At 71.3% G+C, this 225,903-nt stretch carries 203 protein-coding genes and 1 tRNA gene (2 of these 204 cut by a window edge); 67 read left to right on the top strand and 137 right to left on the bottom strand.

Features of this window, described 5'->3' with window-relative positions:
- The 5 genes in view from sufC to ACGWYL_RS12755 are tightly spaced (each overlapping or abutting the next) and all read right to left on the bottom strand, a layout consistent with a single transcriptional unit that may run on beyond the window.
- A protein-coding gene (gene sufC, locus ACGWYL_RS12775; RefSeq protein ID WP_179424740.1) for a Fe-S cluster assembly ATPase SufC crosses the window boundary here: on the bottom strand, positions 1-646 show its 5' portion. Its footprint begins 113 nt before the window's first position; only the first 646 of its 759 coding nucleotides appear in the window; it begins with the start codon at positions 644-646; its stop codon lies beyond the left edge, outside the window.
- A complete protein-coding gene (locus ACGWYL_RS12770; protein WP_179424742.1) occupies positions 643-969 on the bottom strand; it encodes a non-heme iron oxygenase ferredoxin subunit in 327 nt (108 codons plus the stop codon). The genes sufC and ACGWYL_RS12770 overlap by 4 nt, the downstream gene beginning before the upstream one ends.
- Positions 966-2,153 carry a Fe-S cluster assembly protein SufD gene (gene sufD, locus ACGWYL_RS12765; protein ID WP_395487359.1) on the bottom strand — a complete coding sequence of 396 codons (1,188 nt, stop codon included), beginning with the start codon at positions 2,151-2,153 and terminating at the stop codon, positions 966-968. The genes ACGWYL_RS12770 and sufD overlap by 4 nt, the downstream gene beginning before the upstream one ends.
- Positions 2,150-3,586, bottom strand: a complete 1,437-nt coding sequence (gene sufB, locus ACGWYL_RS12760) for a Fe-S cluster assembly protein SufB (protein ID WP_179424746.1) — start codon at positions 3,584-3,586, stop codon at positions 2,150-2,152. The genes sufD and sufB overlap by 4 nt, the downstream gene beginning before the upstream one ends.
- A complete protein-coding gene (locus tag ACGWYL_RS12755) occupies positions 3,583-4,287 on the bottom strand; it encodes a helix-turn-helix transcriptional regulator (protein WP_395487358.1) in 705 nt (234 codons plus the stop codon). The genes sufB and ACGWYL_RS12755 overlap by 4 nt, the downstream gene beginning before the upstream one ends.
- A gap of 103 nt (positions 4,288-4,390) precedes the next feature.
- On the opposite strand from ACGWYL_RS12755, the gene ACGWYL_RS12750 reads away from it, so the two are divergent.
- A complete protein-coding gene (locus ACGWYL_RS12750; protein ID WP_269306701.1) occupies positions 4,391-5,446 on the top strand; it encodes a DNA polymerase domain-containing protein in 1,056 nt (351 codons plus the stop codon).
- Positions 5,447-5,500: 54 nt separating this feature from the next.
- Here the strand turns inward: ACGWYL_RS12750 and ACGWYL_RS12745 are convergent, their stop codons facing one another.
- Positions 5,501-8,854, bottom strand: coding sequence for a M14 family zinc carboxypeptidase (locus tag ACGWYL_RS12745; RefSeq protein ID WP_395487357.1), 3,354 nt, complete (start codon positions 8,852-8,854; stop codon positions 5,501-5,503).
- A gap of 268 nt (positions 8,855-9,122) precedes the next feature.
- Here ACGWYL_RS12745 and ACGWYL_RS12740 point away from each other — a divergent pair, with 268 nt between their 5' ends.
- Positions 9,123-9,518 carry a DUF2510 domain-containing protein gene (locus tag ACGWYL_RS12740; protein ID WP_218845777.1) on the top strand — a complete coding sequence of 132 codons (396 nt, stop codon included), beginning with the start codon at positions 9,123-9,125 and terminating at the stop codon, positions 9,516-9,518.
- A 1-nt stretch (position 9,519) separates the two neighbouring features.
- Here the strand turns inward: ACGWYL_RS12740 and ACGWYL_RS12735 are convergent, their stop codons facing one another.
- Positions 9,520-10,608, bottom strand: coding sequence for an ATP-dependent DNA ligase (locus ACGWYL_RS12735; protein ID WP_395487356.1), 1,089 nt, complete (start codon positions 10,606-10,608; stop codon positions 9,520-9,522).
- Positions 10,609-10,639: 31 nt separating this feature from the next.
- Here ACGWYL_RS12735 and ACGWYL_RS12730 point away from each other — a divergent pair, with 31 nt between their 5' ends.
- Genes ACGWYL_RS12730 through ACGWYL_RS12720 form a run of 3 tightly spaced genes read left to right on the top strand, consistent with a single transcriptional unit; the run spans position 10,640 to position 13,214 of the window.
- Positions 10,640-11,584 carry an ABC transporter ATP-binding protein gene (locus ACGWYL_RS12730; protein WP_269306697.1) on the top strand — a complete coding sequence of 315 codons (945 nt, stop codon included), beginning with the start codon at positions 10,640-10,642 and terminating at the stop codon, positions 11,582-11,584.
- Positions 11,581-12,351, top strand: a complete 771-nt coding sequence (locus ACGWYL_RS12725; RefSeq protein ID WP_269306695.1) for an ABC transporter permease — start codon at positions 11,581-11,583, stop codon at positions 12,349-12,351. Before ACGWYL_RS12730 ends, ACGWYL_RS12725 begins: the two co-directional genes overlap by 4 nt.
- The gene (locus ACGWYL_RS12720) at positions 12,342-13,214 is read left to right on the top strand and encodes a heme A synthase (RefSeq protein WP_395487355.1); all 873 of its coding nucleotides are present in this window, start codon (positions 12,342-12,344) and stop codon (positions 13,212-13,214) included. Before ACGWYL_RS12725 ends, ACGWYL_RS12720 begins: the two co-directional genes overlap by 10 nt.
- On the opposite strand, the gene ACGWYL_RS12715 is transcribed toward ACGWYL_RS12720, so the two are convergent.
- From ACGWYL_RS12715 to ACGWYL_RS12705, 3 genes are read right to left on the bottom strand one after another with little or no spacing between them, the layout of a single operon-like run.
- Positions 13,108-13,647 carry a GNAT family N-acetyltransferase gene (locus ACGWYL_RS12715; protein WP_395487354.1) on the bottom strand — a complete coding sequence of 180 codons (540 nt, stop codon included), beginning with the start codon at positions 13,645-13,647 and terminating at the stop codon, positions 13,108-13,110. The genes ACGWYL_RS12720 and ACGWYL_RS12715 overlap by 107 nt on opposite strands.
- Positions 13,644-14,009: a hypothetical protein gene (locus ACGWYL_RS12710; RefSeq protein ID WP_179424762.1), complete on the bottom strand. Its 366-nt coding sequence runs from the start codon at positions 14,007-14,009 to the stop codon at positions 13,644-13,646. Before ACGWYL_RS12710 ends, ACGWYL_RS12715 begins: the two co-directional genes overlap by 4 nt.
- 27 nt (positions 14,010-14,036) lie before the next feature.
- Positions 14,037-14,972 carry a heme o synthase gene (locus tag ACGWYL_RS12705; protein WP_179424764.1) on the bottom strand — a complete coding sequence of 312 codons (936 nt, stop codon included), beginning with the start codon at positions 14,970-14,972 and terminating at the stop codon, positions 14,037-14,039.
- Between the two features lie 82 nt (positions 14,973-15,054).
- Here ACGWYL_RS12705 and tkt point away from each other — a divergent pair, with 82 nt between their 5' ends.
- From tkt to pgl, 6 genes are read left to right on the top strand one after another with little or no spacing between them, the layout of a single operon-like run.
- The gene (tkt, locus tag ACGWYL_RS12700; protein WP_179424766.1) at positions 15,055-17,238 is read left to right on the top strand and encodes a transketolase; all 2,184 of its coding nucleotides are present in this window, start codon (positions 15,055-15,057) and stop codon (positions 17,236-17,238) included.
- Between the two features lie 24 nt (positions 17,239-17,262).
- The gene (gene tal / locus ACGWYL_RS12695; RefSeq protein ID WP_269306692.1) at positions 17,263-18,351 is read left to right on the top strand and encodes a transaldolase; all 1,089 of its coding nucleotides are present in this window, start codon (positions 17,263-17,265) and stop codon (positions 18,349-18,351) included.
- A gap of 2 nt (positions 18,352-18,353) precedes the next feature.
- On the top strand, positions 18,354-19,913 hold the full coding sequence (locus ACGWYL_RS12690; protein ID WP_395487353.1) for a glucose-6-phosphate isomerase: 1,560 nt from the start codon (positions 18,354-18,356) through the stop codon (positions 19,911-19,913).
- Positions 19,910-21,427 (top strand): glucose-6-phosphate dehydrogenase, encoded by a 1,518-nt coding sequence (zwf, locus tag ACGWYL_RS12685; protein WP_179424772.1) that lies wholly within the window; start codon positions 19,910-19,912, stop codon positions 21,425-21,427. The genes ACGWYL_RS12690 and zwf overlap by 4 nt, the downstream gene beginning before the upstream one ends.
- A complete protein-coding gene (locus ACGWYL_RS12680; protein WP_179424774.1) occupies positions 21,427-22,338 on the top strand; it encodes a glucose-6-phosphate dehydrogenase assembly protein OpcA in 912 nt (303 codons plus the stop codon). The genes zwf and ACGWYL_RS12680 overlap by 1 nt, the downstream gene beginning before the upstream one ends.
- 4 nt (positions 22,339-22,342) lie before the next feature.
- The gene (gene pgl / locus ACGWYL_RS12675) at positions 22,343-23,044 is read left to right on the top strand and encodes a 6-phosphogluconolactonase (protein ID WP_395487352.1); all 702 of its coding nucleotides are present in this window, start codon (positions 22,343-22,345) and stop codon (positions 23,042-23,044) included.
- 165 nt (positions 23,045-23,209) lie between these two features.
- Here the strand turns inward: pgl and ACGWYL_RS12670 are convergent, their stop codons facing one another.
- From ACGWYL_RS12670 to uvrA, 10 genes are all read right to left on the bottom strand, one after another.
- On the bottom strand, positions 23,210-23,566 hold the full coding sequence (locus tag ACGWYL_RS12670) for an RNA polymerase-binding protein RbpA (RefSeq protein ID WP_395487673.1): 357 nt from the start codon (positions 23,564-23,566) through the stop codon (positions 23,210-23,212).
- Complete coding sequence (gene secG, locus ACGWYL_RS12665) at positions 23,563-23,799, bottom strand: preprotein translocase subunit SecG (RefSeq protein WP_179424780.1); 237 nt, start codon at positions 23,797-23,799, stop codon at positions 23,563-23,565. The genes ACGWYL_RS12670 and secG overlap by 4 nt, the downstream gene beginning before the upstream one ends.
- A 15-nt stretch (positions 23,800-23,814) precedes the next feature.
- Complete coding sequence (gene tpiA / locus ACGWYL_RS12660) at positions 23,815-24,612, bottom strand: triose-phosphate isomerase (protein WP_179424782.1); 798 nt, start codon at positions 24,610-24,612, stop codon at positions 23,815-23,817.
- A gap of 76 nt (positions 24,613-24,688) precedes the next feature.
- Positions 24,689-25,885, bottom strand: a complete 1,197-nt coding sequence (locus tag ACGWYL_RS12655; protein WP_179424784.1) for a phosphoglycerate kinase — start codon at positions 25,883-25,885, stop codon at positions 24,689-24,691.
- A gap of 8 nt (positions 25,886-25,893) precedes the next feature.
- Positions 25,894-26,892, bottom strand: coding sequence for a type I glyceraldehyde-3-phosphate dehydrogenase (gene gap / locus ACGWYL_RS12650; RefSeq protein ID WP_179424792.1), 999 nt, complete (start codon positions 26,890-26,892; stop codon positions 25,894-25,896).
- Between the two features lie 96 nt (positions 26,893-26,988).
- Complete coding sequence (gene whiA, locus ACGWYL_RS12645) at positions 26,989-27,972, bottom strand: DNA-binding protein WhiA (protein WP_179424794.1); 984 nt, start codon at positions 27,970-27,972, stop codon at positions 26,989-26,991.
- A gap of 51 nt (positions 27,973-28,023) precedes the next feature.
- Positions 28,024-28,989, bottom strand: a complete 966-nt coding sequence (gene yvcK, locus ACGWYL_RS12640; RefSeq protein ID WP_395487351.1) for a uridine diphosphate-N-acetylglucosamine-binding protein YvcK — start codon at positions 28,987-28,989, stop codon at positions 28,024-28,026.
- A complete protein-coding gene (gene rapZ / locus ACGWYL_RS12635) occupies positions 28,986-29,849 on the bottom strand; it encodes an RNase adapter RapZ (protein ID WP_179424798.1) in 864 nt (287 codons plus the stop codon). Before rapZ ends, yvcK begins: the two co-directional genes overlap by 4 nt.
- Positions 29,846-31,804, bottom strand: a complete 1,959-nt coding sequence (gene uvrC / locus ACGWYL_RS12630) for an excinuclease ABC subunit UvrC (RefSeq protein ID WP_179424800.1) — start codon at positions 31,802-31,804, stop codon at positions 29,846-29,848. The genes rapZ and uvrC overlap by 4 nt, the downstream gene beginning before the upstream one ends.
- 21 nt (positions 31,805-31,825) lie before the next feature.
- Positions 31,826-34,684, bottom strand: coding sequence for an excinuclease ABC subunit UvrA (gene uvrA / locus ACGWYL_RS12625; protein ID WP_395487350.1), 2,859 nt, complete (start codon positions 34,682-34,684; stop codon positions 31,826-31,828).
- Between the two features lie 57 nt (positions 34,685-34,741).
- On the opposite strand from uvrA, the gene ACGWYL_RS12620 reads away from it, so the two are divergent.
- Positions 34,742-35,395 carry an MBL fold metallo-hydrolase gene (locus ACGWYL_RS12620; protein ID WP_179424804.1) on the top strand — a complete coding sequence of 218 codons (654 nt, stop codon included), beginning with the start codon at positions 34,742-34,744 and terminating at the stop codon, positions 35,393-35,395.
- A gap of 3 nt (positions 35,396-35,398) precedes the next feature.
- Here the strand turns inward: ACGWYL_RS12620 and ACGWYL_RS12615 are convergent, their stop codons facing one another.
- Complete coding sequence (locus ACGWYL_RS12615; protein ID WP_269306680.1) at positions 35,399-36,679, bottom strand: cytochrome P450; 1,281 nt, start codon at positions 36,677-36,679, stop codon at positions 35,399-35,401.
- Between the two features lie 94 nt (positions 36,680-36,773).
- On the opposite strand from ACGWYL_RS12615, the gene ACGWYL_RS12610 reads away from it, so the two are divergent.
- Positions 36,774-38,183 carry an APC family permease gene (locus ACGWYL_RS12610; RefSeq protein ID WP_395487349.1) on the top strand — a complete coding sequence of 470 codons (1,410 nt, stop codon included), beginning with the start codon at positions 36,774-36,776 and terminating at the stop codon, positions 38,181-38,183.
- Between the two features lie 30 nt (positions 38,184-38,213).
- Here ACGWYL_RS12610 and ACGWYL_RS12605 read toward each other — a convergent pair whose 3' ends face one another.
- The 5 genes from ACGWYL_RS12605 to ACGWYL_RS12585 form a co-directional block, all read right to left on the bottom strand.
- Positions 38,214-39,215, bottom strand: a complete 1,002-nt coding sequence (locus ACGWYL_RS12605; RefSeq protein WP_179424810.1) for a TerC family protein — start codon at positions 39,213-39,215, stop codon at positions 38,214-38,216.
- 182 nt (positions 39,216-39,397) lie between these two features.
- Positions 39,398-41,482 (bottom strand): excinuclease ABC subunit UvrB, encoded by a 2,085-nt coding sequence (uvrB, locus tag ACGWYL_RS12600; protein WP_179424812.1) that lies wholly within the window; start codon positions 41,480-41,482, stop codon positions 39,398-39,400.
- Between the two features lie 55 nt (positions 41,483-41,537).
- Positions 41,538-42,110: a dihydrofolate reductase family protein gene (locus ACGWYL_RS12595; RefSeq protein WP_179424814.1), complete on the bottom strand. Its 573-nt coding sequence runs from the start codon at positions 42,108-42,110 to the stop codon at positions 41,538-41,540.
- Positions 42,111-42,155: 45 nt separating this feature from the next.
- On the bottom strand, positions 42,156-42,695 hold the full coding sequence (locus ACGWYL_RS12590) for a carboxymuconolactone decarboxylase family protein (protein ID WP_395487348.1): 540 nt from the start codon (positions 42,693-42,695) through the stop codon (positions 42,156-42,158).
- Positions 42,692-43,558: an SDR family oxidoreductase gene (locus ACGWYL_RS12585; RefSeq protein WP_395487347.1), complete on the bottom strand. Its 867-nt coding sequence runs from the start codon at positions 43,556-43,558 to the stop codon at positions 42,692-42,694. Before ACGWYL_RS12585 ends, ACGWYL_RS12590 begins: the two co-directional genes overlap by 4 nt.
- A gap of 94 nt (positions 43,559-43,652) precedes the next feature.
- Here ACGWYL_RS12585 and ACGWYL_RS12580 point away from each other — a divergent pair, with 94 nt between their 5' ends.
- Positions 43,653-44,306 carry a TetR/AcrR family transcriptional regulator gene (locus ACGWYL_RS12580; RefSeq protein ID WP_179424820.1) on the top strand — a complete coding sequence of 218 codons (654 nt, stop codon included), beginning with the start codon at positions 43,653-43,655 and terminating at the stop codon, positions 44,304-44,306.
- A gap of 63 nt (positions 44,307-44,369) precedes the next feature.
- On the opposite strand, the gene ACGWYL_RS12575 is transcribed toward ACGWYL_RS12580, so the two are convergent.
- Complete coding sequence (locus ACGWYL_RS12575) at positions 44,370-45,710, bottom strand: acetyl-CoA C-acetyltransferase (RefSeq protein ID WP_395487346.1); 1,341 nt, start codon at positions 45,708-45,710, stop codon at positions 44,370-44,372.
- 129 nt (positions 45,711-45,839) lie between these two features.
- Between ACGWYL_RS12575 and ACGWYL_RS12570 the strand changes: the two genes are divergently transcribed.
- Complete coding sequence (locus ACGWYL_RS12570) at positions 45,840-47,171, top strand: 3-oxoacyl-ACP reductase (RefSeq protein ID WP_179424824.1); 1,332 nt, start codon at positions 45,840-45,842, stop codon at positions 47,169-47,171.
- A gap of 1 nt (position 47,172) precedes the next feature.
- Entirely contained in the window at positions 47,173-48,051 is an 879-nt protein-coding gene (locus ACGWYL_RS12565; protein ID WP_395487345.1) for a MaoC family dehydratase, read from the top strand.
- A gap of 21 nt (positions 48,052-48,072) precedes the next feature.
- Here ACGWYL_RS12565 and ACGWYL_RS12560 read toward each other — a convergent pair whose 3' ends face one another.
- The 10 genes from ACGWYL_RS12560 to ACGWYL_RS12515 all read right to left on the bottom strand — a co-directional run bounded on the left by ACGWYL_RS12560 (position 48,073) and on the right by ACGWYL_RS12515 (position 63,144).
- Complete coding sequence (locus ACGWYL_RS12560; RefSeq protein ID WP_179424828.1) at positions 48,073-48,951, bottom strand: acyl-CoA thioesterase II; 879 nt, start codon at positions 48,949-48,951, stop codon at positions 48,073-48,075.
- A gap of 89 nt (positions 48,952-49,040) precedes the next feature.
- Entirely contained in the window at positions 49,041-49,937 is an 897-nt protein-coding gene (locus ACGWYL_RS12555) for a proteasome assembly chaperone family protein (protein ID WP_179424830.1), read from the bottom strand.
- Complete coding sequence (dxs, locus tag ACGWYL_RS12550) at positions 49,934-51,823, bottom strand: 1-deoxy-D-xylulose-5-phosphate synthase (protein ID WP_179424832.1); 1,890 nt, start codon at positions 51,821-51,823, stop codon at positions 49,934-49,936. The genes ACGWYL_RS12555 and dxs overlap by 4 nt, the downstream gene beginning before the upstream one ends.
- Before the next feature lie 58 nt (positions 51,824-51,881).
- Complete coding sequence (locus tag ACGWYL_RS12545; RefSeq protein WP_395487344.1) at positions 51,882-52,388, bottom strand: flavin reductase; 507 nt, start codon at positions 52,386-52,388, stop codon at positions 51,882-51,884.
- A gap of 75 nt (positions 52,389-52,463) precedes the next feature.
- The gene (acnA, locus tag ACGWYL_RS12540; protein WP_269306663.1) at positions 52,464-55,265 is read right to left on the bottom strand and encodes an aconitate hydratase AcnA; all 2,802 of its coding nucleotides are present in this window, start codon (positions 55,263-55,265) and stop codon (positions 52,464-52,466) included.
- A 140-nt stretch (positions 55,266-55,405) separates the two neighbouring features.
- The gene (locus ACGWYL_RS12535) at positions 55,406-57,898 is read right to left on the bottom strand and encodes an SCO7613 C-terminal domain-containing membrane protein (protein ID WP_395487343.1); all 2,493 of its coding nucleotides are present in this window, start codon (positions 57,896-57,898) and stop codon (positions 55,406-55,408) included.
- A 123-nt stretch (positions 57,899-58,021) separates the two neighbouring features.
- The gene (locus ACGWYL_RS12530) at positions 58,022-59,221 is read right to left on the bottom strand and encodes a PrsW family intramembrane metalloprotease (RefSeq protein WP_395487342.1); all 1,200 of its coding nucleotides are present in this window, start codon (positions 59,219-59,221) and stop codon (positions 58,022-58,024) included.
- Positions 59,221-59,844 carry a hypothetical protein gene (locus ACGWYL_RS12525; protein WP_395487341.1) on the bottom strand — a complete coding sequence of 208 codons (624 nt, stop codon included), beginning with the start codon at positions 59,842-59,844 and terminating at the stop codon, positions 59,221-59,223. Before ACGWYL_RS12525 ends, ACGWYL_RS12530 begins: the two co-directional genes overlap by 1 nt.
- A gap of 70 nt (positions 59,845-59,914) precedes the next feature.
- A complete protein-coding gene (locus ACGWYL_RS12520) occupies positions 59,915-61,135 on the bottom strand; it encodes a class I SAM-dependent RNA methyltransferase (protein ID WP_395487340.1) in 1,221 nt (406 codons plus the stop codon).
- Positions 61,132-63,144 carry an APC family permease gene (locus tag ACGWYL_RS12515; RefSeq protein WP_395487339.1) on the bottom strand — a complete coding sequence of 671 codons (2,013 nt, stop codon included), beginning with the start codon at positions 63,142-63,144 and terminating at the stop codon, positions 61,132-61,134. The genes ACGWYL_RS12520 and ACGWYL_RS12515 overlap by 4 nt, the downstream gene beginning before the upstream one ends.
- Positions 63,145-63,203: 59 nt before the next feature.
- On the opposite strand from ACGWYL_RS12515, the gene ACGWYL_RS12510 reads away from it, so the two are divergent.
- Together ACGWYL_RS12510 and ACGWYL_RS12505 are read left to right on the top strand one after the other, a co-directional pair.
- Positions 63,204-63,854 carry a TrkA family potassium uptake protein gene (locus ACGWYL_RS12510; protein WP_218846626.1) on the top strand — a complete coding sequence of 217 codons (651 nt, stop codon included), beginning with the start codon at positions 63,204-63,206 and terminating at the stop codon, positions 63,852-63,854.
- On the top strand, positions 63,854-64,519 hold the full coding sequence (locus ACGWYL_RS12505; protein WP_179424844.1) for a TrkA family potassium uptake protein: 666 nt from the start codon (positions 63,854-63,856) through the stop codon (positions 64,517-64,519). The genes ACGWYL_RS12510 and ACGWYL_RS12505 overlap by 1 nt, the downstream gene beginning before the upstream one ends.
- A 6-nt stretch (positions 64,520-64,525) precedes the next feature.
- On the opposite strand, the gene ACGWYL_RS12500 is transcribed toward ACGWYL_RS12505, so the two are convergent.
- The 4 genes from ACGWYL_RS12500 to dut are packed head-to-tail and all read right to left on the bottom strand — an operon-like array spanning position 64,526 to position 66,651.
- Entirely contained in the window at positions 64,526-65,191 is a 666-nt protein-coding gene (locus ACGWYL_RS12500) for a DUF3159 domain-containing protein (protein WP_179424846.1), read from the bottom strand.
- Position 65,192: 1 nt separating this feature from the next.
- On the bottom strand, positions 65,193-65,546 hold the full coding sequence (locus ACGWYL_RS12495) for an OB-fold nucleic acid binding domain-containing protein (RefSeq protein ID WP_179424848.1): 354 nt from the start codon (positions 65,544-65,546) through the stop codon (positions 65,193-65,195).
- Between the two features lie 5 nt (positions 65,547-65,551).
- Positions 65,552-66,181: a DUF3710 domain-containing protein gene (locus tag ACGWYL_RS12490; RefSeq protein WP_179424850.1), complete on the bottom strand. Its 630-nt coding sequence runs from the start codon at positions 66,179-66,181 to the stop codon at positions 65,552-65,554.
- Complete coding sequence (gene dut, locus ACGWYL_RS12485; protein WP_395487338.1) at positions 66,181-66,651, bottom strand: dUTP diphosphatase; 471 nt, start codon at positions 66,649-66,651, stop codon at positions 66,181-66,183. Before dut ends, ACGWYL_RS12490 begins: the two co-directional genes overlap by 1 nt.
- Positions 66,652-66,734: 83 nt before the next feature.
- On the opposite strand from dut, the gene ACGWYL_RS12480 reads away from it, so the two are divergent.
- Positions 66,735-67,265, top strand: coding sequence for a DUF3093 domain-containing protein (locus ACGWYL_RS12480; protein ID WP_395487337.1), 531 nt, complete (start codon positions 66,735-66,737; stop codon positions 67,263-67,265).
- A complete protein-coding gene (locus ACGWYL_RS12475) occupies positions 67,231-67,599 on the top strand; it encodes a DUF4235 domain-containing protein (protein ID WP_179424857.1) in 369 nt (122 codons plus the stop codon). The genes ACGWYL_RS12480 and ACGWYL_RS12475 overlap by 35 nt, the downstream gene beginning before the upstream one ends.
- Before the next feature lie 84 nt (positions 67,600-67,683).
- Here ACGWYL_RS12475 and ACGWYL_RS12470 read toward each other — a convergent pair whose 3' ends face one another.
- The 3 genes from ACGWYL_RS12470 to ACGWYL_RS12460 all read right to left on the bottom strand — a co-directional run bounded on the left by ACGWYL_RS12470 (position 67,684) and on the right by ACGWYL_RS12460 (position 69,978).
- Positions 67,684-67,983 (bottom strand): DUF4193 domain-containing protein, encoded by a 300-nt coding sequence (locus tag ACGWYL_RS12470; protein WP_078698323.1) that lies wholly within the window; start codon positions 67,981-67,983, stop codon positions 67,684-67,686.
- 169 nt (positions 67,984-68,152) lie between these two features.
- The gene (locus ACGWYL_RS12465; RefSeq protein ID WP_395487336.1) at positions 68,153-68,941 is read right to left on the bottom strand and encodes an inositol monophosphatase family protein; all 789 of its coding nucleotides are present in this window, start codon (positions 68,939-68,941) and stop codon (positions 68,153-68,155) included.
- Positions 68,938-69,978: a ferrochelatase gene (locus ACGWYL_RS12460; protein WP_179424861.1), complete on the bottom strand. Its 1,041-nt coding sequence runs from the start codon at positions 69,976-69,978 to the stop codon at positions 68,938-68,940. The genes ACGWYL_RS12465 and ACGWYL_RS12460 overlap by 4 nt, the downstream gene beginning before the upstream one ends.
- Before the next feature lie 78 nt (positions 69,979-70,056).
- On the opposite strand from ACGWYL_RS12460, the gene ACGWYL_RS12455 reads away from it, so the two are divergent.
- Positions 70,057-71,256 (top strand): MFS transporter, encoded by a 1,200-nt coding sequence (locus ACGWYL_RS12455; RefSeq protein WP_395487335.1) that lies wholly within the window; start codon positions 70,057-70,059, stop codon positions 71,254-71,256.
- A 109-nt stretch (positions 71,257-71,365) separates the two neighbouring features.
- A complete protein-coding gene (sepH, locus tag ACGWYL_RS12450; RefSeq protein ID WP_179424864.1) occupies positions 71,366-72,244 on the top strand; it encodes a septation protein SepH in 879 nt (292 codons plus the stop codon).
- A 13-nt stretch (positions 72,245-72,257) separates the two neighbouring features.
- Here sepH and ACGWYL_RS12445 read toward each other — a convergent pair whose 3' ends face one another.
- Genes ACGWYL_RS12445 through ACGWYL_RS12430 form a run of 4 tightly spaced genes read right to left on the bottom strand, consistent with a single transcriptional unit; the run spans position 72,258 to position 77,296 of the window.
- Entirely contained in the window at positions 72,258-72,911 is a 654-nt protein-coding gene (locus ACGWYL_RS12445; RefSeq protein WP_179424866.1) for a thymidine kinase, read from the bottom strand.
- Between the two features lie 4 nt (positions 72,912-72,915).
- Complete coding sequence (locus tag ACGWYL_RS12440) at positions 72,916-74,007, bottom strand: alkaline phosphatase family protein (protein ID WP_395487334.1); 1,092 nt, start codon at positions 74,005-74,007, stop codon at positions 72,916-72,918.
- Positions 74,004-74,579, bottom strand: coding sequence for a DUF5998 family protein (locus tag ACGWYL_RS12435; RefSeq protein ID WP_179424870.1), 576 nt, complete (start codon positions 74,577-74,579; stop codon positions 74,004-74,006). The genes ACGWYL_RS12440 and ACGWYL_RS12435 overlap by 4 nt, the downstream gene beginning before the upstream one ends.
- Complete coding sequence (locus ACGWYL_RS12430; RefSeq protein ID WP_269306643.1) at positions 74,576-77,296, bottom strand: bifunctional GNAT family N-acetyltransferase/acetate--CoA ligase family protein; 2,721 nt, start codon at positions 77,294-77,296, stop codon at positions 74,576-74,578. Before ACGWYL_RS12430 ends, ACGWYL_RS12435 begins: the two co-directional genes overlap by 4 nt.
- Positions 77,297-77,367: 71 nt before the next feature.
- On the opposite strand from ACGWYL_RS12430, the gene ACGWYL_RS12425 reads away from it, so the two are divergent.
- Genes ACGWYL_RS12425 through ACGWYL_RS12410 form a run of 4 tightly spaced genes read left to right on the top strand, consistent with a single transcriptional unit; the run spans position 77,368 to position 82,736 of the window.
- Entirely contained in the window at positions 77,368-79,836 is a 2,469-nt protein-coding gene (locus ACGWYL_RS12425; RefSeq protein ID WP_395487333.1) for a DNA topoisomerase (ATP-hydrolyzing) subunit A, read from the top strand.
- Between the two features lie 5 nt (positions 79,837-79,841).
- Entirely contained in the window at positions 79,842-80,528 is a 687-nt protein-coding gene (locus ACGWYL_RS12420) for an LppX_LprAFG lipoprotein (RefSeq protein ID WP_179424883.1), read from the top strand.
- Positions 80,529-80,538: 10 nt separating this feature from the next.
- Positions 80,539-82,245, top strand: coding sequence for an MFS transporter (locus ACGWYL_RS12415; RefSeq protein ID WP_269307048.1), 1,707 nt, complete (start codon positions 80,539-80,541; stop codon positions 82,243-82,245).
- Positions 82,242-82,736 carry a carbonic anhydrase gene (locus ACGWYL_RS12410; RefSeq protein WP_179424885.1) on the top strand — a complete coding sequence of 165 codons (495 nt, stop codon included), beginning with the start codon at positions 82,242-82,244 and terminating at the stop codon, positions 82,734-82,736. Before ACGWYL_RS12415 ends, ACGWYL_RS12410 begins: the two co-directional genes overlap by 4 nt.
- Before the next feature lie 99 nt (positions 82,737-82,835).
- Here ACGWYL_RS12410 and ACGWYL_RS12405 read toward each other — a convergent pair whose 3' ends face one another.
- Positions 82,836-83,843 (bottom strand): nitronate monooxygenase, encoded by a 1,008-nt coding sequence (locus ACGWYL_RS12405; RefSeq protein WP_395487332.1) that lies wholly within the window; start codon positions 83,841-83,843, stop codon positions 82,836-82,838.
- 17 nt (positions 83,844-83,860) lie between these two features.
- On the bottom strand, positions 83,861-85,987 hold the full coding sequence (locus ACGWYL_RS12400) for a type IIA DNA topoisomerase subunit B (protein WP_395487331.1): 2,127 nt from the start codon (positions 85,985-85,987) through the stop codon (positions 83,861-83,863).
- Between the two features lie 54 nt (positions 85,988-86,041).
- On the opposite strand from ACGWYL_RS12400, the gene ACGWYL_RS12395 reads away from it, so the two are divergent.
- Positions 86,042-86,272 (top strand): hypothetical protein, encoded by a 231-nt coding sequence (locus ACGWYL_RS12395; RefSeq protein ID WP_179428152.1) that lies wholly within the window; start codon positions 86,042-86,044, stop codon positions 86,270-86,272.
- A gap of 83 nt (positions 86,273-86,355) precedes the next feature.
- On the opposite strand, the gene ACGWYL_RS12390 is transcribed toward ACGWYL_RS12395, so the two are convergent.
- Complete coding sequence (locus ACGWYL_RS12390; protein WP_179424891.1) at positions 86,356-87,897, bottom strand: phospholipase D-like domain-containing protein; 1,542 nt, start codon at positions 87,895-87,897, stop codon at positions 86,356-86,358.
- A 108-nt stretch (positions 87,898-88,005) separates the two neighbouring features.
- Between ACGWYL_RS12390 and ACGWYL_RS12385 the strand changes: the two genes are divergently transcribed.
- Positions 88,006-89,247 carry a polysaccharide pyruvyl transferase family protein gene (locus ACGWYL_RS12385; RefSeq protein ID WP_395487330.1) on the top strand — a complete coding sequence of 414 codons (1,242 nt, stop codon included), beginning with the start codon at positions 88,006-88,008 and terminating at the stop codon, positions 89,245-89,247.
- Between the two features lie 79 nt (positions 89,248-89,326).
- Here ACGWYL_RS12385 and ACGWYL_RS12380 read toward each other — a convergent pair whose 3' ends face one another.
- From ACGWYL_RS12380 to ACGWYL_RS12350, 7 genes are all read right to left on the bottom strand, one after another.
- Complete coding sequence (locus ACGWYL_RS12380) at positions 89,327-90,655, bottom strand: RNA polymerase sigma factor (protein ID WP_395487329.1); 1,329 nt, start codon at positions 90,653-90,655, stop codon at positions 89,327-89,329.
- Between the two features lie 102 nt (positions 90,656-90,757).
- The gene (locus ACGWYL_RS12375) at positions 90,758-92,233 is read right to left on the bottom strand and encodes a glutamate--cysteine ligase (RefSeq protein WP_179424897.1); all 1,476 of its coding nucleotides are present in this window, start codon (positions 92,231-92,233) and stop codon (positions 90,758-90,760) included.
- 20 nt (positions 92,234-92,253) lie between these two features.
- Positions 92,254-93,222 carry a DUF4192 domain-containing protein gene (locus ACGWYL_RS12370; protein WP_269306626.1) on the bottom strand — a complete coding sequence of 323 codons (969 nt, stop codon included), beginning with the start codon at positions 93,220-93,222 and terminating at the stop codon, positions 92,254-92,256.
- A gap of 95 nt (positions 93,223-93,317) precedes the next feature.
- On the bottom strand, positions 93,318-93,896 hold the full coding sequence (locus ACGWYL_RS12365) for a DUF1775 domain-containing protein (protein ID WP_269306624.1): 579 nt from the start codon (positions 93,894-93,896) through the stop codon (positions 93,318-93,320).
- Positions 93,893-95,542 carry a copper resistance protein CopC gene (locus ACGWYL_RS12360; protein ID WP_395487328.1) on the bottom strand — a complete coding sequence of 550 codons (1,650 nt, stop codon included), beginning with the start codon at positions 95,540-95,542 and terminating at the stop codon, positions 93,893-93,895. The genes ACGWYL_RS12365 and ACGWYL_RS12360 overlap by 4 nt, the downstream gene beginning before the upstream one ends.
- Positions 95,539-96,243, bottom strand: coding sequence for a YcnI family protein (locus ACGWYL_RS12355; protein ID WP_269306620.1), 705 nt, complete (start codon positions 96,241-96,243; stop codon positions 95,539-95,541). Before ACGWYL_RS12355 ends, ACGWYL_RS12360 begins: the two co-directional genes overlap by 4 nt.
- A gap of 47 nt (positions 96,244-96,290) precedes the next feature.
- Positions 96,291-96,833, bottom strand: coding sequence for a hypothetical protein (locus ACGWYL_RS12350; protein ID WP_179424908.1), 543 nt, complete (start codon positions 96,831-96,833; stop codon positions 96,291-96,293).
- A gap of 232 nt (positions 96,834-97,065) precedes the next feature.
- Here ACGWYL_RS12350 and ACGWYL_RS12345 point away from each other — a divergent pair, with 232 nt between their 5' ends.
- From ACGWYL_RS12345 to lepB, 5 genes are all read left to right on the top strand, one after another.
- Complete coding sequence (locus tag ACGWYL_RS12345; RefSeq protein WP_395487327.1) at positions 97,066-98,556, top strand: hypothetical protein; 1,491 nt, start codon at positions 97,066-97,068, stop codon at positions 98,554-98,556.
- Between the two features lie 228 nt (positions 98,557-98,784).
- Entirely contained in the window at positions 98,785-99,447 is a 663-nt protein-coding gene (locus tag ACGWYL_RS12340; RefSeq protein ID WP_395487326.1) for a hypothetical protein, read from the top strand.
- 17 nt (positions 99,448-99,464) lie between these two features.
- Positions 99,465-101,558 (top strand): hypothetical protein, encoded by a 2,094-nt coding sequence (locus tag ACGWYL_RS12335; RefSeq protein ID WP_395487325.1) that lies wholly within the window; start codon positions 99,465-99,467, stop codon positions 101,556-101,558.
- Between the two features lie 84 nt (positions 101,559-101,642).
- Complete coding sequence (locus ACGWYL_RS12330) at positions 101,643-102,338, top strand: DUF305 domain-containing protein (protein WP_395487324.1); 696 nt, start codon at positions 101,643-101,645, stop codon at positions 102,336-102,338.
- Positions 102,323-102,904: a signal peptidase I gene (lepB, locus tag ACGWYL_RS12325; protein WP_269306612.1), complete on the top strand. Its 582-nt coding sequence runs from the start codon at positions 102,323-102,325 to the stop codon at positions 102,902-102,904. Before ACGWYL_RS12330 ends, lepB begins: the two co-directional genes overlap by 16 nt.
- 13 nt (positions 102,905-102,917) lie before the next feature.
- Here lepB and ACGWYL_RS12320 read toward each other — a convergent pair whose 3' ends face one another.
- Positions 102,918-103,220, bottom strand: coding sequence for a helix-turn-helix domain-containing protein (locus ACGWYL_RS12320; RefSeq protein ID WP_179424920.1), 303 nt, complete (start codon positions 103,218-103,220; stop codon positions 102,918-102,920).
- Entirely contained in the window at positions 103,217-104,704 is a 1,488-nt protein-coding gene (locus tag ACGWYL_RS12315) for an APC family permease (protein WP_395487323.1), read from the bottom strand. Before ACGWYL_RS12315 ends, ACGWYL_RS12320 begins: the two co-directional genes overlap by 4 nt.
- A gap of 99 nt (positions 104,705-104,803) precedes the next feature.
- Here ACGWYL_RS12315 and ACGWYL_RS12310 point away from each other — a divergent pair, with 99 nt between their 5' ends.
- From ACGWYL_RS12310 to ACGWYL_RS12300, 3 genes are all read left to right on the top strand, one after another.
- Positions 104,804-106,144 carry a DNA polymerase IV gene (locus ACGWYL_RS12310; protein WP_179424923.1) on the top strand — a complete coding sequence of 447 codons (1,341 nt, stop codon included), beginning with the start codon at positions 104,804-104,806 and terminating at the stop codon, positions 106,142-106,144.
- Positions 106,141-108,273: a S9 family peptidase gene (locus ACGWYL_RS12305; RefSeq protein WP_179424924.1), complete on the top strand. Its 2,133-nt coding sequence runs from the start codon at positions 106,141-106,143 to the stop codon at positions 108,271-108,273. Before ACGWYL_RS12310 ends, ACGWYL_RS12305 begins: the two co-directional genes overlap by 4 nt.
- A gap of 102 nt (positions 108,274-108,375) precedes the next feature.
- Complete coding sequence (locus tag ACGWYL_RS12300) at positions 108,376-109,272, top strand: RNA polymerase sigma factor RpoD/SigA (protein ID WP_395487672.1); 897 nt, start codon at positions 108,376-108,378, stop codon at positions 109,270-109,272.
- Positions 109,273-109,313: 41 nt separating this feature from the next.
- Here ACGWYL_RS12300 and coaE read toward each other — a convergent pair whose 3' ends face one another.
- A complete protein-coding gene (coaE, locus tag ACGWYL_RS12295; protein ID WP_395487322.1) occupies positions 109,314-109,916 on the bottom strand; it encodes a dephospho-CoA kinase in 603 nt (200 codons plus the stop codon).
- Between the two features lie 10 nt (positions 109,917-109,926).
- Positions 109,927-110,820, bottom strand: coding sequence for an SH3 domain-containing protein (locus ACGWYL_RS12290; RefSeq protein ID WP_179424926.1), 894 nt, complete (start codon positions 110,818-110,820; stop codon positions 109,927-109,929).
- A 100-nt stretch (positions 110,821-110,920) separates the two neighbouring features.
- Here ACGWYL_RS12290 and ACGWYL_RS12285 point away from each other — a divergent pair, with 100 nt between their 5' ends.
- Complete coding sequence (locus ACGWYL_RS12285; RefSeq protein WP_395487321.1) at positions 110,921-112,249, top strand: class I adenylate-forming enzyme family protein; 1,329 nt, start codon at positions 110,921-110,923, stop codon at positions 112,247-112,249.
- Positions 112,250-112,255: 6 nt separating this feature from the next.
- On the opposite strand, the gene ACGWYL_RS12280 is transcribed toward ACGWYL_RS12285, so the two are convergent.
- Positions 112,256-113,212, bottom strand: coding sequence for a helix-turn-helix domain-containing protein (locus tag ACGWYL_RS12280; RefSeq protein ID WP_179424930.1), 957 nt, complete (start codon positions 113,210-113,212; stop codon positions 112,256-112,258).
- 102 nt (positions 113,213-113,314) lie between these two features.
- Between ACGWYL_RS12280 and ACGWYL_RS12275 the strand changes: the two genes are divergently transcribed.
- Positions 113,315-113,464, top strand: coding sequence for a hypothetical protein (locus tag ACGWYL_RS12275; protein ID WP_179424932.1), 150 nt, complete (start codon positions 113,315-113,317; stop codon positions 113,462-113,464).
- Positions 113,465-113,536: 72 nt separating this feature from the next.
- Here ACGWYL_RS12275 and rpsA read toward each other — a convergent pair whose 3' ends face one another.
- From rpsA to ACGWYL_RS12245, 6 genes are all read right to left on the bottom strand, one after another.
- Positions 113,537-114,997 (bottom strand): 30S ribosomal protein S1, encoded by a 1,461-nt coding sequence (gene rpsA, locus ACGWYL_RS12270; protein WP_179424933.1) that lies wholly within the window; start codon positions 114,995-114,997, stop codon positions 113,537-113,539.
- Positions 114,998-115,119: 122 nt separating this feature from the next.
- Positions 115,120-117,111 (bottom strand): CotH kinase family protein, encoded by a 1,992-nt coding sequence (locus tag ACGWYL_RS12265; RefSeq protein WP_395487320.1) that lies wholly within the window; start codon positions 117,109-117,111, stop codon positions 115,120-115,122.
- Between the two features lie 48 nt (positions 117,112-117,159).
- Positions 117,160-118,410 carry a M18 family aminopeptidase gene (locus ACGWYL_RS12260; RefSeq protein ID WP_395487319.1) on the bottom strand — a complete coding sequence of 417 codons (1,251 nt, stop codon included), beginning with the start codon at positions 118,408-118,410 and terminating at the stop codon, positions 117,160-117,162.
- 9 nt (positions 118,411-118,419) lie between these two features.
- Positions 118,420-119,352, bottom strand: coding sequence for an NAD-dependent epimerase/dehydratase family protein (locus ACGWYL_RS12255; protein WP_395487318.1), 933 nt, complete (start codon positions 119,350-119,352; stop codon positions 118,420-118,422).
- Positions 119,353-119,407: 55 nt separating this feature from the next.
- Entirely contained in the window at positions 119,408-120,160 is a 753-nt protein-coding gene (locus ACGWYL_RS12250) for a class I SAM-dependent methyltransferase (RefSeq protein WP_395487317.1), read from the bottom strand.
- Entirely contained in the window at positions 120,157-120,978 is an 822-nt protein-coding gene (locus ACGWYL_RS12245; RefSeq protein WP_269306592.1) for a class I SAM-dependent methyltransferase, read from the bottom strand. Before ACGWYL_RS12245 ends, ACGWYL_RS12250 begins: the two co-directional genes overlap by 4 nt.
- A gap of 83 nt (positions 120,979-121,061) precedes the next feature.
- Here ACGWYL_RS12245 and ACGWYL_RS12240 point away from each other — a divergent pair, with 83 nt between their 5' ends.
- Positions 121,062-122,165: a glycosyltransferase family 4 protein gene (locus tag ACGWYL_RS12240; protein WP_179424947.1), complete on the top strand. Its 1,104-nt coding sequence runs from the start codon at positions 121,062-121,064 to the stop codon at positions 122,163-122,165.
- Positions 122,166-122,238: 73 nt separating this feature from the next.
- On the opposite strand, the gene ACGWYL_RS12235 is transcribed toward ACGWYL_RS12240, so the two are convergent.
- The 4 genes from ACGWYL_RS12235 to ACGWYL_RS12220 all read right to left on the bottom strand — a co-directional run bounded on the left by ACGWYL_RS12235 (position 122,239) and on the right by ACGWYL_RS12220 (position 125,590).
- Entirely contained in the window at positions 122,239-123,210 is a 972-nt protein-coding gene (locus ACGWYL_RS12235; RefSeq protein ID WP_395487316.1) for a DUF3068 domain-containing protein, read from the bottom strand.
- Between the two features lie 66 nt (positions 123,211-123,276).
- Positions 123,277-123,876, bottom strand: a complete 600-nt coding sequence (locus ACGWYL_RS12230; protein ID WP_395487315.1) for a D-glycero-alpha-D-manno-heptose-1,7-bisphosphate 7-phosphatase — start codon at positions 123,874-123,876, stop codon at positions 123,277-123,279.
- Between the two features lie 2 nt (positions 123,877-123,878).
- Positions 123,879-124,511, bottom strand: coding sequence for an SIS domain-containing protein (locus ACGWYL_RS12225; protein ID WP_395487314.1), 633 nt, complete (start codon positions 124,509-124,511; stop codon positions 123,879-123,881).
- On the bottom strand, positions 124,508-125,590 hold the full coding sequence (locus ACGWYL_RS12220; RefSeq protein ID WP_269306588.1) for a GHMP kinase: 1,083 nt from the start codon (positions 125,588-125,590) through the stop codon (positions 124,508-124,510). The genes ACGWYL_RS12225 and ACGWYL_RS12220 overlap by 4 nt, the downstream gene beginning before the upstream one ends.
- Before the next feature lie 18 nt (positions 125,591-125,608).
- On the opposite strand from ACGWYL_RS12220, the gene ACGWYL_RS12215 reads away from it, so the two are divergent.
- Entirely contained in the window at positions 125,609-126,862 is a 1,254-nt protein-coding gene (locus ACGWYL_RS12215) for an acyltransferase family protein (RefSeq protein WP_395487313.1), read from the top strand.
- On the opposite strand, the gene ACGWYL_RS12210 is transcribed toward ACGWYL_RS12215, so the two are convergent.
- From ACGWYL_RS12210 to ACGWYL_RS12185, 6 genes are all read right to left on the bottom strand, one after another.
- Positions 126,762-130,559: an alpha-(1->3)-arabinofuranosyltransferase family protein gene (locus ACGWYL_RS12210; RefSeq protein ID WP_395487312.1), complete on the bottom strand. Its 3,798-nt coding sequence runs from the start codon at positions 130,557-130,559 to the stop codon at positions 126,762-126,764. The genes ACGWYL_RS12215 and ACGWYL_RS12210 overlap by 101 nt on opposite strands.
- A gap of 91 nt (positions 130,560-130,650) precedes the next feature.
- Entirely contained in the window at positions 130,651-130,797 is a 147-nt protein-coding gene (locus tag ACGWYL_RS12205) for a hypothetical protein (RefSeq protein ID WP_153302813.1), read from the bottom strand.
- A 96-nt stretch (positions 130,798-130,893) separates the two neighbouring features.
- Entirely contained in the window at positions 130,894-132,618 is a 1,725-nt protein-coding gene (locus ACGWYL_RS12200; RefSeq protein WP_395487311.1) for a hypothetical protein, read from the bottom strand.
- Positions 132,618-133,724, bottom strand: coding sequence for a glycosyltransferase family 4 protein (locus ACGWYL_RS12195; protein ID WP_218845786.1), 1,107 nt, complete (start codon positions 133,722-133,724; stop codon positions 132,618-132,620). The genes ACGWYL_RS12200 and ACGWYL_RS12195 overlap by 1 nt, the downstream gene beginning before the upstream one ends.
- Before the next feature lie 10 nt (positions 133,725-133,734).
- The gene (locus ACGWYL_RS12190) at positions 133,735-134,550 is read right to left on the bottom strand and encodes a glycosyltransferase (RefSeq protein WP_179424963.1); all 816 of its coding nucleotides are present in this window, start codon (positions 134,548-134,550) and stop codon (positions 133,735-133,737) included.
- Entirely contained in the window at positions 134,543-138,631 is a 4,089-nt protein-coding gene (locus ACGWYL_RS12185; protein WP_269306577.1) for an alpha-(1->3)-arabinofuranosyltransferase family protein, read from the bottom strand. The genes ACGWYL_RS12190 and ACGWYL_RS12185 overlap by 8 nt, the downstream gene beginning before the upstream one ends.
- 113 nt (positions 138,632-138,744) lie before the next feature.
- Here ACGWYL_RS12185 and ACGWYL_RS12180 point away from each other — a divergent pair, with 113 nt between their 5' ends.
- Positions 138,745-139,932, top strand: a complete 1,188-nt coding sequence (locus ACGWYL_RS12180; protein ID WP_179424966.1) for a lipopolysaccharide biosynthesis protein — start codon at positions 138,745-138,747, stop codon at positions 139,930-139,932.
- 22 nt (positions 139,933-139,954) lie between these two features.
- Here the strand turns inward: ACGWYL_RS12180 and ACGWYL_RS12175 are convergent, their stop codons facing one another.
- The 4 genes from ACGWYL_RS12175 to ACGWYL_RS12160 form a co-directional block, all read right to left on the bottom strand.
- Entirely contained in the window at positions 139,955-140,788 is an 834-nt protein-coding gene (locus tag ACGWYL_RS12175; RefSeq protein WP_395487310.1) for a class I SAM-dependent methyltransferase, read from the bottom strand.
- A gap of 66 nt (positions 140,789-140,854) precedes the next feature.
- On the bottom strand, positions 140,855-142,840 hold the full coding sequence (locus tag ACGWYL_RS12170) for an acyltransferase family protein (RefSeq protein ID WP_395487309.1): 1,986 nt from the start codon (positions 142,838-142,840) through the stop codon (positions 140,855-140,857).
- The gene (locus ACGWYL_RS12165; RefSeq protein WP_395487308.1) at positions 142,837-144,792 is read right to left on the bottom strand and encodes an acyltransferase family protein; all 1,956 of its coding nucleotides are present in this window, start codon (positions 144,790-144,792) and stop codon (positions 142,837-142,839) included. Before ACGWYL_RS12165 ends, ACGWYL_RS12170 begins: the two co-directional genes overlap by 4 nt.
- Positions 144,783-145,487, bottom strand: coding sequence for an NDP-sugar synthase (locus ACGWYL_RS12160; RefSeq protein WP_395487307.1), 705 nt, complete (start codon positions 145,485-145,487; stop codon positions 144,783-144,785). Before ACGWYL_RS12160 ends, ACGWYL_RS12165 begins: the two co-directional genes overlap by 10 nt.
- A 60-nt stretch (positions 145,488-145,547) precedes the next feature.
- Between ACGWYL_RS12160 and ACGWYL_RS12155 the strand changes: the two genes are divergently transcribed.
- Genes ACGWYL_RS12155 through ACGWYL_RS12145 form a run of 3 tightly spaced genes read left to right on the top strand, consistent with a single transcriptional unit; the run spans position 145,548 to position 149,242 of the window.
- Entirely contained in the window at positions 145,548-146,006 is a 459-nt protein-coding gene (locus tag ACGWYL_RS12155) for a hypothetical protein (RefSeq protein ID WP_395487306.1), read from the top strand.
- Positions 146,007-146,039: 33 nt separating this feature from the next.
- On the top strand, positions 146,040-147,980 hold the full coding sequence (locus ACGWYL_RS12150) for an acyltransferase family protein (RefSeq protein WP_395487305.1): 1,941 nt from the start codon (positions 146,040-146,042) through the stop codon (positions 147,978-147,980).
- Positions 147,977-149,242, top strand: coding sequence for a lipopolysaccharide biosynthesis protein (locus tag ACGWYL_RS12145; RefSeq protein ID WP_395487304.1), 1,266 nt, complete (start codon positions 147,977-147,979; stop codon positions 149,240-149,242). The genes ACGWYL_RS12150 and ACGWYL_RS12145 overlap by 4 nt, the downstream gene beginning before the upstream one ends.
- On the opposite strand, the gene polA is transcribed toward ACGWYL_RS12145, so the two are convergent.
- A complete protein-coding gene (gene polA, locus ACGWYL_RS12140) occupies positions 149,183-151,843 on the bottom strand; it encodes a DNA polymerase I (protein ID WP_395487303.1) in 2,661 nt (886 codons plus the stop codon). The genes ACGWYL_RS12145 and polA overlap by 60 nt on opposite strands.
- A 30-nt stretch (positions 151,844-151,873) precedes the next feature.
- Positions 151,874-152,473, bottom strand: a complete 600-nt coding sequence (locus tag ACGWYL_RS12135; RefSeq protein ID WP_179424984.1) for a GNAT family N-acetyltransferase — start codon at positions 152,471-152,473, stop codon at positions 151,874-151,876.
- Between the two features lie 287 nt (positions 152,474-152,760).
- Here ACGWYL_RS12135 and ACGWYL_RS12130 point away from each other — a divergent pair, with 287 nt between their 5' ends.
- Genes ACGWYL_RS12130 through ACGWYL_RS12115 form a run of 4 tightly spaced genes read left to right on the top strand, consistent with a single transcriptional unit; the run spans position 152,761 to position 156,717 of the window.
- The gene (locus ACGWYL_RS12130) at positions 152,761-154,029 is read left to right on the top strand and encodes a branched-chain amino acid ABC transporter permease (RefSeq protein WP_179424986.1); all 1,269 of its coding nucleotides are present in this window, start codon (positions 152,761-152,763) and stop codon (positions 154,027-154,029) included.
- A gap of 3 nt (positions 154,030-154,032) precedes the next feature.
- A complete protein-coding gene (locus tag ACGWYL_RS12125) occupies positions 154,033-155,028 on the top strand; it encodes a branched-chain amino acid ABC transporter permease (protein ID WP_179424988.1) in 996 nt (331 codons plus the stop codon).
- Positions 155,018-155,926 (top strand): ABC transporter ATP-binding protein, encoded by a 909-nt coding sequence (locus ACGWYL_RS12120; RefSeq protein ID WP_179424990.1) that lies wholly within the window; start codon positions 155,018-155,020, stop codon positions 155,924-155,926. The genes ACGWYL_RS12125 and ACGWYL_RS12120 overlap by 11 nt, the downstream gene beginning before the upstream one ends.
- Positions 155,923-156,717 carry an ABC transporter ATP-binding protein gene (locus tag ACGWYL_RS12115; protein WP_395487302.1) on the top strand — a complete coding sequence of 265 codons (795 nt, stop codon included), beginning with the start codon at positions 155,923-155,925 and terminating at the stop codon, positions 156,715-156,717. The genes ACGWYL_RS12120 and ACGWYL_RS12115 overlap by 4 nt, the downstream gene beginning before the upstream one ends.
- 239 nt (positions 156,718-156,956) lie before the next feature.
- Here ACGWYL_RS12115 and ACGWYL_RS12110 read toward each other — a convergent pair whose 3' ends face one another.
- Both ACGWYL_RS12110 and ACGWYL_RS12105 read right to left on the bottom strand, forming a co-directional pair.
- On the bottom strand, positions 156,957-158,216 hold the full coding sequence (locus ACGWYL_RS12110) for an ABC transporter substrate-binding protein (protein ID WP_179424992.1): 1,260 nt from the start codon (positions 158,214-158,216) through the stop codon (positions 156,957-156,959).
- A 148-nt stretch (positions 158,217-158,364) separates the two neighbouring features.
- A complete protein-coding gene (locus ACGWYL_RS12105; protein ID WP_395487301.1) occupies positions 158,365-158,973 on the bottom strand; it encodes an ANTAR domain-containing response regulator in 609 nt (202 codons plus the stop codon).
- Positions 158,974-159,001: 28 nt separating this feature from the next.
- Here ACGWYL_RS12105 and ACGWYL_RS12100 point away from each other — a divergent pair.
- A tRNA-Leu gene (locus tag ACGWYL_RS12100) sits at positions 159,002-159,084 on the top strand.
- 191 nt (positions 159,085-159,275) lie between these two features.
- Positions 159,276-160,124 carry a DUF559 domain-containing protein gene (locus tag ACGWYL_RS12095; protein ID WP_395487300.1) on the top strand — a complete coding sequence of 283 codons (849 nt, stop codon included), beginning with the start codon at positions 159,276-159,278 and terminating at the stop codon, positions 160,122-160,124.
- A 92-nt stretch (positions 160,125-160,216) separates the two neighbouring features.
- Here the strand turns inward: ACGWYL_RS12095 and pyk are convergent, their stop codons facing one another.
- The 4 genes from pyk to miaB all read right to left on the bottom strand — a co-directional run bounded on the left by pyk (position 160,217) and on the right by miaB (position 169,358).
- The gene (pyk, locus tag ACGWYL_RS12090; RefSeq protein WP_395487299.1) at positions 160,217-161,683 is read right to left on the bottom strand and encodes a pyruvate kinase; all 1,467 of its coding nucleotides are present in this window, start codon (positions 161,681-161,683) and stop codon (positions 160,217-160,219) included.
- A gap of 74 nt (positions 161,684-161,757) precedes the next feature.
- Positions 161,758-163,224, bottom strand: coding sequence for a glutamate synthase subunit beta (locus ACGWYL_RS12085; RefSeq protein WP_179424996.1), 1,467 nt, complete (start codon positions 163,222-163,224; stop codon positions 161,758-161,760).
- Positions 163,217-167,755: a glutamate synthase large subunit gene (gene gltB / locus ACGWYL_RS12080; protein ID WP_395487298.1), complete on the bottom strand. Its 4,539-nt coding sequence runs from the start codon at positions 167,753-167,755 to the stop codon at positions 163,217-163,219. The genes ACGWYL_RS12085 and gltB overlap by 8 nt, the downstream gene beginning before the upstream one ends.
- Positions 167,756-167,873: 118 nt before the next feature.
- A complete protein-coding gene (miaB, locus tag ACGWYL_RS12075) occupies positions 167,874-169,358 on the bottom strand; it encodes a tRNA (N6-isopentenyl adenosine(37)-C2)-methylthiotransferase MiaB (RefSeq protein ID WP_395487297.1) in 1,485 nt (494 codons plus the stop codon).
- Positions 169,359-169,439: 81 nt separating this feature from the next.
- On the opposite strand from miaB, the gene ACGWYL_RS12070 reads away from it, so the two are divergent.
- A complete protein-coding gene (locus ACGWYL_RS12070) occupies positions 169,440-169,862 on the top strand; it encodes a DUF6924 domain-containing protein (RefSeq protein WP_395487296.1) in 423 nt (140 codons plus the stop codon).
- 6 nt (positions 169,863-169,868) lie between these two features.
- On the opposite strand, the gene ACGWYL_RS12065 is transcribed toward ACGWYL_RS12070, so the two are convergent.
- Both ACGWYL_RS12065 and ACGWYL_RS12060 read right to left on the bottom strand, forming a co-directional pair.
- The gene (locus ACGWYL_RS12065; RefSeq protein ID WP_395487295.1) at positions 169,869-170,507 is read right to left on the bottom strand and encodes a DUF305 domain-containing protein; all 639 of its coding nucleotides are present in this window, start codon (positions 170,505-170,507) and stop codon (positions 169,869-169,871) included.
- Entirely contained in the window at positions 170,504-172,921 is a 2,418-nt protein-coding gene (locus ACGWYL_RS12060) for an Ig-like domain repeat protein (protein ID WP_395487294.1), read from the bottom strand. The genes ACGWYL_RS12065 and ACGWYL_RS12060 overlap by 4 nt, the downstream gene beginning before the upstream one ends.
- Positions 172,922-173,190: 269 nt before the next feature.
- On the opposite strand from ACGWYL_RS12060, the gene ACGWYL_RS12055 reads away from it, so the two are divergent.
- Genes ACGWYL_RS12055 through ACGWYL_RS12035 form a run of 5 tightly spaced genes read left to right on the top strand, consistent with a single transcriptional unit; the run spans position 173,191 to position 177,920 of the window.
- Positions 173,191-173,919 carry an amino acid ABC transporter ATP-binding protein gene (locus ACGWYL_RS12055; RefSeq protein ID WP_179428165.1) on the top strand — a complete coding sequence of 243 codons (729 nt, stop codon included), beginning with the start codon at positions 173,191-173,193 and terminating at the stop codon, positions 173,917-173,919.
- A 52-nt stretch (positions 173,920-173,971) separates the two neighbouring features.
- A complete protein-coding gene (locus tag ACGWYL_RS12050) occupies positions 173,972-174,859 on the top strand; it encodes a glutamate ABC transporter substrate-binding protein (protein WP_179425007.1) in 888 nt (295 codons plus the stop codon).
- Between the two features lie 32 nt (positions 174,860-174,891).
- Complete coding sequence (locus tag ACGWYL_RS12045) at positions 174,892-175,548, top strand: amino acid ABC transporter permease (RefSeq protein WP_179425009.1); 657 nt, start codon at positions 174,892-174,894, stop codon at positions 175,546-175,548.
- Positions 175,545-176,381, top strand: a complete 837-nt coding sequence (locus tag ACGWYL_RS12040; RefSeq protein WP_395487293.1) for an amino acid ABC transporter permease — start codon at positions 175,545-175,547, stop codon at positions 176,379-176,381. The genes ACGWYL_RS12045 and ACGWYL_RS12040 overlap by 4 nt, the downstream gene beginning before the upstream one ends.
- A gap of 42 nt (positions 176,382-176,423) precedes the next feature.
- Positions 176,424-177,920, top strand: coding sequence for an amidohydrolase (locus ACGWYL_RS12035; protein WP_395487292.1), 1,497 nt, complete (start codon positions 176,424-176,426; stop codon positions 177,918-177,920).
- Positions 177,921-177,924: 4 nt separating this feature from the next.
- On the opposite strand, the gene ACGWYL_RS12030 is transcribed toward ACGWYL_RS12035, so the two are convergent.
- The 15 genes from ACGWYL_RS12030 to dapA all read right to left on the bottom strand — a co-directional run bounded on the left by ACGWYL_RS12030 (position 177,925) and on the right by dapA (position 189,810).
- Positions 177,925-178,383 (bottom strand): hotdog fold domain-containing protein, encoded by a 459-nt coding sequence (locus ACGWYL_RS12030; protein WP_179425016.1) that lies wholly within the window; start codon positions 178,381-178,383, stop codon positions 177,925-177,927.
- Between the two features lie 10 nt (positions 178,384-178,393).
- Complete coding sequence (locus ACGWYL_RS12025) at positions 178,394-178,927, bottom strand: GNAT family N-acetyltransferase (RefSeq protein ID WP_395487291.1); 534 nt, start codon at positions 178,925-178,927, stop codon at positions 178,394-178,396.
- A gap of 24 nt (positions 178,928-178,951) precedes the next feature.
- Entirely contained in the window at positions 178,952-179,470 is a 519-nt protein-coding gene (locus ACGWYL_RS12020) for a regulatory protein RecX (protein WP_179425020.1), read from the bottom strand.
- The gene (gene recA / locus ACGWYL_RS12015) at positions 179,470-180,543 is read right to left on the bottom strand and encodes a recombinase RecA (RefSeq protein ID WP_317628319.1); all 1,074 of its coding nucleotides are present in this window, start codon (positions 180,541-180,543) and stop codon (positions 179,470-179,472) included. The genes ACGWYL_RS12020 and recA overlap by 1 nt, the downstream gene beginning before the upstream one ends.
- 266 nt (positions 180,544-180,809) lie before the next feature.
- On the bottom strand, positions 180,810-181,358 hold the full coding sequence (locus ACGWYL_RS12010; protein WP_179425024.1) for a type 1 glutamine amidotransferase domain-containing protein: 549 nt from the start codon (positions 181,356-181,358) through the stop codon (positions 180,810-180,812).
- A 14-nt stretch (positions 181,359-181,372) separates the two neighbouring features.
- Complete coding sequence (locus ACGWYL_RS12005; RefSeq protein ID WP_179425025.1) at positions 181,373-181,567, bottom strand: DUF3046 domain-containing protein; 195 nt, start codon at positions 181,565-181,567, stop codon at positions 181,373-181,375.
- Positions 181,564-181,860 (bottom strand): helix-turn-helix domain-containing protein, encoded by a 297-nt coding sequence (locus ACGWYL_RS12000; protein WP_179425027.1) that lies wholly within the window; start codon positions 181,858-181,860, stop codon positions 181,564-181,566. The genes ACGWYL_RS12005 and ACGWYL_RS12000 overlap by 4 nt, the downstream gene beginning before the upstream one ends.
- A 5-nt stretch (positions 181,861-181,865) precedes the next feature.
- Positions 181,866-182,381 carry a CinA family protein gene (locus ACGWYL_RS11995; RefSeq protein WP_179425029.1) on the bottom strand — a complete coding sequence of 172 codons (516 nt, stop codon included), beginning with the start codon at positions 182,379-182,381 and terminating at the stop codon, positions 181,866-181,868.
- Positions 182,378-183,010 (bottom strand): CDP-alcohol phosphatidyltransferase family protein, encoded by a 633-nt coding sequence (locus ACGWYL_RS11990; protein ID WP_179425031.1) that lies wholly within the window; start codon positions 183,008-183,010, stop codon positions 182,378-182,380. Before ACGWYL_RS11990 ends, ACGWYL_RS11995 begins: the two co-directional genes overlap by 4 nt.
- 15 nt (positions 183,011-183,025) lie before the next feature.
- On the bottom strand, positions 183,026-183,364 hold the full coding sequence (locus ACGWYL_RS11985) for a DUF2752 domain-containing protein (protein WP_395487290.1): 339 nt from the start codon (positions 183,362-183,364) through the stop codon (positions 183,026-183,028).
- A 104-nt stretch (positions 183,365-183,468) separates the two neighbouring features.
- Entirely contained in the window at positions 183,469-183,789 is a 321-nt protein-coding gene (locus ACGWYL_RS11980; protein WP_179425035.1) for a CD225/dispanin family protein, read from the bottom strand.
- Between the two features lie 68 nt (positions 183,790-183,857).
- Positions 183,858-186,293 (bottom strand): DNA translocase FtsK, encoded by a 2,436-nt coding sequence (locus ACGWYL_RS11975; RefSeq protein WP_179425043.1) that lies wholly within the window; start codon positions 186,291-186,293, stop codon positions 183,858-183,860.
- Between the two features lie 63 nt (positions 186,294-186,356).
- Positions 186,357-187,064, bottom strand: coding sequence for a sirohydrochlorin chelatase (locus ACGWYL_RS11970; RefSeq protein ID WP_179425044.1), 708 nt, complete (start codon positions 187,062-187,064; stop codon positions 186,357-186,359).
- 78 nt (positions 187,065-187,142) lie between these two features.
- Positions 187,143-188,822: a ribonuclease J gene (locus ACGWYL_RS11965; protein WP_269306515.1), complete on the bottom strand. Its 1,680-nt coding sequence runs from the start codon at positions 188,820-188,822 to the stop codon at positions 187,143-187,145.
- Between the two features lie 76 nt (positions 188,823-188,898).
- Entirely contained in the window at positions 188,899-189,810 is a 912-nt protein-coding gene (dapA, locus tag ACGWYL_RS11960) for a 4-hydroxy-tetrahydrodipicolinate synthase (protein ID WP_395487289.1), read from the bottom strand.
- Positions 189,811-189,859: 49 nt separating this feature from the next.
- Here dapA and ACGWYL_RS11955 point away from each other — a divergent pair, with 49 nt between their 5' ends.
- Positions 189,860-190,645 carry a thioesterase family protein gene (locus ACGWYL_RS11955; RefSeq protein ID WP_395487288.1) on the top strand — a complete coding sequence of 262 codons (786 nt, stop codon included), beginning with the start codon at positions 189,860-189,862 and terminating at the stop codon, positions 190,643-190,645.
- A gap of 4 nt (positions 190,646-190,649) precedes the next feature.
- Here the strand turns inward: ACGWYL_RS11955 and ACGWYL_RS11950 are convergent, their stop codons facing one another.
- Genes ACGWYL_RS11950 through ACGWYL_RS11940 form a run of 3 tightly spaced genes read right to left on the bottom strand, consistent with a single transcriptional unit; the run spans position 190,650 to position 192,364 of the window.
- Positions 190,650-191,021, bottom strand: coding sequence for a VOC family protein (locus tag ACGWYL_RS11950; RefSeq protein WP_269306509.1), 372 nt, complete (start codon positions 191,019-191,021; stop codon positions 190,650-190,652).
- 56 nt (positions 191,022-191,077) lie between these two features.
- Complete coding sequence (locus ACGWYL_RS11945; RefSeq protein WP_395487287.1) at positions 191,078-191,566, bottom strand: dihydrofolate reductase; 489 nt, start codon at positions 191,564-191,566, stop codon at positions 191,078-191,080.
- Between the two features lie 3 nt (positions 191,567-191,569).
- Positions 191,570-192,364: a thymidylate synthase gene (locus ACGWYL_RS11940; protein WP_395487286.1), complete on the bottom strand. Its 795-nt coding sequence runs from the start codon at positions 192,362-192,364 to the stop codon at positions 191,570-191,572.
- 93 nt (positions 192,365-192,457) lie between these two features.
- Between ACGWYL_RS11940 and ACGWYL_RS11935 the strand changes: the two genes are divergently transcribed.
- Genes ACGWYL_RS11935 through ACGWYL_RS11920 form a run of 4 tightly spaced genes read left to right on the top strand, consistent with a single transcriptional unit; the run spans position 192,458 to position 194,433 of the window.
- Positions 192,458-192,913 (top strand): hypothetical protein, encoded by a 456-nt coding sequence (locus ACGWYL_RS11935; RefSeq protein ID WP_395487285.1) that lies wholly within the window; start codon positions 192,458-192,460, stop codon positions 192,911-192,913.
- Positions 192,910-193,440, top strand: a complete 531-nt coding sequence (locus tag ACGWYL_RS11930; RefSeq protein ID WP_179425051.1) for a GNAT family N-acetyltransferase — start codon at positions 192,910-192,912, stop codon at positions 193,438-193,440. The genes ACGWYL_RS11935 and ACGWYL_RS11930 overlap by 4 nt, the downstream gene beginning before the upstream one ends.
- Positions 193,437-194,129, top strand: coding sequence for an AzlC family ABC transporter permease (locus ACGWYL_RS11925; protein ID WP_395487284.1), 693 nt, complete (start codon positions 193,437-193,439; stop codon positions 194,127-194,129). The genes ACGWYL_RS11930 and ACGWYL_RS11925 overlap by 4 nt, the downstream gene beginning before the upstream one ends.
- Entirely contained in the window at positions 194,122-194,433 is a 312-nt protein-coding gene (locus ACGWYL_RS11920; RefSeq protein ID WP_395487283.1) for an AzlD domain-containing protein, read from the top strand. The genes ACGWYL_RS11925 and ACGWYL_RS11920 overlap by 8 nt, the downstream gene beginning before the upstream one ends.
- A 6-nt stretch (positions 194,434-194,439) precedes the next feature.
- Here the strand turns inward: ACGWYL_RS11920 and dapB are convergent, their stop codons facing one another.
- From dapB to hppD, 15 genes are all read right to left on the bottom strand, one after another.
- A complete protein-coding gene (dapB, locus tag ACGWYL_RS11915; RefSeq protein ID WP_179425054.1) occupies positions 194,440-195,186 on the bottom strand; it encodes a 4-hydroxy-tetrahydrodipicolinate reductase in 747 nt (248 codons plus the stop codon).
- A gap of 10 nt (positions 195,187-195,196) precedes the next feature.
- A complete protein-coding gene (locus ACGWYL_RS11910; RefSeq protein WP_395487282.1) occupies positions 195,197-196,270 on the bottom strand; it encodes an ABC transporter ATP-binding protein in 1,074 nt (357 codons plus the stop codon).
- Positions 196,267-197,271: a LacI family DNA-binding transcriptional regulator gene (locus tag ACGWYL_RS11905; protein WP_179425056.1), complete on the bottom strand. Its 1,005-nt coding sequence runs from the start codon at positions 197,269-197,271 to the stop codon at positions 196,267-196,269. Before ACGWYL_RS11905 ends, ACGWYL_RS11910 begins: the two co-directional genes overlap by 4 nt.
- The gene (locus ACGWYL_RS11900; RefSeq protein ID WP_179425058.1) at positions 197,268-198,626 is read right to left on the bottom strand and encodes a GH1 family beta-glucosidase; all 1,359 of its coding nucleotides are present in this window, start codon (positions 198,624-198,626) and stop codon (positions 197,268-197,270) included. Before ACGWYL_RS11900 ends, ACGWYL_RS11905 begins: the two co-directional genes overlap by 4 nt.
- The gene (locus tag ACGWYL_RS11895) at positions 198,623-199,519 is read right to left on the bottom strand and encodes a carbohydrate ABC transporter permease (RefSeq protein ID WP_395487281.1); all 897 of its coding nucleotides are present in this window, start codon (positions 199,517-199,519) and stop codon (positions 198,623-198,625) included. The genes ACGWYL_RS11900 and ACGWYL_RS11895 overlap by 4 nt, the downstream gene beginning before the upstream one ends.
- 1 nt (position 199,520) lies before the next feature.
- On the bottom strand, positions 199,521-200,423 hold the full coding sequence (locus ACGWYL_RS11890) for a carbohydrate ABC transporter permease (protein ID WP_179425062.1): 903 nt from the start codon (positions 200,421-200,423) through the stop codon (positions 199,521-199,523).
- Positions 200,424-200,515: 92 nt separating this feature from the next.
- Entirely contained in the window at positions 200,516-201,802 is a 1,287-nt protein-coding gene (locus tag ACGWYL_RS11885; protein WP_218845803.1) for an ABC transporter substrate-binding protein, read from the bottom strand.
- 202 nt (positions 201,803-202,004) lie between these two features.
- Positions 202,005-204,218: a polyribonucleotide nucleotidyltransferase gene (locus ACGWYL_RS11880; RefSeq protein ID WP_395487280.1), complete on the bottom strand. Its 2,214-nt coding sequence runs from the start codon at positions 204,216-204,218 to the stop codon at positions 202,005-202,007.
- A gap of 235 nt (positions 204,219-204,453) precedes the next feature.
- Positions 204,454-204,708, bottom strand: a complete 255-nt coding sequence (rpsO, locus tag ACGWYL_RS11875; RefSeq protein WP_179425074.1) for a 30S ribosomal protein S15 — start codon at positions 204,706-204,708, stop codon at positions 204,454-204,456.
- A 165-nt stretch (positions 204,709-204,873) separates the two neighbouring features.
- Positions 204,874-205,806, bottom strand: a complete 933-nt coding sequence (locus ACGWYL_RS11870; RefSeq protein WP_317628311.1) for a bifunctional riboflavin kinase/FAD synthetase — start codon at positions 205,804-205,806, stop codon at positions 204,874-204,876.
- 33 nt (positions 205,807-205,839) lie between these two features.
- A complete protein-coding gene (locus ACGWYL_RS11865) occupies positions 205,840-206,724 on the bottom strand; it encodes a phenylalanine 4-monooxygenase (protein ID WP_395487279.1) in 885 nt (294 codons plus the stop codon).
- Between the two features lie 20 nt (positions 206,725-206,744).
- Complete coding sequence (fahA, locus tag ACGWYL_RS11860; protein ID WP_269306492.1) at positions 206,745-207,893, bottom strand: fumarylacetoacetase; 1,149 nt, start codon at positions 207,891-207,893, stop codon at positions 206,745-206,747.
- Positions 207,890-208,603: a hypothetical protein gene (locus ACGWYL_RS11855; RefSeq protein WP_269306490.1), complete on the bottom strand. Its 714-nt coding sequence runs from the start codon at positions 208,601-208,603 to the stop codon at positions 207,890-207,892. Before ACGWYL_RS11855 ends, fahA begins: the two co-directional genes overlap by 4 nt.
- Positions 208,588-209,766 carry a homogentisate 1,2-dioxygenase gene (locus ACGWYL_RS11850; RefSeq protein ID WP_179425084.1) on the bottom strand — a complete coding sequence of 393 codons (1,179 nt, stop codon included), beginning with the start codon at positions 209,764-209,766 and terminating at the stop codon, positions 208,588-208,590. The genes ACGWYL_RS11855 and ACGWYL_RS11850 overlap by 16 nt, the downstream gene beginning before the upstream one ends.
- 11 nt (positions 209,767-209,777) lie before the next feature.
- The gene (gene hppD, locus ACGWYL_RS11845) at positions 209,778-210,977 is read right to left on the bottom strand and encodes a 4-hydroxyphenylpyruvate dioxygenase (RefSeq protein WP_269306488.1); all 1,200 of its coding nucleotides are present in this window, start codon (positions 210,975-210,977) and stop codon (positions 209,778-209,780) included.
- Positions 210,978-211,095: 118 nt separating this feature from the next.
- Between hppD and ACGWYL_RS11840 the strand changes: the two genes are divergently transcribed.
- The 4 genes from ACGWYL_RS11840 to ACGWYL_RS11825 all read left to right on the top strand — a co-directional run bounded on the left by ACGWYL_RS11840 (position 211,096) and on the right by ACGWYL_RS11825 (position 214,035).
- The gene (locus tag ACGWYL_RS11840; protein ID WP_179425088.1) at positions 211,096-211,587 is read left to right on the top strand and encodes an Lrp/AsnC family transcriptional regulator; all 492 of its coding nucleotides are present in this window, start codon (positions 211,096-211,098) and stop codon (positions 211,585-211,587) included.
- 62 nt (positions 211,588-211,649) lie between these two features.
- Positions 211,650-211,970 (top strand): hypothetical protein, encoded by a 321-nt coding sequence (locus tag ACGWYL_RS11835; RefSeq protein WP_269306485.1) that lies wholly within the window; start codon positions 211,650-211,652, stop codon positions 211,968-211,970.
- A 21-nt stretch (positions 211,971-211,991) separates the two neighbouring features.
- A complete protein-coding gene (locus ACGWYL_RS11830; protein ID WP_395487278.1) occupies positions 211,992-213,374 on the top strand; it encodes a sensor histidine kinase in 1,383 nt (460 codons plus the stop codon).
- A gap of 1 nt (position 213,375) precedes the next feature.
- Entirely contained in the window at positions 213,376-214,035 is a 660-nt protein-coding gene (locus ACGWYL_RS11825; RefSeq protein WP_179425094.1) for a response regulator transcription factor, read from the top strand.
- 6 nt (positions 214,036-214,041) lie between these two features.
- Here the strand turns inward: ACGWYL_RS11825 and ACGWYL_RS11820 are convergent, their stop codons facing one another.
- From ACGWYL_RS11820 to rimP, 9 genes are all read right to left on the bottom strand, one after another.
- Positions 214,042-214,902 carry a serine/threonine-protein kinase gene (locus tag ACGWYL_RS11820; protein WP_395487277.1) on the bottom strand — a complete coding sequence of 287 codons (861 nt, stop codon included), beginning with the start codon at positions 214,900-214,902 and terminating at the stop codon, positions 214,042-214,044.
- Positions 214,902-215,345 (bottom strand): hypothetical protein, encoded by a 444-nt coding sequence (locus ACGWYL_RS11815; protein ID WP_395487276.1) that lies wholly within the window; start codon positions 215,343-215,345, stop codon positions 214,902-214,904. Before ACGWYL_RS11815 ends, ACGWYL_RS11820 begins: the two co-directional genes overlap by 1 nt.
- Positions 215,346-215,439: 94 nt before the next feature.
- Complete coding sequence (locus tag ACGWYL_RS11810; RefSeq protein WP_179425100.1) at positions 215,440-216,681, bottom strand: phosphatidylserine/phosphatidylglycerophosphate/cardiolipin synthase family protein; 1,242 nt, start codon at positions 216,679-216,681, stop codon at positions 215,440-215,442.
- A 20-nt stretch (positions 216,682-216,701) separates the two neighbouring features.
- Positions 216,702-217,553: a tRNA pseudouridine(55) synthase TruB gene (truB, locus tag ACGWYL_RS11805; protein ID WP_395487275.1), complete on the bottom strand. Its 852-nt coding sequence runs from the start codon at positions 217,551-217,553 to the stop codon at positions 216,702-216,704.
- Between the two features lie 67 nt (positions 217,554-217,620).
- Complete coding sequence (gene rbfA / locus ACGWYL_RS11800) at positions 217,621-218,061, bottom strand: 30S ribosome-binding factor RbfA (protein ID WP_269306475.1); 441 nt, start codon at positions 218,059-218,061, stop codon at positions 217,621-217,623.
- Positions 218,062-218,063: 2 nt separating this feature from the next.
- Positions 218,064-220,859 (bottom strand): translation initiation factor IF-2, encoded by a 2,796-nt coding sequence (infB, locus tag ACGWYL_RS11795; protein ID WP_179425104.1) that lies wholly within the window; start codon positions 220,857-220,859, stop codon positions 218,064-218,066.
- A gap of 158 nt (positions 220,860-221,017) precedes the next feature.
- Positions 221,018-221,290, bottom strand: a complete 273-nt coding sequence (locus ACGWYL_RS11790) for a YlxR family protein (RefSeq protein ID WP_395487274.1) — start codon at positions 221,288-221,290, stop codon at positions 221,018-221,020.
- A gap of 17 nt (positions 221,291-221,307) precedes the next feature.
- Positions 221,308-222,336 (bottom strand): transcription termination factor NusA, encoded by a 1,029-nt coding sequence (nusA, locus tag ACGWYL_RS11785; RefSeq protein ID WP_179425108.1) that lies wholly within the window; start codon positions 222,334-222,336, stop codon positions 221,308-221,310.
- Entirely contained in the window at positions 222,336-222,800 is a 465-nt protein-coding gene (gene rimP / locus ACGWYL_RS11780; protein WP_395487273.1) for a ribosome maturation factor RimP, read from the bottom strand. Before rimP ends, nusA begins: the two co-directional genes overlap by 1 nt.
- Positions 222,801-222,873: 73 nt before the next feature.
- On the opposite strand from rimP, the gene ACGWYL_RS11775 reads away from it, so the two are divergent.
- The gene (locus ACGWYL_RS11775; RefSeq protein WP_395487272.1) at positions 222,874-223,287 is read left to right on the top strand and encodes a hypothetical protein; all 414 of its coding nucleotides are present in this window, start codon (positions 222,874-222,876) and stop codon (positions 223,285-223,287) included.
- On the top strand, positions 223,284-223,694 hold the full coding sequence (locus tag ACGWYL_RS11770) for a DUF4439 domain-containing protein (RefSeq protein WP_395487271.1): 411 nt from the start codon (positions 223,284-223,286) through the stop codon (positions 223,692-223,694). The genes ACGWYL_RS11775 and ACGWYL_RS11770 overlap by 4 nt, the downstream gene beginning before the upstream one ends.
- A gap of 108 nt (positions 223,695-223,802) precedes the next feature.
- On the opposite strand, the gene ACGWYL_RS11765 is transcribed toward ACGWYL_RS11770, so the two are convergent.
- Complete coding sequence (locus tag ACGWYL_RS11765) at positions 223,803-225,545, bottom strand: proline--tRNA ligase (protein ID WP_395487671.1); 1,743 nt, start codon at positions 225,543-225,545, stop codon at positions 223,803-223,805.
- 56 nt (positions 225,546-225,601) lie between these two features.
- Positions 225,602-225,903, bottom strand: the 3' portion of a protein-coding gene (locus ACGWYL_RS11760; RefSeq protein ID WP_179425118.1) for a hypothetical protein. Its footprint extends 70 nt past the window's final position; only the last 302 of its 372 coding nucleotides appear in the window; the start codon falls outside the window, past its right edge — the gene reads right to left on this strand; its stop codon occupies positions 225,602-225,604.

The following is a 225,903-nucleotide window of genomic DNA, read 5'->3' as shown; positions in this document are numbered from 1 at the left end:
GCTGGATGTAGTTCAGGATGCGCGTGTAGTGCGTGATCAGCAGCACGCCGCGATCGCCCTGGCCCGAGTAGCGGTTGACGCCGTCGGAGACGACGCGCAGGGCGTCGATGTCCAGGCCGGAGTCCGTCTCGTCGAGGACCGCGAACTTCGGGTTGAGCAGCTCGAGCTGGGCGATCTCGTGGCGCTTCTTCTCGCCGCCGGAGAAGCCCTCGTTGACCGAGCGGGAGGCGAACGACGGGTCGAGCGTCATCCGCTCGAGCGCGGCGTTGACGTCCTTGACCCACGTGCGCAGCTTGGGCGCCTCACCGTCGATGGCGGTCTTCGCGGTGCGCAGGAAGTTCGCGACCGAGACGCCGGGGATCTCGACGGGGTACTGCATCGCCAGGAACAGGCCGGCGCGGGCACGCTCGTCGACGCTCAGCTCCAGGATGTTCTCGCCGTCGAGCAGCACCTCACCCTCGGTGACCTGGTACTTGGGGTGGCCGGCGATCGAGTAGGCCAGCGTGGACTTCCCCGAGCCGTTCGGGCCCATGATGGCGTGGACCTCGCCGGAGTTGATGGTCAGGTCGACGCCGCGGAGGATCTCCTTCGCGCCGTCCTCGGTGTCGACGGACACGTGGAGGTTCTTGATCTCCAGAGTGCTCATGCGTTCTCTCCTTGGTTGGGGAGGTCGACCCAGACGGTCTCTCCCTCGATCTTGGTCTGGTAGACGGGGACCGGTTCGGTGGCCGGCAGGCCCAGCGGCTTGCCGGTGCGCAGGTCGAAGCGCGACCCGTGCAGGAAGCACTCGATCTCGCAGCCCTCGACGTCGCCGTCGGACAGCGGGATCTCGGCGTGCGAGCACCAGTCCTGGATGCAGTAGACGGTGTCACCGTCTCGCACCAGGGCCAGGTCGTGGCCCTCGAACTCGATGCCGAGCGCCGCGCCCTCGGGGACGTCGGCGAGCTTCGCGACCTCCTGGAAGGTCATGCCGACACCGCAGACGGGTTGCCGACCACGGCGGCCAGCTCGTCCTCGATGGCGGACATGAGGCGCTCCTGCAGGTCCGCGACACCGATCCGGCGAATGATGTCGTTGAAGAAGCCGTGCACGACGAGGCGCTTGGCCTCGGTGGGGTCGATGCCGCGGCTCTGCAGGTAGAACAGGTGCTCGTCGTCGAATCGACCGGTCGTGGACGCGTGGCCCGCGCCGGCGATGTCGCCGGTCTCGATCTCCAGGTTCGGCACCGAGTCGGCGCGCGCGCCGTCGGTGAGGACGAGGTTGTCGTTCTGCTCGAACGTCTCGATGCCCTCGGCGACCTTGCGGATCAACACGTTGCCGATCCAGACGGTGTGCGCGTCCTGGCCCTGCAGCGCGCCCTTGTACTCGACGTTGCTGCGGGTCTTCGGGGCCGTGTGGTCGACGAACTGGCGGTGCTCGAGGTGCTGGCCCGCGTCGGCGAAGTAGATGCCGAGCAGGTCGACGCTGCCGCCGGGTCCGCGGTAGTCGACGTTGGTCGACGAGCGGACGAGGTCGCCACCGAGCGTGAACTCGAAGAAGCGCACCGTGGCGTCGCGACCGACGCTGATGCCGTTCTGCACGGCGTGGACGGCGTCGTCCTCCCAGTCGGCCAGGTTGACGACGTCGAGCTGAGCACCGTCGCCCACCACGTAGGTGACGTTCGTGGCATAGGTGGCCGAGCCGACGTGGTCGAACGCGATCGTGGCCTTCGAGAACGGCGCGACCTTGACCACGATGTGGCCCCACACGGTCTCCTCGACCGAGGGGCCGGTGAGCCGGATGCGCGCCGGGGCGTCGAGCTCGCCGTCGATCGACAGCAGCGTGGCACCGCCGGCGTTCTCCACTGCCAGCGCGGCGAGGCGGTCGAGCGGCGCGATGCCGCCGAGGGCCTTGGCCTCGTCGGTGGTGATCGTGGAGAGCGAGGCGCCCGCGGGCAGCTCGTCCTTCCACTCCAGGCAGGCGTCGGACGGCGTGCCGTCGAGCAGGCCACGCAGGCGCTTGAGCGGCGTGAAGCGCCAGATCTCCTCCAGGCCCGTGGGCTTGGGGTGGGCCTCGACGTCGTACGACGGCTCGGGGTGCAGGTGGGACTGGACGTGGTCCAGCTCCAGCGCCGCGGCCAGGCCGTTGTCGGTTCCCTCGATGGTTGCGGTCATCCGACAGCACCCTCCATCTGCAGCTCGATGAGTCGGTTCAGTTCCAGCGCGTACTCCATGGGCAGCTCGCGAGCGATGGGCTCGACGAAGCCGCGCACGATCATCGCCATGGCCTCGTCCTCCTCCATGCCGCGCTGCATGAAGTAGAAGAGCTGGTCGTCGCTGACCTTGGAGACGGTGGCCTCGTGGCCGAGGGTCACGTCGTCCTCGCGCACGTCGACGTACGGGTACGTGTCCGAGCGGCTGATCTGGTCGACCAGGAGCGCGTCGCACTTGACCGTGCTGGCCGAGCCATAGGCGCCCTCGTTGACCTGGAGCAGGCCGCGGTAGGACGTGCGGCCGCCGCCTCGGGCGACGGACTTGCTCAGGATCGAGCTGGACGTGTTCGGCGCGACGTGCACCATCTTGGCGCCGGTGTCCTGGTACTGGCCCTCGCCGGCGAACGCGATCGACAGCGTCTCGCCCTTGGCCTGCTCGCCCATGAGGTAGACGGCCGGGTACTTCATCGTGACCTTGGAGCCGATGTTGCCGTCGACCCACTCCATGGTGGCGCCGGCCTCGCACGTGGCGCGCTTGGTCACCAGGTTGTAGACGTTGTTCGACCAGTTCTGGATCGTCGTGTAGCGGACGCGAGCGCCCTTCTTCACGATGATCTCGACGACCGCGGAGTGCAGCGAGTCGGTCTTGTAGATCGGGGCGGTGCAGCCCTCGACGTAGTGGACGTAGGAGTCCTCGTCGGCGATGATCAGCGTCCGCTCGAACTGACCCATGTTCTCGGTGTTGATGCGGAAGTACGCCTGCAGCGGGATGTCCACGTGGACGCCCTTGGGCACGTAGATGAACGAGCCGCCCGACCACACGGCCGTGTTCAGTGCGGCGAACTTGTTGTCGCCGACCGGGATGACCGTGCCGAAGTACTCCTCGAAGATCTCGGGGTGCTCCTTGAGCGCCGTGTCGGTGTCGAGGAAGATGACGCCCTGCTGCTCGAGGTCCTCACGGATCGAGTGGTAGACGACCTCGGACTCGTACTGCGCGGCGACACCGGCGACGAGGCGCTGCTTCTCGGCCTCGGGGATGCCCAGCCGGTCGTACGTGTTCTTGATGTCCTCGGGCAGGTCCTCCCACGACTGGGCCTGCTTCTCCGACGAGCGGACGAAGTACTTGATGTTGTCGAAGTCGATCTCGTCGAGGTCGGCGCCCCACGTCGGCATCGGCTTGCGATCGAAGAGCTTGAGGCCCTTCAGGCGCAGGTCGAGCATCCACTGGGGCTCGCTCTTCTTGCCCGAGATGTCGCGGACGACGGCATCGTTCAGGCCGCGCTGGGCGCTGGCGCCGGCGACGTCGGCGTCGTGCCAGCCGAACTCGTAGTTGCCGACCTCCTTCAGTCCCGGGTTCAGGTCCTCGATCGAGGTCGTGTCGTTCGTGGTCGTCATGACGACTCCCCTTCAGTTGGAGACACAGCGTTGGTGGTGGTCTGGGTGGCGCGGGGCAGGTGAGTGGTGCACACCCCGTCGCCGTGGGCAATGGTGGCGAGACGCTGGACGTGCGATCCCAGCAGCTCGCCGAAGATCTCGGTCTCGGCCTCGCACAGCTGCGGGAACTCCTCGGCGACGTGGGCCACCGGGCAGTGGTGCTGACAGATCTGCTCGCCGAGCGGGGTGGTGCTGGCGGAGGCGGCGAAGCCGTCGTCGGTGAGCGCCCGGGCGAGCACCGCGGCCTGGTCCTCGACCGGGACCCCGTGCAGCAGTCGCTCGTAGCGCTGGCGGAAATCGGCGAGTCGGTGTCGCGCGAACTCCATGACGGCCGTGTCGCCACCCGTGGCGCGCAGGAAGCGCAGCGCCTCGGCGGCCAGGTCGTCGTAGGAGTGGGCGAAGGTGTCGCGACCGGCGGCGGTCAGCGCGAACACGCGGGCCGGACGGCCACGGCGGCGCTGGCCCCGGACCCGCTCCTCGCGCGACTCGACGAGACCCTGCTCGACGAGGTGCTCGAGGTGGCGGCGGACGGCCGCGGGAGTGAGTCCGAGCCGCGTCGCGAGGGTCGTGGCGGTGCTGGGACCGTTCTCCAGGATCCTCTCGGCGACGCGCTCGCGCGTGGAGAGGTCGTCGACGGACGACACCTCATGATTCACGCGCATGCTTTTCACAACACCATTGTGACGTTAATGATTCCCCCCGTTCAACGAAGGCTCGCCTCAGTGAGCCGCGCCTCACCACGCCGTTTGGCCATAAGGTCGGCCCATGGGGGCATCCGCAGCGGAGGTCGAGGCCGGAGGGCGCACCGTGCGCGTCTCCAGTCCCGACCGCGTGATCTTCGAGAAGACCGACCACACGCCGGACATCACGAAGCTCGAGGTGGTCGAGTTCTACGTCGCCGTCGGCGACGGGCTGATGCGCGCGCTGCGCGAGCGGCCGACCACCCTGGAGCGCTGGCCCAAGGGCGTGCGCGAGGACATGGTGATGGCCACGCGCGCCGACGGGCACGGCGACGCGTTCTACCAGAAGCGCGTGCCCAAGGGCGCTCCCCCATACCTGGAGACCGTGCGCATCCACTTCCCCTCGGGGCGTCGCGCCGACGAGATCTGCCCCACCGAGATCGCCGTGCCCGCCTGGGCTGCCCACATGGGGACGATCACGTTCCACCCCTGGCCCGTGCGCCGTGCCGACGTGGACCATCCCGACGAGATCCGCATCGACCTGGACCCGCAGCCCGGCACCGACTTCCACGACGCGCAGCGCGTCGCCCGGGTGGCCAAGGAGCTGCTCGAGGAGATCGGCATCCGCGGCTTCGCCAAGACCAGCGGCAACCGCGGGGTCCACATCTTCGCGCGCATCGAGCCGAAGTGGACGTTCACGGACGTGCGCCATGCCGCGCTGGCGTTCGGACGCGAGCTGGAGCGCCGCGACGACGGCGTCACCACGGCCTGGTGGAAGGAGGAGCGCGGCGAGAAGATCTTCGTCGACTTCAACCAGAACGCCCGCGACCGCACGATCGCCAGCGCGTACAGCCTGCGACCGAAGCCCGGCGCGCCCGTGTCCACTCCCCTGACCTGGGAGGAGCTGTTCGAGGTCGACGACCCGCGCACGCTCAACCTCACGACCGTGCCCGGCCTTCTCGAGCAACGTACGGACCCGTGGAGCGAGATCGACGACGTCCACCACTCCATCCAGACGCTGCTCGACTGGTACGACCGCGACGAGGAGAACGGCCTCGGCGAGATGCCGTACCCCCCGGACTACCCGAAGATGCCCGGCGAGCCCCGCCGCGTGCAGCCGTCGCGCAAGAGGACCGACTGAGCACGCGGAACGGGGGCCGACCGCCGCGCGGCCGACCCCCGTTCCTGCGTCACCTCACCGGCGGACGGTGAGCCTCACCGCCTTCTTCGCGGACTTCACGTGCGCGTTGCCCAGGTAGGACACCGTCACGCGCTTCGTGCCGCTGCTCAGCCGCGGCAGCTTGACCGAGCCGCGGCCCTTCGCGTCGATCGTGACCACGTAGGAGCGCGATCCGACCTTGACGAGCGCCTTGCCGCGGACGTGGGCACCGGGGGCCTTGACCGTGACCGTGACCCGGGCGCGCGTGCCGGTCGTGACCTTGCGCGGCGTGATCTTCACGCCGACCTTCGAGGAGGCCTTCGTGACGCGCAGGACCACGGGGCTCGACGAGCTCGCGCCGACGTCCTGGGTGCCCCGGTAGGTCGCCGTGACGACCCGGGCACCGCTCGTGGCGAACGGGCCGAGAGGCGCCGTGGCGCGGCCGTTGCGGTCGAGCGAGACCGTCCGGTGCCGGACGCCGTCGACGAAGACGTCCACGACGCCCTTGCCGGCCGTCACGTCGCCGTCACGGTCGACCTTCACCGCGATGCTCGCCGTCGCCCGCTTGCCCGCCGTGATGCTCTTCGGCGAGACCGTCAGGGCCACCGCGGCGCTCGGGACACCCGGCGCGGCCACGACCTTGAGCGCGACCGGCAGCGATGTGCTGCCCGCCAGCTCGGCACTGCCGCCGTAGCGCGCGGTCACCAGCTGGCTGCCGACCGCGCTGAGCGCGGGGAGGGCGACCTGCGCCCGCCCGCTGCCGTCGAGCTCGGCCGAGCCGACCGGCTCGTCGCCGACGTAGACCGTGACGACGCCCTCGGGATCCGGCTGGTCGCCGGCGCCCGTGGCCGCCACCTCGATGGCGGCGGTGACGCCGGTCTGGCCGGCGCGGATCTCGTCGCGATCGAGCGTCAGGGTCGTGGAGGACGCCGGGAGCGGCTCCTCGTACCCGACCTCGGCCATCCACGTGCGGTAGTTGCCTTCACGGCCCGGGACGAAGCCCCGCTCCACGTTGCCGCGGGCGTCCACCGTGATCCAGCGGACCTCGGTGCCCTCGGCCACGCGGAGGCGCTCGCCGCCCTCGCGCAGACCCGCTGCGGCGTACATCGTCGACCGCAGGTTCGGGACCGTGCCGTCGGTCGTGTAGAACACGCTCGCCGGCTCGCTCGTGGCGAACTCCACGTTGACCTGGCCCTCGGTCGCGCTGGACGTGACCTTGACCTCGCTGGTGGGCGCGACCGTGTCGGTGTCGTGGTCGCGAGCGATCCGCAGCATCTCGACGAGGCCGTTGGAGAACTCCATCGCCTCCTGGTGGGCGCCGGCGCCCGTGGGCGTCTCGGCCTCGAACGGCGGCTGGAAGGTCGAGCCGACCTCGAAGTCCCAGGCGTAGATGCCGTACTTGTACCAGAGCATGTCGCCGGAGTTGCCGGCCGCCGAGTACAGGGTGTCCACGACGCGACCGGTGCGCGCCGGGGTCACCGACAGGCCGCGGTGCCGCTTGATCGCGGTGAGGATGCGCGACGAGGCGCCCTGGAACAGCGACTCCTCCTCGAGCGTGGGCTCGGGCGCGGTGATGCGTCCGGGCGTCCGGTAGGCGGCGGGCGACCACATGAAGTAGTTGCCCGAGCTGTGCACGTTCATCGACCACTTCATGTTCGGGTGCGCGGCGACCCAGTCGACGTTCTTGGCCTCGGGCTCGCTCAGCTCGGACGGACCCGCGTAGGTGTCGCCGTTGCAGTTGTTGGAGGCGCCCGAGTAGCCGTCGAAGAAGCTGTACTCGTCGTAGTTGCGGTTGACGTCGACGCCCCACTGGTTGCGCGCGTTCGCGTCGGTGTTGCCGCCCGCCGTCGTCCCGCAGTGCATCGTCATGTTCCGGCGCTGCGAGTTGAAGTCGTAGAACGAGTAGTGACCGCCGTCGGGGTTGACCGACGGGAGCACCCAGATCTCCAGGTTGTCGACGAGGTCACGCGTGGCCGCGTGCGAGTCGTAGTTGCGCAGCAGGCGCTCGGCCGTCTCGATCGTGACCAGCGGCGGCACCCACTCACGGGCGTGCTCCTGCGCGTAGAAGAAGACGCCCGGCTTCGACCCGTCGCGGACCTTGCCGATCTTGATCGCGTAGACCGCGTGCGGGTCGCGCGAGACGTTGGCCGGCGCGTTCAGGAAGTCTGAGAGCGCCACGGTCGCCGCGGGGACGACCCCGGCTCCCGCGTTCCCGCGGTAGGTCGCGGCCGACACCAGCGTGCTGGCCTCGGGGTGCGCGTTGATCGCCGCGGCGATCTGGGCCGCCGTGCTGGTGGCCGCACCGGAGCCGTCCGTCGCGGACGTCACCACGACGAGCGAGCCGTCGACCGCGACGGTCAGGGCCTGGTCGGCCGCCGTCGGGTGGTCGACCCGGACCGAGAGGGCGTTGCCGCCGTCCGAGCCGTAGGCCTTCGAGGTGATCGCGAGGCGGCGCGGGTTGTCGGCCGTCGCGGTGCCGGCGGGGATGACGGCCTGCGAGTGACGGCGGTAGCCGTTCGTCTTGTTCGGCAGCTCGACGATCTCGGCGAGGTCCGGGTGGTCGGTCGCCAGCTGGCGGATGCGGTCGTACAGCTGCGTCGGGTCGAGGTAGGACGTGATGAAGTCCTCCTGGTAGCCCGCGCCCTTGAACGGGTCGGCCTCGTCGCCGGTGGGCAGCCAGTCGGTGACCTTCGCGATCGCGACGTCTCCCGTCGGGCTGGTGATCCGGATGCGGTCGGGACGGCTGGTCAGCGCGGCGGCGCCCGTCGTGGGGCTGGCGCCGCGGTGGTAGAGGTAGACGCTCGCGTCGACGAAGCGCGAGATCGTCTGGGTGCCGCCGCTGCCGAACGCGGTGCCGGGACCGCTGTCGCGCTCCACGGTGAGCGTGGTGGTCGCGGTCTGGCCCTCGGCCCACTTGGCCTCCACCGAGAGGACCGGCACGCCGAACGACGTGAAGTACTCGGCGCGGGTGATCTTGACGTCCGACACGTCGGGGTGCGTCGCCTCGTCCGCGAACTCGGCGTTCTCGGCCTTCGCGGCGCGGATCGTCGCGGCGCGCTGCTCGAGCGCGTCCTCGGTGTCCTCGGCCGTGTAGAGGGTCTCGCCCGTCTCGAAGCCGGCCTGGCGCAGGGCCTTGGCCTCCGTGGGCGTGATGATCGCGCGCACCTCGAGGCCGTCGGGCCGCTGCTCCACGCCGTGGTCGAGGTCGACCCCGGTCGCCACGAGACGATCGAGCTCCTTCGTCCCCGGGACGGTGATCTCGACGACGTCGGGGACCTCGTCGGGCAGGCGCTCGAGGACCACGTCGGTGGGCGTCGAGGAGGACGAGGCGAGGGCGCTGGGCACGGCGGACACGGCGAGCAGACCGGGTGCCGCCAACGCGAGCGTCACGACCACCGCCTTCCTCCGCATCGAGAGGGATGAGGGCATGTGGCTTGTTCCTGTTCGTGTAGGACGTGTCAGGCGTCACACTAGGCCCAGCGAACAGCGCTGCACCAGCATCAGTTTTTCTTGCGGCTCCGGGCCGTGTCGCGCTTCGGGGCGGAAAGTGGGACAGAGCAACTGAGGGTTACGTCATGTTTTCCCACGAACCCCGTTCCACTGTCACGGGCCGTCCCGTCGGGCTCCCTCCGGCGGGGCGGTTCGCTACGCTCGGCGCGTGAATCAGCAGCAGCCTCCCGCGGGCTGGTACGACGATCCCGCCGGCAGCGGCGGACGTCGCTACTGGAACGGCTCGGCCTGGACCGAGCAGGTGCAGGGGGTCCCCACGCCCAGCAGCACCGATCGGCGCGAGCGCGTCCCGGAGGGGTGGATGCTGCTCAACGGGCAGCGCGTGCCGCTCGGGCAGACCCAGCCGGTTGCCCAGCGGCGACCCTCCGGCATCGGCGGCAACGCCGTCGCCGCGCTCGTCGTCCTGACCGTCGCCGTGCTCGCGCTCGTCACCGCGGGCCTCCTGGCCTCCGTCGACACCGACCCCACGCCGGTCGAGCAGCCGACCTTCGAGGTCGAGGAGCTCGACGACTACCAGGACTTCGAGGACCTCGAGCCTTGGTGAGTCACCGCAGCACGTCGCCGAGGTCGTAGCGGGCGACCTCCTCGAGCTGGGCGTACGTGCACGACTCGGGCTCGCGGTCCGGGCGCCAGCGCTGGAACCGGCCCATGTGGCGGAACCGGGCCTGGTCGCCCTCGCCCTCCATGTGCTCGTACGCGACCTCGAGCACCCGCTCGGGGCGCAGCGGCACGAACGACAGGTCCTTGGTGCCGGTCCAGCGGCTCTGCCCGCCGGGCAGTCGGCCCGAGGCCTGCGCCGCCTCGTCCTGCCAGCGGTCCCACGGGTGGCTCTCCCCCTCCGCCAGCCGCAGCGGCTCGAGCTCGTCGACGAGCTCGGCCCGACGCGCCTCCGTGAACGACGCCGCCACGCCCACGTGCTGGAGCCGGCCGTCGTCGGCGTAGATCCCGAGCAGCATCGACCCGAGCAGCGGGCGCTCGGCCGTGGAGTTCTTGTGCAGCCGGTAGCCGGCCAGGACGACGTCGGCGGTGCGCGCGTGCTTGATCTTCAGCATCGTGCGGCCGTTCGGCGCATAGGCGCCCTCCAGCCGCTTCGCGATGACCCCGTCGAGCCCCGCGCCCTCGAACGTGGTGAACCAGTGCTCGGCCTCGTCGGGGTCCTCCGTGACCCGCGTGACGTGCACCGGCGGCTGCGCGTGCGCCAGGGCCTCCACGAGCGCCGGCCGACGGACCGAGAGCGGCTCGTCGACGTACGAGCGGTCGCCCAGCGCCAGGAGGTCGAACGCCACGAACGACGCAGGCGTCTCGCGGGCCAGCATCGTCACCCGTGAATCGGCGGGGTGGATGCGGTTCGACAGCAGGTCGAAGCTCAGCCGGCCGTCCTGGGCGATGACGATCTCGCCGTCGAGCACGCACCGGTCGGGCGTGTGCGCGCGGATCGCCTCGACCACGTCGGGGAAGTACCGCGTCAGCGACTTCGTCGACCGGCTGGCGATCTCGACCTCGTCGCCGTCGCGGAACACGATGGCCCGGAACCCGTCCCACTTCGGCTCGTAGAGGTGGCCGTCGTCGTGCGGCACCTTCTTCGCGGACTTGGCGAGCATCGGCGCCAGCGGCGGCATCACGGGCAGGTCCATGGCCTCAACCTGCCACACCTAGAATGTTCTGGTGCCCTCGACGACGATGACTCCCGCCGTGGAGGTTCGCGACCTCGCCATGCGGTACGGGCGCGGCGACGCCGAGGTGCGCGCCGTCGACGGCCTGAGCCTGAGGGTCGAGACGGGCACCGTCACCTCGATCCTGGGACCCAACGGTGCGGGCAAGACCACCACCATCGAGACGTGCGAGGGCTTCCGCCGTCCGCAGTCCGGGCAGGTGCGCGTCCTGGGCCTCGATCCCGTCGCGCAGGCGGCCGAGCTGCGCCCTCGCGTGGGCGTCATGCTGCAGTCCGGCGGGGCCTGGCTGGGCGTCCGAGCCGGCGAGATGCTGCACCACATGGCGTCGCTCTACGCGAACCCGATGCCGGTCGACGCCCTCGTGGAGCGCCTCGGGATGGCGTCGTTCGCCCGCACGTCCTACCGGCGTCTGTCGGGCGGCCAGAAGCAGCGGCTCTCGCTCGCCATGGCGATCGTCGGCCGGCCCGAGCTGGTCTTCCTCGACGAGCCCACCGCCGGTCTCGACCCGCAGTCGCGCCGCGCCACGTGGGACCTCGTCGACGAGCTGCGTCGCCACGGCGTGACCACCGTGCTCACGACGCACTACATGGACGAGGCGCAGGAGCTCTCCGACCACGTCCACATCATCGACGCCGGCCGGGTGATCGCCTCGGGCACGCCCGACGAGCTCGTCGCCGCCGGCGCCCAGAACACGATCCGGCTGCGCACCCGCGCGGGCCTCGACACCGACTCGCTCGTCAAGGAGCTGCCCGAGGGCGCCGTCGTCGTCGAGACCGAGCCCGGCCAGTACGTCCTCTCGACCGAGGTCGACCCGGGCGTCCTGCACCGCATCACCGGGTGGTGCGCGGCGCACGACGTGCTGGTCGAGTCCGTCCTCGTCGAGCACCAGACCCTCGAGGACCGGTTCCTCGAGCTGACCGGCCGGGAGCTGCGATGACCGCCCTCGACCTCTCCCCCGCGCCCGGCGCCGCGTCGCGCCTCCGCCGCGTGTGGGCCCAGACCGCGATGGAGTTCCGGCTGACGGTGCGCAACGGCGAGCAGATGGTGGTCACGTTCGTGATCCCGGTCCTGCTGCTCGTGGTGGGCTCGCGCTCCGACCGCTTCTTCGACGGCGACGATCCGCTCGACGTGCTCGCCCCGGGCGTGCTTGCTCTGGCGATCGTCTCGACCTCGTTCACGTCCCTGGCGATCGCGACGGCGTTCGAGCGCCGCTACGGCGTGCTCAAGCGCCTCGGCGCCACTCCCCTGTCGCGCGGCGGACTGCTCGCGGGCAAGGTCGGCGCCGTGGCGATCCTGCAGGTCGCCCAGTTCGCCGTGCTCGGCGGCCTCGCGGTCGCGCTCGGCTGGCGGCCCGAGGCACCCGTCGCGGGCACGCTGTGGCTGCTCGTGCTGGGTCTGCTCGGCACGATCGCGTTCGGCGGGCTGGGTCTGCTGCTGGCCGGCACGCTACGGGCAGAGGCCACGCTCGCGCTGGCCAACCTCGTCTACGTCCTGCTGCTCGTCGGCGGCGGCCTCCTGCTGCCGCTGGCCCAGTACCCCGAGGCCGTCCGCGACCTCCTCTCCGTGCTGCCCTCGGCGGCGCTCGGCGAGGGTCTGCGGGAGGCCTTCATGACCGGATCGCCCGGTACGTTCGCTGTGGTGGTGCTCGCCGTGTGGTCCGTCGTGGCCGCGGCCGCCGCCGGAAGGTGGTTCCGATGGGAGTGAGCGCTGTCTCGCGGCGCACCGTGTCGCGCGCGACGGTCGAGAAGTGGGCCTGGGCCAACCTCGTCGCCAACACGCTGATCATCCTCACGGGCGGTGCCGTCCGCCTCACCGGCTCCGGCCTGGGCTGCCCCACGTGGCCGCGGTGCACCGACGAGTCCTTCGTCCCGCACGGCGCGCTCGGCTGGCACGGCGTCATCGAGTTCGGCAACCGCACGCTGACCTACGTGCTGATCGTCATCGCGATCGGCACCGTGATCGCCACGTGGCGCTGGGCCGACGCGACGCGGACGCAGCTGCGCCTCGTGCTCGGCATCGCCCTCGGCATCCCGTTCCAGGGCGTCATCGGTGGCATCACCGTGCTCACCGACCTCAACCCGTGGGTCGTCTCGCTGCACCTGATCCTGTCCATGGCGCTGGTCGTGGCGGCCACGGTCTTCCTGGTGAGCCTGCGTCCCGACGAGGGCACCGCCTCGCCGCGTGCCGCCTGGGTCGTGCGGATCGCCTACGGGGTGCTGCTCGTGGCGATCTACCTCGGCACGATCGTCACGGGAAGCGGCCCGCACGCCGGCGACGCCGATGCGCCGCGCAACGACCTCGACCCCGTGTGGTGGAGCCGCGTGCACGCGCTGAGCGTGTGGACGTTCATCATCCTCACGGTCGTCGCGATCGTGCTGCTGCGTGGGCAGGCGCGCAAGGTCGGCCTGCTCGTGCTCGGGGCCGGACTCGCGCAGGGCCTGATCGGCTACGTGCAGTACTTCACTGATCTGCCGATCCTGCTGGTGGCGGCCCACCTCCTGGGTGCGGCCGTGCTGCTGGCGCTGGCCACGCGCTGGTGGATCGTGGCACGTCCCGTCGCATCGTGAGGGTGCCCTCGGCGTCCGGCGGAGCACCCGTCAGCGCGAACCCGCAGCCCTCGTAGAACGCGATCGCGGCGGCGTTGTCCGCCATGACCCGCAGCCGCAGTGGCCGTCCTCCGGCCTCGGCGACGACCGTCTCGACGAGCGCTCGCCCGACCCCGCCGCGGCGCGCCTCGGGCGCCACCCACATCGAGATCAGCTCGGGCTCGTCGCCGGGCGCCAGCCCGATCATGGCGACGTCGTGGTCCTTCTCGGCGGCCAGGTAGAGGCGGCCCGGCGCGGCGATCCGCTCACGCCACCGCTGCTCGGTGTCGCCGCCCTCGAGCCAGGCGTGGGCGCTGCAGGCGAAGGCCGCAGCGTCCTCGGTGAGGGCACGCAGGCGAACGGCACGCCACCGCTCCCAGTCGTCGGGCTCGACGACCTCGATCCGGGCGCTCACGGCGCGGGGCGACGGCCCTCACGCCGCTGGCGAGCGGCGGCCGTGACCGTGACGACGACGACCGCGCCCACGATCGTCCCGAAGACCACCATGATCCAGCCGACGGCGAACATGCCGCTGTCGTCGTCGGACCAGCTGGTCCAGCACGCGGCGGCCACACCGACGACCGCGGAGACGATCACGCCCAGCAGCTCGGTGCGACGGGCCAGCCAGCCGCAGGCGACGCCGATGGCGACCAGGACGACGACGAGACCCGCGACCTGCAGCACCGTGTACTGGTCGTCCTCGTCCGTCCCGAGGAAGACCCACCACGCGGCGAACGTGGCGGCGGCGGGAAGGATCCAGGCGAGGAAGGCGCGCATGTGCCGAGCCTACGGCGCGTGGGTCGCTCAGCCGATGAACGGATCGATCGCGGCGGCGACGAACAGCAGCGCCAGGTACGCGTTCGAGAAGTGGAACAGCCGCATCGGCTTGATGACCGAGAGCTCCTCGGTCTCGCGGGCACGGGAGCGCAGGTCGTACGCCTCCAGCAGGAAGACGATGCCCAGCAGGATCGCGATCGACGGGTAGAACCAGCCCGTGTCGGCGACCGGCCACACGAGCACCGAGGTCAGCACGGTGGCCCACGTGTAGCGGACGATCTGGCGACCGACCTCGGCCGAGGTGGTCACCGACGGCAGCATCGGGACCTCGGCGGCGGCGTAGTCCTCGCGGTAGCGCATGGCGAGCGCCCAGAAGTGCGGCGGCGTCCAGAAGAAGACGACGAGGAACAGCAGGACCGGGGTCCACGCCAGCTCGTTGGTGACCGCGGTCCAGCCGATGAGCGGCGGGAAGCAGCCGGCGGCGCCGCCCCACACGATGTTCTGCGTGGTGCGTCGCTTGAGGATCATCGTGTAGCCCACGACGTAGAAGACGTTGGCGGCCAGCGCGAGCGCCGACGACAGCCAGTTGACCGTGAGACCGAGCCAGAGCGTCGACAGCACGCCCAGGACGAGGCCGAATCGCAGCGCGTCCTGGGTGCCGACCTGGTGGCGCGGCAGCGGCCGGCGCGACGTGCGGCGCATCTTCTGGTCGATGTCGGCGTCGACCACGCAGTTCAGCGCGTTGGCCGATCCGGCCGACAAGGAGCCGCCGATCAGGGTGGCCACGACGAGCCACAGGTCGGGGACGCCCTTCTGCGCCAGGAACATCACCGGAACCGTCGTCAGCAGGAGCAGTTCGATGATGCGAGGCTTGGTGAGAGCCACGTAGGCGAGCACCACATCACGGCGGCTGGGCCGATCGATACGGGTGTGCTCGTCGGAGGCATGCGGAAGGACGGTCACGTGGCACAGTCTAATGCCCGACGGATAGGCTCGAGACGCAGACCTCGCTCGACCAACCTCGTGACGACCCAGGAGTGCCGCGGTGACCCACACCCCCCATGCCACTGAACCGACGATCGACTGGTCGGACGTGGACGACCGCGCCGTGAACACGGCGCGACTGCTGGCGGCGGACGCCGTCCAGAAGGCCGGTCACGGCCACCCCGGCACCGCGATGAGCCTGGCTCCCGCGGCCTACCTGATCTACCAGAAGCTGATGCGGCACGACCCCGCAGATCCGCAGTGGATCGGCCGCGACCGGTTCGTGCTCTCGTGCGGCCACTCGAGCCTCACCCAGTACATCCAGCTCTACCTCGCCGGCTACCCGATGTCGCTCGACGACCTGAAGGCGCTGCGCACGTGGGGCAGCCAGACCCCGGGTCACCCCGAGTACGGCCACACGCCGGGCGTCGAGGTCACCACCGGCCCCCTCGGCCAGGGCGTCGCCAACGCCGTCGGCATGGCCATGGCGGCCCGCCGCGAGCGCGGCCTCCTCGACCCGTTCGCGGGCCAGGGCGAGAGCCCGTTCGACCACGACATCTACGCGATCTGCTCCGACGGCGACCTCCAGGAGGGCGTGTCGGGCGAGGCGTCCTCGCTCGCCGGCCTGCAGCAGCTGGGCAACCTCACGGTGCTGTACGACGACAACAAGATCTCGATCGAGGACGACACCGACGTCGCGTTCACCGAGGACGTCGCGCTGCGCTACGAGGCCTACGGCTGGCACGTGCAGACGGTCGACTGGACCCACGGCGGCGGCGAGTACCGCGAGGACGTCCACGCCCTCGCCGACGCGTTCGCCGCGGCCAAGTCCGTCAGCGACCGTCCGAGCCTCATCGTGCTGCGCACGATCATCGCCTGGCCCGCGCCGAACGCGCAGAACACGGGCGCAGCCCACGGCTCGGCCCTGGGCGCCGACGAGATCAAGGCCACCAAGGAGCTGCTCGGCTTCGACCCCGAGGTCGACTTCGCCGTCGACGACGCGGTCATCGAGCACACCCGCGGCGCGATCCAGCGCGGCGCCGAGGCCCGCGAGGAGTGGCAGACGCGCTTCGACCTGTGGGTCACCGCCAACGGCGAGCGCAAGGCCCTGCTCGACCGCCTCCAGTCGCGCGAGCTGCCCGAGGGCTGGGACGCCGACCTGCCGGTCTACGAGCCGAACGAGAAGGGCGTCGCCACCCGCGTCGCCTCGGGCGACTTCCTGTCCGCCGCGGCCCCGCACCTGCCCGAGCTGTGGGGCGGCTCGGCCGACCTCGCCGGCTCCAACAACACGACCCCGAAGGACCAGCCGTCCTTCCTGCCGCCGCAGAACTCGACGAAGAAGTTCAGCGGCGACTGGTACGGCCGCGTGCTGCACTTCGGCATCCGCGAGCACGCGATGGGATCGATCATGAACGGCATCGCGCTGCACGGCCCCACGCGGCCGTACGGCGGCACGTTCCTGGTCTTCAGCGACTACATGCGCCCGGCAGTTCGCCTGGCCGCGCTCCAGGAGCTGCCCGTCACCTACGTGTGGACGCACGACTCGATCGGTCTCGGCGAGGACGGCCCCACGCACCAGCCGGTCGAGCACCTCGCCGCGCTGCGCACGATCCCCGGCCTCGACGTCGTCCGTCCCGCGGACGCCAACGAGACCGTGGCGGCGTGGAAGACGATCCTGCACCGCCACCACCGCCCGGCCGCCCTGGCGCTGAGCCGCCAGAACCTGCCGGTGTTCCCGCGCGACGGCGAGTACGCCCCGGCCTCCGACGTGGCCAAGGGCGCGTACGTCCTGCTGGACTCCCCCGCCGACCTGCACCACGCCACGCCGGACGTGATCATCGTCGCGACCGGCTCGGAGGTGCAGCTGGCCGTCGCCGCGCGCAGCACGCTGGCCGAGCAGGGCATCGGGGCGCGCGTCGTCTCCATGCCGTGCCGCGAGTGGTTCGAGGAGCAGGACCAGGAGTACCGCGACAGCGTCATCCCGCCGCACGTGCGGGCCCGTGTCGTGGTCGAGGCCGGCGTCGCGTTCGGCTGGCGCGACATCGTCGGCGACGCGGGGCGGATCGTCTCGCTCGAGCACTTCGGAGCCTCGGCGAACTACAGCGAGCTCTACGAGCGGTTCGGGATCACTGCGGCCACCACGGTGGCGGCCGCGCAGGAGTCCATCCAGGCCGCACAGCACGAGGGGGGCGTCCCGGTCTTCGCGCGACCGACCGGACCGGTGCTCCCCGACACGACCCACTGACACACCATCACAGGAGTGATCGACATGACCGAACGACTGAAGGCACTCAGCGACGCGGGGGTGTCGATCTGGCTCGACGACCTCTCCCGCGAGCGGATCGAGACCGGCAACCTCGCCGACCTGGTCAAGGAGCGCAGCGTCGTCGGCGTCACGACGAACCCGACGATCTTCGCCTCGGCGCTGGCCAAGGGCGAGCGCTACGAGAAGCAGGTCGCCGAGCTCAAGGCCTCCGGCGCGGACATCGACGCCACGGTCTTCGCGCTCACCACGACCGACGTCCGTGACGCCTGCGACGTGCTCAAGCCCGTCCACGACGCCACCGGCGGCTTCGACGGCCGCGTCTCGATCGAGGTCGAGCCGGGCCTGGCCCGCGACACCGACGGCACCGTCGAGATGGCCGAGCGGCTCTGGAGCGAGATCGACCGCGAGAACCTGCTCATCAAGATCCCCGCCACGCGCGAGGGCCTGCCGGCCATCGCGGCCGCGATCGCGAAGGGCATCAGCGTGAACGTGACGCTGATCTTCTCGCTCGAGCGCTACCGCGGCGTGATGGACGCCTACCTCTACGGACTGGAGCAGGCCGCGGCAGAGGGTCGCGACCTGTCGAAGATCCACTCGGTGGCCTCCTTCTTCGTCAGCCGCGTCGACGCCGAGGTCGACGGGCGCCTCCCCGAGGACAGCCCGCTGCGCGGCAAGGCCGCCCTGGCGAACGCCTGGCTCGCCTACGCGGCGTACCAGGAGGTCTTCGGCTCCGACCGCGCGAAGGAGCTGCTCGCGAAGGGCGCCCACCCGCAGCGCCCGCTGTGGGCCTCCACGGGTGTCAAGGACCCGGCCTACCCCGACACGATGTACGTCACCGAGCTCGTCGTCGACGGCACCGTCAACACGATGCCCGAGAAGACGCTCGAGGCCTTCGCCGACCACGGTGAGGTTCGCGGCGACACGGTCACCGGACGCGCGGCCGAGGCCCAGCAGGTGATCGACGACCTCGAGGCCCAGGGCATCTCGTACGACGAGGTGGTCGAGAAGCTCGAGGACGAAGGACTCCAGAAGTTCGACGACTCGTGGGCCGAGCTCCTCGAGACCGTCAAGGCCGAGCTCCACAAGGACTGACGATGACGAACCGGCTCCGCATCCAGACACCCCAGCACGAGTCGGTCGAGAGTGCCGTCGAGGCTCTCGTCGCGGAGCGGTTCGCGTCACGGCTCTTCGCCGAGGACCCCACCCTGTGGGGTCCCGAGGCGGAGTCGGAGGCGGCGATCCGCCTGTCGTGGGTGACCCTGCACGAGTCCTCGCGCGCGCTCGTCCCCGACATCGTCGCCCTGCGCGACGAGTTGCGCGGGCGCGGCGTGAGCCGTGTGGTCCTGTGCGGCATGGGCGGCTCGTCGCTGGCCCCCGAGGTCATCTGCGCGGCCGAGGGCGTCGAGCTCGACGTGCTCGACTCCTCCCAGCCCGACATGGTGGGGTCGGCGATCCACGACCTCGAGGCGACCGTCGTGGTGGTGTCGAGCAAGTCCGGCGGCACGGTCGAGACCGACAGCCAGCGCCGGATCTTCGAGCAGGCGTTCACCGACGCCGGCCTCGACCCGTCCGCCCACATCGTCGTGGTCACCGACCCGGGCTCCCCGCTCGACGAGCAGGCCACGGCCGCGGGCTACCGCGTGTTCCGGGCCGATCCGCACGTCGGCGGCCGCTACTCGGCGCTCACCGCGTTCGGTCTCGTGCCGAGCGGTCTGGCCGGCGCCGACATCGCGGCGCTGCTCGACCAGGCCGGCCAGGTCGTCGCCGATCTCGAGGACGACGCGGCCTCCAACGACGGACTGCGGCTCGGCGCCCTGCTCGGCGTCGCCGCGCGCGAGGGCGTCGACAAGGTCGTCCTGTTCGACCACGACGGACGGGGGCTCGGCGACTGGATCGAGCAGCTCGTCGCGGAGTCGACCGGCAAGGACGAGACCGGCATCCTGCCCGTCGTCGCCCTCTCCCCCGGCGACCCCGTCACGTCCGACGAGATCGTCGTCCACGTCGGCACCGAGGACCTGCCGTCCCAGCCGTGGTCGGCCGCCGTGCACGGCTCGCTGGGTGGTCAGTTCCTCATCTGGGAGGTCGCCACGGCCGTCGCCGGGCGGATCCTCTCGATCGACCCGTTCGACCAGCCCGACGTCGAGAGCGCCAAGGCCGCCGCGCGCGAGCTGCTGGGCGGAGACGCCTCGCTGCCCGAGCCCGACCACCGTGGCGACGTCGCCGACGTCTACGGCTCGTCCGCCACGAGCGTGGCCGACGCGATCGGCGAGCTGCTGCAGCAGGTCGGCGACCGCGAGTACCTCGCCCTGCAGCTGTACCTCGACCGCTGGGCGCTCCAGGGCCTCGAGTCCCTCGCGCCGCGGCTGGCCGCCCGCCTCTCCCGGCCGGTGACGTTCGGCTGGGGCCCGCGCTTCCTCCACTCCACCGGCCAGTACCACAAGGGCGGGACACCGGTCGGCGTCTTCCTGCAGGTCACGTGCGACCCGGCCGAGGACCTGCCGGTGCCCGGACGCGACTTCACCCTCGGCCAGTTCATCGAGTCGCAGGCCGCGGGCGACGCCCAGGTGCTGCGCGACAAGGGCCGGCCCGTGCTGCGCCTGCACCTGCACGACCTCGAGGCCGGACTCGCCGCGATCAAGGACGCCCTGGCATGAGCCCCAACCCACTGCGCGACCCGCGCGACCGCCGCCTTCCCCGGATCGCCGGACCCTGCACCGTCGTGATGTTCGGCGTCACGGGCGACCTCGCGCGCAAGAAGCTGATCCCCGCGATCTACGACCTGGCCAACCGCGGCCTGCTGCCGCCGGGCTTCGGCCTCGTCGGCTTCGCCCGTCGCGACTGGGGCGACGGCACGTTCGCCGCGCTGCTGAAGAAGGCCGCCAAGGCCGGCGCCCGCACCGAGTGGAGCGAGACCGTCTGGAAGCAGCTGGCCGCCGGCATCAAGTTCGTCCCGGGGCAATTCGACGACGACGACGCGTGGGAGGAGCTGGCCAAGACCCTCACGAAGCTCGACGAGCGCCAGGGCACGGGCGGCAACCACGCCTTCTACCTGTCGATCCCGCCGGGCCTGTTCCCCACCGTCGTGTCCAAGATCGACGAGCACGGACTGGCCAAGCCCGGCACGGGCTGGCGCCGCGTGGTCATCGAGAAGCCCTTCGGGCACGACCTCGAGTCCGCCAAGGAGCTCAACCAGCTGATCGGCAACGTCTTCGAGTCCGAGTCGGTCTTCCGGATCGACCACTACCTGGGCAAGGAGACGGTGCAGAACATCCTCGCGCTGCGGTTCGCGAACCAGATGTTCGAGCCCGTCTGGAACGCCCAGTACGTCGACCACGTGCAGATCACGATGGCCGAGGACATCGGCATCGGCTCGCGCGCGGGCTACTACGACGGCATCGGCGCCGCCCGCGACGTCATCCAGAACCACCTGCTCCAGCTGCTGGCCCTCGTGGCGATGGAGGAGCCCGTCGCGTTCGACGCCTCCAGCCTGCGGGTCGAGAAGCAGAAGGTCCTGCGCAGCCTGCGGCTTCCCGCCGACCTCGACAAGCACTCGGCGCACGCGCAGTACGTCGAGGGCTGGGCGGGCGGTCAGCCCGTCGTCGGGTACCTCGAGGAGGAGGGCACCGATCCGAAGTCCCTCACCGAGACCTATGCCGCGCTGCGCCTCGACATCGAGACGCGCCGCTGGGCCGGCGTCCCGTTCTACCTGCGCACCGGGAAGCGACTGGGCCGGCGGGTCACCGAGGTCGCGGTCGTGTTCAAGAAGGCGCCGCACCTGCCCTTCGAGAGCAACGACGTGACCGAGCTCGGGCACAACGCCCTCGTGATGCGCATCCAGCCCGACGAGGGCGTCACGATGCGGTTCGGGGCCAAGGTGCCCGGCACCACGATGGAGATCCGCGACGTCAACATGGACTTCGTCTACGGCGGCTCGTTCGTCGAGAGCAGCCCCGAGGCGTACGAGCGGCTCATCCTCGACGTGCTGCTCGGCGACCCGCCGCTGTTCCCGCAGCACCGGGAGGTCGAGCTGTCCTGGAAGATCCTCGATCCGGTGATCGAGCATTGGTCGCGCAAGCGCACGATCGACACCTACCAGGCCGGCACGTGGGGCCCGCAGTCCGCGGTCGACATGCTGGCTCGCGACGGCCGCGTCTGGAGGCGACCCTGATGGACCTGACCCTCGAGGACACCAACGCCGCGTCGGTGGCCAAGGCCCTGACCAAGGGACGCTCGCTCGCGGGCAGTCCCGCGATGGACATGGTGCTCACGTTCCTCATCGTCACCGACGACGAGAACGTCGCTGAGGCGATGAAGGCCGCGAACGTGCTGCAGCACGAGCACCCCTCCCGCGTCCTGGGCGTGATCCTGGGCGACGGGCGGGGCAAGCCGCGCCTCAACGCTCGCGTGCGCGTCGGCGCCGGGTCCCCGGGCGAGTCCGTGCTCCTGCGCATGTCCGGCCCGCTCGTGAAGCACGCGGAGTCCGCCGTGCTCCCCCTGCTGCTGCCCGACTCCCCCGTGGTCGTCTGGTGGCCCGGCGTGGGCCCGCTGGAGCCGTCGCTCGATCCGATCGGCCGCCTGGCTCGACGCCGGCTCACCGACTCCGAGCGCACGCCGGCGCCGGTGCAGTGGCTGCACAAGCTCGCGCCCGGCTACGACCCGGGCGACACCGACCTCGCGTGGACCCGTCTCACCCTGTGGCGCGCCCTGCTGGCCGCCGCGCTCGACCAGACCTCGGGGTCGGCCACCGGTGGCCGCATCCTGGCCGACGACATCAACCCCGTCGCCGTGCTGCTGCAGGCCTGGCTCGAGTGCCGCCTCGGCGTGCCGATCGAGTTCGTCGACGACGACTCCGGCTCGCAGATCCAGCGCGTCACGCTCTTCACCGACGTGGGCGACATCGACATCCGGCGCACCGACGAGATGGCCTGCGAGTTCAGCGTGCCGGGATCGTCGCCGCGCATCGTGCCCATCCGACGCCGCACGATCCCCGAGCTGCTCGCCGAGGACCTGCGCCGCCTCGACGCCGACGAGATCTACGGCGAGACCCTGCAGCACCTGGTCACCGGAAAGGACCGATGAGCCGATGACGATCCAGATCTTCGACAGCGCGAACGACCTCGCCCTCGCGGTGTCACGCCAGCTGGCCGCCCGCGTGCAGTCGGTCACCGCCGCCGGCCGGCCGCCGCGGATCGTGCTCACTGGCGGCACCATCGCCGGGAGGATCTACGGCCGATTGTCCGGCGAGAACGCCGACTGGACCCGCGCCGAGTACTGGTGGGGCGACGAGCGCTTCGTCCCCGAGGGCCACGAGGACCGCAACGACCGCCAGGCGCGCGAGGGCTTCCTCGACCGCCTCGGCGTCCCGGCCGACCACGTGCACGCCATGCCCGCGCACGGCTGCGACCTGTCGATGGCCGACGCCGCCGACGCCTACGCGAAGACGCTGCCCGAGGACCCGTTCGACGTCGTGCTGCTCGGCGTCGGGCCGGACGCCCACATCGCCTCGCTCTTCCCCGGCCACCCCCAGGTGCACGAGACCGAGCGTCGCGCCGTCGAGGTCTTCGACTCCCCCAAGCCGCCGCCGCAGCGCATCACGCTGACCTACCCGGCGCTCAACCACACGCGGGCGACCTGGTTCGTCGTGTCGGGCGCCGACAAGGCCGAGGCCGTCGCGAAGGCGATGAGCGGCACCCCGATCGACGAGGCGCCCGCCGCCGGCGCCCGCGGCCTCGAGGAGACCCTGTGGTTCCTCGACACCGCCGCGGCCTCGAAGCTGCCGCGCTGAGCCGGGACGCTGAGGGCGCGGTGAGTCCTCAACCCTTCCCCGCGCTCCCCGGTTGGCCGTCAACCGCATGGGGCTCCGTTGAGGTTGACAGCTCACCGCCTCCTCCGGCGGCCCGGCATGACGAAGGCCCGTCACCGCAGGGTGACGGGCCTTCTCAGATGGTGCTCAGAAGATGATCTCGCCGGTCTTGCGCTTGCTGCGCAGGGTGTCGAGGGCTTCCTTGAGGATGTCGGCGGCCTCGGTCTCGGAGCGGCGCTCCTTCACGTAGGCCAGGTGCGTCTTGTAGGGCTCGGTCTTCGGCGCGTCGGGCCGGTTGTCCGAGTCCATGCTGGCGGGCATGCCGCACTTCGGGCAGTCCCACTCCACCGGCACCTCGGCCTCGATGGCGAAGTTCAGCGTGACCGCGTGGTCGTTCGTGCAGAAGTACGAGACGGCCTGGCGCGGTGCGGCCTCGCCACGCTCGGCCTCGCCCATGGGGCCGGCGCCGATGCGGCTGCCGCGAATCGCTCCGGCGGCCATCAGTTGCTGACCTTCAGCAGCAGGCCGAGCGCGAAGACGCACACGACCCACACGACGGCGACGCCGATGGTGATCCGGTCGAGGTTGCGCTCGGCGACCGACGACCCGCTGAGCGAGCTCGAGACGCCGCCGCCGAACATGTCGGAGAGACCGCCGCCTCGGCCCTTGTGCATCAGCACGAGGACGATCATGAGCAGGCTGCTCAGGGCGAGCAGCACGGAGAACGCGATGACCACGTCGCTCCCTTTCGGTCAGGACCCCTGGAGGTCTGGCATGTCGTAGAACCGGGCGATCCCGGCGAACTCCTCCGCGACCAGACTCGCCCCGCCGACCAACGCTCCGTCGACATCGGGCTTCGCCATGATCGCGGCCACGTTCGCCGCCTTGACCGATCCGCCGTAAAGGATACGTGTCTGCTGGGCCGCCTCGGTACCCCAGGTCTCCGCGAGTCGTCCACGGATGGCCGAGCAGACCTCCTGGGCGTCCTCGGGAGTGGCGACCTCGCCCGTGCCGATGGCCCAGACCGGCTCGTACGCGATGACGAGACCGGCGACCTGCTCGGCCGTGAAGCCGGCCAGCGAGCCGTCGACCTGGGCCAGCGTGTACGCCACGTGCTCGCCGGCCTGACGGACCTCGAGGCCCTCGCCCACGCACACGATGGGCGTCATGCCCGCCGCGAGCGTCTTGGCGGCCTTCGCGTTCACGAGCTCGTCCGACTCACCGTGGTACTCACGACGCTCGGAGTGGCCGACGACGACGTACGAGCAGCCCAGCTTGGCCAGCATGGCCGCCGAGATCTCGCCCGTGTACGCGCCGCCGTCGTGCGCCGAGACGTCCTGGGCGCCGTAGCCGATCGGCAGCTTGTCGCCGTCGATCAGCGTCTGCACGCTGCGCAGGTCGGTGAACGGCGGGATCACGACGACCTCGCTCTTGGCGTGGTCGTGCTTCTTGTCCGACAGGGTCCACGCCAGCTTCTGGACCAGGACCACCGCCTCCTGGTGGTTCAGGTTGGACTTCCAGTTGCCCGCCATCAGGGGCGTACGGCTCATGACGCCACCGCCTTGGGAGAAGTGCAGTGTGGCAGTGCCGTCATTCGTGTCCTCATGTTCGCTCGCTGGCGCTCGCTCATGCGTTCTCCTCCAGTACCGCCAGGCCCGGCAGGGTCTTGCCCTCCAGGTACTCCAGGCTCGCGCCGCCGCCGGTCGAGATGTGACCGAACTGGTCGTCGCTGAAGCCGAGCTGGCGCACGGCCGCGGCCGAGTCGCCGCCGCCGACGACCGACAGGCCGTCGACCTCGGTGAGCGCCTGCGCCACCGTGCGGGTGCCGGCCGCGAACGCCGCCATCTCGAACACGCCCATGGGGCCGTTCCAGAACACCGTCCTCGCACCGCGCACGACCTCGGCGAACGCCTCGGCCGACTCGGGGCCGATGTCCAGGCCCATCTGGTCGTCGGGGATCGCGTCCACCGTGACGGTGGTGGCCGGGGCGTCGGCCTTGAACTCCGGCGCCACGACGACGTCGGTGGGCAGCACGATCGACACGCCCAGCTCCTGCGCCCGCTCGAGGTAGCCCTTCGCCACCTCGATCTGGTCCTGCTCGAGCAGGGAGGAGCCGACCCCGTGGCCCTGGGCCGCGAGGAACGTGAAGACCATGCCGCCGCCGATGACGAGCGTGTCGGCCTTGGTCAGCAGGTGGTCGATGACCCCCAGCTTGTCCGAGACCTTCGAGCCGCCGAGCACGACCGCGTACGGCCGCTCGGGCGACTCGGTGAGGCGCTGGAGCACCTCGACCTCGGCCTGCACGAGGCCGCCGACGGCCGACGGCAGCCGCTCGGCGACGTCGTACACACTGGCCTGCTTGCGGTGGACGACGCCGAAGCCGTCCGAGACGAAGACGTCGGCGAGCGACGCGAGCTGGTCGGCGAACTCGCCGCGCTCGGCGTCGTCCTTGCTGGTCTCGCCGGCGTTGAACCGGACGTTCTCCAGCAGGGCGACCTCGCCGTTCTTGAGCTCCTGGGCGGTGCGCTGCGCGTCGACGCCGACGGTGTCGGACGCGAAGCGCACGGTCTGGCCGAGCAGCTCGCTCAGGCGCGCCGCGACGGGCGCCAGCGAGTACTGCGGATCGGGCTCGCCCTTCGGCCGGCCCAGGTGCGCGGCCACGAGGACGCGCGCTCCCTGGTCGAGCAGCCGCTGGATCGTCGGGACGCTCGCGCGCACGCGGCCGTCGTCGGTGATGGTGGCACCGTCGAGCGGCACGTTCAGGTCACTGCGGACCAGGACGCGCTTGCCCTTCAGATCGCCCAGGTCGTCGATCGTCTTCACGGAGGACCTCAGAGCGAGGAGCCGACGAGCGACGTCAGGTCGACGAGGCGGTTGGAGTAGCCCCACTCGTTGTCGTACCAGCCGACGACCTTCACGAGGTCACCGGTGACCTTGGTCAGCGGCGCGTCGAAGATGCACGAGTGCGGGTCGGTGACGATGTCGGTGGAGACGATCGGGTCCTCGTTGTACTTGAGGTACGTCGAGCCCTCGGCGGCCTTGCGGACGATCTCGTTGATCTCCTCGACCGAGGTCTCACGGCTGGCCGTGAACGTCAGGTCGGTGGCCGAGCCGGTGGGGGTGGGGACGCGCAGCGCGTAGCCGTCGAGCTTGCCCTTCAGCTCGGGCAGCACGAGGCTGACGGCCTTCGCGGCGCCCGTGGAGGTCGGGACGATGTTGAGGGCGGCGGCGCGGGCGCGACGCAGGTCCTTGTGCGGGGCGTCCTGCAGGTTCTGGTCCTGCGTGTAGGCGTGGATCGTGGTCATGAGGCCACGCTCGATGCCGATGCCGTCGTTGAGGGCCTTGGCCATCGGCGCGAGGCAGTTCGTGGTGCAGGAGGCGTTCGAGATGATCGTGTGGGCGCTCGGGTCGTACAGGTCGTCGTTGACGCCCATGACGATCGTGATGTCCTCGTTCTTGGCCGGGGCCGAGATGATGACTTTCTTCGCGCCGCCGTCGATGTGCGCCTTGGCCGCCGTCGCGTCGGTGAAGAAGCCCGTGGACTCGACGACGATGTCGGCGCCGACCGAGGCCCAGTCGAGGTTCGCGGGATCGCGGTCCTCGAAGGCGACGATCTTCTGGTCGCCCACGTAGATCGCCGTGTCGTCGAAGTTCACGTCGGCGTCGAGGCGACCCAGGATCGAGTCGTACTTGAGCAGGGTGGCCAGCGTCTTGTTGTCGGTGAGGTCGTTGACGGCGACGATCTCGACGTCGGTGCCGGCGGCACGAACCGCGCGGAAGAAGTTACGGCCGATGCGGCCGAATCCGTTGATGCCTACGCGAACAGTCACGGGTTGCTCCTGGGTTGCCGGGTGGAAGTCTCGTTACGTCCTCACCCTACCGAGAGCGCCCGTCACATCGCACCGGGCGTCGCCGCTCGCGAGATCTCAACCGTCGGCGTACTGATCGGGGTTGAGCCCCGCCTCGGTGTCGTCGATCCCGAGGTCGTGCGCCCGCTTGTCGGCCATCGCCAGCAGGCGGCGGATCCGGCCCGCGATCGCGTCCTTGGTCAGCGGCGGCTCGTGCAGCTGGCCGAGCTCCTCCAGACTGGCCTCGCGGTGCTGCACCCGCAGCTCGCCGGCGAGGCGCAGGTGGTCGGGCACCTCCTCCGCCAGGATGTCGAGCGCGCGCTGGGCGCGAGCGCCGGCGGCGACGGCCGCGCGGGCCGAGCGGCGCTGGTTGGCGTCGTCGAAGTTGGCGAGACGGTTGGCGGTGGCGCGCACCTCGCGGCGCATCCGACGCTCCTCCCACGCCAGCAGCGTCTCGTGGGCGCCCAGTCGGGTGAGGAGCGCGCCGATGGCCTCGCCGTCGCGGATGACGACACGGTCGCCACCGCGGACCTCGCGGGCCTTGGCCGAGACGCCGACGCGCCGGGCGGCACCCACCATCGCGAGGGCGGCCTCGGGGCCGGGGCAGCCGATCTCGAGCGCGGACGATCGACCCGGCTCGGTGAGGGAGCCGCGGGCCAGGAACGCGCCGCGCCACGCGGCGACGGCGTCGCACGAGGGACCCGAGACGACCTGGGGAGGGAGGCCGCGGACGGGGCGGCCGCCACCGTCGACGAGGCCGGTCTGGCGGGCGAGCAGCTCGCCTCCGCGCGCGATGCGCACGACGTAGAGCGTGGTCTTCCGGACCCCGGCGCCCTGCTGGACGATGATCTCGCTCTCGTGGCCGTAGACCTCGGCGATCTCCTGACGCAGGCGACGCGCGGCGGCGGCGGTGTCGAGCTCGGCCTCGATCACGATGCGGCCCGAGACGATGTGCAGGCCCCCGGAGAAGCGCAGCGTCGTCGAGACCTCGGCCTTGCGGCAGCACGCCTTCGTCACGGGGATGCGGGCCACTTCCGCCTTCACCTGAGCCGTCATCGCCATTACGTCATCAGCCTCCAGTCCAGCGGTCCCGAGTAGCCCGCTCGGGCCACTCTATGCCCGGGCTGGTGACGCGGGGGCGAACGTGGTGGCAAAGACCTCGGCCAGCGCGGCCGGATCGTGCTGGTCGGCCTGCTCGGTGGAGCGGACGTCGGCCGTGACGAGGCCCGCGCCCAGCTGCGCGGCGGCCCGCGTGAGGGCGTCCACGTCGCGCGCGGCGCGGGTGTCGGCCACGACGACGTCGAGGCGCAGGTCGGGCGCGTGCGCCGCGAGCACTTCGAGGTGCTCCTCGGGCGTCAGGTGCTCGGTCTCCCCCGGCTGTGCCACGAGGTTGAGCACGAGGGCGCGCTTCGCGGGCGTGCGCAGCAGCGCCTGGCGCAGCTGAGGCACGAGGAGGGTGGGCATGACGCTGGTGAACCAGGAGCCGGGCCCGATCGTGACCCAGTCGGCGGCCTCGAGCGCCGCGACGGCCTGCGGGCACGCCGGCGGGTCGCCGGGCTCCAGTCGGACGGCCTGGATCCGTCCGGGCGTCGTGGCGACCTCGGCCTGGCCGCGCACGACCTCGATCCGGGCGGGCGGGCCGAAGTCGACGTCGGCCTCGATGTCGAGCGGGATGTTGGCCATCGGCAGCACGCGGCCGCGCGCGCCGAGGAGCTCGGCCACGAGATCGAGGCCGGCGACCTGGTCGCGCTCCATGTCCCACAGCGCCGCGAGCAGCAGGTTGCCGACGGGGTGGCCGGCGAGCGGGCCCGCTCCCCCGAACCGGTGCTGCAGGATCTCGGCCCACGCCCGGCCCCAGTCGTCGTCGCCGCACAGGGCCGCCAGCGCCATGCGCAGGTCGCCGGGCGGAAGGATGCCGAACTCGGTGCGCAGGCGCCCCGACGAGCCGCCGTTGTCGGCGACCGTGACGATGCCGGTGAGCCGACTCGTGACGTGCCGCAGCGCCGACAGCGTGGCCGCCAGGCCGTGCCCTCCCCCGAGCGCGACCACGGCGGGCCCCCCGGCCCGCTCGGTGGTCACTCGCGTCCCAGGTCGCGGTGGACGACGAGCGTCCGGACGTCGCGCGTGCGAAGTCGCTCCGAGAGGGCCTCGGCCATCGCGACGCTGCGGTGGCGGCCGCCGGTGCAGCCGATGCCGACCGTGAGGAAGAGCTTGTCCTCCTGCAGGAAGCCGTTGGTGATCATCGAGAGCAGCTCGACGTAGCGGTCGAGGAACTCCTGCGACCGCTCCTGCTTGTAGACGTACTCGCGCACGGGCTCGTCCTGGCCGCTGAGGGGACGCAGGTCGTCGACCCAGAACGGGTTGGGCAGGAAGCGCATGTCGGCGACCATGTCGGCGTCGATCGGGATGCCGTACTTGAAGCCGAACGACACGATCGTGACGTGCAGGCCGCGCTCGTCCTCCACCTCGAAGGCCTGGCGGACCCGGTGGGCCAGCTGGTGCACGTTGAGCCGGCTGGTGTCGATGACGAGGTCGGCACGGCCGCGAATCGTGCGCAGCAGCTCGCGCTCGCGGACGAGGCCGTCCATGAGGCGGCCCTGGCGGCTCAGCGGGTGGGGGCGGCGCGCCGCCTCCTGGCGGCGGACGAGCACCTCGTCGGCGGCCTCGAGGTAGAGCGTGCGCACGCGGACACCGAGGTCGTGGACGGATTCGATCGCGTCGACGAGGCCGAAGAAGAACGTGCGGGAGCGCGAGTCGACGACGACGGCGAGCCGGTCGATGTCCTCGGCCGCGTCGACCGAGCTGACGAGGTCGTTGAGCATGCCCGGGGGCAGGTTGTCGACCACGTAGTAGCCGAGCTTCTCGAGCGCCTTGGCCGCGGTGCTGCGGCCGGCGCCGGTCATCCCGGTGACGAGGACGAACTCGGTGAGCTTGGTCATGGTCGGGTCTCATCCTCCAGGATCTCGCCGGTGGCCATGTTGACGGCCGGGGCCGGCGACTCCCCCTCGTGGAGTGCCGCCACGATGGATTCTGCCGTAGCCGGGCCGATCCCGGGGACGATGGTGATCTCCTCCGCGGTCGCGGCGCGCAGCTTCTTCACCGAGCCGAAGTGCTTCATGAGCGCGCGGCGGCGGGTCTCGCCGAGTCCGGGGACGGGATCGAGCAGGCTCTCGACCATCGACTTGCTGCGGCGCTGGCGGTGGTGCGTGATCGCGAACCGGTGCGCCTCGTCGCGCACGCGCTGGAGCAGGTAGAGGCCCTCGCTGGTGCGCGGCAGGATCACGGGGTCCTCGTCGTCGGGCAGCCAGACCTCCTCGAGGCGCTTCGCCAGGCCGCACAGCGCCACGCCGGTGATGCCGAGGGCGTCCATGGCCTGCTGGGCCGCCGCGACCTGCGGCGGTCCACCGTCGACCACGACCAGCGACGGGGCGTAGGCGAACCGGCGCGGTTTGCCGGTCTCGGGGTCGATCCCCGGCTCGGCGTCCTCGCCCTGGCGCTCGACCGCGCGCAGGTGGTGGGCGAACCGGCGGGTGATGACCTCGTGCATGGCGGCGACGTCGCTCTGGCCCTCGTGACGCACGGTGAACCGGCGGTACTCGGACTTGCGCGGCAGGCCGTCCTCGAAGACGACCATCGACGCGACGATCTCGGTGCCCTGCAGGTTCGAGACGTCGAAGCACTCGATCCGCAGCGGCGGCGTGGGCAGGTCGAGCGCCAGCTGGATCTCCTCCAGGGCGCGGCTGCGGGTGGTGAGGTCGCCGGAGCGCTTGAGCTTGTGGCGGGCGATGGCCTGCTTGGCGTTCTGCTCGACCGTCTCGAGCAGGGCGCGCTTGTCGCCGCGTTGCGGGACTCGCACCGTGACCTTCGCCCCGCGTCGCTCGGTGAGCAGCTCGGCGACGGCGTCGTGGTCGGCCGGCAACTCGGGCACGAGCACCTCGCGCGGGATCGCCGACGGCGTGACATCGGCGTAGAGGGTCATGAGGGCGTTCTGCACGAGCTCGGGCAGGCCGGCGTCGTCGCCCTTGTCGGCCACCCAGCCGCGCTGCCCGCGGATGCGGCCCCCGCGGACGTTGAAGATCTGGACGGCGACCTCGAGCGGATCGTCGACGAAGCCGAGGACGTCGGCGTCGGTGCCGTCGCGCAGCACGACCGACTGCTTCTCCAGGACGCGCCGCATCGCCATGAGGTCGTCGCGGTACTTGGCGGCGAGCTCGTACTCCTGATCGGCCGCGGCGTCGCGCATGCGCTGCTCGATGCCGCGCTCGAACCCGGCGGTCTGGCCGCCCATGAACGACAGGAAGTCGTTGACGATGTCGCGGTGCTCGTCGGGCGAGACGCGACCGACGCAGGGCGCCGAGCACTTGCCGATGTCGCCGAGCAGGCACGGACGCCCGGCGGCCTTGGCGCGCTTGAAGACGCCGGCGCTGCACGAGCGCATGGGGAACACGCGCAGCAGCGTGTCGACGGTGTCGCGGATCGCCCACGCGTGGCCGTACGGGCCGAAGTACCGCACGCCCTTCTTCTGGGCGCCACGCATCACCAGGACGCGCGGGATCTCCTCGCCCACCGTGACCGCGAGCCACGGGTAGGACTTGTCGTCGCGGTACTTGACGTTGAACCGCGGGTCGAACTCCTTGATCCAGGAGTACTCGAGCGCGAGCGCCTCGACCTCGGTGTTGACGACCGTCCAGTCGACCGAGGCGGCCGTGGTGACCATCTGGTGCGTGCGCGGGTGGAGGTTCCCGAGGTCCTGGAAGTACGAGCTCAGCCGCGGCCGCAGGCTCTTGGCCTTGCCGACGTAGATGACGCGGCCCTGCTCGTCGCGGAACCGGTAGACCCCCGGGTCGGTGGGGATCTCACCGGGCCGCGGACGGTAGGTGGACGGGTCAGCCATGACTCGGGCCCTCCCCCGCCGTCACGACAGCAGCGGCGCGAGGAACCGGCCGGTGTGCGAGTCGGGGTGCGCCGCGATCTGCTCCGGGGTGCCCTGTGCGACGACGGTGCCGCCACCGCTGCCGCCCTCGGGACCCATGTCGACGATCCAGTCCGAGGCCTTGATGACGTCGAGGTTGTGCTCGATCACGATGACCGAGTTCCCCGCGTCGACGAGGCGCTGCAGCACGATCAGCAGCTTGCGGATGTCCTCGAAGTGCAGGCCCGTCGTGGGCTCGTCGAGGACGTAGACCGTGCGACCCGTGGACCGCTTCTGCAGCTCGGAGGCCAGCTTGACGCGCTGCGCCTCGCCACCCGACAGCGTGGGCGCGGGCTGGCCGAGCCGGACGTAGCCCAGCCCGACGTCGACGAGGGTGCGCAGGTGCCGTGCGATCGCGGGGATGGCCTCGAAGAACTCGACGCCCTCCTCGATCGGCATGTCGAGGACCTCGGCGATCGTCTTGCCCTTGTAGCGGACCTCGAGGGTCTCGCGGTTGTAGCGCGCGCCGTGGCAGACCTCGCACGGCACGTACACGTCGGGCAGGAAGTTCATCTCGATCTTGATCGTGCCGTCGCCGTGGCACGCCTCGCAGCGGCCGCCCTTGATGTTGAACGAGAAGCGGCCCTGCTGGTAGCCGCGCATCTTCGCCTCGGGCGTCTGCGCGAACAGTTTGCGGACGTGGTCGAACACGCCCGTGTACGTGGCCGGGTTGGACCGCGGGGTGCGGCCGATCGGCGACTGATCGACGTGGATGACCTTGTCGACGTGCTCGGTGCCCTCGATCGTGCGGTGACGACCCGGGATCGTGCGCGCCTTGTAGATCTGGCGCGCGAGCGAGGTGTAGAGGATGTCGTTGACGAGCGTGGACTTGCCCGAGCCGGAGACGCCGGTGACCGAGACCAGCTGGCCCAGCGGGAACGCGACGTCGACGTTCTTCAGGTTGTTCTCGCGGGCGCCCTTCACGACGAGCTGGCGGCCCTTGTCACGCGGACGGCGGACCTCGGGCACGGGGATCGACTGGCGACCCGACAGGTAGGCGCCGGTGAGCGAGTCGGGGCTGGCCAGCAGCTCCTCGACCGGACCGGACACGATGACCTGGCCGCCGTGCTCGCCGGCACCGGGGCCGATGTCGACGACCCAGTCCGAGGCGCGCACCGTGTCCTCGTCGTGCTCGACGACGATGAGCGTGTTGCCGAGGTTCTTCAGCCGCACGAGGGTCTCGATGAGGCGGTGGTTGTCGCGCTGGTGCAGGCCGATCGAGGGCTCGTCGAGCACGTAGAGCACGCCGACGAGGCCGGCGCCGATCTGCGTGGCCAGACGGATGCGCTGGGCCTCGCCACCGGACAGCGAGCCGGCCGCGCGGTCGAGGGCCAGGTAGTCGAGGCCGACGTCCAGCAGGAAGCGCAGGCGCTCGTGGATCTCCTTGAGGACGCGCTCGCCGATCTGCCGCTCGCGGTCGTTCATCACGAGGTCCTGCAGGAAGTCGGCCGCCTCGGCGATCGACAGGTGGCAGACCTCGGCGATGTTCATCGCGCCGAACCGCTCGGACTCGAGCGTGACGGCCAGGATGACGGGCTTGAGGCGGGTGCCCTTGCAGGTGGGGCACGGGACCTCGCGCATGAAGCCCTCGAGGCGGTCGCGGCTGGTGTCGGAGTCGGTCTCGGAGTGGCGGCGCTCGACGAACGCCTTGGCGCCCTCGAACTCGGCCCAGTACGAGCGCTGCCGGCCGTAGCGGTTCTTGTACTGGACGTGCACCTTCGTGGAGTGCCCGTTCAGCAGGGCGTCCTGGAACTCGGGCTCGAGGTCGCTCCACTTCGTGTCGACGTCGAAGCCGAGCTCGTCGCCGAGCGAGCGCATGAGACGCAGGAAGTAGTCGGAGACCTGCGTGTAGGTCCACGCGGTGATGGCGCCCTCGGCGAGGGTCTTGTCAGGGTCGGGCACGAGCAGCTCGGCGTCGACCTCCTTGCGCGAGCCGAGCCCGTGGCACTCGGGGCAGGCGCCGTAGGGCGCGTTGAACGAGAACGAGCGCGGCTCGAGCTCGTCGACCTGGAGCGGGTGGTCGTTCGGGCAGGCGAGGCGCTCGGAGAAGCGGCGACGCCGCCCCGGGTCGTCCTCCTCGAGGCCGACGTAGTCGATGATGACGATGCCGTCGGCCAGGCCGAGCGCGGTCTCGACCGACTCGGTGAGGCGCTGCTTCGAGGAGGGCTTCACGGTGAGGCGGTCGACGACGACCTCGATCGTGTGCTTCTTCTGCTTCGCGAGCTTGGGCGGCTCGTCGGCGAGCATGATCGTCTCACCGTCGACGATCGCCCGGCTGAAGCCGGACTGCTGCAGCTGGCGGAACAGGTCGAGGTACTCGCCCTTGCGGCCGCGGATGACCGGCGCGAGCACCTGGAAGCGGGTGCCCTCCTCGCCGGCCTGGATGCGGTCGACGATCTGCTGCGGCGTCTGCCGAGCGATCGGCTCGCCGCACGTGGGGCAGTGGGGGCGGCCCGCGCGAGCGTAGAGCAGGCGCAGGTAGTCGTAGACCTCGGTGATCGTGCCGACCGTGGACCGCGGGTTGCGGGACGTGGACTTCTGGTCGATCGACACCGCCGGGGACAGGCCCTCGATGAAGTCGACGTCGGGCTTGTCCATCTGGCCGAGGAACTGGCGCGCGTACGCGGACAGCGACTCGACGTAGCGGCGCTGGCCCTCCGCGAAGATGGTGTCGAAGGCCAGCGACGACTTGCCGGAGCCGGACAGCCCCGTGAAGACGATGAGGGAGTCACGGGGCAGATCGACGGAGACATCCTTGAGGTTGTGCTCGCGCGCACCCCTCACAACGAGACGATCGGTCACCCGACAAGCCTACTGAGGAGCCCTGACAGAAACCTCTCGACGAGTAGGGTCGGGAGCATGACGTACACGGGAGAGGTCACGGTCGGCGGCGCGCCCGACACCCGCGAGGCCGGCGACCTGGTGATCACGAAGATCGCCGTGGGACCGATGGCCAACAACGCCTACCTGCTGCGCTGCGCGCTCACCGGCGAGCAGGTGCTGATCGACGCCGCCGCCGAGGCGCCGCGCCTGCTGGAGCTCATCGGCGACGGTGGCCTGGCCCGCGTCATCACGACCCACCGGCACGCCGACCACTGGGGAGCCCTCGAGGAGGTCGTCCGCGCGACCGGTGCCGAGACGGTGGCCGGCGAGGACGACGCCGACGAGCTGCCGGTCGACGTCGACGTCCGGGTCCGCACCGGCGCCCGCGTTCGCGTCGGCTCGTGCGAGCTCGAGGTCATCGAGGTCGTGGGCCACACGCCCGGCTCGATCGTGCTGGTCTACGACGACCCCGACGGCGTGACCCACCTGTTCACCGGCGACTCCCTCTTCCCCGGCGGCGTCGGTCGCACGTGGTCCCCCGACGACTTCATGCGGCTGTGCGGCGACGTCGAGTCGAAGATCTTCGCGCGCTTCGACGACGACACGTGGTTCTACCCGGGCCACGGCGACGACTCCACGCTGGGCGCCGAGCGCCCGAGCCTTCCGGACTGGCGCGCCCGCGGCTGGTGACCGTCAGAGGGTGACGGGCAGGGACTCGATCCCGAACACGAAGCTGAGCTGGCGGAACTCCAGCTCGGACTCCGGCACCGCGAGGCGCAGGTCGGGGAACCGCCGCAGCAGCTTCGGCAGGGCGATGCGCAGCTCCATGCGAGCCAGCTCGGCGCCGATGCAGCGGTGGATGCCGTGGCCGAAGGCCAGGTGTCCGCTCGACGGGATCCGCAGCGGGTCGAACGTGTCGGGGGCCAGGCCGGCGTTGGCCTCGTCGCGGTTGGCCGCGCTGAGCGACACGAGGAGCACGTCGCCGGCCTTGACCTGCGTCCCGAACAGCTCCATGTCCTGCTTCGCGAAGCGCGGGAACGCGACCTGGACCACCGAGAAGTAGCGCAGCAGCTCCTCGATCACACGGTCGAGCGTCTCGCGGTTGCCCGAGCGGACGAGGTCGGCGTAGGCCGGGTCGCGCGACAGCATGATCGTGCTGAGCGCGATCATGCCGGCGGTGGTCTCGTAGCCGCCGGTGAAGACCCCGTCGGCGAGACCCGCGAGGTCGCGGTCGCTGATGAGCTCGCCCTCGTCGCGGATGATCTGCCCGATCAGGCCGGGGCCGGGCTCCTTGCGCTGGCGGGCCACCGCCTCGAACAGGAACTCGCGCTGCTCGGAGACGGCGCCGAAGGCCGCCGCTCCCCCGTTCGTGGCGTCGAAGCGGGCGCTGCCGAGCTTGGAGAACGCCTGCGTGTCCTCGTAGTCGAGTCCCAGCAGGGCGCAGATCGTGTTGAACGGGATCGGGAACGCGAAGACCTCCGCCAGGTCGGCCTCGGGACCGGCCGCTTCGAGGTCGTCGAGGGCGCGGTCGACGATCTGCTCGATCAGCGGCTCCAGCCGCGCGAGGCGGCGCATCGTGAACTCGGGCGTGATGATCTTGCGCAGCCGCGTGTGCACGGGCGGGTCGGTGAAGCCGAGTCCCCCGATGTCGTCCGACGTGGCCGGGCCGTCCCCGGAGAATAGGTGCCGGATGTCGGTGGAGTAGGTGTCGCGCGCCGTGAGCACCTGGCGCGCCTGCTCGTGGCCCGTGACGAGGTAGGCGGTGAAGTCGAACGGCAGGTCGAGCCGGTGCAGCGGCTCCTCGCGGCGGATGCGGGCCATCTCGGGCACGGGGTCCAGACCGATGCGCTGCAGCGGCGCCTTCGTGGGCTCGGGGATGAAGGAGAAGCTGGCGAGGTCGATCCCGCGCTTGGCGACGTGCCGTCGGGCCACCGACGACAACACCTTGGAGCGGATTCCCCGCAGCAACTTCACCCGCACACGATAGTCCGTCGAGGGGTCCGGATCCGGCATGGGTTGCCGGATCGGGCCCACGGGTCGACCCTGTAGGGAACTACGAGGGGGAGACATGTCGACCAGCACTGACGACCAGCCCACCGAGCTCAGGAGGGTCCTCGGACCCAAGCTGCTGCTGCTCTTCATCATCGGCGACATCCTCGGCACGGGCGTCTACGCCCTCACCGGACAGGTCGCGGCCGAGGTCGGCGGCGCCGCGTGGCTGCCCTTCCTCGTCGCGTTCGGCGTCGCGCTGCTGACCGCACTGTCCTACCTCGAGCTGGTCACCAAGTACCCGCAGGCCGCCGGTGCCGCGCTCTACGTCCACAAGGCGTTCGGCATCCACCTGTTCACGTTCATGGTGGCCTTCACGGTCATGTGCTCCGGCATCACGTCGGCCTCGACGGCCGCCCGCGCGTTCGCCTCGAACCTCGCCGTCGGCATCGACTGGAAGGCCTCGAACTTCGAGATCATGCTGATCGCGCTGGGCTTCATGCTGCTCGTGGCCGCGATCAACCTGCGTGGTGTGAGCGAGGGCGTCAAGACCAACGTCGTGCTGACGCTGATCGAGCTCTCGGGCCTGCTGCTGGTCATCCTCGTCGGCCTGTGGGCGATCGCCGGTGGCGACGCCGACTGGGGCCGCGTCGTCGCCTTCGAGACGCCCGACGACAAGAACGTCTTCCTCGCCGTCACCACGGCGACCTCGCTGGCCTTCTTCGCGATGGTCGGCTTCGAGGACGCGGTGAACATGGCCGAGGAGTGCCACGAGCCCAACCGCATCTTCCCCAAGATCATGCTGACCGGCCTGGGCGTCACCGGAGTGATCTACCTGCTGGTGTCCATCTGCGCCGTGGCGATCGTGCCCGTGGGCGAGCTGGCCGGCAACGACACCCCGCTGGTCACCGTGGTCGAGCGCGGCGCCCCCGACATCCCGATCGACCAGATCCTGCCGTTCATCTCGATGTTCGCCGTCGCGAACTCGGCGCTCATCAACATGCTGATGGCCAGCCGCCTGCTGTACGGCATGTCGAAGCAGGGCATCATCCCGCGCAGCATCTCCAAGGTGAGCAGCCGCCAGACCCCGTGGGCCGCCATCGTGCTCACGACGGCCCTCGCGCTGGGCCTGATCACGTACGTCTCGAACGCCAGCACCGAGGCCGTCGCGATCCTCGGCGGCACCACGAGCCTGCTGCTGCTGGCCGTCTTCGCAGTGGTGAACACCGCTGTGCTGGTGCTGCGCAAGGACCACGTGGAGCACTCGCACTTCTCGACCGCGGCGCCGATCGCCATCCTCGGCGTCATCACCTGCGTCTACCTGGTGACTCCCCTGTCGGGCCGTCCCGCGGAGCAGTACGAGATCGCCGGCGTGCTGCTGGTCATCGGCCTCGTGCTGTCGGTGCCGATGTACCTGCTGAGCCGCCGCCGGGGCGAGCGGCTGGAGGTGGGCTCGCCGGACGACCTGCCGCCCCACGACATCCCCTGACCCCCAGCCGCTCGGCGGCTGGCTCGCTTCCTAGTGGCCGCCGCCGACGCGCTCGGGGTACTTCTTGGAGTACCAGAGGCTGGCAACGGCCGTGATCGTCAGCGTCGCGATGATGACGCCCAGGCTGAGCAGCGTGGGCACCTCGGGCACCGGGACCGGGCCGATGTGGTGCACCGGCTCGCCGCCGTTGATGAACGGCAGCTCGTTCTCGTGCAGCGCGTGCAGCACCAGCTTGATGCCGATGTAGAACAGCAGGAACGCCAAGCCGTACGACAGGAACACGAGGCGCTGCAGCAGGTCGCCCAGCAGGAAGTACAGCTGGCGCAGACCCATCAGTGCGAACACGTTCGCGGTGAAGACGATGTAGGGCTCCTGCGTGAGCCCGAAGATCGCCGGGATCGAGTCGAGCGCGAACAGGATGTCGGTGGTGCCCAGCGCGATGATGACCAGCGCCATCGGCGTGATCGCACGACGGCCGTTCTCGCGGACGACCAGCTTCAGGCCGTCCCACGTGTCGCTCAGGTTGAAGCGCTTGCGCGCGAAGCGGACGACGGCGTTCTCGACGTCCTCGTCCTCGTCGTCGTTCTTGGCCAGCTTGATCGCGGTGTAGATCAGGAAGGCGCCGAAGATGTAGAACACCCACGAGAACTCGTTGATCGCCACGGCGCCGAGCGCGATGAAGATGCCACGGAACACCAGCGCCAGGATGATGCCGACGAGCAGCGCCTCCTGCTGGTACTTCCGCGGGACGGCGAAGCTGCTCATGATGATGATGAAGATGAACAGGTTGTCGATCGACAGGCTGTACTCGGTGAGCCAGCCCGCGTAGAACTCGATGCCGTACTGGTGGCCGTGGAACGACCAGACCCAGGCGCCGAAGGCGACGGCCAGGCCGATGTAGAACGACAGGTAGAGCGCGCACTCCTTGGTGGTGGGCTCGTGCGGCTTGCGGGCGATGACGATGATGTCGAACAGCAAGATGGCGATGGTCACCCCGATGGTGACACCCCACTCGAGCGTGCTGACGTTCACAGGCGGTCCTCTGTTCTCTCCGGGTCGGCTACGACTCGGAGGTCTCTTCCACCGGGCTGTGCAGCGAGCCGGTCCGGCGTCCCGGGGTGGTCGACGATGACCCCCGTGCTGACGAGACGCCGGTGATGGGAATACTCCCCTCCGCCGGAACAGTCTCGCAGCACGGTGGTGACAGCGCCAATTCAGGTGCCGGCGCCGAGCATGCCGCGCAGCTCACGCTTGAGCTCGCCGATCTCGTCGCGCAGGCGCGCGGCCACCTCGAACTGCAGGTCGGCCGCGGCCTGGTGCATCTGGTCGGACAGCTGGTCGATGAGCGCCGCGAGCTCGCCCGAGGGCAGGTCGGCGAGGTCCTTGGTGTGCTGGCCCAGCGGCACCGCCGCGCCCTTGCGCTTGTGGTCGCCGGTGGCGGCGAGCAGCGCGCGGGTGTCCTCGTCCTCGCGGGCGAGCATGTCGGTGATGTCGCCGATCTTCTTGCGCAGCGGCTGCGGGTCGATGCCGTTCGCCGTGTTGTAGGCGACCTGCTTCTCGCGGCGGCGGTTGGTCTCGTCGATCGCCGAGGCCATCGAGTCGGTGATCCGGTCGGCGTACATGATGACCTGGCCCGACACGTTGCGCGCCGCGCGGCCGATCGTCTGGATGAGCGAGCGGCCCGACCGCAGGAAGCCCTCCTTGTCGGCGTCGAGGATCGCCACGAGGCTGACCTCGGGCAGGTCGAGGCCCTCGCGCAGGAGGTTGATGCCGACGAGGACGTCGTACTCCCCCATCCGCAGCTCGCGCAGCAGCTCGACGCGGCGCAGCGTGTCGACCTCGCTGTGGAGGTAGCGGGTGCGGATGCCGGCCTCGAGCAGGTAGTCGGTGAGGTCCTCGGACATCTTCTTGGTCAGCGTGGTGACCAGGACGCGCTCGTTGCGCTCGACGCGGTCGTTGATCTCGCCGATGAGGTCGTCGATCTGGCCCTTCGTGGGTTTGACGATGACCTCGGGGTCGATCAGGCCGGTGGGGCGGATGACCTGCTCGACGACGTCGCCCTCGACCTTGTTCATCTCGTAGTCGCCCGGCGTGGCCGAGAGGTAGACGGTCTGGCCGATCCGCTGGAGGAACTCGGGCCACTTCAGCGGCCGGTTGTCCATCGCGCTGGGCAGCCGGAAGCCGTGCTCGACGAGCGAGCGCTTGCGGCTCATGTCGCCCTCGTACATCGCGCCGATCTGCGGGATCGTCACGTGCGACTCGTCGACGACGAGCACGAAGTCCTGCGGGAAGTAGTCGAGGAGGCAGTTCGGGGCCGAGCCCGGAGGGCGGCCGTCCATGTGCAGCGAGTAGTTCTCGATGCCGGAGCAGGTGCCGACCTGCTCCATCATCTCGAGGTCGTACGTGGTGCGCATGCGCAGGCGCTGGGCCTCGAGCAGCTTGTTCTCGCGCTCGAGCACCTCGAGGCGCTCCTCGAGCTCGAGCTTGATCCGCTCGATCGCCCGGGCCATCACCTCGGGGCCGGCGGCGTAGTGCGTGGCGGCGCCGACGTAGAGCTCCTGGTCGTCGCTGAGCACCTCGCCCGTGAGCGGGTGCAGGGTCATGAGGCGCTCGATCTCGTCGCCGAAGAACTCGACCCGCACCGCCATCTCCTGGTAGACGGGGAAGATCTCGACGGTGTCGCCCTTCACGCGGAACGTGCCGCGGGTGGAGCTGACGTCGTTGCGCACGTACTGCGCCTGGACGAGCGTGCGCAGCAGGTGGTCGCGACCCATCTCGTCGCCGACCTTGAACCCGATCATGCGGTTCAGGTACTCCTGCGCCGAGCCGAGGCCGTAGATGCACGACACGGTGGCGACCACGATGACGTCGCGCCGCGTGAGCAGCGACCACGTGGCCGAGTGGCGCAGCCGCTCGACCTCCTCGTTGATCGAGGAGTCCTTCTCGATGTAGGTGTCGCTCTGCGCGATGTACGCCTCGGGCTGGTAGTAGTCGTAGTACGACACGAAGTACTCGACGGCGTTGTTCGGCAGCAGCTCGCGCAGCTCGTTGGCGAACTGCGCGGCGAGGGTCTTGTTGGGCAGCATGACGAGCATCGGGCGCTGGAGCTGCTCGGCCAGCCAGGCCGTGGTGGCGGTCTTGCCGGTGCCGGTGGCGCCCATGAGGACGACGTCGTTCGTCCCGCCCTGGATGCGCTGCGTGATCTCGGCGATCGCGGCGGGCTGGTCGCCGGCGGGCTGGTACTCGGAGACGACCTCGAACGGCGCCACCTGCCGCGTGAGCTCGGAGACAGGTCTCATGCGTCGAGCCTACGGGCGAGGTCCGACATTTCGCGCGTCGGCGAGAGAGGACCGGTCAGCGCCTGACGCGGTACCGCAGGTACATCAGCCCGGCGGCGCACTCGCGGCTCTCGACGAGGTCGAGGTCGACCCGCCGGCGACCGTGCGAGAAGAAGGGGATGCCCCCGCCGACCAGGACCGGACTCACCCGCAGCCGGTACTCGTCGATGAGGTCGAGGTCGGCGGCCTGCGCGGCCAGCGTGGCGCCCCCGATCGCGATGTCACCGTCGCCCGGCTCGGCCTTGAGCCGCTCGATCTCCTCCTGCAGCGTGCCGGTGGCCAGCCGCGCGGCGCCCTGCACCTCGGTGAGCGAGCGCGAGAGGACGACCTTCGGCAGCGGGTTCCACCGCTCGGTCCACCGACGCTCCAGGTCGCTCAGGTCGGGGTCCTCGGCAGCCGTCTCCCAGTAGAGCATCGTCTCGTAGACCCGCCGGCCCATGAGGTGCGTGGAGACGCCCGCGATCTCGTCGAGCGAGATCTCCATGATCTCGGTGATCGTCTCGTCGGTCGCGCCCCAGTCGAAGGAGCCGTCGGGCCCGACGATGTAGCCGTCGAGCGTCAGTCCCATCGAGTACGTCACGTCGTGCATCGCGTCTCCCCTGCCGTCGGTCGTCCGAACGTACGACGCCGGGTCTCAGTCCGTCGAGGGGTCGGGCGCGATCCCGAGCGTGCGGATCGTGGTGGCCAGGCCCCGGTACTGACCGACGAGCAGCGTGAGCTCGATCGCCTGCGCCTCGTCCCAGTAGGCGCGCAGCCGAGCCCAGGTGGCGTCGTCGATGCCCTCGTGCGCGATCAGCTGGTCGGTGGCGGCGAGCAGCACGGCGTCCGAGGGCCTCCAGCCCTCGAGGCCGTCGGCACGCGTGCGCTCGATCTCCCCGGTCGTCAGTCCGGCGCGCCGGCCGAGTCGCACGTGGTGACGGCGCTCGTAGTCGCTGTCGCAGTGGTGCGCGACGCGCAGGATCACGACCTCGGTCTCGCGCCGCGGCAGGCGGCCGCGCAGCATGAGGGCCCCCGAGTAGAGGAGCCAGGCCCGGAACAACGAGCGGTTGCGGCCGAGCGTGGTGAACAGGTGGGCCTCACGCACGCCGGCCCCGCGGGACAGCGCCTTGCCGAGCAGGAAGTTCACGAGCCCGAGCTGGCGGCGGCCGCCCGGGGCGACGCGGGGCGCCCTCATCGGCCCGCTCCGGCCGTGGCCTTCGCCTCGGCCCGCGTGAGGCTGCGGTTGAGAAGCCGCATCACCGCCTCGTACCCCCACGGGAACCAGCGCTGCGCGTAGTGGCCGAGGCGGATGTCGCGCGAGGTGTAGACCCAGTAGCGCCGACGCTCGAGCCCCTTCACGATCGCGGCCGCGGCCTCGTCGGGCCTGATCGCGTGCCGCAGGAACCGGCGCTCCACGGCTTGCATCGACGGCGCCGAGCGGTCGACGCCGACCACCTCGAGACCCTCGACGAGCGGCGTCGCCACCGCGCCCGGGCACACGAGGCTCACGCCGATCCCGTGGCGGCGCAGGTCGAACCGCAGCACCTCGGAGACGCCCCGGAGGCCGAACTTGCTGGCGCTGTAGGCCGCGTGCCACGGCAGGCCGAAGATCCCCGCCGCGCTCGAGACGTTGACCACGTGTCCCCCGCGGCGCGCCTCGATCATGGCGGGCAGGAACGACGACATCACGTGCACCGGTCCCATGAGGTTCACGTCGATGAGCCGGCGCCAGTGCTCCTCCTGGAGCCGGTCGATGGTCCCCCAGATCGAGATGCCGGCGATGTTGAGCAGCACGTCGAGCGCGCCCACCTCCGCCCCGACCTCGGCGGCGAGGGCGCGCACGGCGTCGGCGTCGGTGAGGTCGACGGCACGCACCATGAGCACGCGTCCGCCCGCGGCACGCACCTCCTCAGCCGTCCGCTCGAGTCCCGCGGAATGGAGATCGGTGAGCACCAGGTGGGCCCCCTCCCGGCCGAGTGCGACCGCGGTGGCGGCGCCGATGCCCCCGGCCGCTCCCGTGACGAGGCACCGCTTCGTACGAATGTCCAACTTCCCCATGCCGTCACCCTAGCGGTGTCCTGCCTCACAGTTTCTGCCTCGGCGGGCCGACGCGGCCGGTGCAAACGCGGACCAGACCGATAGGGTCGGTGTCATGGCCATCGTCGAGCGCAGGGCGCAACGCACGCGCGAGATCCTCGATGCGACCCGCGCGCTCTTCGACGAGCGACGCATGCGGGACGCGCAGATCGAGGACATCGCCCGGGCCGTCGGCATCAACCGCGCGATCATCTACCGCCACTTCACCACGAAGGAAGAGCTCTTCGCGATGACGCTGGTGGACTACCTCAACCAGCTCGAGTCGCGGCTGGCCAAGTCCGACGACCCCGAGCTGACCCCGGGCCAGCGGATCGACACCATCACCGTGGAGTTCCTCTCCTACGGCACCGAGTACCCGGCCTTCGTCGACTGCGCGCAGTCCCTGCTGCGCCACCGCGGCTCCGAGCTGCTGGAGCAGATCAGCCTCGAGCGGCTCACCGAGCTGGGCGCGGCGATCAACCGCTGCTTCGACCACATCACGTCGGCGATCGAGGCGGGCAACGCTACCGGCGAGTTCGACGTCAAGGACCCCGAGCTCATCGCGAACATCATGTACACGCAGGGCCTCGGCATCCTGAACCTCGTGACCTTCCAGCGCTCGATCCGCGAGCTCAACTCCGGGCTGCCCACGATGGAGCACCTGCCCACGACCGAGGTCCTCGACCTCGCGAAGCGGTCGGTGCGCGCCATCGTCGAGCGCCCGGACTGACCCTCCCCCAGACGCGAAGCGGGGCCGGTGGCTGATGCCACCGGCCCCGCTGTCGTTCGTGCGTCAGCGCTCGAGGATCGCCACGACGCCCTGACCGCCGGCGGCGCAGATCGAGATCAGGCCACGGCCCGATCCCTTCTCCTCCAGCAGCTTCGCGAGGTTGGCGATGATGCGGCCGCCCGTGGCCGCGAACGGGTGCGCGGCGGCGAGCGACGAGCCCTTGACGTTCAGCTTGTCGCGGTCGATCGAGCCGAGCGGGCTGTCGAGGCCGAGGCGCTGCTTGCAGAAGTCCGCGTCCTCCCACGCCGCGAGGGTCGACAGCACCTGGCCGGCGAACGCCTCGTGGATCTCGTAGAAGTCGAAGTCCTGCAGGGTCAGGCCGTTGCGCTCGAGCATCCGCGGCACCGCGTAGGCGGGCGCCATGAGCAGGCCCTCGCCACCGTTGACGTAGTCGACGGCCGCGGTCTCGTAGTCGACGAGGAACGCCTTGACGTCCCAGCCCCGACGCGCGGCCTCCTCCTCCGAGGCCAGCAGCGCGACGGAGGCGCCGTCGGACAGCGGCGTGGAGTTGCCGGCCGTCATCGTGGCGGCGTCGCCCAGCTGCCTGCCGAAGACGGGCTTGAGCTTGGCGAGCTTCTCGACGGTGGAGTCGGGGCGCAGGTGGTTGTCGCGCTCGACGCCGTTGTAGGGCGTGACGAGGTCGTCCTGCCAGCCCGACTCCCACGCAGCGGCCAGGTTCTGGTGCGAGCGCGCGGCGAGCTCGTCCTGCGCCTCGCGGGTGATGCCCCACTCATGCGTGGTGAGCGCCTGGTGGTCGCCCATCGACAGGCCCGTGCGGGGCTCGGCGTTGCGCGGCTGGTCGGGCGCGAGGTGGCTCGGGCGGATCTTGCCGAACAGCTTGAGCAGGGCCTTCTTGTCGCCCTTGGCGTTGGCCTGGTTGGCCTGCAGCAGGATCCTGCGCAGCTTGTCGTTGACGGCCAGCGGCGCGTCGGACGTGGTGTCGGTCCCGCCGGCGATGCCGAACTCGATCTTGCCCAGGGCGATCTTGTTGGCGACCTGGAACGCGGCCTGCAGGCCCGTGCCGCACGCCTGCTGGATGTCGGTGGCGGGCGTCGCGGGCGAGAGCTTGGAGCCCAGGACGACCTCGCGGGTGAGGTTGAAGTCGCGCGCGTGCTTCAGGACGGCTCCGGCGACGACCTCGCCGGCGCGCTCGCCCTCGAGGCCGAAGCGCTCGACGAGCCCGTCGAGGGCGGCGGTCAGCATGTCCTGGTTGGAGACGCCCGTGTAGACGGTGTTGGACCGCGCGAACGGGATCCGGTTGCCGCCGATGACGGCGACGCGGCGGATGGTGGCGGCGTCCTGGGAGGCGGCCTTCGAGGCCTTCGTGGAGGGCTTGTCAGCCATGAGGAACCTTTCGTCTGCGACCTTCGTCGCTTTCCTTTGCCGTGGCGCTGTCGTGCAGGCTAGAGTCACCTTAACGCGTTCAGATACCGATGGTATCTGAGAGATCCGAGAGATAGGACACACCCTGCGATGAGCGACCGTTACAAGTCGATGGTCCAGAACCCGATCGGTCAGTTCCTGGTGAAGAACCTGGGCCTGCCGAATCCGCCGGAGCTGGAGCGCTACCGCGGCGGCGCGCTGGTCGACGGTCCCGTCCTGATCGGTGGCGCCGGCCTGGTCGCCGAGTCCCTCCCGGGTCTGCTCAAGGGCGCCGGCATCGACACCACCACCGTGCGCGCCGAGGGTCGTCGCTACAAGGGCCTCGTCTTCGACGCCTCGATCATCGACTCCGCCGCCGGCACCGTCGCGCTCCAGGAGTTCTTCACGCCCGTCCTGCGCAGCCTCGCGTCCAGCGCCAAGATCGTCGTCGTCGGCGTGCTGCCCGAGCGCGCCGGCTCGGTCGGCGCCGCCATCGCGCAGCGCGGCCTCGAGGGCTTCGTGCGCTCGCTGGGCAAGGAGATCGGCGCCAACGGCAGCACGGCCAACCTCGTGTACGTCACGCCCGAGTCGAAGGACGCGATCGGCTCCACGCTGCAGTTCCTGCTCTCGCCGAAGTCCGCGTTCGTCGACGGCCAGGTCGTCCGCCTCGGCACCACCGACCTCGTCGAGGCCGACTCCCCCGCCGACCCCGCGCTCCCGCTGGCCGGGAAGGTCGCCCTCGTCACCGGTGCCTCGCGTGGCCTCGGCGCCGCGATGGCCCGCACCCTGCACCGCGACGGCGCCACGATCATCGGCCTCGACGTCCCGCCGCTGCAGGCCGACCTCGACGCGCTGATGGAGGAGCTCGGCGGCTCGTCGATCGTCTGCGACATCACCGCCGACGACGCGCCCGAGACGATCGCAGCCGGCCTCGGCGACGGCGTCGACCTCGTGGTGCACAACGCGGGCATCACGCGGGACAAGCGCCTCAAGAACATGAAGTCCGAGAACTGGGCGAAGGTCGTCGACATCAGCGTCGGCGCCCCCGAGCGCATCACGGCCCACCTGCTCGAGCAGAAGCTCATCCGCCCCGGCGGTCGCGTCATCGGCATCTCGTCGATCGCCGGCATCGCGGGCAACAACGGCCAGACCAACTACGGCACGGCCAAGGCCGGCGTCATCGGCTTCGTCCAGGCGCTCGCCCCGCAGGTGGCCGGCGACGGCATCACGGTCAACGCGATCGCGCCGGGCTTCATCGAGACCGACATGGTCAAGACGATGCCGCTGGGCATCCGCGAGGCCGGGCGCCGCCTCAGCTCGCTGTCGCAGGGCGGGCAGCCCGTCGACGTCGCCGAGGCGATCGCCTGGTACTGCCACCCCGGCTCGTCCGCGATCTCGGGGAACGTCGTGCGCGTGTGCGGCCAGGGCTTCCTCGGGGCCTGACATGAGCACCCGCACCTACGAGAAGGCCCCCGCGGGCCTGCCGCTCATGCTCAAGGCGGCGCTGCCGGCGATCCCGGTCGTCGGCACGCTGCCGGGCATCAAGCACGAGAAGGGCGGTCTACCCGACGTCACGCTGCGGCGCACGCGGGTCGCCACCGACCTCGCCCACCTCGACCGCTACAACGAGGTCTGCGGCTTCTCGCGCGCGGACACGCTCCCGGCGACCTACCCGCACATCGCGGCCCACACGCTGCACCTGAGCCTCATGACGGACACGGCGTTCCCGTTCCCGCCGATGGGCGCGGTGCACCTGCGCAACCGCATCACGCAGCACCGTCCAATCGGCCGCGAGGAGATCTACGAGCTGTCGCTGCGCGCCACCTCCGACGACCCGCACCCGAAGGGCCGGCTCATCTCGCTGGTCAGCGAGGCGCACGTCGGCGGCGAGCTGGTGTGGGACGAGACGATGACCGTCCTGTTCCGCAGCCGTCACGGTGGCGACGAGCGCATGGTGCCGCCGCTGGCCGGCGTCGAGGCCCCGGAGGGGGTCGTGCACTGGAAGCTCGGCAGCGACCTCGGTCGTCGCTACGGCGCGGTCTCCGGCGACCGGAACCCGATCCACCTCTACCCGTGGACCGCCAAGGCGTTCGGGTTCCCGCGCCAGATCGCGCACGGCATGTGGACGAAGGCGCACAGCCTCGCCACGCTGCAGAACCGGCTGCCCGACGCCTACACGGTGGACGTCGAGTTCAAGAAGCCCGTCCTGCTGCCGTCCACCGTGGTGTTCGGCACCGAGTCCGAGGGCGAGGTGACGACCTTCGGCGTTCGCGACGCGCGGAAGTCCGTCCCGCACCTCGTCGGCCGGATCACTCCGGCCTGACCGCCCTCCGGCCCGGCGGGGTCAGCGCTGCTCGCGCGGCTTCGCCGGCCGGATCAGGCCCTCCTGGGCCACGGTGGCCACGAGGGTGCCGTCCTGCGTGAACACGCGCGCGGTGCTCAGTCCGCGGGCACCCGACGCCGACGGGGACGTCTGGTCGTACAGCAGCCACTCGTCGACGCGGAACGGGCGGTGGAACCACACGACGTGGTCGAGCGAGGCCGGCTGGACCTTCGGCGAGCTGATCACCAGGCCGTGCGGCACGAGCGACGCGCCCAGCAGGCTGAAGTCGCTGTAGTACGTGAACGCGGCACGGTGCAGCTCGGGATCGTCGGGCAGCCGGTCGCTGGCCTTGAACCACATCCGCTGCACGACGGGGACGTACGGGCGCGTGGGATCGTCCTCCGGGCGCGGATCGCCGACGTAGCGCATGTCGAAGCCGCCCCACTCCTGCTTCCACTGCTCGGCGCCGTCGGGGCTGATGTACTTCACCAGGTCGAACATCGACGTGGCGTCCTCCGGACCCGGCGTGGGCGGCAGGACGTCCTGGTGGTCCCAGCCCTCCTCGTCGCGCTGGAACGACGCGGTCATGTAGAAGATGACCTCGCCGTGCTGGCGCGCCGAGACCCGGCGCGTCGCGAAGGAGCGACCGTCGCGGACGCTCTCGACGTCGTAGATGATCGGGATGCTCGGATCGCCGCCCAGGATGAAGTAGGCGTGCAGCGAGTGCAGGTGCTTGCCGTCGGTGACGGTGTGCTGGGCCGCGCTCACGGCCTGCCCGGCCACCTGGCCGCCGAAGACGCGCTGCAGGCGCGACTTGCGGGGCTGTCCACCGCGGAAGAGGTTCACCTCGAGCTGTTCGATCTGGAGCAGTTCGACGAGTTCGTTCACGGAGGCAGGCACGATCGCGATCCTATCGAAGATCGGCTCCGCCACCGGGGCGCCGGCGGCCCCAGGTGGCGGTAACCGTGGTCACAGGACGGGTCTGAGGGTCAGCCCTGGTCGTCCTTGCGCTGCCTGGCCAAGAACTGCTCCAGCTGGCTGGCGAGCTCGTCGCCCGTGGGGAGGCTGGCGTCGTCGGCGAGCAGCGACTCGGCCGCGCCGCGGCTGAAGATGTCGTACTGCTCCTCGAGGCCGTGCAGCACCTGCTCACCGTCCTGCTCGGCGATCTGCTGCTCGATCTCGGTGATCGACTCGGGCTGGCGGGCGCGCAGCTCCTCGAGGTCGAGGTCGAGCCCCAGCCGCAGGCCGACCGCCTCGAGCAGCGCGAGCGCCGCCGTGGGGTACTCGACCTGGGCGAGGTAGTGCGGCACGTGCACGACGTAGCCGATCGCGTCGAGGCCGTGCTCGCGCATGCGGTACTCCAGCAGCGACTGCGCGGACGACGGCACCGAGACCTCGGCGTTCCAGAAGTTCTTCCGGTCGACCAGCTCGGGGCGCGTGCCGTGCATCGTCAGCAGCGGCGGCCGCGTGTGGGGCACGCCCATCGGCACTCCCCCGAGGCCCACCGTCAACGGGACGCCCAGCTCGGAGATGACGTCGATCGTCTCGGCCGCGAAGGCCTCCCAGCCGAAGTCCGGCTCGGGGCCGGCCAGCAGCAGGTAGGGCGTGCCGGCGCGATCGCGGTGGCGGGTGATCTGCAGGACCGGCTCGACGTAGTCCACGTAGTGGTCGCGCCGGAACGTGATCGGGGGTCGCCGCGCGCGGTAGTCCAGCATCGAGTCGAGATCGAACTCGTGGACCACCTCGGCGTCGGCGGTGCGCAGGTGCTCCGCCGCGAGGACGGAGGAGGATCCCGCGCTGAGGAAGCCGTCGAGGGCGACGATCAGCGGGATCGGGTCGCGCTCGTACTCATCGGAACGTCGTCGTGAAAACCACTTCCGCGTCAACGTCGGTCACCCTCGGAGAATTCCCGGAGCCGGCCGAGCGCGTCCTCGGCGATCGACTCGGCGGTCAGGCCCAGGCGCTTCAGGATGACGTCGCGCTTGGCGTGGTCGAGGAACTCCTGCTCGACCGCGTGGATGCGCACCGGGACGTCGAGGCCACGATCGCTCACGGCGTGCAGGATCGTGGAGCCCACACCGCCCTGGCGGCCGTTGTCCTCGATCGTGACGACGAGGCGGTGCTCGGCCGCGAGGTCGAGGACGGCCGGGTCGAGCGGCTTGATCCAGCGGGGGTCGACGGCCGTGGCGGGCACGCCCTCGGCCTCGAGGCGCTGGGCGACGTCGACGGCCGTGGCGGCCATCGTGCCCACGCCGACGACGAGGACCTCGGAGCCCTCGCTGCGGTGCAGGACGTCGACCGTGCCGACGCGGTCGATCGCCTCGAGGTCCGGAGCGACCGGGCCCTTGGCGAAGCGGACCACGCTGGGGGCGTCGTCGATCGTGACGGCCTCGCGCAGCAGCTCACGCAGGCGGCTGCCGTCCCGCGGGGCGGCCAGGTGCAGGCCGGGGACCAGCTGGAGCAGCGAGAGGTCCCACATGCCGTTGTGGCTGGCGCCGTCGTCGCCGGTGACGCCGGCGCGGTCGAGCACGAACGTGACGCCCAGGCGGTGCAGGGCGACGTCCATGAGGACCTGGTCGAAGGCGCGGTTGAGGAAGGTGGCGTAGACCGCGACGACGGGGTGCAGGCCGCCCATCGCCATCCCGGCCGCGCTCGTGACGGCGTGCTGCTCGGCGATGCCGACGTCGAGCACGCGGTCGGGGAACTTGTCGGCGAACGCGTCCAGGCCGGTGGGGTACAGCATCGCGGCGGTGATGCCCACGACGTCGGGGCGGTCGTCGGCGATGCGCACGATCTCGTCGCGGAAGACCGAGGTCCAGCCCGCCGGGGCGATGCTGATGGCCTCGCCCGTGGAGCGGTCGAACGGGTGCGCCTGGTGCATCTGGTCGTTCTCGTTGGCCACGGCGATGTCGTAGCCCTGGCCCTTCGTGGTGATCGCGTGGACCAGCACGGGGCCGCCGAAGTTGCGGGCCGCGGTGAGCGCCTGCTCCATCGCGCGGCGGTCGTGGCCGTCGACCGGACCGAGGTACTTGATGCCGAGGTCCTCGAACATGCCTTGGGGCGCGAGCGCGTCCTTGAAGCCCTTCTTGATCGCGTGCAGCGCCTCGTAGGCGACCTCGGCGACCTTCGGACCGGTGGTCATCCGCTCGCGGATCGCGCTCAACGCGGGCTCGTAGCGCGGGTTCGTGCGGATCTGCGTGAGCCGGTTGGCCAGGCCGCCGACCGTGGGCGTGTAGGAGCGGCCGTTGTCGTTGACGACGATGACCACCCGGCGACAGTTGTCGGCGCAGATGTTGTTGATGGCCTCCCACGCCATGCCGCCGGTGAGGGCGCCGTCGCCGATCACGGCGACGACGTGGTCGTCCTTGCCCTGCACCGCGTTGGCGCGGGCCAGGCCGTCGGCGTAGGACAGCGACGTGGAGGCGTGCGAGTTCTCGACCCAGTCGTGGGGCGACTCGGCGTGGCTGGGGTAGCCCGAGAGGCCGCCCTCCTTGCGCAGGTCGCCGAACTGGTCGGCGCGGCCCGTGAGCATCTTGTGCACGTACGCCTGGTGGCCCGTGTCCCACACGATCTTGTCGTTCGGGGAGTCGAAGACGCGGTGCAGCGCGATCGTCAGCTCGACGACGCCGAGGTTGGGACCGAGGTGTCCGCCGTTGGCCGCGACCGACTCGATCAGCAGCTCGCGGACCTCCGCGGCGAGCCGCGTCAGCGACTCGTCGTCCAGGCGCCGCAGATCGGCGGGACCGGACACGGAGCTGAGCACTGAAGCCATTGCTCCATCGTAACGACGACCGACCAGCGCGGCCCCGCGACCAGCCGTGCCGCGTCGCTCAGCCGAGATCGTGGAAGCGGCCCCGGGCGTGGGCGGCCCCGGTGGCGGCCTCGACGGCCACCGTCCGCACCGTGCCGGTGACCCGCAGCGACCAGCCGAGCTCGGAGATCTCGTCGACGGTGAACCCGCACCATGACCGGTCGTCGAGGCGCGGACCCCAGTCCGAGTCGACCCAGGTGCCCACCGTGAACATGCCGCCCGGAGCCGGCGCCAGGCCGGCGAAGACCTCGGCGAGGAAGGCGTCCCCCGCCTGCAGGACGCTGGCCGCGGCGCGGGCGCCCACCTCGAGCGACTCCCCCAGCTCGGAGTCCGGGTCGACGAACACCTCGATGCGCGGAGGATCGCCGTCGACGAGCAGCAGAGACGACACCGTGAGACCGGCGCGGCCGCGGCCGGTGCCCGTCGCCACCACCGTGACCGGGGACGGCAGCCGTCCCCGCAGGCGCCGGAAGGCGTCCTTGTCGCGGTCGGCGGGCACGAACGGGTGCTCGGAGTGGATCGTCACTCCCCCATCCCATCACGGCGGGACGCAGAACCGCCCGCCACCGAGACGGTGACGGGCGGTTCCGGGAGCGTTCGCTCAGTCGAGCAGCGAGCGCAGCACGTAAGGCATGATGCCGCCGTTGCGGTAGTAGTTCGCCTCACCGGGGGTGTCGATGCGGACGACGGCGTCGAACTCGATGTCGTCGGCCTTGACCTTCACCGTGCGCGGCGTGGTGCCGTCGTTGAGCTCGGTGATGCCGGTGACCGTGAAGGTCTCCTCACCGGTCAGGCCCAGCGAGTCGGCGTTCTCGCCCTCGGGGAACTGCAGCGGCAGGACGCCCATGCCGATGAGGTTCGAGCGGTGGATCCGCTCGTACGACTCGGCGATGACGACCTTGACGCCCAGCAGCGCGGTGCCCTTGGCGGCCCAGTCGCGCGACGAGCCCGAGCCGTACTCCTTGCCCGCCAGGACGACCAGCGGGACGCCGGCGGCCTGGTAGTTCTGCGAGGCGTCGAACACCGACGTGACCTCGCCGTCGGCGGTGAAGTCGCGCGTGAAGCCGCCCTCGGTGCCGGGCGCGATCTGGTTGCGCAGGCGGATGTTCGCGAACGTGCCGCGGATCATGACCTCGTGGTTGCCACGGCGCGAGCCGAGCGAGTTGAAGTCACGGGGCTGCACGCCCTTGTCCATCAGGTACTTGCCCGCCGGGCTGTCCTTCTTGATGGCACCGGCCGGGCTGATGTGGTCGGTGGTGACCGAGTCGCCCAGCTTGAGCAGCACGCGCGCGCCGTCGACGTCGGTGACCGGGTCGGGCTCCAGGCCCATGCCGTCGAAGTACGGGGCCTTGCGGACGTAGGTGGAGTCCTCGTCCCACGCGAACGTGTCGCCCTCGGGCGTCGGCAGGTTCTGCCAGCGCTCGTCACCGGCGAAGACGTCGGCGTACTCGCGGCTGAAGGTGTCGGCGTCGATCGCGCTGGCGATCACGTCCTCGACCTCCGACGGCGACGGCCAGATGTCCTTCATGAAGACGTCGTTGCCGTCCTCGTCCTGACCGAGCGGGTCGTTGAACAGGTCGACGTCCATCGAGCCGGCGAGCGCGTACGCGATGACCAGCGGCGGGGACGCGAGGTAGTTCATCTTGATGTCGGGGTTGATGCGGCCCTCGAAGTTGCGGTTGCCCGAGAGCACCGCGGTGACCGCCAGGTCGCCCTCGTTGACGGCGGCGCTCACCTCGGGGATCAGCGGACCGGAGTTGCCGATGCACGTGGTGCAGCCGTAGCCGACGAGGTTGAAGCCGAGCTTGTCGAGGTAGACGTTGAGGCCCGACTTCTCGTAGTAGTCGGTGACGACCTTCGAGCCGGGCGCCAGCGTGGTCTTGACCCACGGCTTGCGCTGCAGGCCCTTCTCGACGGCCTTCTTGGCCAGCAGGCCCGCGCCGATCATGACCGACGGGTTCGACGTGTTGGTGCACGACGTGATGGCCGCGATGGTGACGGCGCCGTGGTCGACCTCGAACGTGGTGCCGTCCTCGAGGGTCACGGTCTGCGGGTTGCGGACGCGCTCGCCCGGCGCGCCGGTGGCGTGCTCGTGCGGGCCCTCGCCGCCGTTGGCGTACGTGGACGTCTTCGGGGTGTCGGACGCCGGGAAGGAGTCCTCGACGGCCTCGTCGTAGCCGTTGAGCTGCTGCTCGCTGTGGTCGACGTAGTCGCGCAGCGACGCACGGAACGCGGTCTTGCTGTCGGTCAGCTCGATGCGGTCCTGCGGACGCTTCGGGCCGGCGATCGACGGGACGACCTCGGACAGGTCGAGCTCGAGGTACTCGGAGTAGCGCGGCTCGTGGTCGGCGTCGTGCCACAGGCCCTGGGCCTTGGCGTAGGCCTCGACCAGGGCGATCTCCTCAGCCGTGCGGCCGGTGAGCTCGAGGTACTTCGTGGTCTCCTCGTCGATCGGGAAGACCGCGATGGTGGAGCCGTACTCGGGGCTCATGTTGCCGATCGTGGCGCGGTTGGCCAGCGGCACGGCGCTGACGCCCGAGCCGTAGAACTCGACGAACTTGCCGACGACGCCGTGGTCGCGCAGCATCTCGGTGATCGTCAGCACGAGGTCGGTCGCGGTGGCGCCCTGGGGCAGCTCGCCCGAGAGCTTGAAGCCGACGACGCGCGGGATCAGCATGCTGATCGGCTGGCCGAGCATCGCGGCCTCGGCCTCGATGCCACCCACGCCCCAGCCGACGACGCCCAGGCCGTTGACCATCGTGGTGTGCGAGTCGGTGCCGACGCAGGAGTCGGGGTAGGCCACGACGCCGCCGTCGGCGTCGCGGGTGAACACGACGCGGGCGAGCTTCTCGATGTTGACCTGGTGGACGATGCCGGTGCCCGGCGGGACCACGCGGAAGTCGCTGAAGGCGCCCTGGCCCCAGCGGAGGAACTTGTAGCGCTCGCCGTTGCGCTCGTACTCGATCTCGACGTTGCGCTCGAACGCCTCGGGCGTGCCGAAGACGTCGGCGATCACGGAGTGGTCGATGACCATCTCGGCGGGCGCGAGCGGGTTGATCTTGGCGGGGTCGCCGCCGAGGTCGGCCATGGCCTCGCGCATCGTGGCGAGGTCGACGACGCACGGGACGCCGGTGAAGTCCTGCATGATCACGCGGGCGGGCGTGAACTGGATCTCCTTGCTCGGGTCCGCCTTCGGGTCCCAGGAGGCCAGCGCCTTGATGTCGTCGGCGGTGATGTCCGCGCCGTCCTCGGTGCGCAGGAGCGCCTCGAGCAGGATCTTGAGGCTGAACGGCAGGGAGGCGACGTCGAGTCCCTCGCCCTGGACCGCATCGAGCCGGTAGTAGTCGAAAGACGCGTCCCCGACCGACAGGGAGTCCTTGGCCTTGAATGTGTCGACGCTCATGGGCTTCTCCTTCGCTGGTGTTCCCATCCTGCCCCCGCGACAGCGCCCGCGGGCGATCAGGATGACCTAAGTCCCAGATATCTTGATGTCAAGATAAACGGTATCAAATGATGTCCCGGCGCGCCGTGCTCAGGTGACCCTCACCTCAGCGCGCCGAGGCGCGCCACGAGGGCGCGACCCTCCGCGACGCGCTTCTCCCAGGTCGTACCCACGAGCAGCAGCACCAGTCCCGCGGCGGCGATCAGGATCCACCGCGGCAGGCCGAGCGCGGTCGGCCCGACGTTCGCCAGCACGAGCAGCAGCAGCACCGCTGCACCCGCGATCACCGGGGCGCCCCAGCGCAGCACGACGCCCGCGCCCAGGACGGCGGCGGCGACGAGGGCCAGCAGTGCGGCCCTGAGGCTCGTCGGCTCGTCGAGCGCCTGCGGCAGCGACGGCAGCAGCGCGAGCACGAGACCCGGCGTGAGGGCGGTCCACGTGCGGCTCTCGGGATCCGTGCGCAGGCGCCACCAGCCGGCTGCGAGGACCGCGACGGCGAACGGCGCCGTGTAGGCCTCGATCGTGTCGACCTCGCTGGCCGCGAGCCGCGCCACCCAGGCGCCGCCGGTGAGGCCGAGGGCGACCCAGCGCAGGTACGTGCGGTCGTCGTCGAGCAGCCCCACGATCGCGGTCCCGACCGCGCCGATCGTCAGCAGCAGCGCGACCCGTGCGAGGTCGTCGCCGTCGCGGACCACGCACACGAGCAGGGTCACCGCGACGACGACCTCCACGGCGGTGCGGTGCCACGGCAGCTCGTCGAGCGCCAGCGTGAGCAGCAGCAGGCCCGCGGCGACGCCGAACACCACGACGCCCCACGCCTCGGGGGCGACGTCGGCGAGGTCGGCCACCTGGGCCACGGTCGCCACGATCGCGAACGCCGCCAGTCCTGCCGCCCCCGCGGAGACGAGGCGACGGGGCCCCGGCGGGTCCTCGTCGAGGTCGACCGCCGCGCATGCCAAGGCGCCCACCGCGGCCAGGCCCCAGGCCCACGCGGTCGACGGACCGCCGAGCGGCACCACCACCATCGCGAGAGCGACGACCGCGACCGGGACGATCGACAGCTCCCAGCGAGCGGTGCGCAGGACCACGGCGAGCACGACGCCCACCACCACGAGCGTGATCGCGTGGACGAGGAATGGCAGGGACGAGGCCGCGACAGCCGTGACGACGGCGGCGCCCGCCGCGATCTCGGCGACCGGGACGCGCCACTCGTCCGGCAGGAGCCGCGGGGCCGGCCAGCGGGCGGTGGCGAGCCACGCGACGATCAACGGCAGCGCCACCGCGAGGACCCACCAGCCCTCCGTGATGGTCATGTCGGCCGGGCGGATCCACAGATCGCGCGGCGAGGAGAACCAGCCGGCCCGGTCGGTGCGCTCCAGGGTGGCCGTGCTCGCCGCGCCGCACCAGAGAAGCACGCCCGCGCCGGCGACGACCGCGCCCCACCGCACGCCGAGCGACCAGAGGTCGGGCCGGGTGACGAGCGCGGCGAGCACAGCGACGGCCACGGCGACCGCGACGAGCCCCGCGGCGGTCGTGTCGAGGTCGGCGCTCCACGCCCAGCCGTCGAACGCGACGCCCACCAGGAACAGGACGGCGACGACCGCGAAGGCGATCAGCCAGGCGCGCAGCGGCGGGACCAGGCGCGCTCCGGCCACGGCGACTGCCGCGAGCACGAGAGCCGGCAACGCGTCACTCGGCGTGAGGACACGGGAGCCGCCGAGGGCGGAGTCGATCGCGAGCACGACGAGCACTGCCGTGAGCAGGAGCGCGAGCAGGGCGCTGGGCCACAGCATCCAGCGGAGGCGCGTGCGATGGGCGACCGCGACGACCGCCAGCGGCAGCACCAGGGCGGCGGCCGCCGCCCAGAACCAGTGGTCGCCCTCCCCCAGATCTCCGAGCCTGATCATCACGGCGGGCGCGCTGACGAAGGGCGCGAACCCGCCCGCGAGCTGCGGGGTGATCAGGTCACGGTCCAGCCGGGGCCGAGCCCACCGCACGATGGCGACGCCGGCGCCCACGAGCACGGCGGTCCAGATCACCGAGACGAGGGCGAAGTCCGACCAGGACAGGCCGAAGAGGCCCTCGGCGACCGCGGCCAGGAAGTCGACCGTGACGAGGCCGAGGAACACGGTCCAGAGCGCCTCGGCCGTGCCGACGAGACCCCGTCGCGTGGCCCACGAGGCCGTCGCGCCGACGAGCGCGGTGACGGCGAGCAGGATCAGCGCGCGGCCGAGGATGCCGAGCGAGCCCCACGCCACGGTGGCGAAGATGATCGCCGCGACGATGAGGCACACGGCGCCCAGGCCGAGCAGGAGCGAGCCGGTCGACCACGTGCGGACCGGGGGCACGACTGCGGCGGGCATCGAGGAGGTGGGGGTCGCGGCGGGCGTGGCGGCGACGGGCGCGGTCACCTCGGCCGCCGTGGCTCCCTGGCGCGCGCGTCCCTGCGCGACGAGCCGGTCGGCCTCGAGGAACAGGCCCCACAGCCGCTGCGCCTCGGGCGAGCCGAGGACGAAGCCGCAGCGCGGGCAGGTGTCGACGCCGCCGATCGGGCCTCGGCAGGCGGGACAGGCGTGGGGATCGGCGTACGTCACGGGGGTGACTCAACCGGACGGGTCAGCCCCGCGCAAGCACCGCCACGCCTTCGCCCGCGTGCGCACCGCCCACGTGCGAGCGCGCGGGGGTCCTGCACCAGATCGGCGTGTGGCGCGGCGAGCTCAGCGGGTCCGGAGCCGTTGGATCTCGGCGCGCGAGTGAGCGACCTCGGGACTCTCGTTGCCGTGGCTCTCGGACAGGTCGTGAGCCAGGTCCAGGCCGGCGGCGAGAAGATGCTTCTCGCGTCGCCGGCTGACCCCGTCGCCGCGGTGCTTGATGGCGGCCTTGCGATCCTTGCGACGCCGCGAGCGTGCGCCTGCGAGCGCCGCGAGCTCGAGGTCGGTGAGCGTGCCGTTGGCGACCTCGGGAGCGAGCACGTCGTGCAGCCAGCCGCGCTCACGGTGCGCACCCCAGCGCAGTGCCACGAGGAGCACGACGAAGCTGGCGACGGTGATGCCGAGCATGAGCAGCGACACGACGAAGCCGTTGTCGTTCGCGAGCGCGAGCATCGAGTCCCACAGACCGTGAACGACCATCGCCGAGACCATCAGCAGCAGACCCCGCCCCACTCGGCGCGGCTGGGCTCGCGTGCCGACGAGGTAGATGATGCCGGCGGCGAAGATGGCGGTGTACATGGCGTGCGACGCGATGCCCGAGAGCGAGCGGATGAAGAAGGTCTGCAGCACCGCCCCGACCTGGTCGACGCCGAAGTTCGCGTAGGCGGCGTTCTGCCCGTACAGCATGTCCTCCAGGACCTGGAATCCCAGTCCCACGTAAGCGCCGACGATCAGACCGTCGTAGACGGTGCGGATGACGAACGGAGCGAGGCCGAGCAGCAGGAGGAACACCGCGCCCTTGGCGCTCTCCTCCACGAATGGCGCGGTCAGGCCTGCCTTCCAGTCCGAGGCCCATGCCTGCCCGAAGAGCTTGGCATACAGGTCCATCAGCGCGGCGTTCCCCGGCAGCGCCATGGCCCACGTGGCTCCGATGCCACCGCCGACGAAGGCGGTCACGGCGAGCAGCGCCGGGGTGCGCTCGTAGCGGTCGGCGTGGTGAAGGAACAGGACGAACACCAGCAGGAAGACCCCGGACGACGCGACGGCCGCGAGGTCGGCGTCGGCGAACACGCCGGCCAACGGCGCCGCGATCCCGTAGAGCTGGCGAGCACCCATGAGCAGCAGCAGGACGAGGACCCAGAGGCAGAGATTGCGAGGCTGGAACAGGCGGAATCGGCTACCCCACCCGGACTCCTCGATCGCTGCCTCGCGACGCTCGAGCAGCTCGCGCGACTCCGGGGTGGCGGACTCGGTCGTGATGCTCATCAGGACTCGCCTCCGTCCTTCGTCAGGGAGTGGATCATCGCGCGCGTCTCCCCCTTGAGAGCAGTGACCTGCTCCTGCGGCCCGGCGACCTGGATCTCGATGCCCTGCCCGTCCACCACGAATGCGGACACGGTCCCGGCGCCGGTGGCCGCGGTGAAGTCCTGTGCGACCCCGCGCAGCCCTCCGGAAGTGGTCAGATTGTGCACCTCGCCGGAGACGTGGTAGCCGGAGGACTGCGCGCCGGTGATCCGGTTCGCCTGCTCGAGCAGACGGGCGGGACTCTCGTCGAACGGACCCTGAAGGATCGCGAAGACCACGCCATCCTTCACGAGCACCGTCTGCTCGGCATCTCGCGCCTCATCGCCGCCGCGCGGCTCGTCGACGGTCCTGAGTCCGGACTCGACGCCCCACCCAGCGGGGACGGTCATGGCGACCTCGGTGGTGACCTGGAACGCCTCCCCGACCTCTGTCGTGTCGTCCCACGGCACTTGAGCGTTGACCCAGGGCATCACCCAGGCCCACAACGCGATCACCGCGAAGCCGACCAGGCCGTAGGGAAGTGACCTTCGATCCAGCCCGAGCCAGCGATCCTCCACCGGCACCCGTCGCGCATCCTGTGACATGGCCGTCATCCCCCGAGTCGCTCGTGAGACGTGACGCCTCGTCGCAGTTCGCTCTACCGTGAGGAACGTATCAGAGCGACGGCCGCCCGCGCCCGACTCGCGTCAGCACCGCGACGCACTCGACGTGGTGCGTCATCGGGAACAGCGCGAAGCCGCGCAGCGACTCCAGGCGGTAGCCGAGCGAGGCGAAGGTGGCGAGGTCGCGCGCGAGGGCGGCGGGGTCGCAGGCCACGTAGACGATGCGGCGAGGCTCCAGCGCGGCGATGGCCGGAACGGCCTCCTTCGCTCCGGTGCGCGGCGGGTCCAGCACGACGACGTCGGCACGCGCGCCGAGCAGTCCGCGACGCAGCGCGCGCTCGACGGGGGCGTGCACGATCGACGCGTTCGGGAGGTCGGCGAGATTGCCCCGCGCGTCGGCCGAGGCGCGGCGGTTGCCCTCGACGCTCACCAGCTCGCCCGGCGCGCACGCCTCGGCGAGGAACGCCGAGAACAGCCCGGCGCCCGCGTAGAGGTCGAGCACCCGGTCGTCTCGACGGACGTCGGCGCCGGCGAGCACGGCCTCCACGAGGGTGGTGGCCGCGGCGGGATGGACCTGCCAGAAGCCGGATCCGCTCACCGAGAAGCGTCGGCCGCGCACCTCCTCGACGAGCGTGCCCGTGCCGGCGCGCACGGTGCCGTCGGAGGCGACGACGCCGTCGACCTGCGCCTCGAGGTCGTCCTCGATCGAGGCGTCGGTGACCAGCAGGCGCTGCCCGGTGGAGGACGCGATGGTCTCCACGCGCGGCTCGTCCCACAGCTGGCGGCTGACGTCGGGGATGTCGGGGTGCGCGATGGGGCACGACTCGACGGGGATCACGTCGTGGCTGCGGTGACGGCGAAGGCCGGCCATGCCGTTCTCGGCGACCGACCACACCACGCGCGTGCGCCAGTCCAGCAGCGGGCCGACCGCCTCGACGCGACCGTCCCAGTCGAGCCCGGCGAGCCGCTGCAGCTGCTCGCGGACGACGTCGGTCAGCAGCGTCAGCTGACCCTCTTCGGAGACGTGCTGGAAGTCGCAGCCGCCGCACAGCCCCGGACCCGCGAGCGGGCACGGCGGGGTGACGCGGTCGGGCGAGGGCTCGAGCACCTGCACCGCGTCGGCGCGCAGGAACCGCTTGGAGCGCTCGGTGATGCGGATCTCGACGACCTCGCCGGGCAGCGCATGGCGGACGAACACCACCTGGCCGTCGAGGCGCGCGACGCAGTGCCCCCCGTGCGCGACCGGTCCGACCGTGACCACGGCGTCGCTCATCGACGCTCCTCCCGGCGGATGCCCCGTCGCACGTCGCCGGCGGTGGGGTGCGAGTCGCCCGTGGCCACGCGCTTCGCCGAGGCCAGCTGGAACGGCACGCTGACGACGAGGACGCCCGGCACGAACAGCAGGCGGGCCTTGAGGCGCAGCGCGGTCTGGTTGTGGAGCGCCTGCTCCCACCAGCGGCCGACGACGTACTCAGGGATGTAGACGGTGATCAGGTCGCGCGGGTTCTGCGACCGGCGGTTCTTGACGTAGCGCATGACCGGCCGCACGACCTCGCGGTAGGGCGAGTCGAGCACGCGCAGCGGGATCGGGACGCGCAGCTCGTCCCACCGGCGGGTCAGCTCGGCGGTCTCGTCGGGGTCGAGGTCGACGACGACGGCCTCGAGCGAGCTCGCGCCGGCCAGCCGGGCGTAGGCGATCGCGCGCATCGCCGGCTTGTGCAGCTTGCTGATCAGGACCACGCCGTGGACCCGCGCCGGCAGGGCGACGTCGGCGTCGTCGACGGCCAGCTCGGCGGCGACCCGGTCGTAGTGGGCGGCGATCGACCGCATCACCACGAACACCGCGATCATCGCCAGGATCGCGATCCACGCGCCGGCGAGGAACTTCGTCACGAGGACGATCACGAGCACCGTCGCGGTCATCGCCAGGCCGAAGGCGTTGACGCCGCGTGAGCGCTGCATGCGACGCCGCTCGGCGGGATCGGTCTCGGTGAGCAGGTGCCGGGTCCAGTGCCGGATCATGCCCAGCTGGCTCAGCGTGAAGGAGACGAACACGCCCACGATGTAGAGCTGGATGAGCTTCGTGACCTCGGCGTCGAACGCGACGATCAGCACGGCGGCCGCGGCGGCGAGCAGCAGGATGCCGTTGCTGAACGCGAGGCGGTCGCCGCGGGTGTGCAGCTGGCGGGGCAGGAAGCCGTCGCGGGCCAGGATCGAGCCGAGCACCGGGAAGCCGTTGAAGGCCGTGTTCGCGGCCAGCACCAGGATGACGCCGGTGCACGCGATGACGAAGTAGAACAGCGGCGGCACATCGTGGAAGAGCGCCCCGGCCAGCTGGCCGATCACGGTCTCCTGGGTGTACCCCTCCCCCACTGGCTCGCCGTTGAGCAGCAGCTGGTGCGCCGGGTCCTCGACGTAGCGCAGGTTCATCAGGTCGGCCAGCACGATGATGCTCATCAGCATCGCGATCGAGATCGTGCCGAGCAGCAGCAGCGTGGTGGCCGCGTTGCGGCTCTTGGGCTTGCGGAAGGCCGGCACGCCGTTGCTGATCGCCTCGACGCCGGTCAGCGCGGCGCAGCCCGACGAGAAGGCGCGCGCCAGCAGGTAGGCCATCGCGATGCCGCTGACCGCCCCGGTGAACGGCTCCTCGGCGGCGATGTCGTACTGCGCGCTCTCCACCTCGGGCAGGGTGCCCATCGCGAACTCGACGTAGCCCCAGCCGGCCATGAGCGCGATCGCGATCATGAACAGGTACGTCGGCACGGCGAACGCCCGGCCCGACTCCTTGGTGCCGCGCAGGTTCATCGCCGTCAGCAGCGCGACGAGCCCGACCGCGGCGGTGGCCTCGTGGCCCTTGAGGAAAGGCAGGGCGGCGGCGGCGTTCTGCACGCCCGAGGAGATCGACACCGCGACGGTCAGCACGTAGTCGACCATCAGCGCGCTCGCGACCGTGAGGCCCGCGTTGCGGCCGAGGTTCACCGTGGCGACCTCGTAGTCGCCGCCTCCGCTGGGGTAGGCGCGCACGTTCTGGCGGTACGACGCCACGACCGTGAGCATCACGACGACGACGGCCAGGCCGATCTGCCAGTTGAAGGCGTAGGCCGTGAGCCCGCCCATCGACAGGGTCAGGAAGATCTCGTCCGGCGCATAGGCCACGGACGAGAGCGCGTCACTCGCGAAGACGGGCAGCGCGACGCGCTTCGGCAACAGGGTCTCCCCCATTTGCGAGGTGCGCAGCTTCCGTCCGATGAGGGCGCGCTTCAGCGCACCGGTCATTCCCACGCGGTCGATGCTAGACCCGTTCGGGCCGGTGTACCGTCGCCGGTGTGCACATCGTGATCATGGGGTGCGGACGCGTGGGTGCGTCGCTCGCCCGGAGCCTGGAGTCGCGGGGGCACTCGACCTCCGTCATCGACTCCAATCCCGACGCGTTCCGGCGCCTCGGACCCTCGTTCGCCGGCGACACCGTCACCGGCATGGGCTTCGACCGCGGGGTCCTCGTGGCTGCCGGCATCGAGCGCGCCGACGCCTTCGCAGCGGTCTCCAGCGGCGACAACTCCAACATCATCGCCGCGCGCGTGGCCCGCGAGGTCTTCCGCGTCGGCAACGTCGTGGCGCGCATCTACGACCCGCGCCGCGCCGAGGTCTACGAGCGGCTCGGCATCCCCACCGTCGCGACCGTCCCCTGGGCGGCCGACCAGATGCTCAGGCGCCTGCTCCCGGCCGGGTCCGAGCCCGCGTGGCGGGACCCGTCGGGCCGCCTGCAGCTCGACAACGCCTACGCGCCGTTCGCGTGGGTGGGTCGCACCGTCGCCTCCCTCGAGGCCCACACCGGCGCGCGCGTTGCCTACATCACGCGCCTGGGCACCGGGCAGCAGGTCACGGGCGACACCGTGATCCAGGAGGGCGACTACCTCAGCATGTTCCTCGTGTCGGACGAGGCGGACACCGCGCTCGCCGCGCTCGAGGCCGGACCGAAGGAGACGGACTGATGCGCGTCGCGATCGCCGGAGCCGGGGCCGTCGGCCGCTCCGTCGCCCAGGAGCTCCTCGACCACGGTCACAGCGTCCTGCTGATCGACAAGTCCCCCACCTCGATCCGCAGCGATCTCGTGCCCGACGCGCAGTGGCTGCTGGCCGATGCCTGCGAGATGTCCACGCTCGAGGAGGCGCAGCTGCAGACGTGCGACGTCGCCATCGCCGCCACCGGCGACGACAAGGCGAACCTCGTGATGTCGCTGCTGGCCAAGACCGAGTTCACGGTGCCGCGCACCGTCGCGCGCGTGAACAATCCCAGCAACGAGTGGCTGTACGGGGAGTCCTGGGGCGTCGACGTCGCGGTGTCGACGCCGCGCATCATGGCCGCCCTCGTCGAGGAGGCCGTGGCGGTGGGCGACCTCGTCCGCCTGTTCACGTTCCGCCAGAGCGACACGAACCTCGTCGAGCTGACCGTGCCGGCCGACTCGGCCTACGTGGGCCGCCGGCTGGGTGACATCACCTGGCCCGCCGGCGTGCACCCCGTGGTCATCCTGCGTCAGCAGCAGTCGCTGCTGCCCGAGGCCGACCGCACGGTCGAGGCCGGCGACGAGCTGCTGTTCGTCACCCCGTCCGCCGCGGAGGGCGAGCTGTCGGCCCTGCTGGCCAACCACCGGGGCTGAGAGCGCCTACGGGGCCGGGGTCTCGTCCTCGATCTCCGTGACGGGCGTGCTGTTGCGACTGAGCAGCCACACCATCGCGGCGAGCGTGGCGATCTGCAGCGGCCAGCCCATGATCACCTTCGAGGTGCCGAGCCAGCCGATCTGGTCGGACAGGTAGAGCGGGTACTGCACCAGCACGCGCAGCACGCACGGCAGCGCGAACAGCAGCGTGAGGCGGTTGCAGAGCCTGCGCATGCCGGGATCGCGGCGCCAGCCGGAGAGGTCGCCCACGAGGGCGCCGATCATCACGCCGATCGCCGGCCAGCCGATCACGACCGTGGCGACGAGCACCACGGCGTAGCCGGCGTTGTAGATGATGCCCGGCAGGAAGACGTCGCGCGCCTCCCCCGACCGCGACGCGAACAGCGCCGCGATGCCGATGCCGACCAGGGCGTTGATGACGAACTGCGGGTTGGAGCGCTGCACCACGCGCACGATCAGCAGCACGGCGGTCAGCGCCGACGCCACGATGAGGCTCATCCTGAGCTCGCGCGTCGTCAGGTAGCAGAGCGTGAAGGTGATCGTCGGCACGGCCGCCTCGACGATCCCGCGGACGCCTCCGAACGCCTCCGCGAGGCGCTGGCGGACCACCTGCTCGACGGTGGCGACGTTCGCCTCGCGGGGCTCGGACATCTCAGGAGTCCAATCGGTAGGCGGGGTTGTACATGACCCGCTCGGAGCCGCGGTGGCCGATGCGGCCCGTGGCGGTCAGCGAGCGGCCGGCGGCGATGCCCTCGATGCGACGGCGGCCCAGCCAGATCAGCGTGATCGTGCCGGTGCCGTCATACAGCGAGGCCTCGAGCGCCGTCACGTCGCCGACGGGGCGCAGCGTGACGTCGTGCAGCACGCCGTGGATGTCGACGCGCTCGCGCTCGGGGGCGTCCTTGATCGCGGCGCAGCCCGCGGCGGTGGCGCGGCCGCGCAGCTCGGAGTCCTCCTGGCTCTCGACCGAGAACCGGTCGAGCCACTTCGACACGACACCGGGCACGGGACCTACTCCTCCTCGACGCGCTGGGCGTCGGCGGGGATCACCAGCGGCAGCGACTCGCGCAGCATCCGCGGCTCCTCGCCGCGGCGCACGCGCAGGTCGCGCAGCACCTCCACGAACACGCCCTCGTCGGTGGACTCCAGGCCCGCAGCGCCCAGGATCGTGGCACGCACGACCCAGCGGGGGCCCTCGATGCCGATGAACCGAGCGGGCTGCACGCCCGCGGTGCCGTCGGCGGTGGTGGCGGGGAACTGGGCCAGGATCTCGGGGCCGAACGGGCCGTCGATCTCGGTGATCGTGCCGCCGCGCTTGTCGACCTCCTCGCGCAGGTCGGCGCGGACGCCGTCCCACGTGCCGCCGCTGCGGGCCCCGGCGAACGGGCGCAGCTCGACGGCCGAGCCGCCGGAGGTGACCAGGACGGCCGTGACGACGTCGTCCTCGGTGGGCAGCTGGACCTCGATGTCCGGACGCATCCGGATCAGCAGCGAGCCCAGGTCGACGTACTCGTCGGGCGACTCGATGGGGCGCTCGGTGACGTCGAAGGGTCCGTCGGCGCGCGGCCCGGCGACCTCGACGGGCTCAGCAGCAGCAGCGGCCGGGGACTCGGTCGCGCCGGCGTTCTTGCGACCAAACATCAGTGACTTCCTTCCGTCGATGCCCCGATCGAGGCGTGACCACCCGAGGAACCGTACCCGCCCTCGCCACGTACGGAGTCCTCCAGTCCGTCGACCTCGACGAAGCGCACGTGCTCGACGCGCTGGACCACGAGCTGGGCGACGCGGTCGCCCCGCGCGATGTGGACGGGCTCGCGCAGGTCGTGGTTGACCAGCAGCACCTTGATCTCCCCACGGTAACCCGCGTCGATCGTTCCCGGTGTGTTCACGACCGACAGACCGTGCCGCAGCGCCAGGCCCGACCGCGGATGGATGAAGCCGGCGAAGCCCTCGGGCAGCGCGAGGGCGATGCCGGTGGGGACCAGGGCGCGCTCCCCCGGCTCGAGGACGACGTCGATCGTGGAGACCAGGTCGGCGCCGGCGTCGGCGGGATGGGCGTACGCGGGAAGGGGGACGTCGGCGTCGAGTCGCCGGATCTGCACCTCGGTCACGTGGCGACGATACTGGCGCGAGGCTTCTGCGGGCACGTCGGCCGCGGTCGGGCGGGTTGGCTCGGGTGAGGCACAGTGGACCCGTGCAGAACACCCCCGAGCGTCACCGCGAGCGCCTCGTCGCCCCCGGCCTGTGGTGGGGCGGTGTCGTCGTCGCCTCCGTGAGCGTCGGCTGGCTGCTCCTCGTGGCCACCAGCCCGTTCGTCGCCGCCGGAGTGGGCCTGCTGACCCTCCTGATCGCCGGGGCCGGCCTGTGGAGGTACGGGTCGCTGCTGGTGACGGCCGAGCCGGGCCGGCTGCGCGCGGGCGACGCCCACCTCGAGGCGCCCGACCTCGGCACCGTCGAGGCCCTCGACCCCGCGTCCTGGCGGGCCGCCCTGGACCGCGCCGGCACCGATCGCGCCTTCCTCCTGACCCGCCCGTGGATCGACCGCGGCGTGCGCGTGGAGGTGGCCGATCCGGCCGATCCCACGCCCTACTGGCTCGTGTCGACGCGCCGTCCCGACGCGCTGAGTCGCGCCGTGGGCCAGACTGGTGCTCCCACCGACACCGGTGACCCCACGGACGAAAGGACCATCGATGGCCAGGAAGCGCGCGACGAAGGCGACGCCTGACGCCGGGACCACCTCGAAGGCCGAGGCCAAGGTCTCGAAGGGACGCGGCCGCGGCGCCTGGCGGGCGCTCGACACCGGCTCCGGCCTGCTCGCGGCCACGCTCGCCCCGTACGTGTCCAACCTGGCCTGGCGCGCGGTCACCGGCCGTCAGCCCCCGCGCAACACGCGCAGCCCCGAGCTCAGCACGAAGGAGGCCGTGGCGTGGGCCGCGATCGGTGGCGCCACCGTGCAGATCGTGCGCACCGTGGCCCGGCGCGGCGCGGCCAGCTACTGGCTCAAGTCCACCGGCGGGCTGCCCCCGGGCATGAAGTCGACGAAGGACGCCAAGCGCTGACGCGTCGCCCCTGACACACGAAGACGTCCGGCCCGCCGCGTGAGCGGCGACGCCGGACGTCGTGCGTTCGTCGGGGCGCGGACCTCAGTCGGCGCAGTCCTTGCAGATCGCCATGCCGTTCTTCTCGGTGGCCAGCTGGCTGCGGTGGTGCACCAGGAAGCAGGACATGCAGGTGAACTCGTCGGACTGCTTGGGGACGACCTTGACCGCGAGCTCCTCGTGCGACAGGTCGGCGCCGGGGAGCTCGAACGACTCTGCCGCCTCGACCTCGTCCTCGTCGACCTTGCCCGAGTTCTTCTCGTGGCGACGCGCCTTCAGCTCCTCGATGCTGTCCTCGGACTGCTCCTCGTCGGTCTTGCGGGGCGCGTCGTAATCGGTTGCCATCAACTCTCCATGCTGGTTCTCGTGGAACTCTGGTCGTGTTCTTGTGGAACGCGCAGATTCAACCACATGGGTCCAACTCGCGCGCACCCGGAAGACACAAGCCGCCCGGTGGCGCCGATATTCCCACCGCAGCCGCCGTTCCGCCAGTCGTGGAGGGCGCCGATGCGGCTCAGAAGCCGCAGCGTCGGACGAGCGCGAGGAACTCCTCGATCCCGCCCGCGGGAGCCGCGACCACGAGGCGGTCGGACGGCGGACCGTCCAGGCCCGTCACGACGAGTCCGGCCTCGCGCGCGATCAGTCCCGCCGCGGCGTGGTCCCACGGCTGGAGGCCCTGCTCGACGAAGGCGTCCAGGCGCCCCTCCGCGAGGTCCGTGAGGTCGAGCGCGGCCGCGCCGATCCGGCGGACATCGCGCACGTGGGGCAGCATCGCGCCGACCGCCTTCGCCTGGTGCTCACGCACCTCAGGCACGTAGTTGAAGCCGGTGGCCACGAGCATCTCGGCCGGCGGCAGGACGGGCGGGCCCGTCAGGCGTCGCGGCGCGGCCTCGTCGACCCGCCAGGCGCCCTCCCCCGCCACCGCCTCGTAGGACTCGCCCGTGGCGATGTTGACGACGACGCCCACGTGGTCGATGCCACCGACCCTGGCGCCGATCGCCACCGCGTACCGCGGGATGCCGTAGACGAAGTTGACCGTGCCGTCGATCGGGTCGACGACCCACTCGACGTCCGAGGTCCCGGGCACGTCCTGGCCCTCCTCGCCGACGAAGGCGTCGTGGGGACGGGCGGCGAGGATGCGCTCGCGGATGAGCTCCTCACACGAGCGGTCGATCAGCGTGACGAGGTCGGTGGGGCTGGACTTCGTCCCCGCCACGCCCACCCGGCCGGCGGGACGCTGCGCGGCGACGTGCTCGGCCGCCTCGGCCGCGACCCGGCGCGCGAGGTCGAGCAGCTCGGTCACGCCAGCACCGGGCGCATCGACCGCGGGTTGACGCAGCAGTCGCCCGGGCAGGTGTCGGCCTTCGGCCCGAACTCGCCGAGTGCCGGACGCTCCGGCGACTCGCCGCGCTCGGCCGCGGCACGCTCGAGCAGGAGCTCGCGCACCATCGCCGCGTAGCGCGGGTCGGCGTTGGGACTGGCGGCGCGCGCGAAGCGCAGGCCGAGGCGCTCGGCCGTCGCCTTGGCCTCGGTGTCGAGGTCGTACACGACCTCCATGTGGTCGGCGACGAAGCCGATCGGCACCAGCACGACGGAGGTGACGCCCTGCTCGGCCAGCTCCTCGAGGTGGTCGTTGACGTCCGGCTCGAGCCACGGCTGGCTCGGCGGGCCCGAGCGCGAGCAGTAGGCCAGCGACCACGTCGGCAGGTCGAGCGCCTCGGCGACGAGGCCGGCCACCGAGAGGTGCTGACGCTCGTACAGGCCGCAGCCGGGGCCGCCGCTCGCCTCGTTCATCTGGTCGGGCACCGAGTGGGTGACGAACACGACGCGCGCGTCAGGACCGACCTCGGCCAGCGCCGCGCGCGTGTACTCGGTGAACAGCTCGACGAAGACCGGGTGGTTGAAGTGGTGACGCAGCCGGTCGACCCGGATCGGGCGGTCGTGCGACACCTCGAAGAGGTTCTCGCGGTACTGGCGGCAGCTCGAGTACGACGAGTAGGCGCTGGTCATGAAGCACGCGACGCGCTCGACGCCGTCGGCCTCCATCTGGTCGAACGCATCGGCCAGGTACGGGTCCCAGTTGCGGTTGCCCCAGTAGACCGGCAGGTCGAGTCCCTGCTCGGCGAAGTCGGCCCGCAGCGCGGCCAGCAGGTCGCGGTTGATGTCGTTGATGGGCGACTTGCCGCCGAAGCCGAAGTAGTGCTCCCCGACCTCGACCAGACGCTCCTTCGGGATGCCCCGGCCGCGCGTCACGTTCTCGAGGAACGGGACCACGTCCTCGGGCTTCTCGGGGCCTCCGAAGGAGACGAGCAGGAGGGCGTCGTAGGGGCGTGCGTCCATGCCGCCAGTCTTCCACGGGGCCCGTTCGGGCACGCTTCGGGCGAGCCGGTCCCCGGTTCGTCGGCGAGTGGGTCCAAGATGAGTCCCGTCATGCTCTCCGCCTACCGCTCGATCCTGTCGACGCCCGGCGCGCCCGCTTTCACCTCGGCCGGCGCCCTCGGACGCCTGCCCCTGTCCATGACGGGTCTCGGCATCGTGCTGCTCGTCTCGGGACGCACGGGCGACTACGGCCCCGCCGGTCTGCTGATGGCGGTCTACGTCGTCACGTCGGCGATCTGCGCGCCCGTCCAGGGCCGGCTCGCCGACCGCGTGGGTCAGGCGCCCGTGCTCCTCACGGCCGGCGCGCTGTTCGCGTCGGGCATCACGATCCTGCTCACGACGGTCGACCTGTCGCTGTGGGTGGCCGCGATCGGCGCCGTGATCGCCGGCCTCGGCGCGCCGCAGGCCGGCAACATGGTCCGCGCCCGGTGGACGCACAACCTCTCCGACCGCGGTCGCCTGCAGACCGCGTTCGCCCTGGAGGCGGTGCTCGACGAGGTCGTCTTCATCGTCGGTCCCGTCCTCGTCACCGTCCTCACGCTCAGCGTCCTCGACTGGACCGGGCTCGCCGTCGCCGGCGCCGCCGCGCTCGTCGGCGCCTGGGGCCTGGCACTCCAGCGCTCCACCCAGCCGCCGCACCGCCGTCACGCCGAAGGCCCGCGCGAGCCGCTGCCGTGGGTCCTGCTCGGTCCGCTGGTCGTCGCGGCATGCGGGCTGGGCCTGCTCTTCGGCGCGGCCGAGGTCCTCGTGGTGGCGTTCACCGAGGAGCAGGGTCGCCCCGGGGCAGCCGGGATCGTCCTGGCGATCTTCTCGGCGGGCAGCCTCGCCGCGGGCCTCGTGATCGGTGCGCTGGCGCCGCCGGCCGACCCCGTCGGACGGCTGCGCCTGTCGACGCTCGGCCTGCTCGTCTTCCTCGCGCCCCTGCCCTTCGCGCCCAACATCGCACTGCTCGCGATCGGCTTCCTGCTGGCCGGGCTCATGCTCTCGCCGACGCTCATCACGGCGGTGCACCTGGTCGAGCTGTGCGTGCCGCCGTCGCGCCTCACCGAGGCCCTCACCTGGACCACCACCGGCATGTCCGCCGGCACCGCCGCGGGGGCCGCCATCGCGGGACTCATGGTCGACCGGTGGTCCGCATCGGTGGGCTTCACGCTGCCCATCGTGGCGGCGCTGATGACCACCTCGGTGGCCTTCTGGTTCCGCGGTCCGCTCCCCCAGCGTCACGCCCTCGCCGAGTGACCGACGGCGTCTCGGAAAACACATCCGGACACGGCGCGTCTCCCGGGATCGTCGCGGCCGTTCACTAGCCTTGAAGTCGGTGGCAGCAGCGACACGGGGAGGCTCGAACATGCGGGAACTCGCGACCGTGGGACTCAGCGACGACGGACGATTCCTCGTGGCCCGTGACGCGACCACCGGAGAACGCTTCCGACTCAGCATCGATCGCCGGCTCACCACGCTGGTCGATCGCACTCCCGTAGGGTCGAGTCGTTCCGGACAGATGGAGATTCCGATGGAGAGTTCGCTCACCCCCCGAGACATCCAGACCCGCATCCGCCGCGGCGAGTCGGTCGAAGAGGTCGCCGAGGCCGCCGGCATCACGGTCGAGCGGGTGCAGGGCTTCGCCGTGCCCGTCATCGCCGAGCGCGAGTGGATGGCCCAGTCGGCACGCGCCACGTCGGTGCGCCGCAAGCACGTCGGCGGACCCGCCGTCGCCCTGGCCGAGCTGGCGGACACCGCCCTGGCCGAGCGCGGCATCGCCCCCGAGAACGCCCAGTGGGACGCCTGGCGTCGCGAGGACGGTCGCTGGACCGTCCAGGTCGACCTCCAGGACGGCGCCGCGTCGTTCCTCTACGACCCCAAGAGCCGCTACGTGATCGCCGACGACGACGCCGCCCGCGGCCTGGTCGGCGACCTCGCCACGCAGGACCAGCACGACATGGCGCTGGCCGACCTCGTCACCGACGCGCCCGAGGCCTTCGGCGGAGCCATCGCCGAGGAGCCCGACCACGCCCCGCTCGTGCGCTCCATCAAGGAGGCGCGCGACCGCCGGGCCCTCGAGCAGGCCGTCTTCGAGGAGCCCGTCGAGGAGGTCGTCGAGGACCTGGAGGACCAGGCGCTCGAGGAGCGCATCGCCGTGCCCGACACCCCGAAGCCCCGCAAGAAGCACTCGCGCCGCTCGGTCCCCAGCTGGGACGAGATCATGTTCGGCGGCTCCTCGGACTGAGGACCCACCGCCCTCAGTCGAAGGGCAGGACGTCGGGCGAGAGCGCACCGGCCTTCGCGCGCGCGGCGGTCATCCGCTTGCGGTGGTGGCGACGGCACAGCACCTCGTACCCGACCTGCGGGGTCGGGCGGTCGGGATCCTCGACGTCGCCCACCACGATGACCTCGCCCTCGGTGACCATCTCGCCGTCCTCGGTGCGGGCGTTGTGCGTGGCACGGGCGCCGCACCAGCACAGCGCCTCGACCTGGAGCGTCAGCACGCGGTCGGCCAGCTCGACGAGTCGCTGTGAGCCGCTGAACAGCCGCGTGCGGAAGTCGGTGAGGATGCCGAAGCAGAACACGTCGAGGTCGAGCTCGTCGGCGACCTTGGCCAGCTGCTCGACCTGGCGCGCGGTGTAGAACTGCGCCTCGTCGCACACGAGGTAGTCGACGCGGGCGCCGCTGGTCAGCTGGCCGACGACGTCGTCCCAGAAGTCCAGCTCCTCGGTGACCTCGACGGCGGACGTCGACAGCCCGAGGCGGCTCGACAGCGTGGCCTCGCCGGCACGGTCGTGCGAGGAGTAGATGCGGCCCACACGGCCGCGCGCCCGGTGGTTGTGATCGAGCTGGAGCGCCAGTGTGCTCTTGCCCGAGTCCATCGTGCCCGAGTAGAAGACCAGTTCGGCCACGGCGTCAGCCCGCCACGAGGACCGGGATGCGGCGCTCGCGGTCCGTGATGGAGCCGTGGAAGCCGCGCAGCAGCAGCTCGACGGCGAAGGCGTCGGAGGCGAACACCGCGAAGTCGTCGAGTGCAGCCACGACGACGTCGCCGAAGCGCCCGCGGACGGCGGGGTCGATCGGGCCGAACCACTCCTCCGCGTCGTCGCGCAGGCGGACCTCGACGCGGTCACCCAGCGCCTCGCGCCAGCGCGCGGCCACGGTGGCCTCGGCGCCGGAGCGCGTGTGGACGTGCCGGAACCGCGCCTCCCCCGCCACCAGCACGACGTCGTCGCGCAGCTCGGGGTGGTCGACGAGGTCGAAGCGGTCGTCCTTGGGGACGTCGACCATGCCGTGGTCGGCGGTGACCAGCAGCACGACGTCGGGCGGCAGCGCCGCGCGCAGGTCGGCGACGTCGCGGTCCACCTGGACGAGCGCCTTGCGCCACTCCTCGGAGTCGACGCCCGAGCCGTGGCCCGTGTGGTCGACGCTGGACTCGTAGGCGTAGACGAGGGCGCGGTCGTCGCGCTCGACGGCCTCGACGACGGCCGCGAGGCGGTCCCACGCGTGGCGCACGCCGACGAACGGCACGCCGCGCTGGCTGACCTGCGTGAGGCCGCTCAGCTCGAAGCGCGCGTCGTTGACGACGGTGACCGCGATGCGCTCGTCGGCCAGCTGCTTCAGCACGGTGGGGTACGGCTGCCACTCTGCGGGATCGATCCGGTCGTCCCACTGCAGCGTGTTGAGGAAGCGCGAGGTGCCCGGGATGCGACACGTGTAGCCCGCCATCCCGTGCTGGCCGGGCCGAAGGCCCGTGCCGAGCGACGTGAGGCTGACGGACGTGGTGGACGGGATGCCCGCGAGGACGCCGTTGATGTTCAGGCAGGACGACAGGAAGGGCGCCAGCTCGGCGTGCTCGCGCAGGAGGTCGAGGCCGAGGCCGTCGACGACCATGACGACGAAGCGCTTCGCCTGCGGGAGTCCCAGGACGTCGGTGAAGCCGCTCGCGCCGAGGGCGCCGCCCACCGAGGTCATGATCTCGTGGATGTCGGCGTGGGGCGTGGTCATCGAGCCTCGGTGACGGTCGTGGCGGCCGTGAGCGCGCGGGCGAACTCGAGCAGGCCGACGACGGCGGCACCGCCCTCGGCGGCGGCGCTCAGCCGCAGCGAGAAGTCGTCACCGGAGATCGAGCCGGTGTAGCCGTGGTCGGCCTCGCACTCGGGGTCGTCGCAGCGGGCGGGCTCGAGCTCGACCCGGGACACGGCGCCCCAGCCGATCGTCAGGAGCGCCTCCTCCAGCTGCTGCGTCTGCGCCGAGACCATGCGGGTGACGACGACGCCGGAGACGCGCGACAGCGGCACCGCCTCGACCGAGGTGGAGGTGTAGGGCTTCGGCAGCAGCGTGTCGCCGGGGTGCTCGTCGGTGTGCGTCAGCAGCAGGCGCGTGGGCGTGAGGACCAGCACCGACATGTGTCGGCGGATCTCCTCACGGTCGAACGTGGGCTCGTGGTGCACGACGAACGACTCGACGGGCTCGGTGGCGAGGGCGTCCTCGAGGGCGCCCGCCACGATCTCCGGGTAGTAGCCACTGCGGGAGATCGACTCGTACAGGTCCTTCGTGCGGTCCGTGGTTCGGGTCACCGACCCAGCGTATCCGTCGCCGCATCGGGCTGACTCAGCCGCCGCACGTACCAGTCGCCGCGGCTGTCGGACGACGGGATCACCTTCGCGCGGGCGCTCAGGGCCGTGTAGCCGTCGGGATTGACCAGCACCGGCTCGAGGTCGAGCGACACCACCTCGGGCAGGTCGTCCTTCAGGGCCGCGAGACGCAGCACGATGTCCTCGAGCGACGCGACGTCGACGGGCTCGCTGCCGTGGTGGCCGAACAGCAGCGGCGCCGCGCGGATGCCGCTGACCATCGTGCGGGCGTCGACGTCGGTGAGCGGCGGGATGCCGTAGCTGCGGTCCTCCAGCAGCTCGCTGGGGGCGCCGGCGATGCCGAACGACACGAGCGGGCCGAAGAGACGGTCCTCCGTGGCGCGGAACGCGACCTGGACTCCGTCGGGCGCCGAGCGCTGGACGAAGAACGTGGTGTCGGCGCGGATGCCGCTCCACGTGGTCATCTCGTCCCAGGCCTCGGCCATGTCCTCGGCGTCGTGGATGCCCCGCCAGACGTGCGCGAGGTCGGGACGGGCGCGCAGGTGCTCGCTGCCGGCCTTGAGGACGACGTCCCAGCCGAGCTGCTCGCCGGCCGCGATCGCCTCCTCCTTGCTGTGCACGTTGGTCCAGGTCCACAGGTCGATGCCGTAGCAGGACAGCAGGTAGTGGACCTGCTCGGTGGACAGCACCGCGCCGCGCGGAGCGATCGTCAGCACGTCGCGGATCAGCGCCTTCGCGTCGCCGGAGCGGTGCTCGGCGGCGACGTGGTACTCGCCGTGGTCGCGCGAGGCCCACTCGGCGTAGTTCGTGGCACGGGCCAGCGCCTTCACGGCCGCTTCGGGCGCCGCGTACGACGGCACCGAGCCGCGGCCGGCCGAGCCGCCCTCGAGGTCGGGCACGCGCAGCAGCACCGGGATGCCCTTGCTGGCCAGGAACGTGGAGACGATCGGCTTGTCGGACTGCTCGCCGATCGCGGCCAGCACGGTGGCCACCGCGTCGCTGTCGGTGGTGATGGGCGGCGTGTAGACCACGACGAGCGCGTCGACGTCGGGGCGCGCGAGCGCGGCCTCGATGGCGACCTCGAACTCCTCGGCGCCGGCGGTGGCGCCCAGCGCGATGGGCGGGGCGACCTGGAGGCCCTGCGACTTCGCGGCGTCGGTGACGATCAGGCCCACGGCGTCGGAGTTGCCGACCACGGCGATGCGATTGCCGCGCGGCAGCGGCTGGTGGGCCAGCAGCTGGGCGACGTCGAACATCTCGTCGAGGTTGTCGACCTGGATCACGCCCGCCTGGCGGAACATCGCGTCGACCGCCTGCTGGGGCGCCGAGCTGCGGCGCACCGTGTGGCCGACGGGCACACCCTGGGTGGACCGGCCCGACTTCACCGCGACGATCGGCTTGACCTCCGAGACGCGGCGGGCCAGCCGCGAGAACTTGCGCGGGTTGCCGATGGACTCGAGGTACAGCAGCACGACGTCGGTGCTGTCGTCCTGCTGCCAGTACTGCAGGAGGTCGTTGCCCGAGACGTCGGCGCGGTTGCCGGCCGAGACGAAGGTGGACAGGCCCAGGCCGCGCGCGGAGACGGTCTCGAGGATCGCCGTGCCGAGGGCGCCGGACTGGCAGAAGAAGCCCGCGCGGCCGGGCGGCGGCATCGTGGCCGACAGCGAGGCGTTCAGCTGGACGTCGGAGGACGTGTTGATGATGCCCAGGCAGTTCGGGCCGATGAGGCGCAGGCCGTGGATGCGGCACGAGTGCAGCAGCTCCTGCTGGCGCGCGCGCCCCTCGGGACCCTCCTCGGCGAAGCCTGCCGAGATCACCACGAGGCCGTGGACGCCCTTGGCGGCGCAGTCGAGGACGACGTCGTTGACGTGCTCGGCCGGCACCGCGACGATCGCGATCTCGACCTCGCCCGGGATGTCGCGCACGGTCGGGTAGGCCGTGAGGCCCGAGACGGCCTCGGCCTGGGAGTTCACGGCGTAGACGGTGCCGCCGTAGTCGCCCAGCACGAGGTTGCGGACCATGGCCTGGCCGATCGAGCCGGCACGGCGGCTGGCGCCGACGACGGCGACGCTGCGGGCGCCGAAGATGCGGGCAATCGAGGCGGCCTCGGCGCGCTGCTCGCGCGAGCGCATGACGCCGAGCGCGGAGTCGGTGGGGTTGATCTCGAAGGTGAGGCGCTGCACGCCGTCCTCGAGGGTGCCGCTGATGGTGTAGCCCATCTCCCGGAACACCTGGAGCATGCGCACGTTCTCGGGCAGGACCTCGGCGGTGAACTCGGTGAAGCCGCGCTCGCGACCGGCCTGGGCGAGGTGCTCCAGCAGCAGCTGGCCGATGCCACGACCCTGGTGGGCGTCCTCGACGAGGAATGCGACCTCGGCCTCGTCGTCGGAGACGGCGTCGTAGCGGCCGACCGCGATGATGTCGTCCTGCTGCGTCACCACGAACGCGACGCGCTTGTAGTGGTCGACGGTGGTGAACCGCTGCACGTCGCGGTCGGACAGCCGCGGGTACGGGGCGAAGAAGCGGAAGTACTTCGACTCGGCCGAGACGCGGTCGTAGAACTCGACGAACTTCGGGGCGTCCTCGGGGACGATGGGGCGGATCTGAGCGACGCGCCCGTCCTTGAGCAGGACGTCGGCCTCCCACGCGGGGACCGGGTGGGGCATCAGGCTCGTCTCGACCGGTTCGCTGCCACTCACGGGCACAAACCTACCCCGCACGCGGCGGGTCGGGCGCACCCCGCGCGGGGCGGGGCGGGAGAATGGCCGGCGTGACTGGATCGAGCACCGAGACCGTGGACTTCGAGGAGCACATCCTCGACACCGACGTCGGCGACGAGATGCGCTCCAGCTTCCTCGAGTACGCCTACTCGGTGATCTACGCCCGGGCGCTGCCCGATGCGCGCGACGGCCTGAAGCCCGTCCAACGCCGCATCCTCTACACGATGGACGAGATGGGCCTGCGCCACGACCGTCCGCACGTGAAGAGCGCGCGCCCCGTCGGCGAGGTCATGGGCAAGCTGCACCCGCACGGCGACAGCGCGATCTACGACGCGCTCGTGCGTCTCGTCCAGCCGTGGGCGCTGCGGCTGCCGCTGCTGGACGGCCACGGCAACTTCGGCTCGCCCGACGACCCGCCCGCCGCGATGCGCTACACCGAGATCCGGATGGACCGCGCGGCCGAGGCGATGACTGCGTCGCTCGACGAGGACACGGTCGACTTCAAGCCGAACTACGACGGTCGCCTGCAGGAGCCCACCGTGCTCCCCGCCGCGATCCCGCAGCTGCTCGTCAACGGCGCGTCCGGCATCGCGGTCGGCATGGCCACGAACATCGCCCCGCACAACCTCATCGAGGTCGTCCAGGCGCTGCGCCACCTCATCGACCACCCCGACGCCGACCTCGACGCGCTCATGCGGTTCGTGCCCGGCCCCGACCTGCCCACGGGCGGCAAGATCGTCGGCCTCGACGGCATTCGCGACGCCTACGCCACCGGCAACGGCTCGTTCAAGATGCGCGCCACCACCCGCATCGAGAACGTGACGCCGCGCAGGAAGGGCATCGTCGTCACCGAGCTGCCCTACAACGTGGGCCCCGAGAAGGTCATCGAGTCGATCAAGAAGCTCGTCCAGGCCAAGAAGATCCAGGGCATCTCCGACCTGAAGAACCTCACCGACCGCACCCACGGGCTGCGGCTGGTGATCGAGATCAAGAACGGCATCGTCCCCGAGGCGCTGCTCGAGCAGCTGTACCGCCAGACGCCGCTGGAGACCTCGTTCGGCATCAACGCCGTCGCCCTCGTCGACGGCCAGCCGCGCACCCTCGGTCTGCGCGAGATGCTCACGGTCTACCTCGAGCACCGCATCGACGTCGTCCGCCGCCGCACCACGTTCCGCCGCACGAAGGCGGCGGACCGGCTGCACCTCGTCGACGGCCTGATGATCGCGATCCTCGACATCGACGAGGTCATCCAGCTGATCCGCTCCTCGGAGAACCGCGGCGAGGCACGCCAGCGCCTCATGTCCGTCTTCGACCTCTCCGAGCTCCAGGCCGACTACATCCTGGACCTCCAGCTGGGCCGGCTGACGAAGTTCTCGCGGCTCGAGCTCGAGCGCGAGGCCGACGAGCTGCGCCGCCTCATCGAGGAGCTCGACGCGATCCTCGCCGACGAGGGCACGCTGCGCTCGGTCGTCGGCGACGAGCTCGCCCAGATGGCCCAGCAGTTCGGCACGCCGCGGCGCACCGTGCTGCTGGAGTCGGCGGGCGTTCCCGTGCCGATCGCCAAGGGCGGCTCGCTCGAGGTCCCCGACGACCCGTGCTGGGTGCTGCTGTCCTCCACGGGACTCGTGGCGCGGACGTCCGACGCCGAGCCGCTGGGCGACCACGGCCGCCGGGCCAAGCACGACACCGTGGTCGCCGCCGTCCGCGCCACCGCGCGCGGCCAGGTCGGCATCGTCACGTCCGCCGGCACGGTCCACCGCCTCGAGGTCGTCGACCTGCCGGCCCTGCCGCCCACGGCCGACTCCCCCCGCCTCCAGGGCGGCGTCCCGCTGGGCGAGCTGCTGAGCCTCGACGGCGACGCGCTCACGCTCATGACGTTCGACGAGGACGTGCCCGGGCTCGCGCTCGGCACCCGCGACGGCGTCGTCAAGCGGGTCAAGCCCGACCACCTCTCCAACCGCGACTCGTGGGAGCTCATCCGGCTGGAGGACGGCGACAAGGTGGTCGGCGCGGTGCCGCTGACCACGGGCGAGGAGGAGCTGGCGTTCGTCACCTCCGAGGCCCAGCTGCTGCACTTCCCCGCCTCGCTCGTGCGCCCTCAGGGCCGCAGCGGCGGCGGCGTCGCCGGCGTCAAGCTCGGTGGCGGTGCCCACGTGGTCGCGTTCGGCGCGGTGTCCGACGTCGAGTCGGCCCACGTCGTCACGGTGGCCGGCAGCTCCGACGCGCTTCCCGGCACGCAGGCCGGCTCGGCCAAGGTGAGCCCGTTCGCGATCTACCCGGGCAAGGGTCGCGGCACCGGCGGCGTCCGCTGCCAGCGCCTGCTGAGCGGTGAGGACGCCCTGGTGTTCGCGTGGGTCGGCGACGGCACCCCGGTGGCCTCCGCGGCCAGCGGCTCGCCGGTCGACCTGCCCGAGCCCGTGGAGAAGCGCGACGCCTCGGGCACTCCGGTGGGCCAGCCGATCACGGGCGTCTCATCGGCCGCGGCCTCCTTGCCGGGGGCGCGAGACGTGTCAGACTGACCGACGTGTTTCCTCGACTGCTGACCGCGACGATCCTGAGCAGCGCCCTGCTGCTGACCGCCTGCACCGGCGACGACTCCGACTCCGGCGACCCCGCCGAGCGCCTCGACGCCGCCTCACAGGCGCTGGCGGAGGCCGAGTCGTTCGACATCTCCCTCAGCACGAAGGAGCTGCCCAGCGGGCAGCGCGGGCTGCTCTCGGCGGACGGCGTCGGCGACCAGTCCCCCGCCTTCCAGGGCGACGTGAAGGTGGTCGCCGGTGGCGCCACCCTCGCGGCCGAGGTGATCTCGGTCGACGGCAAGACCTACGCCAAGACCGGCTTCTCGCCCGTCTGGGCGCCCCTCGACCCCGCCTCGCTCGGCGCACCCGACCCGGCCGACCTGGTGGGCACCGACGCCGACTCCGGACTCGCCGGCCTGCTGAAGGCCACCGAGGACGTCGAGGCCGGCGACCAGTCCCGCGACGGCGACCTCGTCCTCACCGAGATCACCGGCGACCTGCCCGGCGAGCGCATCGCGCAGCTGATCCCCACGGCCGACAAGACCGAGGACTTCGACGTCACGTACCGGCTCACCGACGACGACGAGCTGCACGACGCCAAGATCACGGGCCCGTTCTACGGCGGCGAGGACGTGACCTACACGCTGCGGCTGGAACCGCGCGACGAGCCCGCCGGCATCGAGGCTCCCTGAGCCGGTGGCGATGAAGGAGCTCGCGTCCCGCGGGCTGCTCGCGCTCGCGGCGGTGGCCATCGGCTTCGCCGCCGCGGACACGTACGTCGTCGTCCTGGCGCTGCCGGACATGATGACGGCCGCCGGCCTCACGGTCGCCGAGCTGCAGCGGGCCGCGCCGATCATCTCGGGGTTCCTGCTCGGCTACGTGGCGGTCCTGCCGCTCATCGGCCGGGTCTCGGACCTGCGCGGACGGGTTCCCGTGCTGATCGGCTGCCTCGTGATCTTCGCGATCGGCTCGGTGATCACGGCGGCGGGCTACGACCTCACCACGATCGTGCTCGGACGGCTGATCCAGGGCATCGGCGGGGGCGGGCTCATCCCGCCGACCCTCGCGCTCATCGCCGACACGTGGCCCGCCGAGCGGCGCGGGCTGCCGCTGGGCATCGTCGGCGCCGTCCAGGAGCTCGGCAGCGTCGTCGGCCCGCTCTGGGGCGCGGCGATCCTCGCCTTCGGCACGTGGCACGACATCTTCTGGCTCAACGCGGCGGTCGGTCTCCTCATCGGCGCCGCCCTCCTGCGTCACCGCCCCGCCGAGCACGAGCGAGGCTGGGACGTGCCCGGCCTGCTCCTGGCGCTGCTGGCGGGTGGCTGTCTCCTGCTGGTGATGCTCGAGCCCGAGCGGCTCACCACCGGTGTCACGAGCGGGCTGGCGTTCCTTCCGGTGGCCGGCGACTCGCGGTGGCTCACGCCGCTCGCCCTCGTCGGCTACGGCCTGCTCGTGGCCTTCGCGGTGCGCCAAGCCACCGCAGCTCGTCCGCTGCTCGCGTGGCGCGCATGGGGCGAGGTGGCACGCCAGACCGACCTGTGGGGCGCCACGGCGCTCACGGTGGCCCTCGGAGCCGTCATCCTGACGTTCGCCAGCGCGGAGCCCGAGCAGGCCGTCGTGTCCGAGGACGCGATCGTGCTGCTGCCGGTCGCGGCGATCGCGCTCGGTCTCTTCGTCTGGCGCGGACGGCACGCGGCGCACCCGCTCATCCCCCGTGGCTCACTCACCGCCACTCCTGCGTGGGGCTCCATCGCGGTCTCGTTCTTCGTCGGCTCCGCGCTGATCGCCGCGCTCGTCGACATCCCGTTCTTCGCGCGCCTGACGATCGCGCCCGACGACCAGCTCGAGGCCGCCCTCGTGCTGCTGCGTTTCCTCGTCGCCCTGCCGGTCGGCGCCGTCCTGGGCGGCTGGCTGCTGCGGCACCTGCCGGCCGGGCCGTTGACCGGTGCCGCCCTCGCCCTCTCGGGCGGCTGCTTCCTCGTCATGGCGACGTGGGACCAGAAGTCGCTCGAGTCGTTCACGTCGACGATCGTGCTGGCGGCGTGCGGCCTCGGCTTCGGCCTCGCGATCGCGCCGGTGAACGCCGCGCTGCTCGAGCACACGGCCGACGACGTGCACGGCCTGGCGAGCGCGCTGCTCGTCGTGGCCCGCATGGTGGGCATGCTGATCGGCATCTCCGCCCTGACCACCCTGGGCCTGCGCGCGTTCCACTCCGCGGTGGAGCGGATCCCGCCCATCGAGGAGCTCTGCAACGGCTCGGCCACCGCGTGCCGCGCCTACAACGGGGCGATGCGCGACGCCGGGATCGCGCAGTTGCAGGCCGTCTTCACCGGCGCCGCGGTGGCGGCGTTCGTCGCGGCGGCCCTCGCCCTGCTGCTCCTGCGCCGGCGCGCTAGTTTCTCCTCATGACCACCTCTTTCGACGACCTGCTGGAAGCGAACCGGCGCTACGCCCAGGACCACGAGGGAGGCTTCGACGGCATCGCCCGTGCGGGCGTCCTCATGGTGACCTGCATGGACTCGCGCATCGATCCCCTCGCCATGATCGGCCTCCAGGAGGGCGACGCGAAGATCCTGCGCAACCCCGGCGGCCGCGTCACCGACCAGGTCCTCGTCGCGATCGTGCTGGGCGTGAGCCTGCTGCAGGTCAAGCGCGTCCTGGTCATCGAGCACACCCGCTGCGCCATGGCCTCCTCCACCGAGGAGCAGGTCAAGGAGCGCGTCGCGGAGTTCACCGGCACCGACGCCTCGTGGATGTCGATCGGTGTCATCGAGGACCAGCAGGCCACGATCCGCGCCGACGTGCACAAGGTCCGCAGCCACCCGCTCGTCCCCGACTCCGTCGAGGTCGGCGGCTTCCTCTACGACGTCGACAGCGGCCTGCTGACCCCCGTCGACTGACTCATGCCTGAGCGGTGAGCCGTCAACCGCTCCCGCCCGGGAGCGGTCGGTGGTCAACGGAAAGCGGTCGTCATTCGGTTGACCGCCCACCGGCGTCTCTCACGGGATCAGCGCCGCCAGGACCTCGCGCGCCGGAAGAGCCCGTCCTTGACGGAAGCCGGTTCCGGCCCAGAGGTGCACGTGATCACGGTCGCCGTGCTGCGCCGCCCGGCGTCGCATCGGCGACGTCAGGTGGTGGATCGCCGGGTAGGCCGGCGGAGCCGTGGAGTCGTACCGGTCGCTGAACGAGGTGCGGATCCCGCGTGCCACCCGGCCGGTGAACGCCCGCATCGTGGTGGTCGTGGACGCGGGGTCCGTGAGCGCTTCTCGATGAGTGGGCCGGGTGCCGGCCTCGTCAGCCAGCAGCAGCGCCGTGCCCACCGCCACGGCCTCGGCACCGGCCTCGAGCGCCGACCGGACCGCTGCAGCGCCGGACACTCCCCCGGCGGCGATCACCGGCACACCGGTCGCGGCGACGACCGCGCCGACCAGCGACGGCAGGTCCTCGGTCCCCGGCTCGTGGCGCTGGTCGAAGGTGCCGCGGTGCCCGCCGGCCGTCGCCGACTGGACGACCAGTCCGTCGGGATCGAGCTCGGCGGCGGCGCGGGCCTCGCCCACGTCGGTGACCGTCAGGAGCAGTCGCGAGCCGGCCCGGCGCAGTCGCTGCACGGTGCCGACGTCGGGAAGCCCGAACGTGAAGCTCACCCACGGGACGGGATCCCGGGTCAGGAGATCGACCTTCGCGTCCCATTCGTCGTCATCGTCCTCGACCACGGGACCGACCTCGGCCCCCGTCGCCGCGACCTCGGCGGCGATGAGGTCGCGATAGCGCCGCACCGCGTCCAGGTCGACCGGCTCCCGCTCGGGGACGAACAGGTTCACCCCGAAGTCGCCGGAGAGGGGGCGCGACGCGGCGACGTCCTCGGCCAGCTGCGCCGCCGTCCGGTAGCCCGCCGCGACGAACCCGAGGGATCCCGCGTCAGCGACGGCGCGCAGCAGCGCCGGCGTCGTCGGCCCGCCGGCCATCGGCGCCGCCATGATCGGCGAGGTGAGACTCAGGCTCCGCACGGACCCATCCTCCCCGCTCAGGCGTCGATGAGCTCGGAGTCGATCTCGTAGGCGCCCTGGATGATGAACTCCTTGCGCGGCGGGACCTCGTTGCCCATGAGCAGCTCGAACACGTCGGCGGCGGCCTCCGCGTCGTCCACGGTGAGGCGGCGCAGCGTGCGGTGGCGCGGGTCCATCGTGGTCTCGGCCAGCTGGTCGGCGTCCATCTCGCCCAGGCCCTTGTAGCGCTGCGGCGCGTCCTTCCAGCGGATGTTGCGCTTCTTCAGCTCGGCCAGCTTCCGCTGCAGCTCGGGATCGGAGTACGTGTAGATGTACTTGTCCTGCCCCTTCTTGGGCGAGACGAGCTCGATCCGGTGCAACGGCGGGACGGCGGTGTAGACGCGGCCGGCCTCCACCATCGGGCGCATGTAGCGGAAGAACAGCGTCGCCAGCAGGCAGCGGATGTGGGCGCCGTCGGAGTCGGCGTCAGCCATGAAGATGATCCGGCCGTACCGCGCCGCGTCGAGGTCGAACGTGCGGCCCGAGCCGGCGCCCACCACCTGGATGATCGACGAGCACTCGGCGTTCTTCAGCATGTCGCCGATGCTGGCCTTCTGGACGTTGAGGATCTTGCCGCGGATCGGCAGCAGCGCCTGGAACTCGGCGTCGCGCGCCGACTTCGCGGTGCCGAGGGCCGAGTCGCCCTCCACGATGAACAGCTCGGAGCGTTCGATGTCGTTGCTGCGGCAGTCGGCGAGCTTCGCCGGCAGGGCGCTCGACTCGAGCGCGTTCTTGCGGCGCTGGGTGTCGCGGTGCTGACGCGCCGCCAGGCGCGTGCGCGACGCGCCGACGACCTTCTCCATCACCTGGCGCGCCTTGGCCTTCTGCGCGGTCTTGGTGGAGGTCAGGAACGCCTTGAGCTCACGCGCCACGATCTTGTTGACGATGCGGGTGACCGGCGGGGTGCCGAGCACCTCCTTCGTCTGGCCCTCGAACTGCGGCTCGGCGAGGTTCACGGTGACGACGGCGGTGAGGCCCTCGAGCACGTCGTCCTTGATGACGTCGGGATCGCCGTTCTTGAGCATGCGGGAGCTCCGCAGGACCTCGTTGAACGTCTTGGTGACGCCGCGCTCGAAGCCCGACACGTGGGTGCCGCCCTTGGGCGTGGCGATGATGTTCACGAACGACTTCACGACCGTGTCGTAGTCGGTGCCCCAGCGCAGGGCGATGTCGACGCCGAGCGTGCGCTCGACGTCCTGCGGCGTCATGTGGCCCTTCTCGTCGAGCACCGGCACCGTCTCGACGAAGGTGTCCTCGCCCTGGATGCGCAGCACCTCCGAGACGGGCCCGTCGGGCGCCAGGAAGTCGCAGAACTCGGAGATGCCGCCCTCGTGGAAGAAGTCCTCCTCGCGCGGCTCGTCGGCGCGCTCGTCGCGGATGCGCAGGCGCAGTCCGGGCACGAGGAACGAGGTCTGGCGGGCGCGGGCGACGAGGTCCTCGTAGGAGAACTTGGCGCCCTTGATGAAGATCTGCGGGTCGGCCCAGTAGCGGACACGCGTGCCCGTGCGCGCCTTCGCGACCTTGCCGATCTTGCGCAGCGTGTTGTCGGGGGTGAAGTCCGCGTCGGCGCCGTCGCCGGCGAACACGCCGGGCACGCCACGGCGGAAGGACATGGCCCACGTGGCGCCGCCCTTGTCGACCTCGACGTCGAGGCGCGCCGAGAGCGCGTTCACGACGGAGGCGCCGACGCCGTGCAGACCGCCGGTGGCGTTGTACGAGCCGCCGCCGAACTTTCCGCCCGCGTGCAGCTTCGTGTAGACGACCTCGACGCCGGTGAGGCCCGTCTTCGGCTCGATGTCGACCGGCACGCCGCGTCCGTCGTCCCGGACCTCCACCGAGCCGTCGCCGTGGAGCAGGACGTCGATGTGCGCGCCGTGACCGGTCAGCGCCTCGTCGACGGAGTTGTCGATGATCTCCCACAGGCAGTGCATGAGGCCGCGCGTGTCCGTCGAGCCGATGTACATGCCGGGTCGCTTGCGTACCGCTTCGAGCCCCTCGAGGACGAGCAGATTGCGTGCGTCGTACGTGGAAATGTCCGGTTCCTCCTCATCGATTCCCCCGGCTCTCACGGTATCGAGCCGACCCCACCGGATCGCACGTGACACGCCCCCTCGGCGCGTCCGACGCGCGTTTGGCCGGATGAGGGAGTATTCATGGTGATGTTCGACGACACCCGACGAAATGAGGACACCGTGACGGCCACTGCCGAGTTCCCCGCCCTCACCGCCTCCGACCGCTGCGACCGCTGCGGTGCGCAGGCGCTGGTTCGCGTCGAACTGCCCTCGGGCGCCGACCTGGTCTTCTGCGGCCACCACGCCCGACTGCACGAGACGCGACTGCGCGAGATCGCCGTGGACTACCACGACGAGAGCGACCGACTCACGGTCTGAGGCGCACCCGCCCCAGCCGAGAACGACGACGGCGCCGAACCCCGAGGGGTCCGGCGCCGTTCTCGTCGCCCAGTACCTGAGGCTCAGTACTTGAAGACGCCGTACGACTTCGTCTGGGTGACCGAGCGCCAGTGCTCGACGTAGGCGTCGTACACGTCGGGGTCGGTCGTGATGGTCGTGATCTCGTCACTGGCCACCAGGTTCGAGCCCGTCAGGTTGGCCGAGCCGGCCAGCACGAGCTTGACGCGCGCACCGGACTTGGGCCAGACGCCGCCACCGGGCAGGCGCTCCTCGGGGTTCATCTTGTTCCGCTTGAGCTTCGCGTCGACCAGGATCGCCTTGTCGTGGATCTGCGCGTAGGCCGCGTCGACCTCGGTGCGCGAGGTCTTGAGCACGTCGAGGATCGGCTTGCACACGCGCAGCAGCTGGCGGCAGTGCTCGAGATAGTTCTTCTTCAGGTCGTCCTTGAAGGCCACGACCGACACACGGCAGCCACCGTTGTTGAGCGCCGCCAGCTTGTACGCCAGCGCGATGCGGCGGTACTTGAAGCGGTTCTCCATGACGCGGATGCGGCACTGCTCGTCGGGGACGATGCGGTTCAGCATGTTGAGGATCGGGTCGCGGCCGTTGGTGGGCGTCGCGCGCAGCGGCGTGACGTGCACCGTGTAGTTCGAGAGGTTCGAGTACAGCAGGCCGCGCTTGGCGTAGGCGCTGGAGTAGCCGTCGCGGGTGGCGGTGCGGTAGCCGTAGCGCGTGCTGCGCTTGGCGATGTAGCGACCGTAGTCCGAGCCGATGCGGCGCTCGGCCCACATGTCCTTCCAGACGCCGCGCATCTGGTACCAGAGCTTCTTGTCGTTGTAGACCGTGCTGCCGTTGTTGTACGTGCGCTCGGCGCTGCGGCCGCCGAAGTTCGTCGAGCCCGTCCACACGACGCCCTTGGCGCGCTTGTTGCTGCGCGTGTAGGTGTCGCTGACCATGACGATCTTGGAGTGCATGATCGCGCCGTTGACACGCGAGAGGCAGGCCATCGACTTGCCGTTGGAGCAGATGCGGAACTTGCCGTACTTCGTGGCGTTCAGCTGCTTGCGCAGCTTCTTCGAGGCGCCCGACAGGTGCGCGTTCGGGTGGATGAACTGCACGTTGACGCCGGCCTTCGCGGCGCGGACGAGCTCGCGGCCGATGCGGACCGAGTCCTCCATGCGCGAGTTGGCGGCGTAGACCGAGGTGGCGCGGCGCTGCTTCTTGCTCTTGTACTTGCCCTGCGGGGTCTTGTACGAGCCGCGGATGAGGCGCTCGAGGTCGTTCAGCAGGGAGTAGTCGCGGTTCGAGGCGCCGCGGTCGAAGTACGGACGCGAGAAGTTGGCCTCGACCTCGACCGGGTAGGCCGCGCCGTAGGGGCGACCGCGGACCGTGGTGGCGGCCGGCGCGACGGCCTGCGGGGTCACCGCCTGGGTCTCGACCCGGGGCGCCTCCTCCGTCGGCGCCGCCTGCGGCTCGACGGCCGCGGCGGGGTCGGCGACCTCGGTCTCGTCCGCTCCGAACGTGGTGGAAGCGGCGACGAGCGGCAGCACGAGCGCACCGAGGGCGGCGACACTCGCGAGTCGAAGTCGATGACTGACGGACACGGTGGAACTCCCCCGAGACGACAACAAGCGGTCGCGACAGCCTAACCCATGGCCGCGTGGGGTCACGGGACCGCGGCGGCCGGGCGCCGCGTCGGTATAGTCCAGCGGGTGGCGCGCATTCTCCTGAAGGTCCACCACCCCACGCTGGAACCGGCCGACGCCGCCACCGTCCTCGAGCGCAACCTCATCGGCAACAACGTCGGGAACCTGGCCTTCAGCCACGCCTCCGAGCGGCTCCTGACGCACCCCGGCGACGACGTCACCGCAGCGCCCACGGGCCCGTGGTTCGCCGACCCCGCTCGGGTGAACCGCGAGTTCGACCACGTGGTCTTCCCGCTCGCCAACCACTTCCGCGCCTCCAACCTCAAGGCCCTCGACCGCCAGTCGACCGCGATCGAGCAGCTCACCACCGGCTTCACCGTGCTGGGGGTCGGGGCGCAGGCCGACCTCGACGGCAACGCGCCCCGCGCGGAGCGCGAGGCCGTCGAGAAGGCCACCCGGCGCTTCGTCCGTGCGGTCCTGGAGCGCGGCCCGTCGATCGGCGTCCGCGGCGACTTCACCAAGGAGTACCTCGTCGGCCTGGGCTTCGACGACTCCGAGGTCGACGTCATCGGCTGTCCCTCGATGTTCCTCCACGGCCCCGAGCTGCCGCTGCGGCTCCCCGACGCCGTCGCGGCCGACGACCCGATCGCGATCACCATCTCTCCCTACGTGACCGAGATGGGGCCGATCCTCGAGCAGAGCCTGCGGCGGCACCGGCACCTGACCTACATCGGCCAGGACGTCCACACGCTGCGGCTGCTGCTGCGCGGGACGTCGCTGGCCGGCGACGATCCCCGCCTGCCGCTCTCCCCCGAGCACCCGATCTTCTCGCCCGGACGCACGGTGTTCCCGCTCAACATCCCCGCGTGGCAGGAGTTCCTGCGCAGCCAGCGGTTCGCGTTCGGCACGCGGATCCACGGCACGATCGTGTCGTTGATCTCCGGCACGCCCGCGGTCCTGCTCGCGCACGACTCGCGCACCCTCGAGCTGGCGCGGTACCACCGCATCCCGTTCGTGCGGCTCGACGAGCGCGACCCGTCCGAGGTCTCGGTGCCGGACCTGTTCGCGCAGGCCGACTGGTCCGCGCTCGTCGACGGTCACCGCGAGCGATGGGACATTTACGCGGCATTCCTCGAGCGTCACGGGCTCCGGCACGGGTTCGGTCCAGCAGGCGGGGTCGAGCGCTTCGACGCCGCCGTCGCGGCCGTGGCCGCCGACCCGGGCTTCCCGCCCGTGGTCCGGTCGAACGCCGGCCCGGTCTCCCCCGCCCGTCGCCTCGCCCGCGCGGTGCGCCGCCGCCTCCGCTGACCGACGTTCCGCACGCGACTCTCACACGCAGAACGGCCCGCGACCGTGAGGTCGCGGGCCGTTCGCCGTGGGGTGAGGCTCAGTCGAGGTAGTCGCGCAGGACCTGCGAGCGCGACGGGTGACGCAGCTTGCTCATCGTCTTGGACTCGATCTGGCGGATGCGCTCGCGCGTGACGCCGTAGACCTTGCCGATCTCGTCGAGCGTCTTGGGCTGGCCGTCGGTGAGGCCGAAGCGCATCGAGACGACGCCCGACTCACGCTCGCTCAGGGTGTCGAGCACGGCGTGCAGCTGCTCCTGGAGCAGGGTGAACGACACGGCGTCGGCCGGGACGATCGCCTCGGAGTCCTCGATGAGGTCGCCGAACTCGCTGTCGCCGTCCTCGCCCAGCGGCGTGTGGAGGCTGATCGGCTCGCGACCGTACTTCTGGACCTCGACGACCTTCTCGGGCGTCATGTCCAGCTCGACCGCCAGCTCCTCCGGGGTGGGCTCGCGGCCCAGGTCCTGGAGCATCTGGCGCTGGACGCGGGCCAGCTTGTTGATGACCTCGACCATGTGCACCGGGATGCGGATGGTGCGCGCTTGGTCGGCCATGGCGCGGGTGATGGCCTGACGGATCCACCACGTGGCGTACGTGGAGAACTTGAAGCCCTTGGTGTAGTCGAACTTCTCGACCGCACGGATGAGGCCCAGGTTGCCCTCCTGGATCAGGTCCAGGAAGAGCATGCCGCGGCCGGTGTAGCGCTTGGCCAGCGAGACGACGAGTCGCAGGTTGGCCTCGAGCAGGTGGTTCTTGGCGCGGCGACCGTCGATGATGATCCAGTCGAGCTCCTCGCGGAGCTTGTCCGCGACACGCTTGGACTTGGCGAGCTTCTCCTCGGCGAACAGGCCGGCCTCGATGCGCTTGGCGAGCTCGACCTCCTCGGCGGCGGTCAGCAGCGCGACCTTGCCGATCTGCTTGAGGTAGTCCTTGACGGGGTCGGCGGTGGCGCCGGCCACGGTCACCTGGACCGCGGGCTCGTCGGTGTCGTCGGCCGAGGAGAGCGTGAAGCTGGCCTCCTCGTCCTCCTTCAGCGTGGGGTCTTCCTTCAGGTCCTTCTCGAAGACCTCGTCGGCGATGTCCGGGAGGACCTTCTTGCCGTCGGCGTCGACCGCCGGCTTCGTCTCGAGCACGTCGGCCAGATCGACCTGGTCGCCGAGGACGACCTCGCCGCCCTTCGCGGCAGCAGCCTTCTTCGCGGGCGCCTTCTTGGCCGCGGCCTTCTTCGCCGGAGCCTTCTTGGCGGGGGCCTTCTTCACGGCGGAGCTCGCGTCGGTGACCTCCTCCGACGCGCTCGCGGCCTTCTTGGACGCCGGTGCAGGCGCCTTCTTCGTGGTCGCTGCCTTCGCGGTCTGGGCGGCACGAGTCACCGGATCATCAACCTCACAACGTCGTTCGGGGCATGACAATGAGGCCTGCGGTCAACCTCTGGCACCAGTGTGCCACGGTGCCCAAGACGAACGGGTACCGGTTCAGTCGACGGGCCAGGAGTGCACCGGTTCGTTGCTGTGCATGTGCTCGGCGTAGCGGCGCGTGAGGGCTCGCATCGAGTCGAAGACGTCGCTGCCGCGCTCGTGGATCCGGTCGAACTGCTCGGTCATCCAGGTGGAGCCGTTCCGCCCGGTCACGCAGCGTCGCTCGATGATCGTGAGGAACTCGTCGATGACCGCGCCGTCCACGCCGCGACGCTCCAGGCCCACGTGCGCCAGGGGCAGCAGGTGGCGCAGGACCAGCTCGCGCACGGGAACGGTGCCGATGCCCGGCCAGTAGGCCTGCGCCTCGATCCCGGCGGCGGCGGCCTCGTGGAAGCCCTCCTCGGCCGCCTTGAACGACAGCTGGCTCCAGACGGGACGCTCCTGCTCGGTCAGCGCGGTCACGAGCCCGTAGAACAGCGCGGCGTTCGCCACGGTGTCCTTGACCGTGGGACCCGCGGGCAGCAGCCGGTTCTCGACGCGCAGGTGCGGCTTGCCGTCGACGACGTCGTAGATCGGCCGGTTCCAGCGCCAGATCGTGCCGTTGTGGAGGCGGAGCTCGGGCAGGACCGGGATCCGGCCGGCCTCGATCTCGGCCACCGGGTCCTCGTCCTCGACGATCGGCAGCAGCGCCGGGAAGTAGCGCGAGTTCTCCTCGAAGAGGTCGAAGACCGAGGTGATCCAGCGCTCGCCGAACCACACGCGCGGGCGGACGCCCTGCGCCTTGAGCTCGTCGGTGCGCGTGTCGGTGGCCTGCTCGAACAGGGCGATGCGGGTCTCGTGCCACAGCCGCTTGCCCAGGAAGAAGGGCGAGTTCGCGCCGACGGCGATCTGGACGCCCGCGATCGCCTGCGCAGCGTTCCAGGTGGGCGCGAAGTCCTCGGGCTCGACCTGCAGGTGCAGCTGGGTGCTCGTGCAGGCGGCCTCGGCGATGATCGTGTCGATCGTCGTGCGCAGCCGCTCGACGCCGTTGATGACCAGGTGGATGTCCTCGCCGCGCGCGGTGAGGATCTGGTCGGAGAGCAGGTGGTACCGCGGGTTCGCCGAGATCGACTCACGCGTCAGGTGCGGCGCGTCCAGCGTGGGCAGGATGCCGATCATCATGAGGCCGGTGCCGACGCTCTGCGCCTTCCCCTGCGCGACGTTGAGGTCCTCGCGCATGCGCTCGGCCATGTCCGCCAGCCCGCGGCCCGCCACGGGGGCGGGCGGCACGTTGATCTCGACGTTGAACTGGCCGAGCTCGGTCTGGAAGTCCTCGGTCGCGATCGCGTCGAGCGTCTCGGAGTTCCGCAGCGCCGGGTCGCCCGAGTCGTCGACGAGGTTGAACTCGATCTCGATGCCGACGTGCGGATCCGGCACCGAGAAGTCCTGCTGCCCCAGCATCGCGGCGAGCACGTCGAGGTTGCGACGCACCTTGGCGCGGTACCGAGCCCGGTCCTCGCCCGTGAACTCCCGGGCCTCGACGTCCTGTCCCATGTCGCCAGCCTAGGGGCGGATCAGGGCCGCGCGCCCGCTGTGGCCCAGAGGTCGGGATGCATCCCGGCCTCCAGCGCGCCGCGGAGCAGCTGGCCCATCCGGTAGTGGGGCTCCAGCACGAGGGCACGCTCCAGCGCGAACCGGGCGCGGACACCGTCGCCCATCTGCCAGGCCGAGAACCCGGCGAGGCACAGGGACGCCGGCGCGAACTCCTCGGCCGCGATGCGCGCGACCGCCGCCCACAGCTGGTACATCGGCCCAGCGTTGTCCCGTGTGATCCGCAGCCACGCGGTGTCGCGGACCTGCCGCCCCGAGGCGCGCACCGAGAGCTCGACGAGCTGGCCGTCGGTGAGGTGCGCTCCCGCCAGGAACCGATCGGTGAGCTCCGCGACGGCCGCGCGTTCCCCCGCGAGGAACGCGTCGGGATCCGTGGTCAGCGCGCGAGCCATGAAGCGCCCCAGCTCCTCGTCGTGCGCCGCGTCGAGCCAGCGGCGGCGGGGGTCGCGTGCCGGAGCCACCTCGGCCGCGAGGTCGGACCGGTCGCGTGCGATGACCCGGCCCTCGGCGACGGCGCGCACGATCGCCTCGTGGTGGGCGTCGAGCGTGTACGGCTCGCCCTCGGGCGGGACCTCCGGGAGATCGGCCCAGAGCCGGTGGTCGTCGGCCCAGATCGTCAGCCAGTCCCGACCGGGCGGCAGGGCGTCGCGCAGCGCCAACGCCATCGTCCGGGCACGCTCGGCGTCGGAGGAGAGCCCGAAGACGAAGAAGCCCTCGTCCCCGTTGCGCAGCAGGTGCGGCGCGAGCTCGGCGGCCAGCGCGGCCTCCTCGCCCGGCTCGGGCAGGTCGTGCCGCAGTCGGAAGCCGAACCGGCAGCGCGGGCCCGAGACCGCCATGCCGATGACGCACTCGCGGGGCACGAACCCGAAGAAGGTGGGCAGGGCGTTGAGGAGGTCCTCGTGGGTGTGGGCGCGGAACACGGATTCGGTCATGAGCCGACCCTCGTGCTCGGACGGGGCTCGGCTGAACCCCTCCCCCGCGGCCTGTGGACGATGCCGGGCTCCGATCCGCCCCTGTGGACGGAGGGCTAGTCCCGGTCGCTCCGCCGCCGTGCCACGACCGTGCCTGCGGCGACGGCGAGCACGAACGCCCCGACCACCAACGCGATCTGGGCGCTGTCGGCGCCCGGGGAGACGGTCGGCGGCTCCCGGACGGTCATCCGCGGGTCGACGGACTCCGCCGTCACCTCGAAGGCCGGCTGGGACCGAGCGCCTACACGTCCGTCCCCGCACTGCTGCTCGGACACGACCGCGACCTCCGGAGCCGCCTCCTCGCCGATGCGCGCCGTGACGAGGAACTCGGTCGCCTGTCCTGGCGGGATGCCGGTACCGGCGAACTCCACGCGCGGACCGTCGAGGACTCGCGTCCACCCGTCGGGCGCCGTGGCATCGATCAGCGACACGTCGTCAGGCACCTCGAGCGCCAACCCGGTGGTCGGGGCGTCGCCGCAGCCGTCCTCGACGGCGACCACGAGGACGGTGGTCCCGTCGCCCTGGGGCACGATGCCCTCGATCGAGGTATCGGCGATCGCGGGCGAAGCCGCCCCGACGACCAGAGCGACGGCGGCGCTCGCGGCGGCCAGGGTGAGTCTCGGTCGATCGCTCATGGGATCAGCACCTCCGTCGACACGACGGGCTCGTCGAACCGGGTCAGCCGCACGGCCACCAGCAGCCGCCAGGCGCCCGGCAGAGGTAGGTCCGCGGTGCCCTCCCAGTGACCCGGGCCCGTTCGGGTCAGCGGCCGGTTGATCGGGCCGACGTCTCCCTCCTCGAGCGAGATCTGCAGGCGTGGCGGATCGGGCAGGTCCACCACGCGGCCCGCGCCGTCCGTCAGTTCGATCTGCACGGCGTTCACTCCGCGGCGCGTGGGCGACACGACGACCTCGACGCGGTGGGAGTCCTCCAGCTCGAGCTGCGCGCGCTGGACGGTCGGCACGTCCCTGACGACGGTGTCCGTCCGCGGGGGCGGGGTCTGCCCGACGAGCACGCCGGTGGCGAGCAGCACTCCGGCGATCACGACGGCCTCGAAGGCCACGGTGCGCCGGAGGACGCGCGCCCCCGCCTCGGCGTCGCGTCCGGAGACGCGGCGCACGACGAACCGACGGTTCCAAGCCGCGACCGCGACCACGGGGACGAGCAGGAGCGCCTTGATCATCACCGACCTGCCGTACCCGGTCTCCCACAGGGCCGAGAACGAGTCCGCGACCCGCCAGTAGAGGACGATGCCCGCCGCGACGAGCCCGACGACCGACACCCCGGCAACGGCGGAGAAACGGGAGAGGGTGGCAGCGCGCTCCCGCACCCGCAGGGTCGAGCCCGACGCGAGGACGATCGCGAGGCCGATCAGTCCGCCCCACCAGACCGCACCGGCGAGCACGTGCAGGAGGTCGGCCGGGACGACGAGCCACCAAGGACCGTAGCTGCGGGTGTGCCCGACCGGCGCGAGCGAGGAGAGCATCAGCGCGACCCCGACCGCGGCGAGCACGGGCTCACGCGATCGCCCGCGCAGCGCCGCCGCCACTCCCAGGAGCGCCAGGAGTGCGGCCACGCCGGCGGACGAGGTCAGTCCGTCGCGCCAGGCGTCGAGACGCGCGACCGCGGACAGCTCCTCCCCCGACTCCCACACGGCGGTGAGGGGTGCGAGCAGGACGGAGGCGATGACGGCGAGCGCGGCGAGTCGCCGCGTGGCTGCGCGCGTGCGTCGCTCGACGTCCTGCGCCCGGCGCACGGAGGAGGGCACCACGAAGAGCGAGAAGGCGACGAGCCCGGCGAGCCCGAGCACACCGGCGTAGCGGAGGGCCTCGACGACCGACCGTCCCACGACGAGCTCGCGCTGGGCCTCGGAATCCGGCACGCCGATCGCGCCGGGCGTCGCCTCGCCCACCGCGAACGTGAACCCACCGGTGACGGGGTGGGAGTCGGCCGACACGACGCGCCACGTCACGACGTGGGTCCCCGTCGGCAGGGGCTGTTCGGGACGGATCGTGAGGACGGAGTCACGCACGGAGAACTCCGCCGGCTCCTCCTCGCCGGTGGCGTCGAGCACGGCGTTGCCGTTCCCCGCGAGCGTCACCGGCTCCGTGAACGACACGGTGAGCTCGCTCGGCGAGGACGTCAGCACCTGCCCGTCCGCGGGGTTGCTCCCGATCGGCGTGGCGTGGCCGAACGCGGCGGCCGGCCACACCAGGAGCAGGAGCAGCCCGGAGAGCACGGCGGCGAGCCGTGCTCTCCGGGCGCGTGGGGCGAAGGTCACGCGCGCTTCCGCGTGCGACCCAGCGCGAGTCCGCCGGCCGCGAGTCCCAGCGCGCCGAGCACGACGCCGGCCCAGCCCAGCGCGTCGGAGCCCGAGCCGGCCTCGGCCGTCTCGTCCGCGTCCGCGTCGGCGTCGGCGTCGCCATGACCGCCGTGACCGTCGGTCTCGGCGGCCGTCGTCGTGATGAACGGCGCCGGGGACTCGGGCTCGTCCTGACCCTCCTCATAGGTCTGCGTCCAGGCGGTCTCGCCCTTCTCGCAGGTCTGGATCACGGGGAAGACGAGCTTCTCGCCCTCCTCCTCGGGCAGCGGCAGCTGCAACGAGACGGTGTCGCGCAGACCGTCGGCCAGCGGCGTCTTGGCCGTGTAGACGACTTCCGCGACGCGCTCGGTGTACTCGCTGCCATGGCTCCCCTTGACGGCGGACTCGAGCTTCTCGATCTTCTTCTCGACCGTCCAGTTCGGGTTGACCGTCGGCGTCACGGCGATGACCTCCTCAGGGATCTGGAAGGTCAGCTGCGTCGTCGGCGAGGCCTCGCAGCCGTGGCCGACCGAGAAGGTCAACACGGCGTAGGAGCCGGCAGCCGTCGAGGACGGCGTGACCGAGACGTGGGCCGAGGCCGCTCCTGCGCCGAGGACCACGAGGGCCGAGGACGTGAGGGCGAGCGCTGCCGTCCGGGCAGCACGAGGGGCAAGGGACATGGTTCTTCTCCTGGTTCGGTGACCGCCTGAGGTCAGGCGGAGAGGAGTCACCCGCAGATGCGGGCGACCGGGGCGGTGACGACCCGGGAGAAGGGCGGACCTCGCCGCACCACGATGTGCTCGAGCAGAGCGGACGGATGCAGCGGCTCGGCCCCACGGAGCGCGAGCGCGACCGGCACCGGGGCCGTGACGGGACGGACGAGGCGCAGGACGAAGGTGACGTGGCGCCACCACGACCACCAGAGGCGCTCGGCCAGCGCGATGCCCGCCGCGACGACTCCGAGCCCGAGCACGTGGGCGACCAGCATGCCCACGCCCGGGACCACGTCGTGGCCGTGGACGTAGCCCGTCAGCACGTGGACGACGACCTGCGGGACCGCGAGCAGCCCGAGGGCGACGGCGAATCCGATCCGCCGCGCGGCGGCCCACCAGGCCAGCGCGGCCCCGGCGGCGACGACCGGCACGAGGACCACGGCCGGGGGCGGCTGACCGCTCCCGGAGACGTGCGCGCCGACGGCGATGAGGGTCGACCACAGGCTCACGGAGCCGGCACGCACGACGCGTGCGACCGGAGCGGCGGGGGCGACCATGACGTCAGCGTAGGGCCACGCGTCCCCGCTCCCGACGCCGGTGACCTGATGTTTACACGCCCGTCACGGCCCTGCGGCCCCTCAGTCCCATTCGGTGTCTCATTCACGATCGCGACTCCTTCACATCGACGGCGCTTTCGTAACGCGCCAGTTCCCGCCGCGACCGCCGCGCGAAACGCGTCGCCACCAGATTGATGGCCGAATCGACCCCGGCCAGAAGGAACTTCCCCGCATGTCTGTCACTCGCGTCCTGTCCCAGCTCACCGCAGCCGCCGTCGCCACGACGGCCCTGGCGACCCTCACCTCGTCGGTCGCGCACGCGGAGGCGACGGGCGTCATCCGCGGCACCGTCCTGGAGACCGGACACGTCATCGCGCCGGGCATCGACGTGTCGCTCTACCGACTCAGCGGAGAGTTCGTCCAGGCGACGGTCGCCGACTCGTCGGCAGGAGGGTACGCCTTCACCGGACTGGAGCCCGGCTCCTACATCCTGTGGTTCGAGAACCAGAACGAAGCCGTCAGCGAGTGGTACGACAACCAGCCCGACAAGCCTCAGGCCACGCCGATCACGCTCGGCGCCGGGCAGACGTACGTCGCCGACGCGTACCTGACCCAGATCAGCGAGAACCTCGCCGTGCCGACGATCTCGGGCACTCCCACCGTGGGCTCGGTGCTGACCGCGAGCCGTGGCACCTGGTACCCGACGCAGGGCGTCGAGTTCAGCCACCAGTGGCTGCGTGACGGCGCCGTCATCGCCGGCGCGACGACCTCCACCTACCGACTGCGCGACGCGGACGGCGGTCACCGCATCTCCGTCCGCTCCGTGGCGATGGTGCAGGGGGCCACGGAGACGGCCACGAGCGCGTCCACCGCACTCGTCACGGGTGGGACGGCCCCGGTCGAGACGATCGCGAACGTCGCGAAGCCCGCGATCTCAGGGTCCACGACCGTGGGCTCCGTGCTCACGGCCACCCCGGGAAGCTGGACGCCGGCCGACGCGAGCGTGACCCTCCAGTGGCTGCGAGGCGACACGGTGGTCGGGACCGGAAGCAGCTACACCACGGCGACCCAGGACATCGGCTCGGTGCTGCGCGTGCGAGCCACCGCGTCGAGGTCCGGCTGGACCGCCGGCGTCGCCGAGTCCACCGACTTCGGACCGATCACCAGCGCCGCCCCCGTGCTGGTCGCACCGGTCCTGGTGACTCCGCCGACCGTGTCCGGCACCGCCCGCGTCGGCAGCACGCTCACGGCCACGACCGGATCGTGGAGCACCGCGGCCTCCCACGCCTTCCGGTGGACGCGCAACGGCAAGGCCATCTCCGGCGCGACCGGCCGGTCCCACCGTCTCACCCCCGCCGACGCCCGCGCCCGGATCGCGGTCGTGGTGACCGCGAGCAACGCTGCGGGCGGCGCGAGCGCCACCAGCGCCGCGCGTCCGGTCGCCCGGGCCACGACCCGCCTGAGCGCCTCGGCGAAGCCGCTGCGCAAGGGACGGCTGAAGGTCACGGCCAAGGTGACCTCGCAGGGGTCGCGCACGGGACGCGTCACCGTCACGGTCAAGTCCGGTGGCAAGACCAAGGTCGTCCGCACGACGCTCTCCCGCGGCAGCCGCACGCTCACGATCAAGGGGCTGCGCAAGGGCCGCTCGACGGTGCGCATCGTCTACGCAGGAGACGCGTCCACCAGCGGCGCCTCCCTCACCAGGAAGACGACCGTGCGCTGACCCACGCGGCCTCGCCGCTCCCCAGACCTCGGACCGTCGGCGATCGACGGCCCGAGGGACCGGCTCCCCGGGCCGGTCCCGACGGCTCCGGCTCCTCCGGCGTCGATCACCCAACCAGCCCCACAAGGAGACCATGTGAATGCGTCACAGCGCGTGCCCTGGAGGACACGCAAAGTCGCCGTCGCTGCACTCGCCCTCGGACTGACCGCCGCCGCGACGACCTACGTCATGGCGCAACAGGACGTGAGCGGCACCGACTCCGGCGAGAGCAGCAAGTTCACCGTCGTCGGCGACGGCGACCTGCCCACCAGCAAGCCGAAGCTCGGCGCCGACCGAGCCACGCTCTCGGCGGAGGAGACCGGCTACGCCATCCACGTGGCGTCCACCGACGCGAGCATCCCCGCGGACGCGACCGACGTGCGGGGGAAGGCGGGGCCGGAGTTCCTCTACGCCGACCTGCCCGACCTGGGTGACGACTACACCGGCCGCAAGGCCGTGGTCGCGCTGTACGACTACACGCACGACATCGCCTACGACCAGGTCGTGGACCTCGGCGCCGGCAAGGTCGTGGACTCCACGAAGTCGGCCAAGGCCCAGCCTCCGACCTCGGCCACCGAGGCGGACCTGGCCATGCGGATCGCCGTCGAGTCCGAGGAGAAGCTGGCGTTCAAGGCCGAGTTCGAGGAGAACATGGGCGTCCCGCTCATCGATCCCGACCAGGTCGACTACGTCGCCGGCTCGTGGGTCTTCAACAAGACCACCGCCAAGGGCAAGGAGTGCGGCGAGGACCGCTGCGCCCAGCTGATGGTCTCGACCGCGTCCGGGGTGTACCTCAACACCTTCGACTTCGTCGTGAACCTGTCCACCCAGAAGATCGTCCGCACGCAGTGAGCAGGGAGAGAAGTCCGATGCGAAAGAAGACACTGACGCGGATCGTCGCCGCCGGCGCGACCGCACTCCTCACGGCAGGCCTGGTCTCGGTCCTGCCCTCGACGGCGGCGACCGCCGCCGAGTCGCCCCTGGCGTGTGCGGACAGCCTCATCGAGAAGGAGCTCGAGAACGGGTCCGCGTGGCGGATGTGCGCGCGCATCCACCCGATCAAGGGCCTCATCCTCGAGCAGATCGAGTTCAAGCCGGCCACGGGCGACTACGAGTACGCGGGCTACAAGCGCGTGCTCGACCAGCTCAACATCGCCCAGCTGAACGTGCCGTACGACACCGGTCACGTGCAGTACAACGACATCACCTCGTACGGGTTCGGCAAGCAGTACCTGATGACGCAGGGGCCCGAGGTGTGCTCCGGCGAGGCGCTCGACGTGGACCAGTCGTTCACGTACAGCGGACGTCTCGTGGAGCGGACGATCCCGGGCATCTGCGTTCAGGAGGACCCCACGGGACTCATGACGCACGCCCAGGAGACCCAGATCGGCGGCGGCACGCTGTACGCCGACCAGGGCACGACCCTCGCCGTCTCGTCCATCTCGAAGATCAGCTGGTACGAGTACCAGCAGCGCGTCTCCTTCGACGACCACGGTCAGATCGACGTCGGCCTCGGCGCCACGGGCGACATCGCACCCGGCTGGGCCTCCGAGAGCCAGACCGGTGCGTTCTTCGGCACCAACCCCAAGGTCGGCTGGCCCCTGTCGGGCAAGTCCACCGTGACGTCGACCCAGGGCGGCCAGACCACCACCAAGGAGGTCCAGTCGTACGCGGGCTCGCACTGGCACAACGCGATCTACAAGGTGGACTTCGGCATCGACAAGGCCGAGCGGCAGACGGTCGAGCAGTGGGACTTCAGCAGCCCCGGGTCCGGGACGCGCGCTCCGATCGTCGAGGGCACGGGAACGGTCAAGAGCTCGGCCTTCTCCTCGGTCGAGAACGAGGACCACGACCAGCTCAGCTGGTGGCGCGTGCTGAACCCCAACAGCAAGAACAAGGACGGGCACGCGCGCTCGTACGAGATCGTGAACAACAACACCTCCAACGCGCTGATCCCGGTCACGTCGCCGGCGGTGTCGTTCACGAACTACCGCTCGTGCGAGGAGTACGCCTCGGACAACCTCAACGCGGGGTGCCCGGGACAGACGATCCTCGACTACGTCGCGAACGACACCCACGAGCTGACCGACCCGGTCGCGTGGGTGAACGTCGGGTTCCACCACACCGACAAGGACGAGGACCAGTCGCCGATGCCGATCCACTGGCAGAAGTTCCAGCTGGTCCCGCGTGACTTCTTCGCCCAGAAGCCGACGATCAAGGATGCGCGCAAGTGCATCAACGGTCCGTTCTCCTCGGTGAACGCGGTCACGAAGCCGTGCACGCCGGAGAACACGGTCAAGCCGAAGATCACCGACAAGGCCGACAGCACCGCGACCGTCGTTCCCGCCGTGGGCAAGGTCCTGACGTCGAGCGCGGGCACGTGGCGCAGTGCGGCCCAGAGCCTGACCTACGCGTACACCTGGTTCCGCAACGGCGAGGCCGTGTCGACGGGCCAGGACTACACCCTGAGCGAGGCCGACATGAACGCGTCGATCTCGGTCAAGGTGAACGCATCGGCCGCCGGCTTCCCGTCGAACGTCGCCGAGTCCGACGCGGTCGTGTGGGGCACCCCGCCCACGACGGCTCCCACCCCGGAGCCGACGACCGAGCCGACGACCGCCCCGACGACGGCGCCCACCACGGCACCGACGACGGCGCCCACCACGCGGCCCGTCGCCAAGGCGACGCCGCGCGTGGCGGTGCGGCTGGCGGCCAAGACCGTGAAGCCCGGCCGGAAGAACAAGGTCGCCGTCACGGTGACCGCGGCCGGCAAGCCGGTCTCCGGGAAGGTGCGACTCACGGTGAACGGCAGCGTGAGGACGCTCACCCTGGTGAAGGGTCGCACCAACCTCACCTTCACGGCACCGAAGAAGCCGAAGGGGTACGTCGTGAAGGCGTCGTACGCCGGAAGCGGCACGGTCAAGTCGGGAACCGCCGCGGTGAAGTACGTGGTCAGGAAGTGACAACCGGCTGAGCCCTGGGCCGGGACGCCATCCGCGCGGGTGGCGTCCCGGTCCCCTCCCCCTCCCTTCGACGACGGAGTACCCATGCGCGTGACGACTCTCCTTCGCCCCCTCGCCCTCGTGGTGGCGACGCTGGCCCTCACCGGCTGCGGATCGCAACCCCAGCAGGTGGCGCTCGGCGGCACCCAGGCCTCCGAGACCGCGGCGGACCGGCCCACGGTGGAGCGCCCGTGGGGCACCGTGAAGACCTTCCCCCGGCTGCAGAAGGCGGAGCCGCCGGCGGCGGCCGACATCGCGTTCGCGCGGGACATGATCCTGCACCACCGGCAGGCCATCGAGCTCTCGGAGAACGTCCGCCGTCATGCGGGCCTCGACGAGCGCGTCAGCGCCTCGGCCCGGTTCATCATCCAGGACCAGCGCAACGAGATCACGACCATGAAGGCGTGGCTGCGCGCCTGGCAGCAGCCCGTGGACGATGCCGCCGACGATCACGACCACACGGCGGGCACGATGCCGGGCATGATCGCGGCCGAGCGCGTGGACGAGATCGCGACGCTCCCCACGCCCGACGCCCAGGTGGCGTTCCTCCGAGCGATGATCGAGCACCACGAGGGTGCCATCACGATGTCGCAGGACTACCTGCCCGTTCAGTCGAACGCGTTCGTCCACAGCACCGCGACGCACATCATCGCCGAGCAGACCACCGAGGTGCGCTACATGGAGGGTCTGGTCCGGGAGTGGTGCGAGACCAACGGGCCCCGGACGTGCCCCGCGAGCTGACCTCGCGTCGTCCCCGCCACCTGGGCTGGTGGGCGGGCGCGACCCTCGCCGCGACCCTGGCGATGTCCTTCCTCACCGGACTGCTCGGGCACGCGACGGTCACCTCTCCGTCGATGGCGCCCACCCACGACGTCGGCAGCACCCTGCTGACGACGTCGCTCGGGGCGCGACACCCCGACCGCGGCGAGGTCGTCGTGTTCGAGGCTCCGCGCAGCTGGCGCGAGGCCCACCGCGCCCGCTCCGGCGCCGCGGGAGACGAGGTCGGCGCGCAGGACGCGATGGTGAAGCGCGTGCTCGGGCTGCCCGGCGACCGGATCACATGCTGCGCACCCGGTGGAGCCCTGATGCGCAACGGGCACGTGCTCGACGAGCCGTACCTCGCGGAGCCCCCGATCGACGTCTCGAACGTGGCCTACGACGTCACGGTGCCCCCGGGGCACCTCTGGGTGCTCGGCGACAACCGCCGTCGCTCCTTCGACTCGCGTGCCATGCAGGCACGAGGCGGCCAGACGGGCCTCCTGCCGCTGACGGCGGTCCGGGCCCGCGTGCTGCGCGGCTGGCCCTGACGCCTCGCGGCCGTCAGGGATCGACCGTCGTCCCGAGGGAGTCGGTCCCTCGGGCGAGGTCCCGCACCCGCTGACCGAGCGCGAAGCCCGACAGGTCGGGACTGCGCACGAGGTACTCCTGCTGCACGAGGTGCTTGAGGATCCGGTAGGCGGTCGCGCGCGGCATGCCGAGGTTCTCGGCGATCTCCCGCGCGGAGACCCCGGCTCCCGATCGGGCCACCTCCTCGAGGATCGCGAAGGCGTTGTCGACCGCACCGGGCTCACGGCCGCGGAAGGCCGCGGGCGGCACCTTCGACGACTGACCCGATCCGCTCATGCGCCCAGCAGGTCCGTGCTGATCGTCTCGTCGTGGATGCCCATCCGCCGCAGCGAGGAGGGCCGGAGCCACCGCAGCCCGACGAACCAGAGCAGGCCCGAGCCGAGCGAGCCGAGCGTGAGCGTCAGCCCCCCGAGGTCGCCCCCGCGCACGTCCTCCACGATGGCGAGTCCTGCCAGCAGCAGCGTCAGCGCCGCGGCGAGACCGGCGAGGACCAGCGGCCCCGGCGTCAGCTCGTCGATGCGGTGCAGGAAGACCGGGAGCGCGAGGGCCACCAGTGCATACGCCACGAACAGGACGAGGACGGCGTGTTGGAGCAGCGCCATCGACAGCACGCCCACCTGGCGTCCTGTGACCAGCGTGAGGGTTGCGGGAGCGATCGCGACCGGCGCGACCACCAGCAGCGCCCCGACGGGCGACCCCCACCGGTCGTGCGTGCGACCCAGCACGGCAGGCAGGACGCCCTCGCGGGCGAACGAGAAGATCACCCGCGCCAGCGCGTTCCACGCGCAGAGGGTCAGCGCCAGGAACGAGACCGCCAGCAGCGAGCTCAGCGCGGCGTCGGCGACGTGGGCGTCCACCGACTCCGGGAACCACCACTGCGCGGGACCGCCACGGCGCTCCCCCTCGGGGGCGGTCAGGGTGCCGACGGCCGTGAACGCGACGGCGTAGAGCGCCGCGGCCACCAGCAGCGCGCCGGTCATCGCGCGCGGGACGCTCCAGAAGGGTCGTTCGGCCTCGCCGCCGAGCGCCGCCGACGACTCGAAGCCGACCGTGATGCCCAGGACCGCGACGGCACCGAGCAGGACCCGCCACGGATCGGCGCCGTCGAGCGACAGGATCGCGAGGGACGGTGCGCCCTCCCGCGCGAACGTGAGCCCGGCGAGGACCAGCAGACCCACGACCAGCGCCGACTCCACCACCAGCGCCAAGCGGGTCGCGACCCGCACGCCACGCACGGAGACCAGCAGGCAGACCACCACGACCGCGGCGCCGATGCACCACTGGGAGCCGGCCCCGAGCGCGGGCGCGGAGGGGGCGGCCGACGCGACGGCGTCCGTCGACCGGCGCATCGTCTGCGACAGGCCGAACGCCACCAGGATCGCGTAGCCGAGCAGCATCGACGCTCCCACGAGCAGCCCTGCGCAGGGTCCGAGCGACCGCGTCACCCACGTGTACATCGAGCCGGGCGCGGCGATGCGGGTCGCGTAGTGCGAGAACACCCCGGCCAGCAGCAGCGCCAGCCCGAATCCGAGCACCGCGCTGAGCCAGGCGCCGGGCCCGACCACGGCGAGGAGCACGAACGGGACGCTCAGGGCGCTGGCTGCGGGCGCGATGACGGCGACCGAGTTCGCCAGCAGGTCCTCCGCACGAACGGACCGGCGGTCGAGTCCCGCGAGGTCGGAGGCCTCACGCACATCGGGGACCTCTGGCGGATCGGCGATCGCTCGCTCGAGGGCCGCGGGACCGGGCAGACCGTTCATGGTGCCGTCAGGCTAGAAATCTCTCGTATCCCGCGCGTTACGCGCCCGTGTCGGCGGGGGAACGACCGCGAGACGTGACGTCGGCGTGACAATGGGCGCATGCGTCCGACGGCCTCGATCCTGCACCTGGACCTGGACGCCTTCTTCGCCTCGGTCGAGCAGCGCGACAAGCCGTCCCTGCGCGGCAAGCCCGTGATCGTCGGCGGGATCGGTCAGCGCGGCGTGGTCTCCACCGCGTCGTACGAGGCACGGAAGTTCGGGGTCCGCTCCGCGATGAGCATGGCCGAGGCCCGATCGCGCTGTCCCCACGCGGCCTTCCTGTCCGGCCGGTTCGACGCGTACCGCGCGGCCTCGCGGATCGTCATGGACCGGCTGCGCGCCCTCTCCCCCGCCGTCGAGCCGCTCTCGCTCGACGAGGCCTTCGTCGACCTGGCCGCCGGCGAGGACTTCGACCCCGACCGGCTGCCCGAGCTCGTGGACGAGCTGCGCTCCGACGTCACGCGCCTGACCGACGGGCTCACGGCGTCGGTCGGCGTGGCGTCGTCGAAGCTCATGGCCAAGATCGCGAGCGAGATCGAGAAGCCGGACGGCTCCTTCATCGTCGCCCCCGGCACGGAGCGGAGCCTGCTGGAGCCGATGCCGATCGGCGTCATCGCGGGCGTCGGCCCGGCGACCGAGGCGCGGCTGCGGCACATCGGCGTCACGACCGTGGGCGACGTGTGGCGTCACTCCGAGGCCGAGCTGGTCGACCTGCTCGGGTCAGCGTCCGGTGCCTCGCTGCACCGACTCTCACGCGGCATGGACGACCGTGCCGTCAGCTCCCACCGCGAGAACAAGTCCGTCAGCACCGAGGACACCTTCGAGACCGACATCGTCGACCGGGCCGAGCTCGGGCTCATCTGCGACTCGCTCGCCCGCAAGACCGCTGAGCGGCTGCGACGGGCGCAGCTGTCGGGCCGCACCGTGACGCTCAAGGTCCGCTACCACGACTTCACGACCCACACCCGCTCCCTCACGCTGCCCGGGCCCACCGACCAGACGCGCCTGATCGTCCAGACCGCCCGTCGCCTGCTCGACGCCACGGACACCGGCGGCGGCCTGCGGCTGCTGGGCGTGGGGATCAGCGGGCTGGCCGACTGGGTCCAGGACGACCTGTTCGCCGAGGACACCGCGGACGACGAGCCCGTGCTGCCCGAGCCGGTCGAGGAGGTCCCCGCCGTCCCCGAGCCGCGCCGCGACTGGTCGCCGGGCATGGACGTCCACCATGTCGAGCACGGCGACGGCTGGGTGTGGGGTCGCGGCATGGGCCTGGTGACGGTGCGGTTCGAGACCCGGCACACCCCCGTCGGCCCCGTGCGGACCCTGCGCGCGGACGACCCCGATCTGGTTCCCGGCCATGCGGGGACGGTGTCGCAGCCGGCCGGTACGGTCGGGGAATGACCGACCAGCGGCCGACCGTCCCCTCCGCCCCCCGCCGTCCGGTGGAGCGCACGCACCACGGCGACACGGTCGTCGACGCCTACGACTGGCTGCGCGACAAGGACGATCCCGAGACGATCGCCTACCTCGAGGCCGAGAACGCGTGGGCCGAGGACACCACGGCGCACCTGGCCGACCTCCGCGAGCAGGTCTTCACCGAGATCAAGGACCGCACGCTCGAGACGGACATGTCGGTCCCGGTGCGCCACGACCGCTGGTGGTACTACTCCCGCACGGTCGAGGGACGTCAGTACGGCATCCGCTGCCGGGTGCCGCTGGCCGGCCCCGACGACTGGGAGCCGCCCGTCGTCGAGCCCGGCGCCACCCTGCCCGGCGAGGAGGTGCTGCTGGACTCGAACGAGGAGGCCGAGGGGCACGAGTTCTTCTCCCTCGGCGCGTTCAGCATCTCCGACGACGGCGACCTGCTGGCCTGGTCGGTCGACACCCAGGGCGACGAGCGCTACACGATCCGCGTCCGGCGACTCTCCACCGGCGAGGTCCTGCCCGACCTCGTCGAGGGCGCCGCGCCCGGCGCCACCTGGTCGGCCGACGGCCGCCACCTCTTCTACGTCACGGTCGACGAGGCCTGGCGCCCGCACCGCGTGTGGCGCCACGAGCTCGGCTCCACCGAGGACGACGTGCTCGTGTTCGAGGAGCCCGACGAGCGCTACTTCGTCGGCCTGGGCCGCACCAGCTCCGAGCGCTTCCTGGTGATCGCCGTCGGGTCCAAGATCACCACCGAGGTCCGTCTGCTCGACGCGCACGACCCCACGGGCGAGTTCTCCGTCGTGTGGCCGCGCCGCGAGGGCGTCGACTACTCCGTCGAGCACGTCGTCGTCGGCGGCCGCGACCAGCTCGCGATCCTCCACAACGACGGCGCCGTGAACTTCGAGCTGGTCCTGGCGCCGCTGGAGGACCCCACCGACACGCGCGTGCTCATCCCCGGGTCCGATGACGTCCGCCTCGAGGCGGCCGACGCGTTCGCCCACCACCTCGCCGTCTCGTACCGGCGCGACGCCACCACGCGCCTGGCCCTCATGGACATCGGCGACGACGGCATCGGCGCGCCGCAGGAGCTCGAGTTCGACGCCGAGCTGTTCACGTGCGGCCTCGCCGGCAACGCCGAGTGGGACCCGCGCTACCTGCGGATCGGCTACACGTCCTACGTCGAGCCCGCCACCATCTGGGACCTCGAGCCGGCCACCGGTGAGCGGATCCTGCGCCGCCGCGCGCCCGTGCTGGGCGACTTCGACCCGCAGGACTACGAGCAGCACCGCGCCTGGGTGCGCGCCGACGACGGCGCCCTCGTCCCGCTGTCGATCGTGTGCCGTCGCGGCACGCCGCGCGACGGCAGTGCCCCGGGCCTGATCTACGGCTACGGCTCGTACGAGATCAGCCTCGACCCCGACTTCTCGATCTCGCGCCTCAGCCTGCTCGACCGCGGCTTCGTCTACGCCGTCGCCCACGTGCGCGGCGGCGGCGAGCTCGGCCGCGCCTGGTACGACCAGGGCAAGCAGCTGGCCAAGAAGAACACGTTCACCGACTTCGTCGCCTGCGCCCGTCACCTCGCCGACGAGCGCTGGACGTCCGCCGACCGGCTGGTCGCCGAGGGCGGCAGCGCCGGCGGTCTGCTGATGGGCGCCGTCGCGAACCTCGCACCCGACGCGTTCGCGGGAATCTTCGCCGACGTGCCGTTCGTCGACCCGTTGACCACGATCCTCGACCCCTCACTGCCGCTCACGGTCATCGAGTGGGACGAGTGGGGCGACCCGCTGCACGATCCCGAGGTCTACGCCTACATGAAGGGTTACGCGCCCTACGAGAACGTGGCCGACATCGAGTACCCCGCGATCCTGGCCGGCACGTCGCTCAACGACACCCGCGTCCTCTACGTCGAGCCCGCCAAGTGGGTCGCCCGGCTGCGCGAGGTCACCGGGGCCGAGCGATCGGTCCTGCTGCGCACCGAGATGGCCGCCGGCCACGGCGGCGTCAGCGGTCGCTACGCCGCCTGGCGTCAGCGGGCCTGGGAGCTGGCGTGGATCATCGACACCGCGACCCGCGTGACCGGCGCCATTCCAAGAAACTCCTGAGAACGGAACACCAGCGCTGCCGCGTTCGTTGTACCGGGTGAAGCCACCGTCAGGAGGATCACCGTGGAAGACCGTGAATTCGAGGGCAAGGACAGCGTCGGCATGTACCTGTCCGAGATCGCGCGTACCCCGCTGCTCGACGCCGAGCGCGAGGTCGAGCTGAGCCGCACGATCGAGGCCGGGCTGTACGCCCGCCACTTGCTCGAGACCGGCCGCATCGGACGTGCGAAGGGCGGCGCGCCCAAGCGCGCCACGCGCGAGGAGCTGGAGTGGATCGCCGAGGAGGGCGACCGCGCCGTGCAGGAGTTCGTCCAGGCGAACCTGCGCCTCGTCGTGTCGATCGCGCGCAAGTACGGACGCGCGCAGATGCCGATGCTCGACCTCATCCAGGAGGGCAACACGGGTCTGATCCGCGCCGTGGAGAAGTTCGACTACGCCAAGGGCTTCAAGTTCTCGACCTACGCCACGTGGTGGGTCCGTCAGGCCATCACCCGTGGTGTCGCGCAGCAGGCGCGCGTCGTGCGCCTCCCCGTGCACGTCGTCGAGGAGCTGAACCAGGTCTCCGGCGCCCGTCGCAACCTCGAGCGCCAGCTGGGCTACGACCCCGAGCCCGCCGAGATCGCCGCCGAGCTCGGGATGCAGGTCGAGCGCGTCATCGACCTGCTCGCCTGGGGCCGCGACCACGTCAGCCTCGACTCCCCCGTGGACGAGGACGGCGACACCAGCCTCGGCGACCTGATCGCCCGCGACAGCACGCCCGGCCCCGACCTGGCGATGCTCGACCACGATGCCCGCGACCAGCTGCTCGCTCTCGTCGACCGACTGGAGGCCCGCGAGGCCGACATCGTCAAGGCCCGCTACGGCCTGCTCGACGGTCGCCAGCAGAAGCTCGCCGACATCGGCAAGCGCCACGGCATCTCGGCCGAGCGCGTGCGTCAGGTGGAGCGCCAGGCGATCGCGCGACTGCGCGAGATCGCCGATCCCGAACTGGCCGCGTAAGCGGTCACTCCCGAGCGGACGCTACTGCAGCGGCGTCGCGCTCATCGAGCGCCCGGCTCGACCAGGTCCTTCCAGACCTCGTCGACCCGGGCGCTCAGCTGTTCCCGGGTGCCGGTGTTCTCGATGAGGACGTCCGCGGCGGCGTTGCGCTGATCGCGGGACGCCTGCGCGGCGATGCGGGCGCGGGCGTCGGCCTCGCTCATGCCGCGGTCCCCCACCATGCGCGCGACCTGGAGCTCCTCGGGCGCGTCCACGACGATGACGACGTCGCACGCGGCCGAGGCACCCATCTCCACCAGGAGCGGGTTGTCGTGCACGACGATGCCGTCGGGACCCGCCTGCTGCTCCCGCTCGGCCGCGAGATCGCGGATGGCGGGGTGCGTGATCGCCTCGAGGTCCTTCAGGGCCGCCGGGTCGGCGAAGACCAGCGCGCCGAGCGCGGGCCGGTCGAGCGTGCCCTCGGGGGTGATGACGCCGGCGCCGAAGCGCTGGGCGATGAGGTCGAGCGCGGGGCTGCCCGGCGCGACGACCTCGCGGGCCAGCCGGTCGTAGTCGATGATCGTGGCGCCCAGCGCGGCCAGACGCGCGCTGACCGTGCTCTTGCCCGAGGCGATGCCTCCGGTCAGGCCGACCCGACGTGCCATCGCGCGGGGCTCAGAGGGTGCCGGCGTTGCCGACGGTGGTCACGTGGACGTGGTCGTAGTGGTTCGCGGTGGCGCCACCACGGTCGCTCATGCCACGCCAGCCCTCGCCCCCACGCTGGACCGTCCAGATGCGCTGCTCGTAGATCAGGTAGTCCACGCCCAGCTGGGTGCGGTTGGCCTGCAGGAACGCGGCGATGTCCCAGCCGAGCTGGCCACGGACCATGATGTCGAGCGAGTGGCCGGTGGCGTGCTCGCCACGGCCGGCCAGGCCGCCGTAGCTGGCGACCTCGGGGAAGCGCGCGCAGACGGCGCGGTAGACGCGCACGGTGTCGGGCTGCAGGCCCGACTCGACCGCGGAGCCACGGGCGCAGGCGGCCGTGGAGATCGTGCCCTCGGAGGGGCCGAGCTTGGGCTCCTCCTCGTCGACGAGCTCGGTGGAGACCCAGCGCGGGAGGTCGTTGTGGATGACCTGCGTCCAGTCGCCGCGGGTCTCGCCCGTGACCTGGAGGGTCTTGCCCTTCGCCACGGTGGCCAGCACCGGTGAGTCGTCGGAGGCGTCGGCACGGACCGGCACGGTCTTCTGCGCGTAGAGCGAGCCCTCGACCATCGCCTCGGCCTCGACGGCCGACGGGAGCGGCGGGCGCTCGGCGCTGCTGCGGCTGGCGCGCGCGGGAGCGGAGCCGCTGAGGGCCTCGGTGACGATGTCACCGTGGGCGACGGGGGTGGCGTCGGCGGCATCGGGAGACTCGGCCAGGCTCACCGTGGAGGTGCCGAGAGCCGCGACGGCGGCCACTCCGAGGGAGGCCACACCGGTCGCCAGGGCTCCGTGCTTGCGGGCACGGACGTACCAAGGGTCGCGGACGACGGGCTTGCGCCGGTGTCCGGGCTTGGGGGTCTGGGTCATCGAAACCAATGCGGGTCGGGGGAACGGCCGCCTGCCAGTCAACCATACTGAGCACGCAGATCCCAGAGGCTTCGACGATCCCCCGCGAGAGGAATGAGCGATGTCACACCAAACCGGCGAGCCCGTGGCGCTGCCCGCGGCCGACCTGCGCCGCCTGGCGGGCCGCTTCGCGGCGGGACTCGAGACGGCCGGCGTGCGGGGCGGGGACCGGGTCGTGGTGAGCCTGCCGAACAGCGTCGAGCTGCTGGCGGCGGTGTGGGCCTGCGTCGCCTCCGGGCGCATCCCCGTGCCCCTCGACCCACGGCTGACGCCGCACGAGCGCGAGCCGATCCTCGACGACGTCTCCCCCGCCCTCGTGCTGGACTCGCTCGTACGGTTCGCCGAGCTGCTCGAGCCCGAGCCCGTCGACCTCGACCCCGACCCGCGCTGCCGCCCGATGCACTTCACCTCGGGCACGACGGGGCGCCCGAAGGGCGTCTGGTCGGGCTTCTGGGACGTCACCGACGCCGAGCAGGCCGTCCTGGAGGAGCGGGACCTCTGGGGCTTTGCGGCCGAGGACGTCAACCTCGTAGTCTCGCCGCTCTACCACTCCGCTCCCCTGCGGTTCGCGCTCGGCACGGCGCTGGCCGGCGGCGACGTGGCCGTGCTGCCCACGTTCACCCCCGAGGGCTTCTGCGAGGCCGTCGCGCGGCTGCGGCCGACGACGATGTTCTGCGTCCCGGCGCACCTTCAACGGCTGCTGGCGCATCTGGAGGCCGGCGCCACGATCGACGTCTCGTCGTTCCGTCTCGTGGCGCACGCCGGCGCGCCCTGCCCCGACCCGATCCGCCGCGGCGCGCACGCGCTCTTCGGCACCGACGTGGTCTGGGAGTTCTACGGCTCCACCGAAGGACAGTTCACGGCGTGCTCGGCACCGGAGTGGGCCGAGCACCCGGGTACCGTAGGGCGCGCCCGGCCCGGCCGCACGATCACGGTGGACCACGAGGACGAGCTGTGGTGCGCCGTGCCGCCGTGGGGACGCTTCGCCTACTGGAACGACGAGGAGCGCACGGCGAACGCCTGGCGCGACACCGCCGACGGTCCGGCGTTCACGGTGGGCGATCTCGGCCGCGTCGACGACGACGGCTACGTGTACCTCGACTCACGCCGCACCGACCTCATCATCAGTGGCGGGGTGAACGTCTACCCCGCCGAGGTGGAGGCCGCGCTGGTGGAGGTCCCCGGCGTCGTCGAGATCGCGGTCTTCGGTCGGTCCGACGAGCACTGGGGCCAGCGTGTCGTGGCAGCGCACGTCGGCGACGCCTCGGAGGACGCCCTGCGCGAGGCCGCCACCGAGCGCCTGGCCCCGCCGAAGCGGCCCAAGGAGTACGAGCGCGTCGAGGCGCTCCCCCGGACCGCCACCGGCAAGGTCAGGCGCACCGAGCTCTGAGCAGCCTCAGGCCGACTCGATGCACGTGAACGAGCGCCGGTACGCCTGGGGGCTGGTGCCGCGGATCGCGCCGAAGTGGTGGCGCAGCGTCGCGGCGTTGCCGAAGCCCACGCGGGTCGCGATCTGCTCGATCGAGAGCTCGGAGGTCTCGAGGAGCTCCTCGGCCATCGCCACCCGGCGACCCAGCAGCCACTGCCAGGGCGTCGTTCCCGTCTCGTCGCGGAACCGGCGGGCGAAGGTGCGCTCGGAGAGGTGCGCGCGCTGGGCCAGTGCGGCCACGGTGAGCGGCTCGGCGAGGTGCTGCTGGGCCCAGTCGAGCACGGGAGCGAGCGTCTCGGCCTCGATCGTGGGCATCGGCGCCCGCACGAACTGCGCCTGCCCGCCGTCGCGGTGCGGCGGCACCACGATCCGTCGGGCCGCCGTGGCCGCGACGCGGGAGCCGTACCACTGACGCATGAGATGCAGGTTGGCGTCGATGCCGCCGGCCGAGCCCGCGCCGGTGACGATCCCGTCCTGCTCGACGTAGAGCACGTCGGTGTCGACGACCGCCTCGGGGAACGTGGCCGCGAGCTCCGGACCGTAGCGCCAGTGCGTGGTGCAGCGACGGCCGTCCAGCAGCCCGGCGTGGCCCAGATGGAACGCGGCCGAGCACGAGGCCATGATCGTCGCCCCGCGCGCGTGCGCTGCTCGCAGCACCTCGCTGATGCGCGGGTCCTCGTCGCGGTAGTGACGCTGGGCCGCCACCGCCACGAGATCGGCGTCGTCGGCAGCCGACAGGTCGTGTCGCACGACGTAGTCGAATCCCGAGGTGCCGGTGACGATCCCTGGCACCGGGGTGCACGCGACGAACTCGAAGACCGGATTGTCGTCGTCGGGGTGGTACGGCTCGGCCCAGACCTCGGCGAGCACGCCCATGCCGAAGGGCTCGGCGAGCTCGGGGACGATCATCGCGATCTTGGTCATGGGGACCTCCTGGCGGGTTTCCATCGCATGTGGCGGAATCTTGACGGGTCATGGCGTTCCTGCCACTGGTGGCAGAATATCACTGATAGCAGAATTAAAGCCATGATGATCCTCCTGCTCCTGCTGATGACCACGACGGCCGCCGCGCTCGCCGCCGGACTGTGGTCGACCATCAACCACGACGGACTCGGCGTCCGCCCCGGCCCGCGCAGCCACGCCCGCGACACCTTCGGTGCGTCGTATGACTCCTGATGACACCGACTCCGAGGACGACGAAGGCCCCCGACCAGCTGGTCGGGGGCCTTCGTCGTGCTCAGCGGGAGATCACTCGCCGCCGGTCAGCTTCTCACGCAGGGCCTGCAGCGCCTCGTCGGACGCCAGCGAGCCACCGGTGGACTCCTCCTGGGCGGGAGCGGACGTGTACTCGCCCACCTCGCCGGCCTCGAGGTTGGCCTTCTCGGCCTCGGCGACCTGCTTCTTGTGGGCCTCCCAGCGCTCGTGCGCCTCGGCGTACTGACGCTCCCACGTGGCGCGGGCCTCTTCGAAGCCCTCCTGCCACTCGCCGGTCTCCGGATCGAAGCCGTCGGGGTAGATGTAGTTGCCCTGCTCGTCGTAGGACGACGCCATGCCGTAGAGGGTCGGGTCGAAGCTGTCGGCCTCGGCGGCGACCTCGGTCTCGTTGGCCTGCTTCAGCGACAGCGAGATGCGACGACGCTCGAGGTCGATGTCGATGATCTTGACCATGACCTGGTCGCCGATCTGGACGACCTGCTCGGGGATCTCGACGTGACGCTCGGCGAGCTCGGAGATGTGCACCAGGCCCTCGATGCCCTCCTCGACGCGCACGAACGCACCGAACGGGACGAGCTTGGTGACCTTGCCCGGGACGATCTGACCGATCTGGTGGGTCCGGGCGAAGTGCTGCCACGGATCCTCCTGGGTCGCCTTGAGCGACAGCGACACGCGCTCGCGCTCCAGGTCGACCTCGAGCACCTCGACGGTGACCTCGTCGCCGACCTGAACGACCTCGTTCGGGTGGTCGATGTGCTTCCAGGACAGCTCGGAGACGTGCACCAGGCCGTCGACGCCGCCGAGATCGACGAAGGCGCCGAAGTTGACGATCGAGCTGATGACGCCCTTGCGGACCTGGCCCTTCTTGAGCTCGTTGAGGAAGTTCTGGCGCACGGCCGACTGCGTCTGCTCGAGCCACGCACGGCGCGACAGGACCACGTTGTTGCGGTTCTTGTCGAGCTCGATGATCTTCGCCTCGAGCTTCTGGCCGATGTACGGGTCGAGGTCGCGGACGCGACGCATCTCGACGAGCGACGCGGGCAGGAAGCCACGCAGGCCGATGTCCATGATCAGGCCGCCCTTGACGACCTCGATGACGGTGCCCTCGACGACGCCGTCCTCTTCCTTGATCTTCTCGATGTCGCCCCAGGCGCGCTCGTACTGGGCGCGCTTCTTGCTCAGGATCAGACGGCCTTCCTTGTCCTCCTTCTGGAGGACGAGGGCCTCGACCGAGTCGCCCACCTGGACGACCTCGTTCGGATCGACGTCGTGCTTGATGGACAGCTCACGCGAGGGAATGACGCCCTCGGTCTTGTAGCCGATGTCGAGCAGGACCTCGTCGCGGTCCACCTTGACGATGGTGCCGTCGACGATGTCGCCGTCGTTGAAGTACTTGATGGTCTGGTCGATCGCGGCGAGGAAGTCCTCTTCGCTGCCGATGTCGTTGACCGCAACCTGCGGGGCCGCAGAAGGAGTTGCGAGGCCGGAAGTCATGTAGTTGGGCTCCGAGTGGATGGAATTGAGTGTGGACAGGATGTGCACCGGATTCCGGGCATGCCGGAGCCAGCGCAACTGTCAGTCTACGTCACGCACGGGTGCCGCGTAAAACCGGCGGCTCAGCCGTCGGAACCGGCGAGCTGCTCGTCCATCCAGGCGGTGCGACCGGCGATCCAGTCCCGCAGCCGGGCGGTCTCGCGCAGCCAGCCCTCCCCCGGCTCCACGCCGGAGTCCGGGTCGCTCGCGAAGCGCAGGACGGTGGTCCACGTGCCGATCTCCTCCGGCGCGGCCCAGACCAGCTGACCGGCCCCGCCGTCGGCGACCGGGGTGAAGTTGGCCGTCGCGCTCTCGAGCAGTCGGGCGGACTCCTCGTCGACGTGCGTGGCGAGAGTCGCCAGCTGCGGCGCGGCCTCGCGCCAGCGGGCGCGGACCTGCTCGACGAACCAGGGATCGGTCAGCAGGCGGTTGTAGTAGTGACCACCCGGCTCGGCCCACAGCTGCGACGGCAGCAGCGCCTGGCGCCAGCCGTCGTCGGGGAACTGCGGGTGGAAGTGCCGGCCGATCCACCAGCCCGAGGGCAGGTGGGAGTCGCCGGCGTAGCCGAGCTCGTACAGCCCCTGCGAGACGTCGTAGTCCCACGGCGGGCCCATCGCGAGCGTGCCGTCGGCCCGCATCACGAGGTACACGCTGTTGCGGAAGCCCGCGTCGAGGTTCTTGGTCAGCTCGTTGACGAGGTACAGGGAGACGAACGAGTCCACGTCGATGCGCTCGCGGTAGCCGTTCTCGGGGAAGGACTCGTCGTAGAGGAGGTCCTCGACCTCCTGGAACGCCTGCCGCACGCGGGCCGGATGGTTCGTGTCGCCGTCCTTGAGGAAGACGCGCAGCCCGCGGTCCGTGCGGAACTCGGGATCGTCGTCGTCGTTCGTGTCGGCCTCGAGCAGGGTGTCGCCGTCGCCGAGCTCGACGCGCCCGTCCTGCGTCTCGATGCCCTCGCCGAACTGGTAGACGCCGCAGGGGGCGCCGTTGATGCGCAGCTCGACCGACTCGAGGTGGGGCGCCCACGGGACGGCGAGCATCCGCGCCGCGCGCATCGCGACGTCGTTGCGCAGCAGCGAGCGGTCGAAGTGGTTGGCCAGCAGCACCCAGTCCCGACTCTGCGGCAGGCCGAGCAGCGAGGCCTTCGCGTCGAGCTTGACCTTGTACGGTCGCTTGCGCTCGATCGACGCGGTGGAGTTGCCCCGCACGCGCAGTCCGGCCGCCACCGTCGTGAATCGGCCGTCGCGCCGGTCGTGGAACGTCAGCCGCCCCTTCACGTAGTCGGTCTTCGTGGTGATGATCTGCGTGCAGGCGTCGGGGCCACGCGGCCCGGGGACCTCGACGGCCAGCGACGTCACGCGCGGCGGGATCGTGGGGGTGGGCTCGGTCGTGGGCTCGGTGGTCGGCTGCTCCAGCGGCTCGTCCGGGGTCGGGTCCGGCGACGAGGTAGGCGGGGCCGGCACGACCTGCGCGGCGCCCGAAACCTGGGGCGCGCCCTTCCAGCGTCCGGCGACCACCCGGAACGCGCGTCCCGTCAGGTCGCGCTGGGTGCCCACGACGCCGAAGTCCACCCGTCCGGCGGCGTTGCCGGGACGCCCTGCGACGACGGTGCGCCAGGTCGAGCCGTCACGGCGTTGCAGGCTGACCTTGCGCCCGGTGCGCGCGGGCGTGACACGCGCGGCGACGCGGACCTGTCCCCCGGTGACCCGCACGGTCGTGTCCGCTGCGGGACGCACCGTGCGGACCGTCACCGTCCTCGTGGAGAGCGCGCGGTGGCGCTTCCCGCGCACGGTCGTCGCCGGGAGGACGGCGCGGTAGTCGACCCGGGCGCGCGTGGTGGAGGTGGTCGTCCGCAGGACGCCCCTCGCATCGGTTGTCGCGCGCAAGCTGCGCCACGAGGAGCCGGCGCGGTACTTCAGGACGACGGGGCGCCGCACCCGGGTCCCCGACGCCACCACCACGGAGAAGCGCTCGCCCGGCATCACCGACGTGCGCGAGACCTTGACCGTCGCCCGGGGTGCGGCCTCGGCCGGGGTCGCCACGACGAGTCCCGTCACCATCACGAGACCACTCACGCCACAGGCGAGAGCACGCAGGGCCCACCTCACGAGAGTTTCCCCGATTCAGTCCGAGATCAAGAACGAGCGCAGCGCCCGTCCGTACGACTCGACGTCGGCCGCGGCCATCACCTCGCGCGCGGAGTGCATCGCGAGCTGCGGCGCACCGACGTCGATCGTCAGGATACCCGTCCTGGCAGCACTGACCGGACCGATCGTGGAGCCGCACGGCAGGTCGGCACGGTGCACGTATCGCTGCAGCGGCACGCCCGCGGCCGTGCACGCCGCGGCGAAGATCCCGGCGCCGACGCCGTCGGTGGCGTACCGGAGGTTCTGGTTGACCTTCAGCACCGGACCACCGCCGAGCGTGATGCGGTGCAGCGGCTCGTGCTTGTCGGCCTGGTTGGGGTGCGTCGCGTGGGCCATGTCGCCCGAGACACAGACCGACGCCGCGACCGAGCGGAAGACGTCGTCGCGCTCGCCGCCGGCGGCGAGCACGATCCGCTCGAGGACCGAGGACAGCAGGGGCGAGTCGGCGCCGCGCTCGGAGGTGCTGCCGACCTCCTCGTGGTCGAACAGCACCATGACGTGGCGCGCCGTGGGGTCGCCGGCCTCGACCGCGCCCAGCAGCGCGTCGAGGGCCGCCGAGCACGTGGCCTGGTTGTCCAGTCGCGGGGCGGCGACGAGCTCGCCGTCGGGCCCGGTGCGACCCGAGGCGCGCAGGTCGAAGGTCATGAGGTCGAAGCCCGTGACGGCCGTGCCGTGGAACCCGGCGCGCTCCCCCACCACCTCGAGGAACGGACGGCGGGTCAGGCCCGCGAGCGCGTCGAGGTGGCGCTGGCGGTCGAGCTTCGAGCCGTCGCGGTCGAGGTGGATGGCCAGCCGCGGCACGCGCAGCAGCGGCTCGTCGACCCGGATGGTGCGGGTGGTGCCGTCGCTGAGCGCGATGCGGCCGGCGATGCCGAGGTCGAGGTCGAGCCACGACTCCAGCAGCGGGCCGCCGTACGGCTCGAGCGCCACCGTGGCCTGACCGTCGCGCCAGCCGTCGTGGTGCTGCTTGAGCCGCAGGTTCGGGCTGTCGGTGTGGGCGCCGACGATGCGGAAGCCGGCATGGGCGGGCGCCTCCGGACCGGTCGACCACGCGACGAGCGTGCCGCCCGAGACGATGAAGTGGCGTCCCGCCGCGGTGGGCCAGGCGTCGCGCGGGTCCACCGCGGTGAACCCGGCCTCGGTCAGCCGCGCGGCCGCCGTCTCGCAGGCGTGGAACGGCGTCGGCGAGGCGTCGATGAAGGAGATCAGGCGGTCGGCAGCGTGCATGGCGCCACCCTAGCGACGGTTGCGGAAGTCCTCGATCGTCGCCTTGAGGCCGATCTCGGCCGTGGTCGAGGGCGACCAGCCGAGCAGCTCGCCCGCGAGGGTGATGTCGGGACGGCGGATCTGCGGGTCGTCGACGGGACGCGGCACGTGCACGATCTGCGACGAGGACTCGGCCAGGTCGCGGATCCACGTGGCGAGGTCGAGCATCGAGATCTCCTCGGGGTTGCCGAGGTTGACCGGGCCCGTGGCGCTGGACTGCATCATCGCGACGAGCCCGCCGACGAGGTCGTCGACGTAGCAGATCGAGCGGGTCTGGTGGCCGTCTCCGGCGACGGTGATCTCGCGGCCGGTGAGCGCCTGGTGGACGAAGTTCGGGATGGCGCGGCCGTCCTCGACGCGCATGCGCGGGCCGAACGTGTTGAAGATGCGCACGATCTTGGTGTCGACGCCGAACTCGCGGCGGTACGCCGCCGTCATCGCCTCGCCGAAGCGCTTGGCCTCGTCGTAGACCGAGCGGGGACCGACGGGGTTCACGTGGCCGAGGTAGGTCTCGGGCTGCGGGTGGACCTGCGGGTCGCCGTAGACCTCGGAGGTCGAGGCCAGCAGGTAGCGGGCGCCGTGCGCGTGGGCGAGGTCGAGCGTGTTCTTCACGCCCATCGAGCCCGTCATCAGCGTGTGGATCGGGAGGCGGTGGTAGTCGACCGGCGAGGCGGGCGAGGCGAGGTTGTACACCTGGTCGAACGGGCCCTCGATCGCGTCGACCGCGGCCGCGTCGGCGATGTCGGCGTCGACGATCGTGACCTGGTGCGCGACGGCGGCGAGGTTCTCACGTCGGCCCGTGCTGAAGTCGTCGACCACGACGACCTCGTGTCCCGCCTCGACGAGCCGCTCCACGAGGTGCGATCCGACGAAACCGGCGCCGCCGGCAATCAACGCGCGCATCCGTGCTTCCCTTCGCCTGAGTCCGCCAGCTTTCTACTGGCGAGTAGGACTCATCTCACAGGGTACCTCGGAGTTCGCCCGGTTCGGCAGCTTCGCGCCCATCTCGTCGCAACAGCAACAGCAGGTTCCACGAGAGGACCTCGCGGACGACGGGGACGCGCACCAGGAACGAGGCCCAGCGCGGCAGGTAGCGCGGCCGCGCGGACACGATACGCACGCCCGGCGCCCGGTGCGCCCATCGCATCCCCCACGCGACCGAGAGCTTGAAGAGCGTCTCTCCGACGCGGTTCTTGGGCGGGTGGCCGTGACGGCGGGTGTACCGGTCGATCGCGCGCCGGCCGCCGAGCCAGTGCCACGGCGACGTCTCGTGGCCGCCCCACGGCGACCACCAGTTCGTGTAGGAGAGGAACACCAGCCCGCCGGGCTTGGCGATGCGCACCAGCTCGCGGGCGACGACCTCGGGGTCGCGGACGTGCTCGAGCAGGTTGGAGGAGAACACCAGGTCGGCCGAGCCGTCGGCGAACGGCAGGGCCGCGGCGTCGGCCGCCACTCCCCCGTTGGCGAGCGCCGGGACGTCGGGGTCGAGGTCGACCGCGACGTAGCGGGCGCCGCGGCGACGGAACTCCTCGGCGAACTCCAGCGGGCCAGCGCCGACGTCGACGACGAGCCGCCCCTGCAGCGACATCTCGTGCTCGACGAGGTCGGCCGAGTCGCGCGCGAGCGCACCGTAGAAGAGGTGTGGCTCGGTCTGCTCGACCAGGAAGGACCGGAAGAGATGGACCGAGCGGCCGATGCCCTCGCCCCTCATCGGACGGGCCTCGTGGCCGTCACGACGAGCGTGGGCCGCCAGCGCGGGCGCACGATCCGCAGCACGAGGGCGACCGGCGCGAGCGCCATCGCGAGCAGGCGGGTGGCGCGCGACGCCAGCACCCCCGCGGGGCGGTCGGCAGGGCGGAGGCGCCGCACGAGGCTGGCGCCCTCCATCGTCAGGTTGTCCGTCAGCGACCGCGACACGCGCACGTCGGCGAAGCCGGCCGCGTCGAGCAGCCGCGTGATCGAGTCGGCCGAGAAGAAGCGCACGTGCGTGGGGTCCTCCAGCAGCCACCAGGCGTCGGAGAAGGCGCGCAGGGAGGCGCTGTCGGCCGCCGGCGTCAGGAAGAGCACGCGGCCCCCCGGGCTCAGCAGCCGGTGCGCGGCGCGGGCCAGGGCGTGCACGTCCTGCACGTGCTCGACGACGTGGACGCCGTAGACGAGGTCGGCCGGCTCGGCGGTCTCGGGGACCTCCTCGATCCCGCACGCGTGCAGCTCGGCGCGCGCGCGGACCTGCGGGTCGACGTCGACGTGCAGCTGGTCGGGATCGCAGCCCGCCACGGGGTGGCCGTCGTCGAGGTAGCCGCGCAGCATGGCGCCGCCGCCGTAGCCGATCTCGAAGACGCGGGCCCCGTGACGCAACGGAGCGGCCCGCCGCAGCGTGCGCGACGTGAGGGCGAGCCGCACCCGGTCGAGGCCGGGGTCGCCGCCGTAGGCGACGTCGCGCGGATGCGCCGGAGCGGCCTTGGGATCGCGCTCGATGTGAGAGCATTTCGGACAGGTCGCGAGCACCGAGACGCCGTCCCGCAGGGTCACGGGCGTCGTCGGTGTGGAGCACACCTCACAGGACATCGGACACCTCACCCCTCGCACGGACAGGAGAGCACGCTATCAGCGGATTGCGCATCGCCATCCTCAGTTGGCGTGACCTCGAGCACCCCGAGGCCGGAGGCGCGGAGGTGTTCGCCGAGCGGACCGCCGCGACCATGGCCGAGCGCGGTCACGACGTCGTCCTGTTCGCCTCCTCCTTCCCCGGCGGGACGCCCCACGCCGAGCGACACGGCTTCCGCCTCGCCCGGGCGGGCGGCCGCTTCACCGTCTACCCGCGGGGCCTGTGGCACGTGTGGCGCCGCCGCCGCAGCTACGACATCGTCCTCGACGTCCAGAACGGCGTGCCCTTCTGGACGCCCCTCGTCTTCGCCAAGCCGCTGCTGGCCGTTGTGCACCACGTGCACCGCGAGCAGTGGTTCACCTTCTTCCCGCGCCCGATCTCCTCGATCGGCTGGTTCCTCGAGTCGCGCGTCGCGCCCTTCGTGTACCGGCGTCAGCAGTACGTCACGGTGTCCGAGGCCTCGCGGCGCGAGCTGGCGGCCGTGGGCGTCGACCCCGCGCGTGTCTCGGTGGTCTACAGCGGCAACGAGGCCCCCGACCACGTGCTGGAGCAGGAGCCCGAGCCCGAGCGGGGCACGCGACTGGCCTGCCTGGGCCGCCTCGTGCCGCACAAGCGCGTCGAGCTCGCGATCGACACCGTCGCGGCGCTGAAGGACGAGTTCGACGACATCGCGCTGGACGTCATCGGCGGCGGTGACTGGATGGACTCCCTCGTGGAGCACGCGCGCCGCGCCGGCGTCAGCGACCGCGTCGTCTTCCACGGCCACGTGAGCGACGACGAGAAGCACGCCCTGCTCGCCGGGGCGGCTGCGCTGGCGATGCCCTCCATCAAGGAGGGCTGGGGCCTGACCATCCTCGAGGCCGGATACCACGCGGTGCCGACGGTGGCGTTCCGCTACGCCGGCGGCACGCAGGAGTCGGTCCAGGACGGCCACACGGGCCTGCTCGTCGACACCGACGACGAGTTCATCGCCGGGCTGCGCCGGCTGCTGGCCGACCCCGACGAGCGGGCCAAGCTCGGCGCCGCCGCACGCGAGTTCGCCCTGCGCTTCGACTGGGACCGCACGGGCCACGAGCTGACCGACCTGGTCGAGCGCGTCGCGCGCTCCTGAGACTCCTCACCGCACACGACGAAGGGCCGCCGTCCCCCGGAGGGGGCGGCGGCCCTTGCGGTGCCGGTGACCGTCAGGCGGTCGCGTAGGCGTCGTCGTTCACGTCGGCGTCGCGGTTGCCGCGGAACCGGACCGCGAGCGCGATGCCGACCACGATGAACAGGATGCCGAGGCCGCCGATGGCCAGGGGCAGCCAGGTGCGGACGGCCTTGAGGACGCCGACCTTGGAGCCGTAGTCGTCGATCGTGGCCTGGACCGTCTCGGGCGTGGACGCCGAGACGGTGTCCATCGCGACGACGTCCTCGGCGCCGGGCTCGTCCAGCTTCAGCCACTGCTTCTGGGCCTCCTGGATCTTCACCATGACGCCGGTCTCGGGCTCGACCCAGATGGTGCGCTCGTTGGCGTACGTGCGGGTGGCCTCCACGGCCTCGGTGTCCTCGAGGCCAAAGATGCCGCGCGGGACCTCGCGGACGCCGAACTCGGTCTCGGGGACCGAGCCGAAGAAGCGGTAGGTGTCGATCGAGCCGTCAGTGCCCTCGACCTTCTCGGTGCCCTCGTACTCCATCGTCATGGGCGCCTTGATCGTCGCGTCCCAGTACTCGTAGCTCTTCTTCTGCGTGTTGAACGGGAACTTGATGATCTGGCCCTCGAACTCGATGGGCTCGCCGTTCTGCGAGCTGCCCGACCACGGGACGGCCTCGCCGGTGAAGCGATCGATCGCGAACGTCTGCTCGAGGAAGTCGATCGGCGGCGCCTGGTCGTTGTTGTCGGTGCTCTGGCCCTTGGTGTAGACGCCGATGTCGGCGCCGTCGTTCTCGTCGGAGGCCTCCGACGCGAGGTCGGGATCGCCGATGACGGTCGCGACGGTGGAGATCGGGCCCGAGCCGGGGGCCACGTTGTCGGCGTCGAAGAAGTTGGCGTTGTCGTCACCGAGGACCTGCTGGGTGTTCTGGTCCTTGGGGACCACGGCCAGGCGGTCGTAGGCGTACACCTTCATCGCGACGCCCAGCGTCAGAAGGAACGCTCCGAGCGTCAGGAACGCCACCGCGCCACGAGAAAACTTCCGCACAAGTGCCTCCGGTCTAAGGGTGCTGCAAACAGTATTTGTGAGTTACCTCTCGCGAGAGCGTAGCACCACGAATCCGTCTTGTTGCGGATCCCTACTGATGAGTACATCCGCGATGCGAGCACTGCCCACGCCCGCCGGTCCCGCGTCCAGCCAGGCGACCCCCGCGGCGTGCGCCGCGGCCTCGTCGCTGGGCTGGTCGCCGACCATCACGACGCGTTCGGGGCGGGCCCACTGCGCCCGCGCCAGGGCCCGCAGCAGCATCCCCGGCAGCGGCTTGCGACAGTCGCAGGTGCCCGTCTGGTGGGGGCAGACCTCGATCCCGTCGAGCCGTCCGCCCGCCCGCGCGAGACGCTGGACGAGGGCCGTGTGGACGTCGACGAGCTGCTGCTCGGAGAGCAGCCCGGTGGCGATCCCCCGCTGGTTCGTGACGAGCACCGTGCGCACGCCGGCGCGGGTCAACTGCCCCACCGCACGGGCGGCGCCGGGGCGCAGCCGCAGCTCTGCGGGCGATGCGATGTAGCCCGGCCGGTGCACGTTGAGGGTGCCGTCGCGGTCGAGCAGCACGAGGTCCCACGGGACGTCGCGGTCCGGCGGCGGGATCTCGCCGGTGTCGCGTCCGAGCAGCGCCTCGGCGGTCCACATGGTCAGGACGTCGGCTGCGACAGCACGTCGACCGCCTCGCACCAGGCGTGCGCCCACAGCATGTGGACCTCCTGGATGCGCGGCGTGAAGTCCGAGGGCACGTGCAGCACGTGGTCGGCGCGGCCCGGCAGGTCGCCACCACCCTCACCGGTCAGCGCGACGGTGGCGATGCCGCGCTCGCGGGCCGCGTCGAGCGCGCGCAGGATGCTCTCGCTGCGCCCGCTCGTGGACATCGCGATCAGCAGGTCGCCCGGACGACCCATGGACTGGACGCCCCGCACGAACACGTCGTCGAAGCCGTAGTCGTTGCCGACGGCCGTGATCGAGGTGAGCGAGTCCGCGAGGCACACCGCGGGCAGCGGCGCGCGATCGAGGATGCACTTGCCGACGAACTCGGCCGCGACGTGGCTGGCGATCGCGGCGCTGCCGCCGTTGCCGGCCACCAGGATCGTGCCGCCGGCCCGGAGCGTCTCGACGACGGCCCGGCCCGCGGCGTCGACGGCCTCGACGAGCGCGGGCTCCTCGAGGGCGCGCGCCAAGGTGGCCCAGGCGTCGATGCCCAGCGTCTGGCGCTGCGCGACGACCTGCGCGACCGCGTCGTCCGAGACGCGGTGCAGCTGGTGCTCGATCGTCAACTCTGTCCCCTCCACGTGACCAGTCCTTCCCTCGAGAACGTGAACTCCGAGACCGCCAGCCCCATGCGGGTCAGCTCCTCCGCCACGACGTGGCGCCGCTCGAACTCACAGATGAAGACCAGGTGGCCTCCGCCGCCGGCGCCGGTGACCTTGCCGCCGAGCGCACCGAGCGTGAGGGCCTTCTCGATCGCCTGGTCGATGAGCGGCGTGGCGATGCGGTCGGACATCTTGCGCTTCTCGTCCCATGCGCGACCCAGCAGACGGCCCAGCGTGTCGACCTCGCCGCGCACGAGCGCGAGCTTCATCTCCTCGGCGAGCACCTTCTGGGCGCGCAGGCCCTCGAGGGCCTCCTCCTCGCCGCGCTCGTACCGCGACACCTGGTCGTCGATGATGTGGTCGCTGACGCGGGTGTTGCCGGTGTAGGCCAGCAGCATGTTGTGCTCGAGCTCGTGGATCGTCGAGTCGCGGATGCGCAGCGGGTTGACGACGACCTTGTCGGTGAACTCGATGTAGTTGAAGCCGCCGAACGCCGCGGCGTACTGGTCCTGGGCACCGCCGGGGATCTGCAGGTCCTCGCGCTCGAGCCGGTAGGCCAGCTCGGCCACCTCGTACTCGGTGAGGTCGACGCCGAGGTGCTGGGCGACGACGCCGATCACGGCGACCATCACCGCGCTCGAGGAGCCCAGGCCGGACCCGGGCGGGGCGTTCGTGTGGATGAAGAGGTCGAAGCCCGTGGCCTGGACGGCGCCGGGGTACTGGCGCAGCCGCGCGATCGTGGCCTTGGGCAGGTCGAGCTGGCCGTCGAGCTCGAGGTCGTCGTCGACGTTGAAGCCCACCGAGTAGCCGTAGTCGAGCGACTTGATGGTGACCTGTCCGTCGGTGCGCGGGCGCAAGGTGCAGTAGGAGTAGGCCGAGATCGTGGCCGACAGGACCGCGCCGCCCTCGCGCTCGGGGAACGGCGCCACGTCGGTGCCGCCACCGGCGAACGAGATGCGCAGCGGAGCACGGGCACGCAGCACCGGGCGGCGGACGTCGACCGCGGAGGGATCGGCTGACACCTGGTGGGACTGCTGTGTCATCCGTACTAGCCTCCAGACGTGACGCGTCGCACTGCCGGGCGCAGTGCGACGTCAACCTACCTGATGTACGACCATCCCGGAGGGCCCATGGGTCACCTGCGTCTCGTCGACGGCCTGCGTGCCGTCGCGGCGGGTCTCGTGCTGGTCTCGCACGTCGCGTTCTGGACCGGAGCGGCGAACATCGACCTCGTCGGAGGGCTCGTCGCACGCGGCGACGCGGGCGTCGCGGTGTTCTTCGCGATCTCCGCGTTCCTGCTGCTGCGGCCCGCCATCGCACGGGGGCTCGACGGCGTGGCGGGCGAGCCGGGCTCCCTCTCGCGGTACGCCGTGCGCCGCGCCACGCGCATCCTGCCGGCCTACTGGCTGGCCCTCGCCGGCGTGCTCGCCGCAGCCGTGTGGGTCGTCGGGTCCGGCAGCGGCGGCGCCGGGAAGGTCGCCGCGCACGTCCTGGTGCTGCAGGGGTACACGGGCGAGTACTACCAGTCCTTCACGCAGACCTGGAGCCTCACGACCGAGGTGACGTTCTACGTCCTCGTGCCGCTGCTCGGGGCGGTGCTCACCCGCGGGCTCTGGCGGCGCGGCTCGCGCGGCGTGGGCACGCTCGTCGGCCTCACCCTGGCGGTCGGCGGGGTCGGCCTCGTCGCGCAGGCCGTGGCCGCCGCGTGGACGCGCGCGGGCTCCGACGGCGGCGCGGGGGTGCTGGCGACCAGCGTGCTCGGCCACCTGGCGTGGTTCGGGGCGGGCACCGTCGTGGCGCTGCTGGCCGAGGGCCACCGCCGCGGGGTCGGCCCCCTGGCCACGCGCCCCGGCTTGCTGGCCGTCTGGAGGTCGCGGCCCACGCTCGTCCTGCTCGCCGTCGTCACCTACGTGCTGGCGTCCTCGCCGATCGCCGGTCCGCGCGACCTGGCTGCCCCGACCGTCGGTCAGGCCGTGGTCAAGGAGGCGCTCTACGCGCTGTTCGCGTTCCTGCTGCTGGCGGCGTGCGTGCAGGAGCCCCGCCCCGGCACCCCCGCCGCCCAGGTCGCCCGCTGGGGCGTCACGCGCTGGCTCGGCGACATCTCCTACGGCGTGTTCCTGTGGCACCTGGTCGTGCTGCAGGTGCTGTTCGAGGTCACCGGCGCCACCCTCTTCGCCACCGGATTCTGGTGGGTGCTCTACGCGGTGGTCGGCTTCAGCGTGGCGCTGGCGTCGCTGTCGTGGATGCTGGTCGAGCGGCCGATCCTGACGCTGGCCCGGGATCGAACAGCCCGCGACCGAGCAGCGCGAGCGTGAGCAGACCCGTCAGCTGACCCAGCACGGTGCCGGCCGAGGTCCGGTCGACAACGCCGAGAGCGGCCATGGCCACGGCGCCGAGCCCCATCGAGACGATCGCGGCCAGCACGACGAACCGGCGCGGCAGCAGCCACGCGACCACCACGAGGGCCAGCCCCGCGGGTCCGCCGCAGAGCAGACCGACGACCCCGGAGACCGCCCAGCCGAGCCGGCGATCGGGCTCGTCCGCGGGCGCCGGCCAGGTGTCGTCGGGCAGCCGTCGGCGCCGCGTCGCGACGAGTGCCCCGAGCAGCAGCAGGAGCGCCACGGGCGCGGTGGCCAGACCCCAGCGGTGCGCCGTGGACGGGGCGAAGTCGATCACCACGTCGCCGGAGACGGCCGCGGGGACGCGGAAGCCCTGCCGCCAGCCGTCGATCGTCACGGGCTCGAGCTCGTCGCCGTCGGCCGTGGTGGCGCGCCATCCCGCGTTCGCCCCCTGGGTCAGAGCGATGACGGCGTCGTCTCCCCCGCTCAGCGAGGCGACGATGCGTCCCGGACTCTGCTCCTCCGCACGCACCGGACGGCCCACCCCCGCCGCGGAGTCGACCGTGCCGAGCAGGATCCTCTCGACCTGGAGCGCCGGCGGCAGCTCGGGACGGACCTCGACGACGCCGCGACCGACCGAGACCTCGTCCTCCCCGCACGCCGGGAGGGTGAGCGGGTCGCCGCTCACCAGGCGCGAGCGGGCGATCTCGCCGCCGACACGGACGGTCGAGCCGCCGACCGTCACGGCCGAGCACGGCACGCGGACGGGCGCGGGCTCGCCGATCGCCTCGAAGTCGAGGTCGGGCACGGCCCAGGCGCCCTCCCCCGGCGTGCGCACGACGGTGAGGGTGACGCGGTCGCCCCTGCCCTCCACGACGCCACCCGTCGGAGGCAGCACGGTCACGCGTCCGCCGACCGTGGCGCGGATCGACGCGATGCCCACCCCGTCCGTCGTGATCCGACCGAGCGGGGTCTCCTCGGGCAGCGTGACCTCGACGGTGGCGGCGTCGCGCCCGTCCGGGACCTGCCACGACGTGGTCGGGTCGCGGTCGAACGCCGCGCCGGGTCGCGAGGCGATGTCGTCGGGGTCGGCACGGTCCTCGGAGGCGAACGTCGCCGGGGCGTCGAGCAGCGACTCCAGCTGGGACCCCGGGCGGGCGCGGGCGGTGACCTCGACCGGCACGCGCGCCTCCGCGGATGACCGGAAGGCCCAGCGCGGCGCCGCGGCGTCCTCCTCCAGCGGGCTCAGCAGGACGCCGGTGCGACGCGGATCGACCTCGCCGGGCAGGAGCAGGCGCGAGCCCCACTCGTGCTCCGAGCTGGTGACCTCGGCGATGCCCCGCACCACGGGTCGCGGCGCCTCGGGCAGGAGGACCTCGAGTCGGATGAACTCCTCGGCGCCGAAGTCGGCGGTCCAGTCCGAGCCGGCGTCGACGTCCTCGGCGCGCGAGCTGCCGTCGGCGCGCACCGCTCGCAGCGTGAGGGGGTCCGTGGCGGGCGTCGTCTCGGCAGGCGCCACCGTGACCTCCCCCAGCGGCGAGGACTCGTCGAGCGTGAGCGCCAGGCGTCCTTCGGTGGTCTCGTCGGTCAGCCACGCGGTGCCCGGATCACCGTCCAGGGCGGCCGCGGGTCCGGAGGCCGTGCCCGACCACGTGGCGGCGAACGGGTCGGCGCCCGAGCTGGACGCCTCGACCGAGGCCAGACCGAGCCACTCGCGCACGGGCTGCGTGGTGCGGTCGCCCGCGGGCGGGAGGTCGCGCGACCCGATCGGGACGGGGCCGTCGTCGTCGACGTCGAGGGTCGGCCCGAAGGCGAGCTGGGCGGGGCGGCCACTGTTGAACTGCCGCCAGCGGGGCGTGTCGGTGACCACGTCGGCGTCCTCGGCCGCCGGCGAGACCGAGGTCCACGCCCACGGCGACAGGCCGATCGCGGTGAGGTCGTGCAGCGCCTCTGGACCCCCGGCGACGACGACCTCGCCGTCGGCCGGCATCGACTCGACGACCGGAGTGGGGCCGGAGCCGACCGTCCACACCGAGAGGTCACCGAAGCGCTGGTGCTCGGCGAATCCCGGGGAGCGGGCGAGCGTGCGCTCGACCCGGTCGGCCGGCAACGCCTGTACGAGTGACAGCACCCCGTGCCGGACGACGACGCGCGCCACGCCCATCCGCTCGAGCAGGTCCGCGAGTCCGGGCTGGGCCACGCCCGACGCGGCCGCCGCGTCGATCCGGTCGAGCAGCCGGGTCGCGCCCGGGTGTCCCAGCGGCGCGGCGGGTCGCGTGACGATCGGCGACTCGGCCAGCGCGACGAGTGGCTCGTCCGAGGTCTTGCCCCACGTGAACTCCGCCGTGCGCGCGGCGGGCAGCACGAGCGTGGAGCCACCGTCCTGCGCGTGCAGGGCGTCGAGGTCGGCCGCGGCCTCGCGCCACGTCGCCGGGATCTCGTCGTAGCTGTTGGCGTCCCCACCGCGGCCCGACCACCAGGCCATGGGCGACAGCAGGGCCGCCACGAGCACCACCACGGTGGCCGCCCGCGGCAGCCGTCGCACGCGACCGAGGCCGTGCCCGACCAGCACCGCCGCGCCGAGGGCGAGCGGCAGCCGGACCAGCGGGTCGGCCTTGTGCACGTTGCGCAGCGCTGCGCCCGGCCCGTCGAGGAAGTCGCGGACGAGCCCGGACACCGGCGATCCGACGATCCCGGCGTGTCCCACCGCCATGAGCACGGTGCCGAGCAGGGCCGAGCCGACGAGGAACCGCGAGACGTCGCGGCGCTCGCGGTCGCGACCGAGGACGACGAGTCCCGCGACTCCGGCGCCGGCGACGACCATGCCCGCGACGATCGCCACGAGTCCCTGCGCCTGGACCCAGCCGGACTGCCACACGGGGTGGGACTCCGCGTCGAGGATGTAGGCGATCCAGTGGTCGGCGCCGCGCAGCACGTGGGGCACCGAGGTCACGGCCGTGGTGATCCGGGCGGTCTCGATGTAGTCCAGGAACGGGTAGCCGTAGCGGCCGAGCACGAGCAAGGGCACGACCCACCACGCGGCGCCGACGAGCACCCCGGCGGACCACGCGAGGACGGCTCGCCCGCGCCGAGCGGCCCTCGGGGCGGTGAGCAGCACCAGCAGCGGCAGGAGCAGCACGACGGCGGACGCGGTGGCGTTGACGCCACCGAGGGCGAAGGTGAGCAGTCCCGTGATCGCGGCGGCCCGGACCAGGGCAGCACGGTCGGTGGAGGGCCGGACCATCGTCCACGCGCTCAGCACGAGCCACGGCGCGACGGCGCCCGGCCAGGCCTCGACCGAGATCTCGGGCAGGACGGTGACCACGCGCGGGGCGATCGCGTAGAGGGCGCCGGCGAGCAGGGCGAGGTCGGGCCGCAGGCGCAGCAGGCGGCGGGCGACGAGGTAGGTGCCGGTGAAGCCGACGACCAGGATCAGGCTCCACCAGAGGCGCTGGGCGGCCCAGCCGGGAAGGCCGATCGCGTCGGCCAGACCCATGAACGGGCCGAGGGGGAAGAGGTAGCCGTAGGCCTGGTTCTGCAGCTCACCGAGGCCGGCGTGCGAGTTCCACGCGTACAGCGCCCGAGCGAGGTAGTCCCACGGGGCGACCGTGAGGTCGAGCTTGGTGTCGGGCTGCGTGCGCCCGGGTGCGACGACCCACGGAAGAATCGCCACCAGCAAGGTGCTGGCGGCGATTCTGACCCGTTGCGCGACGTCGGGCGTCGCGGAGGGTTCGTCGATGGTGGGGTGTGTCACCCCGGTTCGATCAGGACTCGTCGTACGCGATGACGGACGAGTGCGTCTGATCCTGCTTGACCGCGGTCTGGCTCGCGACGATGCCGAGGACCGCGAGAATTCCAAGGATGATCCCGGCAGCGCTGCCGCCGATGGTCCAGACCGCGTTCTCGCTCATGTGCCCCTGTTTTCCGTAGTCGAGGAATACTTATCGGTAACCCTAGCAGCCCGCCGGCGGCTTGTCCCGCAGACGACACACGCGTGATACGGCGCCTCAGGAGTGCTCGCGCGGCCTCCGGACGACCGCACGGGCGGCTCCGCCCGCGGCCAGGAGCAGGCCGAGGCCGCCCAGCGCGAGACCGAGGTGGTCGATCGGCTCGGCCTCCGGCACGGGGGCGAGCCCCTCGTCGCCGAGGTCCCACCACTCGAGGGACTCCGTGCGGACGCGCAGGTCGGCGTCGGCCAGCTGCAGGGCCGTGAGGGTGGGTCCGGGCTGGTCGGGCTGGATGAGCACGTGGCGCACGCCGACGGCGCGCAGTGCCGCGAGGACGTCGCCGCCCGGTGCGCCGAGGGCGCGTGTGACGTCCGCCGCGCGGGGGTCCTCCCCCGCCACGACGCCGTCGCGCAGCGGCAGCGCGTCGTTGACCCGGACGTCGCGCAGGAGCAGGCGCGGCCACGGGTCGAGCAGGACGCGGTCGTCGTTCCATCCGTACCGGCGGTACTGCGTCCACGGCAGCACGGCGACGGCTCCGGGCTCGGCCCGCTCCAGCCGCTCGGCGACGAACGTGAAGTCCACGGGGTAGTCGACCGAGCCCCAGCGGCCGCCGGCGCCCCAGGCGAGCCCCGGCAGCGTGACGACGGTGACGAGGCCGGTGGCGGCGGCCAGTCCCCCGGCGATCCAGCGTCCGGCACCGCGCAGGGACGCCGTGGCGGCGAGACGGGCGGCGCACAGGCCCACCGCCAGCGACACCGCGACCATCCACAGTGCGGCGAACTTCTGCCCATCGCGGACGAGTCCGCCACCGGGGACCTGCAGGACGAGGAAGGAGACGAGCTCACGGCCTCCGGGCAGTCCGGCCGCGATGCCCGCGACCAGGCCGAGGAGGCCGGCGACGGCGGCGCCGAGATATTCGGGGCGCGACCGGACCCGCGCGTCGGACCACGCGATCACGACTGCCGCGAGGACGCCGACCAGCGCGACGCCCGACAGCAGCAGGCTCTGCCGCTCGGCGAACCAGCTGGCCTCGTTCCAGATGCCACCCCCGGTCAGCACCGAGCCGACCATGCCCCAGGGGGTGTCGCCGCGGGCGGCGAAGGCCTCGACGCCCGCGGAGTCCGCCGACGAGGAGGCGTCGGAGCGCAGGAACGGGAACCACCACGAGGCCGCGACCAGCACCGAGACGAGCATCGCCCAGCCCCACGCCCGCCAGGCCCGCGGCCACCGCGACCCGGCCAGCAGCACGGCGGTGGCCATGACGACGGCGAGCACGGCGCCGGTGGAGCCGGAGAGCCCGGCCAGCGCCATCACCACGCCGAGCGACCCCCCGGCGGACTCGCCCCGGCGGACGCGACCCGCGGTGCGGACGACCCAGAACAGCGCGGCGTAGCCGAGCAGGTAGCCCCAGTGGCCGATCGCGAGCCGCTCGGCGATCCACGGGTTCCAGCAGGCGACGAGCGCACCGGCCACCGCGGCGCGGCGCCCCGGCAGCAGCGCACCCGCACCCGCGCCGGCCGCCACGAACACCGTGACGAGCAGCAGCTTCTGGACCAGCCAGCCGGGCAGGACGGTGGACAGGACGGCCACGACGAGGTCGTTCGGGACGGCGCGCGGCACGGCTCCGTCGACGCCGAGGGTGCGCTCCCCGAACCCGAGGTCGGGGACGAACACCATGTCGTAGCCGAGCTGGAAGCCCGGCGCCAGCGTGGGGCCGAGGATCACCACGGCGGCCAGCAGGCCGACCAGACCGCCGACGGCGGTGGGCGTGGTCGCGCGCCTCATCAACGCGCCCCGTGCAGACGTTCCATCTCGGCGAACGCCTCGCCCATGCGACGGCACTGCGTCAGCAGGTCGTGGTGCTCGACGACCCACGCGCGGTTGGCCTCGCCCTGCCGGCGGCGACGCTCGGCGTCGGACAGCCAGCCGACCAACGACGCCGCGAGGGCCTCGACCTGGTCGGACCCCTCGACGTCGAGCAGGTCATTGCCCGGTGCGATCGCCTCGTGGTTGCTGCCGCAGCGCGTCGTGACCACGGGGAGACCGCACGCCTGGGCCTCGACGTAGGCGAGGCCGAACTGCTCCTCCCACTTCCACGTGGGCCGCGGCGCCGTGGTGAAGACCGCGGCGCTGCGCAGCAGGTCGCCGACGCCGCCGGCGTCGAGGCCGCCCGCCAGCGTGACGCCGCCGTGGGGGTCGTCCGCCGCGGCCCGCACGAGGCCCTCGAGCGGCCCGCGGCCCGCGACGACGAGCTCGGCCTCGGGGATCTCGCGGCGCACGAGGCGCATGGCCTCGAGGATGCGGTCGATCCCCTTGTTCTCGGCCAACGGGCTGACGAACGCCACCCGCGGGCGGTCGGCGATGTCGTGGGCCGGCGTGAAGATCTCGGTGTCCACGCCCGGCTTCACGACGCGGATGACCGCGTCGTCGAAGCGGTTCTCCAGCAGGTGGTCGCGCGCGGCGTCGACCATGCACAGCAGCAGCTCGGCTCCGCGGCACGACTCGAGCGCCTGGCGGTAGGGCGGCACGCGGTAGAGCGGCTGGCGCGCGAGATTCTCCCACGTCACGACCGCCTGGAGCGGACGCCGTCCGGTGCCGCGCCGTCGCCACCGCGACGCCTGGCCGGTGACGAGCGAGCACAGCTCGAGCGAGGCGACCCAGTCGAACTCGGCCGGGTCCTGGTCGCGAAGCTCGTTGACCCACGCGAACGCGCCGGCCTCGATGAAGCGCTTGATCGGGCGGCGGTAGGTGCTGGGCACCCACGTCAGGTCACCCACCGGCTCGTCGCGCGCCAGGGCGGTGACGTGCGTGTCGCCCAGGAGCGACATGTAGAAGAGCTCGCGACGCGGCCGCTGGTCGGGCAGGGACACCCACAACAGTTCGCGCGTCACCCGTCGATCCTCACACCCGCGCCCGGCGACGACCCGCACGGGCGCCCCACAGGTAGCCCGCGGCCTCCATCACGCGCATGCCGGCCATGCCGAGCGCGTGGACGGGGCGACGGGCGAGCCGGCGCCAGCTCTGGGCGTAGGCACGCAGCACGCCGGAGCCTTGGTCGGCCATCGCGCGGTCGTGACGCTCGACCAGCGCCGGGAGGCTGAGCCCGTAGTAGTAGCGCTTCTGCCAGATGTCGCGCAGGGTCAGCCGGCCCTCGTCGTGGTCGACCACGACGGGCGCGAGCTCGACGGTGCCGCCGGCGTCGCGGATGCGGAAGCGCAGGTCGGCGTCCTCCGGGCCCGACATCGACTCGTGGAACCCGTCGGCGAGCATGTCGGCTCGGCGCAACAGGCGCGGGTTGTGCAGCCACGGCGCGTCGAGGTAGCACTCGCGCTCGAGCGCGCGGCACGCCGTCCAGAAGCCGTCGCCGATCGTGCGCTCGGGCAGCGCGACGCCCGTGGCGTCGGTGACGGCGGCCGTGCGCACGGCGGCGCTGACCGCGTCGGTGGGCAGGTACATGTCGCTGTCGAGCCACAGGATCCAGACGCCCTCGGCGGCGCGGATGCCGCGGTTGCGCTGGGCGCTGCGCTCGGGACCGGCCGTGATGACCACGTCGGCGATCCCCCGCGCGATGTCATCGGTCCCGTCGGAGCTGTGGTTGTCCACCACGATCAGCTCGACGTGCGGGTGGTCCTGCGCGCGCACCGACGCCAGGCAGCGCTCGATCGTGCGGGCGTTGTTCCGCGTCGGCACGATCACCGACACCAGGGGCTCAGTCATCGTCGTCCCTCCGCAGGAGCAGGATGAGGCTGCCGGCGACGGCCAGCACGAGGCCCGCGCCCGCGAGGTGGTGCGGCACCAGGCTGGCCGCGATCACGTCGGCGGACAGCTCGCCGATCCCGTCGCGCCGGGCCTGCACGACCAGCAGCGCCAGGATCGAGGCGAACACCAGTCCCGACCCGAGGTACACGAGACGGCGCGGGTCGACCGGCCGCAGCCACGTCAGCACGACGGCGACGAGCGCGCCCGCCAGGCCGCCCCAGCCCAGCAGGAGTCCGGCGCCGACGACGCCGGTCACCGCGAGCACGGGTGCCGAGGCCCACCGCGGGCGCAGGGTGGTGGGCCCGGCCGGACCGTCGGGCAGCGCGAACAGGCGGCGGCGCACGAGGGCGGCGACGATCAGCGCGAGGGCCGCGAGCAGGCCGACGCCGCTCGCGCCGAGCGCGATGTTGGCCCACGTCTGCGGGGCGTAGCGGATGTCGATCGTGGCGGCGGCACCGTCCTCGACGATCCAGCCCGTGGAGAAGCCGTCGAGCGTGACGGGGGCGCCCAGGTCCTTCCCGTCGGCGGTGGCCCGCCAGTCGGGGTTGTAGCTCTGGCCCGTGACGACGGCGTAGGGGCCGTCCGTGACCTCGACGTCGAGCGTCTGGTGGGCGTCACCGTCGCGGGTGGTCTCGGAGATGATCGGCGAGCCGAAGCGCTCGAGCGACTCCCGGGTGTCGCTCAGCTGGAGCGAGTCGAGGATGAACGCGGGGTTGGCGTCGATCGTGTGCTCGCCCGCCTCGAGGCGCGTGGTGTCGCAGCCGACCCACGGCGTGCCCTGCTGGTCCTTGCGCGCCAGCAGACTGGTCTGCGGCCGCATCAGCAGGCCGGTCCCGTCGGCGAGCGCGACCGGCAGGCACTGCTGCTCGTCCTCGTCGGCCTCCGGAACCTGCAGGCCCGTGTCGATCGAGCGGAACGTGGGCGGGACGCCCGAGGGGTCGCCGGCGATGCCGTCGATCGTGACCCGGACGGCGGAGCCACGGACGGGCTCGTCGAGCTCGATCGTGGTCTCCCCCAGGCCGATCTCGGACTCGGCGACGTCGCGGCCGTCGACGCTGACCGTGACGCGGGAGGCGCGGTGGCGGGTCTGGTCGTCGAGGATCCTCGCGGGCTCCTGGTCGATGACGACGCGCTCGATCCGGCGCTCGTCGCCGCGGATCTCCCACCAGGCACCGCGGGTGTTGCCGCCGGGCACCCAGCCGGTGTCGGCGTCGCCGTCGGCGGCGCGCGAGGCGCGGTAGACGGGGTTGTCGAAGTAGAAGCCGCTCGACTCCGCCTCGACCTCCTTGCCGCGACCCTCGACGCGGTCGTACATGACCTCGACGGGGCCGTTGACGCGGACGTCCGCCTTCGTCTCGAAGGTGCGGCGGTCGGGCAGGGTGACGACGCGGTTCAGCGCACGCTCGGAGTCGTCGTTGATGGAGGGCGTGTTCTGCACACGGGTCAGCAGCACGTCGAGCGGCGTGCGCGAGAAGCGCAGGCGGTCGTCGGCGTCGAGCTCGTCGTACGTGTTCGAGAGCGTGAGCGGAGTGCGGCCGGCGACGTGCGCCAGCTGGCCCAGGCCGATCTCGGCGATGCCCACGAAGTTGAAGCCCTCACCGCGGGTGGAGTCGATGGTGAGCGTGACCTCGTCGGTCTCGACGCCGCCGAGTCGCGCGGTGGCCAGGCCGCTCTCGGGCAGGGTGATGGTGTCGCTCCGACCGCCCGCGGACACCGTGACCTCGTCGATCTGCACGTCGCCGATGGGCAGCTGCGCCACGGGGACCTCGTCGAGGGTGACGGGCTCGTCGAACGTGGCGACGAGGCGCTGACCGGCGGCCGTGCCGAAGTCGCCGAACCGCCAGCCGGTGGTGAGGTCGCCGTCGACGGCGAAGTCGCCCGTGCCGTAGGGCAGGTCGAAGAACGTGCCGCCCGAGCGCGACGTGGTGACCTCGACGACCGAGTCGACGCGCACGGTCTGGTCCTCGGGATCGGTGCCGAGCGTGCGGGTGGCGCCCGGGTCCTGGTCCTCGCGCAGCAGCGGGCCCTGGCCGACGGTGAGCCGGTTGGCGATCACGCTGCGGCGCGCGTTGGTGTCGGTCAGCACCATCCGGCCGACCGTGTCGAGGGCCGTGCTGAAGTCGTCGGTCGACAGGTCCTGGGCGTACCGGACGAGCGGCGAGTCGTCGAGCAGGCCCGCGTCGGCCATCGCCGGGAACGAGAAGCCGTCGCCCGCGACGATCACCTGTCCGTCGAGCGGCACGGCGCGCAGCGGCTCGCGTGCTCCGCCGACGTCGTAGATCTGCACGGGCGGCAGCAGGTGCTCACCGTGGAAGAAGGGGTCCTCCTCCGCGGGCGAGAGCGTGTTCTGCCCGGGCACGCCGATGTTCTCGCGGCCGAAGAGGCCAGGATCGCCGGCGACCAGCTGGTTCATCTCGGACGGGCGCGCGCCGCCGGTGTTCTCCCACACCACGTCGTTGCGCAGCAGCACCTGCCCGGCGCCGAGGTAGCGCGCCATCGTGGAGACGACGGCGCCCGTGGACGTGCCGGACTGCAGCGAGCCGTCGAGCGCGGCGAGGAAGTTCACGCCGGGCGGCGAGGCGTTCGGCGTGGTCTCGGGCAGCACCGCGCGCCGGTCGATGAGCGCGTTGACGATGTCGTCGGGACGCTCCTCGGTCCATCGGTAGAACGGCCGGACCTGTCCGGGCAGCACGAGGACCGAGCCGGGACGGGTGCTCTCGTCCACCGAGGCCGCGGCCTCGTGCCAGTAGTCGGGGACGTCGATCGGCGAGATGTAGAGGCGGCCCGACAGCGCCGGCAGGCACCAGGCGGCGAACACGCTGGCGGTGACGACCACGACCACGGTGCGCGCGGGGTGGAAGCGCCAGACGCGCGGCGCGAGGTGCACGACCGCCACGACCAGGCCGATCGTCATCGCGACGACGAGCACCGCGCCGATCTTGTTGGTCGTGCGGAACGCGGAGAGCGCCGGGATCTCGAGCAGCTGGGCCAGGAGGAGGCCGAAGGGAGACGCCGGGCCGTCCTCGGTGGGGAACACGCCGACCATGACGACCGCGGCGCCGAACACGGCCACGGTGACGAGCACCCGGGCGCGGGTCCGTGCCCAGGCCAGCGCCGTGAGGCCGAGCGCCGGCCACAGCGCGGTCAGCACCATGATGAGCGGACTGACGACGTAGACCGCGTGCTCGGGCACCCAGGGCCCGGTCGAGCTGGAGCCGTACAGCGGCCACAGGCCGAGCCCGCGCAGCACCTCGGTGAGCGACGAGACCTTCGCGATGCCCGTGAGCGACTCGGAGCCCTCGACGATCTGGGCACCCGTGGTGAGCGCGGCGAACGCCGGCACGAGCCAGTAGAGCGACAGCACGACGACGAAGAGCGCGCACTTCGCGAGCACCAGCAGCGCGTCGACCCAGCGCAGTCCCTCGCTGGCGCGGATCGCCAGGACGACCGGGATCACGGCGAGCAGCTGCAGCAGCGGCACGACGGCGACGTTCATGCCGCTCATCGCGAAGAAGGTGAGGCCGAACAGCGCCGGCCACGCCCAGCTGGCCGGGCGGCGCAGGCCGTGGATGAGGCACAGCAGCTGCCACGGCAGCAGCGCCATCGGCAGCGCGATGGCCAGTGTGGCACCGGCGCTGATCGTGTAGGGGTTCGCGAGGAACAGCACGGCCGCCAGCAGCCCGCCCCAGCGCCCGACGCGCGGCGCGACGACCCGCGTCAGGCGGGCCGCGCCCCACGCGGCCACGAGCCAGAGCACGAAGTGGAAGACCTTGAACGCCATCTCGGGCGACAGCCCGATCCCCCGCAGCGCGGACAGCACGAGCAGCACCGGCGCGAGGCCCACGTTGAAGTTCGGCGAGCCCAGGTACGGCGAGGCGGTCCACGACGACATGTACTGGCCGAGCATCGCCCACGGGCGGATGTAGATCTCGGGCTTGATGTCGGTGTAGAAGGTGCCCCAGCCGTTGAGACCGATGACCAGCGCCAGAGCGACGATCGCCGAGCCCACCACGAAGCGGTAGTGGGTGAACAGGCGCACAGAGAACTCCCTCGAGGTCCGGCCGGTCGGCCGCGGGCACAGCATCGTCCAATATAGCCCGCGTCACACATCTGTTACCGGCGAGTCACGAAGCCCGGTAGCCTGAGGTCGCCATGCCCCGTCCGTCCCCCTCGTCACGCACGCGTCCGGGCGCCGGGGCGGCACTCGGCGTCACGATGGCCGTCGCCAATCTCCTGAGCTACGTCTTCGTCCTCGTCCTGTCGCGCGCGCTCGGTCCTTCGGACTTCGGCGGCTTCTCCGCGCTCTCCGCCTACGGCATCGTGCTGGCGGTGCCCGCCGGCGCGCTGCAGGTCATCGTGGCCCGTCACGTGGCCGGCGCGTCGTCGGACTCGCGCGGCCTGCGCACCGCCCTCATGGTGGGCACGGCCCTCGCCGGTGCGACGATCCTCGCCGCTCCCCTGCTGGCCGACGCGTTCCGGCTCGACACCGCGTGGTCGGCCATCTGGCTGGGCCTGACGCTGGTCCCGATGACCCTCACCGGCGCGTTCCAGGGCATCCTGCTCGGGCGCGACCGGCTGGCGGCCCTCTCGGCGATCTACGTCGCCACCGCCGGAGGGCGGCTCGCCGCCGGAGCCGGCGGCGCGGCGCTCGGCCTCTCGGTCGCCCAGGTCTTCGCCCTCCTGCTGCTCGTCGCGGCCGCCGTGGCGGTGCTCGGCGCGTGGCTGTGCCGCGAGGACCTCACGCTCGCCGAGGACCAGAGCCTGGGCACGGAGCTCATCCGCGCCACGATGTCGCTCGGCGCGTTCATCGCGCTGACGAACGTCGACGTCACGCTGGCGCGCGCCTACCTCGACGACCACGAGTCCGGCGGCTACGCCCTCGCAGCCACCTTCGGCCGCGCGATGGGCTGGGGCACCCAGTTCGTGGCGCTGCTGCTGGTCCCCCGGATGCAAGGTCCCGGAGCGGCCCGCTCGTTCCGCCGGTCGCTGCTGCTGATCCTGGCGCTCGGCCTGGCCGGGGTCGCCGTGATCGCGGTCGCCCCCTCGTTCTGGGTCGAGCTCGCCGGCGGCGCCGAGTACGCCGAGTTCGGCGGACTCGCGGTGGCGTGCGTCGGCCTCGGCGTGCTGTGGGCGCTCGTGCAGGTGTCGCTGTTCGCCGAGATGGGCCTCGACAGCCCCTGGCTCGGCCGGTTCACGTGGCTCGTCCTCGGCGTGCAGTGCGTGCTGGTGGTGCTGTGGTTCCACGACACCCCGTACGAGCTGGTCGGGGTGTGCGCGGCCGGTGCCGCGGCCATCGTGGCCGCGGCGCTGGTCCGATCGCGCCGCCTCGGAACGCGCTGACGGGACGACGGAGCGTCGGTCGTCAGTCCTGCTTCTGCTCGATCGCGCGCGACCGGCCCATGACGATGCGGGCGCCCAGCTTCATGACGCCGGGGAACTTCGTCGCGGCCTTCCACGCGAGCCGGTTGAGCCGGTTCTGCACGTGCACCTGGTAGCGGCGCAGCCACTCGTCGCGGCCCTTCAGCACCGACGGCGTGGCGCGACGGAACGTCAGCGCGTGCAGACCGTTGGCCCAGCGCGGGTCGTCGTCGGACTTCGCGTCCCACGTGGCGTCGATCGTCCACCCCGGGTGGCGGTCGAGGAAGAGGCGGTGGGCGCGCTGCACGACCGGCCACGTGGCGTCGTCGATCAGCACGAGCGCCTCGTCGGCCAGCAGCGGCTCGACGACGGCCAGCGCGAGGTAGTGCGCCAGCAGCGTGTGCTCGCCGTCGTAGAAGTAGACGCCGACCGGTCGGTCGAGGATGTTCGGGACGGCCATCAGCTTGAAGCAGTCGCCCTCGAGGAGGCGGACGTCGGCGCCCTCGCCGTACGTCGCGAGGTTGGCCATCAGCTCCTCGCGGGCCTCCTGGCCGGCCATGCCGAACTCCAGGAAGTTCTCCATGGCGTAGAAGACCTTGTCGGCGTTGTCGCGGACCGTGCCGCACATCGACCGGCCCTTGAAGGTGCCGACCTCGAGGTAGGCCTCGTCGGCGGGCATCAGGGACGCCGCCAGGTTGAGCATCGCGAGCTCGTTGGAGGACGTGAAGCCCGTGACGTCGGCCTTGACCTGGTCCCAGTACGGATCGATCGGATCGGTGTCCTGCGGATCGCCGGGGAAGAGCGTCGGGGCGCGGTCGAAGAATGCGGAGGTGTCCATGAATGCCTTTCGTGCGGCGACCAGCCTACCTGCTGGTAACCGGATTCTGGGGTGAACCGAGCGGGTTCACGCGCGGGTCTGCCAGCGCTCCCGGATCGAGGGCGCGAGCCACGTCCAGACCATCGGCGTGGCCTCCTCGGAGAAGTGCAGCTGGTCGCGGAAGACCTCGATCCCGTGGCGCTCCTTGGCGAAGCCGCGCTGGCACTCGAGGGCGTCGTAGAGGTCGAGCACGGGCACCCCGTTCGCCTCCGCCCACGCGGTGAGCCAGCCGTTGATCCGGCGCGGATCGACCACCGTCTCGGCGATCTCGGGACGCTCGTCGAACCAGTCCTCGTCCTCCGCGTCGATCTGGTAGTCGCCGATCGAGTCGGCGCGGCACGGCAGCGTGGCCAGCTGCACCTGCTGGACGTCGGCGGCCCGGGCGTCGGCGAGCAGCCCGTCGAGCTGCTCCTCCACGGTCGCGCGGTAGGCGGGATCGTCGACCTCGAGCAGGCTGCCGTCCTCGCGCTCGTGCGGCACGCCCAGCACCGAGCCCACCATGAGCACCAGGACCTCGGCGTCGGCGTCGCGCAGGTTCTCGGTCAGGTTCTCGCGGCCCTCGCGGCACGCGTCCGAGACCTCCTCCTGATTGCGCGGCGTCCAGTGGATCGTGAGCGGCAGCAGGCTGCAGCCCTCGGTGGCCAGGTCGGTGACCTGCAGGTCGGAGAAGGTGCGGTCGGGGAAGCCCTGCGCGAGGTAGTGGGCGACGGAGTCGCCGTAGAGCGCGGTGCGCACGGTCTCGTCCTGGGGCGTGTAGGTCGGGGTGCCGTCGACGAGCGCCGGCACCCGGCCCGCCTCGAGGTCCTCCTCGACGGTGGGCACGTCGCCCACCCGGACCGCAGCGAGGACGACCGCCGCGGTGGCGCCGACCGCCAGCACGCGGCCGCGATCGATCCCGCCGGTGAGCCGCGCGAGTCCGCCGAGCATGACCGGTACCTCGACGAGGTGGAAGCTCAGCGCCGCCAGCGCCAGCGTGACGAGCGAGCCCAGGATGAGGGTGCCCTCGACGGGCAGCGCCGGCGCGTAGCGGTCGAGCCACAGCTTCACGGGCCAGTGCCACAGGTACAGCCCGTACGTGAGGATGCCGAGGTAGACCAGCGGCGCCACCGTGAAGACGCGGCGGAACAGACCCGGCCCGACCTGGACGGCGCCCGCCAGCCCGACGGCCGTGAGCGCCGCCAGCATGAGCATGCCGCCGGACTCGAACATGAACGGCGACAGCGGCGGCACGACGAAGAAGCACGCGATCGACGTGAGCGTGGCCGCCCAGGCCCAGAAGGCCGCGACCCGCGGGCGCATGTCGGCGGGCCGGTGGCCGTCGCGGTCAGGCCCGACGGCGAAGGCGACCGCCATGCCGGCGAGCAGCGCCTGCACGCGGGTGTCGGTGCCGTAGTAGGCGTGAGCCTGCGCCTCGGTGGAGCCGACGCCCACCATGGCCGTCCAGACGGCCGAGGCGGTGGCGAGCGACGCGACGACGGCCACGCGCGCCCAGCGTCGGTGGACGAGGCGGATCAGCGCCATCACCAGGAACGGCGCGACGAGGTAGAACTGCTCCTCCACCGCGAGGGTCCACACGTGGCGCAGGAAGGAGGGGTTGGCCCACTCGACGAAGTACTGGTCGGCCTGCTGGACCAGCCGCCAGTTCATGACGAAGCCCATCGTGGCGAGGATGTCGCCGCGCATCGAGCGACGCGTGGCGTGATCGGCCGCGAGCACCCCCCACGTGGCGATCGCCAGCAGCATGATCGTCAGGGCCGGCAGCAGGCGCCGCGCGCGACGCCGGAAGAAGTCGACCACGTCGATCCGGCCCCGGCGCGCGTGCTCCTTGAGCATGATCATGACGATCACGTAGCCCGAGAAGACGAAGAACAGGCTGATGCCGACCCACGCGCCCTGCAGGGCCGAGACGCCGAAGTGGTAGAGCAGCAGGACGACGACGGCCAGGCCGCGCACGCCGTCGAGGGTCGCGCTGCGCGAGCCTTGGCTGTTCCTCAGGGAGAAGACCGAGCTCATCGCGTGGCCTCCCGCGCCCGGTCGCGCACCGCCGGCGCCAGCCAGGTCCACACCATCGCCGCGGCCTCGTCGTCGAAGTGCAGGCCGTCGCTGAAGAGGGTCACGTCGTTGATCTCCTGCACGGGCCCGTCACCGCAGCCCAGCACGCCGTAGAGGTCCACCAGCGGCACGGAGCGCGCACGCGCCCACGCCCGCACCCAGTCGTTGACGACGGAGGGCTCGGCGGTGGCGTCGATGACCTCGGGATGGTCGGCGACGTACGTGGAGATGCCCGGGATCGTCGCCATCTGGCGCGGGTCGCGGCACGGCAGGGTGGCCACCTGCATCGTGGTGCCGGACTCGGCGGCGCCCTCCCGGAGGCGGTCGAGGGCGTCGAGCACCTCACGCCGGAATTGCGGCGACTCGAGCCAGATCGGTTCGCCGGCGGGGTCCTCGTGCGGGATCGCCGCGAACGTCGGCAGCATCACGAGCACGGTGTCCACGTCGGCGTCGCGCACGTTCGCGGCGAAGTCGCGCTTCGCGGCCCGGCACTCGTCGTCCTGCTGGAGCTCGCGGTAGGCGATGCGCGACTCGAGCAGGTCACACCCCGGCACGGCGAGCGAGGTCACCGAGAGGTCCTCGTACTGCTCCGCGGGGAAGACCTCGGCCAACCGGTCGGGCAGGGAGTCTCCGAACACGGCGATGCGGGTGGGCTCCTCCCCCGCCTCGTAGGCGGGCTGGCCGGCGCGCAGGGGCGGCACGTCGCGCGCCGCGACGGCCTGTCCGGTGGCGGGGACCTGCCCGACGAGCACCGCCATCACGACGACCGACGCGGGACCGACGACCGCCAGCCAGCCCGGCCGGCGCAGCCGCGGCACGAGGCCGCGCAGGCCGTGGTCGAGCACGGGCCGCTCGAGGTAGCGATAGCTGAGCGACGCCAGCAGGGTCGTGACGAGACAGCCGACCACGATCTCGGCAGCGGTGCCGATCTGGGGCACGCCGCGCTCGATCCAGAGCTTGACGGGCCAGTGGTAGAGGTACAGCCCGTAGCTGCGCTCCCCGAGCCACGCCAGCGGCCGCCAGCCGAGGACGTGGTGCACCGAGAGGTCGGGCCGGGCGACGCATGCCCACACGAGCACCGCCACGATCGCCGACTGCACGAGGATGCCGCCCCGCTCGAAGAACAGCGACGACATCGGGTCGACCAGGACGAGCGCGGTCAGCAGACCGAGGAGCGACGCCCAGGCAACCGGCTCGAGCACTCCCCGCGACGGGACGCGGCGGGTCACCGCTCCGGTCCCCGCCACGAGGTACGCGAGGAGGACGCCCACGAGGAGGGACTGCACGCGGGTGTCCGTCCCGTAGTAGGCGTGCGCCTGCGCGGTGGCGTCGCCGACGCCGACCTGTGTGGTCCACCACGCCGAGGCGAGGGCCAGCAGCACCAGGACGACGGCTGCGATCCGGCGCGATCCCAGCCACGCCAGCACGGCGAGCAGCAGCGGGACGACCACGTAGAACTGCTCCTCGACCGACAGGGTCCAGGCGTGGCGCAGCATCGAGGCCGAGCCGAACTCGGCGAAGTACTGGTCGGCCTGCGCGATGAGCCGCCAGTTCATGACGAAGCCGAGGGTGGCCACGAGGTCGCCGCGCAGCTGGCGGCGCGCGGCGTCGTCGGCGAACGCCAGTCCCCAGACAGCCAGGACGAGCAGCAGGGCGATGAGCGCCGGCAGCAGCCGGCGGGCGCGGCGTCGGTAGAAGCCCAGCAGGTCGACCCGCCCGAAGCGCTCGCGCTCGACCAGGAGCAGCCGGGCGATGAGGAATCCGGAGAGGACGAAGAACACGTTGATGCCGGTCCAGGCACCGCCCAGGACGGTCAGGCCGAAGTGGTAGGCCATGAAGAGGAGCATGAAGCCGCCACGGATGCCGTCCAGCGAGGCGACCCGGGCGCGTGCCGGAGCCGCCGTCACGCCCACGCCCGCCGTGCCTGCTCGAGGGCCTCGGGCGTCCCCACGTCGAGGAACTCCGCGTCGTCGCGGTGCGCGCGGACGTCGGCACTCGTGACCAGGCGCGGGAACACGTCGACCTCGACGGACAGCGGGACGGTGTCCGGCAGGCCAAGCAGGACCTCGCCGCGCATCACGTAGGTGCCGGCGTTCACGAGACCCGGCACGGCCTCGGCGGGCTTCTCGTGGAACCCGGTGACGCGGTCGCCGTCGAGCGACACCACGCCGTAGGCCCGGGCGTCGGACACCTCGCGCACGTGCAGGAGGACGGCGGCACCGGACTCCTCGAACACGCGCACCTGGGCGGCGAGGTCGTGCCGCGAGAGCAGGTCGCCGTTCACCACCACCACGGTGTCCCCGGGCGCGACGGTGCCGCGCGCGGCGAGCGCGAGCGCGCCCCCGGTGCCGAGCGGCTCGTCCTCGCGGCTGTACGACAGGCGCGCGCCCCACGCCTCGCCGGTGCCCAGCTGCTGCACGACCCGGTCGGCGCCGTACCCGACGGCGACGGTCACGTCCGGGACGCCGGCGGCGACGAGGCGACGGATCTGGTGGGCGACGAGAGGCTCTCCGCCGACCTCGACGAGGGGCTTGGGCAGGTCGCCGCTCGCGGCTCGCAGGCGGGTCCCGAGACCTCCGGCGAGAACGATCCCACGGCGCACAGACACAGCCCTAACTCTTGGTTACCCGCGCGTACGCACGGCGTTCGCCATAGTAGTATGCGTCACATGCTCGACGACTCCGATGTGCGTTCTCGCCCCGTCCCCAACCTCGGGACGAAGGTGGCGATCCTCGCGGCGATCCCGTTTCTGGCGTACGGGATCTACCTGCTGCTGACGCCCATCACCGAGATCCAGACCAGCTCGGGCGCGATCTTCGAGTGCGGCTCCGCGCTGCAGCCTCCCGCGGACAAGTTCCAGGCCGGCGTGTGCGGTCCGATCAACACGCAGTACCTCTACGGTGCGCTCGCCTCCATCGTCGCCGCAGTGGGCATCGCCGGAGTCGGCGCGATGCTCTTCGGCTTCACGCACCAGGTCGAGCGCGCCCGCGGCGACCGTCACGGCTACGCGGACGACTACGAGTACTCCGACCGCGACCGCGACGAGCGTGGCTCGGTGCGCGGCACCGACCGTGACGACCACTCCGACGGCGGCGCGCGGCGCCGACTCCTCGACGACGGACGCTGAGACCCGCGGGCCCCGCCCGCCGCCTCGAACCTCATGTCGGCTCCCACTCCTGCGCTGCGTGCGCGACTGCCCTACCGTCCCGCCCTCGACGGCCTGCGCGCGGTCGCGATCATCGGCGTCCTCGTCTTCCACCTCGACGAGCGATTCCTCCAGGGCGGCTGGCTGGGCGTCGACCTGTTCTTCGTCCTGTCGGGCTTCCTGATCACGAACCTCCTCGTCGCCGAGCAGGACCGCTGGGGCCGCATCAGCGTCGTCCGCTTCTGGGGCGCGCGCATGCGGCGACTGCTGCCGTCGCTCATCACGGTGCTGCTGGCCGTCTCGGTCGCCGCGTGGATCTGGACCCTCCCCGGCCGCCGCACCGCGGTCGCCTGGGACATCGTCTCCTCGCTGTTCTACGTCTCGAACTGGCGCTTCATGCTCGGCGACGAGCAGTACTTCGACCAGCTCTCGCTCCCCTCGCCGGTCCGCCACACGTGGTCGCTGTCGATCGAGGAGCAGTTCTACCTCGTCTTCCCGCTGCTGCTGCTGCTCGTCAGCGCCGTGGTCCGGGCCCGGCGCCGGCAGTCGATCGTCTTCGCGGCGCTCGCTGCCGCCTCGGCCCTCGCGATGGCCAACGGGTACGCGAACGGCACCGAGATCACCTCGCTCTACTACAGCACCGTCACGCGGGCGTTCGAGCTGCTGATCGGCGTCTGCGCCGCCCTGGTGCTGGGTCGGACCGCCTTCCGCGAGCGCCGCTCCTCGGTGCTGACCGATGTCATGGCCTGGGGCGCCCTGGCGCTCATCGTGGCGGCCATGGTGGTCACCGACTCGTCGGCCGCGGCCGTCTACCGCGGTGGTCTCGTGCTGGTCTGCCTGGCCGCGCTCGTCGCGATCCTTGCGGCCGCCAGCGGCACCGCAGGCACCTTCAACCGCGCGATCGGCAGCCCGGTCCCCCGCTGGATCGGCCTCATCAGCTATCCCCTCTACCTGTGGCACTGGCCGGTCATCGTCTACCTCAACTCGGGCACCACCGGACTCGACGGGCTCGCCCTCGACGTGGTCCGGGTGGGCGTGTCGGTGGTACTGGCGTGGCTCACCTACCGCTTCATCGAGGCGCCGATCCGGGGACGGCGACCCTTCTTCGCCTCCGCCCGGCGCGTCTCGCGAGCGATCACGATCATGGCCGCGCCCCTCGTGCTGACGAGCGCCTTCGTCGTCGCGCACTCCCAGCCGCCGCAGTCCGAGCTGGCCGGCTACGGTCCCCACTCCGACCTGCCTCCGCTCGAGCTGACCCCGGAGCCGTACACCGCCGAGGCGCGCCGCTCGACGATGCTGCTGGGCAACTCGATCCCGTTCAGCATCTACAAGAACGTCGCCACCCACGAGTTCCGCCAGCTCTCGATGAGTCAGACCACGCACCTGGGCTGCGACCCCTTCACCCTGCAGAAGGTCGTGGACGGTGAGGCCAACGAGCCCACCCGCAGCTGCCTGGACTGGCGCAAGGAGTGGCCCGCCCTGGTCGAGGCCGAGAAGCCCGACGTCCTGCTGTTCTTCGTCCCGCAGACGTTCGTGTCCGACCTCGTCCACGACGACGAGGTCGCGACGTTCGGCACGCCCCAGCACGACGAGCTGATCCGCACCGCCCTCGACGAGGTGAACCGCAAGGCCGACGGCGCCGGCACGCTCGCGCTGTCGACGCTGGCCTGCCACGACATCCCGGCCTTCGACAAGACCGAGATGCAGCAGCTCAACGACATCGAGCGCGTCGAGCGGGTCAACTCCGTGGTCACCTCGTGGGCCAGCGAGAACCAGGTGCCCGTCGTCGACTCGTTCGCCGCGTTCTGCTCCGAGGGGTACAACCCCGTGCTGGGCGGCGATCCGCTGTACGAGGACGGCCTGCACTTCACCGTGAAGTCCGCACCGCTGGTGTGGGCGTGGATGATGCCCCAGGTGCTGCGCTTCGCCGACGAGGCCCGGGGAGCGAGCTCGTGAGCCGGGCAGCACGCGCCACCTTCTCGAGCGGCACGATCGTCGCCGTCGCGATGATGGTGATGAACGTGGCGACGTACGGCTTCAACCTCGTCGCCGCACGGCTGCTCGTTCCTGCGGAGTTCGGCGCCCTCACCGCGCTGCTGAGCCTCATCCTCATCGCGAACGTCGTGGCGCTCGCCCTCCAGGCCTCGATCGCTCGCCGGATCTCGGTCCACCCCGACCACACGGTCCAGATCGTCCACACCGCCTCGCGGGTGGCACTCGCCGTCTCGCTCGCGGTCGGCCTCGCCGTCGCGCTGTCGAGCCCGGTGCTGACGCCGGCCTTCTCCTTCGACTCGGTGCTCGCCGTGGTGTGGTGCGGGGCGATGCTCGTGCCGCTGACCCTGGCGGGCGCCCAGCTGGGCGTCGCGCAGGGCACCGGACGGTGGGGCAAGCTGGCCGCGCTCTACGTCGGCAACGGCTTCGGTCGGCTCTTCGGCGGCGTCGCCGGACTGCTCATCGAGCCCTCCGCCACCAGCGCGATGATGGGCCTGGCGATCGGTGCCTGGCTGCCCGTGGTCCTGGGGGCCGGGCTGCTCCGGGCCACCGGCACGGGCGACGTGCACAGCCGGCGTCCGCTCGTCTTCGAGACCGTCGCCTCGGCGGCCACCCTGCTGGCGTACTTCGCCTTCAGCAACGTCGACGCGCTCATCGCACGCGGCGGCTTCGAGGCCCACGACAGCGGCCTCTACGCGTCGGGGCTCATCCTCACCAAGTCCACGCTGTTCCTGCCGCAGTTCGTCAGCGTCGTGTTCTTCCCGAGCATGGCCCGCGACACCTCCCACCGCACGCGCCTGCGCGCCGCCGGGCTGGTCGGCGTGCTGGGCCTCGCCGTCGTGGCGTGCAGCGCCCTGCTGCCGCAACTCGCGCTGATCCTGGTCGGCGGCGACCAGTACCGCGAGGTCGCGGACGACCTGTGGCTGTTCGCGCTCTCGGGCACGTTCCTGGCCGTGGTCTACCTGCTGGTCTTCGATGCGCTCGCCCGACGCTCCACCGGCGTCGCCGTCCTGTTGTGGACCGCCTCGGCCACGGTGTTCGCCGTCGCGTGGTTCTGGAGGATCGACATCGTCGGCCTCGTGGTCACGATGGCGAGCGTGGCCGCCGTGGTGGCCGGCCTGCTGCTGGTGTGGCCGCTGCTGCGGCCCACTCCCCCGCGGGACGGCTCAGTGACCGGCCTCGTGCCAGGAGCGACCGACGCCGACGGACACGTCGAGCGGCACTGACAGGTCGGCCGCGGCCGCCATCTCGCGACGCACCAGATCGGTGACCTGGTCGAGCTCGCCGGCCGTGGTCTCGAGCACGAGCTCGTCGTGCACCTGCAGCAGCATCCGCGACTGGAGGCCCGCCTCGTCGATGGCGCGCTCGACGTTCAGCATCGCCACCTTGATGATGTCGGCGGCCGAGCCCTGGATCGGCGCGTTGAGCGCCATCCGCTCGGCCATCTCGCGACGCTGACGATTGTCGCTCTGCAGGTCGGGCAGGTAGCGGCGCCGCCCCATGATCGTCTCGGTGAAGCCGGTCTGGCGAGCCTCGTCCACCAGCCCGCGCAGGTAGTCGCGCACGCCGCCGAACCGCTGGAAGTAGTCGTCCATGAGGCCCTGCGCCTCGCCCGTGGAGATCGACAGCTGCTGGCTCAGGCCGTAGGCCGACAGGCCGTACGCGAGCCCGTAGTTCATCGCCTTGATCCGGGCACGCAGCTCGGTGCCGATGTCGTCGGGCTCGCGCTCGAAGACCTTCGCGGCCATCACCGTGTGGAAGTCCTCGCCCGAGTTGAACGCCTCGATCAGGTCGGCGTCCTCGGACAGGTCGGCCATGATCCGCATCTCGATCTGGCTGTAGTCGGCGGTGAGCAGGGTCTCGTACCCCTCGCCGACGACGAACGCCTCGCGGATGCGGCGGCCCGACGCGGTGCGGATCGGGATGTTCTGCAGGTTCGGGTCGTTCGAGCTGAGCCGCCCAGTGGCCGCGATCGTCTGCGCGTACGTGGTGTGGATGCGTCCGTCGTCGGAGATCGAGCGGCGCAGCGTCTCGACGGTCTGGCGCAGCTTGGTGACGTCGCGGTGCGCGAGCAGGTGCTCGAGGAACGGGTGGCCCGTCTTGGCGTAGAGCTGCTGGAGCGAGTCGGCGTCGGTCGTGTAGCCGGTCTTGGTGCGCTTGGTCTTGGGCATGCCCAGGTCCTCGAACAGGACCACCTGCAGCTGCTTGGGCGAGCCGAGGTTGATCTCCCTGCCGCCGATCGCCTCGTAGGCGCCGTTCGCGGCCTCCTGCGCGCGGGCGGCGAACTCGGACTCGAGGGTGAGCAGCGCGTCGTCGTCGACGGCGATGCCCGCCTGCTCCATCCGCGCCAGCGTGGAGACCAGCGGCAGCTCGACCTCGGCCAGCAGGCGCGTGCCGCCGGACTGCTCGACCTCGGCGGCCAGCGCGGCCGCGAGATCGAGGGCGGCCCGCGCCCGCAGCATCGCGACCTCGGCGTCGTCGTCGGTGTCGAGCGAGAGCTGGCCGGTGTCGGCGGTGTCGTCGCGCAGCTCGCGCTTGAGGTAGCGCACGGAGAGGTCGGCCAGGTCGTAGGAGCGCTGGTCGGGGCGCACCAGGTACGCCGAGACGGCGGTGTCGGCGCGCAGCCCGCGCAGGGTCCAGCCGCGGTCGGCGAGCGCGAGGATCGGGCCCTTCGCGTCGTGCAGGACCTTGCCGCGGCCGGCATCGCCGAGCCAGGCGGCCAGGGCGGCGTCGTCCTCGGGCGTGAGCTGCTCGACGTCGATCCAGGCGGCCTCGTCCTCGGCGGCGATGGCCAGGGCGATGACGTCGCCCGAGCCGCGGCCCCACGAGCCCTGGACGTGCAGGCCCACGTCGCCGCCGGCGTGCTGGTCGAGCCACGCCGCGACCTCGCCGGGCGCGAGAGCGCGACCCTCGAGGTCGAAGCCGGCCTCGGGCTGCACCTCCTCGGTGACGCCGGGGAACGTGGTGAACAGACGCTCGCGCAGGGCGGTGAACTCGAGGGAGTCGAAGACGGTGTGGACCTTCTCGCGGTCGAACGCCGTGTCGATCGTGAGGTCGGCCGGGCCGAGCGGCAGGTCGAGGTCGCGCACCAGCGCGTTGAGGCGGCGGTTGCGGATCACCGAGTCGAGGTGCTCGCGCAGGGACTGCCCCGCCTTGCCCGGCACCTCGTCGACGCGCGCGATGAGCGCCTCGAGGGTGCCGTAGCCGTTGATCCACTTCGCCGCCGTCTTGGGACCGACGCCGGGGACGCCTGGCAGGTTGTCGCTGGTCTCGCCGACGAGCGCGGCGATGTCGGGGTAGAACTCGGGCAGCACGCCGTACTTCTCCTGCACGGCCTCGGGCGTCATCCGCGCGAGGTCGGAGACGCCCTTGCGCGGGTACAGCACCGTGGTCTGCTCGGTGACCAGCTGGAGGGCGTCGCGGTCGCCGGAGCAGACCAGCACCTCCATCCCCGCGGCCTCGGCCCGGGTGGCCAGGGTGGCGATGATGTCGTCGGCCTCGTAGCCCGCCTTGTCGACGTGGCGGATGTCGAGCGCGTCGAGCACCTCCTTGACCAGGGCGACCTGGCCGGAGAACTCCTCGGGCGACTTCGACCGGTTGGCCTTGTACTCGGCGTACTCCTCGGTGCGGAAGGACTGCCGCGACAGGTCGAACGCGACACACACGTGCGTGGGCTGCTCGTCGCGCAGCACGTTGATCAGCATCGAGGTGAAGCCGAACACCGCATTGGTGCTCTGGCCGGTCGAGGTCGCGAAGTTCTCGACGGGCAGGGCGAAGAAGGCGCGGTACGCCACCGAATGTCCGTCGATCAGCAGGAGTCGGTCCACGGGACGACCCTAGTCGCCCGCGCCGACAGGTCAGCCGCGGACGGCGGCGCGGCGGCGCAGCGAGCGGCGGACGGCCAGCAGACGGCCCGTCTCGCGGGAGCCGGCGGCCTTCGCGGCCAGCCGGGCGTTGAGCTTGCCGACCGGGATCGCGCGCAGCACCGCGATCTGGTTGAAGCCCAGCTTCGTGAGGTAGCGGTTGGGCTCGCGCGCGTGGGCGGCGGACGAGGCGAGCACGAGCTCGCAGTCCTGCTCCTCGGCGTGCGCGGCCACGACGGCCAGCAGGCCCGACGCGATCGACCGGCGGCGGTGGCTGGGACGCACCTGCAGGTCGGACACGATCATGACCTTCGACATCGTGATGGGGTTCAAGGTGGCGAGGTCGGCGGTCGCCGCGGCGACGATCTCGCCGCCCACGAGCGCCACGAAGAAGCGGCGTCGGTGCTCACGGGCGTTGAACTCGATCGCCTCGCGGGCCTCGGCCTCGGTCGGGCAGCGCCACAGCGCCTGCTGGGTGTACGCCTCGGACCCCTCGTCCGTCACGGCGTCCGCACACGCGGCCCACAGCGCGATCAGGGCGGCGGCGTCGTCGACCTCGACATCGCGAATCTCGACGGGCTGGCGCAATGCCATCGACGTGGCACCTCCGGGCGGGGGACGGACGGGGACGGGCGACAGCCTACGCCTCCGCGTCGGCTCGTGTGAATGGCTGTCCGGCCTCCGCAATCGAAACCGAACTGTTACCAAAGCGACCCGCGAGAGACCGGCGGGGAAACGCCGGGATCGCTATGCTCTTCGGGATCGACTCTGGCGTACCTGACCCCGGTGCGCAGACAGCGACAGGAGAATGCGTGCGACTGCGAACAGCGGCGCTGCTCTCGGTGATCGTTGCCGGACTCGTGCTTCTCGCGAATCCGGCAATGGCTGAGACCACGTCCCCCACACCCGGACCCAGTGCCTCGGCGCCGGCCTCCGATGCCCCCGTCACGGGTCCTGCGATCCGCGTACGGCTGCTCGACCAGCAAGGCGGCAAGGCGGCCAACGATCCGCCGCCCGTCCCTGGCGTCACCGTGAGCGTCGCGGACGACTCGGGCTCCGAGCTCGGCTCGGCCGTCACCAACGACCAGGGCGTGGCCGCGGTCGCGATCCCCGGCAAGGGAACGTACGAGGTCTCCATCGACGAGTCCACGCTCCCCTCGGGCGTGAAGCTGACGGGCAAGAAGACCCTGACGGTGAAGGTCAACCTGGCGTCCGGCCAGAACGTGGCCTTCCCGCTGAACGGCAAGGTCGTCGAGGCCACCCCGTTCGCCGAGCGTCTCGTCGACAGCATCGTCTCGGGCGTCAAGTACGGCCTCATCATCGCGCTCGCCGCGATGGGCCTGTCGCTGATCTTCGGCACCACGGGCCTGACGAACTTCTCGCACGGCGAGCTCATCACCTTCGGCGCCATCTCGGCCTACGTCCTCAACGTCACCTTCGGGCTGCCACTCATCCTGGCCGGACTGCTGACGATCGGCATCGGCGGCCTGTTCGGCTGGGGCCAGGACCGCGTGCTCTGGAGACCCTTGAGGTCCCGCGGCACGGGCATCATCGCGATGATGATCGTCTCGATCGGTCTGGGCCTGCTGCTGCGCAACCTGTTCCAGTTCTTCTTCGGCGCCGGCACCCGCTCCTACAACGAGTACACCTCGCAGCGAGCGCGTGACTTCGGCCTGTTCGACCTGTCGGACAAGGAGATCGCGATCATGGGCATCGCGATCGTCGCCATCGTCGTCACGACGACGATCATGTCCCGCACCCGCTTGGGCAAGGCGATGCGCGCCGTCTCGGACAACCCGGCCCTGTCGGCCTCGTCCGGCATGCGCGTCGACGGCGTCATCTCCTCGGTCTGGACGATGGGCGCGGCCCTCTCGGCCCTGGCCGGCGTCCTGCTCGGCGTCAACAGCCAGGTCAACTTCATGATGGGCTACCAGCTGCTGCTCATGGTGTTCGCCGCGACCGTGCTCGGTGGCCTTGGCACCGTCTGGGGCGCCGTGATCGGCTCCCTCGTCATCGGTGTCATCACCGAGGTCGGCCCCCTGCTGGGCGTGCCCAGCTCCATCAAGGAGGTGGGCGCGCTGATCGTGCTCATCCTCATCCTGCTCATCAGGCCGCAGGGCATCTTGGGCCGCGCGGAGAGGATCGGCTGACCCATGGACATCGGCAACATCATCGACGCGGCGTTCTCCAACGCCTTCGGCCCCCAGGCGATCGTCTTCGCGCTCGCCGCCATCGGCCTGAACGTCCACTTCGGCTACACGGGCCTGCTGAACTTCGGCCAGGCCGGCTTCATGGCGGTGGGCGCCTACGGCCTCGCCGTCACCATGGTCCGCCTGGACCTGCCCCTGCTGGTCGGCGTCGCCGCCGGCCTGTTCGCCTCGCTGCTGCTCGCGCTCGTCCTGGGTGTCCCCACCCTGAGACTGAGGGCCGACTACCTGGCGATCGTCACGATCGCCGCAGCCGAGATCCTGCGCCTGGTGTTCGGCGCCGTCGAGACCAAGAAGGTCTTCGGCGGCTCCAACGGCCTCAACGGCTTCACCGACACGTGGAACGACCTCAACCCGTACACGGGTGGCATCGACATCGGCATCGCCTCCTGGGGTCGCAACGACCTCTGGGCCATGACCGTCGGCTGGATCGCGGTGGCGCTGTGCTGCCTGCTGATCTGGGCGCTCATGCGCAGCCCCTGGGGCCGCGTCCTGCGCTCGATCCGCGAGGACGAGGACGCCGTCCGCTCGCTGGGCAAGAACGTGTTCCTGTACAAGATGCAGGCGCTGATGCTCGGCGGCATGATCGGCGGCCTCGGCGGCATCTTCTACGCGCTGAAGCAGGCGTCGGTCGTGCCGTCGGACTACAGCACCAACCTGACGTTCTTCGCCTACACGGCGCTGCTGATCGGTGGCGCGGCCCGCGTGCTGGGCCCCGTCGTCGGCTCCATGATCTTCTGGTTCCTCATCAGTGGCCTCGGCGAGTTCTTCAGCCAGGCCACCTCCGGCGTCGACCCGCTGATCCCGGCCTCGATCATGACTGACACGCAGGCCAGCCTCATCCGCTTTATTCTCATGGGCCTCGGCCTCATGCTGCTGATGATCTACCGACCCCAGGGGATCTTCGGCGACCGAAGGGAGATCGCGATCGATGCCCGTTGACATCACCAGCGCCCGCGAGGCGCTCGCCGCCCTGCCGAACGATCCGGGCGTCAGGAAGCCCGACCCGATCGTCGTCGGCGACGACATCACCCGCACGTTCGGCGGCCTCAAGGCCGTCGACGTGGAGCACATCGAGATCCAGCGCGGCGTCATCACCGCCCTGATCGGGCCGAACGGCGCGGGCAAGACCACGCTGTTCAACCTGCTCACCGGCTTCGACGTCCCCGACACCGGCTCGTGGTCCTTCGAGGACAACTCGCTGGCCAAGGTGCCCGCGTACAAGGTGGCGCGCCTGGGCATGGTGCGCACGTTCCAGCTGACCAAGGTGCTCTCGAAGCTCACGGTCATCGAGAACATGCGTCTCGGTGCCACCGGCCAGCGCGGTGAGAAGTTCTTCCCCGCGATCGTCAAGGCGCTGTGGGGCGGCCAGGAGGACGAGATCACCGCTCGTGCCGACGAGCTGCTCACCCGGTTCAAGCTCGACGCCAAGCGCGAGGACTTCGCCGGCTCGCTCTCGGGCGGCCAGCGCAAGCTCCTCGAGATGGCGCGCGCGCTGATGGTCGACCCCGACCTGATCATGCTCGACGAGCCGATGGCCGGCGTGAACCCCGCGCTCAAGCAGTCCCTGCTCGGGCACGTGAAGTCGCTGCGCGACGAGGGCCGCACGGTCCTGTTCGTCGAGCACGACATGGACATGGTCCGTGACATCTCGGACTGGGTCATCGTCATGGCCCAGGGCCAGATCGTCGCCGAGGGCACGCCCGATGCCGTGATGGCCGACCAGCGCGTCATCGACGCCTACCTGGGCGCCCACCACGACACCGACCTGAGCGAGCTCAACGAGGACGAGCTGGCCGAGCAGGTCGAGGCCGAGATCGATGCGGAGGAGAGCCAGTGAGCGACGCCATCCCCACTCCCCAGACCCCCGAGTCGGAGCGTCGGAAGCACGCCGAGGGCGCCGACGGCGCCGTCGTCCGCGCCGACAACCTGATCGCGGGCTACCTGCCGGGCGTGAACATCCTCAACGGTGCCGACCTGTACTGCCAGCCCGGCGAGCTGGTCGGCATCATCGGCCCGAACGGCGCGGGCAAGTCCACGCTGCTCAAGGCGCTGTTCGGCCTGGTGAAGATCCACTCCGGCACGGTGACGCTGAAGGGTGAGGAGATCACCAATAAGCGCGCCGACGTGCTGGTCAGCCAGGGCATCGGCTTCGTCCCCCAGACGAACAACGTGTTCCCGAGCCTGACGATCGAGGAGAACCTCGAGATGGGCTGCTACCAGGACCCGTCGAAGTTCAAGGAGCGGTTCGCCTTCGTGACCGACCTGTTCCCGACGCTGGGCCAGCGCGCGAAGCAGCGCGCCGGCTCGCTGTCGGGCGGCGAGCGCCAGATGGTGGCCATGGGCCGCGCCCTCATGATGGACCCGTCCGTGCTGCTGCTCGACGAGCCGTCCGCGGGCCTGTCCCCTGTCATGCAGGACGAGGTCTTCGTCCAGACGCGCAAGATCAACCAGGCGGGCGTCTCGATCATCATGGTCGAGCAGAACGCCCGTCGCTGCCTGCAGATCTGCGACCGCGGCTACGTGCTCGACCAGGGCACCACGGCCTACAGCGGCACCGGTCGCGAGCTGTCCAACGATCCCAAGGTCATCGAGCTGTACCTGGGCACGCTGGGCAAGCAGGCCGGCTGACCCAGCACCACCGCGAACGCCCCGCCTCCTTCCGGAGGCGGGGCGTTCGTCGTGTGAGGACTCGCCGGGGCGGTGAGCTGTCAACCCTTCCGCCCGGGTCGCGGTGCCTCATCAACCGAATGGGAGGTCCATGAGGTTGACCACGCACCGCTCCCCCGGCCACCAGCGCCCGCAGGGAAAGGCGAAGGGCCCGGGGCGTGCGCCCCGGGCCCTCCTGTGCGGAGACTGAGTCAGTCGACTCAGATGTCGCCCGCGATGTACTTGACGGCCTTGTAGCCGCCCTTCGTGTCGTACTCGTAGATGCCGATGGACGCGGACGTCGGGCTGCCCGTGTCGCTCATCTCGATCGGACCGGAGACACCGTCGTAGTCGATGTCCTTGTCGTCGGCCAGCAGATCAGCGCACTGCTTGAACGTCGTGCACTTCTCGCCGCCCTTCGTGACCTCGACCAGCTCCGACGCGATGGCCTCGCCCGAGTCGTTGCCGGCCGCGATGGCCGCCAGCGCCGAGGTGATGACCGCGTCGTAGGACTCCGCCGCGTAGGAGTAGTCCTTCAGCTTCGGGTCGATGGCCAGCAGACGCTCACGGAACTCGCCCGTGGCCTCGGCGCCGGGGACCGTGCCCTTGACACCCTTCAGGTCGGCCGCGAACGACTCGGCGGAGTAGTCGGCCACGTTGCCGTCGACGAAGTACGTCGCGACGTCCTGCGGGCCGACGCCCTTGCCGACCAGCTGCGGGATGATCTTCTTGGTCTCGTCGAACGCGATCAGCACGACGGCGTCGGGCTTCGCGGCGGCGACGTCGTCGACCTGCGCGTCGTACGAGGGAGCCTTCTCGCCGTAGAACGACGTGACGGCGACCTTCGAGCCGGCGGCCTCGAGGCCGGACTTGACCTGCTCGGCCAGCGTCTCGCCGTACGAGTCCTGGCGGGCCAGGATGGCGACGTTCTGGCGACCGTCCTCGACCAGCAGGTTGGCCATGACGGCACCCTGCAGGACGTCGGACGGAGCGGTGCGGAAGTACAGGTCGGGCTCGGCGTACTTGCCCTCGTCGAAGTCGGTCGACGTGTTGGCCGGCGAGTACTGGACGACGCCCGCACCGAGGATCTTGTCGATGACGGTCATCGAGACGCCCGACGACGCGGCGCCGACGATGACATCGGCCTTGGCCTTGATCAGCTTGTCGGCCTCGGCCGGAGCGATGCCCGAGTCGGTGTCGCCCGAGTCGCCCTTGACGTGGCGCGCGTCCTTGCCCAGGACACCGCCGGCCTCGTTGATCTCCTGGACGGCCAGGTCGACACCGGCGAACTCCGGCGGGCCGAGGAAGGCGAGGCTGCCGGTCTGCGGGAGCAGCGAGCCGACGACGAACTCGCCGTCGCCCTTCGCCACATCCTTGTCGTTGTCGTCAGAGCTTTCGTCGCCGCCGCCACAGGCGGCGAGGACGAGTGCGCTGGCGCTGGCCAGTGCGGCCAGACGGAGCGTCGTGGTGGAGCGCTTCATCAATCCTCCGTGTGAGTAATCCGCACGGGTCGGTTCGCCCGGCGCGATGTGACAAGAAACCTAGTCGCCGGACGTTTCCAAATCTCGCATGATGCGTGATTGGGAGGTTTCGTAGCCAACTTGTAACCGTTGCCACACTCGGGGTCCGTCACCCCTGCAAAGACGGCCCGTTCTCGATCACGGCCTCGGCCACCTGACGCATCGACAGCCGCACGTCCATGGCCGTCTTCTGGATCCAGCGGAAGGCCGCGGGCTCGCTCAGGCCGAGGGACTCCTGCAGCACCGCCTTGGCCTGCTCGACGACCTTGCGGGTGGCGAGCTGCTCCTGCAGGTCGCCGACCTCGGACTCGAGGGCCCGGAGCTCGGCGTAGCGGCTGCGCGCCATCTCGATCGCCGGCACCAGGTCGGAGGCGGTGAACGGCTTGACGAGGTAGGCCATCGCGCCGGCCTCGCGGGCCCGCTCGACGAGCTCGCGCTGGCTGAACGCGGTGAGCATGACGACCGGCGCGATCCGCTCGGCGGCGATCTGCGAGGCCGCGGTGATGCCGTCGACGCCGGGCATCTGGACGTCCATCATCACCAGGTCGGGCTGGTGCTCGCGGGCGAGGTCGACGGCGGCCTGCCCCTCGGCGGCCTCCCCCACGACGTCATAGCCCTGCTCGGCGAGCATCTCGGCCAGGTCCATCCGGATGAGGGCTTCGTCCTCGGCGATCACCACGCGCGGCGCGGGGGCGGTCGAGCGTTCTGCGTCGTTCACCCACTAAGGTTATCGGGCACGACGGTGAGCCGGGATGGCGGAATGGTAGACGCGGTGGTCTCAAAAACCACTGTCCGCAAGGGCGTGCGGGTTCGAGTCCCGCTCTCGGCACTCATCCCCTGACGAGGACCGATCTTTCGTCCTTTGGCACCCTGCAGGGACGAGTCCTTTTTCCTTCTGGTCGCCCCAGCGACATCTTGGTACCAAGATCGGTGTCCACAGGGCGGCGCCGGCCCCCATTGGCGTCCACAGGACTTCGTCTGTCAGTGGTTCGAGCGGCCGGGCGAGGCGACCGTCGACCCATGGACGTGCTCACCACTGCCGAGGCCCTGTCACTCCTCAGCCGCTCGGCCCTGCGGCATCGCCTGTCCACCGGCCAGTGGCAGCGCCCCGCGCGTGGCGTGATCGTCACCCACAACGGCCCACTCACCCCCGACCAGCGTGAGCGCGTCGCCCTCGCCGCAAGCCCTGTGGGATCGGCGCTCGCCGGACTCACCGCGGCGTCGCGGCTGGGGCTCAAGGGCTTCGAGCCCCACGCCATCCACCTTGTCCTGCCCGCGGGCGCGAAGCGACCGTCCGTCGAGGCCGTCGTGCACTGGAGCACGATGCTCGATTCGAGGGATGTGCTTCCCCGGTCGCCGCGGGTCACGACGCTCGAGCGAAGCGTCGTCGACGCGGCCAGCTGGTCCGACTCGATCCTGCGCGCCCGTGTCCTCGTGATCGCCGCGTTCCAGCAGAAGCTCACCAGCATCGCCCGGATGCGCGACGCGCTCAGCCGGCGCGGACCGTGCCGGCACCGCGGCGTCATCATCGAGTCGATCCTCGACGCCCACGGCGGAATCCAGTCCTTGCCCGAGCGGGACTTCGAGGAGGTCCGCGTGCTCGCGGGCCTGCCGAGACCGACCCGTCAGGAGCGGGTGAAGCACCCGAGCGGCCGGTACTTCCTCGACGTGTGGTGGGAGCAGTTCAACCTGGCGATCGAGATCCACGGCATCCCGCACCTCGCGGTCGAGCAGTGGAGCTACGATCTGCACCGGACGAACGAGCTGGTGATCGACGGCCGGCGCGTCCTGGTCTTCTCGTCGTTCGCGATCCGGCACGCCCGCGACGCCGTCATCGACCAGCTGCGCCGAGCGGTCGCCGCAGGCTGACGAAACGTGGTACCACGATGTCGCTGGGGCGACCCGAAGGTCGACACATCCGTCCCCGTCGGCGACCCGAGGGTCGAAAGATCGACGCTCCGTCAGGCGATGGTGGGCGGGGTCTCCTCGGGGTCGTAGGCCGCGACGACACGGTTGATCGCGTCGCCCATCTTGTGCACGCGCAGGGCGTTGGTGGAGCCGGGGATGCCCGGAGGGGCACCGGCCACGATGACCACGCGGCGGCCCTGCTCGCAGCGCTGCTGGCCGAGGAGCTCGCGGTCGACCTGGAGCGCGATCTGGTCGGTGTGGCTGATCTCGGGCGTCAGGAACGTCTCGACGCCCCACGTCAGCGCGAGCTGGTTGCGCACGAGCGTGTGCGGCGTGAACGCCAGCACCGGGATCGACGAGCGATAGCGCGCCATGCGGCGAGCCGAGTCGCCCGTGGTGGTGAACGCGATCATGAGGTCGGCCTCGACCGACTCGGCCACCTGCGAGGCGGCGCGGCAGATGATGCCCGTCGTGGTCTTGGGCTGCCACGTGAACGCGGCCATCCGCGGCAGGCCGTGGTCCTCGGTGGAGCCCACGATCCTCGCCATGATGCGCACGGTCTGGATAGGGAACTGGCCCACGCTGGTCTCGCCCGACAGCATCACCGCGTCGGCGCCGTCGAGCACCGCGTTGGCGACATCGCTGGCCTCGGCGCGCGTGGGCCGCGGGGCCGAGATCATCGACTCGAGCATCTGGGTGGCGACGATGACCGGCTTGGCGTTGCGGCGCGCCTTCTCGATGATGAGCTTCTGCACGATCGGCACGTCCTCGAGCGGCAGCTCGACGCCCAGGTCGCCGCGCGCCACCATGAAGCCGTCGAACGCGTCGACGATCTCGTCGAGGTTCTCCACGGCCTGCGGCTTCTCGATCTTGGCGATGATCGGGCGGTGCACGCCCTCCTCGTCCATGATCGCGCGGACCTCGGCGGCGTCCGCGGCGTTGCGCACGAACGACAGCGCGATGAAGTCGACGCCGACGCGCAGGGCCCAGCGGAGGTCGTCGATGTCCTTCTCGCTCATCGCGGGGACGCTGACGTTCACGCCGGGCAGGTTGATGCCCTTGTTGTTGCTGACGGCGCCGGGGACCTCGACCGTGGTGACGACGTCGGTGTCGGTGACCTCGGTGGCCCGGAGGCGGACCTTGCCGTCGTCGATGAGGATCTCGTCGCCGGCCTGGACGTCGCCCGGCAGCCCGGAGTACGTCGTCGAGCACAGGTCGCGCTCGCCCTGCACGTCACGCGTGGTGATCGTGAAGCGGTCGCCGTAGCTCAGATCGTGGGGGCCGTCGGCGAACCGGCCGAGCCGGATCTTGGGACCCTGGAGGTCGGCCAGGACCGCGATGGCCTTGCCGGTGGCGTCGGCGGCCTGGCGCACGCGCTCGAGGCGCTTGAGCTGGTCGCTCTGCTCTCCGTGGCTCATGTTGAGCCGGGCCACATCCATGCCGGCGATCGCCAGCTCCAGGATGCGTTCGGCGGTGTCGGTCGCGGGTCCGAGGGTGCAGACGATCTTGGCTCTACGCACGTCGTCCAGCCTAGTCCTGCTCCGAACCCAACCGCGAGTCACACGCCCACGCGGCCGGGTCCGGAGCGGACGGGTCAGACCGTGAGCGGTCGCGCCGTGGGCGGGATCGGCTTGGGGAGCGTGGTCGATCCGGTCAGCCACGCGTCCACGCCGGCGGCCGCTCCGCGGCCCTCGGCGATCGCCCACACGATGAGCGACTGGCCGCGACCGGCGTCACCGGCCACGAAGACGCCCTCGACGCTGGACATGTAGTCGAGGTCGCGCTTGATGTTGCCGCGCTCGTCGAGGTCGACGCCGAGCTGCTCGACGACGCCGCCGGTCTCGGGACCGGTGAAGCCCATCGCGAACAGCACGAGCTGCGCCGGGATGACCTTCTCGCTGCCCTCGACCTCCTGGAAGCGGCCGTCGATCATTTCGACCTCGACGATGTGCAGGCCGCTGACGTGGCCGTTCTCGTCGCCGACGAACTCCTTCGTGGAGACGGCGTAGACGCGCTCGCCGCCCTCCTCGTGCGCCGAGGCGACGCGGTAGATCATCGGGTAGGTCGGCCAGGGGTGGGCGTCGGCCCGCTCCTCGCTGGGACGCGGCATGATCTCGAGGCTCGTGACCGAGCGCGCGCCCTGGCGGATCGAGGTGCCGAGGCAGTCGGCGCCGGTGTCGCCGCCACCGATGATGACGACGTCCTTGCCCGTGGCGACGATCTGGTCCTCGACCGTCTCGCCCAGCGCGACGCGATTGGCCTGCGGCAGGAAGTCCATCGCCTGGTGGATGCCCGCGAGCTCGCGGCCGGGGGCCGGGAGGTCACGACGGACGGTGGAGCCGATCGCCAGCACGACGGCGTCGTACCGCTCGCGCAGCTGCTGGCCCGTGATCGCCTCGCCGACGGCGACGCCGGTGCGGAACACCGTGCCCTCGCGCTGCATCTGGTTGATGCGGCGGTCGACGTGCGACTTCTCCATCTTGAACTCGGGGATGCCGTAGCGCAGCAGGCCACCGGCCTTGTCGTCGCGCTCGTACACCGCGACCGTGTGGCCGGCGCGCGTCAGCTGCTGCGCGGTGGCCAGGCCGGCGGGGCCGGAGCCCACGACCGCGACCGTCTTGCCGGTCAGCCACTCGGGCGTCTCGGGCTTGACGTTGTGCATGTCCCAGGCCTTGTCGATGATCGAGACCTCGACGTTCTTGATGGTCACCGGGTCGCGGTTGATGCCCACGACGCAGGCCGTCTCGCACGGCGCCGGGCACAGCCGCCCGGTGAACTCGGGGAAGTTGTTCGTCGCGTGCAGGCGATCGATCGCGTCCTCCCAGTCGTCGCGCCAGACCAGGTCGTTCCACTCGGGGATCAGGTTGCCCAGCGGGCAGCCCTGGTGGCAGAACGGGATGCCGCAGTCCATGCAGCGTCCGGCCTGCTCCGAGATGATCGGCAGCAGGGCTCGGCCGGCACCGCCGGGATAGACCTCGTTCCAGTCGTTCACCCGCTCCTCGACGGGGCGGCGCTCGGCCACCTTGCGGGGCGTGGTCATGAAACCTCGGGGATCAGCCACGGGCTGCCACCTCCATCATGCGTGCAGTCGTCTCGTCCTCGGAGAGTCCTTCCGACTCCGCCGAGGCTTTCGCTTCCAGGACCCGCCGGTAGTTGACCGGCATGATCTCGCTGATGCGAGCCAGGCTCGCGGACCAGTCGCGGAGCAGCTGCTCGGCCACGGCCGAGCCCGTCTCCTCGAAGTGGCGGCGCACGATCGCCTCCAGCTCGGCACCGGTGGCCTCGGGCACGGGGCGCACCTCGACCATCTCGGGGTTGACCACGTCGTGGTCGAGGTCGAGCACGTAGGCCGACCCGCCGCTCATGCCGGCCGCGACGTTGCGGCCGGTCGGGCCCAGGATCACGACGCGGCCGCCGGTCATGTACTCGAGCGCGTGGTCGCCCACGCCCTCGACGACCGCCGTGGCGCCGGAGTTGCGGACGCAGAAGCGCTCGCCCACCTTGCCGCGCAGGTAGATCTCGCCGCCGGTGGCGCCGAAGCCGATCACGTTGCCGGCCACGATCTGGCCCTCGGCCGCGAACTGCGACTCGCGCGGCGGGCGGACCACGATGCGGCCGCCCGACAGGCCCTTGCCGACGTAGTCGTTGCCGTCGCCCTCGAGGCGCAGCGTGATGCCGCGCGGCACGAAGGCGCCGAATGACTGGCCGGCCGAGCCCAGGAACGTGATGTCGATCGTGTCGTCGGGCAGGCCCGCGCCGCGGTAGCGCTTGGTGACCTCGTGACCGAGCATCGTGCCCACGGTGCGGTTGACGTTGCGGATCTCGAGCTGGGCCCGGACGGGCTCGCCCTTCTCCAGCGCGTCGCCCGCGAGCGCGATGAGCTCGTTGTCGAGGGCGCGGTCGAGGCCGTGGTCCTGCTCCACCGTGCGGCGCAGCGAGGCGCCCTCGGGCAGCTCGGGCCGGAACAGCACGGGCGCCAAGTTCAGCGAGCTGGCCTTCCAGTGGTCGATCGCCTCGCGGACGTCGAGGACCTCCGCGTGGCCGACGGCCTCGTCGATGCTGCGGAAGCCGAGCTCGGCGAGGATCTCGCGGACCTCCTGCGCGATGAACTCGAAGAAGTTCACGACGTACTCGGCCTTGCCGGAGTACTTCTCGCGCAGCGAGCGGTTCTGCGTGGCGACTCCCACGGGGCAGGTGTCGAGGTGGCAGACGCGCATCATGATGCAGCCCGAGACCACGAGCGGCGCCGTGGCGAAGCCGAACTCCTCGCCGCCGAGCAGCGCGGCGATCACGACGTCGCGACCCGTCTTGAGCTGGCCGTCGACCTGCACGACGATGCGGTCGCGCAGCCCATTGAGCAGCAGGGTCTGCTGGGTCTCGGCCAGGCCGAGCTCCCACGGACCACCGGCGTGCTTGAGGCTCGTCAGCGGGGACGCGCCGGTGCCGCCGTCGTGGCCGGAGATCAGCACGACGTCGGCCTTGGCCTTCGAGACGCCCGCCGCGACCGTGCCGACGCCGACCTCGGAGACCAGCTTCACGTGGACGCGGGCCGACGGGTTGGCGTTCTTCAGGTCGTGGATGAGCTGCTTGAGGTCCTCGATCGAGTAGATGTCGTGGTGCGGCGGAGGGCTGATGAGGCCCACGCCCGGCGTCGAGTGACGCGTCTTGGCCACCCACGGGTACACCTTCGGACCGGGCAGCTGGCCGCCCTCGCCCGGCTTGGCGCCCTGGGCCATCTTGATCTGGATGTCGTCGGCGTTCGTGAGGTATTCGCTCGTGACGCCGAAGCGGCCCGACGCGACCTGCTTGATCGCCGAGCGGCGCTCGGGGTCGTAGAGGCGCTCGGGGTCCTCGCCGCCCTCGCCGGTGTTCGACTTGCCGCCGAGGCGGTTCATCGCGATGGCGAGGGTCTCGTGCGCCTCCTGGCTGATCGAGCCGTACGACATGGCGCCGGTGGAGAAGCGCTTGACGATCTCGGAGATCGGCTCGACCTCGTCGATCGAGATGGGCTGACGGTCGGAGTTGAACTTCATCAGACCGCGCAGCGTCATCAGGCGGCCGGACTGGTCGTCCACCTTCTGCGTGTACTGCTTGAAGATGTCGTACCGGCCCGTGCGCGTGGAGTGCTGCAGGCGGAAGACGGTGTCGGGGTCGAAGAGGTGCTCCGGACCCTGGCGGCGCCACTGGTACTCGCCGCCGACCTCGAGCAGGCGGCGCGGACCGGCGATGCCCTTCGTCGGGTAGGCCTTGAGGTGGCGCGCGTGGACCTCGTCGGCGATGACGTCGAGGCCGACGCCGTCGAGCTTGCTCGACGTGCCGGTGAAGTAGCGGTCGACGACCTCGTTCGACAGGCCGACGCACTCGAAGATCTGCGCGCCGGTGTACGACGAGACCGTCGAGACGCCGATCTTGCTCATGACCTTCAGGACGCCCTTGCCCAGGCCGTAGGCCACGTTGCGGGCGGCCTTGGTCGGGTCGACGCCCTCGACGTAGACGCCCTCGCGGGCCAGGTCCTCGGCGGTCTCGAGCGCCAGGTACGGGTTGACCGCCGTGGCGCCGAAACCGATGAGCAGGGCCACGTGGTGGACCTCGCGGACGTCGCCGGCCTCGATCAGCAGGCCGGCCTGCGTGCGCAGCTTCTCGCGCACCATGTGGTGGTGCACGGCGCCGGTCAGCAGCAGCGACGGGATGGGGGCGAGGTCGACGTTGGAGTGACGGTCCGACAGCACGATGATGCGCGCGCCACGGTTGACGATCGCGTCGGACACCTCGGCGCAGATCTCGTCGAGGCGCTTCGCGAGCGCCTCTCCCCCGCCGAGCACGTCGTACAGGCCGCGGACGACGTGCACGCTGAAGCCGGGCATGTCGCCGTCACGGTTCATGTGGCGGATCTTGGCCAGCTCGTCGCTGTCGATCACGGGGAACGGCAGCTGCAGCATGCGGCACGAGGCCGGGCTGGGGTCGAGCAGGTTCTTCTCGGGGCCGATGGTGCCGGCGAGCGAGGTGACGACCTCCTCGCGGATGGCGTCCAGCGGCGGGTTCGTGACCTGCGCGAACAGCTGGCTGAAGTAGTCGAACAGCAGGCGCGGGCGGTCGGACAGCGCCGCGATCGGCGTGTCGGTGCCCATCGAGCCGATGGCCTCCGCTCCGGTGCGCGCGATCGGCGCGACGAGCTTGCGGACCTCCTCCTCGGTGTAGCCGAACACCTGCTGGCGACGGGCGACCGAGGCGTGCGTGTGCACGATGTGCTCGAGGTCGGGCAGGTCCTCGAAGCGCACGAGGCCCGAGTACAGCCACTCCTCGTACGGGTGCTCGGTCGCGAGCGAGCGCTTGATCTCGTGGTCCTCGACGACGCGGTGCTCGGCGAGGTCGAGCAGGAACATCTTGCCCGGCTCGACGCGGCCCTTGCGGGTGATCGTCTTGGGATCGATGTCGAGCACGCCGGCCTCGGACGCGAGCACGACGAGGCCGTCCTCGGTGATGACGTAGCGGCCGGGGCGCAGGCCGTTGCGGTCGAGGACCGCACCGATCTGGGTGCCGTCGGTGAAGCACACCGCGGCGGGGCCGTCCCAGGCCTCCATGACGGTGGAGTGGAACTCGTAGAACGCGCGGCGCGCGGGATCCATCTCGGCGTTGTTCTCCCACGCCTCGGGGATCATCATCATCACCGCGTGCGGCAGCGAGCGACCGCCCAGGTGCAGCAGCTCGAGGACCTCGTCGAGCGAGGCCGTGTCCGAGCCGTCGGGGCTGCAGATGGGGAACAGGCGCGACAGGTCGCCGGGGATCAGGTCGCTCTCGAGCAGCGCCTCGCGGGCGCGCATCCAGTTGCGGTTGCCGCGGGCGGTGTTGATCTCGCCGTTGTGCGCCAAGTAGCGGAACGGGTGCGCCAGCGGCCAGCTCGGGAACGTGTTGGTGGAGAAGCGGCTGTGCACGATCGCCAGCGCCGACTCCATGCGCTCGTCGAGCAGGTCGGGGAAGAACACGTCGAGCTGCTCGGTCGTGAGCATGCCCTTGTAGACGAGGGTGCGAGACGACAGCGACGGGAAGTAGACGCCCGCCTCGTGGTGCGCGCGCTTGTTGACCGCGTAGGTGAGGCGGTCGAGCTCGAGTCCCGCGGTGGAGCGGTCCGGCGTGGTGACGAAGAACAGCTCGAAGGCGGGCATCGCGGCGTAGGCCATGGAGCCGAGGATCGACGGCTCGACCGGAACCTCGCGCCAGCCCAGGACTTCGAGACCCTCCTCGGCGGCGATGCGCTCGACGTCGGCCTTCGCGGCGGTGACGCGCTCGCGCGGCAGGAACGCCATGCCCGCGGCGTAGTGGCCGAGATCGGGCAGCTCGGTCGGGGCGACGCCACGCAGGAACCGGTCCGGCACCTGCATGAGGATGCCGGCGCCGTCGCCGGTGTTGGGCTCGCCGCCGACGGCGCCACGGTGGTCGAGGTTGCGCAGGGCCGTCAGGCCGTGCTGCACCATCTCGTGGCTGGGCACGCCGGTGAGGGTGGCCACGAAGGCGACACCACAGTTGTCGTGCTCGTTGGCGGGGTCATAGAGGCCTTGCGCCGGGGGCGCGGCCGAGAAGAGAGGACGATCCATCGAAAGAACCTGTCGTCGGTGCCAAGGGGAAAGAACTGGGCGAGGACGACATTGGCCTCATCAGCGGATTCAGATTACCTCAAGATTTCGCGCGACCCGAACCCCGGGCTCGCGTGCCTCAGGTGGCGGCGCAGGCGGGGGCCGGCGGCAGCGGGGCGGGGACCCCGACCGACGGCATGCCCAGGCCCACGGAGCCGGGCGAGACGGAGGTGCGGCCCTGCCGCGCCTCCCACGCGTCGCCGGCCCGGGTGCGGCGCACCTCGATCGGCTCGTCGTCGGCCACGAGGTGGTGCGGCGACGCCTTCGTCACCGTGGTCACCACGAGGTCGCCGGGGCGCACGTCGTGACCGCCCGGCGTGAAGTGCACGAGGCGGTTGTCGCGGGCGCGCCCGCTCATGCGGTGGGTCTCAGCGTCCTTGCGGCCACCGGCCTGCGACTGGTCGGAGACGAGCAGCTCGACGACCGTGCCCTCGAGTCGCTGGTTCTCGGCCCACGCGACCTCCGAGACGAGGGCGGCGAGGCGCTCGTAGCGCTCCTGCACCACCGCCTTCGGCAGCTGGTCGGGCAGGTCGGCGGCGGGCGTGCCGGGACGCTGGGAGTACTGGAAGGTGAAGGCGCTGGAGAACCGCGCCTTCCGTACGACGTCCATCGTCTCGAGGAAGTCCTCCTCGGTCTCGCCGGGGAAGCCCACGATGATGTCGGTGGTGATCGCGGCGTCGGGCATCTGCGCGCGCACGCGGTCGAGGATGCCCAGGAAGCGCTCCTTGCGGTAGGAGCGGCGCATCGCCTTGAGGATGCGGTCGGAGCCGGACTGCAGCGGCATGTGCAGCTGCGGCATGACGTTGGGGGTCTCGGCCATCGCGGCGATGACGTCGTCGGAGAACGCGGCCGGGTGCGGCGAGGTGAAGCGCACGCGCTCGAGACCCTCGATCCGGCCGCACGCGCGCAGCAGCTTCGAGAACGCCTCGCGGTCGCCGAACTCGACGCCGTAGCTGTTGACGTTCTGGCCCAGCAGCGTGACCTCGACGACGCCCTCGGCGACGAGCGCCTCGATCTCGGCGAGGATGTCGCCGGGGCGGCGGTCGCGCTCCTTGCCGCGCAGCGCCGGGACGATGCAGAACGTGCAGGTGTTGTTGCACCCCACGCTGATCGACACCCACGCGGCGAACACGGAGTCGCGCTTCGTGGGGAGCGTGGACGGGAAGACCTCGAGCGACTCCAGGATCTCGACCTGGGACTCCTCGGCGATGCGCGCACGCTCCAGCAGGACGGGCAGCGAGCCGATGTTGTGGGTGCCGAAGACGACGTCGACCCACGGGGCGCGCGTGGTGATCGTGTCCTTGTCCTTCTGCGCCAGGCAGCCGCCCACGGCGACCTGCATGCCGGGCTTCTTCGCCTTGAGGCTCGCGACGTGACCGAGGTTGCCGTACAGCTTGTTGTCGGCGTTCTCACGCACCGCGCACGTGTTGAACACGACGAGGTCGGGGGTCTCCCCCGACGGCGCCGCGGCGTAGCCCGCCGTCTCCAGCAGACCCGACAGCCGCTCGCTGTCGTGGACGTTCATCTGGCAGCCGTACGTGCGCACTTCATAGGTCTTCGTCATGACCGTCCCATGGTACGTGGGCCGGCGGACGCGAGAGTCGACACGCGGTCGTCCGAGTCCGACCGCCGCTACGGTGGCGCGATGGTCGAGTATCCGAACGGCTCCACTCCCCTGGTCCGCACGTGGTTCGAGGACGAGGAGGCGTGGCAGCGCCTCCTCACCGAGGCGGTGACGCGCGCCCAGGAGGAGCGGGACGAGTACGCGAACATCGCGATCGTCGACGACCCGGACGCCGCAGGACTCTCCCTTTCCGACCTCGCGGCGCTGCACCCCGTCCCGACCGGCCTCAGCCTCGTGATCGTCGCGGACCGGCGAGCCATGACCGAGGCCGGGCACCCGCTGCTGGTCCTCCTCGCCGACGGCGCCTCCCCGCCGCCGCAGATGCGTGCCGCGGCGGACCAGATCGCCGGTCTCGAGATCAACGTGGCGCTGCTGGCCAACCTCGACTGGGAGGACTTCGCCACGCACGTCGGACCCGACGGCGTGTTCCGAGGCTTCGGCTGACGGGGCTCAGAGGGTCGCGAGGATCTGGTTGAGGCGCGCGACCTCGGCGGACTGCGACGCGGCGACGTCGGCGGCGAAGCCGCGGTTCGTCGTGTCGATGCCGTCGCTGAGCGCTCGGTCGGCCATCGCGAGGGCGCCCTCGTGGTGGGCGATCATGCGGCGGACGAAGAGCTTGTCGAACGCCGTGCCGCGTGCCGCGGCCAGCTCGTCGAGCTGCTCGGGGGTGAGCATGCCCTGCGTGTGCGTGGCGTGCTCGCCGGTGGCCTCGAGCGGCGCCTCCGGCAGGTCGCGATCGCGGAGCCAGTTCTGCATCGTCTCGATCTCGGTGCGCTGCGTGTCGCTGATGCGCTGGGCGAACCCGGCGACCTCGGAGTCCTTCGCGTGCTTCGCCGCCAGCGCGGACATCTCGACCGCCTGCTGGTGGTGCGGGACCATCATCTCCACGAACTCGCGGTCGACCTCGTTGTAGTCGTCCTGCGGGGTCGTGAGGTCGTCCGGGTCGACGGTGCGGCTGGACTCCCCCACCTTGCCCGGCACGTTGACGACCGGACCGTCGCTCTTCTCCTCGTCGCCGGAACAGGCCGAGGCCACGGTGAGCGTCAGGACGACGCCCACCGTGGCCACGACACGACGAGCCAAGGTCACCTGGTGACCCGGATCGTCACCTTGGCGCTCTGGGCCGAGACCGACGCACTGCCGCCGTAGGCGACCGTGGCGCGGTACGTGCCCGCCTTCAGCTTCGGCAGCGTGATGGTCACGGCGCCGTTGCGCAGGACGCCGGCCGCCTTCTTGCCGCCGACGGTGACGGTGACCTTGCCGGTCGGCGTCGTGCCGGTGGCGGTGACCTTCACCGTCAGCTTGCCGCGCTTCGAGGCCTTCACCTTCGTGACCGAGGCCGCCTTGACCTTCGCCGTCGCCTTGAGGACGTCGAACGAGACGACCGAGGACGTCGAGGCCGTGCTGCCCGACGACGACGGCACGAAGGCCGCACGCAGCGCGTGACGCTTGGCGACCGGGAAGTCGCGCGGCAGCCTCACGCTGGCCTTGCCACCGGACAGGGCCACGCCCTTCGCGATGACGCCGCCACCGTGGCTGAACGTCACGGTGCCCTCGGCGCTTTCACCCGTGACCGTGGCGGTCAGCGTAGCGGGGCTCGAGCCGAAGACCTGCGACTTCGGGCTGACCGACAGCGCGGTCGTGGTGGTGACGGCGGTGAGCTCGACCGAGGCCGCGTACAGGGCCTCGTCCAGCTCGGAGTCGCCGCGGACGACGAACGAGCGCGTGCCGACCTTGGCCGAGGCCGGGACGGTCACCGAGAGCGAGGCGGAGCCGTCCGCCTCGGCGCGACCCGTGGCCAGGACCTCGGGCTCGGCGCCCGTGCTCCACACGTCCACGTACTCGCCCTCGTCGAACGTGCCGGCGGGAACCGAGACGGTGACGTCGCGGTCGGTGCCGGCGCGGAAGCTCGCGGGCGAGACCTCGGCCTCGGGGAGCGACCCGAGCGACGGGACGACCGGGGCGGTCTTCCAGTCCCACGTGATGGGCTCCTGCGTGGCGGGGTTGCGGACGTCCTGGCGGTGACGGACGGCGTCGGCGAACTCGTCGCCCTTCAGCTTGAGCACGTCGAGCCCGCGGCCGATCTCCGAGCCGTAGAGGTAGCCGTTGTGGTGGTAGACGGCCCAGTAGCCGCCGAGGACCAGGTTGTTCTCGCCCAGCGAGCCGCGATCGAAGTAGCCGATCTCCTGCGGCTTGGTCTGGTTCGAGAAGTCGATCAGCGAGGCGCCGCCCTGGTACCAGGCCTGGACCATGACGTCACGGTCGCCGACCTGGACGATGTTGCCCTCGTGGCCGACGCAGTTCTCGCGCGTCGACTGGCGGCGCGGGATCTTGTAGTAGCTGCGCAGGGTCAGGTCGTCGCCCTCGATCGAGAAGATCGCGTTGGCGCCGCGGTACTGCGGGGTGCCGGGCAGGCAGGTGGCCGAGGAGCCGCCGCCGAGCTCGTCCTGGAAGACGACCTTGCTCGCGTCATCGCTGAACTGCGCGGTGTGCCAGAACGCGTAGTTCTCGTCACGGACGCGCTCGGTGACCGCCGGGTTCAGCGGGTCGGAGATGTCGACCATGACGCCGTCGCCCATGCACGCCGCGGCGAGCAGGCCCTTGGCCGGGTAGGCGGTCAGGTCGTGGCAGCCGTTCGTCGCCGAGGTGGAGGCGCCGCCGTCGACACGGTCGGCCGTCGTGAACGCGGGGTTCTCCGCGTCCCACAGCGAGACCTCCTTGGCGATGTGCGCACCGGCGGGATCGTCGAGATCGACCTCGATGATCTCGAGCTGCTGGTGCGGGGGCTTGCAGTAGAACGCCGAGGCCGAGACGTCGTACGCGGCGTTGTACAGGTAGACGCTGTTGTCGTCGCCCGGCTTGGGGACGAGCGTGTGCGTGTGCGAGCCGCAGCGGGTCTTCACGTTGCCGACGTACTGCGGCGAGGCCGGGTTGCTGATGTCGAAGATCCGGATGCCCTCCCACGCGGCGGCGTTCGAGGAGGCGACGGCGGCCGCCCCGCACTCCGAGCCGTTGCGCGGCTGGTCGACCGAGAAGAACAGCAGGTCGCCCGCGATCGAGAGGTCGCCCTGGTAGCCCGGGCAGATGGTGTTGGAGACGACCTGCGGATCCTCCGGGTTGCTCACGTCGTAGGCGACGAAGCCGTTGTAGCTGCCCTGGTAGACGTAGTCGCCCTTGAACGCCAGGTTCGACATCGTCGCCTGGCCCTCCTGCAGCGGAACGTTCTTCACGAGCTCGACGTTGGGCGTGGCCTTCTCCTGGCCGAACGCCAGCGGCGCGGTGAAGTCCATCGGCACGAACGGCACGCCGCCGGGGGCGATCGAGCCGCTGCTCTCGTCCTCCGACGTGACGTCGGCGCCGGCGCTGGCGCCGCCGAGGATGCGGGCCTGCTCACGGGTCTCGGGGACGAGCGGATCGGCGACGGCCGGGGTCGCCAGGGCGCTGAGCCCCAGGGCGATCAGGGCCGCCGCGCTCAGGGTGCGACGGAGGGAAGCGGATCTCAAGGCAGGGTCCTCACTCGGGCTGAAACGTGACGCACGTCTCTTCCATGCGTTGGGCAGATCGTAGAAGAGTTTTGTTGCCGGTTTGCTACGCGGTGGCGGACAAGCCTGATGTGACCAGTGATGCCAGTGAAAATTGGTGGGACGACGCAGCGGCGGCGGCCGCGCCTCGGTTGCGATCCGGTTGCGGTCTCGGGCCCACCGGGTTCAACAGTTGCGCGGGCGGGGGCGCTGCGGTTGGGTGGTACGTCATGGGAGACACCACCACGCCGATGGTCCGCATGGACGGAGTCCAGAAGTGGTTCGGCGACCTGCACGTGCTGCAGGACATCGAGTTCGAGGTCGCTGGCGGTGAGGTCGTCGTGGTGATCGGGCCCTCCGGCTCGGGCAAGTCCACGCTGTGCCGCGCCATCAACCGGCTCGAGCCGATCAACGAGGGAACGATCGAGATCGACGGCGTCCCGCTGCCCGAGGAGGGCAAGGCCCTCGCCCGGCTGCGCGCCGAGGTCGGCATGGTCTTCCAGTCGTTCAACCTGTTCAGCCACAAGACGGTCCTCGAGAACGTCACGCTCGGACCGATCAAGGTGCTGGGCAAGTCCAAGTCCGAGGCCGAGCAGCGCGCCCGCGAGCTCCTCGACCGCGTCGGCGTCGGCGCCCAGGCCGGCAAGCTGCCGTCGCAGCTGTCCGGCGGCCAGCAGCAGCGCGTCGCGATCGCCCGCGCCCTGGCGATGGACCCCAAGGTGATGCTCTTCGACGAGCCCACCTCCGCGCTCGACCCCGAGATGATCAAGGAAGTCCTCGACACCATGGTCGACCTCGCCAAGGGCGGCATGACGATGGTCGTGGTCACCCACGAGATGGGCTTCGCGCGCACCGCCGCCGACCGCGTCGTCTTCATGGCCGACGGGCGCATCGTCGAGCAGAACACGCCCGACGAGTTCTTCACCAACCCGCAGAGCGATCGAGCCAAGGACTTCCTCGGCAAGATCCTCAAGCACTGATCTGCATCACGACGTATCTCGCAACATCGATCCCGAAGGGGGAGGACGAAAGATGAGAGCACGAAGGACACGGTTCGCGGCCGTCCTGGCCGCCGGCCTGTTGGCACTGAGCGCCTGCGGCGACGCGGGCAACAGCGATGACGAGGGCTCCGGCCCGGACGTCGAGGTCGAGGAGCAGGACTTCGAGGCCGGCACCCGCATGGCCGAGCTCCAGGAGGCCGGCTCGGTCAAGATCGGCGTCAAGTACGACCAGCCCGGCGTCGGCTTCAAGACCGCCACCGACGACGCCCCGTCCGGCTTCGACCCCGAGATCGGCAAGATCCTCGCGGCCAAGCTCGGCATCAAGGCTGAGGACATCGAGTGGGTCGAGGCCGTCTCGGCCAACCGCGAGCCCTTCCTGCAGAACGGCACGGTCGACTTCGTCATCGCGTCGTATTCGATCACCGACGACCGCCGCAAGGTCGTGGGCCAGGCCGGCCCGTACTACGTCACCGGCCAGAGCCTGCTGGTCGCCAAGGACGACGACTCGATCAACGGTCCGGACGACCTCAAGGGCAAGAAGGTCTGCTCGGTCACCGGCTCCACGTCGATCAAGACCGTCGAGGAGGAGTTCGGCGCCACGCCGGCCGGCTTCGACACCTACTCCGAGTGCGTCCGTCAGCTCGAGAACGGCTCGGTCGACGCGGTCACCACCGACGCGGCCATCCTGCTCGGCTACGCCGCGGAGAACCCCGACGAGCTCAAGGTCGTCGGCGAGCCCTTCTCCGAGGAGCGCTACGGCATCGGCTACAGCAAGGACAGCCCCGAGCTGTGCCAGTTCATCAACGACAGCCTGACGTCGGCCTTCGAGGACGGCACGTGGGCCGAGGCGTTCGACGCGACCCTGGGCAAGGGCGGCGCCGACGCGGGCGACCCGCCCACGCTGGACGAGTGCGCCTGACGTGACGACCGACCGACGACGAGGGTGGTGAGATGGACTTCTCGTTCCTGCAGGACAGCTGGGAGCTGCTCCTGAAGGGCTTCTGGGTCACGCTGCGAGTGTTCTTCGCCAGCGGTCTCATCGCCCTCGTCCTCGGCACGTTCGTCGCCGTGGCCCGGGTCAGCCCGGTCCCGGCGATGCGGGCGGTGGGCACGGCGTACGTCACGCTGTTCCGCAACACTCCCCTGCTCCTGCTGCTGTTCATCACCTACTACGGCCTGCCGGCCATGGGGATCGACTTCGGCTTCTTCTGGAACGTCTCGCTCGCGGCCGGGCTCTACACCGCCGCGTTCGTGTGCGAGGCGCTCCGGTCGGGCATCAACGGCGTGCCCCTGGGTCAGGCCGAGGCGGCGCGCGCCGTGGGCATGCCCTTCAGCATGACGATGACCCAGGTGATCCTCCCCCAGGCGTTCCGCCTCGTGGTGCCGCCGATGGCGAGCGTGTTCATCGCCCTGGCCAAGAACACGTCCCTCGTCGCCGCGCTCGGCTTGGCGGACATCGCGTTCCGCCTCCAGGGCCTGATGCGCGACTACCCCAGCTCGCGCACGGCGGTGTTCCTCACGATCGCGGCGATGTACATCATCATCGTGGCGGCGATCTCACTCGTGGCCTCCTGGGCCGAGCGTCGCTGGAAGGTGGAGTCGCGATGAGCACGCTGCTGTTCGACGTCCCCGGTCCCCGAGCCCGTCGTCGCCACCAGATCCTGTCCGTGGTGACCGTCGTGGTCGTCGCGGCGTTCCTCGGCCTCGTCGTGTGGCGCTTCGCCTCCACCGGCCAGTTCGACTACGAGCTGTGGGAGGTCTTCGTCACCCCGGCCTACATCGAGATCATCCTCGAGGGCCTCTACTACACGCTGCTCGCCGCGGTCATGGCGATCGCCGGCGCCCTCGTGTTCGGGATGCTGTTCGGCATCGGGAAGCTGTCGGACCACGCGTGGGTCCGCTGGCCCTGCTGGGCCATCGTCGAGTTCTTCCGGGCCGTCCCGCTCTTCATCCTCATCACCTACCTGTGGGCGCTCTACCGCTTCCAGATCGAGCTGCTCGCTCCCCTGGTGATCGGCCTGATCCTCTACAACGGCTCGGTCCTGGCCGAGACCTTCCGCGCCGGCATCAACGCCGTGCCGAAGGGCCAGGTCGAGGCGGCGTACGCGCTCGGCATGCGCAAGAGCGCCGTGATGCGTATCGTCCAGCTGCCGCAGGCGATCAAGATCATGACGCCGGCGATCATCAGCCAGTGCATCGTCGCGCTCAAGGACACCTCGCTGGGCTACATCATCGTGGCCCCCGGCCTGACCTACGCCGGACGCCAGATCTGGCGGGAGTTCGACAACCACCTGCAGGTCGCGCTGGTCCTCGGAGCGATCTACATCATCCTCAACCTGTGCCTCGAGCAGCTCGGCCGCTTCGCCCAGCGACGCCTCACCGAGTCGCGCACCGTGCAGGGTGACGCGGGTGCCGACGACGCCACGCTCGCCGTTCGCTGACCCGAGGCAGGACCGGCCGCGTTGCCGGGTCACAATGTCGCCGTGACACCTGTGTTCTGGCGCGACGTGCGCCTCGTGCCGGTCCACTCGGCGGCCCCGAGCGATCCGGTCTGCCTCCGCGTCGCCGACGGAACGATCGTGGCCGTGGGCCCGGACCTAGGGCCCGAGCCGGGCGACCGCGTGATCGACGCCGAGGGCCGCTGGGCGATCCCCGGGCTGTGGGACCAGCACGTGCACCTGACCCAGTGGGCGCAGACCCGCACGCGGCTCGACGTCTCGGACGCGACCGACCCCACGGCGGCGGTCGAGATCGTCCGCGCGCACCTGCCGTCCGTCCCCGACGGCGACTGGCTGTTCGGGTTCGGCTTCCGGCTCGCGGGCTGGGAGCGTGAGCCCACCGTCGCCGAGCTCGACGCCGTCACCGGCGACCGTCCCGTCGTCCTCACCAGCGGCGACGCCCACACCGGCTGGCTGAACTCCGCGGCCCTCTCGGCGCTCGGCGCTCCCCCGAGCGACGGGCCGCTGACCGAGGCGCCGTGGTTCGCCCTGATGGCCGAGGTCGTCGAGCGCAACGCGGCCCAGGACGGCGGCCGCGCCGTGGCGGACGCGATCGCCCAGGCCGCCTCGCGCGGCGTCGTCGGCATCGTCGACTTCGAGTGGGCCGAACCCCTCGCCATCTGGTGCGAGCGCATCGCGCAAGGACTGGACGCGCTGTGGGTGCGCTCGGCCGTGTACCCCGAGTACCTCGACGACGTCATCGCCGCCGGGCTCCGCACGGGCTCCCCCGTCACGCCCGATGGCCCGGTCACGGTGGGTCCGCTCAAGATCATCTCCGACGGCTCGCTGAACACCCTGACGGCGTTCTGCCACGACCCCTACGGCGGCGGCTCCGACCGCGGCGTGCAGAACCACGACCGTGTCGCGCTGATCGAGCTGCTGACCCGAGCGCACGGCTCCGGCTTCCGGGCAGCCGTGCACGCGATCGGCGACGCGGCCGCCCACGAGGCGCTCGCCGCGTTCGCGGCCACCGGCGCCGTCGGCAGCATCGAGCACGCGCAGCTGCTGACCGGACTCGACATCGCCGAGATGGCACGTCTGGGCGTCACGGCGAGCGTCCAGCCCGGCCACCTGCTCGACGACCGCGACGTGACCGCCCGGCTCTGGGCCGACCGCGCCGACCGCTGCTTCCGGCTGCGTGGACTCCTCGACGCCGGTGTCACCGTCGCCTTCGGCTCGGACGCCCCGGTGTCGCCACTGGACCCGTGGTGGGCCATGGCGGCTGCCGTCCACCGCTCCGCCGACGAGCGGGCGCCGTGGAACCCCGGCGAGGCCCTGAGCGCCGCCGAGGCGCTCGCCGCCAGCGTGGACGGCCGCGACACCCTCGCGGTCGGGAGCCCGGCAGATCTCGTGCTGCTGGATCGCAACCCGCTGACGCCCGTCGGCGACTCGGCCGCGGTCGCGTCCCATCTGCGCGCCGTGGGCGTCGAGGCCACGATGCGCGCCGGCCGCCTCACCCACACGGCGCTGAGCCTGGCCTGACGCCCTACTTCTTGGGCGTCACCCACAGGTGGATCGTGCCCTCGACGGTCACGGTGCCGTCGGCGCGCGTGGCGCGGACGGTGATCGGGACCTCCGGTCCGCCCGCCCAGTCGGTGGCGTCGCTGTCGGCCGTGCAGACCACGTCGGAGTCCGACTTCGCAAGGTACTTCACGTCCATGCCCTTCGGCAGCCAGCGGTGGTCCGGCGGGCACGTGGCTTCGGCCAGGAGCCCCATGGCCGCCTCGAGCCCGTTGCAGGCCGCGATCGCGTGCACCGTCCCGATGTGGTTCTTCGTGGAGCGACGCAGCGGCACGACGACCTCGCCGTGATGGGGACGCATGTCGACGATGCGCAGGTGCGCGCTCGCGAAGTAGGGCGCCGCGCGGGAGAAGAGCTGACCGAAGACGGCACGCCCCTTGGGCAGGGCCGAGAGCTTGCGGTACATCGCATAGGTCGAGGGCATGACGGTGATGTTACTCGACAGTAGGATCGAATGTCGCGCGCTGGGCGGTGCAGACCACGTCGGCCCACGGAGCACCCTCGGGCTGGATCCACAGACCCGTGACGAAGCCGCACTTGCTGAGCACGCGAATCGACCGGTGGTTACGGGCGTCGGGCGCCGCGAGGAACCGCGGGGCGTCCGGGTACTCCGGCACCAGCACGTCGCGGCAGAACCGCTCGATCATCTCGGTGCCGAGGCCCTTGTCGACCAGGTCGGGGTCGCCGATGAGGTAGTCGAACGCGACGGCCTCGGGGTCCTGGCAGCGCACCGTGAGGTCGTCGTCGGAGGCCACGACGAAGCTCTGCAGGTAGCCGACCGGGACTCCCCCGAGCTCGGCGATCCACATCCGCACCGGGTCGTCACCGGAGAGGCGCCGACCGTAGCGACGACGTGCGTGGTCAATGTCCTCGAGACGGTCGGGGAACCACGCCAGCACGTGCGGCTCGCGCCGCCAGGACACGACCGCCCCCAGGTCGGCGTCGGCCAGGGGGCGGAACGTGAACACGCGGACAGCGTAGGGCGACCGACGTCAGGTCGACTCGATCGCCACGTGCTCGGCGTCGAGCTCGGCACGGACCACGTCGAAGGCGACCTGCGGCGCGTAGCCCTTGCGGGCGAGCATCGCCGTGAGCCTCCGAACCTGCACGGACTGGTCGAGGCCGCCTACCGAACGCAGCTTGCGCTGCACGAGACGGTGGGCCGCCTGACGCTCGAGGTCGGGATCGACGTCGGCCAGGACCACGTCGATGACCTCGGGCGCGACGCCCTTGCGCTGCAGCTCCATCCGCAGCACCGACCGCGCCAGACCCTTCGCGCGACCGCGCTGCTCGACCCACAAGCGGGCGAACCGCTCGTCGTCGACCAGTCCCTCGGACTCGAGCTGGTCGACGACCACGTGTGCGACGTCCTCGGGGAACTTGCGACGCGCGAGCGCGTCGAGAAGCTCACCGCGGCTGCGGTCGCGCGCGGCCAGACGATCCATCGCGATCGTCCGGCCCGCGACGACGACGGCCCGAGGATCCGCGTCCGGATCCGTGGGGTCGATCATCAGAAGTCGGCGGCCGAGAGGTCGCCCGCGAGGTCGTCGACGACGACGGCAGGATCGGCCGGCTGGTCGACCTGCGGCCCGATGCCCAGGTGCTCCTTGATGCGCTTGTCGATCTCGTCGGCGAGGTCGGGGTTGTCGCGCAGGAAGTTGCGGGCGTTCTCCTTGCCCTGGCCCAGCTGGTCGCCCTCGTACGTGTACCAGGCGCCGGCCTTGCGGACGAAGCCCGCGTCGACGCCGAGGTCGATCAGGCTTCCCTCGCGGCTGATGCCCTGGCCGTACATGATGTCGAACTCGGCCTGCTTGAACGGCGGCGCGACCTTGTTCTTGACGACCTTGACGCGGGTGCGGTTGCCGACCATGTCGGTGCCATCCTTGAGCGTCTCGATGCGGCGCACGTCGAGGCGGACCGAGGCGTAGAACTTCAGCGCCTTGCCGCCCGTGGTGGTCTCGGGGCTGCCGAACATCACGCCGATCTTCTCGCGGAGCTGGTTGATGAAGATCGCCGTCGTGCCCGAGCCGTTGATCGCGCCGGTCATCTTGCGCAGCGCCTGGCTCATGAGGCGGGCCTGCAGGCCGACGTGGCTGTCGCCCATCTCGCCGTCGATCTCGGCGCGCGGCACGAGGGCGGCGACCGAGTCGATGACGATGATGTCGAGCGCGCCGGAGCGGATCAGCATGTCGGCGATCTCGAGCGCCTGCTCACCGGAGTCGGGCTGGGACACCAGCAGGGCGTCGGTGTCGACGCCCAGCTTGCGGGCGTACTCGGGGTCGAGCGCGTGCTCGGCGTCGATGAAGGCGGCCACGCCGCCGGCCTTCTGCGCGTTGGCCACCGCGTGCAGCGCGACCGTCGTCTTGCCCGAGGACTCGGGGCCGTAGATCTCGACGACGCGGCCACGCGGCAGTCCGCCGATGCCGAGCGCGACGTCCAGCGAGACGGCACCGGTGGGGATGACCTCGATGGGAGCCCGTGCCTGATCGCCCAGGCGCATGACCGCACCCTTGCCGTACGACCGGTCGATCTGCGCCAGGGCGTTCTCGATCGCCTTGTCCTTGTTGGCTCGCTCCTTGGCGATGTCCTTGTTCGAGGGGGTGCTGCTCTTGGGAGGCATGCTGCGTCCTTCGTGTCGTCGACCGTGGCGGTCGGGTGGCGGGCCATCTTCGACGGTAGGCGGACCCACTGACATTCGTGAGCCTCGTCGACTCGCCTGTGGATGCTGCCCGACCTCACCGTCGGCCTGTGGACGAGCCTAGACCGAACACCTGTTCGACGGAAGCGCGACACGCCGAACGCCCCTCCCCTCGCGATGGCACACGCGGGAAGGGGCGTTCGCACAAGGTCTCAGGCGGTCAGGGCCTCGCCGATCGCGCTGACGAAGGCCGGAAGATCGTCGGGATTGCGGCTCGTGATGAGGTTGCCGTCGACCACCACGGTCTCGTCCACCCACTCGCCACCGGCGTTGCGGATGTCCACCTCGAGGCTCGGGTAGCTGGTGAGCCGCCGGCCCTTCACGAGGTCGGCCGAGACGAGCAGCCACGGCGCGTGACAGATCGCAGCGACCGGTAGGCCGGACTCGAGTGCGGCCGAGACGATCCCCCGCGCCTGCTCGTCCTGGCGGATGTGGTCGGCGTTCACCGTGCCCCCGGGGAGCACGATCACGTCGGGCCACTGCTGGTGGAAGCCGTCGAGCGTGCCGTCGACGCGGACCGAGATGGTCTTGTCGACGTCGCCCTCCATCGCCTGGAGAGTGCCCTCGTGCGGGGCGAAGATCCTCACGTCCGCCCCCGCTGCCTCCAGCTCGTCGCGCGGGGTCGTGAGCTCGGACTCCTCGAAGTGGTCGGTCGCGATGATCGCGACATGCTTGCCGGTCAGGTCGGGAAGTTCGCTCATTCCTCGACGCTAGCTCAACGGTCGCGTGCCGGCAGGTCGAGCGCGGCGTGCACCGCACGCCAGATGCGCTGCGGGTCGACGCCCGCGTCCAGCGCCTCGACCGGGGTGCGCCCGTCGAGCGATGCGATCGCCTGTTGGCGTGCCCACGAGGCGGCGTAGGCCGGCCCGAGGGCCGCCTCCATGCGCTGCCAGAACTCGCTGTGCCTCACGCGGCGGAGGCCTGGGCCTCGTCGCGGGCGATCGACGACACGGTGGCCAGGTCGGCCGCCTCCTCCAGCTCGAGCAGCGAGCTGACGTCGAGCAGGACCTTGCTGAGCGGAACCTCGAGCGCCTGGGCGAGCGCGGCGAGCAGCTCGGAGCTGGCCTCCTTCTGCCCGCGCTCGACCTCGGAGATGTAGCCGAGGCTGATCCGGGCCCGCTCGGAGACGTCGCGCAGGGTCAGGCCCTCGGCGAGACGACGCGCGCGCAGCACGTCACCGATGAGTTCACGCATCGCGGTCATCGCCATCACCCTTCCCTGTTGAGCTCAACGCTCGTCGAGCCGTCGTTCTTCCCCAGCCTATAGTGCAGGTCCGCCAGGACGGCGCGGACCGCCGAACGTCTCACCGCGTCGCGGTCGCCGTCGATCCGCAGCAGGCGCGAGGTGACCCCGTCCGGGCCCGCCACCGCGACGTGCACCGTGCCCGCCGGCTGCCCCTCGGCCGGCCCTGGGCCGGCCACGCCCGTGGTGCCCAGCCCCCACGTGGCGCCGAGGCGCACACGCGCGCCTCGCGCCAGCTGCTCGGCGACCGCGGCGTTCACCGTGCCGTGCTCGGCCACGAGCGCCGCGTCGACGCCGAGGACCTCGACCTTCACGTCGGGCTGGTAGGCCACGACGGAGCCGCGGACGACCGCGGAGGCACCGGGGACGTCGACGAGCGCGGCGCACACGAGGCCGCCGGTGAGCGACTCGGCAGTGGCCACGGTCTGGCCGGCCGCGCGCAGGTCGGCCACGACGGCCGCGGCGTCGGCCAGCGGACTCACCGCGAGGTGTCGCCCGCGGGCTGGGCGGCCAGGCGGCGCGCGTCGATCACGTACTGCACGCCGGTGACCAGGGCCACGACGAGTGCCGCGGCCATCAGGACGTGGGTGACGGCGAGCAGCACGGCCGGCACGACGCCGTCCCACAGCTCGAACGGCAGGCAGTAGCCGGCGATCGCGAAGGACTGCAGGACGGTCTTGAGCTTGCCGCCGCGTCCGGCCGGCATGACGAAGCCACGACGCACCATGACCATGCGCATCACGGTGATCCCCCACTCGCGCATGAGCATGAGAATGACGGCGGCCCAGAACACCGGGCCCCACGGCTGGTCGGTGAAGATGATCGCCAGTCCGATGAAGGCCATGCCCGTGAGCGCCTTGTCGGCGATCGGGTCGGCCATCTTGCCGAAGTCGGTGATCAGGTCGTGCTTGCGGGCGATGTCACCGTCGATCTTGTCCGTGGCCATCAGCACCGCGAACGTGGCCCACGCGGCGATGCGGTAGCCGATGGACTCCCCTCCGTCGTGGAGCAGCAGCCAGCCGAACACCGGGACACCGAGGATGCGGATCACGGTGAGGACGTTCGGGACGTTCAGGTTGCTCGGCTTGTCGGCCGGGCGAGACGAGTCCATGGGGTTCAGTATGGCTCAGGCAGGTGAGAGCCAGGTCCATCCGGGCACGTTGCGGGCCACCCAGTAGGCCAGCACGACGCCGAGCAGCGCCCAGATCCACGCGGCCGGGATGCGGCTGGGGTGCCAGGCCTGCCGGCCCAGGAGCCGCAGACCCCACGCGCCCCAGGCGATCAGCACCGCGGGGAGCAGCAGGACGGCCAGCGGGTTGCGGTCCCACGCCGTCGCCAGGTCGCCGCGGGTGAGGGCGTGGACGGCGCGCAGGCTGCCGCAGCCGGGACAGTAGAGGCCCGACACGGCCAGGAACGGGCAGGTCGGGTAGTGCCCGGGCTCCTCGGGCGAGACGGACGCGAGCACGGCCGTGGCGGCGAGCCCGGCGACCGTGACGCCGACGAACGCCAGCGCCCCGCGCCGCCGGACGGATCCGGCGGGCGCGGGGCGCTGGTGGCTGTCGATCGAGATCAGAGGCTCGACGTCGAGGTGGTGTCGCCGTTGGCGACCACGACGAAGATGACGATCAGGTAGACGACGAGGGCCACGAAGAAGGCGATGACGGACCAGATGGCCCACTGCTTCGCCTTGCGCGACGACTCCTGGGCCCCGGCGAGGTCACCGGCGGCGAACTTGCCGTTGACCTGCGCCGCGTAGACGATCGAGACCACGCCGAGCGGCAGGCAGCAGAACAGCGTCGTGAGGATCGCCCACACGAGGTTGTTCGGCGGCGGCGTCGCTCCACCGTAGGGCCCCGAGGACGGAGGCGGCGGAGGTGCGTTGTAGGTCATGCAGCGTTCCCTTTCGCGTCACCGTTCACCCCCGAGGGTGAACGCGTTGGTCCGTCGAGCCTAGTGGCTCAGCCGACCTGGATGCTCGCCAACACGTCGGCGAGGTCGTCGGGCTTGACGAGCACGTCACGCGCCTTGGAGCCCTCACTCGGCCCGACGACGCCACGACTCTCCAGGATGTCCATGAGTCGTCCGGCCTTCGCGAAGCCGACGCGCAGCTTGCGCTGCAGCATCGAGGTCGAGCCGAACTGCGTGTTGACGACCAGCTCGACGGCCTGCAGGACGAGGTCCATGTCGTCGCCGATGTCGTCGTCCAGCTCGCGCTTGGCCTGCTGCGGAGCCGTGACGTCCTCGCGGTAGGAGGGCTTCAGCTGCTCCTTGCAGTGCGTCACGATCGTCTCGATCTCGGCCTCGGTGATCCAGGCCCCCTGCATGCGCATCGTCTTGTTCGCGCCCATCGGCAGGAACAGGCCGTCGCCCTGGCCCACGAGCTTCTCGGCGCCGGGCTGGTCGAGGATGACACGGCTGTCGGCGAGCGAGCTGGTGGCGAAGGCCAGACGGCTCGGCACGTTGGCCTTGATGAGGCCGGTGACGACGTCGACGCTGGGTCGCTGGGTGGCGAGCACGAGGTGGATGCCGGCGGCACGGGCGAGCTGCGTGATGCGGACGATCGAGTCCTCGACGTCGCGCGGGGCGACCATCATGAGGTCGGCGAGCTCGTCCACGACCACCAGCAGGTACGGGTACGGCGTCAGGACGCGCTCGCTGCCCGGAGGCGCCTGCAGCTTGCCCGACGCGACGGCCTTGTTGAAGTCGTCGATGTGCCGGTAGCCGAAGTTCGCGAGGTCGTCGTAGCGCAGGTCCATCTCGCGCACGACCCACTGAAGGGCCTCGGCGGCCTTCTTCGGATTCGTGATGATCGGCGTGATGAGGTGCGGGATGCCCTCGTAGGCGTTGAGCTCCACGCGCTTCGGGTCGACGAGGATCATGCGGACCTCGTCGGGCGTCGAGCGCATGAGGATCGAGGAGATCATCGAGTTCACGAAGCTCGACTTGCCCGATCCGGTGGCGCCGGCGACCAGCAGGTGGGGCATCTTCGCGAGGTTGGCCACGACGTAGCCGCCCTCGACGTCCTTGCCCAGGCCGATGACCATCGGGTGGTGGTCGCTGCGCGCCTTGTTCGAGCGCAGCACGTCGCCGAGGGAGACCATCTCCTTGTCGACGTTGGGGATCTCGACGCCGATCGCGCTCTTGCCCGGGATGGGCGACAGGATGCGGACCTCGTTGGAGGCGACGGCGTACGCGATGTTCTTGCTCAGCGCGGTGACCTTCTCGACCTTGACCGCGGGGCCGAGCTCGACCTCGTAGCGGGTGACCGTCGGGCCGCGGGTGTAGCCGGTGACGGTGGCGTCGATCTGGAACTGCTCGAGCACCTCGGTGAGGCGGCCGACGACCTCGTCAGAGGCGGCCGAGCGGGCCTTCGGCGGCGTGCCCTCCTTGAGGGCGTTCGGCTCCGGCAGCGTGTAGACGATGTCACCCGACAGGGCCAGCTGCTCCGCGCGGACGGGCAGCGGCTCGAGGGGACGCGGGTCGGGCTGGGGCTCCGGCTCGCTGAGCACGGGCACCGGCGGCGGGCTGACGGGCACCTGACGGTCCTCGTCGGGCCCGTCGACGAGCGGGTTCTCGAACGGCTCGTCGTCGACGACCGGGACCGTGCGCGGGTGACGCTTCTTGACCGGCTCGGGGGTGGGCTCGGGCTCGACCGCCTTGTCGCGACCGAGGGCGCGGTTCACCAGCGACGAGACGCGCTCGGGCACGGCGTACAGGGGGGTGGCGGTGACGACGAGGACGCCGAAGATCACGACGAGCACGAGGATCGGCGCGACCACCCAGCCCGTCTTGAGCAGGTCGACGAGGATCGCGGAGAACAGGAAGCCCACCGCTCCCCCGGCCTCGGACATGTCGGGGTCGCTGGGGCGCGGAGTGCCGTGCGCGAGGTGCACGAGCCCCAGCACGCCACCCACGATGGCTCCCCAGCCGATCGCCTGACGGCCGGCCGGACCGTTGCGGTCGGGGTGGCGCAGCGTGCGCCAGGCGACGACGGCCAGCAGGATCGGGACCGCCCACGCGAGCACGCCCACCGATCCCGTCGTGATGCGGCGGACGGTGGCGCCCACGCCTCCGGGGATATCCCACCAGACCGATGCGGCGGTGACGAGCGCGAGCGAGACCAGCGCCAGGCCGACGCCGTCGCGGCGCTGCTCGGCGTCGAGCTCGCGGGCACCGTGTCCGATGCTGCGCGCGATCGCGCCGACCACGCCCGCCAGCCCCAGCCAGAAGGCCGTGGAGGCGCGCATGACGCCCTGGAGGGCAGCACTGAGGGGACCAGGACCCGTGCGGGGTGCCGGCTTGCGCGCAGGAGGCTTGCGCGCCGCGGGCTTCTTCTTGCGGGCCTGGCTGCCGGACGGCCGCTTGCGCGGCGGGGAAGACGTTCGGGTCGCCATGATCCCAAGGCTAAACCAGAACCTGAGAGTTCTCACGGACCCACGCCGCGAGCGGGGACGGGGTCAGCGGATCGCGGACCCGACCTCGCCGGGCGTCTCCAGGACGTCGGCACGCTCCAGCGCGAGCGAGACGAGCCGCGGGTCCGGGGCGCCGGCGCCCAGCAGGGGTGCGGTGACGACGTCGGCGCCGAGCCGCCCGATCGCCGAGGCCCCCTCCCCCGACGCCAGCGCGTACATCGAGACGACGACCCGCCGGTTGTGGGCGCGGGCGACGTCGAGCGCGTCCTCGACCGGCGTGCCGACACCGTTCACCACGCCGACGTGCACGGGCCCACCCCACACAGCGCTCAGCAGGCGGGCCGCCTTCGAGACGTCGGTGAGCGCCGGCGAGCCGTCGGCGTGCGGCGCCACCATGACGATCGTGTCCGACGGCTTCGCGCCCGCCTCGATGAGCCGGCGAACGCCGATCTCGGCCAGGACCCAGTCCGGACCCATCGCCGGCGCCACCCGGACCAGCGGGTCCGTCGCGGCCACCTCGTTCATCAGGCGGGACGTCTCGCAGTCGTGGTTGAGCAGCAGCGGCACGATGATCCGCGGACCCGACGTCTCGGCGACGACGTCGGCCAGCGACGGCTGCTGGACGTCGACGAACGCGTCGACGACCTCGCACGACGGCGCCTGGCGTCGGACCGCGTTGACGAGCGACGCGATGGCCGACCGGCCGATGTGCGACGTCGTGCCGTGGCTGCACACGATGATCCGAGTCCTCACGCCTCAAGAGTCGTGAGCGACTGTTTCCTCGCGGTTACGGTGCGGGCGAGGTTCGGTAACGGGTGTCTCGCCCGTCCCTCAGGCCTCGAGGACGATCGGGATGATCATCGGGCGCCGGCGCAGTCGGCGACCCGCGAACGAGCCGATGACCCGTCGCATGACCTGCTGCAGGGCCGCCGCGTCGCGGGCGCCGTCGGCGATCGACTCCTCGAGCGCCGCCACGACCTTGGGCTGGATCTGGTCGAAGACCGAGTCGTCCTCGGCCAGACCGCGGGCGTGGATCTCGGGGCCGCTGACGATCTTGCCCGTGACGGAGTCCACGACCGCGATGACCGAGATGAAGCCCTCGGCGGCGAGCGTGCGGCGGTCCTTGAGCTCGGAGTCGGTCAGGTCGCCGATCGAGGAACCGTCGACGTAGACGTAGCCGACGTCGTAGGCACCGGCGATCTCGGCATGGCCGTCGATGAGGTCCACCGCGTAGCCGTCCTCGGCGATGATCGTGTTCGGCACGCCGGTCTGCGTCGCCAACGCGGCGTTGGCGTGCAGGTGCCGGATCTCGCCGTGCACCGGCATGACGTTCGAGGGCTGCACGATGTTGTAGCAGTAGAGCAGCTCGCCCGCGGACGCGTGGCCCGAGACGTGCACGAGAGCGTTGCCCTTGTGCACGACGTTCGCGCCGAGCTTGGTCAGTCCGTCGATGACGCGGTAGATCGCGTTCTCGTTGCCCGGGATCAGCGACGAGGCGAGCAGGACGGTGTCGCCCGGCTCGAGGTGCACCTTGTCGTGCGTGCGGTTCGCGATGCGTGACAGGGCGGCCATCGGCTCGCCCTGCGAGCCGGTCGACATGAGCACCATCTTCTCGGGCGGAGCCGCGTCGATCTTGTCGACCACGACCCCGTCCGGAACGCTCAGATAGCCCAGCTCGCGCGCGATCTGCATGTTGCGCACCATCGAACGGCCCACGTAGGCGACCTTGCGGTCGTGCTTCACGGCAGCGTCGAGCACCTGCTGGACACGGTGGATGTGCGAGGCGAACGAGGCCACGATGATGCGCTTCTTGCTGCGCGCGAACACGGCGTCGATCGCCGGAGTGATCTGCTTCTCGGCGGTCGTGAAGCCCGGCACCTCCGAGTTGGTGGAGTCGGTGAGGAACAGGTCGACGCCGGCCTCGCCGAGGCGCGCGAACGCGCGCAGGTCGGTGATGCGGCCGTCGAGCGGCAGCTGGTCCATCTTGAAGTCGCCGGTGTGCAGCGCGACGCCGGCGGCGGTCTTGATCGCCACCGCGAGGGCGTCGGGGATCGAGTGGTTCACCGCGACGAACTCACACGCGAACGGGCCGAACTGCTCGACGTCGCCCTCGGACACGACGTGGGTGGGCACGTCCTTGAGGCGGTGCTCCTTGAGCTTGGGCGCCAGCAGGGCCAGCGTCAGCTTCGAGCCGATGACCGGGATGTTCCCGCGCTCGCGCAGCAGGTACGGGACCCCGCCGATGTGGTCCTCGTGACCGTGGGTCAGGACGAGGCCGACGATGTCGTCGAGGCGGTCACGGATCGGCGTGAAGTCCGGGAGGATCAGGTCGACGCCCGGGTGGTGCTCCTCGGGGAACAGCACGCCGCAGTCGACGATGAGCAGCTTGCCGTCGAACTCGAAGACCGTCATGTTGCGGCCGATCTCGCCCAGTCCTCCGAGGGGGACGACGCGCATGGCGCCCGGGGCGAGCGGCGGCGGGGTGGGCAGCTCGGTGTGCATGTGGGTCACGACGCGACCTCCGGGCGGAGAGCGGCGTTCTTCGGTGATGTCATGGGATTCCTTCGGTTGCGCACGCTGCTCCGGCTCACGCTAGGAGGCCTGCGTCCTTCAGTGCCGTGCGGATGACCTGGACCTGGGCGTCCGTCGCGGGCGTGAGCGGCAGTCGCACGCCTGCGTGGGGGATGATCCCCATCTCGGTCAGGGCGACCTTGGTGGCGATGGCGCCCTGGGTCTGCCCCATGATCGCGTCGACGATCGGCAGCAGCTCGTCGTCGAGCTGGCGCGCCCGGACGAGGTCGCCGGCGTCGACGGCCTCGATCATCGCCTTGATGCGAGCGCCCGCCACGTGGGCGATGACGCTGACGACGCCGGCGGCGCCGATGGAGAACCACGGCAGGTTGACCGCGTCGTCGCCCGAGTAGAGGGCGAGGCGCGAGGTCGCGCGCAGGCGCGCCGCGCGCGCGAGGTCGCCGGTGGCGTCCTTCACGGCCAGGACCGTGCGTCGCGACTCGAGCTCGACGTACGTCTCCTCGGAGATCTCGACGCCGGTGCGGCCGGGGATGTCGTAGAGCATGATCGGCGTGTCACCGGCCGCGGCCGCGACCGCGTCGATGTTCGCGAGCAGCCCCGCCTGCGGCGGCTTGCTGTAGTACGGCGACACGACCAGCAGGCCGTGGGCGCCGATGCGGACGGCCTGCTCGGCCAGCTCGACGGTGTGGCGGGTGTCGTTCGTGCCGACGCCGGCCACGATGGTGGCGCGGTCGCCGACCGCCTCGAGCACGGCGGCCAGCAGGCGGCCGTCCTCCTCACCCGTCGTGGTGGGCGACTCGCCGGTGGTGCCGGAGACGACGATGCCGTCGTTGCCGATCTCGACCAGGTGCGTCGCGAGCGCCGCGGCGGCGTCGAGGTCGAGGCCACCGTCCGGGGTGAACGGGGTGGCCATCGCAGTGAGGAGCCGGCCGAACGGCGCGGCCTCGGTCGCCAGCGGAGACGTCATGCTCCGAGGTTACCGTCACGGCGCCGGTGCCCTCGTGCAGGATGAGGCCGTGACCGACTTCTACCCGCACGACACCATCGCGACCCCCGACGGCTCCGGACGGCTGACCCTGGAGGTCACCGATCGCTGGAACACGCCGCTCGGCAAGCCCAACGGCGGGTGGGTGCTGGCGTCGATGCTGCGCACGGCGATGGACCACGCCGACGTCGGCCGCCCCGTGGTGGCGGCCATCACCTACTTCGCCTCCCCCGAGGCCGGCACGATCGCCGACCTCACGGTCACCCCGGTGAAGCTGGGCCGCCGCGTGCAGACGGTCGACGTCGACCTGGCCTGCGACGGGCGACCGCTGGCACGGATGACCGCGAGCTTCGCGCGCGACCACCACGGTCCCACGCAGGAGCTGGGCGCCGCTCCCGAGCTGCCCGACCCCGGCACGCTGCCCGACCCGCGCGAGGTCGGCATGCCGCGCGACGGCCTGTTCGGGCGCGTCGAGTACCGGATGGCGCAGGCGCCGGGCTGGTCGGTCGGCCGGCCGTCGGGCGACCCCACCACCGACGTCTGGCAGCGCCTCGACGGCGGCACCGAGATCGACTGGCCCGCCCTCGGCCTGCTGGTCGACGCCTGTCCGCCGCCCGTCATGGAGCTCGGCCCGCTCGTGTCGATGACCGTGCAGCTCACGGTGCACTTCCACCGGCTGCCCGAGCCCGGATCCTGGGTGGCGTCGCGGTTCAGCACCCGTCACCTCGCCGACGGGTTCCACGAGGAGGACGGCGAGCTGTGGGACGACCAGGGCCGGCTCGTGGCCCAGTCGCGTCAGCTCGCGATCCTGCTCTGACCCGTCAGCCGCCGGAGGTGTCGGTGGTGCCCTCGTAGAGACCGATGACGTTCCCGTCGGGGTCCTCGAAGATGGCCCACCAGCTCGTCTCGGAGATCGGCTGGCGCTCCATCACCACGCGGGCGCCGTGCTTGCGCGCCGTGGCCAGCACCTCGTCGATCGAGTCGACCTCGACGTACGAGCGGGGCTGGGTGAAGCCGTCGGAGCGGGGCGCCAGTCCCCCGCCGCTGATCTCGTTGGGGGCCTGCCACATGGGGTAGCCCTCGTAGCCCGGGTACTCCTGGAACTTCCAGCCGAAGAGGGCGCCGTAGAACTCCTTCGCGCGCTCGTGGTCGGACGCGGGGATGTCGATGTGCGTGATGTCGCCGTGTGCCATGGCTGACTCCTGTCCTCCCGGCCAGTGTCGGACGGCGACGGGCTCACGACAAGGGGTCAGCGACGGGCGTACGTGGCGATCTCGTAGTCGGGCGTCCCGGCGTGCCGCTCGCGTTCGACCTCGGTCCAGCGGTCGGGGTCGATCGGCGCGAAGAACGTGTCACCGGGCGGGCTCAGCGGCACGTGCGTGACCACCATCGAGTCGACCAGGTCGCGCTCGAGGGCCTCGCCGAAGACGGCCGCACCGCCGATGAGGAACACGTGGTCGTCGAGCTCGCGCGCCCGCGCCAGCGCGGTGTCGAGGTCGCCCGCGACGATCACGCCGGGGTCGCCCGGGTCCCAGCCCGCACGACGGGTGAGCACGATCGAGGTGCGACCCGGCAGCGGCCGCCCGATCGACTCGTACGTGGCGCGACCCATGACGATCGGGTGCCCCCACGTGAGCTCCTTGAACTGGCGCATGTCGCCCGTGCGGGGCCAGGGCATGCCGCCCTCGAACCCGATGACGCCGTTCTCGCCGACCGCCACCGCCACCGTGACCGTCATGCGTCAGACCGCGATCGGCGCCTTGATGGCGGGGTGCGACTGATAGCCCTCGATCGTGATCGAGTCGAGCGTGAAGTCGTCGATGTCCGTGACGGACGGGTCGAGCCGCAGCGTGGGCAGCGGCAGCGGATCACGGGTGAGCTGCTCGCGCGCCTGGTCGAGGTGATTGACGTAGAGGTGGCAGTCGCCACCGGTCCAGATGAACTCGCCGACCTCGAGGCCGGTGACCTGGGCGACCATCTGCGTGAGCAGCGCGTAGGAGGCGATGTTGAACGGGACGCCGAGGAAGACGTCGGCCGAGCGCTGGTAGAGCTGGCAGCTGAGCCTGCCGTCGGCGACGTAGAACTGGAAGAACGCGTGGCACGGGGCGAGGGCCATCGCGTCGAGGTCGGCCACGTTCCAGGCGCTGACGATGTGGCGGCGCGAGTTCGGGTCGGCCTTCAGCGCGGCGATGACCGCCTGCAGCTGGTCGAGGTGGCGGCCGTCCGGCGCGGGCCAGGAGCGCCACTGGTAGCCGTAGATCGGGCCGAGGTCGCCGTTGGCGTCGGCCCACTCGTCCCAGATCGTGACGCCGTTGTCGCGCAGGTACTGCGTGTTGGTGTCGCCGGCGATGAACCACAGCAGCTCGGCGACGACGCTCTTGAGGTGCACCTTCTTGGTCGTGACGACCGGGAAGCCCTCGGCGAGGTCGAAGCGCATCTGGTGCCCGAAGACGCTGCGGGTGCCGGTGCCGGTGCGGTCGCCCTTGGCCACTCCCTCGTCGAGGATCCGGCGGACGAGATCGAGGTAGGCCTGCATGTCGGCAGACTAGCAACGCGCCCCGACGTTCCGTCCGAACGCCGTGAGATACTGACCCGCGTGCCGGAACCCACTGCGCCGAGTCCTGCGGACGTGAGGCGATTCGTCGCCCTCCAGCTCGGTGTCACCGCCCTGTTCGCCGCCCTCGTGCTCGTCGTCTTCGGCGGTGGCGACGAGCCGGCGGCCCGCTGGTGGGTCGCGCTGGCACTGTTCGCGCTGGTCCTCGTGGCGGGCGCCTGGGTGGCCCGCTCGTGGTCGCGTCCGGCGCCGTTGGCCCCCGACGACCCCGATCCGCGCGACACCGCGCTGCGCCGGCTGTCCTCGCACATCGCCCGCGCGTTCCTCGTCCTCGAGGTCCCACTGGTCATCTCGGCCGTGCTCGGCCTCGCCGGGCTGATCGGCGGCGGCGTCATGCTCGTCACCGTCGTCGCGGCGCTCGCCGCCCTCGTCTTCGGCACCTGGCCCACCCGTAGCAACGTCGACCGCTTCGCCGCGGCCCTCGAGCAGGGCGGCGCCTCCTCCGGACTGCGTGAGGCGTTCGGCCGATGAGTGCTGATGTCTCAGTGCGGCTGGCGTGGCCGGACGACGCGGCGCGGATCGCGGCGGTCCAGCGCGCCCACTGGGAGCGCGCGTACGGCGAGGTCGTCGACCCGGCCGAGCTCGACGCGCTCGACACCGATGAGATGGCGCAGCGGTGGGCGCAGCTCATCACCGCGCCCCGTGACGCGCGCATGCGCACCCTCGTCGCGCTGGAGCGCGCCACGGTGCGCGGCTTCGCCCTGGTGCACCCGTGCCACGACCCCGACGCCGACCAGGTGCGCGACGCCGAGATCGGCGAGTTCGTCGTCGACGCCGAGCACCTCGGCCAGGGCCACGGCTCGCGCCTCCTGCACGCGTGCGTCGACACCGTGCGCGCCGACGGCTTCAGCCGCGCGGTGTGGTGGGTCTCCCCCGCCGACGACGCCCTGCGGGCGTGGCTGCTCGACGCCGGGTGGGCCGCCGACGGAGCCCATCGCGAGTTCGCCGGCGCCACCGGCCCACTCAAGCAGGTTCGACTCCACACCACGCTGACGTGAGCGACGAGACCAGCGACCGGCAGGTCGTCGCCGACTCCCTCGGCGTGGGGATCGGCGTCGGGCTCTACGGCGTCTCCTTCGGCGCGCTCGCCACCACGAGCGGCCTGTCCGTGCTGCAGGCGTGTGCGCTGTCGCTGCTGGCGTTCACGGGCGCGTCGCAGTTCGCCTTCCTCGGCGTGGTCGCGGCGGGCGGCGCCCCGCTGACGGGCGCGCTGACCGCGGTGCTGCTGGGCGTGCGCAACACCTTCTACGGCATCACGCTGGCGCCGATCCTGCGGGTCAAGGGCCTGAGACGGCTGGGCACGGCCCACGTGGTGATCGACGAGTCCACCGCGATGTCGGTCGTGCGCGACGACCCGCGCCAGGCCCGGCTGGGCTTCTACTGGACCGGACTGTCGATCTTCGCGGTCTGGAACCTCATGACCCTCGTCGGCGCCGTGGCGGGCGAGCGGATCGGCGACCCGCGCGCCATCGGACTAGACGCCGCGGTCGCCGCCGCGTTCCTGGGCCTGCTGTGGCCGCGACTGGACTCCACGGCCGCCCGGCTGCTGGCGCTGCTGGCCGCCACCGTGGCCCTCGGGCTCGTGCCCTTCACCCCTCCGGGCGCCCCGATCATCATCGGCGGCGTCGTCGCCGTGCTCGTCGGCCTGACGTTCGTCCCCACCACCGCGCGAGGCGCCGATGACTGAGATCTGGTGGGGCGTGCTGGCCGTCGCCGTCGGCTGTTACGCGCTGAAGCTGCTGGGCCTCTCGGTTCCCGAGCGCGTGCTGGAGCACCCGCTCACCGTGCGCGCGGCGGCGTTCATCCCGGTGGGGCTGCTCGCGGCACTGGTCGCCGTGCAGGGGTTCAGCACGGGCTCCGAGGTCGTGGTGGACGCCCGCGTCGTCGGTATCGGCGTCGCCGCCGTGCTGCTGTGGCGCAAGGTGCCGTTCCTGCCGATGCTCATCGCCGCGGCCGCGGCGACCGCGCTCGTGCGACTCGTCGCCGGCTGAGCGGCCTCACTCCAGGCCGAGCACCTCGTCGAGCCCCACCGTGACGCCGGGGTGCGACGGGATCCAGCGGAGCGCGGCGACCACGCCGGGCATGAACGACTCACGGCTCGACGAGTCGTGGCGGATGCTGAAGATCTCGCCGGGGTCGCCCAGCACGACCTCCTGCGAGGCGATGAAGCCCCGCGCGCGGACCGCGTGCACGGGAATGCCCTCGACCTTGGCGCCGCGGGCCCCGTCGGGGTCGGTGGTGGTGGCGTCGGGCAACGGGTCCGACCCGGCGTCGCGTCGCGCCTGCGCGATGACCTCGGCCGTGCGGACCGCCGTGCCCGACGGCGCGTCGACCTTGTCGGGGTGGTGCATCTCGATGACCTCGACCGACTCGAAGAAGGGCGCCGCCTGCGCCGCGAAGCGCATCATCAGCACGGCGCCGATCGAGAAGTTCGGGACGACGATGACGCCGACGCCCGACCGCCCGTCGACGAGCTCGCGCAGCCGTGCCACCTGGTCGTCCCCGAAGCCCGAGGTGCCGATGACGACGTGGATGCCGCGCTCGAGGCACCAGCGCGCCTGGTCGAAGGCGACGTCGGGCGTCGTGAAGACGAGCACGGCCTCCGCGTCCGCCTCGACGACGGCCTCGAGGTCGTCGCCCACGTCGATGCCGGCCACCAGGTCGAGCCCTTCGGCCGCCTCGATCGCCGCCGCCGACGTCGATCCCATCCGGCCCTTCGCACCCAGCACCGCGACGCGTGTCATGGCCCCGATGCTATCGACCGATCCGCAGGCCCGTTCGGGGGTCGAAGTGGTGGACCTGCTCGGGGTCGAGGACCGCCAGGTGCGAGGGCGTGCCCTTCACCGGAGGGTTGCGCCAGTCGGTGCGTGCCACCACCGGAGTGCTGACGCCGTCGGCACGCCCGTAAAGGTAGGCGTCCGAGCCCAGCTCCTCGACGACGTCGACGACGATCGGCAGGCCCTGGTCCGAGATCGCGAGGTTCTCGGGGCGCACGCCGACGACGATCGAGCTGCCGCTGGCGCCGAGCAGCGCCTGCCGCGGCACCGCGAGGTGCGTCGTGCCGAAGGCCACTCCCCCGTCGCTGATCGGCAGCTCGAGCAGGTTCATCGCGGGCGAGCCCATGAAGCCCGCGACGAAGAGGTTCACCGGACGGTCGTACAGCTCGCGCGGGGCCGCCACCTGCTGCAGGACGCCGTCCTTGAGCACCGCGACGCGGTCGCCCATCGTCATCGCCTCGACCTGGTCGTGGGTGACGTAGACGGTGGTGGTCCCGAGTCGTCGTTGCAGGGCGGCGACCTGGGTGCGGGTCTGCACGCGCAGCTTCGCGTCGAGGTTCGACAGGGGCTCGTCCATGAGGAACACCTGCGGCGACCGGACGATCGCGCGCCCCATCGCCACCCGCTGGCGCTGGCCGCCGGAGAGCGCCTTCGGCTTGCGGTCGAGGAAGTCGGTGAGCCCGAGCAGGTCGGCGGCCTCCGTCACGCGGCTGCGGATGTCGGCCTTGGAGACCTTCGCGATCCGCAGGGCGAAGCCCATGTTCTCGGCGACCGTCATGTGCGGGTAGAGGGCGTAGTTCTGGAACACCATCGCGATGTCGCGCTCCTTGGGCGGCACCCGCGTGACGTCGCGGTCGCCGATCAGGATGCTGCCCGCGTCGACGTCCTCCAGTCCCGCCAGCATGCGCAGGGTCGTGGACTTGCCACAGCCCGAGGGCCCGACCAGGACGAGGAACTCCCCGTCCTTGACCTCGAGATCGATGTGGTCGACTGCGGGCCGCTCCTGGCCCGGGTACACCCGGGTGGCCCCGTCGAAGACCACGGCGCTCATGCGGTCTCACCCGCCTGCAGCACGGCCGGGAGGACGACCGACCGCGGCTCGGCCGAGGGGTCGTCGATCCGGCGGGCCAGCACGTCGACCGCCGTCGCACCGAGCTCGGCGAGCGGCTGGTGCACGGTGGTCAGCACCGGCGTCGAGGCGGCCGCGGCCGGCGATCCGTCGAAGCCGACGATCGCGACGTCCTCGGGGACCCGCAGGCCCCGCCGACCCAGCTCGCGCAGCGCGCCGAGCGCCATGACGTCGTTCGCGGCGAAGATCGCGTCCACGTCGGGGCGCCGCTCCACCAGGGCGGCCGCGCCGCTCACGCCGCTGGCGTCGCTGAAGTCGCCCGCCTCGACGAGCTCGTCGTCGAACGGCAGTCCGGCGGCCTCGAGCGCCTCGCGGTAGCCGGCGAGGCGGTCGCGGCCCGATGCGAGGTCCTGGGGGCCGGTGATCGTGGCGATGCGGCGCCGCCCGCGCGAGGCGATGTGGTCCACGGCCTGACGCGCACCGCCGACGTTGTCGACGTCGACGAAGCACGCACGCGGGTCGCGCGGCCGGCCGACGTGCACGATCGGCAGGTCGGGGCTCTCGGGCAGGCTCAGCGCGTCGTGCATCGAGACCACCATGACCCCGTCGACGTGCTGGGGCGTGAGGAACTGGCCGAGCCGTGCGAGGTGGGACTCGTCGGGGACCATCGAGAGCACGAGGCGCCGCGAGGTCTCGTCGACCGAGCGCGAGATGCCTCGCACCAGGCCGGCGAAGAACGGCTCGGCGAACACGCGCTCCTCGTCCTCGGCGATGACCAGCGCGACCGTGTCGGTGCGTCGGGTCTTCAGGGCGCGCGCGGCTTGGTTCGGCACGTAGCCGAGCTCGCGGACGGCGCGCTCCACGGCGTCGCGGGTGTGGGGCGACACGTGCTCCGAGCCGTTCACGACCCGGGACGCGGTGCCGCGCCCGACCCCGGCGAGCCGGGCCACTTCCTCCAGCGTCGGCTGGCGGCTGTCAGTCATGCCCTCTCCTTCGTGCTGCTCGCCCGCGCGAGCTCGGCGAACCAGCGTGCGCTGGCCTTGGGGGTGCGGACCAGGGTGTCGAAGTCGACGTGGACGATGCCGAACCGCTTCGCGTACCCCTCGGCCCACTCGAAGTTGTCCAACAGCGACCACGCGAAGTATCCCCGGACGTCGACGCCGTCGTCGACCGCGTCCGCGAGCGCCTCGAGGTGACCGGCGACGAAGTCGATGCGGTCCTGGTCGTCGATCGTGCCGTCACGGACCTCGAGGTCGTCGAAGGCCGCGCCGTTCTCGGTGATGTAGATCGGGATCGACGGGTAGTCGCGGTGCACCTGTCGCAGCACCTCGCCGAGCCCTGCGGGGTCGATGTCCCAGCCGGACGCGGTCTTGGGCCACTCGCGGTTCACGAAGTCGACCTCCGAGGCACCGGGCCACGGCGACGCCGCCACGACGTGCCGCGAGTAGTAGTTGATGCCGAGGAAGTCCAGCGGCGCCGCGATCACGGCGAGGTCCTCGGCACGGATCGCCTCGGTGCCACCGACGCCCGCGACGTCCTCCAGCACGTCCTGCGGGTAGCGACCGAGCAGCACGGGGTCGAGGAACCAGCGGTTCATGAGCCCGTCGATGCGCCGCGCGGCGTCGTCGTGGCGGCCCGTGTCGTCGGCCGGGGACACCGCGTAGAGGTTCAGCGTGACCCCGACGCGCGCCTCGGGACGCCCCTCGCGCAGCCGCGGCACGGCCAGTCCGTGCGCCAGGTGCAGGTGGTGCGACGCGGCGAGCGCCGCGGCGGGCTCGGTGCGACCCGGCGCGTGGATCCCGGCGCCGTAGCCGAGGAAGGCCGCGCACCAGGGCTCGTTCGTGGTGGTCCAGCTCCGCACGCGGTCGCCCAGCGCGTCGGCCACGATCTGCGCGTAGTCCGCGAAGCGCTCGGCGGTGTCGCGCACGGGCCAGCCGCCGGCGTCCTCGAGCGCCTGCGGGAGGTCCCAGTGGAACAGGGTCGGCCACGGCTCGAGCCCGGCCTCGAGCAGGCCGTCGACGAGCCGGTCGTAGAACGCCAGGCCGCGCGGCTCGACGCGTCCGCTGCCCTCGGGCTGGACGCGCGACCACGAGATCGAGAAGCGGTAGGCGTCGAGGCCGAGCTCGCGCACGAGTGCGACGTCCTCGGGCCACCGGTGGTAGTGGTCGACGGCGACCTCGCCGGTGTGACCGTCGAACGTGCGACCGGGCTGCGCGGCGAACGTGTCCCAGATCGACGGACCGCGTCCGTCCTCCTTCACGGCCCCCTCGATCTGGTACGCCGAGGTGGCCGCGCCCCACACGAACCCGGGGTCGAACCGCTGGCTCAGAGCGCTCATGACTTCAGTCCGCCTTCCATGATGCCGCCGACGATCTGGCGGCCGAACACGATGAACACCAGGACGAGCGGCAGGGTGCCCATGAGCGTCCCGGCCATGACCAGCGCCTGGTCGGTGTAGTACCCGCCGGACAGGCGCGAGAGCGCGACCTGCACCGTGGGGTGGTCGATGTCGAGGGAGATGTACGGCCACAGGAAGTCGTTCCAGCGCTCCATGAAGGTCAGCAGGCCCAGCACCGCCGCGGCCGGACGCAGCGCCGGGAACACGATCGACCAGAAGATCCGGAACGTGGAGGCGCCGTCGACGCGCGCGGCCTCGATCAGCTCGTCGGGGATCGCCTGCGAGGCGTACTGGCGCATGAAGAACACACCGAAGCCGCTCACCAGGAAGGGCAGCGTGACCGAGGCCAGCCCGCCGGCGAGGCCGAGCTTCGTCATGAGCATGTACAGCGGGATCAGGCCCAGCTGCACCGGCACCATCATCGTGGCCACGACGATCACGAGCAGGACGTTGCGGCCGCGGAAGCGCAGCTTGGCGAACGCGAAGCCCGCGAGCGCGGAGGTCACCACGACCGAGATCGTCGCGACCGTCGCCACCAGCAGCGTGTTGAGCAGCGCCTCGGCGAACTGGACGTCGGCGTTGGCGAAGACTCGCTCGATGTTCGTCGCCAGCTGGTCGCCGGGCAGCAGCGGCGGCGGGATGCCCAGGATGTCGCTGTTGGCGCGCGAGGCCATGACGACCATGAAGTACAGCGGCGCGGCGGACAGCAGCACCACGAACGCGAGCGCCACGTACATCAGCGGCGAGGCGCCGGTGGCGCGGGAGGTCACGGGCGGTCGGTCCGCCGGCGGGATGACCAGGGTGGAGGCGCCGGCGCGCGTGCTCAGGCTCATGTCAGTCCGCCGATCGGATGCGCCGCAGGAGCAGCAGGTTGATCGCCGCCACGACGGCGATGATGAGGAACAGGACCCAGGCGATGGTGGACGCGTAGCCGAACCGCTGGCCGGTGAAGGCCTGCTGGACCAGGTACATCGCCAGGGTCTGGAACTGGCCGCGGTTGCCGCCGGAGATGGCGTTGGCACCGGAGTTGAACAGCAAGGGCTCGGTGAACAGCTGGATGCCGCCGATCGTGGCGATGATCGTCACGAAGATCAGGGTGGGCCGCAGCATCGGCACGGTGACCGACCAGAACTGCCGCCACGCCGAGGCACCGTCGATCCGGGCCGCCTCGTAGAGCTCCTTCGGCACCGACTGCAGGGCCGCGAGCAGGATCAGCGCGTTGTAGCCGGTCCAGCGCCAGTCGACCATCGTCGCGATCGCGAGCCACGACGACCAGCGGTGGGCCCGCCAGTCGATGTTCTCGACACCGAACAGACCCAGGAACCAGTTGGCGATGCCGTAGTCGCGGGCGAAGATCAGGCCGAAGATGATGCCGACGGCGGCGACCGAGGCCACGTTCGGCAGCAGCACGCCCATCCGCCAGAAGGTGCGCGCCCGCAGCCGCGTGTTGAGCATCTGGGCCAGCACCGTGGCCAGCACCAGCTGGGGCACGGTGGCGAGCACGAAGATGCCGAAGGTGTTGACCAGGGCCCGCCAGAAGGCGGTGTCGCCCATCAGCTCGCGGTAGTTGTCCAGGCCGATGAACTCGACCTTGCCGGCCAGCAGCGTCCACTCGTGCATCGACACCCAGGCGGTGTAGACGAGCGGGAACAGGCCGAACACCGCGAAAACGACGAAGTAGGGCGAGACGAACGCGAGGCCGGCGCCCTGCTGCCGTGCGAGTCGCTTGGTTGCCATGGCTGATCCTCTCCGATCTCGGTGTCCGAACAGGGGCAGCCGGTGTCCGCGCCTTGGAGGAACGCGCGGACACCGGCCGCGTCAGGGGTGCGTCAGCGTGCGGCCTTCTCGGCTGCGGCTGAGGCGTCGTCCCAGCCCTGGGCGGGCGGGACCTCTCCGTTCTCGACACTGCGCAGGGCGTTCTCGACCGCGTCGCGGACGGGGACGTTCTTGGTGCCGAGGAAGACCGGCTCGAGCTGCTCGGCACCGGCCACGAACAGCTGGCCGATGGGCGCCTCGTTGAAGTACGCGTTGGTGGCGTCCTTCAGCTCGGGCTGGTCGTACAGGGCCGGCAGGGAGGGCAGGCGTCCCTCGGCCTCGAAGGCGAGCATCTGGCCCTCCTCGTCGCTGAGGTACTCGATCAGCTCGAGCGCCATCTCCTGGTGCTTGCTGGTCTGGGGCACCGCGAGCCACGAGCCGCCCCAGTTGCCCCCGCCGCCGGGCACCGTGGCGATGTCCCACTTGCCGGCGTTCTCCTCGCCCGACTGGTCCTTGATGTAGCCGGTCATCCAGGCGGGGCAGGCCACGGTGGCGAACGAGCCGTTCTTGAAGCCCGCGTTCCACTCGTCGCTGAACGCCTTGAGCTGCGCGGACAGGTCGGCCTCGGTGATCTCCACCGCGTAGTCCCACGCCGTCTTCACCGCGGGGTTGGTGTCGAACACCAGGTTCTCCTCGCGGTCGAAGTAGGTGTGGTCGCCCTGCTGCATGAGGATCGAGTTGTAGGTGTTCGTCGAGGAGTCGATGAACCCGACCTTGTCGTCGCCGATGCCGGACTGGAACTTCTTGCCCGTGGCGATGAAGTCGTCCCACGTGGGCCAGAGCTTGCCGACCTCCTCGCGGTCGGTGGGCAGTCCCGCCTTCTCGAACAGGTCACGGCGGTAGCACATGGCCAGGCCGCCGACGTCGGTCCCGTAGCCGATCGTGGTCTTGCCGTCGCCGGTCGTGGCCTTGTCCCACACCCACGGCAGCCAGCGGTCCTTGAGGTCGTTGCCGCCCTTCTCCTGCAGGTTCACGAACTTGTCGGTGGCCGCGAGGAAGGCGACCGTCTGGCCCTCCTCGATCGCGACCACGTCGCCCGCGTCGCCGCCGGCGGCGATCTGCTGCGTGAGCTTGGTGTTGTACTTGCCGAGATCTCCCTCGGCCGTCTCCACGATCTTGACGCCCGGGTGAGCCTCTTCGAACTTCTTGTACGCCTCGGTGTAGCCGAACTTGCCGAACAGGTTCACCCGCAAGGTGATGTCGTCCCCGTCCTCGCCCGAGTCGCTCCCGCCGCAGGCGGCCAGGCCACCCAGGGCGACGACAGCGGCAAGGGAGGCGGCGATCCGTCGTGTGCGATTCAACGTCGTGCCTTCCGTCAGTCCCCCACCCGTCATGGGAGCGCTCCCATGCAGTGTGGTCCGCGTCACACGCCGCTGTCAAGAGAATTTTGGGAGCGCTCCCAAACTCGCGACCACAGGGGCCGATGGGGCGACGAGGGGTCCCCCGAACGGGACGAGGCCCCGCACCTCTCGGTGCGGGGCCTCGTGGGATCGAGCGTGACGATCAGGCGTCGGTGGACTCCTGCGCCTCGGCAGGCTCGTCGGCCTTCTCCACGACCGGGACCAGCGACAGCTTGCCGCGATCGCCGACCTCGGCGATCTGGACCTGGATCTTGTCGCCGACCTTGACGACGTCGTCGACGTTGTTGACGCGCTGGCCGCCGTTGAGCTCACGCAGCTTGCTGATGTGCAGCAGGCCGTCCTTGCCCGGCAGCAGCGAGACGAACGCGCCGAAGTCGACCGTCTTGACGACCGTGCCGAGGTAGCGCTCGCCGACCTCGGGCATCGTCGGGTTGGCGATCGCGTTGATCGCGGCCTTCGCGGCCTCGGCCGCGTCGCCACCCTCGGCGCCGATGAAGACGGTGCCGTCGTCGTCGATCGAGATCTTCGCGCCGGTGTCGTCCTGGATCTGGTTGATCATCTTGCCCTTCGGGCCGATGACCTCGCCGATCTTGTCGACCGGGACCTTCACCGTGATGATCCGCGGAGCGTAGGGGCTCATCTCGTCGGGCTCGCTGATGGCCTCGGCCATGACGTCGAGGATCGTCTGCCGCGCGTCGTGCGCCTGCTGCAGGGCACCGGCCAGCACGTCGGCGGGGATGCCGTCGAGCTTGGTGTCCAGCTGCAGGGCGGTGACGAAGTCACGCGTGCCGGCGACCTTGAAGTCCATGTCGCCGTAGGCGTCCTCGGCTCCGAGGATGTCGGTCAGCGTGACGAACTGCTGCTCGCCGTCGACCTCACCGGAGATCAGGCCCATGGCGATGCCGGCGACCGGGGCGCGCAGCGGCACACCCGCGTTCAGCAGGCCCAGGGTGGACGCGCAGACCGAGCCCATCGAGGTGGAGCCGTTGGAGCTCAGCGCCTCGGAGACCTGACGGATCGCGTACGGGAACTCCTCGCGCGACGGCAGGACGGGCAGCAGGGCCCGGCCGGCGAGCGCGCCGTGGCCGATCTCGCGACGCTTGGGCGAGCCCACGCGTCCGGTCTCACCGGTGGAGAACGGCGGGAAGTTGTAGTTGTGCATGTAGCGACGCGTCGTCTCGGGCGAGAGCGTGTCGAGCTTCTGCTCCAGGTCGAGCATGTTCAGCGTCGTGATGCCCATGATCTGGGTCTCGCCACGCTGGAACAGCGCCGAGCCGTGCACGCGCGGGACCACGCCGACCTCGGCGGACAGGGCGCGGATGTCGGCCAGACCGCGGCCGTCGATGCGCACCTTGTCGCGCAGGACGCGCTCGCGCACGAGGGACTTGGTCAGCGAGCGCAGCGCGGCGCCGAGCTCCTTCTCGCGACCCTCGAAGCGCTCGCCGAGCTGCTCGACGACGTTTGCCTTGATCTCGGACTCGCGCTCCTCGCGGTCGGCCTTGCGGACGATCGTCAGGGCCTCGGTGAGGTCGGCGGTCGCGATCTCGCGGACGGCCTCGTACGCGTCGTCCTCGTAGTCGAGGAAGACCGGGAAGTCCTGGACCGGCTTGGCGGCCGCGGACGCGAGCTCGACCTGGGCCTCGCACAGCTGACGGATGGCCACCTTGGCGGCCTCGAGGCCACCGGCGACGATCGTCTCGGTGGGCGCCTGGACGCCCGACTGGACGAGCTCCCACGTGTTCTCGGTGGACTCGGCCTCGACCATCATGATCGCGACGTCGTCGCCCGCGATGCGGCCCGCGACGACCATGTCGAACACGGCCTCCTCGAGCTGGCTGTGCGTCGGGAACGCGACCCACTGGCCGTCGATCAGCGCGACGCGCGTGGCGCCGACGGGACCGGTGAACGGCAGGCCCGAGATCTGCGTGGACGCCGAGGCGGCGTTGATCGCCAGGACGTCGTAGGGGGTGTCGGGGTTGAGGGCCAGGACCGTGATGACGACCTGGACCTCGTTGCGCAGGCCCTTCTTGAAGGTCGGGCGCAGCGGACGGTCGATCAGGCGGCACGTGAGGATCGCGTCCTCGCTGGGGCGGCCCTCACGGCGGAAGAACGAGCCGGGGATGCGACCCGCGGCGTACATGCGCTCCTCGACGTCGATCGTCAGCGGGAAGAAGTCGAAGTGGTCCTTGGGGTGCTTGCCGGCCGTGGTGGCCGAGAGCAGCATCGTGTCGTCGTCGAGGAACGCCGAGACCGAGCCGGCGGCCTGCTGGGCCAGCAGACCCGTCTCGAGACGGATGGTGCGGGTACCGAATCGACCGTTGTCGATCACGGTCTCCACGGAGGTGATGTCGGACATGTGTGTCCCTTCTGCAGGGGTGCTCCCCTGCTCGTCGGGACGAGGACGGCTGCGCCGGAGCGGTCCGCATACAGGACCCGGGCCGGTGCCGGTCTTCGATCGAGGCCCGCGGCGCCCGAGGCTCCGAGGGCCACTACCGAGGACCGAGCAGTCGCCGGCCTCGTCGTGGGTTCTTCTTCAGTTGTGGTGCATGCGGAACGGGCGGCCATCCCCGTGGGGATGACCGCCCGCGTCCTCAGCGGCGCAGACCGAGACGCTCGATGAGCGAGCGGTAGCGCTCGATGTCGTTGTTCTGCAGGTAGTTCAGCAGGCGGCGACGCTGGCCGACCAGCAGGAGCAGGCCACGACGGCTGTGGTGGTCGTGCTTGTGCTCCTTGAGGTGCTCGGTCAGGTGCGAGATGCGGCCCGTGAGCAGCGCGATCTGGACCTCGGGGGATCCGGTGTCGCCCTCAGCGGTCGCGTACTCGGCGATGATGTCCTGCTTCGACATGTTTGCCACCGTGGGGGCAGCGGTCTTCTTCGACACGTTTCTCCTTGGAGTGTCCGTTGCACGGCGCGCCCGGGCCTGTTCACCGGGGCACTCTCTGTCCGTGGCCGTTCGACGGCAACCATCAGGGTACCAGCGCGGGCACGACGGGTGCCAATCGCCACACGGTCAGGAGCGCAGGGCCACGCGGGCGTCCGCGACGTCGCGGTGCATCTGCTCCACGAGCGCCTCGAGCGTCGTGTACGCCACCATCTCGCGCAGCCGCGCGACGAATTCCACGCGCACGCGCGAGCCGTAGAGGTCGAGGTCCTCGCGGTCGAGCACGTAGGTCTCCACGCGGCGTCCGCGGACCCCCTCGAAGGTGGGGTTGGTGCCGACCGAGGTGGCGCCGGGCAGGCGCGTGCCGTCGGGCAGCAGCAGTCGCGTGGCGTAGACGCCGTCCGGCGGGACCGCGTAGGTGTCGTCGACCGGCACGTTGGCCGTGGGGAACCCCAGCTCGCGACCGCGGCGGTCTCCCTCGACGACGACCCCTTCGACCTCGTGCGGGCGGCCCAGCAGCACCGTGGCCTGCTCGACGTCACCCGCGGCGACGGCGGCGCGCACGCGCGTGGACGAGAAGGCCTCGGCGTCGCCCGCCAGGGCGGACTCCTGCGCGGTGAAGCCGTGGGCGCGCCCGGACTCCGCGAGCGACTCGATCGAGCCGGAGGCCCGGCTGCCGTAGCGGAAGCCCTCCCCCACGACGACCGCCCGGGCGTGGCACTGGTCGAGCACGACGGCCCGCACGAACTCGTCGGGCGACCAGGCGGCCATCTCCCGTGAGAAGTCCAGGACGCGCACGTGGTCGGCGCCGTGCTCGTGCAGCAGCTCGATCCGGCGCTCCAGGGTGGTCAGCCGGGCCGGCGCGCGGTCGGGCGCGAAGATCGCGACCGGGTGCGGGTCGAACGTGATGGCGAGGGTGGCGACCTCGCCGGCGACCGCGCGCGTGGCGGCCAGCAGGGCCTGGTGTCCGCGGTGCACGCCGTCGAAGTTGCCGATCGTCACGGCCGTCGGCTCGGACACCGAGGTGTCGGGAGCTCCCTCGACCGCCTTCCAGATCGCCACGGCGTCACTTTGCCACATGGCGCCCCGGCGTTCTCAGGCAGCGAGCCTCAGCGCGGCGATCGAGTCGTCGGTGCACGTGTCCCAGAAGCCGCCCACCACGTCCTGCACCTGGCCGAAGGACGACGCCGCGAACAGCACCTCCTGGTAGTGCGTGATGTCGTAGTCGGTGGTGCCCATGTCGGCCAGGTCGAGCGGCCGGATCCTCATCTGGCGGAACTCCTCGATCTCGCCGGGGCTCGACAGGATGCCCGCGCCGTACGCCTTCAGCCCGTCGGTCTCGTGCACGACGCCGAACTCGAGCGTGAACCAGAAGACCTTGCTGACGAACTCGAGCGCCTCGTCGGACTCCACCCGTCGAGCGGCGGCGCCGGCGGCCTCGTAGAGGTCGGTGAAGCGGCGGTCGGCGAGCGTGTTGCCGTGGCCCACGACCTCGTGCAGCACGTCGGGCTCGGGCGTGTAGAGCGGGACCGAGTGGTGCCGCACGTACTGCGTCGCCCAGAACCTCTTGTCGGCCAGCGCGCCGTAGAAGTCGCGCAGCGGCACCAGGCCGGCCGCGGGCTGGTACGCGAAGCCGGTCAGCGGCGCGAGGGCCTCCGACAGCTCGTGCAGCTGCGGCACGTGGTCCTCGGGCAGGCCGAACGCCTCCTTGCCGTCGAGGTACTCACGGCACGCGTAGGTGCGGTGCTTCGCGTGCAGGTCCGCGCAGACCACGCGCCACACCTCGTGCTCCTCGTCGGTGTAGTCGATGAGCGGCGCCGGATCGCCGGGCTGCCACTGCGCGGCGGCGGTGGCGATGCGGTCGCGCCGCTCCCGGTAGACCGGGTCGTCGAGGCCGGGGTGGCCCTCCCCCAGCTCCACGGACACGCTGCCGTCGCCCTTCTTGACGACGGGTGCGAAGTACTGCCCTTCCTCGAACATCTCGCTCCTCCCTGTGGCCGTCAGGCCACGATCCCCTCGACCTCGCCCAGCTGCAGGGTTCGGCCGTCGTGTGTGCGGGCCACCGCAGCGATGACGACGCGGTCGCCGTCGCGCAGGAAGCCGCGCTCGGAGCCGTCGTCGAGCCGCAGCGGCTCGGTCCCGTTCCAGGTCAGCTCGAGCAGCGAGCCCACCTGGTCGCGCTCGGGTCCGCTCACCGTCCCCGAGGCGAACAGGTCGCCCGGGCGCAGCGACGCGCCGTTCACGGTCAGGTGCGCCAGCATCTGCGCCGGCGTCCAGCCCATCGTCCGGAACGGTGGTCGCGCCACGACCGTCCCGTTGACGGCGACCTCGAGCTCGAGGTCCAGTCCGTGTCCCGCCGGCAGCAGGTAGTCCTGAAGGTCCGCCTCGGGTCGTGGTGGATCGATCCGCGCGTCCGCGAGCGCCTCCCAGGGCACGATCCACGGAGAGACCGACGTCGCGAACGACTTGCCCAGGAACGGGCCGAGCGGCACGTACTCCCACGCCTGGATGTCGCGCGCCGACCAGTCGTTGACGAGGCAGACGCCGAACAGGTGGTCCTCGGCGCGGCCGATCGGCACCGACTCGCCCAGGGCCGTGCCGGTGCCGACGACGAAGCCGACCTCGGCCTCGATGTCGAGCCTCGCGCTCGGCCCGAACGAGATCGTGCCGTCAGCGGACCGCACCTGGCCCGAGGGCCTCCGGACGGGCGTGCCCGAGACGACGACCGTGCCCGCGCGGCCGTGGTAGCCGATCGGCAGGTGGTTCCAGTTCGGCGTCAGCGGCTCGCCGTCGGGACGGAAGATCCGGCCGACGTTCGTCGCGTGGTGGCGCGAGGCGTAGAAGTCCACGTAGTCGGCCACGGTGAAGGGCAGGCGGAGCTCGACGCCCGACGCGTCGCGCACCTCCGGGGAGCCCGAGACGTGCTCGAGGAGGGCGGTCCGGACGACCGACCACGTCTCGCGGTCGGTCGCCAGCAGCGCATCGAGGGTGCCGTCGGCGAACAGGGGGGCCAGGTCCGGCAGCAGCGCCGGGGCGAGCCCGGTCAGGTCCAGCACGCCCTCGCCGACGCCCACGCCCACCCGCGGTCCGTCGAGATCGTCGGCGGTGAAGCTGCAGTACGGCAGCGTCGTCGTCCCGAAGTCCGTCATCGCAGCAGGCCCAGCGCGCGCAGGTGGCCCAGCGGCTCGTCGATGCTGCACGTGCCCACCGAGCGGAACAGCCGGCGCGCCTCGCCCAGGGACTCGAGGTCGAGGTCGTCCGCCGCCGCCGTGAGCACCGGGACGGGGTCCTGGCCGTGGTGCGCCGCGACGACCGCCGCCATGACGTTGACGAAGCCGTGGGCGCCGTCGTGCGCGATCGCCGCGTGCAGGCCGGCCGTCAGCTTGAACGGCCGGCCGTGCTCGACGCAGTGGACGATCGCGGTCCCGAGCTCCTCCGGGGTCGGCACGTACGCGCCCCCGCAGCGCAGCTTCAGCACCGCCCCCGGAGGAACACGGAACCCCGCTCCCCAGGGCATCTCGACCGCGATCTGGTGCACCGGCAGGTCGGGCAGGAGGTGGATCGGTCCGCGCACCTCGGCCGCGACCGGCTCGACGGGCGTGCCCATCAGCGCGCGGAGCGCCGGTGCGAGCTCCTCCGCGGTGCCCACCACCGAGACGCGCACCGGACGGACCGCCGCGTCGAGGAGCGCGGGCAGGCGTGGGACGTCGCACACGAGCGGTCCCACGTGCACGCCGTCCCCGGCTCCGGCGCGCGCCAGGTGGTCCTTGACCGCGACGTCCACGGGCGCGTCGCCCGGCGGGAAGATCGCGGCGTCGTCGAAGAACGCGTCGAACGCCGCCGTCACGAGCGCCCCCACGACAGGTGGTAGACGCCGTCGTCCACCGCGCGGCCGCCCTCGCCCAGTTCGAGCGGTCGGAACGTGTCGACCATGACGGCCAGCTCGTCGAAGGATTCGGCACCCAGGCTCGCCTCGATCGCCGAGGGCTGCGGGCCGTGCGAGTGCCCGCCCGGGTGCACCGAGATCGAGCCCTTGCCGATGCCCGAGCCCTTGCGCGCCTCGTAGTCGCCGTCGACGTAGAACATGATCTCGTCGGAGTCGACGTTCGAGTGGTAGTACGGCACCGGGATCGCCAGCGGGTGGTAGTCGACCTTGCGCGGCACGAAGTTGCAGATGACGAAGTTGTTCCCCTCGAACACCTGGTGCACCGGCGGCGGCTGGTGGACACGGCCGGTGATCGGCTCGAAGTCGGCGACGTTGAACGCGTAGGGGTACAGGCAGCCGTCCCACCCGACGACGTCGAACGGGTGCCGGGGCACGACGTGCACCGACCCCGAGAGCCCGCCCGGGCCCGAGCCACGGTGCTTCACGTAGACCTCGACGTCGGTCTCGTCGCGCACCTCCGGCTGGCCGGGTCCACGCAGGTCGCGCTCGCAGTAGGGCGCGTGCTCCAGCAGCTGGCCGTAGCGCGAGAGGTAGCGCTTCGGCGGACCGATGTGGCTGTTCGCCTCGATGCAGTAGGCGCGGACGGGGCCGTCGGGCACCCAGCGGTGCGTCGTCGCGCGCGGCACCAGCAGGTAGTCGCCCGGCCCGAACGCGAGGTGCCCGAACACGGTCTCGAGCACGCCGCTGCCGGCCTCGACGAAGACGCACTCGTCCCCCGTGGCGTTGCGGTAGAGCGGTGAGGCCTCGGCGCCCACGGCGTACGAGATCCGCACGTCGCCGTTGCCCAGCACGAGCCGCCGGCCGCGCACGAGGTCGCGCTCGGCGTCGGTGAACAGGTCGTGCAGCTTGAGGTGCCGCGGGAGCAGGGGTTCGTTCGGCGTCGTCGCCTGGTCGGGCAGCTGCCACGTGCGCGCCTCGACGATCGCCGAGGGCACGCCCACGTGGTAGAGCAGGGAGGAGTCCGAGCTGAAGCCCTCCTCCCCCATCAGCTCCTCGCGGTAGAGCGAGCCGTCGGGCGCCCGGTGCTGGGTGTGGCGCTTCGGCGGGACCAGCCCCGCGCTGCGGTAGTGGGCCATGTCCGACCGTCCTAGAAGTTCCCTCGCCGGGCCTGCTCGCGCTCGATCGCCTCGAACAGCGCCTGGAAGTTGCCCTTGCCGAAGCCCAGCGACCCGTGGCGCTCGATGAGCTCGAAGAAGACCGTGGGCCGGTCGCCGACGGGCTTGGTGAAGATCTGCAGCAGGTAGCCGTCCTCGTCGCGGTCGACGAGGATGCCGCGACGCTGCAGCTCCTCGATGGGCACGCGGACCTCGCCGATCCGCTCCCGCAGCGCGGGGTCGGTGTAGTACGAGTCGGGCGTGTCGAGGAACTGGACGCCGGCGTCACGCAGCCAGTCGACCGTCGCGAGGATGTCGTTCGTGGCCAGCGCCAGGTGCTGGGCGCCCGGGCCGCCGTAGAACTCCAGGTACTCGTCGATCTGCGACTTCTTCTTGCCCATCGCGGGCTCGTTGAGCGGGAACTTCACGCGGTGGTTGCCGCTGGCGACCACCTTGCTCATCAGGGCGCTGTACTCCGTGGCGATGTCGTCGCCGACGAACTCGGCCATGTTGGTGAAGCCCATGACCCGGTTGTAGAAGTCGACCCACTCGTCCATGTGGCCCAGCTCGACGTTGCCGACGACGTGGTCGAGCGCCTGGAAGATGCGCTTCGGCGCGCCCTCGGGACGCTTCATCGTGGACGTCCGCTCGACGTAGCCGGGCAGGTAGGGGCCCGAGTAGCGGCTGCGGTCGACCAGCGAGTGGCGAGTCTCGCCATAGGCGGCGATCGCAGCCATCCGCACGGTGCCGTGCTCGTCGCTGACGTCGTGGGGCTCCTCGAGGATCGTCGCGCCCTGCCGCCGCGCCTGCTCGACGCACGTGTCCACGTCGGGCACCTCGAGGGCGATGTCGACGATGCCGTCGCCGTGTCGGCGGTGGTGGTCCAGCACCGGACTCTCGGGGTCGACGCCACCCTTCAGGACGAAGCGGACCGCGCCGCTGGCCAGCACGAAGGCGTGGTGGTCGCGGTTGCCGGTCTCGGGGCCGGAGTAGGCCACGAGGTCCATCCGGTAGGCCGACATGAAGAAGTGCGCCGACTGCGTCGCGTTGCCGACGTTCCACACGATCGCGTCCCAGCCGGTCACCGGGAAGGGATCGGTCGAGGGGTCGTGCTCGACGAGTCCGACGAGCTGCTGGAGCTGCTCGAGGTCGAGGTGGGCGAGGCGTTCGGCATCCGTGAGGTCGAGGCTCATGTGACTCAGGACACACCCACGGTGCCGAGTGGGCAACCGGCTCACGTGGAGGTGGTCATACCTGTCATTCCGCGCAGAAAGGACGGTCGTGAACTGGTCAGATTGCTAGGCTCAGGTCATGTTGGACCGATTGGACGTCGCCCTGATCGACGCGATGCACACCCACCCCCGTGTCGGCGACCTCGAGCTGTCGCGCCTCCTCGGCGTCGCCCGAGCGACCGTGCAGTCCCGGCTGCGCAAGATGGAGGAGGCCGGCGTCATCACCGGCTACGCCCCCGACATCGACCTCGCCGCCGCCGGCCACCCCGTGCAGGCCTTCGTGACCCTGCAGATCGTGCAGGGCTCGATCGCCGACGTCACCGAGGAGCTCGAGTCGCTGCCCAACGTGCTGGAGGCGTTCATCACCAGCGGCGACGCCGACATCGTCTGCAAGATCGCCGCCACCTCGCACGAGGACCTCAAGGACACGCTGCTGCACATCAGCGGCTCGGGCTCCGTGGCCCGCACCAGCAGCGTGATCGTGCTGTCCGAGCTGGTGCCCGCCCGCGTGCTGCCGATGCTGCGCAAGGGTGCCGTCGATCCGCCGCCGCGCGCGCCGGCGTTCCGGTGAGCGGGCACGGACTCTCATCGAGACCTCATTCGCATCGGCGCCGGAACCGCGAGAATGGGAGCATGTCCCCCCGCTCCCTGCTCGTCGCCGGCCTGCTCGGCGCCGTCGTCCTCGTACTCGGGGGCGTGCTCGTCGGCCGGCTGAGCCCGGCGCAGGGATCCGACGGCACGGTCGAGCCGGTCGTCATCGACCCCTCCGCCGTGAGCGAGACCGTCGACCCGACGCCCACGCCCAGCCCGACCCCCAGCCCCACGCCGACCACCGCGACGCCGACGCAGCCCGAGCCCAGCCAGGTGAAGCCCTCGCCGCGCCGGGTGGACGACGACGATGATGATGACGACGATGACCTCGACGACCGTGACGACCCCGATGACGACGACTGAGTCGCGCCGGCGGAGCCGGGCGTGGTGAGGCCGGGCCGGCCCTCGTTCTCCGTCCGCAGTCGCCTGATCGCCGCGATCGGGCTGCTCGTCGGAGCCGCGCTGCTGGCCGCCGGCGTCTCGATGTGGGTCGTGGAGTCGCGCCGGATCGACCAGAGCATCGACGCCGCCATCAGCCAGGAGTTCGCCGAGTTCCGCACGGCGTTCGCCACCGAGCCGACCGTCGGGGCCGACGCGCGGCTGTCGGAGTTCCTGGCACGCACGCTGCCCGACGACGGCGAGATCGTCTGGATGTTCCCCACGACGGGTGGCCCGTCGTACATCGGCGACGCCGACCGCAACCTGCTCGACTCGCCCCGGTTCTCCGCGCTCGTCGAGGACCTGCGCGCGACGGGCGGCCTGCGCGACTTCACCGCGGGTGGCGAGCGCTACCGGGTGGGTGTGCTGCCGGTGCAGCAGGGTGATGCCGCCGCGGCGCTCGTCGTGACCCGCGACCGGACCGAGGCCACGGAGCAGCTCAACGACCTGCTCATCACGTACGCGCTCGTCGGCCTGCTCGCGCTCGTGGTGGTGCTGGCCGCGTCGTCCTGGCTCGCCGGACGCCTGCTGCAGCCCCTCAGCCGGCTGCGCGACACGGCCCGCGACATCAGCGCGGGCTCCCTGGACGAACGGCTCGAGGTCACCGGACACGACGACCTCACGGACCTCCAGGTCACCTTCAACGACATGCTCGACCGGCTGGAGGCCGCCTTCTCCACCCAGCGGCAGATGCTCGACGACGCCGGCCACGAGCTGCGCACGCCACTGACCGTCCTGCGCGGCCACATCGAGCTCATGGACCCGGACGACCCGGCCGAGGTCGACGAGACGAAGGCGCTGCTGCTCGACGAGATCGACCGCATGTCGCGCCTCGTGGACGAGCTGCTCGTGCTGGCCAAGGCACGACGTCCCGACTTCATCCGGCTCGAGCCGGTCGACCTCCAGACCTTGGGCGAGGGCGTCGCCGCCCGCTCACGAGCGCTCGCCGACCGGGACTGGCGCACCGACCTGTCCGCGGTGGGCGAGGCCATGCTCGACGGCCAGCGCATCACGCAGGCGCTGCTCCAGTTCGCCGACAACGCCGTGCGGCACACGCAGGACGGCGACACGATCACGATCGGCTCCGGCGCGACCTCGAGCTCGGTCGAGCTCTGGGTGGCCGACACGGGCCCCGGCGTGCCGACCGAGCTGCGCGACGAGATCTTCGACCGCTTCACCACCACCGGCTCGCACGACGGCTTCGGCCTCGGCCTGTCGATCGTGAGCGCGATCGCCGAGGCGCACGGCGGCACGGTGGTCCTCGACGATCCGCCCACCGGCTCGGGGGCCGTGTTCCGGCTGCGCCTGCCGAGGGTGCAGGATCGGTGACATGAGCCGGATCCTGGTGGTCGAGGACGAGGAGCGCATCGCCTCCTTCGTCGCCAAGGGCCTGCGCTCCGAGGGCTTCACGCCCACCGTCGTCGCCGACGGGATCACGGGGCTCGACTACGCGCTCAGCGGCGAGTTCGACCTCATCGTGCTCGACATCGGCCTGCCCGGCATGGACGGCTACACGGTCCTGCGGCGGCTGCGCGAGGAGCGCTCGACGCTCCCGGTCATCGTCCTCACGGCGCGCGACTCCGTCACCGACACGGTCGCGGCGCTCGAAGGCGGCGCGGCCGACTACATGAGCAAGCCGTTCCGCTTCGCCGAGCTGGTCGCGCGGGTGCGCCTGCGGCTGCGCACCACCACAGAGACGGTCGTGAGCGAGGACCTGTCGGCCGGAGACGTGCGACTCGACGTCCGCAGCCGACGCGCGTTCGTCGGCGACCGCGAGGTCGATCTGTCGGCCCGCGAGTTCGCCCTCGCCGAGGTGCTGCTGCGCCACCGCGGCCAGGCCCTGTCGCGCGAGCAGCTGCTCTCGCACGTGTGGGGGTACGACTTCGACCCGGGCTCGAACATCGTCGACGTCTACGTCGGGTACCTGCGCAAGAAGCTCGGCCCGGAGCTCGTCACCACGGTGCGTGGCGTCGGCTACCGGGCCGGCTGAGCGCGCTCAGCGACGCAGGCTGAAGCCCGCGAGACGCGCCGAGGGCAGCGCCGCGAGCAGGGGCTCGATCCGCTCCACGAGATCGACCGTCGTGGGCCGGTCGGCGGGGTCGAACGCGAGGCACTCCATCACGAGATCGCGCACCGGCGCCGGGACGAACTCCGGCATCGGCGCGGGCGGGGTGCTCAGCTGGGGCCAGCGGTCGTCGCCGCCGAAGCGCCAGGCGCGGTGGCCGACCGCCGCGCGGTACAGCGTCGCGCCGATCGACCAGACGTCGGCAGCCGGACCGATCGGCCCGTGCGTGACCGGGTCGCACTGCTCGGGCGGCATGTACTCGTCGCTGCCGACCGGGTAGTCCAGCGCGGCGGCGGTGTCGAGGTCCAGCGTGAGGCTCAGGTCGATGAGCTTCGCCGGCGCGCCCATGATGACGTTGCTGGGCTTCACGTCGAGGTGCAGCAGGCCACGGGCGTGCAGGTAGTGCACTCCCCCGGCGAGCTCGAGCGCGAGCGGCAGCAGCTGGTGCAGCTGCACGGGACCGTCGCGGAAGATGAGGGCCGACAGCGTGGGGCCGTCGAGATGCTCCTGGACGAGGTACGGGCGCTCGGCGCCGTCGTCGAAGTCGTAGAGCCGCACGATCGACGGGTGCGCCAGCTGCGACAGCACCTCGATCTCGCGCAGGGTGCTCGCCACCGCGTCGGCGTCGCGGACCAGCTCGGGCCGCAGGATCTTCACGACGACGGGCGCCAGGCGCGACTCGTCGTACGCGAGCCACACCTCGTGGTGGACGCCGCCGCCGAGCTCGGAGAGCCCGACGAGCCCCGGCGGCAGGTCTGCCGCCGGGGTGCCGGACGCTGCGGGGGTGGGCATCAGTTGGTGCCGCGCGTGTTGGCGGACTGCTTCGACGCGACGGTCTGCTTGCTCGGCGCCGTCTGCTTCGACGGGGCGCTCGGGCGCGACTGCTTCGTCTGCACTGTCTGGCGCGACGGGGCGCTCGGGCGGGTCTGCACCGTCTGACGCGACTGCACCGTGTGGGCCGTCGGGTCGTCGGCCCCGGCGGTCGCCGAGGTCGTCTGCGCCGACACCGTCGTCTTCAGCGTGTTCTGCGTCGGGTCGGCGGTGGGGTCGGTCGTCGGATCGGGATCCGGCGTGGGCTCGTCGTCCACCGTGGTCACCACGCTGCTGGTGGCGTCCTCGCGCTTGGCCGGGTCGGTCTGCCCGCCCACGGCCGCCTGCGCCACGACGACGCCTCCGGTCGTCAGGGCGATCGTTCCGGCCAGGGTCGCGATGCCGGTGCGCACTAGGTTGTTCATGCATCCTCCTCGAGTGTCGTTGCCTCCACTCTCGGGCCCGGCCGTGAAGCCTCCGTGAGACGTTCGTGAGAGGACTCTCATGAACGCCGCACTGTCAGACGAGCGGCCGCCAGGGGCGCATGAGGCGCTCGTAGAGGCGGGCGATCGTGGGGCGCTCGCGCCACGTCTCGGCGTCGAGGACCTGCGCGCTCTCGGCGTCGCGCTCGAAGATGCGGCGCATCCCCTTCGCCAGGCCCTCGTCGAGGATCTCGAGGTTGATCTCGTAGTTGCCCGTGAGGCTGAGCCGGTCGATGTTGGCGGTGCCGATCGTGGACCACTCGCCGTCGACCGTCATCGTCTTCGCGTGCACCATGTGGTCGCTGTAGCGCAGGATCTCCACGCCGGCGTCGAGCAGCGGGCCGAAGTAGCCACGGGCGACGAAGTCGGCGACCACGTGGTTCGAGACCTTCGGCACGAGGATGCGCACCTGCACGCCGCGACGGCTGGCGTCGATGAGCGCCTGCAGGATGTTCTGGTCGGGGATGAAGTACGCCTGCGTGATCTCGATCGTCTCGGTCGCCCGGTCGATCGCCTCGAGGTACATCCCGCGGATCGGGTAGATCAGCTGCCGCGGCACGTTGCGGTGCGCGCGCACGTGCGGGTCCCACGTGGACTCCGACAGCGCGGTCATGCTCTCGTGCGGCCGGACGTCGTTCCAGAAGTCGATGAACGCGTTCTCCAGGTCCCACACCGCGGGACCGGTGACCGCCACGTGCGTGTCGCGCCACTCGTCGGCGTAGAGGCTGCCGATGTTGTACCCGCCGACGAAGCCGATCGTGTCGTCGACGACGAGGATCTTGCGGTGGTTGCGGCCCCACGCGCGCGGGCTGAAGAACGCCAGCCGGTGCGGCAGGATCGGGTAGCGCATCATCCGCACGCCGTGACCGAAGCGGAAGAAGCTCGGCGGGACCACGAGGTTCGCGAAGCCGTCGTAGACCACGCAGACCTCGACGCCGCGGCCGGCCGCCTCGCGCAGCGCCGCACGGAAGCGGCGCCCCATCGCGTCGGCCTTGATGATGTAGGACTCCAGCAGGATCCGCTTCCGGGCGCCGGCGATCGCCGCCAGCATGTCGTCGTAGAGGGCCTCGCCGGAGACGTAGACCTGGACCTCGTTGCCGCCGCCGATGGTGAAGTGGTCGGCCTCGATGCGCGGCAGCGGCTCGGTGCCCTTGCCGCGCAAACGCTTGCGCACCGACGTCGCCGTCATCAGCGAGACGACGGCGCCGACCTGTACGAGGAGGGCGCCGAGGAGGAACCGGCGGAGCCAACCGCGGGGGTGGGACGACCGGAGCGACATGGCGCTCAGCCTAGGTGGTCTCACACGAAGACCGCGACCGGGCGCGCTTCGGAGCCCGCGGCCTCGTACAGCGCGAGGAAGGAGCCGTCGGGCGCGAACATCGCCACCGGCTTGCCCGACGGGACCGAGAGCCCGGGCAGCGCGCGGCCGTACCGCACGTCGCGAGCCTGGTCCTCGTCGAGCTCGACCGCCGTGAACGCGGCACGCGCCGCGTCGTCGAGGCCGACCATCTCGAAGTGCTCCCCCAGCTGGTCGAGGGTGCGCGCCTGGTCGAGCGTGAAGCCGCCGACGCGGGTGCGACGCAGGCTGGTGAGGTGACCGCCCACGCCGAGTGCGGCACCGAGGTCGCGCGCGAGCGCGCGGACGTAGGTGCCGCTCGAGCACTCCACGCGGACACGGGCGACGGCACGCTCCCCCGGCTCGAACTCGAGCAGCTCGAACGCCGAGACGACGACGGGTCGCGCCTTGAGCTCGACCTGTTCGCCCGACCGCACGCGCGCGTAGGCGCGCTGGCCGTCGACCTTGATCGCCGAGACCGACGACGGCACCTGCTCGATCGCGCCCGTCAGCGGCTCCATGGCCGCGCGGACGTCGTCGATCGTGAGCGCCGAGGCGTCGGCGACGGAGGTCTCCTCACCCTGCGCGTCGTCGGTGACGGTGGTCGCGCCGAGCGAGATCGTGGCGAGGTACTCCTTGTCGGCACCCGCCACGTGCCCGAGCAGGCGCGTGGCGCGGTTGACGCCGAGCACGAGGACGCCCGTCGCCATCGGGTCGAGGGTGCCGGCGTGGCCGACCTTGCGCGTGCCGGCGAGCCGGCGGGTGCGACCGACGACGTCGTGCGACGTCCAGTCGATCGGCTTGTCGACGACCACGAGACCGGACTCCGTGGTCGCGGCACGCCTCTCGCCCTGGGGCGAGCCGTGCCGCGACCGCGGAACCTCACTGCTCAGTGGACTCGTCCTCGTCCTCGCGCTGCTTGTACGGGTCGGCGTCGCCGGCGTACGTGGCGCCCTGGGCCTGCTCTGCGACCCGCGCGTCGGACTCGCGGGCCTTCGCCAGCAGGTCCTCGATCTCGCGGGCCGTCTCGGGAACGGAGTCCAGGAAGAACTCCAGCGACGGCGTGTGCCGCGCGCCGAGCTGCTTGCCGACCTCGGAGCGGATCAGGCCGGTGGCGCTGACCAGCGCCGCGGCCGTCTCCGCACGAGCGGTCTCGTCGCCCATCACGGTGTAGAAGATCGAGGCGTGCTGACCGTCGCCGGTCAGCCGCACGTCGGTGATGGTGACGAAGCCGAGCCGCGGGTCCTTGACCCGCCGCTCGAGCATCGTCGCCACGATCTCCTTGATCCGATCGGACTTCTTGGCCTGACGAGGACTCGCCATCGTCAGTCCCGCTTCTTCTCGACCAGCTCGAAGGCCTCGATCACGTCGCCGAGCTTGATGTCGGAGTACGAGACCACGACACCGCACTCGAAGCCCTCGCGGACCTCGGACGCGTCGTCCTTCTCACGGCGCAGGGACAGCACGTCGAGGTTGTCGGCCACGACGGAGCCGTCGCGGACGATGCGCACCTTGGCGTTGCGTCGGATCGAGCCACTGGTGACCATGCAGCCGGCGATGTTGCCGCCCTTGACCTTCGAGGACCGGAAGATGTCGCGGATCTCGGCGGTGCCGAGCTGCTGCTCCTCGTAGATCGGCTTGAGCATGCCCTTGAGCGCGCTCTCGATCTCCTCGATGGCCTGGTAGATGACCGAGTAGTACTTGATCTCGACACCCTCGCGGTCGGCCAGCTCGGTCGCCTTGCCCTGGGGCCGGACGTTGTAGCCGATGATGACCGCGTTGGACGCCGCCGCCAGGTTGACGTCGGTCTCGGTGATCGCGCCGACACCGCGGTCGATGACCCGCAGTGCGACCTCGTCGCCGATCTCGATGCCGGCCAGCGAGTCCTCGAGGGCCTCCACCGAGCCGGCGCCGTCGCCCTTGAGGATGAGCAGGAGCTCGTCCGTCTCGCCCTTCTCCATCGAGGACATGAAGTCCTCGAGGGTGCGGCGACCCGAGCGCTTGGCCAGCAGCGCGTTGCGCTCGCGCGCCTCACGCTTCTCGGCGATCTGACGGGCGATGCGGTCGTCCTCGACCACCATGAAGTTGTCACCCGCGCCGGGCACGGCCGTGAGGCCGAGCACGAGCGCCGGACGCGACGGGGTCGCCTCCTCGATGTTGTCGCCGAACTCGTCGAGCATGGCGCGGACGCGGCCGAAGGCCGGACCCGCCACGAGCGAGTCGCCGACACGCAGGGTGCCGCGCTGGACGAGGACGGTGGCCACGGGGCCACGACCACGGTCGAGGTGCGCCTCGATCGCCAGGCCCTCGGCCTTCTGCGCCGGGTTGGCGCGCAGGTCGAGCTCGGCGTCGGCGGTCAGCACGATCGACTCGAGCAGGGTGTCGAGGCCCTGCTCGGCCTTGGCCGAGACGTCGACGAACATCGTGTCGCCGCCGTACTCCTCGGGCACCAGGCCGTACTCGGTCAGCTGGCCACGGACCTTGGACGGGTCCGCACCCGGCTTGTCGATCTTGTTGACCGCGACGACGATCGGCACACCGGCGGCCTTGGCGTGGTTGAGCGCCTCGACCGTCTGTGGCATGACGCCGTCGTCAGCCGCGACCACGAGGATCGCGATGTCGGTGGCCTGGGCACCACGGGCACGCATGGCGGTGAACGCCTCGTGGCCCGGGGTGTCGATGAACGTGATCGCACGCTCGGCGCCGTCGACCTCGGTCGTGACCTGGTAGGCACCGATCGACTGCGTGATGCCGCCGGCCTCCTTGGCCGCGACGTTGGCCTTGCGCAGCGCGTCGAGCAGCTTCGTCTTGCCGTGGTCGACGTGACCCATGACGGTGACGACCGGCGGACGGGCCGCCAGATCGCTCTCGTCGCCGGCGTCCTCGCCGAACTCCAGCGAGAAGGACTCGAGCAGCTCGCGGTCCTCGTCCTCGGGCGAGACGACCTGGACGTCGTAGTTCAGCTCCTCGCCGAGCAGCTGCAGCGTCTCGTCGTTGACCGACTGCGTCGCGGTGACCATCTCGCCCATGTGGAACAGCACCTGGACGAGCGATGCCGCGTCGACGCCGACCTTGTCGGCGAAGTCCGTCAGCGAGGCGCCACGGGCCAGGCGCACGACCTGCCCGTCGCCCTTGCGGACGCGCACGCCGCCGATCGACGGCGCCTGCATCTGGTCGAACTCTTGACGCTTCGCGCGCTTGCTCTTGCGTCCACGACGGACCGGGCCACCGGCGCGACCGAAGGCACCCTGGGTGCCGCCGCGCTGGTTGCGGCCGGGGCCGCCGGGGCGACCGCCACCGGGAGGACCGCTGAAGCCGCCGGGACGGGCTCCGCCGCCACCGCCACCGGGACGACCGCCGCCACCGGGACGACCGGGACCGCCGGCGCGACCGCCGGGACCGGGACGAGCGCCGGGACGGGCGGGACCGACCGCGGACTGCTTGGGCATCATCGCCGGGTTGGGACGGGGCATGCCCGGACGAGCCGGGGCGCCGCCGCCCTCACGGGCCGCAGGCGGACGCGGCGCCCGCTCCTGCTGCATGCCCTGCTTGGACGAGAACGGGTTGTTGCCCGGACGGGCCGCCGGCGTGCGCGGACCCGGACGGGGACCACCGCTGGTGGGCAGGCCGCCGGCCTGGCCGGGGCGCGGGGCCGGTCCCGGACGGGGACCGGGGGTGCGCGACGGCGCGGGGGCGGGAGCCTCCGCGGCAGCAGCGGCCGGGGCCTCGGGGGCCGACGGCTGCTGGGGTGCCGGGGTGGGCTTCGCGGCCGGGGCGGGTGCCGCCGGCTTGGGCGCCGGAGCCGGACCCGGCTTCGGCGCAGCAGGCGCCGCCGGGGCGGCCGGCGATGCGGCGACCTCGGCGGGCGTGGACTCGGGGGTGGTGCTCTCGGGCGCCTTCTGGGCCTCCGGCTTCTTCGCCGGGGCGGCCTTCTTGGCAGCCTTCTTCGAACCCTGCTCGCGCAGGCGGTCGCCGTGCTCCTCCTTCAGACGGCGCACGACCGGCGCCTCGACGGTGGAGGACGCCGACTTCACGTACTCGCCCATCTCCTTGAGGGTGGACAGGACGACCTTGCTCTCAACACCGAGCTCGCGGGCGAGCTCGTGGACTCTTACGGCCACTCTTCTCCTTCAGGGATCCGGCCCCGAAGGAGGCACGGATCAGTTGTAGACGTACAGGCTCATTGCGCGGTGCATCTTCATTGCGCAGTACTCATCGAGTGCTCATGAGCGTGTGCTCCGATTTCCGTTTCGAGCGACACCGGTCGGTGCCGCAGTGGTCAGGCTCTGCACTGGGCCTCGTTCCGCACCCAATCGGTCAGGGCGTCGGTGTCCGGGGATCCTTCGAGTCGAAGGGCCCTGACGAACGCCCGCCGGTCGAGGGCGAGCTGCAGGCACCGTTCCGCGGGGTGCAGATGCGCTCCGCGGCCCGGTCGAGTGCCGTCTGGGTCGGGCTCCACGGTGACTCCCGTGGCACTCCGTCCGGCGACGACTCTCACCAGAGTGGACTTCTCCGCACGCTGCCGGCAGCCGACGCACGTACGAATCACCATCGTCAAGTCTAGCGGCTCTACCGAGGCGACGCCGAATCGCCACCCGGCGTGGGTGCCGTGTCGGGTCGGATGTCGATGCGCCAACCCGTCAGCTTCGCTGCGAGACGGGCGTTCTGGCCCTCCTTGCCGATCGCCAGCGAGAGCTGGAAGTCGGGCACGACCACGCGCGCGGAGCGCGTGGCCTCGTCGACGATCGTGACGCCCTTCACCTGCGCGGGCGACAGCGCGTAGGCGATGAACTCGGCGGGGTTCTCGCTGAAGTCGACGATGTCGATCTTCTCGCCGTGCAGCTCGGTCATCACGGCGCGGACGCGCTGGCCCATCGGGCCGATGCAGGCGCCCTTGGGGTTCACGCCGGCGGCGGTGGCGCGCACCGCGATCTTCGTGCGGTGACCGGCCTCGCGCGCGATGGCCGCGATCTCGACCGAGCCGTCGGCGATCTCGGGCGACTCGAGCGCGAACAGCAGCTTCACCAGGTTCGGGTGGGTGCGCGAGACCTTGACGCGAGGACCGCGCAGGCCGCGCTCGACCTCGTAGACGTAGGCCTTGATGCGCTCGCCGTGGGCGTAGCGCTCCTCGGGTACCCGCTCGTTCAGTGGCAGCACGGCCTCGATCGAGCCGAGGTCGATGTAGACGTCGCCCGGCGAGCGACCCTGCTGGATCACGCCGGAGACGATGTCGCCGACCTTGCCGGAGAACTCGCCGAACTTGCGCTCGTCCTCGACGTCGCGGATGCGCTGCATGATCAGCTGGCGCGCGACGGAGGCGGCGAAGCGGCCGAAGTCCTCGGGGGTGTCGTCGAACTCCTCGGTGAACGTGGCGGGGGGCGTCTCGCCGTCCTCGGACGGCGGGGTCTCCAGACGCTCGCGCGCCCACACCGTGACGTGGCCGCTCTTGCGGTCCAGCTCGACGCGCGCGTGCTGCTGGGCGCCCGAGGTCTTGTGGTACGCCGAGAGCAGGGCGGTCTCGATCGCGTCGACGACGAGGTCGAAGCTGATGCCCTTCTCGCGCTCCAGCATCCGCAGCGCGGACATGTCGATGTCCATCAGACGTCCTTCCGGTTCAGCTCGATCTGCACGACGGCCTTGACGATCTCGTCGTACGGGAAGCGGGTGGTGTCGCCCTTGACGGCCAGGTCGACGCCCGTGGCATCGCTCTCGCCCACGCGGGCCTCGAAGCGCTCGCCATCGGTCAGCTCGACGGCCACGACACGACCGGCGTTGCGACGCCAGTGGCGGGCCTCGACGAGGGGCCGGTCGACGCCACGCGACGCGACCTCGAGCGTGTACGGGCTCTCGCCCATGACGTCGGAGTCGTCGAGCGCGGCGGAGATGGCGCGCGTGGCCGCGGCGATGGTGTCGATGTCGACGCCGCCGTCGCGGTCGACGGCGACCAGGAGGCGGCGGCGCTCGCCCTTGCCCAGCAGCTCGACCTCGTCGAGGTCCAGGCCGAGGGGGGTGGTGACGGGTTCGAGGAGACTCGAGATCCCTTCCGGGGTGGGGGTGGTCATCGGGTGCTCCTGTTCAGTTGTCATCCGTACTGCCCCACCCTACCGAAGAGGTCGAGGTCGGTAGTCTGCGGTCGTGAGCAGCCGACGCGTCGTCATCGCCGCCGCCGGCGGAGCCGCGGTGGGCCTCGCGGGACTGTTCGTCACCGACACCTTCGACGACGCGCTGCGGGCCGTGGGCGCCACGCCCAAGCCACTCCCCCGCCCCGAGGACACCTCGCTCCTGCGGGCCGTCGTCGAGGACCAGCAGCGCGTGCTGGCGGTCGCGCGAGGCGCCGCGAACCCCGAGGTCGTGACGCTGGTCTCGGCCCAGCTGGAGCAGCTCGGCACGACGCCCGGCACGGGCACCGAGGCTGGCGACCTCGCCGAGGTGCTGCGCACGGCCGTGGGTCACCGCGCCACCGACGCGCGCGCCGCGATCTCCCCCGACTTCGCCCAGGTGCTGGCGTCGATGTCGGCCGGGCTCGCGCAGGCGGTGACGCTGGCGTGAGCACCGCGACCGAGCTGCGCCTGACGCAGCAGTGGCTGGCCCTCGAGCACGAGGCGATCTGGGTGCTCGCCCTCGTCGGGGCGCGGTTCCCCGCGCTCGAGGGGGCCGCGCAGGACGCCCTGCCGGCCCACGAGACCACGCGCGACCGGCTGGCCGACGCCGTCACGGACCTCGGCGGGACGCCCGTGGCGACCCAGCCCTCCTACGACGTCACCGATCCGCGCGACGCGAGCGCCGCTCGAGCGCTGGTGCGCGACGTGGAGGCCCGCATCGCCGCCGCCTGCGTGCGACTCGTCGGCCCCACCAGCGATCGGGCTCGCGACCGCGCCGTCCGCGGCCTGCGCGCCGCCGCTCTCGCCCAGGTCCGCTGGGGCGCCGACCCCGAGCCCTTCCCCGGCCTCGACTGAATCTCTCGCCTCCGGCGAGCAAGATCTGTAGCGGCATCCACCGTTTTCCCGGCGTTCAGGCCGAAAAACTGTGGATACCGCTACACATCTGGCGCCGCGGAGCGGTGGTCAGGCGTGGTCGGCGAGCACCGTGACGAGCTCGCCGACGGGCACGTCGCGACGCTCGCCGGTGGCGCGGTCCTTCACCTCGACGACGCCGTCGGCCAGGCCCTTGCCCACGACGACGATCGTCGGGACGCCGATCAGCTCGGCGTCCTTGAACTTCACGCCGGGCGACATCTTCGGGCGGTCGTCGTAGAGGACGTCGAAGCCGGCCGTCTCGAGCTCGGCGACGAGGCCGTCGGCGGCCTCGAACAGGGCGGGATCCTTGCCGGCCACCACGAGGTGGACGTCGAAGGGCGCGACCTCCTTCGGCCACACGATGCCGGCGTCGTCGTACGAGCCCTCGACGACCGCCGCCACAGCGCGCGAGACGCCGACGCCGTACGAGCCCATCGTGACCGTGACGAGCTTGCCGTTCTCGTCGAGCACCTGCAGGCCGAGCCGCTCGGCGTACTTGCGGCCGAGCTGGAAGATGTGGCCCATCTCCATGCCGCGCGCCAGCTCGAGCGGACCCGAGCCGTCGGGTGCGGGATCGCCGGCGCGCACCTCGGCGGCCTCGATCGTGCCGTCGGACGCGAAGTCACGGCCCGCGACGAGGTCGAACACGTGCCGGCCCTGCTCGTTGGCGCCGGTGATCCAGCTGGTGCCGTCGACGACGCGGGGGTCCGTCAGGTAGCGAATGCCCGTGGTGCTCTCGGCGCCCAGCGCCGCGGGACCGATGTAGCCCTTCACGAGGCCCGGCTGCTGAGCGAACGCGGCCTCGTCGAACGGCTCGACCTCGGCGGGCGCCACCTGCGTCTCGAGGCGCTTCGCGTCGACCTCGCGGTCGCCGGGGAGGCCGATCGCGAGCGGCTCGGTGGAGCCGTCGGGGTGGCGCAGCATGACGAGGACGTTCTTGAGCGTGTCGGCCGCGGTCCACGGGCGGTCCTGGCGCGGGTGCTTCTCGTTGGCGTGGGCGACCAGCGTCTCGATCGTCGGGGTGTCGGGCGTGTCCTCGACGTGCGCCGCGGGCAGGCCCTCGAACGCGATCGCGTCGGGCACGACCGTCGTGACGGCCTCCACGTTGGCCGCGTAGCCACCGGGCGAGCGCACGAACGTGTCCTCACCGGTCTCGGAGACCACGAGGAACTCCTCGCTCGCCGAGCCGCCCATGGCGCCGGAGTCGGCCTGGACGATGACGTAGTCGAAGCCGAGGCGGTCGAAGATGCGGATGTAGGCGGCGCGGTGCGCCTGGTAGGCCGCCTCGAGGCCCTCGTCGCTCACGTCGAAGGAGTACGAGTCCTTCATGATGAACTCGCGGCCGCGCAGGATGCCCGCGCGGGGACGCGCCTCGTCGCGGTACTTCGTCTGGACCTGGAAGAGGATCGCGGGCAGGTCCTTGTAGGACGAGAACGTGTCCTTCACCAGCAGCGTGAACATCTCCTCGTGCGTGGGGCCGAGCAGCATGTCGTTGCCGCGACGGTCCTTGAGCCGGAAGAGGTTGTCGCCGTACTCGGTCCAGCGGTCGGTGGCCTCGTAGGGATCGCGCGGCAGCAACGCCGGGAAGCGCACCTCCTGGCCACCGATGGAGGCCATCTCCTCACGGACGATCGCCTCGACCTTCGCCAGCACCCGCAGGCCCAGCGGCAGCCACGAGTAGATGCCGGGCGCGACGCGACGCACGTAGCCGGCGCGGACGAGCAGCTTGTGGCTCGGGACCTCGGCATCGGCGGGATCGTCGCGCAGGGTACGGAGGAACAGCTGGCTCATGCGCATGGCACGAGGCTATCGGCTGGCGCGACGGGCGACGTGACCGCCCGACGGGCTCAGGAGGAGCGCGCGAGGTGGAGCGCGGCGCGGATCAGCGGCCACTGCAGCGGCAGGCGCGCCAGGACTCCGGCCTTGAACGCCGGGGACGTCCGGCGGCTGCCGACGACGTCGACCGCCATCTGCACGTTCGCCGGGAACACCGCCGCCAGCAGGCCGGCGGACGCGATGGCGCCGACGCGGCGCGTGGGCGGTGCGATCACCGCGGCCGCGCAGACCAGCTCGGCGACGCCCGATGCGAGGACGATCTCGCGGTGGCGCGGCAGGAAGCGCGGCACGATCCGCTCGAAGACCTGCGGAC

It is taken from the genome of Aeromicrobium sp. JJY06, from assembly GCF_044069275.1.
Lineage (GTDB): Bacteria > Actinomycetota > Actinomycetes > Propionibacteriales > Nocardioidaceae > Aeromicrobium > Aeromicrobium tamlense.
This window is presented reverse-complemented; position numbering and strand designations above follow the sequence as displayed.

What these genes read in the sequence shown, in the direction of transcription:
- ACGWYL_RS12770 (WP_179424742.1), bottom strand. Translation starts at nt 969, where the DNA reads ATGACCTTCCAGGAGGTCGCGAAGCTCGCCGACGTCCCCGAGGGCGCG.
- sufD (WP_395487359.1), bottom strand. Translation starts at nt 2,153, where the DNA reads ATGACCGCAACCATCGAGGGAACCGACAACGGCCTGGCCGCGGCGCTG.
- sufB (WP_179424746.1), bottom strand. Translation starts at nt 3,586, where the DNA reads ATGACGACCACGAACGACACGACCTCGATCGAGGACCTGAACCCGGGA.
- ACGWYL_RS12755 (WP_395487358.1), bottom strand. Translation starts at nt 4,287, where the DNA reads ATGCGCGTGAATCATGAGGTGTCGTCCGTCGACGACCTCTCCACGCGC.
- ACGWYL_RS12750 (WP_269306701.1), top strand. Translation starts at nt 4,391, where the DNA reads ATGGGGGCATCCGCAGCGGAGGTCGAGGCCGGAGGGCGCACCGTGCGC.
- ACGWYL_RS12735 (WP_395487356.1), bottom strand. Translation starts at nt 10,608, where the DNA reads ATGGACCTGCCCGTGATGCCGCCGCTGGCGCCGATGCTCGCCAAGTCC.
- ACGWYL_RS12725 (WP_269306695.1), top strand. Translation starts at nt 11,581, where the DNA reads ATGACCGCCCTCGACCTCTCCCCCGCGCCCGGCGCCGCGTCGCGCCTC.
- ACGWYL_RS12720 (WP_395487355.1), top strand. Translation starts at nt 12,342, where the DNA reads ATGGGAGTGAGCGCTGTCTCGCGGCGCACCGTGTCGCGCGCGACGGTC.
- ACGWYL_RS12710 (WP_179424762.1), bottom strand. Translation starts at nt 14,009, where the DNA reads ATGCGCGCCTTCCTCGCCTGGATCCTTCCCGCCGCCGCCACGTTCGCC.
- tal (WP_269306692.1), top strand. Translation starts at nt 17,263, where the DNA reads ATGACCGAACGACTGAAGGCACTCAGCGACGCGGGGGTGTCGATCTGG.
- ACGWYL_RS12690 (WP_395487353.1), top strand. Translation starts at nt 18,354, where the DNA reads ATGACGAACCGGCTCCGCATCCAGACACCCCAGCACGAGTCGGTCGAG.
- zwf (WP_179424772.1), top strand. Translation starts at nt 19,910, where the DNA reads ATGAGCCCCAACCCACTGCGCGACCCGCGCGACCGCCGCCTTCCCCGG.
- ACGWYL_RS12680 (WP_179424774.1), top strand. Translation starts at nt 21,427, where the DNA reads ATGGACCTGACCCTCGAGGACACCAACGCCGCGTCGGTGGCCAAGGCC.
- pgl (WP_395487352.1), top strand. Translation starts at nt 22,343, where the DNA reads ATGACGATCCAGATCTTCGACAGCGCGAACGACCTCGCCCTCGCGGTG.
- tpiA (WP_179424782.1), bottom strand. Translation starts at nt 24,612, where the DNA reads ATGAGCCGTACGCCCCTGATGGCGGGCAACTGGAAGTCCAACCTGAAC.
- whiA (WP_179424794.1), bottom strand. Translation starts at nt 27,972, where the DNA reads ATGGCGATGACGGCTCAGGTGAAGGCGGAAGTGGCCCGCATCCCCGTG.
- rapZ (WP_179424798.1), bottom strand. Translation starts at nt 29,849, where the DNA reads ATGACCAAGCTCACCGAGTTCGTCCTCGTCACCGGGATGACCGGCGCC.
- uvrC (WP_179424800.1), bottom strand. Translation starts at nt 31,804, where the DNA reads ATGGCTGACCCGTCCACCTACCGTCCGCGGCCCGGTGAGATCCCCACC.
- ACGWYL_RS12620 (WP_179424804.1), top strand. Translation starts at nt 34,742, where the DNA reads ATGACGTACACGGGAGAGGTCACGGTCGGCGGCGCGCCCGACACCCGC.
- ACGWYL_RS12610 (WP_395487349.1), top strand. Translation starts at nt 36,774, where the DNA reads ATGTCGACCAGCACTGACGACCAGCCCACCGAGCTCAGGAGGGTCCTC.
- uvrB (WP_179424812.1), bottom strand. Translation starts at nt 41,482, where the DNA reads ATGAGACCTGTCTCCGAGCTCACGCGGCAGGTGGCGCCGTTCGAGGTC.
- ACGWYL_RS12595 (WP_179424814.1), bottom strand. Translation starts at nt 42,110, where the DNA reads ATGCACGACGTGACGTACTCGATGGGACTGACGCTCGACGGCTACATC.
- ACGWYL_RS12590 (WP_395487348.1), bottom strand. Translation starts at nt 42,695, where the DNA reads ATGAGGGCGCCCCGCGTCGCCCCGGGCGGCCGCCGCCAGCTCGGGCTC.
- ACGWYL_RS12585 (WP_395487347.1), bottom strand. Translation starts at nt 43,558, where the DNA reads ATGGGGAAGTTGGACATTCGTACGAAGCGGTGCCTCGTCACGGGAGCG.
- ACGWYL_RS12580 (WP_179424820.1), top strand. Translation starts at nt 43,653, where the DNA reads ATGGCCATCGTCGAGCGCAGGGCGCAACGCACGCGCGAGATCCTCGAT.
- ACGWYL_RS12575 (WP_395487346.1), bottom strand. Translation starts at nt 45,710, where the DNA reads ATGGCTGACAAGCCCTCCACGAAGGCCTCGAAGGCCGCCTCCCAGGAC.
- ACGWYL_RS12570 (WP_179424824.1), top strand. Translation starts at nt 45,840, where the DNA reads ATGAGCGACCGTTACAAGTCGATGGTCCAGAACCCGATCGGTCAGTTC.
- ACGWYL_RS12565 (WP_395487345.1), top strand. Translation starts at nt 47,173, where the DNA reads ATGAGCACCCGCACCTACGAGAAGGCCCCCGCGGGCCTGCCGCTCATG.
- dxs (WP_179424832.1), bottom strand. Translation starts at nt 51,823, where the DNA reads ATGGCTTCAGTGCTCAGCTCCGTGTCCGGTCCCGCCGATCTGCGGCGC.
- acnA (WP_269306663.1), bottom strand. Translation starts at nt 55,265, where the DNA reads ATGAGCGTCGACACATTCAAGGCCAAGGACTCCCTGTCGGTCGGGGAC.
- ACGWYL_RS12530 (WP_395487342.1), bottom strand. Translation starts at nt 59,221, where the DNA reads ATGAGCATCACGACCGAGTCCGCCACCCCGGAGTCGCGCGAGCTGCTC.
- ACGWYL_RS12525 (WP_395487341.1), bottom strand. Translation starts at nt 59,844, where the DNA reads ATGTCACAGGATGCGCGACGGGTGCCGGTGGAGGATCGCTGGCTCGGG.
- ACGWYL_RS12520 (WP_395487340.1), bottom strand. Translation starts at nt 61,135, where the DNA reads ATGAGCGACGCCGTGGTCACGGTCGGACCGGTCGCGCACGGGGGGCAC.
- ACGWYL_RS12510 (WP_218846626.1), top strand. Translation starts at nt 63,204, where the DNA reads ATGGGGTGCGGACGCGTGGGTGCGTCGCTCGCCCGGAGCCTGGAGTCG.
- ACGWYL_RS12505 (WP_179424844.1), top strand. Translation starts at nt 63,854, where the DNA reads ATGCGCGTCGCGATCGCCGGAGCCGGGGCCGTCGGCCGCTCCGTCGCC.
- ACGWYL_RS12500 (WP_179424846.1), bottom strand. Translation starts at nt 65,191, where the DNA reads ATGTCCGAGCCCCGCGAGGCGAACGTCGCCACCGTCGAGCAGGTGGTC.
- ACGWYL_RS12490 (WP_179424850.1), bottom strand. Translation starts at nt 66,181, where the DNA reads ATGTTTGGTCGCAAGAACGCCGGCGCGACCGAGTCCCCGGCCGCTGCT.
- ACGWYL_RS12475 (WP_179424857.1), top strand. Translation starts at nt 67,231, where the DNA reads ATGGCCAGGAAGCGCGCGACGAAGGCGACGCCTGACGCCGGGACCACC.
- ACGWYL_RS12470 (WP_078698323.1), bottom strand. Translation starts at nt 67,983, where the DNA reads ATGGCAACCGATTACGACGCGCCCCGCAAGACCGACGAGGAGCAGTCC.
- ACGWYL_RS12460 (WP_179424861.1), bottom strand. Translation starts at nt 69,978, where the DNA reads ATGGACGCACGCCCCTACGACGCCCTCCTGCTCGTCTCCTTCGGAGGC.
- ACGWYL_RS12455 (WP_395487335.1), top strand. Translation starts at nt 70,057, where the DNA reads ATGAGTCCCGTCATGCTCTCCGCCTACCGCTCGATCCTGTCGACGCCC.
- sepH (WP_179424864.1), top strand. Translation starts at nt 71,366, where the DNA reads ATGCGGGAACTCGCGACCGTGGGACTCAGCGACGACGGACGATTCCTC.
- ACGWYL_RS12440 (WP_395487334.1), bottom strand. Translation starts at nt 74,007, where the DNA reads ATGACCACGCCCCACGCCGACATCCACGAGATCATGACCTCGGTGGGC.
- ACGWYL_RS12415 (WP_269307048.1), top strand. Translation starts at nt 80,539, where the DNA reads ATGAAGGAGCTCGCGTCCCGCGGGCTGCTCGCGCTCGCGGCGGTGGCC.
- ACGWYL_RS12410 (WP_179424885.1), top strand. Translation starts at nt 82,242, where the DNA reads ATGACCACCTCTTTCGACGACCTGCTGGAAGCGAACCGGCGCTACGCC.
- ACGWYL_RS12395 (WP_179428152.1), top strand. Translation starts at nt 86,042, where the DNA reads ATGTTCGACGACACCCGACGAAATGAGGACACCGTGACGGCCACTGCC.
- ACGWYL_RS12375 (WP_179424897.1), bottom strand. Translation starts at nt 92,233, where the DNA reads ATGGGACAGGACGTCGAGGCCCGGGAGTTCACGGGCGAGGACCGGGCT.
- ACGWYL_RS12370 (WP_269306626.1), bottom strand. Translation starts at nt 93,222, where the DNA reads ATGACCGAATCCGTGTTCCGCGCCCACACCCACGAGGACCTCCTCAAC.
- ACGWYL_RS12365 (WP_269306624.1), bottom strand. Translation starts at nt 93,896, where the DNA reads ATGAGCGATCGACCGAGACTCACCCTGGCCGCCGCGAGCGCCGCCGTC.
- ACGWYL_RS12355 (WP_269306620.1), bottom strand. Translation starts at nt 96,243, where the DNA reads ATGTCCCTTGCCCCTCGTGCTGCCCGGACGGCAGCGCTCGCCCTCACG.
- ACGWYL_RS12350 (WP_179424908.1), bottom strand. Translation starts at nt 96,833, where the DNA reads ATGGTCGCCCCCGCCGCTCCGGTCGCACGCGTCGTGCGTGCCGGCTCC.
- ACGWYL_RS12345 (WP_395487327.1), top strand. Translation starts at nt 97,066, where the DNA reads ATGTCTGTCACTCGCGTCCTGTCCCAGCTCACCGCAGCCGCCGTCGCC.
- ACGWYL_RS12340 (WP_395487326.1), top strand. Translation starts at nt 98,785, where the DNA reads ATGGCGCAACAGGACGTGAGCGGCACCGACTCCGGCGAGAGCAGCAAG.
- ACGWYL_RS12335 (WP_395487325.1), top strand. Translation starts at nt 99,465, where the DNA reads ATGCGAAAGAAGACACTGACGCGGATCGTCGCCGCCGGCGCGACCGCA.
- ACGWYL_RS12330 (WP_395487324.1), top strand. Translation starts at nt 101,643, where the DNA reads ATGCGCGTGACGACTCTCCTTCGCCCCCTCGCCCTCGTGGTGGCGACG.
- ACGWYL_RS12320 (WP_179424920.1), bottom strand. Translation starts at nt 103,220, where the DNA reads ATGAGCGGATCGGGTCAGTCGTCGAAGGTGCCGCCCGCGGCCTTCCGC.
- ACGWYL_RS12315 (WP_395487323.1), bottom strand. Translation starts at nt 104,704, where the DNA reads ATGAACGGTCTGCCCGGTCCCGCGGCCCTCGAGCGAGCGATCGCCGAT.
- ACGWYL_RS12310 (WP_179424923.1), top strand. Translation starts at nt 104,804, where the DNA reads ATGCGTCCGACGGCCTCGATCCTGCACCTGGACCTGGACGCCTTCTTC.
- ACGWYL_RS12305 (WP_179424924.1), top strand. Translation starts at nt 106,141, where the DNA reads ATGACCGACCAGCGGCCGACCGTCCCCTCCGCCCCCCGCCGTCCGGTG.
- ACGWYL_RS12300 (WP_395487672.1), top strand. Translation starts at nt 108,376, where the DNA reads ATGTACCTGTCCGAGATCGCGCGTACCCCGCTGCTCGACGCCGAGCGC.
- coaE (WP_395487322.1), bottom strand. Translation starts at nt 109,916, where the DNA reads ATGGCACGTCGGGTCGGCCTGACCGGAGGCATCGCCTCGGGCAAGAGC.
- ACGWYL_RS12290 (WP_179424926.1), bottom strand. Translation starts at nt 110,820, where the DNA reads ATGACCCAGACCCCCAAGCCCGGACACCGGCGCAAGCCCGTCGTCCGC.
- ACGWYL_RS12285 (WP_395487321.1), top strand. Translation starts at nt 110,921, where the DNA reads ATGTCACACCAAACCGGCGAGCCCGTGGCGCTGCCCGCGGCCGACCTG.
- ACGWYL_RS12280 (WP_179424930.1), bottom strand. Translation starts at nt 113,212, where the DNA reads ATGACCAAGATCGCGATGATCGTCCCCGAGCTCGCCGAGCCCTTCGGC.
- ACGWYL_RS12275 (WP_179424932.1), top strand. Translation starts at nt 113,315, where the DNA reads ATGATGATCCTCCTGCTCCTGCTGATGACCACGACGGCCGCCGCGCTC.
- rpsA (WP_179424933.1), bottom strand. Translation starts at nt 114,997, where the DNA reads ATGACTTCCGGCCTCGCAACTCCTTCTGCGGCCCCGCAGGTTGCGGTC.
- ACGWYL_RS12260 (WP_395487319.1), bottom strand. Translation starts at nt 118,410, where the DNA reads ATGCACGCTGCCGACCGCCTGATCTCCTTCATCGACGCCTCGCCGACG.
- ACGWYL_RS12255 (WP_395487318.1), bottom strand. Translation starts at nt 119,352, where the DNA reads ATGCGCGCGTTGATTGCCGGCGGCGCCGGTTTCGTCGGATCGCACCTC.
- ACGWYL_RS12250 (WP_395487317.1), bottom strand. Translation starts at nt 120,160, where the DNA reads ATGAGGGGCGAGGGCATCGGCCGCTCGGTCCATCTCTTCCGGTCCTTC.
- ACGWYL_RS12230 (WP_395487315.1), bottom strand. Translation starts at nt 123,876, where the DNA reads ATGTGGACCGCCGAGGCGCTGCTCGGACGCGACACCGGCGAGATCCCG.
- ACGWYL_RS12220 (WP_269306588.1), bottom strand. Translation starts at nt 125,590, where the DNA reads ATGACACAGCAGTCCCACCAGGTGTCAGCCGATCCCTCCGCGGTCGAC.
- ACGWYL_RS12205 (WP_153302813.1), bottom strand. Translation starts at nt 130,797, where the DNA reads ATGAGCGAGAACGCGGTCTGGACCATCGGCGGCAGCGCTGCCGGGATC.
- ACGWYL_RS12200 (WP_395487311.1), bottom strand. Translation starts at nt 132,618, where the DNA reads ATGAGGCGCGCGACCACGCCCACCGCCGTCGGCGGTCTGGTCGGCCTG.
- ACGWYL_RS12190 (WP_179424963.1), bottom strand. Translation starts at nt 134,550, where the DNA reads ATGACTGAGCCCCTGGTGTCGGTGATCGTGCCGACGCGGAACAACGCC.
- ACGWYL_RS12180 (WP_179424966.1), top strand. Translation starts at nt 138,745, where the DNA reads ATGCCCCGTCCGTCCCCCTCGTCACGCACGCGTCCGGGCGCCGGGGCG.
- ACGWYL_RS12175 (WP_395487310.1), bottom strand. Translation starts at nt 140,788, where the DNA reads ATGGACACCTCCGCATTCTTCGACCGCGCCCCGACGCTCTTCCCCGGC.
- ACGWYL_RS12170 (WP_395487309.1), bottom strand. Translation starts at nt 142,840, where the DNA reads ATGAGCTCGGTCTTCTCCCTGAGGAACAGCCAAGGCTCGCGCAGCGCG.
- ACGWYL_RS12155 (WP_395487306.1), top strand. Translation starts at nt 145,548, where the DNA reads ATGCTCGACGACTCCGATGTGCGTTCTCGCCCCGTCCCCAACCTCGGG.
- ACGWYL_RS12150 (WP_395487305.1), top strand. Translation starts at nt 146,040, where the DNA reads ATGTCGGCTCCCACTCCTGCGCTGCGTGCGCGACTGCCCTACCGTCCC.
- ACGWYL_RS12135 (WP_179424984.1), bottom strand. Translation starts at nt 152,473, where the DNA reads ATGGCATTGCGCCAGCCCGTCGAGATTCGCGATGTCGAGGTCGACGAC.
- ACGWYL_RS12130 (WP_179424986.1), top strand. Translation starts at nt 152,761, where the DNA reads ATGGCTGAGACCACGTCCCCCACACCCGGACCCAGTGCCTCGGCGCCG.
- ACGWYL_RS12125 (WP_179424988.1), top strand. Translation starts at nt 154,033, where the DNA reads ATGGACATCGGCAACATCATCGACGCGGCGTTCTCCAACGCCTTCGGC.
- ACGWYL_RS12120 (WP_179424990.1), top strand. Translation starts at nt 155,018, where the DNA reads ATGCCCGTTGACATCACCAGCGCCCGCGAGGCGCTCGCCGCCCTGCCG.
- ACGWYL_RS12110 (WP_179424992.1), bottom strand. Translation starts at nt 158,216, where the DNA reads ATGAAGCGCTCCACCACGACGCTCCGTCTGGCCGCACTGGCCAGCGCC.
- ACGWYL_RS12095 (WP_395487300.1), top strand. Translation starts at nt 159,276, where the DNA reads ATGGACGTGCTCACCACTGCCGAGGCCCTGTCACTCCTCAGCCGCTCG.
- gltB (WP_395487298.1), bottom strand. Translation starts at nt 167,755, where the DNA reads ATGGATCGTCCTCTCTTCTCGGCCGCGCCCCCGGCGCAAGGCCTCTAT.
- miaB (WP_395487297.1), bottom strand. Translation starts at nt 169,358, where the DNA reads ATGACGAAGACCTATGAAGTGCGCACGTACGGCTGCCAGATGAACGTC.
- ACGWYL_RS12070 (WP_395487296.1), top strand. Translation starts at nt 169,440, where the DNA reads ATGGTCGAGTATCCGAACGGCTCCACTCCCCTGGTCCGCACGTGGTTC.
- ACGWYL_RS12055 (WP_179428165.1), top strand. Translation starts at nt 173,191, where the DNA reads ATGGTCCGCATGGACGGAGTCCAGAAGTGGTTCGGCGACCTGCACGTG.
- ACGWYL_RS12050 (WP_179425007.1), top strand. Translation starts at nt 173,972, where the DNA reads ATGAGAGCACGAAGGACACGGTTCGCGGCCGTCCTGGCCGCCGGCCTG.
- ACGWYL_RS12045 (WP_179425009.1), top strand. Translation starts at nt 174,892, where the DNA reads ATGGACTTCTCGTTCCTGCAGGACAGCTGGGAGCTGCTCCTGAAGGGC.
- ACGWYL_RS12040 (WP_395487293.1), top strand. Translation starts at nt 175,545, where the DNA reads ATGAGCACGCTGCTGTTCGACGTCCCCGGTCCCCGAGCCCGTCGTCGC.
- ACGWYL_RS12030 (WP_179425016.1), bottom strand. Translation starts at nt 178,383, where the DNA reads ATGCCCTCGACCTATGCGATGTACCGCAAGCTCTCGGCCCTGCCCAAG.
- ACGWYL_RS12020 (WP_179425020.1), bottom strand. Translation starts at nt 179,470, where the DNA reads ATGATCGACCCCACGGATCCGGACGCGGATCCTCGGGCCGTCGTCGTC.
- ACGWYL_RS12010 (WP_179425024.1), bottom strand. Translation starts at nt 181,358, where the DNA reads ATGAGCGAACTTCCCGACCTGACCGGCAAGCATGTCGCGATCATCGCG.
- ACGWYL_RS12000 (WP_179425027.1), bottom strand. Translation starts at nt 181,860, where the DNA reads ATGACCGCGATGCGTGAACTCATCGGTGACGTGCTGCGCGCGCGTCGT.
- ACGWYL_RS11990 (WP_179425031.1), bottom strand. Translation starts at nt 183,010, where the DNA reads ATGGACTCGTCTCGCCCGGCCGACAAGCCGAGCAACCTGAACGTCCCG.
- ACGWYL_RS11980 (WP_179425035.1), bottom strand. Translation starts at nt 183,789, where the DNA reads ATGACCTACAACGCACCTCCGCCGCCTCCGTCCTCGGGGCCCTACGGT.
- ACGWYL_RS11975 (WP_179425043.1), bottom strand. Translation starts at nt 186,293, where the DNA reads ATGGCGACCCGAACGTCTTCCCCGCCGCGCAAGCGGCCGTCCGGCAGC.
- dapA (WP_395487289.1), bottom strand. Translation starts at nt 189,810, where the DNA reads ATGACGTCTCCGCTGGCGACCGAGGCCGCGCCGTTCGGCCGGCTCCTC.
- ACGWYL_RS11950 (WP_269306509.1), bottom strand. Translation starts at nt 191,021, where the DNA reads ATGGCACACGGCGACATCACGCACATCGACATCCCCGCGTCCGACCAC.
- ACGWYL_RS11945 (WP_395487287.1), bottom strand. Translation starts at nt 191,566, where the DNA reads ATGACGGTCACGGTGGCGGTGGCGGTCGGCGAGAACGGCGTCATCGGG.
- ACGWYL_RS11940 (WP_395487286.1), bottom strand. Translation starts at nt 192,364, where the DNA reads ATGCAGGCCTACCTCGATCTCGTCCGCCGGATCCTCGACGAGGGAGTG.
- ACGWYL_RS11930 (WP_179425051.1), top strand. Translation starts at nt 192,910, where the DNA reads ATGAGTGCTGATGTCTCAGTGCGGCTGGCGTGGCCGGACGACGCGGCG.
- ACGWYL_RS11920 (WP_395487283.1), top strand. Translation starts at nt 194,122, where the DNA reads ATGACTGAGATCTGGTGGGGCGTGCTGGCCGTCGCCGTCGGCTGTTAC.
- dapB (WP_179425054.1), bottom strand. Translation starts at nt 195,186, where the DNA reads ATGACACGCGTCGCGGTGCTGGGTGCGAAGGGCCGGATGGGATCGACG.
- ACGWYL_RS11910 (WP_395487282.1), bottom strand. Translation starts at nt 196,270, where the DNA reads ATGAGCGCCGTGGTCTTCGACGGGGCCACCCGGGTGTACCCGGGCCAG.
- ACGWYL_RS11905 (WP_179425056.1), bottom strand. Translation starts at nt 197,271, where the DNA reads ATGACTGACAGCCGCCAGCCGACGCTGGAGGAAGTGGCCCGGCTCGCC.
- ACGWYL_RS11900 (WP_179425058.1), bottom strand. Translation starts at nt 198,626, where the DNA reads ATGAGCGCTCTGAGCCAGCGGTTCGACCCCGGGTTCGTGTGGGGCGCG.
- ACGWYL_RS11895 (WP_395487281.1), bottom strand. Translation starts at nt 199,519, where the DNA reads ATGAGCCTGAGCACGCGCGCCGGCGCCTCCACCCTGGTCATCCCGCCG.
- ACGWYL_RS11890 (WP_179425062.1), bottom strand. Translation starts at nt 200,423, where the DNA reads ATGGCAACCAAGCGACTCGCACGGCAGCAGGGCGCCGGCCTCGCGTTC.
- ACGWYL_RS11880 (WP_395487280.1), bottom strand. Translation starts at nt 204,218, where the DNA reads ATGTCCGACATCACCTCCGTGGAGACCGTGATCGACAACGGTCGATTC.
- rpsO (WP_179425074.1), bottom strand. Translation starts at nt 204,708, where the DNA reads ATGTCGAAGCAGGACATCATCGCCGAGTACGCGACCGCTGAGGGCGAC.
- ACGWYL_RS11865 (WP_395487279.1), bottom strand. Translation starts at nt 206,724, where the DNA reads ATGTTCGAGGAAGGGCAGTACTTCGCACCCGTCGTCAAGAAGGGCGAC.
- fahA (WP_269306492.1), bottom strand. Translation starts at nt 207,893, where the DNA reads ATGACGGACTTCGGGACGACGACGCTGCCGTACTGCAGCTTCACCGCC.
- ACGWYL_RS11850 (WP_179425084.1), bottom strand. Translation starts at nt 209,766, where the DNA reads ATGGCCCACTACCGCAGCGCGGGGCTGGTCCCGCCGAAGCGCCACACC.
- hppD (WP_269306488.1), bottom strand. Translation starts at nt 210,977, where the DNA reads ATGAGCCTCGACCTCACGGATGCCGAACGCCTCGCCCACCTCGACCTC.
- ACGWYL_RS11840 (WP_179425088.1), top strand. Translation starts at nt 211,096, where the DNA reads ATGTTGGACCGATTGGACGTCGCCCTGATCGACGCGATGCACACCCAC.
- ACGWYL_RS11835 (WP_269306485.1), top strand. Translation starts at nt 211,650, where the DNA reads ATGTCCCCCCGCTCCCTGCTCGTCGCCGGCCTGCTCGGCGCCGTCGTC.
- ACGWYL_RS11825 (WP_179425094.1), top strand. Translation starts at nt 213,376, where the DNA reads ATGAGCCGGATCCTGGTGGTCGAGGACGAGGAGCGCATCGCCTCCTTC.
- ACGWYL_RS11820 (WP_395487277.1), bottom strand. Translation starts at nt 214,902, where the DNA reads ATGCCCACCCCCGCAGCGTCCGGCACCCCGGCGGCAGACCTGCCGCCG.
- ACGWYL_RS11815 (WP_395487276.1), bottom strand. Translation starts at nt 215,345, where the DNA reads ATGAACAACCTAGTGCGCACCGGCATCGCGACCCTGGCCGGAACGATC.
- ACGWYL_RS11810 (WP_179425100.1), bottom strand. Translation starts at nt 216,681, where the DNA reads ATGTCGCTCCGGTCGTCCCACCCCCGCGGTTGGCTCCGCCGGTTCCTC.
- rbfA (WP_269306475.1), bottom strand. Translation starts at nt 218,061, where the DNA reads ATGGCGAGTCCTCGTCAGGCCAAGAAGTCCGATCGGATCAAGGAGATC.
- ACGWYL_RS11790 (WP_395487274.1), bottom strand. Translation starts at nt 221,290, where the DNA reads ATGGTGATTCGTACGTGCGTCGGCTGCCGGCAGCGTGCGGAGAAGTCC.
- nusA (WP_179425108.1), bottom strand. Translation starts at nt 222,336, where the DNA reads ATGGACATCGACATGTCCGCGCTGCGGATGCTGGAGCGCGAGAAGGGC.
- rimP (WP_395487273.1), bottom strand. Translation starts at nt 222,800, where the DNA reads ATGACCACCCCCACCCCGGAAGGGATCTCGAGTCTCCTCGAACCCGTC.
- ACGWYL_RS11765 (WP_395487671.1), bottom strand. Translation starts at nt 225,545, where the DNA reads ATGAGCCAGCTGTTCCTCCGTACCCTGCGCGACGATCCCGCCGATGCC.